The 230,686-nt window shown below is 41.0% G+C and carries 209 protein-coding genes, 1 tRNA gene, 4 pseudogenes and 1 riboswitch (2 of these 215 only partly in view); of the genes and pseudogenes, 159 read left to right on the top strand and 55 right to left on the bottom strand.

The features are described 5' to 3' along the window. The 6 genes in view from ACESPO_RS00310 to ACESPO_RS00335 are tightly spaced (at most 57 nt apart) and all read left to right on the top strand, a layout consistent with a single transcriptional unit that may run on beyond the window. Positions 1–946: the 3' portion of an FtsW/RodA/SpoVE family cell cycle protein gene (locus tag ACESPO_RS00310; RefSeq protein ID WP_016440629.1), read on the top strand. Its footprint begins 479 nt before the window's first position; only the last 946 of its 1,425 coding nucleotides appear in the window; its start codon lies off the left edge, out of view; the stop codon is at positions 944–946. Further along, positions 831–2,324, top strand: coding sequence for a peptidoglycan D,D-transpeptidase FtsI family protein (locus ACESPO_RS00315; protein WP_330639726.1), 1,494 nt, complete (start codon positions 831–833; stop codon positions 2,322–2,324). The genes ACESPO_RS00310 and ACESPO_RS00315 overlap by 116 nt, the downstream gene beginning before the upstream one ends. 23 nt (positions 2,325–2,347) lie before the next feature. Beyond that, a complete protein-coding gene (locus ACESPO_RS00320) occupies positions 2,348–2,689 on the top strand; it encodes a hypothetical protein (protein WP_270602338.1) in 342 nt (113 codons plus the stop codon). 11 nt (positions 2,690–2,700) lie between these two features. Beyond that, a complete protein-coding gene (locus tag ACESPO_RS00325) occupies positions 2,701–3,705 on the top strand; it encodes a DUF2953 domain-containing protein (RefSeq protein WP_119987271.1) in 1,005 nt (334 codons plus the stop codon). A gap of 12 nt (positions 3,706–3,717) precedes the next feature. Beyond that, on the top strand, positions 3,718–4,125 hold the full coding sequence (locus ACESPO_RS00330) for a GerW family sporulation protein (protein ID WP_119987268.1): 408 nt from the start codon (positions 3,718–3,720) through the stop codon (positions 4,123–4,125). A gap of 57 nt (positions 4,126–4,182) precedes the next feature. Continuing rightward, positions 4,183–4,320, top strand: a complete 138-nt coding sequence (locus ACESPO_RS00335) for a hypothetical protein (protein WP_008975305.1) — start codon at positions 4,183–4,185, stop codon at positions 4,318–4,320. Between the two features lie 125 nt (positions 4,321–4,445). On the opposite strand, the gene rpmB is transcribed toward ACESPO_RS00335, so the two are convergent. Next, entirely contained in the window at positions 4,446–4,631 is a 186-nt protein-coding gene (rpmB, locus tag ACESPO_RS00340; protein ID WP_008975306.1) for a 50S ribosomal protein L28, read from the bottom strand. Between the two features lie 205 nt (positions 4,632–4,836). Between rpmB and ACESPO_RS00345 the strand changes: the two genes are divergently transcribed. The 8 genes from ACESPO_RS00345 to ACESPO_RS00380 all read left to right on the top strand — a co-directional run bounded on the left by ACESPO_RS00345 (position 4,837) and on the right by ACESPO_RS00380 (position 11,744). Continuing rightward, complete coding sequence (locus ACESPO_RS00345; RefSeq protein WP_009262041.1) at positions 4,837–5,196, top strand: Asp23/Gls24 family envelope stress response protein; 360 nt, start codon at positions 4,837–4,839, stop codon at positions 5,194–5,196. A gap of 17 nt (positions 5,197–5,213) precedes the next feature. Next, the gene (locus ACESPO_RS00350) at positions 5,214–6,875 is read left to right on the top strand and encodes a DAK2 domain-containing protein (protein WP_336305293.1); all 1,662 of its coding nucleotides are present in this window, start codon (positions 5,214–5,216) and stop codon (positions 6,873–6,875) included. A gap of 197 nt (positions 6,876–7,072) precedes the next feature. Beyond that, positions 7,073–9,130, top strand: a complete 2,058-nt coding sequence (gene recG / locus ACESPO_RS00355; protein ID WP_119987262.1) for an ATP-dependent DNA helicase RecG — start codon at positions 7,073–7,075, stop codon at positions 9,128–9,130. Between the two features lie 158 nt (positions 9,131–9,288). Further along, positions 9,289–9,495 carry an alpha/beta-type small acid-soluble spore protein gene (locus ACESPO_RS00360; protein ID WP_009262038.1) on the top strand — a complete coding sequence of 69 codons (207 nt, stop codon included), beginning with the start codon at positions 9,289–9,291 and terminating at the stop codon, positions 9,493–9,495. A 142-nt stretch (positions 9,496–9,637) separates the two neighbouring features. Further along, entirely contained in the window at positions 9,638–9,973 is a 336-nt protein-coding gene (locus tag ACESPO_RS00365) for a cyclic-di-AMP receptor (protein ID WP_008975312.1), read from the top strand. 138 nt (positions 9,974–10,111) lie between these two features. After that, on the top strand, positions 10,112–10,681 hold the full coding sequence (rsmD, locus tag ACESPO_RS00370; RefSeq protein WP_016438552.1) for a 16S rRNA (guanine(966)-N(2))-methyltransferase RsmD: 570 nt from the start codon (positions 10,112–10,114) through the stop codon (positions 10,679–10,681). After that, positions 10,675–11,166: a pantetheine-phosphate adenylyltransferase gene (gene coaD / locus ACESPO_RS00375; RefSeq protein WP_008975314.1), complete on the top strand. Its 492-nt coding sequence runs from the start codon at positions 10,675–10,677 to the stop codon at positions 11,164–11,166. Before rsmD ends, coaD begins: the two co-directional genes overlap by 7 nt. Positions 11,167–11,168: 2 nt before the next feature. Then, positions 11,169–11,744: an ATP synthase subunit B family protein gene (locus ACESPO_RS00380; RefSeq protein WP_008975315.1), complete on the top strand. Its 576-nt coding sequence runs from the start codon at positions 11,169–11,171 to the stop codon at positions 11,742–11,744. A 2-nt stretch (positions 11,745–11,746) separates the two neighbouring features. Here the strand turns inward: ACESPO_RS00380 and ACESPO_RS00385 are convergent, their stop codons facing one another. Next, positions 11,747–12,700 carry a nucleoside recognition domain-containing protein gene (locus ACESPO_RS00385; RefSeq protein WP_119987259.1) on the bottom strand — a complete coding sequence of 318 codons (954 nt, stop codon included), beginning with the start codon at positions 12,698–12,700 and terminating at the stop codon, positions 11,747–11,749. 174 nt (positions 12,701–12,874) lie between these two features. On the opposite strand from ACESPO_RS00385, the gene ACESPO_RS00390 reads away from it, so the two are divergent. From ACESPO_RS00390 to ACESPO_RS00440, 11 genes are all read left to right on the top strand, one after another. Further along, on the top strand, positions 12,875–13,759 hold the full coding sequence (locus ACESPO_RS00390; RefSeq protein ID WP_336305294.1) for a M23 family metallopeptidase: 885 nt from the start codon (positions 12,875–12,877) through the stop codon (positions 13,757–13,759). A 144-nt stretch (positions 13,760–13,903) separates the two neighbouring features. Next, positions 13,904–15,319 (top strand): RsmF rRNA methyltransferase first C-terminal domain-containing protein, encoded by a 1,416-nt coding sequence (locus ACESPO_RS00395; protein ID WP_009262034.1) that lies wholly within the window; start codon positions 13,904–13,906, stop codon positions 15,317–15,319. After that, complete coding sequence (locus ACESPO_RS00400; RefSeq protein WP_016438555.1) at positions 15,307–16,032, top strand: pseudouridine synthase; 726 nt, start codon at positions 15,307–15,309, stop codon at positions 16,030–16,032. Before ACESPO_RS00395 ends, ACESPO_RS00400 begins: the two co-directional genes overlap by 13 nt. A gap of 5 nt (positions 16,033–16,037) precedes the next feature. After that, complete coding sequence (locus ACESPO_RS00405) at positions 16,038–17,957, top strand: YgiQ family radical SAM protein (protein WP_120105383.1); 1,920 nt, start codon at positions 16,038–16,040, stop codon at positions 17,955–17,957. A 38-nt stretch (positions 17,958–17,995) separates the two neighbouring features. Continuing rightward, positions 17,996–18,760, top strand: coding sequence for an SDR family NAD(P)-dependent oxidoreductase (locus ACESPO_RS00410; protein ID WP_008975321.1), 765 nt, complete (start codon positions 17,996–17,998; stop codon positions 18,758–18,760). A 19-nt stretch (positions 18,761–18,779) separates the two neighbouring features. Beyond that, positions 18,780–19,340 (top strand): hypothetical protein, encoded by a 561-nt coding sequence (locus tag ACESPO_RS00415; protein ID WP_016440619.1) that lies wholly within the window; start codon positions 18,780–18,782, stop codon positions 19,338–19,340. A 32-nt stretch (positions 19,341–19,372) separates the two neighbouring features. Then, on the top strand, positions 19,373–20,344 hold the full coding sequence (locus tag ACESPO_RS00420; protein WP_009262030.1) for an RluA family pseudouridine synthase: 972 nt from the start codon (positions 19,373–19,375) through the stop codon (positions 20,342–20,344). Next, positions 20,344–20,874: a Holliday junction resolvase RecU gene (locus ACESPO_RS00425; RefSeq protein WP_119987250.1), complete on the top strand. Its 531-nt coding sequence runs from the start codon at positions 20,344–20,346 to the stop codon at positions 20,872–20,874. The genes ACESPO_RS00420 and ACESPO_RS00425 overlap by 1 nt, the downstream gene beginning before the upstream one ends. A gap of 75 nt (positions 20,875–20,949) precedes the next feature. Continuing rightward, positions 20,950–22,203 carry an ATP phosphoribosyltransferase regulatory subunit gene (hisZ, locus tag ACESPO_RS00430; RefSeq protein ID WP_499788314.1) on the top strand — a complete coding sequence of 418 codons (1,254 nt, stop codon included), beginning with the start codon at positions 20,950–20,952 and terminating at the stop codon, positions 22,201–22,203. A gap of 36 nt (positions 22,204–22,239) precedes the next feature. After that, positions 22,240–23,523 (top strand): bifunctional phosphoribosyl-AMP cyclohydrolase/phosphoribosyl-ATP diphosphatase HisIE, encoded by a 1,284-nt coding sequence (hisIE, locus tag ACESPO_RS00435; protein WP_119987244.1) that lies wholly within the window; start codon positions 22,240–22,242, stop codon positions 23,521–23,523. A 112-nt stretch (positions 23,524–23,635) separates the two neighbouring features. Continuing rightward, the gene (locus tag ACESPO_RS00440) at positions 23,636–23,935 is read left to right on the top strand and encodes a hypothetical protein (protein ID WP_009262026.1); all 300 of its coding nucleotides are present in this window, start codon (positions 23,636–23,638) and stop codon (positions 23,933–23,935) included. Between the two features lies 1 nt (position 23,936). Here ACESPO_RS00440 and ACESPO_RS00445 read toward each other — a convergent pair whose 3' ends face one another. Next, the gene (locus ACESPO_RS00445; RefSeq protein WP_009262025.1) at positions 23,937–24,458 is read right to left on the bottom strand and encodes a TetR/AcrR family transcriptional regulator; all 522 of its coding nucleotides are present in this window, start codon (positions 24,456–24,458) and stop codon (positions 23,937–23,939) included. A 150-nt stretch (positions 24,459–24,608) separates the two neighbouring features. Between ACESPO_RS00445 and ACESPO_RS00450 the strand changes: the two genes are divergently transcribed. From ACESPO_RS00450 to ACESPO_RS00480, 7 genes are all read left to right on the top strand, one after another. Then, complete coding sequence (locus tag ACESPO_RS00450; protein ID WP_009262024.1) at positions 24,609–25,457, top strand: DegV family protein; 849 nt, start codon at positions 24,609–24,611, stop codon at positions 25,455–25,457. 157 nt (positions 25,458–25,614) lie between these two features. Further along, the gene (locus ACESPO_RS00455) at positions 25,615–26,748 is read left to right on the top strand and encodes a YibE/F family protein (RefSeq protein ID WP_499788315.1); all 1,134 of its coding nucleotides are present in this window, start codon (positions 25,615–25,617) and stop codon (positions 26,746–26,748) included. Next, positions 26,745–27,518 carry a YibE/F family protein gene (locus ACESPO_RS00460; RefSeq protein WP_008975332.1) on the top strand — a complete coding sequence of 258 codons (774 nt, stop codon included), beginning with the start codon at positions 26,745–26,747 and terminating at the stop codon, positions 27,516–27,518. The genes ACESPO_RS00455 and ACESPO_RS00460 overlap by 4 nt, the downstream gene beginning before the upstream one ends. Positions 27,519–27,617: 99 nt before the next feature. Next, the gene (locus ACESPO_RS00465) at positions 27,618–30,686 is read left to right on the top strand and encodes a glycoside hydrolase family 2 TIM barrel-domain containing protein (protein WP_499788316.1); all 3,069 of its coding nucleotides are present in this window, start codon (positions 27,618–27,620) and stop codon (positions 30,684–30,686) included. Between the two features lie 870 nt (positions 30,687–31,556). Beyond that, on the top strand, positions 31,557–32,741 hold the full coding sequence (locus ACESPO_RS00470) for an ATP-binding protein (protein WP_268802798.1): 1,185 nt from the start codon (positions 31,557–31,559) through the stop codon (positions 32,739–32,741). Beyond that, on the top strand, positions 32,734–33,477 hold the full coding sequence (locus ACESPO_RS00475; protein ID WP_499788317.1) for a PD-(D/E)XK nuclease domain-containing protein: 744 nt from the start codon (positions 32,734–32,736) through the stop codon (positions 33,475–33,477). Before ACESPO_RS00470 ends, ACESPO_RS00475 begins: the two co-directional genes overlap by 8 nt. 77 nt (positions 33,478–33,554) lie before the next feature. Further along, positions 33,555–33,824 (top strand): YkgJ family cysteine cluster protein, encoded by a 270-nt coding sequence (locus tag ACESPO_RS00480; protein ID WP_268802778.1) that lies wholly within the window; start codon positions 33,555–33,557, stop codon positions 33,822–33,824. A 263-nt stretch (positions 33,825–34,087) separates the two neighbouring features. Here ACESPO_RS00480 and ACESPO_RS00485 read toward each other — a convergent pair. The 3 genes and pseudogenes from ACESPO_RS00485 to ACESPO_RS00495 all read right to left on the bottom strand — a co-directional run. Then, positions 34,088–34,309 (bottom strand): annotated as a pseudogene (locus ACESPO_RS00485) (IS91 family transposase); the annotation flags it as partial. Beyond that, positions 34,309–36,078: pseudogene (locus tag ACESPO_RS00490) on the bottom strand (HAD-IC family P-type ATPase); the annotation flags it as partial. The pseudogenes ACESPO_RS00490 and ACESPO_RS00485, both read right to left, overlap by 1 nt. A gap of 279 nt (positions 36,079–36,357) precedes the next feature. Further along, a complete protein-coding gene (locus tag ACESPO_RS00495) occupies positions 36,358–37,209 on the bottom strand; it encodes a helix-turn-helix domain-containing protein (protein WP_499788318.1) in 852 nt (283 codons plus the stop codon). Between the two features lie 163 nt (positions 37,210–37,372). Between ACESPO_RS00495 and ACESPO_RS00500 the strand changes: the two genes are divergently transcribed. The 14 genes from ACESPO_RS00500 to ACESPO_RS00565 all read left to right on the top strand — a co-directional run bounded on the left by ACESPO_RS00500 (position 37,373) and on the right by ACESPO_RS00565 (position 54,515). Continuing rightward, entirely contained in the window at positions 37,373–40,438 is a 3,066-nt protein-coding gene (locus ACESPO_RS00500; RefSeq protein ID WP_499788319.1) for a glycoside hydrolase family 2 TIM barrel-domain containing protein, read from the top strand. Between the two features lie 6 nt (positions 40,439–40,444). Next, the gene (locus ACESPO_RS00505) at positions 40,445–41,824 is read left to right on the top strand and encodes an MFS transporter (RefSeq protein WP_022251081.1); all 1,380 of its coding nucleotides are present in this window, start codon (positions 40,445–40,447) and stop codon (positions 41,822–41,824) included. Between the two features lie 167 nt (positions 41,825–41,991). Next, entirely contained in the window at positions 41,992–42,783 is a 792-nt protein-coding gene (locus ACESPO_RS00510; RefSeq protein WP_119987217.1) for a helix-turn-helix transcriptional regulator, read from the top strand. Between the two features lie 676 nt (positions 42,784–43,459). Further along, positions 43,460–43,723, top strand: a complete 264-nt coding sequence (locus ACESPO_RS00515; protein WP_499788320.1) for a hypothetical protein — start codon at positions 43,460–43,462, stop codon at positions 43,721–43,723. An 854-nt stretch (positions 43,724–44,577) separates the two neighbouring features. Next, positions 44,578–46,443 (top strand): TIGR03960 family B12-binding radical SAM protein, encoded by a 1,866-nt coding sequence (locus ACESPO_RS00520; RefSeq protein WP_270665519.1) that lies wholly within the window; start codon positions 44,578–44,580, stop codon positions 46,441–46,443. Beyond that, a complete protein-coding gene (locus ACESPO_RS00525) occupies positions 46,424–47,122 on the top strand; it encodes a TIGR03936 family radical SAM-associated protein (protein ID WP_016438574.1) in 699 nt (232 codons plus the stop codon). Before ACESPO_RS00520 ends, ACESPO_RS00525 begins: the two co-directional genes overlap by 20 nt. A gap of 12 nt (positions 47,123–47,134) precedes the next feature. After that, a complete protein-coding gene (locus ACESPO_RS00530) occupies positions 47,135–48,340 on the top strand; it encodes a ribonuclease E/G (RefSeq protein ID WP_499788321.1) in 1,206 nt (401 codons plus the stop codon). Between the two features lie 18 nt (positions 48,341–48,358). Then, entirely contained in the window at positions 48,359–48,862 is a 504-nt protein-coding gene (gene ybaK / locus ACESPO_RS00535; RefSeq protein ID WP_270457132.1) for a Cys-tRNA(Pro) deacylase, read from the top strand. 105 nt (positions 48,863–48,967) lie between these two features. Next, positions 48,968–49,555 (top strand): putative ABC transporter permease, encoded by a 588-nt coding sequence (locus tag ACESPO_RS00540; protein ID WP_009262004.1) that lies wholly within the window; start codon positions 48,968–48,970, stop codon positions 49,553–49,555. Positions 49,556–49,788: 233 nt separating this feature from the next. Next, complete coding sequence (gene recA / locus ACESPO_RS00545) at positions 49,789–50,832, top strand: recombinase RecA (RefSeq protein WP_008975349.1); 1,044 nt, start codon at positions 49,789–49,791, stop codon at positions 50,830–50,832. A gap of 3 nt (positions 50,833–50,835) precedes the next feature. Next, positions 50,836–51,453, top strand: a complete 618-nt coding sequence (locus ACESPO_RS00550) for a regulatory protein RecX (RefSeq protein WP_499788322.1) — start codon at positions 50,836–50,838, stop codon at positions 51,451–51,453. A gap of 125 nt (positions 51,454–51,578) precedes the next feature. Further along, positions 51,579–53,129, top strand: a complete 1,551-nt coding sequence (gene rny / locus ACESPO_RS00555; RefSeq protein ID WP_008975351.1) for a ribonuclease Y — start codon at positions 51,579–51,581, stop codon at positions 53,127–53,129. Positions 53,130–53,295: 166 nt separating this feature from the next. Next, positions 53,296–53,829 carry an NUDIX domain-containing protein gene (locus tag ACESPO_RS00560; RefSeq protein ID WP_499788323.1) on the top strand — a complete coding sequence of 178 codons (534 nt, stop codon included), beginning with the start codon at positions 53,296–53,298 and terminating at the stop codon, positions 53,827–53,829. 134 nt (positions 53,830–53,963) lie between these two features. Beyond that, positions 53,964–54,515 carry a stage II sporulation protein M gene (locus tag ACESPO_RS00565; RefSeq protein ID WP_499788324.1) on the top strand — a complete coding sequence of 184 codons (552 nt, stop codon included), beginning with the start codon at positions 53,964–53,966 and terminating at the stop codon, positions 54,513–54,515. Positions 54,516–54,593: 78 nt separating this feature from the next. On the opposite strand, the gene ACESPO_RS00570 is transcribed toward ACESPO_RS00565, so the two are convergent. Beyond that, on the bottom strand, positions 54,594–55,931 hold the full coding sequence (locus ACESPO_RS00570) for a polysaccharide biosynthesis protein (protein WP_499788325.1): 1,338 nt from the start codon (positions 55,929–55,931) through the stop codon (positions 54,594–54,596). 138 nt (positions 55,932–56,069) lie between these two features. Between ACESPO_RS00570 and ACESPO_RS00575 the strand changes: the two genes are divergently transcribed. From ACESPO_RS00575 to tpiA, 8 genes are all read left to right on the top strand, one after another. Further along, positions 56,070–56,528: an RrF2 family transcriptional regulator gene (locus tag ACESPO_RS00575; protein WP_009261998.1), complete on the top strand. Its 459-nt coding sequence runs from the start codon at positions 56,070–56,072 to the stop codon at positions 56,526–56,528. A gap of 12 nt (positions 56,529–56,540) precedes the next feature. Continuing rightward, positions 56,541–57,725: a cysteine desulfurase NifS gene (nifS, locus tag ACESPO_RS00580; protein WP_009261997.1), complete on the top strand. Its 1,185-nt coding sequence runs from the start codon at positions 56,541–56,543 to the stop codon at positions 57,723–57,725. 92 nt (positions 57,726–57,817) lie between these two features. Next, on the top strand, positions 57,818–58,258 hold the full coding sequence (nifU, locus tag ACESPO_RS00585; protein ID WP_008975357.1) for a Fe-S cluster assembly scaffold protein NifU: 441 nt from the start codon (positions 57,818–57,820) through the stop codon (positions 58,256–58,258). A gap of 49 nt (positions 58,259–58,307) precedes the next feature. After that, entirely contained in the window at positions 58,308–59,381 is a 1,074-nt protein-coding gene (gene mnmA, locus ACESPO_RS00590) for a tRNA 2-thiouridine(34) synthase MnmA (protein ID WP_009261995.1), read from the top strand. A 45-nt stretch (positions 59,382–59,426) separates the two neighbouring features. Beyond that, on the top strand, positions 59,427–60,227 hold the full coding sequence (locus ACESPO_RS00595) for a histidinol-phosphatase HisJ family protein (protein WP_009261994.1): 801 nt from the start codon (positions 59,427–59,429) through the stop codon (positions 60,225–60,227). Positions 60,228–60,355: 128 nt separating this feature from the next. Next, a complete protein-coding gene (gap, locus tag ACESPO_RS00600; protein ID WP_008975360.1) occupies positions 60,356–61,369 on the top strand; it encodes a type I glyceraldehyde-3-phosphate dehydrogenase in 1,014 nt (337 codons plus the stop codon). Between the two features lie 116 nt (positions 61,370–61,485). After that, positions 61,486–62,679 (top strand): phosphoglycerate kinase, encoded by a 1,194-nt coding sequence (locus ACESPO_RS00605; protein WP_009261993.1) that lies wholly within the window; start codon positions 61,486–61,488, stop codon positions 62,677–62,679. Positions 62,680–62,837: 158 nt separating this feature from the next. Beyond that, positions 62,838–63,590, top strand: coding sequence for a triose-phosphate isomerase (gene tpiA, locus ACESPO_RS00610; RefSeq protein WP_009261992.1), 753 nt, complete (start codon positions 62,838–62,840; stop codon positions 63,588–63,590). 223 nt (positions 63,591–63,813) lie between these two features. On the opposite strand, the gene ACESPO_RS00615 is transcribed toward tpiA, so the two are convergent. Continuing rightward, the gene (locus ACESPO_RS00615) at positions 63,814–64,722 is read right to left on the bottom strand and encodes an alpha/beta hydrolase (RefSeq protein ID WP_008975363.1); all 909 of its coding nucleotides are present in this window, start codon (positions 64,720–64,722) and stop codon (positions 63,814–63,816) included. A gap of 99 nt (positions 64,723–64,821) precedes the next feature. On the opposite strand from ACESPO_RS00615, the gene ACESPO_RS00620 reads away from it, so the two are divergent. From ACESPO_RS00620 to gpmI, 3 genes are all read left to right on the top strand, one after another. Further along, a complete protein-coding gene (locus tag ACESPO_RS00620; RefSeq protein ID WP_009261990.1) occupies positions 64,822–66,096 on the top strand; it encodes a hypothetical protein in 1,275 nt (424 codons plus the stop codon). 9 nt (positions 66,097–66,105) lie between these two features. Further along, a complete protein-coding gene (locus ACESPO_RS00625) occupies positions 66,106–66,810 on the top strand; it encodes a DUF6320 domain-containing protein (RefSeq protein WP_117577192.1) in 705 nt (234 codons plus the stop codon). A gap of 82 nt (positions 66,811–66,892) precedes the next feature. Continuing rightward, a complete protein-coding gene (gene gpmI / locus ACESPO_RS00630) occupies positions 66,893–68,431 on the top strand; it encodes a 2,3-bisphosphoglycerate-independent phosphoglycerate mutase (protein ID WP_499788326.1) in 1,539 nt (512 codons plus the stop codon). A 160-nt stretch (positions 68,432–68,591) separates the two neighbouring features. On the opposite strand, the gene ACESPO_RS00635 is transcribed toward gpmI, so the two are convergent. Both ACESPO_RS00635 and ACESPO_RS00640 read right to left on the bottom strand, forming a co-directional pair. Continuing rightward, positions 68,592–69,218 (bottom strand): response regulator, encoded by a 627-nt coding sequence (locus tag ACESPO_RS00635; RefSeq protein WP_336305309.1) that lies wholly within the window; start codon positions 69,216–69,218, stop codon positions 68,592–68,594. Next, the gene (locus ACESPO_RS00640) at positions 69,215–69,946 is read right to left on the bottom strand and encodes a sensor histidine kinase (RefSeq protein ID WP_270457118.1); all 732 of its coding nucleotides are present in this window, start codon (positions 69,944–69,946) and stop codon (positions 69,215–69,217) included. The genes ACESPO_RS00635 and ACESPO_RS00640 overlap by 4 nt, the downstream gene beginning before the upstream one ends. Positions 69,947–70,544: 598 nt before the next feature. Between ACESPO_RS00640 and ACESPO_RS00645 the strand changes: the two genes are divergently transcribed. The 3 genes from ACESPO_RS00645 to ACESPO_RS00655 are packed head-to-tail and all read left to right on the top strand — an operon-like array spanning position 70,545 to position 73,725. Then, positions 70,545–71,474: an ABC transporter ATP-binding protein gene (locus ACESPO_RS00645; RefSeq protein WP_009261986.1), complete on the top strand. Its 930-nt coding sequence runs from the start codon at positions 70,545–70,547 to the stop codon at positions 71,472–71,474. Positions 71,475–71,486: 12 nt separating this feature from the next. After that, complete coding sequence (locus ACESPO_RS00650) at positions 71,487–72,596, top strand: ABC transporter permease (protein WP_336305310.1); 1,110 nt, start codon at positions 71,487–71,489, stop codon at positions 72,594–72,596. After that, complete coding sequence (locus ACESPO_RS00655) at positions 72,583–73,725, top strand: ABC transporter permease (protein WP_270602362.1); 1,143 nt, start codon at positions 72,583–72,585, stop codon at positions 73,723–73,725. The genes ACESPO_RS00650 and ACESPO_RS00655 overlap by 14 nt, the downstream gene beginning before the upstream one ends. A 3-nt stretch (positions 73,726–73,728) precedes the next feature. Here the strand turns inward: ACESPO_RS00655 and ACESPO_RS00660 are convergent, their stop codons facing one another. Continuing rightward, a complete protein-coding gene (locus tag ACESPO_RS00660) occupies positions 73,729–77,979 on the bottom strand; it encodes a 2-hydroxyacyl-CoA dehydratase (protein WP_270665514.1) in 4,251 nt (1,416 codons plus the stop codon). A 204-nt stretch (positions 77,980–78,183) separates the two neighbouring features. Here ACESPO_RS00660 and ACESPO_RS00665 point away from each other — a divergent pair, with 204 nt between their 5' ends. The 6 genes from ACESPO_RS00665 to ACESPO_RS00690 all read left to right on the top strand — a co-directional run bounded on the left by ACESPO_RS00665 (position 78,184) and on the right by ACESPO_RS00690 (position 83,158). Beyond that, positions 78,184–79,044 (top strand): rhomboid family intramembrane serine protease, encoded by an 861-nt coding sequence (locus ACESPO_RS00665; RefSeq protein WP_119987174.1) that lies wholly within the window; start codon positions 78,184–78,186, stop codon positions 79,042–79,044. 39 nt (positions 79,045–79,083) lie between these two features. Beyond that, positions 79,084–80,520 carry a pyruvate kinase gene (gene pyk, locus ACESPO_RS00670; RefSeq protein WP_119987171.1) on the top strand — a complete coding sequence of 479 codons (1,437 nt, stop codon included), beginning with the start codon at positions 79,084–79,086 and terminating at the stop codon, positions 80,518–80,520. 79 nt (positions 80,521–80,599) lie between these two features. Continuing rightward, positions 80,600–81,871, top strand: a complete 1,272-nt coding sequence (locus ACESPO_RS00675) for a diaminopimelate decarboxylase (RefSeq protein WP_009261980.1) — start codon at positions 80,600–80,602, stop codon at positions 81,869–81,871. 86 nt (positions 81,872–81,957) lie between these two features. Beyond that, positions 81,958–82,039 (top strand) — tRNA-Leu (locus ACESPO_RS00680). A gap of 224 nt (positions 82,040–82,263) precedes the next feature. Beyond that, positions 82,264–82,539, top strand: coding sequence for a hypothetical protein (locus ACESPO_RS00685; protein WP_336305311.1), 276 nt, complete (start codon positions 82,264–82,266; stop codon positions 82,537–82,539). 133 nt (positions 82,540–82,672) lie between these two features. Continuing rightward, entirely contained in the window at positions 82,673–83,158 is a 486-nt protein-coding gene (locus ACESPO_RS00690; protein ID WP_008975378.1) for an acetyltransferase, read from the top strand. Positions 83,159–83,217: 59 nt separating this feature from the next. Here ACESPO_RS00690 and ACESPO_RS00695 read toward each other — a convergent pair whose 3' ends face one another. After that, complete coding sequence (locus ACESPO_RS00695; RefSeq protein WP_119987165.1) at positions 83,218–84,036, bottom strand: polysaccharide deacetylase family protein; 819 nt, start codon at positions 84,034–84,036, stop codon at positions 83,218–83,220. Positions 84,037–84,259: 223 nt separating this feature from the next. Between ACESPO_RS00695 and pepV the strand changes: the two genes are divergently transcribed. From pepV to ACESPO_RS00730, 7 genes are all read left to right on the top strand, one after another. Beyond that, positions 84,260–85,666, top strand: a complete 1,407-nt coding sequence (pepV, locus tag ACESPO_RS00700) for a dipeptidase PepV (RefSeq protein WP_336305312.1) — start codon at positions 84,260–84,262, stop codon at positions 85,664–85,666. 10 nt (positions 85,667–85,676) lie between these two features. Next, a complete protein-coding gene (locus tag ACESPO_RS00705; protein WP_009261976.1) occupies positions 85,677–86,207 on the top strand; it encodes an ECF transporter S component in 531 nt (176 codons plus the stop codon). Next, positions 86,182–86,649: a DUF1893 domain-containing protein gene (locus ACESPO_RS00710; protein ID WP_119987162.1), complete on the top strand. Its 468-nt coding sequence runs from the start codon at positions 86,182–86,184 to the stop codon at positions 86,647–86,649. The genes ACESPO_RS00705 and ACESPO_RS00710 overlap by 26 nt, the downstream gene beginning before the upstream one ends. 70 nt (positions 86,650–86,719) lie before the next feature. Continuing rightward, complete coding sequence (gene polA, locus ACESPO_RS00715) at positions 86,720–89,332, top strand: DNA polymerase I (protein WP_119987160.1); 2,613 nt, start codon at positions 86,720–86,722, stop codon at positions 89,330–89,332. Next, positions 89,277–89,939, top strand: coding sequence for a dephospho-CoA kinase (gene coaE, locus ACESPO_RS00720; RefSeq protein WP_336305313.1), 663 nt, complete (start codon positions 89,277–89,279; stop codon positions 89,937–89,939). The genes polA and coaE overlap by 56 nt, the downstream gene beginning before the upstream one ends. Continuing rightward, positions 89,936–90,733 (top strand): MBL fold metallo-hydrolase, encoded by a 798-nt coding sequence (locus ACESPO_RS00725; RefSeq protein ID WP_119987154.1) that lies wholly within the window; start codon positions 89,936–89,938, stop codon positions 90,731–90,733. The genes coaE and ACESPO_RS00725 overlap by 4 nt, the downstream gene beginning before the upstream one ends. A 19-nt stretch (positions 90,734–90,752) precedes the next feature. Beyond that, positions 90,753–91,610: a DegV family protein gene (locus tag ACESPO_RS00730; protein ID WP_270457108.1), complete on the top strand. Its 858-nt coding sequence runs from the start codon at positions 90,753–90,755 to the stop codon at positions 91,608–91,610. A 100-nt stretch (positions 91,611–91,710) separates the two neighbouring features. Here ACESPO_RS00730 and ACESPO_RS00735 read toward each other — a convergent pair whose 3' ends face one another. Beyond that, complete coding sequence (locus tag ACESPO_RS00735) at positions 91,711–92,931, bottom strand: nucleotidyltransferase (RefSeq protein WP_270457106.1); 1,221 nt, start codon at positions 92,929–92,931, stop codon at positions 91,711–91,713. 140 nt (positions 92,932–93,071) lie between these two features. On the opposite strand from ACESPO_RS00735, the gene mgtE reads away from it, so the two are divergent. The 17 genes from mgtE to ftsY all read left to right on the top strand — a co-directional run bounded on the left by mgtE (position 93,072) and on the right by ftsY (position 112,069). Next, positions 93,072–94,403, top strand: coding sequence for a magnesium transporter (gene mgtE, locus ACESPO_RS00740; protein ID WP_008975388.1), 1,332 nt, complete (start codon positions 93,072–93,074; stop codon positions 94,401–94,403). Between the two features lie 136 nt (positions 94,404–94,539). Next, positions 94,540–95,538, top strand: coding sequence for a phosphate acetyltransferase (gene pta / locus ACESPO_RS00745; protein ID WP_499788327.1), 999 nt, complete (start codon positions 94,540–94,542; stop codon positions 95,536–95,538). 84 nt (positions 95,539–95,622) lie between these two features. Continuing rightward, positions 95,623–96,813 carry an acetate kinase gene (locus ACESPO_RS00750; protein WP_008975390.1) on the top strand — a complete coding sequence of 397 codons (1,191 nt, stop codon included), beginning with the start codon at positions 95,623–95,625 and terminating at the stop codon, positions 96,811–96,813. A gap of 135 nt (positions 96,814–96,948) precedes the next feature. Then, the gene (locus ACESPO_RS00755; RefSeq protein WP_016438601.1) at positions 96,949–97,482 is read left to right on the top strand and encodes a YceD family protein; all 534 of its coding nucleotides are present in this window, start codon (positions 96,949–96,951) and stop codon (positions 97,480–97,482) included. Between the two features lie 3 nt (positions 97,483–97,485). Continuing rightward, positions 97,486–97,662, top strand: coding sequence for a 50S ribosomal protein L32 (gene rpmF, locus ACESPO_RS00760; protein ID WP_008975392.1), 177 nt, complete (start codon positions 97,486–97,488; stop codon positions 97,660–97,662). An 83-nt stretch (positions 97,663–97,745) separates the two neighbouring features. Then, entirely contained in the window at positions 97,746–98,975 is a 1,230-nt protein-coding gene (locus ACESPO_RS00765) for an AraC family transcriptional regulator (RefSeq protein WP_120091212.1), read from the top strand. Positions 98,976–99,224: 249 nt separating this feature from the next. After that, entirely contained in the window at positions 99,225–100,772 is a 1,548-nt protein-coding gene (locus tag ACESPO_RS00770) for an MFS transporter (RefSeq protein WP_009261969.1), read from the top strand. A gap of 70 nt (positions 100,773–100,842) precedes the next feature. Beyond that, entirely contained in the window at positions 100,843–101,211 is a 369-nt protein-coding gene (locus tag ACESPO_RS00775; RefSeq protein ID WP_336305314.1) for a TM2 domain-containing protein, read from the top strand. 23 nt (positions 101,212–101,234) lie between these two features. Continuing rightward, positions 101,235–102,119, top strand: a complete 885-nt coding sequence (locus ACESPO_RS00780; protein WP_499788328.1) for a sugar phosphate isomerase/epimerase family protein — start codon at positions 101,235–101,237, stop codon at positions 102,117–102,119. 14 nt (positions 102,120–102,133) lie between these two features. Continuing rightward, positions 102,134–103,327: a Gfo/Idh/MocA family protein gene (locus ACESPO_RS00785; RefSeq protein WP_008975397.1), complete on the top strand. Its 1,194-nt coding sequence runs from the start codon at positions 102,134–102,136 to the stop codon at positions 103,325–103,327. 29 nt (positions 103,328–103,356) lie between these two features. After that, complete coding sequence (locus tag ACESPO_RS00790) at positions 103,357–104,361, top strand: Gfo/Idh/MocA family protein (protein ID WP_499788329.1); 1,005 nt, start codon at positions 103,357–103,359, stop codon at positions 104,359–104,361. Positions 104,362–104,448: 87 nt separating this feature from the next. Next, positions 104,449–105,315 carry a sugar phosphate isomerase/epimerase family protein gene (locus ACESPO_RS00795; RefSeq protein ID WP_016438606.1) on the top strand — a complete coding sequence of 289 codons (867 nt, stop codon included), beginning with the start codon at positions 104,449–104,451 and terminating at the stop codon, positions 105,313–105,315. Between the two features lie 177 nt (positions 105,316–105,492). After that, a complete protein-coding gene (gene plsX, locus ACESPO_RS00800; RefSeq protein WP_016438607.1) occupies positions 105,493–106,527 on the top strand; it encodes a phosphate acyltransferase PlsX in 1,035 nt (344 codons plus the stop codon). A 34-nt stretch (positions 106,528–106,561) separates the two neighbouring features. Next, the gene (gene acpP / locus ACESPO_RS00805; RefSeq protein WP_008975401.1) at positions 106,562–106,792 is read left to right on the top strand and encodes an acyl carrier protein; all 231 of its coding nucleotides are present in this window, start codon (positions 106,562–106,564) and stop codon (positions 106,790–106,792) included. A 77-nt stretch (positions 106,793–106,869) separates the two neighbouring features. After that, the gene (rnc, locus tag ACESPO_RS00810) at positions 106,870–107,559 is read left to right on the top strand and encodes a ribonuclease III (protein WP_009261963.1); all 690 of its coding nucleotides are present in this window, start codon (positions 106,870–106,872) and stop codon (positions 107,557–107,559) included. A gap of 7 nt (positions 107,560–107,566) precedes the next feature. Beyond that, positions 107,567–111,127 (top strand): chromosome segregation protein SMC, encoded by a 3,561-nt coding sequence (gene smc / locus ACESPO_RS00815; RefSeq protein ID WP_499788330.1) that lies wholly within the window; start codon positions 107,567–107,569, stop codon positions 111,125–111,127. Positions 111,128–111,139: 12 nt separating this feature from the next. Continuing rightward, entirely contained in the window at positions 111,140–112,069 is a 930-nt protein-coding gene (gene ftsY, locus ACESPO_RS00820; RefSeq protein WP_008975405.1) for a signal recognition particle-docking protein FtsY, read from the top strand. Positions 112,070–112,109: 40 nt separating this feature from the next. On the opposite strand, the gene ACESPO_RS00825 is transcribed toward ftsY, so the two are convergent. Then, on the bottom strand, positions 112,110–113,372 hold the full coding sequence (locus ACESPO_RS00825; RefSeq protein WP_499788331.1) for a helix-turn-helix domain-containing protein: 1,263 nt from the start codon (positions 113,370–113,372) through the stop codon (positions 112,110–112,112). Positions 113,373–113,619: 247 nt separating this feature from the next. On the opposite strand from ACESPO_RS00825, the gene ACESPO_RS00830 reads away from it, so the two are divergent. The 7 genes from ACESPO_RS00830 to ACESPO_RS00860 all read left to right on the top strand — a co-directional run bounded on the left by ACESPO_RS00830 (position 113,620) and on the right by ACESPO_RS00860 (position 123,252). Then, positions 113,620–115,020, top strand: coding sequence for an MFS transporter (locus tag ACESPO_RS00830; protein WP_008975407.1), 1,401 nt, complete (start codon positions 113,620–113,622; stop codon positions 115,018–115,020). A gap of 119 nt (positions 115,021–115,139) precedes the next feature. After that, positions 115,140–116,180, top strand: coding sequence for a mannonate dehydratase (gene uxuA, locus ACESPO_RS00835; protein ID WP_016438610.1), 1,041 nt, complete (start codon positions 115,140–115,142; stop codon positions 116,178–116,180). Between the two features lie 35 nt (positions 116,181–116,215). Beyond that, positions 116,216–117,061, top strand: coding sequence for an SDR family oxidoreductase (locus tag ACESPO_RS00840; RefSeq protein ID WP_499788332.1), 846 nt, complete (start codon positions 116,216–116,218; stop codon positions 117,059–117,061). A 163-nt stretch (positions 117,062–117,224) separates the two neighbouring features. Next, positions 117,225–118,625 carry a glucuronate isomerase gene (gene uxaC / locus ACESPO_RS00845; protein WP_016440575.1) on the top strand — a complete coding sequence of 467 codons (1,401 nt, stop codon included), beginning with the start codon at positions 117,225–117,227 and terminating at the stop codon, positions 118,623–118,625. Positions 118,626–118,634: 9 nt separating this feature from the next. Next, positions 118,635–119,486 (top strand): HAD hydrolase-like protein, encoded by an 852-nt coding sequence (locus tag ACESPO_RS00850; protein ID WP_116442265.1) that lies wholly within the window; start codon positions 118,635–118,637, stop codon positions 119,484–119,486. 29 nt (positions 119,487–119,515) lie between these two features. Further along, positions 119,516–121,783: a glycoside hydrolase family 2 protein gene (locus tag ACESPO_RS00855; protein ID WP_499788333.1), complete on the top strand. Its 2,268-nt coding sequence runs from the start codon at positions 119,516–119,518 to the stop codon at positions 121,781–121,783. Positions 121,784–122,037: 254 nt separating this feature from the next. Beyond that, on the top strand, positions 122,038–123,252 hold the full coding sequence (locus tag ACESPO_RS00860) for an NADP-dependent isocitrate dehydrogenase (RefSeq protein ID WP_499788334.1): 1,215 nt from the start codon (positions 122,038–122,040) through the stop codon (positions 123,250–123,252). A 136-nt stretch (positions 123,253–123,388) separates the two neighbouring features. Here ACESPO_RS00860 and abc-f read toward each other — a convergent pair whose 3' ends face one another. Next, positions 123,389–125,305: a ribosomal protection-like ABC-F family protein gene (gene abc-f, locus ACESPO_RS00865; RefSeq protein ID WP_349159934.1), complete on the bottom strand. Its 1,917-nt coding sequence runs from the start codon at positions 125,303–125,305 to the stop codon at positions 123,389–123,391. 201 nt (positions 125,306–125,506) lie between these two features. Between abc-f and ACESPO_RS00870 the strand changes: the two genes are divergently transcribed. The 34 genes from ACESPO_RS00870 (at position 125,507) to ACESPO_RS01035 (ending at position 166,944) form a co-directional block, all read left to right on the top strand. Beyond that, on the top strand, positions 125,507–126,154 hold the full coding sequence (locus ACESPO_RS00870) for a redox-sensing transcriptional repressor Rex (protein ID WP_008975417.1): 648 nt from the start codon (positions 125,507–125,509) through the stop codon (positions 126,152–126,154). A gap of 6 nt (positions 126,155–126,160) precedes the next feature. After that, positions 126,161–126,523, top strand: a complete 363-nt coding sequence (gene acpS / locus ACESPO_RS00875) for a holo-ACP synthase (protein WP_009261951.1) — start codon at positions 126,161–126,163, stop codon at positions 126,521–126,523. 1 nt (position 126,524) lies between these two features. Then, complete coding sequence (locus ACESPO_RS00880) at positions 126,525–128,042, top strand: NAD(P)H-hydrate dehydratase (RefSeq protein WP_120105878.1); 1,518 nt, start codon at positions 126,525–126,527, stop codon at positions 128,040–128,042. A gap of 34 nt (positions 128,043–128,076) precedes the next feature. Beyond that, positions 128,077–129,243, top strand: coding sequence for an alanine racemase (gene alr, locus ACESPO_RS00885; protein ID WP_008975420.1), 1,167 nt, complete (start codon positions 128,077–128,079; stop codon positions 129,241–129,243). Positions 129,244–129,322: 79 nt separating this feature from the next. Further along, a complete protein-coding gene (locus ACESPO_RS00890) occupies positions 129,323–129,670 on the top strand; it encodes a type II toxin-antitoxin system PemK/MazF family toxin (protein WP_009261949.1) in 348 nt (115 codons plus the stop codon). Positions 129,671–129,684: 14 nt separating this feature from the next. Continuing rightward, a complete protein-coding gene (locus tag ACESPO_RS00895) occupies positions 129,685–130,533 on the top strand; it encodes a hemolysin family protein (RefSeq protein ID WP_016438615.1) in 849 nt (282 codons plus the stop codon). Positions 130,534–130,579: 46 nt separating this feature from the next. Next, positions 130,580–131,311 carry a YebC/PmpR family DNA-binding transcriptional regulator gene (locus ACESPO_RS00900; protein WP_009261947.1) on the top strand — a complete coding sequence of 244 codons (732 nt, stop codon included), beginning with the start codon at positions 130,580–130,582 and terminating at the stop codon, positions 131,309–131,311. 268 nt (positions 131,312–131,579) lie between these two features. Then, the gene (locus ACESPO_RS00905; protein WP_009261946.1) at positions 131,580–132,863 is read left to right on the top strand and encodes an O-acetylhomoserine aminocarboxypropyltransferase/cysteine synthase family protein; all 1,284 of its coding nucleotides are present in this window, start codon (positions 131,580–131,582) and stop codon (positions 132,861–132,863) included. 216 nt (positions 132,864–133,079) lie between these two features. Next, the gene (locus tag ACESPO_RS00910; protein ID WP_009261945.1) at positions 133,080–133,769 is read left to right on the top strand and encodes a ClpP family protease; all 690 of its coding nucleotides are present in this window, start codon (positions 133,080–133,082) and stop codon (positions 133,767–133,769) included. Between the two features lie 88 nt (positions 133,770–133,857). After that, on the top strand, positions 133,858–136,356 hold the full coding sequence (locus ACESPO_RS00915; RefSeq protein ID WP_499788335.1) for an FtsK/SpoIIIE family DNA translocase: 2,499 nt from the start codon (positions 133,858–133,860) through the stop codon (positions 136,354–136,356). A 42-nt stretch (positions 136,357–136,398) separates the two neighbouring features. Continuing rightward, complete coding sequence (locus ACESPO_RS00920; protein WP_117577248.1) at positions 136,399–138,069, top strand: formate--tetrahydrofolate ligase; 1,671 nt, start codon at positions 136,399–136,401, stop codon at positions 138,067–138,069. 13 nt (positions 138,070–138,082) lie between these two features. After that, entirely contained in the window at positions 138,083–138,922 is an 840-nt protein-coding gene (folD, locus tag ACESPO_RS00925) for a bifunctional methylenetetrahydrofolate dehydrogenase/methenyltetrahydrofolate cyclohydrolase FolD (RefSeq protein WP_009261942.1), read from the top strand. Between the two features lie 14 nt (positions 138,923–138,936). Continuing rightward, on the top strand, positions 138,937–140,172 hold the full coding sequence (locus tag ACESPO_RS00930; protein ID WP_499788336.1) for a chitobiase/beta-hexosaminidase C-terminal domain-containing protein: 1,236 nt from the start codon (positions 138,937–138,939) through the stop codon (positions 140,170–140,172). Positions 140,173–140,297: 125 nt separating this feature from the next. After that, complete coding sequence (locus tag ACESPO_RS00935) at positions 140,298–141,479, top strand: iron-containing alcohol dehydrogenase (RefSeq protein ID WP_009261940.1); 1,182 nt, start codon at positions 140,298–140,300, stop codon at positions 141,477–141,479. Between the two features lie 324 nt (positions 141,480–141,803). Further along, on the top strand, positions 141,804–142,691 hold the full coding sequence (locus tag ACESPO_RS00940) for a sulfide/dihydroorotate dehydrogenase-like FAD/NAD-binding protein (RefSeq protein WP_008975620.1): 888 nt from the start codon (positions 141,804–141,806) through the stop codon (positions 142,689–142,691). After that, positions 142,691–144,079 carry an NADPH-dependent glutamate synthase gene (gene gltA, locus ACESPO_RS00945; RefSeq protein WP_008975621.1) on the top strand — a complete coding sequence of 463 codons (1,389 nt, stop codon included), beginning with the start codon at positions 142,691–142,693 and terminating at the stop codon, positions 144,077–144,079. The genes ACESPO_RS00940 and gltA overlap by 1 nt, the downstream gene beginning before the upstream one ends. Positions 144,080–144,256: 177 nt before the next feature. Beyond that, entirely contained in the window at positions 144,257–144,736 is a 480-nt protein-coding gene (gene rlmH / locus ACESPO_RS00950) for a 23S rRNA (pseudouridine(1915)-N(3))-methyltransferase RlmH (protein ID WP_008975622.1), read from the top strand. Positions 144,737–144,765: 29 nt separating this feature from the next. Continuing rightward, positions 144,766–145,383 (top strand): pyroglutamyl-peptidase I, encoded by a 618-nt coding sequence (gene pcp / locus ACESPO_RS00955; RefSeq protein WP_008975623.1) that lies wholly within the window; start codon positions 144,766–144,768, stop codon positions 145,381–145,383. 390 nt (positions 145,384–145,773) lie between these two features. Next, positions 145,774–147,480: a sensor histidine kinase gene (locus ACESPO_RS00960; protein WP_016440561.1), complete on the top strand. Its 1,707-nt coding sequence runs from the start codon at positions 145,774–145,776 to the stop codon at positions 147,478–147,480. Continuing rightward, a complete protein-coding gene (locus tag ACESPO_RS00965) occupies positions 147,452–148,219 on the top strand; it encodes a response regulator transcription factor (RefSeq protein WP_243116168.1) in 768 nt (255 codons plus the stop codon). The genes ACESPO_RS00960 and ACESPO_RS00965 overlap by 29 nt, the downstream gene beginning before the upstream one ends. After that, a complete protein-coding gene (locus ACESPO_RS00970; protein WP_117577257.1) occupies positions 148,206–149,495 on the top strand; it encodes an ABC transporter substrate-binding protein in 1,290 nt (429 codons plus the stop codon). The genes ACESPO_RS00965 and ACESPO_RS00970 overlap by 14 nt, the downstream gene beginning before the upstream one ends. A gap of 159 nt (positions 149,496–149,654) precedes the next feature. Continuing rightward, positions 149,655–150,968, top strand: coding sequence for an ABC transporter substrate-binding protein (locus ACESPO_RS00975; RefSeq protein WP_009261935.1), 1,314 nt, complete (start codon positions 149,655–149,657; stop codon positions 150,966–150,968). A gap of 88 nt (positions 150,969–151,056) precedes the next feature. Beyond that, positions 151,057–151,986 (top strand): carbohydrate ABC transporter permease, encoded by a 930-nt coding sequence (locus ACESPO_RS00980; protein ID WP_499788337.1) that lies wholly within the window; start codon positions 151,057–151,059, stop codon positions 151,984–151,986. Continuing rightward, complete coding sequence (locus ACESPO_RS00985) at positions 151,983–152,846, top strand: carbohydrate ABC transporter permease (protein ID WP_009261934.1); 864 nt, start codon at positions 151,983–151,985, stop codon at positions 152,844–152,846. The genes ACESPO_RS00980 and ACESPO_RS00985 overlap by 4 nt, the downstream gene beginning before the upstream one ends. A 34-nt stretch (positions 152,847–152,880) precedes the next feature. Continuing rightward, entirely contained in the window at positions 152,881–154,218 is a 1,338-nt protein-coding gene (locus ACESPO_RS00990; RefSeq protein ID WP_016438857.1) for an alpha-L-fucosidase, read from the top strand. Further along, positions 154,206–155,486, top strand: a complete 1,281-nt coding sequence (locus ACESPO_RS00995; RefSeq protein ID WP_016438858.1) for a Gfo/Idh/MocA family protein — start codon at positions 154,206–154,208, stop codon at positions 155,484–155,486. Before ACESPO_RS00990 ends, ACESPO_RS00995 begins: the two co-directional genes overlap by 13 nt. Then, complete coding sequence (locus ACESPO_RS01000; RefSeq protein WP_499788338.1) at positions 155,483–157,276, top strand: L-fucose isomerase; 1,794 nt, start codon at positions 155,483–155,485, stop codon at positions 157,274–157,276. Before ACESPO_RS00995 ends, ACESPO_RS01000 begins: the two co-directional genes overlap by 4 nt. A gap of 48 nt (positions 157,277–157,324) precedes the next feature. Beyond that, positions 157,325–158,821, top strand: a complete 1,497-nt coding sequence (locus tag ACESPO_RS01005) for a rhamnulokinase (RefSeq protein ID WP_016438860.1) — start codon at positions 157,325–157,327, stop codon at positions 158,819–158,821. Continuing rightward, positions 158,818–159,513 (top strand): class II aldolase/adducin family protein, encoded by a 696-nt coding sequence (locus tag ACESPO_RS01010; protein ID WP_016438861.1) that lies wholly within the window; start codon positions 158,818–158,820, stop codon positions 159,511–159,513. Before ACESPO_RS01005 ends, ACESPO_RS01010 begins: the two co-directional genes overlap by 4 nt. Before the next feature lie 201 nt (positions 159,514–159,714). Continuing rightward, the gene (locus ACESPO_RS01015) at positions 159,715–160,302 is read left to right on the top strand and encodes a TetR/AcrR family transcriptional regulator C-terminal domain-containing protein (RefSeq protein WP_016438862.1); all 588 of its coding nucleotides are present in this window, start codon (positions 159,715–159,717) and stop codon (positions 160,300–160,302) included. 128 nt (positions 160,303–160,430) lie between these two features. Further along, positions 160,431–161,576, top strand: coding sequence for a lactaldehyde reductase (fucO, locus tag ACESPO_RS01020; protein ID WP_270457086.1), 1,146 nt, complete (start codon positions 160,431–160,433; stop codon positions 161,574–161,576). Between the two features lie 217 nt (positions 161,577–161,793). Continuing rightward, entirely contained in the window at positions 161,794–163,653 is a 1,860-nt protein-coding gene (locus ACESPO_RS01025; protein WP_499788339.1) for a DUF5696 domain-containing protein, read from the top strand. Between the two features lie 35 nt (positions 163,654–163,688). Next, a complete protein-coding gene (locus ACESPO_RS01030; RefSeq protein ID WP_009261908.1) occupies positions 163,689–164,750 on the top strand; it encodes a helix-turn-helix transcriptional regulator in 1,062 nt (353 codons plus the stop codon). Between the two features lie 247 nt (positions 164,751–164,997). Then, positions 164,998–166,944, top strand: coding sequence for an oxidoreductase (locus tag ACESPO_RS01035; RefSeq protein ID WP_499788340.1), 1,947 nt, complete (start codon positions 164,998–165,000; stop codon positions 166,942–166,944). 68 nt (positions 166,945–167,012) lie between these two features. Here ACESPO_RS01035 and ACESPO_RS01040 read toward each other — a convergent pair whose 3' ends face one another. From ACESPO_RS01040 to ACESPO_RS01050, 3 genes are read right to left on the bottom strand one after another with little or no spacing between them, the layout of a single operon-like run. Next, positions 167,013–167,702 carry a radical SAM protein gene (locus ACESPO_RS01040; RefSeq protein WP_499788341.1) on the bottom strand — a complete coding sequence of 230 codons (690 nt, stop codon included), beginning with the start codon at positions 167,700–167,702 and terminating at the stop codon, positions 167,013–167,015. Continuing rightward, positions 167,689–168,276 carry an ECF transporter S component gene (locus ACESPO_RS01045; protein WP_009261905.1) on the bottom strand — a complete coding sequence of 196 codons (588 nt, stop codon included), beginning with the start codon at positions 168,274–168,276 and terminating at the stop codon, positions 167,689–167,691. The genes ACESPO_RS01040 and ACESPO_RS01045 overlap by 14 nt, the downstream gene beginning before the upstream one ends. Next, on the bottom strand, positions 168,273–169,292 hold the full coding sequence (locus tag ACESPO_RS01050; protein WP_178027623.1) for a nucleoside hydrolase: 1,020 nt from the start codon (positions 169,290–169,292) through the stop codon (positions 168,273–168,275). Before ACESPO_RS01050 ends, ACESPO_RS01045 begins: the two co-directional genes overlap by 4 nt. A 50-nt stretch (positions 169,293–169,342) precedes the next feature. Continuing rightward, a riboswitch (PreQ1 riboswitch) is annotated at positions 169,343–169,387 on the bottom strand. A gap of 160 nt (positions 169,388–169,547) precedes the next feature. Between ACESPO_RS01050 and ACESPO_RS01055 the strand changes: the two genes are divergently transcribed. From ACESPO_RS01055 to ACESPO_RS01155, 21 genes and pseudogenes are all read left to right on the top strand, one after another. Beyond that, a complete protein-coding gene (locus ACESPO_RS01055; RefSeq protein WP_499788431.1) occupies positions 169,548–170,210 on the top strand; it encodes a response regulator transcription factor in 663 nt (220 codons plus the stop codon). Further along, positions 170,207–171,220, top strand: coding sequence for a sensor histidine kinase (locus ACESPO_RS01060; protein WP_499788342.1), 1,014 nt, complete (start codon positions 170,207–170,209; stop codon positions 171,218–171,220). Before ACESPO_RS01055 ends, ACESPO_RS01060 begins: the two co-directional genes overlap by 4 nt. Before the next feature lie 109 nt (positions 171,221–171,329). Continuing rightward, complete coding sequence (locus tag ACESPO_RS01065) at positions 171,330–172,097, top strand: ABC transporter ATP-binding protein (RefSeq protein WP_499788343.1); 768 nt, start codon at positions 171,330–171,332, stop codon at positions 172,095–172,097. Continuing rightward, positions 172,087–173,136, top strand: coding sequence for an FtsX-like permease family protein (locus ACESPO_RS01070; protein ID WP_499788344.1), 1,050 nt, complete (start codon positions 172,087–172,089; stop codon positions 173,134–173,136). The genes ACESPO_RS01065 and ACESPO_RS01070 overlap by 11 nt, the downstream gene beginning before the upstream one ends. Before the next feature lie 36 nt (positions 173,137–173,172). After that, entirely contained in the window at positions 173,173–174,282 is a 1,110-nt protein-coding gene (locus ACESPO_RS01075; protein WP_499788345.1) for a hypothetical protein, read from the top strand. Between the two features lie 370 nt (positions 174,283–174,652). Beyond that, complete coding sequence (locus tag ACESPO_RS01080) at positions 174,653–175,003, top strand: hypothetical protein (protein WP_009261893.1); 351 nt, start codon at positions 174,653–174,655, stop codon at positions 175,001–175,003. A 47-nt stretch (positions 175,004–175,050) separates the two neighbouring features. Beyond that, complete coding sequence (locus tag ACESPO_RS01085; protein ID WP_499788346.1) at positions 175,051–175,866, top strand: alpha/beta fold hydrolase; 816 nt, start codon at positions 175,051–175,053, stop codon at positions 175,864–175,866. Positions 175,867–176,174: 308 nt separating this feature from the next. Beyond that, entirely contained in the window at positions 176,175–176,411 is a 237-nt protein-coding gene (locus ACESPO_RS01090; protein WP_120105919.1) for a DUF6061 family protein, read from the top strand. 501 nt (positions 176,412–176,912) lie between these two features. Continuing rightward, positions 176,913–177,569: a hypothetical protein gene (locus ACESPO_RS01095; RefSeq protein ID WP_120105922.1), complete on the top strand. Its 657-nt coding sequence runs from the start codon at positions 176,913–176,915 to the stop codon at positions 177,567–177,569. 60 nt (positions 177,570–177,629) lie between these two features. Continuing rightward, positions 177,630–178,127, top strand: coding sequence for a hypothetical protein (locus tag ACESPO_RS01100; protein WP_117677650.1), 498 nt, complete (start codon positions 177,630–177,632; stop codon positions 178,125–178,127). 23 nt (positions 178,128–178,150) lie between these two features. Next, entirely contained in the window at positions 178,151–178,792 is a 642-nt protein-coding gene (locus ACESPO_RS01105; RefSeq protein ID WP_009261888.1) for a hypothetical protein, read from the top strand. Further along, positions 178,789–179,748, top strand: a complete 960-nt coding sequence (locus ACESPO_RS01110; RefSeq protein WP_318265207.1) for a DUF6560 family protein — start codon at positions 178,789–178,791, stop codon at positions 179,746–179,748. Before ACESPO_RS01105 ends, ACESPO_RS01110 begins: the two co-directional genes overlap by 4 nt. 31 nt (positions 179,749–179,779) lie before the next feature. After that, entirely contained in the window at positions 179,780–179,998 is a 219-nt protein-coding gene (locus ACESPO_RS01115) for a hypothetical protein (protein ID WP_499788347.1), read from the top strand. Between the two features lie 130 nt (positions 179,999–180,128). Next, positions 180,129–180,590 (top strand): annotated as a pseudogene (locus ACESPO_RS01120) (ABC transporter ATP-binding protein); the annotation flags it as partial. 54 nt (positions 180,591–180,644) lie between these two features. After that, a complete protein-coding gene (locus tag ACESPO_RS01125) occupies positions 180,645–180,848 on the top strand; it encodes a hypothetical protein (RefSeq protein ID WP_270602548.1) in 204 nt (67 codons plus the stop codon). A gap of 84 nt (positions 180,849–180,932) precedes the next feature. Next, complete coding sequence (locus ACESPO_RS01130; protein WP_270457044.1) at positions 180,933–181,661, top strand: hypothetical protein; 729 nt, start codon at positions 180,933–180,935, stop codon at positions 181,659–181,661. Positions 181,662–181,753: 92 nt separating this feature from the next. After that, positions 181,754–182,116, top strand: coding sequence for an alpha/beta fold hydrolase (locus ACESPO_RS01135; RefSeq protein ID WP_120105687.1), 363 nt, complete (start codon positions 181,754–181,756; stop codon positions 182,114–182,116). Continuing rightward, positions 182,113–182,367, top strand: coding sequence for a hypothetical protein (locus ACESPO_RS01140; RefSeq protein WP_035102487.1), 255 nt, complete (start codon positions 182,113–182,115; stop codon positions 182,365–182,367). Before ACESPO_RS01135 ends, ACESPO_RS01140 begins: the two co-directional genes overlap by 4 nt. 325 nt (positions 182,368–182,692) lie before the next feature. Then, positions 182,693–183,376, top strand: coding sequence for a hypothetical protein (locus ACESPO_RS01145; protein ID WP_499788348.1), 684 nt, complete (start codon positions 182,693–182,695; stop codon positions 183,374–183,376). 46 nt (positions 183,377–183,422) lie between these two features. Next, a complete protein-coding gene (locus tag ACESPO_RS01150; RefSeq protein WP_120105639.1) occupies positions 183,423–183,896 on the top strand; it encodes a DUF6560 family protein in 474 nt (157 codons plus the stop codon). 181 nt (positions 183,897–184,077) lie between these two features. Then, positions 184,078–185,373, top strand: a complete 1,296-nt coding sequence (locus ACESPO_RS01155) for a glycoside hydrolase family 1 protein (RefSeq protein ID WP_499788349.1) — start codon at positions 184,078–184,080, stop codon at positions 185,371–185,373. Between the two features lie 119 nt (positions 185,374–185,492). Here ACESPO_RS01155 and lexA read toward each other — a convergent pair whose 3' ends face one another. Further along, positions 185,493–186,110 carry a transcriptional repressor LexA gene (gene lexA, locus ACESPO_RS01160; RefSeq protein ID WP_008975707.1) on the bottom strand — a complete coding sequence of 206 codons (618 nt, stop codon included), beginning with the start codon at positions 186,108–186,110 and terminating at the stop codon, positions 185,493–185,495. A 207-nt stretch (positions 186,111–186,317) separates the two neighbouring features. On the opposite strand from lexA, the gene ACESPO_RS01165 reads away from it, so the two are divergent. Beyond that, positions 186,318–186,686, top strand: coding sequence for a hypothetical protein (locus ACESPO_RS01165; RefSeq protein WP_016438944.1), 369 nt, complete (start codon positions 186,318–186,320; stop codon positions 186,684–186,686). Between the two features lie 183 nt (positions 186,687–186,869). Further along, a complete protein-coding gene (locus tag ACESPO_RS01170) occupies positions 186,870–187,934 on the top strand; it encodes a tyrosine-type recombinase/integrase (protein ID WP_117576532.1) in 1,065 nt (354 codons plus the stop codon). Positions 187,935–188,051: 117 nt separating this feature from the next. Here the strand turns inward: ACESPO_RS01170 and dtd are convergent, their stop codons facing one another. Further along, positions 188,052–188,498, bottom strand: coding sequence for a D-aminoacyl-tRNA deacylase (gene dtd / locus ACESPO_RS01175; RefSeq protein WP_008975710.1), 447 nt, complete (start codon positions 188,496–188,498; stop codon positions 188,052–188,054). A gap of 145 nt (positions 188,499–188,643) precedes the next feature. On the opposite strand from dtd, the gene ACESPO_RS01180 reads away from it, so the two are divergent. Then, positions 188,644–189,378, top strand: coding sequence for a tRNA 2-thiocytidine(32) synthetase TtcA (locus tag ACESPO_RS01180; protein ID WP_009261858.1), 735 nt, complete (start codon positions 188,644–188,646; stop codon positions 189,376–189,378). Positions 189,379–189,476: 98 nt separating this feature from the next. On the opposite strand, the gene ACESPO_RS01185 is transcribed toward ACESPO_RS01180, so the two are convergent. The 8 genes from ACESPO_RS01185 to mnmL form a co-directional block, all read right to left on the bottom strand. Beyond that, positions 189,477–190,124, bottom strand: coding sequence for a cytidylate kinase-like family protein (locus ACESPO_RS01185; protein WP_499788350.1), 648 nt, complete (start codon positions 190,122–190,124; stop codon positions 189,477–189,479). 90 nt (positions 190,125–190,214) lie between these two features. Further along, positions 190,215–191,120 (bottom strand): RluA family pseudouridine synthase, encoded by a 906-nt coding sequence (locus ACESPO_RS01190; RefSeq protein ID WP_317344301.1) that lies wholly within the window; start codon positions 191,118–191,120, stop codon positions 190,215–190,217. Between the two features lie 3 nt (positions 191,121–191,123). After that, positions 191,124–191,663 (bottom strand): signal peptidase II, encoded by a 540-nt coding sequence (lspA, locus tag ACESPO_RS01195; protein ID WP_499788351.1) that lies wholly within the window; start codon positions 191,661–191,663, stop codon positions 191,124–191,126. A 17-nt stretch (positions 191,664–191,680) separates the two neighbouring features. Then, on the bottom strand, positions 191,681–192,451 hold the full coding sequence (locus ACESPO_RS01200; protein WP_008975715.1) for a YlmH/Sll1252 family protein: 771 nt from the start codon (positions 192,449–192,451) through the stop codon (positions 191,681–191,683). A 7-nt stretch (positions 192,452–192,458) separates the two neighbouring features. Continuing rightward, positions 192,459–192,983: a cell division protein SepF gene (locus ACESPO_RS01205; RefSeq protein ID WP_009261855.1), complete on the bottom strand. Its 525-nt coding sequence runs from the start codon at positions 192,981–192,983 to the stop codon at positions 192,459–192,461. A 13-nt stretch (positions 192,984–192,996) separates the two neighbouring features. Further along, positions 192,997–193,698 carry a YggS family pyridoxal phosphate-dependent enzyme gene (locus ACESPO_RS01210; protein ID WP_008975718.1) on the bottom strand — a complete coding sequence of 234 codons (702 nt, stop codon included), beginning with the start codon at positions 193,696–193,698 and terminating at the stop codon, positions 192,997–192,999. Between the two features lie 62 nt (positions 193,699–193,760). Continuing rightward, a complete protein-coding gene (locus ACESPO_RS01215; protein ID WP_120091693.1) occupies positions 193,761–195,149 on the bottom strand; it encodes a biotin/lipoyl attachment domain-containing protein in 1,389 nt (462 codons plus the stop codon). A gap of 15 nt (positions 195,150–195,164) precedes the next feature. Beyond that, positions 195,165–196,109: a tRNA modification radical SAM protein MnmL/YtqA gene (gene mnmL / locus ACESPO_RS01220; RefSeq protein WP_009261853.1), complete on the bottom strand. Its 945-nt coding sequence runs from the start codon at positions 196,107–196,109 to the stop codon at positions 195,165–195,167. A 72-nt stretch (positions 196,110–196,181) separates the two neighbouring features. Between mnmL and ACESPO_RS01225 the strand changes: the two genes are divergently transcribed. After that, positions 196,182–196,388: a DUF378 domain-containing protein gene (locus ACESPO_RS01225; protein WP_008975721.1), complete on the top strand. Its 207-nt coding sequence runs from the start codon at positions 196,182–196,184 to the stop codon at positions 196,386–196,388. Positions 196,389–196,471: 83 nt separating this feature from the next. Here the strand turns inward: ACESPO_RS01225 and ACESPO_RS01230 are convergent, their stop codons facing one another. The 24 genes from ACESPO_RS01230 to ACESPO_RS01345 all read right to left on the bottom strand — a co-directional run bounded on the left by ACESPO_RS01230 (position 196,472) and on the right by ACESPO_RS01345 (position 224,589). After that, positions 196,472–197,443, bottom strand: coding sequence for a D-alanyl-D-alanine carboxypeptidase family protein (locus tag ACESPO_RS01230; protein ID WP_009261852.1), 972 nt, complete (start codon positions 197,441–197,443; stop codon positions 196,472–196,474). Next, on the bottom strand, positions 197,427–197,822 hold the full coding sequence (locus ACESPO_RS01235) for a methylglyoxal synthase (RefSeq protein ID WP_008975723.1): 396 nt from the start codon (positions 197,820–197,822) through the stop codon (positions 197,427–197,429). The genes ACESPO_RS01230 and ACESPO_RS01235 overlap by 17 nt, the downstream gene beginning before the upstream one ends. Positions 197,823–197,837: 15 nt before the next feature. Then, a complete protein-coding gene (locus ACESPO_RS01240; protein WP_009261851.1) occupies positions 197,838–198,953 on the bottom strand; it encodes an FtsW/RodA/SpoVE family cell cycle protein in 1,116 nt (371 codons plus the stop codon). After that, positions 198,950–199,180: a cell division topological specificity factor MinE gene (minE, locus tag ACESPO_RS01245; RefSeq protein ID WP_008975725.1), complete on the bottom strand. Its 231-nt coding sequence runs from the start codon at positions 199,178–199,180 to the stop codon at positions 198,950–198,952. The genes ACESPO_RS01240 and minE overlap by 4 nt, the downstream gene beginning before the upstream one ends. A 15-nt stretch (positions 199,181–199,195) precedes the next feature. Then, entirely contained in the window at positions 199,196–199,984 is a 789-nt protein-coding gene (minD, locus tag ACESPO_RS01250) for a septum site-determining protein MinD (protein WP_008975726.1), read from the bottom strand. 41 nt (positions 199,985–200,025) lie between these two features. Continuing rightward, on the bottom strand, positions 200,026–202,938 hold the full coding sequence (locus ACESPO_RS01255; RefSeq protein WP_499788352.1) for a penicillin-binding transpeptidase domain-containing protein: 2,913 nt from the start codon (positions 202,936–202,938) through the stop codon (positions 200,026–200,028). Continuing rightward, positions 202,931–203,449 carry a rod shape-determining protein MreD gene (gene mreD / locus ACESPO_RS01260; RefSeq protein ID WP_008975729.1) on the bottom strand — a complete coding sequence of 173 codons (519 nt, stop codon included), beginning with the start codon at positions 203,447–203,449 and terminating at the stop codon, positions 202,931–202,933. Before mreD ends, ACESPO_RS01255 begins: the two co-directional genes overlap by 8 nt. Before the next feature lie 14 nt (positions 203,450–203,463). After that, positions 203,464–204,336: a rod shape-determining protein MreC gene (gene mreC, locus ACESPO_RS01265; RefSeq protein ID WP_009261848.1), complete on the bottom strand. Its 873-nt coding sequence runs from the start codon at positions 204,334–204,336 to the stop codon at positions 203,464–203,466. After that, entirely contained in the window at positions 204,333–205,355 is a 1,023-nt protein-coding gene (locus ACESPO_RS01270) for a rod shape-determining protein (RefSeq protein ID WP_016438952.1), read from the bottom strand. Before ACESPO_RS01270 ends, mreC begins: the two co-directional genes overlap by 4 nt. Before the next feature lie 17 nt (positions 205,356–205,372). After that, positions 205,373–206,068 carry a RadC family protein gene (gene radC / locus ACESPO_RS01275; protein ID WP_008975732.1) on the bottom strand — a complete coding sequence of 232 codons (696 nt, stop codon included), beginning with the start codon at positions 206,066–206,068 and terminating at the stop codon, positions 205,373–205,375. A gap of 35 nt (positions 206,069–206,103) precedes the next feature. Beyond that, positions 206,104–206,364 carry a DUF4321 domain-containing protein gene (locus ACESPO_RS01280; RefSeq protein WP_009261847.1) on the bottom strand — a complete coding sequence of 87 codons (261 nt, stop codon included), beginning with the start codon at positions 206,362–206,364 and terminating at the stop codon, positions 206,104–206,106. Positions 206,365–206,468: 104 nt separating this feature from the next. After that, positions 206,469–208,055 carry an NAD(P)/FAD-dependent oxidoreductase gene (locus tag ACESPO_RS01285; RefSeq protein ID WP_016438953.1) on the bottom strand — a complete coding sequence of 529 codons (1,587 nt, stop codon included), beginning with the start codon at positions 208,053–208,055 and terminating at the stop codon, positions 206,469–206,471. After that, the gene (locus ACESPO_RS01290; RefSeq protein ID WP_016438954.1) at positions 208,052–209,299 is read right to left on the bottom strand and encodes a BaiN/RdsA family NAD(P)/FAD-dependent oxidoreductase; all 1,248 of its coding nucleotides are present in this window, start codon (positions 209,297–209,299) and stop codon (positions 208,052–208,054) included. The genes ACESPO_RS01285 and ACESPO_RS01290 overlap by 4 nt, the downstream gene beginning before the upstream one ends. A gap of 90 nt (positions 209,300–209,389) precedes the next feature. Continuing rightward, positions 209,390–210,685, bottom strand: a complete 1,296-nt coding sequence (locus ACESPO_RS01295) for a methionine gamma-lyase family protein (protein WP_008975736.1) — start codon at positions 210,683–210,685, stop codon at positions 209,390–209,392. Next, positions 210,679–211,641, bottom strand: a complete 963-nt coding sequence (gene miaA, locus ACESPO_RS01300) for a tRNA (adenosine(37)-N6)-dimethylallyltransferase MiaA (RefSeq protein ID WP_009261845.1) — start codon at positions 211,639–211,641, stop codon at positions 210,679–210,681. The genes ACESPO_RS01295 and miaA overlap by 7 nt, the downstream gene beginning before the upstream one ends. Before the next feature lie 27 nt (positions 211,642–211,668). Then, entirely contained in the window at positions 211,669–212,634 is a 966-nt protein-coding gene (locus ACESPO_RS01305; RefSeq protein WP_499788353.1) for an MraY family glycosyltransferase, read from the bottom strand. A gap of 49 nt (positions 212,635–212,683) precedes the next feature. Continuing rightward, complete coding sequence (gene mutL / locus ACESPO_RS01310; RefSeq protein WP_270457012.1) at positions 212,684–214,759, bottom strand: DNA mismatch repair endonuclease MutL; 2,076 nt, start codon at positions 214,757–214,759, stop codon at positions 212,684–212,686. Between the two features lie 18 nt (positions 214,760–214,777). Then, on the bottom strand, positions 214,778–217,435 hold the full coding sequence (gene mutS / locus ACESPO_RS01315) for a DNA mismatch repair protein MutS (protein ID WP_499788354.1): 2,658 nt from the start codon (positions 217,433–217,435) through the stop codon (positions 214,778–214,780). Positions 217,436–218,447: 1,012 nt separating this feature from the next. Continuing rightward, positions 218,448–218,996 carry an AAA family ATPase gene (locus tag ACESPO_RS01320; RefSeq protein ID WP_336304962.1) on the bottom strand — a complete coding sequence of 183 codons (549 nt, stop codon included), beginning with the start codon at positions 218,994–218,996 and terminating at the stop codon, positions 218,448–218,450. 73 nt (positions 218,997–219,069) lie between these two features. After that, the gene (locus ACESPO_RS01325; protein WP_009261804.1) at positions 219,070–219,474 is read right to left on the bottom strand and encodes a gamma-glutamylcyclotransferase family protein; all 405 of its coding nucleotides are present in this window, start codon (positions 219,472–219,474) and stop codon (positions 219,070–219,072) included. A 53-nt stretch (positions 219,475–219,527) separates the two neighbouring features. Further along, on the bottom strand, positions 219,528–220,049 hold the full coding sequence (gene dcd, locus ACESPO_RS01330) for a dCTP deaminase (protein WP_009261803.1): 522 nt from the start codon (positions 220,047–220,049) through the stop codon (positions 219,528–219,530). 130 nt (positions 220,050–220,179) lie between these two features. Further along, positions 220,180–220,596, bottom strand: coding sequence for a putative ABC transporter permease (locus ACESPO_RS01335; RefSeq protein WP_409338801.1), 417 nt, complete (start codon positions 220,594–220,596; stop codon positions 220,180–220,182). A gap of 80 nt (positions 220,597–220,676) precedes the next feature. Further along, a complete protein-coding gene (gene miaB / locus ACESPO_RS01340) occupies positions 220,677–222,152 on the bottom strand; it encodes a tRNA (N6-isopentenyl adenosine(37)-C2)-methylthiotransferase MiaB (RefSeq protein ID WP_009261801.1) in 1,476 nt (491 codons plus the stop codon). Between the two features lie 154 nt (positions 222,153–222,306). After that, positions 222,307–224,589, bottom strand: a complete 2,283-nt coding sequence (locus ACESPO_RS01345) for a glycoside hydrolase family 3 protein (RefSeq protein ID WP_499788355.1) — start codon at positions 224,587–224,589, stop codon at positions 222,307–222,309. 328 nt (positions 224,590–224,917) lie between these two features. On the opposite strand from ACESPO_RS01345, the gene ACESPO_RS01350 reads away from it, so the two are divergent. After that, entirely contained in the window at positions 224,918–226,411 is a 1,494-nt protein-coding gene (locus ACESPO_RS01350) for an MFS transporter (protein WP_499788356.1), read from the top strand. A 47-nt stretch (positions 226,412–226,458) separates the two neighbouring features. On the opposite strand, the gene ACESPO_RS01355 is transcribed toward ACESPO_RS01350, so the two are convergent. Then, the gene (locus ACESPO_RS01355; protein ID WP_009261798.1) at positions 226,459–226,995 is read right to left on the bottom strand and encodes a GNAT family N-acetyltransferase; all 537 of its coding nucleotides are present in this window, start codon (positions 226,993–226,995) and stop codon (positions 226,459–226,461) included. An 85-nt stretch (positions 226,996–227,080) separates the two neighbouring features. Between ACESPO_RS01355 and ACESPO_RS01360 the strand changes: the two genes are divergently transcribed. Then, a complete protein-coding gene (locus ACESPO_RS01360; protein WP_016438963.1) occupies positions 227,081–227,890 on the top strand; it encodes a MerR family transcriptional regulator in 810 nt (269 codons plus the stop codon). A 34-nt stretch (positions 227,891–227,924) separates the two neighbouring features. Here ACESPO_RS01360 and ACESPO_RS01365 read toward each other — a convergent pair whose 3' ends face one another. Then, on the bottom strand, positions 227,925–229,298 hold the full coding sequence (locus ACESPO_RS01365; protein WP_147322476.1) for an MATE family efflux transporter: 1,374 nt from the start codon (positions 229,296–229,298) through the stop codon (positions 227,925–227,927). 213 nt (positions 229,299–229,511) lie between these two features. Continuing rightward, positions 229,512–229,823 (bottom strand): annotated as a pseudogene (locus ACESPO_RS01370) (GTP pyrophosphokinase); the annotation flags it as partial. 222 nt (positions 229,824–230,045) lie between these two features. Between ACESPO_RS01370 and ACESPO_RS01375 the strand changes: the two are divergent. Beyond that, positions 230,046–230,686, top strand: the 5' end (the start) of a protein-coding gene (locus tag ACESPO_RS01375) for a hypothetical protein (protein WP_317344349.1). Its footprint extends 676 nt past the window's final position; 641 of the gene's 1,317 nt are visible here — the first part of the coding sequence; the start codon lies at positions 230,046–230,048; the stop codon falls past the right edge of the window.

Consider the following 230,686-nt stretch of genomic DNA (forward strand, 5'->3'; position numbering starts at 1 on the left):
ACTTGCACTTGTTGCAGTATTTGCGGTGACATCCGGCGGGGCAAAACTTGGGTTTTCTGTTGCAGGGATCAGTATCCAGCCGTCGGAGTTTGTAAAGATCTCGTTTGTATTTTTTGTGGCGGCGAGTCTTCGGAAATCGACAGATTTTAAAAATGTAGTGATCACGACGGCAATTGCCGCGGCACACGTGCTGATTCTTGTGGCATCGACAGATCTGGGAGCTGCTCTGATTTTGTTTGTTGTGTACCTGATCATGCTTTATGTGGCGACAAAGCAACCGCTTTATCTGGCTGGAGGAATGCTGGCGGGAAGTGGTGCGGCAGTGATCGCTTATCATTTGTTCCGGCATATCAAGGTTCGTGTATCTGTCTGGAAAGATCCGTTTGCAACTTATGAAACCGGAGGATTCCAGGTGGCGCAGTCGCTGTTTGCAATCGGGACCGGAGGGTGGTTAGGCATGGGACTTTGTCAGGGATCTCCGGAGAGTATACCGGTAGCAGCAGAAGATTTTATTTTTTCTGCAATCGTGGAAGAACTGGGATTGATTTTTGGACTATGCTTGATCCTTGTTTGTGTAAGTTGCTATATTATGTTTTTGAATATTGCCATGCAGCTGCGCAACCGATTCTATAAGCTTGTAGCATTAGGGCTTGGTACCTGCTATATCTTTCAGGTATTTCTAACGATCGGCGGTGTGACAAAATTTATCCCATCTACCGGGGTGACACTTCCGCTTGTCAGTTACGGAGGAAGCTCTATCTTAAGTACACTGATCATGTTTGCGATTATTCAGGGACTGTATATTTTAAGAGAAGATGAGGAAGAGATCATTGAGAGAAAGAAAGCAAGACAATTACGAGATGAGAGAAGACGGGAAGCGTTCCAAAAGGAAACGAGAAAAAGAAAGACAAAAAAAGAAGAAGGCTACAAACAAAGAATTCGCTAGAGTGACCTACTTGTTTGTCACATTGTTTCTTGTTCTGATGGGATATATTGTATATTTTAATGTGGTGAAGAGTGAAAAAATTATTAATAGTCCGTATAATACAAGACAGGATACATTTTCTGACCGTGTTGTGAGAGGTTCGATCCTTGACCGAAATGGAGAGGTACTGGCAAAAACGGAAGTGGCAGAAGATGGAAGTGAGATGCGTACCTATCCGTATGGCGAAGTATTTGCCCATGTAGTCGGTTATGATGTCAACGGAAAGAGCGGACTGGAATCTGCAGAAAATTTTGATCTTCTGACTTCCAATGCTTTTTTTGTAGAGCGGATTATCAAAGAATTTCAGGCGAAAAAAAATACCGGGGACAGTGTTGTTACAACACTGGATGCAAAACTGCAGACAACAGCATACAATGCATTGGGAGATGAAAAAGGTGCGGTTGTTGTCATGGAGGCGGATACCGGGAAAATATTGGCGATGGTTTCCAAGCCGTCCTTTGATCCAAACAGTGTTGAAGACAACTGGGAATATTTAAACGCGGACAATGAGCAGAGTCCTCTTTTAAACCGTGCCATGCAGGGAGCTTATGCTCCGGGTTCAATCTTCAAGATAGTAACAGCGCTGGAATATATCCGGGAGCAGCCGGCCTATGGTGCATATACATATGATTGCTATGGGGAAATTACTTATGATGGTACTACGATCCCGTGCTTTAATCATATCGCACATGGATTTCAGGATTTGAATACTTCTTTTGCCAATTCATGTAACTCCTCATTTGCAAATATTGGATTGAGTCTTGACAGAAAATCCTATGCAAAGACATGTAAACAGCTGCTCTTTAATTCTAAGTTGCCATCGGTGTTGGATTACCGGAAGAGTGATTTTTCTTTAGAGGAAACATCGACAAGCGCGGAAGTGATGATGACTGCGATGGGACAGGGAGATACACAGGTCAGTCCATATCATATGGCACTGATCACATCGGCGGTGGCAAATGGTGGAAAACTGATGAAGCCTTATCTTGTGAGTGAAGTGACGAATTATACCGGAACACCGGTGAAAAAGAACAAACCTTCCGTTTATAAGGAATTGATGACAGCGGAAGAGGCATCCATTCTGACACAGTATATGACATCGGTTGTGACACAGGGAACCGGAATGGAGCTTTCTGGAGAAAGTTACAGTGTTGCCGGGAAGACAGGGACTGCAGAATATGGTTCCGACGGTCAGAGTCATTCCTGGTTTGTCGGGTTTACAAATGTGGAGGATCCGGAACTTGTCGTCAGTGTGATCGTAGAAGGAAATGAGATGCAAACCGGTGGAAGGGCGATTCCGGTTGCAAAAGCTATTATGAATGCGTATTATTATGAATAAGGGCAGTGCATTTTGGAAAAAAGATGAAAAGAGATAAAGAAGGCGGACAGATGAATATTTATAGGAATCTCTATGTCGGGGAATCTATCAAAGGAAAAGAAAAATCAATTTTACGGAAAATAAAGTATAGAAGGCCACAACTTCAAGCATATGTGATTGTGCTTTCCCAAAAAGAAGGAGAACAGCTGGAAATTTATCATGCAGCAATGCTTCTTCAACCGCTCTATTTTGAGAAGGATTCATGGATCGTTGGAATTGCGGCAAGTGAATGGGAAGCATATGAGCTTGTGAGAAAAATCGCAGAGGAAGTGCATGAGGCCACAAAGACACTTGAGATGAAAAAATATATTCAGGAAAGGATCTGACAGGTAAAGTTATGCTGCATATTTTGTTGCTGATTTTAAAATGGATAGGGATTGTACTGGCGGTTTTTTTGCTCTTAGTATTGTTACTCATTAATTTGGGACTATTTGTTCCCGTTCGGTACCGTGCAGATGCATCCTGTCAAAATGATATAGAGACACTGGAAGCAGAGTTTGAACTTTCTTGGATGTGGAAATTATTTTTTTTGACTGCCTGCTGGAAAAAAGGGAAAGCAGATATGAAAATCAGAATCGGTTGGAAATATCTGTTCTCGGAAGAAAAAGAAGGAAAGTCGGAAGAAAAAATCGAAGTTCCAGAAGAAAAAGAAGAAAATGATCTTCAGAAAGAAAAAGAGGAACAGAAATTTTTAAAGGAGCAGAAAGAGAGTCTGCCACCGGAGAAAACAAATCGTTCTCTGCCTGAAAATAACGTGCAAGAGCAGGCGGAGAAAAGAGAGTGTCATCAGGAGAAAACGGAATCTGGGATAGACAAAGAAGAGGAAGAAAAGGAAAGTTTCACAGCTGATCGGCGAAAAGCAGGCGGCAGAAAGAAAAAGCCTCTTTGGGACCGTATGAAAGAGAAAATTTCTGAGTGGATAGAAAGCTGCAAAAGTTTTTGGAGAAAGATTCTTGCAATGAGAAGAAATTTTCGAGGAAAAAAGGAACAAATCGAAAGCTTTCTCACAGATGCTTCTCATCGCAGGGCATTTTGCAGTCTGAAGCGGGAAGTGCGAAGGTTTCTTGGACATGTCTCTCCGAAAGATGTTAAGATTGTAGGAAAAATTGGTCTGGAAGATCCGTATATGACCGGACAGGCGCTGGCAGTGCTTGGTATGCTGTTCCCGTTTTTGGGGGAGAATACAGTTATTGTACCGGATTTTGAGAATAAAGTATTAGAGGGTTCTGTCCATATAGAGGGCAAAATCCATAATTTCCGGATGCTAGCCATTCTGTGGAGATTGATCAAAGACCGAGATGTAAGAAAAATCATCATAGATATCAAAAAATTAAAATGGTAGGAGGAAAATGTGATGGCAGAGAACAAATTTAGTGGAACAGTAGAAGCTCTTTTTCATGGAATGGACAGTGTCCTTTCTTCGAAGACGGTGGTAGGTGAGGCGATTCATATTGGAGACACGATCATCCTGCCTCTGGTGGAGGTTTCCTTTGGTGTTGGAGCAGGAGCTTTTGCAGGTGAACAGAAAGACAGAGCGGGAGGAGGTCTTGGTGGAAAGATGTCACCGAGTGCAGTTCTTGTTATTCAGAATGGTACAACAAGACTTGTGAACATTAAAAATCAGGATACTATCACAAAAATTCTTGATATGGTTCCAGAGGTTATTGACCGCTTTAGCTCCAAGGGCGAGAAGACAGTGACAGAAAAAGAAGTAAATGAAATGCTGAGTGAAGCGGAAGCAGATAAGAACGGACAGGCATAAGAACAGAAAGCCTGCATAAACTGGAAGTAAAGAAAGTGTTTGAAACGGGGGACATAGATGAAACGTGTTGCGGGATTTGCGCTGTTTTTTGTGGCGATCGGGATGTTGATTACAATGTTCCTTGAAAATACTTTCTGGACAGTGATGCTGATACTGATCTGTATTCTGGCAGGATATTTGCTGTTTAGCTGCTGATAGGAAAACAGGGAGAAGTTCTCTCTGTTTTTTTTCTTTTCGTGAAATTGGCTTTCGAACAGAAAAAGAGCCTGTATCTTATCATTTATCAAAACGATAAGATACAGGCTCTTTTTTAAGGCTGATTAAGCACGTTCAACTTTGCCAGATTTTAAGCAAGAAGTACAAACATACATTTTTTTAGAACCGCCTTCTGTTTTAACTCTTACTGATTTTACATTTGATTTCCACATTTTTGGTGTTTTTCTATTAGAGTGACTTACGTTATTTCCGAAGTGAGCACCCTTTTCACAAATAGCACATTTAGCCATAATTGCACCTCCTAACGATCTTAATAGTCTTCTTTAGACTCATAACACTGTTTATTCTATCAGAAAGTGTTGGATTTTGCAAGCATAAAATTCAAAAAGGAAAAACTTTAGTAGGAATTCTTGTAAAGTGAAGCAAAACAGAGTATAATACATATGTTAAATGCATGCGAAGCGAAAAAATCCAAAAGAATTGGAGGGAATAGATATGAAAGGTTGTATGAGTACAGAACTTGGAATCATTACTATTGATTCGGAGGTAATTGCAAAATATGCAGGTTCGGTTGCTGTGGAGTGCTTCGGGATTGTCGGAATGGCAGCAGTCAGCATGAAGGACGGACTTGTAAAATTACTAAAGAAAGAAAGCCTGACACACGGGATTCAGGTATCCATCTCAGATGAGAACAAGATTACTTTAAACTTTCATGTGATCGTTGTATATGGGGTTAGTATTTCGGCGGTATCTGATAATCTGATCAGTAACGTCAAATATAAAGTAGAAGAATTTTCTGGTATGCCGGTGGAGAAGATCAATATCTTCGTAGAAGGCGTAAGAGTTATTGATTAGTTAAGGAGGAACTCATTGTGGCAATGAAGACAATGAATGCAGGGATGATCAGAAAGATGTTTCTGGCAGGAGCTGCGAACATAGAAGCAAAGAAAGAATTTATCAACGAACTGAATGTATTTCCGGTTCCAGATGGAGATACGGGTACCAATATGTCTCTGACTATCATGTCAGCAGCCAAAGAAGTATCTGCGTTGGAGAAAGTGGAGATGGAGACACTTGCAAAGGCAATTTCATCTGGTTCCCTCAGAGGTGCAAGAGGAAATTCCGGTGTTATTCTCTCTCAGCTGTTCCGTGGTTTCACAAAGGGGATAAAGGAGTATGATGAAGTAGATGTAGTTGTACTTGCCAATGCATGTGAAAAAGCGAAGGAGACCGCTTACAAGGCTGTCATGAAACCAAAGGAAGGTACGATTCTTACTGTTGCAAGAGGGATTGCAGAGAAAGCGATGGAACTGGTCGGAGAGACAGATGACTTGGAAGAGTTTATCCCGCAAGTGATCGCACATGCCGAATATGTACTTTCTCAGACACCGGATATGCTCCCGGTCTTAAAAGAAGCGGGTGTTGTGGATTCCGGCGGACAAGGACTTTTAGAAGTTTTAAAGGGTGCTTATGATGCATTTCTTGGCAAAGAGGTAGATTATAGCGCGATTTCCGCAGGAAGTGATGCTACTGTGACAAGAGTCAGCCAGGATACAGCTGCACATATTAAGTTTGGTTATTGCACAGAATTTATCATCATGACAGAAAAGCATTTTACAGAGGCAGATGAGATGGAATTTAAAGCTTATCTGGAATCGATCGGAGATTCTATTGTATGTGTTGCAGATGATGAGATTGTGAAAATCCATGTGCACACAAATGATCCGGGTCTTGCAATTCAGAAAGCACTCACTTATGGACAGTTGTCTCGTATGAAGATTGACAATATGCGTGAGGAACATCAAGAGAAGCTGATTCGTGATGCAGAGAAACTCGCAGCACAGCAGGCTGCTGAGAAGAAAGAAATTCCTATGAAAGATATGGGATTTATCGCAGTTTCTATCGGAGAAGGAATGAACGAGATTTTCCGTGAACTTGGAGCAGACTACATTATTGAAGGCGGTCAGACAATGAACCCAAGTACAGAGGACATGCTCACAGCTATCGATGCGGTTCATGCAAAACATATCTTTATTCTTCCGAATAATAAGAATATCATTCTTGCCGCTAATCAGGCAAAAGAGCTGACAGAAGATAAAGATATTATTGTAATTCCGACAAAGACCGTGCCTCAGGGCATTACAGCAATTATCAATTTTTCCCCGGAAAATGATGCTGACTGGAATGAAGAAACTATGTTGGAAGAAATAAAAAATGTAAAATCAGGCCAGGTAACTTATGCGGTCAGAGATACAAAGATTGATGACAAGGAAATTCATCAAGGAGATATCATGGGAATCGGTGACAGTGGAATTCTTGCTGTCGGAACTTCCGTGGAGGAGACAACAAAGGAGATGCTCGCACATCTTGTGACAGAAGACTCAGAATTAATCAGCCTGTACTATGGGGAAGAGGTATCCGAGGAAGAGGCGGACAGATTCACAGAAGAACTGGAAGAGACTTATCCGGACGTGGATGTAGATACACATTTTGGAGGTCAGCCGATTTACTATTATGTAGTATCTGTTGAGTAGGAGAGAAGCAGAGCAATTCTGCTATTAGAAAATCATATATGGGAAAGCTGCCGTGGGATAAGATCGGGCTGCACAAGGGAAAATCAGAAATGGTGGGATAGTGCAACAATCGATTTGTCTTACGGCTTTTTTCTATCGAGGTATTTTAAGAAAGTGGTCGGTGAAAAATCTACTAAAAAAGGAGAAAAAAGAAATTCATGAATGAGCAGTCGGGAGTCGGAGAATTAAAAGGAATTGGAGAGAAAACAGAAAAGCTGTTTCAGAAACTAGGGGTTTTTACCGTGGGAGATCTGATTCGGTATTTTCCGCGAGGGTATGATGTCTATGATCCACCTGTTAGTATCGGGGAGATTCAGGAACAGAAAGTGCAGGCGGTCAGAGGCATGATTTATGGGACGCTTCAGGTGAGCAGTCGGGGGGCTCAGGTGACAAGCGGATATCTAAAAGACATGACGGGAACAATAAAAGTTGTCTGGTACCGGATGCCTTTTCTGAGAAATACACTGCAAAATGGTCAGATTGTGATTTTGCGCGGAAGGGTTGTGACAAAAAAGGGAGTTAGAGTTATGGAACATCCGGAGATTTTTTCTCCGGAGGATAGCTATGAAAAAAAATTAGATACGCTTCAGCCAATCTATCCCCTGACGGCAGGACTGACAAATAATGCGGTGATGAAAGCGGTGCGACAGGCTCTTGAGTATCTAGAACTGCAAAAAGAGATCCTTCCGGCAACCGTGCGTATGAAATACCATCTGGCAGAGTATAACTTTTCAGTGAGAGGAATACATTTTCCAAAAGAAAAGCAGGAATTTTATCAGGCGCGCGAAAGATTGGTCTTTGAGGAGTTCCTTGTATTTATTCTTTCGCTACGGCAAATGAAAGAAAAGAAAGAGCGAAGTCGAAATCAGTTTCCGATTCATCCATCAGAGGAGATAGAAGCGTTTTTGAAAAAGCTTCCTTATGAATTGACGAATGCCCAGAAAAAAGTATGGGAACAGCTTCAAAAAGATATGGCAGGCACACATACGATGGCGCGTCTGATTCAGGGGGACGTCGGATCAGGTAAGACGATCATAGCAGTCTTAAGTTTGATGAGTGTGGCGTTCTGTGGCTGGCAGGGAGCGATGATGGCTCCGACAGAGGTGCTTGCAAGACAGCATTTTGATTCTATCACAGAGATGTTTGAACAATATGAGATTCCGTTAAAAGTAGAATTGCTGACAGGTTCGATGACAGCAAAAGAAAAACGGCTTGCATACGGGCGTATCGAATCGGGGCAGGCACAGATCATTGTCGGAACACACGCGCTGATCCAGGAGAAAGTAACTTATGCGAATCTGGCACTTGTTGTGACTGACGAACAGCATCGATTTGGAGTAAAACAGAGAGAACAGTTTGCGGGAAAAGGGGAACTGCCTCATATTCTTGTTATGAGCGCGACACCGATTCCGCGTACATTGGCGATCATTTTGTACGGGGATCTGGATGTGTCGGTGATCGATGAACTTCCGGCGAACAGGCTCCCGATTAAAAACTGTGTCGTTGATACCAGTTATCGAAAGACGGCATACCAGTTTATCAGACGCCAGGTAGCGGAGGGAAGGCAGTGTTATGTAATCTGTCCGATGGTGGAAGAGAGTGAACATATGGAGGCGGAAAATGTTATCGATTATGCGGAAAAGCTACAGGGAGAATTGGGGGAGGACATTATTGTAGATTTTCTGCACGGGAAAATGAAACAGTCGCAAAAGGATGAGATTATGGAGCGGTTCGGAAAGAATGAATCGCAGGTGCTTGTGTCAACAACTGTGATCGAGGTCGGGATCAATGTTCCTAATGCTACGGTCATGATGATCGAAAACGCAGAACGGTTTGGACTTGCACAGCTTCACCAGCTGCGCGGACGTGTCGGCAGAGGGAACTATCAGTCCTACTGCATCTTTATGAGTGGTTCGAAAGGGAAAGAGACAAAAGAACGTCTGGAAATTTTGAATCGTTCTAACGATGGATTTTATATTGCGAATGAAGATTTAAAGCTCCGCGGTCCGGGAGATCTCTTCGGGATCAGGCAGAGCGGTCTGATGGATTTCCGGCTTGGAGACGTCTTTCAAGATGCGAAGATTCTCCAGAGAGCAAATGAGGCGGCAGACTGGATTTTGAAAAATGGAAAAGGGCTTGAAGAAGAGGCGTGCAGAAATCTAAAAGAACATATCCAGCATTCTGTGCAGAAAAGTGCGATTGAGAATACACTGTAAAAGGATAAAATACAAGCTTAGAAGAAACGTAAAATTGTCGTATTGCGAAAAAGAAAAAATTTCCAGTGTAAGAACAGAAAAACTCCATATACTATCCATGTAACAAAAAACAATTGTTACAAAAACAAAAAGATAGTTATTTAAAGGAGGAAAAAATCATGGCAAGTCGTTCATCAAACAGAACAGCAGTACCAGAGGCAAAAGAAGCATTAGACAAATTCAAATACGAGGTAGCAAACGAGCTTGGAGTACCTTTAACAGAAGGATATAACGGAGACCTCACATCCCGACAGAACGGATCTGTTGGTGGATATATGGTAAAGAAAATGATTGAACAGCAGGAGAAACAGATGGCTGGTAAATAAGCCGGAATGTTGATCAAAAGGTAGAAGAATGAGAAAAGCGTATGGGAAAATCCTATGCGCTTTTTCTCATTCTTTGATTGCATATTTTATAAAAAAATGGTAAAATAACGGAAAAGCAAGAGCATGTGAAGGGGGCTTTGAAATGAAGTTAGTATATGCGATCGTACATGATGAAGATAGTGAAAGAGCGACAAGAAAATTGAATGAGAAAAAGTTCAGTGTCACAAAGCTTTCCAGTACCGGTGGATTTTTAAAGAGAGGAAATACAACATTGATGATCGGTACAGAGGATGAGAAAGTTCCGGAAGTAATTGAGATTGTGAAAGAAGAATGCGCAAAGAGACAGCAGATCGAAGTGCAGGCTCCATATATGGGAAGCGGTGCTCCTGTGAGCAATTATTCGTTTGTGCCAATCACAGTAGAAGCCGGAGGAGCCACCATCTTTGTGATCAATGTAGAGGAGTTCCATAAAGTATAAAGAATGTGCCAAGGCACATTCTTTTTATATTTGACAATATTACAACAAATTTATATAATAGACGAGAACCGGTATACTTTTCTGAAAATGCAGTCAGATGCTTGCCGGTAAAAATGAGAAAGAGAGAAAGGAGAACTTATGAGAGTAATTGCAGGAAGCGCGAAAAGATTACAATTAAAGACATTGGATGGTCTGGATACAAGACCGACAACGGACCGTATTAAGGAAACGCTGTTTAATATGATTTCTCCTTACTTATATGATTGCAGATTTCTAGATCTGTTTGCCGGAAGCGGAGGAATCGGGATTGAGGCACTTAGCCGAGGAGCCGGGGAAGCTGTATTTGTGGAGCAGAATCCGAAAGCGATGGCGTGTATCAAAGAGAATCTGAAGAAAACAAAATTGGAAGAACGCGCGGTGACGATGGCGACAGATGTTATGACTGCGCTCAGACGCATGGAAGGAAGCGGAACATTTGACTATATTTTTATGGATCCGCCATATAATAAACTGTTGGAAAAGCAGGTGTTGGAGTATCTTGCAGAATCGAAGCTGATTGATGAGGACAGTGTGATCATCGTAGAGGCATCTAAGTCGACGGACTTTTCTTATGTAGAATCTTTTGGATTTTCAGTGTTGAAAAAGAAAGAATATAAGACCAATCTGCATTTGTTCCTCGCACTGGAAGGAAGCGAAAGAGTATGTTAAGAGCAATTTATCCGGGCAGTTTTGATCCGGTTACATTTGGACATCTGGATATGATCCGGCGCTCCGGTCAGATCGCAGATGAATTAATTGTCGGTGTGCTGAATAATAAAGCAAAAACGCCGTTGTTTTCTGTGGAAGAACGTGTTAGAATACTAGAAGAAGTGACAAAAGATCTGCCAAATGTCAAGGTGATGGCCTTTGACGGATTGTTGGTAGAGTTTGCAAAGCAGATCGGTGCAAAGGTAATTGTAAGAGGACTGCGCGCGATTACAGATTTTGAATATGAGTTGCAAATGTCACAGACCAATCACAAGTTAGAACCAGAGATAGAGACGATGTTTCTGACCACAAGTCTGGAGTATTCGTTTCTTAGCTCGACAACTGTAAAAGAAGTGGCAGCATTTGGAGGCGACATCACACAGTTTGTACCAGAACTGGTCGTAGATAAGATAGAAGAAAAGATGAAAACCAAAAGGAGAGTGTAACTATGAGCAGCCGTATTGAGCAGATTATTGAAGAGATTGAGGAGTATATTGACGGATGTCCGTTTAAGCCATTATCTACATCAAAGATTATCGTAAATAAGGATCACATTGATGAATTACTTCGGGAACTCCGCATGAAGACACCGGATGAGATCAAGCGTTATCAGAAGATTATTTCTAATAAGGATGCGATTCTTGCAGATGCGCAGGCAAAAGCAGACAGTATGCTGGAGGAAGCGCATGTACAGACAAACGAGCTGGTAAGTGAGCATGAGATTATGCAGCAGGCTTATGCGCAGGCAAATGAAGTTGTGATGGCAGCGACAGAGCAGGCGCAGCAGATTCTTGATAATGCTACAAATGATGCAAATGATATCCGGTTAGGTGCTGTACAATATACAGACGAACTTTTAGCAGGTGTTGAAAGTATTGTCGGACACACAATGGACAGTTATACATCTAAATTTGATGGACTTGTAAATTCACTGAAAGAATGCTATGACGTTGTACGTGCAAATCGTGCGGAACTTGTTCAGCCGGAAGAAGCAGAGTATGACGGAAATGCAACTCAGAACTAAGGCTAGACGAAGAGTTGGAAGAAAAGAGCTGACAGCATCCCACAGAGAATTGCGGTGATCAGTTTTTGAAGGAAATAAGGAAATATGGAAAGTCCGGTTCCTTCTAACATACAGTTTGTCTGTGCAATCGAGCAGACACCGCCGAATGCCGTGAGAGAAAGTGTCAGAACGAAGCGTACAGCGCAGGAAGTGTCAGCGGCGCATAACATTGAGATCCCGTTTGTGATTTCTAGAAACGGAAGTGCTATATGCAGAAGCGAAATTTTCTGCAGTGGGGCAGAGGACAATAGTGAGATCAGGATGGAGAAGAGCATGATATAACCTCCAATCTTTGTGATCGCTTCAAAACTATTCATAATGCAGGTATCCAACATTTGAAATTTGATACAAATGTGGGGTGCCTGTTTTTTTGTGCTGTCAGAAATGTTTTTTTCTGGCGAAGAAGTCTTTTGCTTTTTATGGTAAAAAGGATAGAAAAGAATACTTGATAAAATCGGAGTCAAAAACAAAAGGAATAAAGTCGGGACAAGAAGGGATTTGTCCTGAAAATTTTGCCAGACGATGTAGCTGATGATAAACATCGGACTAGTATTATTGCAAAAAGAAAGCAAGTATTGCCCTTCTGCCTTAGAAATTCGTTCTTGCCGGAGAAGATCTGCGGTAACTTTGGCACCCATTGGATAACCACAGAGAAATCCTGCGATAATGGCAAAAGAAGCGTTTTCAGAAGTACGGAAGAGTCTGCAAAAAAGAGGTCCGAAGATCCGGTCCAGGTAGACGATACTGTTTGTAGAAATCAAAAGTCCGGACAGAATCATAAATGGAAGCAGTGTTGGAAGAACTGTTTGAAACCAGAGAAGAAGTCCTTTGCTTGCTCCAAAAAATACTTCCTGCGGGCACAAGAGCATGATGAGGAAAAAAAGAATGATTCCAAAACTTGCAGCTTTACGTTTCATAGTATGACCTCCTGTGAATGTCCAAATAGATTTTCTGTAATTATTCATATGGGGGAAAATTACTTTTTATGTCCAATACTCCTCGAGATTAGAAAATAGGAAGTATGGTCCGGATGCGAAAAATATCATAAGCAATGAAAGGATGACGGATAAAGTCACAGGAAGATTCATAGAATGGTGGTGAAGAAAAACTGCAGGGCGGCAGATAGTATGAGACAGGGAGTATTTGGACGGGAAAGGATCAGACGGATTTTGTTTGTGTTTCTGGCAGCATTTTTCTGTCAGATTGGGCTGCATGAAGTCTATGAAGAGGGGAAATCTGAAAGACTGCATGCGAATACAGTTCAGACAGCAGCGTTTCGGAGACAGTATGTGACGGAGGAAATGGAGTCCTACATACAGAAAGCAGAAGACCCCGGCAGAGACCTTGGAATCTACTGGCTGGAGACAAAATTCGGATACGAAACATTCCCGTGGCAGATTTCCGGTGAAACATTTCAGGAGAGAGAAAAACGCTGGAAGAGAAATCCTTCCTATAAATCATACAGAACTACCTGCCGCGCAATCTGGAATGCAGTGGAGTATTTTCCGATACCGGAATCAGAAAAGCCTGGCAGAAAATTTGTGTCCTTTGCAGATTCATGGATGGAAGAGCGAAATTATGGAGGAAAAAGAGGACATGAGGGGACGGATCTGATGGCGGGGGAAAATGTAAGAGGGCTGTATCCAATCATCAGTATAACGGATGGAACTGTGGCAAAGATCGGATGGCTTGAAAAAGGCGGGAACCGGATTGGAATCTGGACTGAGGCGGGGGCGTATTTTTATTATGCACACCTGGATTCCTATGCAAATTTGAAGGTTGGCGATCAGGTGAAAGCCGGGCAGCTTCTTGGATTTATGGGAGATACTGGGTATGGAGAAGCAGGGACAAAAGGAATGTTTCCGGTTCATTTGCACCTCGGTATTTATATTTATCCGGATGGAACTGAGATGAGTATCAACCCGTATGCAATTTTGAAGTATGCAGAGCAGAAAAAACTGAGATATCGATATTAACATTAGACTACCAGTGCATCAAAAGTGTATTTTTCTGCGCGGGAACGGGATACTTTTCTCTGAGGTTTGGGGTGGTGTAATAAAATGGAATATGATACAATATATTGGGTGATTTTTTTGAGATAATACCATTTGGAGGAAAAAATGAATTTACCAATTAAATTTGAAGAAAAAATGAAGGATTTGCTTCAGGAAGAATATGAAGAATATATAAAATGTTATGATGAGCCGCGTTTGTACGGGCTTCGCGTAAATACGAGAAAGATCAGTGTGGAGGAGTTTCTGAAAATTTCTCCGTTTGAACTGAAGCCGATTCCATGGATTGAGAATGGGTTTTACTACGATGGAGACCATATACAGCCGTCAAAGCATCCGTATTATTTTGCAGGACTCTACTATCTTCAGGAGCCAAGTGCGATGACTCCGGCAAATCGTCTTCCAATCAATCCGGGAGATAAAGTATTCGATGTGTGTGCGGCCCCAGGAGGAAAGGCGACAGAGCTCGGAGCTAAGCTGGATGGGACAGGTGTACTTGTTGCAAATGATATCAGCAATTCCAGGGCGAAGGGATTGTTAAAGAATATTGAATTGTTTGGAATTGGAAATGTACTTGTGCTGAGTGAGGAACCTGGGAAAATAGAGGAATATTTTGAGGAGTATTTTGATAAGATTTTGATTGATGCGCCTTGCTCCGGGGAAGGAATGTTCCGAAAAGATAAAAAGATGGTCAAGGCATGGGAAGAACATGGACCGGAATTTTTTGCAAAGATTCAGAGAAGTATCGTGACACAGGCAGCGAGGATGTTAAAGCCGGGTGGAATGATGCTGTATTCCACTTGTACATTTGATTCGGAAGAAAACGAAGGGACGATCGAATATTTGTTAGAGCAGTATCCGGAATTTCAAATTTGTGAGATTGCACCGTACGAAGGATTTTGTCCGGGACTTCCGGAAGTTTCCAGAAGCAAACGGGAAGACTTGTCCAGGACTGTGCGGATGTTCCCGCATAAGCTTCATGGAGAAGGACACTATGTGGCACTGTTGCAGAAAGGGGAACAACCAAAGGAAGAAAACGAAGAGCAGACAAGACAAAGAAGGATAAAAGCAGACAGAATTGCGAAGACAGGTGTGAGAAAGATTCCGGAGGAACTCGAAGCGTTTTTTGAAAATGTCGGTTGGGACTTAGAGAAAAGCCGTTTGGAAATCCACGGGGAGTGCGTCTACTATATGCCGGAGGATCTGCCGGATGTCAGAGGGATTCGATTCCTACGCACGGGTCTGCTTCTCGGAGAACTGAAGAAGAACAGATTTGAGCCAAGCCAGGCGTTTGCGATGAATTTGAAAAAGGAAGAATACAGGTACTGCCTTTGTCTTTCAGCAGAAGATGAGCGCGTGGTCAAGTATTTAAAAGGAGAGACGTTGGATGTGGAAGATCTAGTCTCACAGAAAGAAAAAGGATGGTATCTGATCTGTGTCGATGAGTATCCTCTGGGATGGGGAAAACTCTCTGCCGGAACAGTGAAGAATAAATATCTTCCAGGATGGAGATGGCAGTCATAATGTTGAGATTAGATAAATATCTTGCTGATATGCAGGTCGGGACAAGAAGTGAAGTAAAACAGATGATCCGGAAGGGACTGGTCACTGTGGACGGTCTGATTGTAAAAAAACCGGAAGAGAAAGTAGATTGTGAGAAGCAAGTAGTTGTATGTAGCGGAGCGATTGTCTCTTATCACCAATATGAATATTATATGCTGAACAAACCGGCAGGAGTTGTATCGGCAACAGAGGATCCAAGAGATAAGACAGTGATAGACCTTATCGAAGATCGAAGGAGAAAGGATTTATTTCCAGCAGGAAGGCTGGATAAGGATACCGAAGGACTTTTACTCATTACAAACGATGGAGCACTGGCGCATGATCTTTTGTCACCGAAAAAGCATGTGGATAAGAAGTATTATGCCAAAATAGAGGGAACCGTGACAGAAGAAGATGTGGAGTTGTTTGGGAAAGGGGTCGATATTGGTGAAAAGAGAGTGACTCTTCCGGCAGTACTTACAATTTTATCTTCCGGTGAGGAGTCGGAGATTACCCTTACGATCCGTGAAGGGAAGTTTCATCAAGTCAAAAGAATGTTTGAGGCGGTCGGAAAGAAAGTGACTTATTTAAAACGTCTGTCGATGGGAAGTCTTGTGCTGGATGAAAAACTTCTTCCTGGCGAATATCGGAAATTGACAGAACAGGAACTTACACAATTAAAACAAATGAGGTAGAAAGAATGAATCAAGGATTTTTGCCAGTGTGCAGAAAGGATATGGAAGAACGAGGATGGGATGCAGTAGATTTTGCTTATGTGATCGGGGATGCCTATGTGGATCATCCATCGTTTGGCCCGGCAATCATCAGCCGGATTCTGGAGGCAAATGGATACCGGGTGGGAATCATTTCCCAGCCGGACTGGAAAGATAATACAAGCATTATGGAATATGGAGAACCGAAACTTGGATTTCTGATCAGCGGGGGAAATATGGACTCGATGGTCAACCATTATTCTGTATCTAAGAAAAGAAGAAAGACCGATGCCTTTACACCAGGAGGAGTCATGGGGAAACGTCCGGATTATGCGACAATCGTCTATGGAAATCTGATTCGGCAGGTCTATAAAAAAACACCGGTCATTATCGGGGGGATTGAGGCAAGTTTGAGGCGGCTTGCACACTATGATTACTGGTCGAATCATCTGAAGCGTTCCATCTTGTTAGATTCGGGAGCAGATCTGATCTCCTATGGGATGGGAGAACGATCGATCGTTGAGATCGCAGATGCGCTAAAGAGTGGAATAGCAGTCGGGGATATCACCTTTATCGATGGGACGGTGTACAAGGCGAAAGATCTGAGCAGTGTCTATGATGCTGTTACGCTTCCGTCTTATGAAGAGTTGAAAAAAGATAAATTAAACTATGCAAGAAGTTTTTATGTACAATACTGTAATACAGATCCATTTTCAGGGAAACGACTTGTGGAATCTTATTCGGATCATCTGTATGTCGTGCAGAATCCTCCGGCGAAGCCTTTGTCACAGCCAGAGATGGACAGAGTGTATAGCTTCCCGTATATGCGGACCTATCATCCGTCCTATGAAGCCGCAGGAGGAGTTCCGGCGATTGAAGAAGTAAAATACAGTCTGATCAGCAACCGGGGATGCTTTGGAGGATGTAATTTCTGTGCGTTGACTTTTCATCAGGGGCGTATCATCCAGACGAGAAGTCATGAGTCGCTTTTGGCGGAGGCAAATCAGTTTATATGGGATAAGGATTTTAAAGGATATATTCATGATGTCGGCGGACCGACAGCAAATTTCCGTGCACCGTCCTGCGAAAAGCAGCTTCAGTACGGGGTATGCAAAGAAAAGCAGTGTCTTTTCCCAAAACCGTGCCGAAATTTGAAAGTGGATCATAAGGATTACTTAAAATTGCTGAGAAAATTACGTGAACTTCCAAATGTGAAGAAAGTATTTATCCGTTCTGGTATTCGGTTTGATTATCTGATGGCAGACAAAGACGATACGTTTTTCAGAGAATTGTGCGAGCACCACGTCAGCGGTCAGCTGAAGGTGGCACCGGAACATATCTCGGATGCAGTGCTTCAAAAGATGGGGAAACCGGAGAACCGGGTATATGAGGCATTTACTGAAAAATATAAGAAGATCAATCAGAAGTTGGGGAAAAATCAGTTTTTAGTTCCGTATCTGATGTCTTCTCATCCGGGATCAACGATGAAAGAGGCGGTAGAGCTTGCAGAGTATTTGAGAGATCTTGGCTATATGCCGGAGCAGGTACAGGATTTCTACCCGACACCTTCGACGATTTCAACCTGCATGTACTATACGGGGGTGGATCCGAGAACAATGGAAAAAGTATATGTGCCGGTGAATCCGCATGAGAAAGCGATGCAGCGAGCACTGATCCAGTACCGGAATCCAAAAAATTACGATCTGGTGATGGAGGCGCTGAAAAAGGCGGGACGTATGGATCTGGTAGGATATGACAGACATTGTCTGATCCGTCCAAGACAGCCAAAACAAGGATCCGGGGAAGGCTTCAGAAAGCAGGCACAGGGAAAGTCTCAGGCGAAAGCACAGGGGAAAGGGAAGCAGAAGAAAAAAGCAATCCGAAACGTGCATAAAAAGAAACAGTAGCCTATAAGAAACAGTAAAAGATAAGGGGAGTGTAAAAAATGAAAATTGTAATTGTAACAGGAGCATCTTCCGGACTCGGAAGAGAATTTGTACGACAGATTGAATCGCTGTACAAAGAACTGGATGAGATCTGGATCATTGCCAGAAGAGAAGACAGACTTCTGGAAGTAGAGAGCAGGATGATGACAAAAGTAAGAATCTTTGCAGCAGACTTAAGGCATCGGAGTGCATTTGACAAAATAGCAGCAGCGCTTCAGGAATTTAATCCAGATGTCCGTATGCTCGTCAATGCAGCAGGATTTGGCAAAGTTGGAGAAGTGGAAGAAATCTCTTCGACTGATCAGGCAGATATGGTCCGTCTAAATTGTGAAGGGCTGACCTATATGACATGTATAGTTCTTCCATATATGAGTACAGGCAGCAGAATTGTCAATGTGGCATCTGCGGCAGCATTCTGCCCACAGCCAAAGTTTTCGGTATATGCAGCGACGAAGGCGTATGTGAAAAGTTTTTCGGATGCGCTCGGCGAGGAAGTGAAAAAAAGAGGAATTTTTGTGACGGCAGTGTGCCCCGGACCGGTTCGCACCGAATTTTTTGAGGTAGCTCGTACGGAAGAAGATGGTCAAAATGCAAAGGATAACTTTATGAAAGAGCCGGAAGTCGTTGTACGGCAGGCATTACTTGATGCGGCAAGAGGCAAAAAATTGTCTGTTTGCGGCATTTCAATGAAAAGTGCTAGGATTGCAACAAAAGTCCTGCCGCAGAAGGTTGTGCTTGGTGTGATGCAGCATTTCTGGAAGTAAATCAGAGACAGGTGAGAAAATGAAAAAAGGAAGACCAGGTTATCTGGATTCACAGAAGAAAAAAGAAATTTTAAAAACAGCGATGATGTTTGGTCTGGTCATCGCGATCATGGCGACGGGTTACCTGACGACACATACGAAGAAAAATCTATTGACTGTCGTTGCAGTCTTAGGATGTCTTCCGGCAGGAAAATCTCTTGTCGGCGTGATCACGAGGTGGCCGTACCATTCGATAGGACAGAAAGAAGCAGAAGAGATCGGACGGGTAGCAGGAACCCTTCCGGTTGTCTATGATCTGGTTGTGACAAGCTATGAGAAAATCATGCCGATCGACTGTATGACAGTTTCTGATCATGTGATGATTGGTTATACAAGAAGCAAAAAGACAGATCCGGCATATGCCCAGAAACATATTACCCAGATTTTATCGCAGAACGGCTATCAGAAAATGACAATCAAGATTTATGAAAATTACGAGACATTTTTGCAGAGACTGCGGGAACTGGAAGCACTGGGACATGAGCGAAATGAGGAAAGGGAACAGAAGCTCTTAGGCATTGTTCTGAATATTTCTCTGTAAAATCAGACTTGAAAAAGAGCGGGAGAAAAAAGATGCAGGAAATTAAAGTGACAAAAAATGAGGCTGGCCAGCGTCTGGATAAACTGCTGGCAAAGTATTTAAATGAAGCGCCAAAGAGTTTTTTCTATAAAATGATGCGAAAGAAAAATATTGTCCTCAACGGAAAGAAAGCAACTGGAAATGAGAAACTGGAAGAAGGGGATATAGTAAAATTGTTTTTGGCAGACGAGACGATTCGGAAATTTTCCAGCGTAAAAATTCAGAGAACAAAAACAAATTTATCCGTAATCTACGAAGATCAAGATGTTGTTCTGATCAATAAACCAGTAGGAATGTTGTCGCAGAAGGCAAAGGAAAGTGATGTTTCTCTTGTGGAACATCTGATTTCGTATCTGCTTGACGCAGGGGAACTCTCAGAAGAAACACTAAAAAGTTTCCGTCCGTCAATCTGCAACCGGCTCGACCGCAATACAAGTGGAATAGTCGTGGCAGGGAAAAGCCTTCCGGGGCTTCAGAAAATGGGAGAACTTTTCAAAGAGCGAACTCTCCACAAATATTATCGATGTCTTGTGCAGGGAGTGATCCGAGAAGACCAATATCTGAAAGGATGGCTGAAAAAGGATGAAAAGACTAACAAGGTGCAGATTTTAGACAGACCATCGGACCCATCTGACCAGCCGATTGAGACGGAATATCATCCGTTGTGGACAAAAGAGGGTGTGACATTGCTGGAAGTACGGCTGATTACCGGAAAGACGCATCAGATTCGCGCACACCTTGCCTCAGAAGGCCATCCGCTGATCGGAGATTATAAATATGGGGACCGAAAATTAAACGACTTTTATCAAAAAAAATATGGATTGAAATCGCAGCTGCTTCATGCGTACCGGTTAGAGTTTCCGGTGATGGAGGGAGTTTGCAGTCAGCTGTCTGAGAAGGTGTTTATTGCAGACGTCCCACCGCTGTTTGCAAAAATCTGCAAAGAATCAAGGAGTGAGCGCTGATGGGGACATGGAATTCCAGAGGGCTTCGGGGATCTACGCTGGAGGATATGATCAACAGGACTAATGAGAGATATCTGGAGAAGGGACTTGCGTTGATTCAGAAGATACCGACACCGATCACCCCGGTGCGGATTGACAAGGAACACAGGCATATTACGCTTGCGTATTTTGAGCAGCGGAGTACAGTGGATTATATCGGAGCAGTTCAGGGGATCCCGGTTTGTTTTGATGCAAAGGAGTGTAATGCAGATACTTTCCCATTGCAGAATATCCATGAACATCAACTGGAATTTATGAAAAATTTTGAAAAGCAGGATGGGGTCGCATTTTTATTGATCTATTTCAGTAGACGGAATGAATTGTATTATATGCGCTGTGCCGAGATGGAACGCTTTTGGGAGCGGGGGCAAACCGGCGGCAGAAAGAGCATTCGAAGGGAAGAGCTTTCGAAGCACTTTTTTCTAAAGATGGCAGGGGGATATGTACCGTATCTTGATGCGCTTCAGAAAGATCTAGAGGAAAGAGAGTAAAAAGAAGTACAAAAGATAAGGGAAGATAAAAAATGATGCCAAAAGATAAGTAAAAATTGTAAGGAGAAGGGGAGAATGGCTATGAGACAGAAGATTTTGCATACACCAGAGGGAGTCAAAGATATTTATGGAAAAGAGTGCAGAAAAAAGTTGTTGCTTCAAGAAGAACTGCATGAAATGCTTCATTTGTATGGATATGAAGACATTCAGACACCTGCCTTTGAATTTCTGGAAGTATTTGGAAGAGACACCGGAATCGTATCTTCCAGAGAACTCTATAAATTTTTTGACCGGGAGGGAAACACACTTGCGTTGCGACCGGATATTACACCATCGGTAGCAAGAGTTGCAGTGACACAGTTTGAAAAGGATTCTGTACCGCTTAGGATGTGTTACATAGGAAATACATTTTTAAATCATGGAAGTCAGCAGGGAGAATTGTGTGAAAGCACGCAGCTTGGTGCAGAACTGATTGGAGATGGAACTGCAGGTGCAGATGCAGAGTTGATCGCGCTTGCGGCAGATAGTCTGAAGCGCGCTGGGATGAAAGAATTTCAGATCAGTGTCGGGCATGTGGAATTTCTGCAAAGCCTTTTGGATGCGGCACAATTCCCTGCCGAAGTCAAAGAAAAGGTGCGGACGATGATTGCAAGGAGAAATTTCCTTGGTATGAGAGAACTTCTTGAGAAACTTCCGGTAAAGCGTCCGATCAGAGAAGTTTTTTATCGCCTTCCAGAATTGGTTGGAAGTGTGGAAATTTTAAATGAGGCGAGAGAGCTGGCACCGGACAGGCGGGCAATTCTTGCTTTGGAGCGTTTAAAAGAAGTTTATGAAATTTTGAAACTGTACCACATGCAGGAGATGATCACATTTGATCTTGGCATGTGTGGAAAATATGCTTATTATAGTGGAATGATTTTTAAGAGCGATACTTTTGGAGGCGGGGAACCTGTCGCGAAAGGTGGACGGTATGACAGGTTGATGGAAAGATTCGGAAGAGAACTTCCGGCAGCAGGGTTTGCAATCGGTACAGATGAGCTGATGAAAGCACTGATCCGACAGAAAATCCAAATTCCGGAGGAACCGGAGCAGATAATCCTGCTCTTTGACCAGGAGCAGAGGAAGTACGCAATCTCTCTTGCGAAGGAGTTCCGCGGAAAAGGGAAACGAGTAGAGCTGCTTGAACGGGAAGAAAAGAAAAATCTGTCGGTATATCATATCTATGGGCGCAGAAAGCAGGCGGGCAGCTTAATCTATCTGAGGAGAGATGAGCAGATCATCATGGTGAATTTACACACGGGAGAGAAAAAAGTCGTAGACTGTGCGTAAGGCGATCTGAAATTGATAAAGGAGCGAATTGTAAAAATGAGTTATAAAAAATTAATTCCTTGCATTTTCATCGATGAAGGGAAGGCAGTAAAATGGTTTGACAACAGAGAAGTCCTTTCAGAAAATGTAGTTTCTCTGGCAAAATATTACAGTGATCATGGTGCGGATGAACTTTTTGTGTTCGATCTGTCTTCTTCTGACGAAGAACATGAGCAAGCAATAGCAATTATGAAGAAGATCAGCCGGGCAATACGCATTCCGATGGTAGCGGGAGGAAATATCAAGCGGCAGGAAGATATCAAGAAAATCTTGTATGCGGGTGCGAAACGGGCAGTATTGAATTTCTCGAAAGCGATTTCCTTTGAGTTGATCGAGGAGGCGGCAAAGAGGTTTGGAAAGGAGAAAATCTCAGTTTCTCTCAATGATTTTGATGCGCTGTTTAAGCAACAGCATTTGATCGAAGAGTGCAGCAGTGAAATTTTATTTATGCACAGACTAGATTTGGATTCGGTCATGAACGTGACAGATATTCCGTGTGTGGTGCTTACAGATACGAATGAGAAGTCAGAACTGTTTAAGATTTTAAAATGTCCGGGGGTGAAAGGACTTTCCGGCGCTTATGTAAGCCGGACGACAATGGATTTTGTTGCATTTAAAGAGCAGTGCGCCAAGGAAAATATCAAAATGACTTCGTTCGAGAGCATGATGGAGTTTTCAGAGTTTCACCTCAATGAGGAGGGGCTTCTTCCTGTGATCGCACAAAGCTATAAGACTGGAGAAGTGTTGATGTTTTCCTATATGGATAAAGAGGCATTTTACAATACAATCAAAACCGGAAAGATGACTTATTATGACAGAGAAGCGAAAAGAAGCAAAGTACAGGGGAAGGAAAGCGGCCATTATCAGTATGTGAAGGCACTTACGATCAACTGTGATAAGGAGGCTTTGCTTGCAAAAGTAGAACAGATCGGACCGGCATGTAAGACCGGGAATGCAACGTGCTTCTTCCAACCGCTTGTTGGTACGGATTATGACGGCACGAATCCGCTTCAAGTGTTTGAAACGGTTTATGAGAAGATTCTTGAGTGCAAAAAAAATCCGAGAGATGGATCTTATACGAACTATTTGTTTGACAAAGGAATTGATAAGATTCTCAAGAAAGTTGGGGAAGAAGCAACTGAATTGATCATTGCAGCAAAGAACCCAAACCCGGGTGAAATCAAAGGAGAGATTTCTGATTTCCTTTATCATGCGATGGTACTTATGGTTGAGCGAGGCGTGAAGTGGGAAGATATTATTAAAGAACTTGCGGAGAGATAACAGATGGACTGGTCTGTCAGAAATTAAGCGGGCATACACTTTATAAAAGAAGTGTATGCCCGCTGTTTTAGGAGCAACTATAAACATGTCGGGACGGAGAGGAGAGACTCGCATGAATGAGACAGAAAAAAGAAGAGAAGAACTACTTGCACAAGCAAGAAATCTATATGGAAGTGGACGAACATCCAATCCGGCAATCCATCCGCGTTGTCAGGGAGCGTATCATCAACTTTATGAGAAAGAGGAGGCACTGCCCCGCTCTACCTTTGTGCTGCGTGTTTGTGTCAGTCTGATTTTATTTTTGATTTTTGCGGGGATCGATTATGAGAAAACTTCTGTTGGAACATACGATAGTGCAAAAATCATAGAGGCAATTACATATCAGCAACCGGTGGGAGAATTCTTAAAGTAAGTTAAGTCTGTTCTTGCGGGAAAAATGTTTCCGTGACTATTTTTCCCATTTCTTCCGGAGACTCGTTCATACCGGTATCCATCCATGTAAGAATCACTCCGCACAGTCCGAAGGAGATGAAAATCTGGCGATAATATTCGGCACAGTCTTGTGTAAAAACGTCACCAAAGCGTATGATCAGTGCGTTGAGAAGCAAAAGTGATAGTTTCGCCTGAATCAGAGTCTGAACGATATCCCGGATGGAGTAGAAAAACTGGAAAAAGCGGATTGCAAGTTCACAGGCAGAAGTATTACGGATTGTTTTTTCGTGTTCAATCCAGTCTGTCATTAGTTTGTCCAGCTTAAATTCAATGACTTCTTCTTTGGAAGTGAAATTCCGATAGTAAGTGACACGACTGACATTGGCGAGTTCAGTGATCTCACGGATCGTAATTGCCTCAAGGGGCTTTGTGCGCAGAAGTCTTAAAAGCGAATCGGCAATGCATTCCTTTAGAAAATCGCTTGTGCGTTGGGTTCTTTTCATAGATACAAAATCTCCTGTTTTGTTTCATTTGTAAGTTTCTGCATTGATTTTTTTTGCAGATATGCTATATTGTTTACTTGATATATTTGTATCATCTATTTTAGAAAATCAGACAGAGGTTGTCAATCTGTTGAAGGAGGAAATTTTACAATGATGATTATTACAGATTCCGCTTCGGATATCACAAAGCAGGAAGCAGAGGAGATGGACATTCGGATTGTCTGGTTAAAGACAAAATTTTCAGATGGAGATTTTCCATTAGAAACAGAAGAGGATTTTATCCATTTTTTTGATAAGCTTGCTGAAGAGAAGGAACTTCCGGTTACCAGTCAGCCGTCTCCGGAGGAATTTTTGCAGTTGTACGAAGAAGCAAAAGAAAAAAATGAGGAAGTGCTTGTGATTACTCTTTCCAGCGGATTGAGTGGGACAGTCAACGCAGCAAATCTTGCAAAACAGATGAGTGAATATGAGAAAATCTGGATCATTGATTCTGAGCAGGCGATTGTTACTCAGCGTTTTCTGGTACAGAAGGCGGTAGATATGCGCGCCCAAGGGAAAAAGATGGAAGAAATTGTTGCGGCGATAGAGGATTTGAAAAAGCGCGTCACGGTATGCGGCATGTTAGATACACTCACCTATTTAAAAAAGGGAGGTCGGATTCCGGCAGCACTTGCTGTGTTAGGAAATGTTCTCCAGATCAAACCTGTGATTGAACTGAAGGATCGAGAATTGACGATGTTAGGGAAGGCACGCGGAAGAAAGGGTGGCGTGAAGTATCTGTGGAAAGAATATGAATCCTATGAAATCGATGAGAAGGAACCGGTCTATTTTGGATATACATCCGATAAGGAGATTGGGGAAAAGTTCATGGAAGAGACTGTTGAAAAGTATGGTCTGACAAATTACCACCTGTATCCGGTAGGTGGCATCATCGGGACACATGTTGGTCCGGCCTGTGTTGCGATCAGCTTTGTAAAAAAGAAGAAAGATGAAAAATAATTGTTTTAAATAATAGTGGAGAGTGTGAATGGCATCAGATCACACTCTCCACTAAATTTTTGAGAAAAAGACAGGTTTTTAGCTGCCACTTGACAAGTAGTGAAAAACTGAATACGATAAAGAAAAATTAAAAAGTGATCATGAAGGAAAAAGTGTGATGTGGGAAGAAAAGAAAAATAAAGAAAATGTGTCTGTCAGAAGAAAAAGAATCTTTGCTGCAATCTTATTGTATTTTTACCTGCTTCTTTTTGTGGCAAATGATGCGTGGGTATATCAGACACCTATTGTTAAGATTACGGAAGTGCATACAAAGGAAAGCAGGAAGGAAGAAGATGTTCGGGGAGGGAGAGAACCTTATTATACGCAAAACATCAAAGGAATTTTGCTGAACGGAGAAAAAAAAGGAAAGACAGTACGGCTGAACAATGAATATTCTTATTCCGGGGTACTGGATCAAAAATATGCAAAGGGAGATAAAGTACTCGTTACTCTGGAGGGAGACTCTTTGAAAGGAACGATCAAAAGTTTGAAAAGGGATACCCACCTGGCAGTGCTTGCAGGGGCGCTTATTTTCCTTCTGCTTGCGGTTACGAAGGAGAAAGGGATGCTTACCATCCTCACGGTTGTGGCAAATTTTGGAATTTTTTTCCTTGGGTTTACAGGGTTCCTGAAAGGAAGAGAAGTGCTTGTTGTCTGTAGATTTATGACAGTTCTATTTGCGGTAATACCTCTTGTGATCCTGAATGGATTCCATAAGAAAACGTGGGCGGCAGTGTTATCTACGCTGAGTGTTTTAGCGCTGATCATGGGAATCTTTGATCTGACAGTACGGTATACCGGAGGGCTTGATTATTCTTCGATGGAATATCTTGGAAGTATGGATGATCCAGGAGAATTATTTCGTGCAGAAATCATGTTGGCAGGACTCGGAGCGATTATGGATGTCACTGTGACGATTTCATCAGCGCTCGGAGAAATTACGAGGAAGAATCCATCTGTTTCTGTGCGGGCGCTGATCCGTTCAGGAAGAGAGATCGGTTATGATATTATGGGAACAATGATGAATGTACTCTTGTTTGTATTTGCATGCAGTCAGATTCCGACCTTTTTGATTCGAATGAACAATGACGTAGATTTTTTTACGATCCTTCGTCTGCATATTCCATATGAGATCTGCTGCTTTCTGATAGAAAGTATCGGAATTGTACTGGCAATTCCAGTTTCGATACTTTTTGCTTCAGTTTTTATGAAAACCTGCAAAGTTAGAAAAGATCGGAGGAATGAAAGATGATGATAGGAATACTTGCGCTGATTTTATTTGGATTGATGATGGTGATCGGTGGAGACCGGGGAGCAGTGTCTGTTATGTCTCTTGCAGGAAATCTGCTGGTATTGTCACTGGCAATCATTTTGATGGCAGGCGGGCATTCACCTCTTATCATTACTGGAATTGCAGCCGGTCTGATCAGTTATATTACACTGGTAAAACAAAATGGGAAAAATCAGAAGACAGAGATTGCGTTCGGAGCAACCGGGATAGTTATCCTGTTATTGCTTGCAGCAATTTTTCTGCTTTTGTGGGATGCAAGAAGTGGTGGATTAAATGAAATACAGGCAATCCAGGAAGATGTGATGTATTATTACAATACCAATCTGCATATTAACATGCTTCAGATTACTGTGTGTATGGTATTGCTCAGCACCCTTGGGGCAGTGCTGGATACCGCGTTATCTATTACATCTTCTTTGTACGAGGTGATTTTGCACAAACCAGATATGAGTAGACGTGAAATTTATCATTCGGGATTGCAGATTGGGAAAGACATTATCGGGACTACGGTGAATACGCTGTTCTTCGCTTACTTAGGAGATTCCTTACTGCTCTTTTTCTATCTGAAAAATGTGAAATATACGGCAGAAGTAATTTTAAATTCCAAAATGTTGTTTCAGGGAGTGTCTGCGATGCTTTTCAGCGCGATTGCATGTCTGTTGACTGTGCCGGTTGCTTCGGCAGGGTGTATGCTTTTTCTGAAAAAAGAGGAGAAGAAGGAAGAAAAATAAGAAATTTTTTCAAACTAGAGTGTATGGACAAAACAGTGGAAAAAGTATAAACTCACGTTAAAGCAGAGAAAAACTAGAAAGGTAAAGGAGAATTTTGTGATGTTAGTGCCAAAATACTACGAGGACTTAGAAATTATGCATGAGAACACCATGCCGTATAGAGCTTATTACATACCGGCTTCCTGCAATATGGGACCGTTGGTGGAAGACAGATTTTCTTCCGACCGAACAATCTGTTTGAATGGAAGGTGGAAATTCCAATATTTTGAAAGTCTCTATGATCTGCAAGACAGATTTTATGAACCGGGATTTGATCTTGATCGTTTTCGGGAGGTGGAGGTACCGGGAAACTGGCAGAATTATGGTTATGATAGCCATCAGTATACCAATGTACGATACCCGATTCCATTAGATCCGCCGTATGTACCCCAGGAAAATCCATGTGGCGCATATGTGTATAAATTTGATTACAAAAAACAGGCAGATATACCAAGAGCTTATTTGAATTTTGAAGGGGTAGACTCTTGTTTTTATGTTTGGATCAATGGAAAGTATGTCGGGTATAGCCAGGTTTCTCATGCTACAAGTGAATTTGATGTCACAGATGTGTTGCTTGACGGAGAAAATACGCTTGCGGTACTTGTTTTGAAATGGTGCGATGGAACTTACCTGGAAGATCAGGATAAATTTCGCATGAGCGGAATCTTCCGGGATGTCTATCTGTTAAGAAGACCGGAAAATGTAGTCTACGATTATTTTGTAACAACTACATTGGGAAGGTCGGATGCAACTGTTACTGTCCGGGCAAGCTATATTGGAGAGGAAGTGCCGGTAAAGGTTATGCTTTGTGATGAGGAAAACAGGGAAGTAGCCTGTGGAATGTTTGCGAAATCGGAGAAGAGTGGCTATACACATCAGGTAATCCTTTCGGTTAAAGAACCCAAATTGTGGAATCCCGAACAGCCATATCTGTATACAATGGTTTTGAAGAGTGCCGGGGAAGTCATCACAGACCGGGTGGGAATCCGGGAAATCTGTATCAAAGACGCAGTGATATATGTCAATGGAGCACCGGTGAAATTTAAAGGGGTTAACCGACATGATTCGGATCCGGTAACGGGCTTTGTCGTCGGAGCAGCACAGATGAAAAAGGATCTGCAGTTAATGAAGCAGCATAATTTCAATGCGATCCGCACCAGTCATTATCCGAATGCACCGTATTTTTATCAGCTCTGTGATGCGTACGGATTCTTCGTAATTGGGGAGGCAGATAATGAGAGCCATGGAACGGAAGCTCAGTATTTGAAGGATTCTAGCTGGGAGAATGCAAGCAGGCGCTGGAATGAGCGGATTGCAGATAATCCAGAATTTATTTTGGCAACAGTAGACCGCACAAAACTTTGCGTACATCGGGAGAAAAACCGCCCTTGCGTGGTCATTTGGTCGATGGGAAATGAGTGCGCTTATGGATGTACCTTTGAGGAGGCATTAAAATGGACAAAGCAGTTTGATCCGTCAAGGCTTACCTGTTATGAAAGTTCAATTTATCAAAGTGAGAAGAGAACGTATGATTGCAGCAATATTGATATTTTCAGCAGAATGTACCCGGAGTTAGAAGAGATTGACACCTATATGGAGCAGAATCCGGAGAAGCCGTTTTTATTGATTGAGTATTGCCATGCGATGGGAAATGGACCGGGGGATCTCGAAGATTATTTCCGCAAGATTGATCAGTATGACAAGCTCTGCGGAGGATTTGTGTGGGAATGGTGTGATCATGCAGTGTATCGCGGAGAAACTTTAGATGGGAAGACAATGTACTTTTACGGTGGTGATTTTGGGGAAGAAGTACACGATGGAAATTTCTGTGTCGATGGACTGGTGTATCCGGATCGGACACCACATACAGGTTTGAAGGAGTATTGGAATGTATATCGTCCGGCGAGAGTGATCTCATTTGAGCAGGAGAGCGGCAGTCTTTGTCTGAAAAACTATATGAATGCGGTGGATCTGAAAGATTATCTTTTTCTGACCTACGAAGTGACATGTGATGGAATCATGACGGAACAAGGGAAAATTATACTGCAGGAGTCTATCCTGTCACGCATGAAAGGCAAGATTTCTCTTCCGATAACTGTTCCGGAAAGTGGAAAATGTTATTTGAAAATAGGCTACCATTTAAAGTGTGGAACGAACTTGATGGAAGAGAACAGCAGCCTTGGATTTGATGAGATTCTTTTGAAGAATGAAGACGGACAAAATCGGCAGGCGGCGGCACTCTTAGCGATGCAGGAGAGAAATGGATCGATACATGTTTCAGAGACAGATCGTTTGCTTTTGATCCAGACAGATCAGTTTTTATACTGTTACAATAAGCTTTCGGGGATGTTTGAACAGGTGACTATAGACGGAAAAGAACAGTTTGATGCTCCGATGGAGTTAAATATCTGGAGAGCACCTACGGACAATGACCGGAGGATCAAAGACGAATGGATTCGTGCAGGATATGATCGGAGCCACTCTAGAGCGTACAAAACAGAGTGGACAATGCAGGAAGGAAAGGTGCAGATCCATAGCAGGTTATCTGTCTCGGCGGTGGCATTACAAAAAGTCCTGGAGATTGATGTGATGTGGGAGATTTCCGGTAGAGGAGAATTTTCTGTGAAAATGCATGTGAGAAAAGACACAGAATTTCCAGAACTTCCGAGATTTGGTATCCGCCTATTTCTGAAAGGGGAATATGAGACCATTCAATTTTATGGACTTGGTCCGCATGAGAGTTACCAGGATAAATACCATTCCTGCAGTCATGGCCTTTATGAGTCATCCATAGAGGAACAGCATGAGGATTATATTCGGCCTCAGGAGAATGGAAGCCACACGGATTGTGATTACATGGTACTGAAAAAAGGAAATCAAGCATTTGCGGCAGTCTCCCCAACAACATTTTCTTTTAATGTGTCTTACTATACTCAGGAAGAATTGACAGCAAAAGCCCACAATTTTGAATTGGAAAAGTCGGGTAGCACCATTGTCTGCCTTGATTATGCACAAAATGGAATCGGTTCTAACAGTTGTGGTCCCCGTCTTCAGAAAGAATACCGGTTTGATCAAGAGGAATTCACTTTTCAAATGAAGATCTTAGTGGGAAAAGAATTGGTGTTATAGATGAAACTAAGAGTATCCATTGCAGGTTGTACAATGGATAGATTAATTAAAATTTAATAGTCAGAACTCTACTAAGCAGGAAATCAGAGGTCTCCTGCTTTTCTGATTGAGGCAAGAAGAGTTGGCAAAAGATATTTGCTTGAAGTTCTTCCTTAAAATGTATATAATAGTGTCAATTGGATCATCCAATGTATTGTATCTCCTTGTGTGAACTATGGGGAGTATTAAACGCAGTGTTTTCTGCTGATAAATAGGAAATATAGATGAAAATAGAAAGGAACTATATGAGAAAACTAGCTTTAAGTGATGAAATATTACTAAAAATCGAGAAGCCGGCCCGCTATATCGGGAACGAAGTGAACTCGGTGATGAAAGATAAGAACGAGGTGGATATCCGTTTCGCTGTGTGCTTTCCGGACGTTTCTGAAGTGCTATAATGTAGCAGTGCTAAAGAACAATATATAGTGTTGTTCTGTGATTTGAAGTACGAGATGTATGGATTGGATGAAACTAAACGAAACTGAAAATGAAAGAATGATATTGTTACGAAATTGAATTTGTTACGCAAAAATGGTAATTTGGAGTGAATATCATTCAGAATAATTAAATATAAATGCAAGGGTTATATGTTTTCTTTTGTCGAGAGAAATTAAAGGGTTGGAGTCGCATCATGGGCTTCAGCCTTTTTGTTTTCTATTAAGTATGCTAGAGAACAAAATCATTTGTGCTGGAGTATAACAATGAAGTTATATTATGGTCAAATGATATTTAGACCAATAAAAAGTAATAAAATGTTTAAAAAGTAATAAAATGTTTAAAAAGTAATAAAATGTGTTATAATTAGAGTAATTAATATTTGGAGGTGCTAATATGAGACTAAAAGCAGAAAATGTATTTAAACCTGGAGCGTATCCGGAATATACATATGTCTCCAGGAATTATGAAAATACAGGTATATCATATGAATTACGTTTAAAGCAGGCATTGAGAACAGCGGGTTGCCTTACATCATTAATTGGACCATCAAAAATGGGAAAGACAATCTTATGCGAGAAGGTAATTGGATTTGACAACATTGTTGAAATTTCTGGTGCGGATTTTAACAGCAACACAGATTTTTGGGCAATTGTTGCTGCAAAAGTGGGGTTGCCTTATAAAGGAGAATTGACAACAGAAAGAGAGGTTAATGAAGGAAATAGTAAGGAAACAGATAGTAAAAGTGAAAAGTATGTTCTAGCGAAAGATACCGTTATTCAATATTATAAAGAGCACGATAAAGTATTAGTAATTGATGATTTTCATTATGCTTCAAAAGAGATGCAGACAAAAATGGCACAACAGCTCAGAGATGCAATTAGAAGAGAATTAAAGGTAGTCGTAGTTTCTCTTCCGCATAGGGCAGACGATGCAATTCGCCAGAATGCAGATTTATCGGGAAGATTGAGTTTAATTAATATTGAAGCGTGGGAAAAAAAGGATTTAAAAGAGATTGCTTTGAAAGGATTTAAACAACTTGACATTAAGATAACAGATGAAGTTGCAGAACAGTTGGCAGTTGAATGCCTTACATCACCACAGTTAATGCAGTATATTTGTCTGAGCATTTGCACATTGTTGGAAGACAAAAATGAGCATATTGTAAATTTTGATATGTTGGAAATGGCATATAAATTTACAACGGTTAACTTTAACTATTACGATGTGGTAAATGTAATGTCTAAAGGTCCAAATCCGCGTGGAAAGAAAAGAAATTTATACAAAACATTAGATGGAAAAGAATTGGATTTGTATGGACTGATTGTGGAATCGTTAGCCAAAAATCCTCCGATTATGGAATTAGATTTTGACACAGTTTATGACAGAATCATAAACCTTATTCCTAAAACAGAAGGAAAACCGGATAGAAATTCTGTAAAAAGTCATTTAAATAATTTACAAACAATCCTAAAAGAAAAAGAAGAAATTTATAAAGCAATAGAATGGAAAGACGGAAAAGTGTATGTTTTGGATCCGTTGTTTTTGTTTTATCTGAGATGGGGGAGAATGAATGGATAATATGCTGAAAGAATATATCGAAAAGTTGAAATTAGTGGATACTGTAGAGGAATATGAGGCATTTATATTGAAGTTGCACCAGATGATGAAACAAGAATCATATAAGAATGATATTGTTCAAAATATTAGAAATAAACAGAAATATATGGTGAACAAATTTTCAAAAGAATCTACCCGTGAAAATATGTTAAAGGCAAAGGAAAATCTGTTGATCTATTTGGACAGTATTTTATGTGAAGAATATGAGGAGTCATCACAATTTATTCAAAAGGAGATTGAAAGGTATCTGCGAAATTTTTATTTCTTCTTAGAAGCGTTTAGGGAAGTAAAACCAGATAAGAGGGCATCACTTACGTCTGAAAACTTGAAAAAAATACAGATTGAAAATGAATATGATTTACAGCATTTGCTTTATGCAGTTATAAAGCCATTGTATCCGGATGCTAGAAGAGAGGTAAATGATGATTCGGGAGTTGGAACAGTTAGAAGCGATATAAAAATTCTTTCTTTAAATACAATCATAGAAGCAAAGCGTACAAGAACATCAACAAACTTAAAAAAGCTGACAGAAGAAATAGAAGCTGATATTGTACATTATAAGGCGGATTATATATTCTTTTATATTTACGACAAAGAAAAAATTATAAAAGACAGGCATGCTTTTGAAACAAATTTTAACAGGAGTTTTGATGGAAAGGAAGTCAGGATTATTATTTTGCAACCTGTCAATATGTAAAGGATAAATTTGACGGGACAGAGTTGGGTGAGAAAAGGCTCAGTGTCAGCAAAAGATGAGAAAAATGAGGTGATAATATGATTGCACCAAGAAAAGTAAAATTTGAGGCGAAGAAAAAGGAAAATGAAAATATTGAATTTCGTACATTTTTAAAATGTAATGCAGATGAAAAAGAATTGGACGAGCAGTTCAAAAAGCTTCATGAAGAGTTGTTTGCAAATTACGACTGCAGCAGATGTAGGAATTGCTGTAAGATGTACTGTGTCAGTATTCCAGAAGAAGATTTGGAGAAAGATGCAGAATATTTGGAAATTACGGAAGAAGAGCTTATAAATTCTTTAGGTTAGAATCGATGATGGGGTAAACGAAAAAGCAGTTTTGACATTTCAGTGAACTGCCCCTTCGTTTACTCTATTTTCGATTTGACCTAATTGAATAAAGTGAGCGTCCGAGTAGATATTACCTATGGACTTTTAATCTTTCGTTCTTATCCATGATTATACAGGATTTCCTATGCAGACGCTACAGAAATCAAGGATTTTCAGATAAATAGGTACAACAATAAAACCTCAGGATTTTGAGGCTTAAAAACATATAAAAGATTTGGATTTTAACACCTTTGCGGTATTCTCAGTTGTGGTTTTCCAAGATATCCACCGCAGGATTTACATACACAGATGTTTATCCCGTATAGCTGTTTCAGTATTTCCGGCATTTCCTTAGCCCTGAGCTTTGAAAGATATTTTTTGCATCCGAGAAGATTCCGGCATAAAGTGAGTTTTTTGTGTTTGCTGCGGGAACATAGAAGTCCATAATGCCGGATCCTGACAAAGCATCTTTGGTGGCGTCCACTGCTGTATCTACAGAAATCCCTACATTTGCCTCATTTAGTGCAGGAATGTCGTTGACCCCATCCCCAAGAAATCCAACGGTATGACCATTCTCTTTGAGTGCAGAAACCAGACGCACTTTCTGACCAGGAGTAAGCTCTGCAAAAACATGGGTTTCTTCTACCACCTTTTTCAGTTCACAGTCTGTCATTTCATCCAGTTGGGTGCCGGTCAGGATATGTTCGGCAGAGATTCCAACCCGGCGGCAGACGGATAGTGCAATGTCTGCCTGATCTCCGGTCAGGATCTTCGGGATTACTTTTAATCTCTTCCGTGCTGTTACGGATTCGCCTGCCGTCTGTTTTGGGGCATCGAAGAAAGACAGATAACCAACCAAAGTCATATCCCTTTCATCGTCAGGTGTGATTTCCTTTCGTCTTCCCACTCGTTTCCGAGCCACAGCAATAACCTTCATCCCATCCTGCAGCATTTCCCCTACCACACAAAATACGCTTTGTCTGGCATCTTTTTCCATCTGGTATTCTGTCAGAAGCTTGGCATAATGGATTTCCCTGCCTGGCATGGATTTACAGGCAAGAATGGCATTGTCAATGGGATTACGGACGCCGGAATGATAGGAACTGTTCAGATAAGCCAGATCCAGGACATCTGTATTTTCATTGCCCAGAATATCCATATAATATTCCAGCAGGACACTTTCATTGGTCAGTGTTCCTGTTTTATCCATACAAAGCACATCCATGCTTCCAAAGCTCTGCATGGCGTTCAGATCTTTGATGATGGTCTGTTTTTTACCCATAGCAAGGCTTCCTTTTGCAAGGCAGGCGGTGATGACCATGGGGAGCATTTCCGGCATCAGCCCTACCGCTACAGACAGTGCGAATGCAAAGGATTCCAGCCACTTTCCACCTGTGATCCCCAATATAAGAAATACAATGGGAACCAGAACCGCCATAAACCGGATCATGACCCAGGCAATGGAATTGGCTCCTTTTTGAAAAGCATTTTTATCTTCAGAATTAGGTTTGGTAAATCCACCGTATAGAGTATCCCTTCCTACAGCCAGCACGATGCCTTCCCCTTTTCCACTGATAACTGTGGTCGCCATAAACACAAGATTTTCCAATTGTGTTATGGGTTCCTGCTCTTTGTAACAAAGTGTACGGCAGCTTTTTTCCAAAATGGCGCTTTCTCCAGTGATAGCGGCCTGGGAAATAAATAGATCGGTTACCTTTGTCAGCCGGATGTCCGCTGGAACACGATCACCAGCAGAAAACAGAATCAGATCGCCTACTACTAATTCTTCACCGGGAATTTCCCGTAGTTCCCCATTCCGTCTTACGGTAACCTTTTCGTGAATCAAACGGTCAAGCTGTTCGGCTGTGCTTTTCGCTCGCAGCTCCTGAATTAAACGGATGATACCGCTGATTACAATCATGGAAAAAATGATAAGGGCAGTAGTAGCATTCCGTGTAAAATTAGAGGCCATAAAAACATCGGTAACAAGAGAAACAATACCTAAAATAAATAGAATCACATGAAATGGATTAATAAACGCTCGCCGCAATCGCTGGATGGTGGTATCTGTTTTACGTTCCTGAAAACTGTTTTTGCCATATCTTTCCCGCATTGCATCCACCTGTTCTTTGGATAGCCCAAGGACAGATGTACCAAGATCCCGGTAGATTTCTGGCGGCTTACAGTAAGCGTACTTTTTGATACGGTTGTCAAATAGTGTTGCTTTCGACAAAAATAGATTTCTCCCTTCGTAGTATAAGTAAGAATATTTTAACATAGAGTTGTGAAAATGACAGATTTATATTCTTGCTTTTTTCTTGCGATTCGTTGGAGGGATATATTTTAAACGCTACGCCCTTTTCAGAACAGGTAAAGTATGGCAGAATAAAATTTTTTTAGGAGAAGCATTATGGCAAAACAAAAAACGGGAAATACATTTTTGGAAGAGCAGATTGGATATAAAGAAGTTTTACGTCTATAATATAAAATTGATTTGAAACTATGCGCTTTCCTAAATCTTATTATTCCGAAATTCCGATGGAGGAAGTCCCGTCTGTTTTTTGAACAGTCTGCTGAAATACAGCGGATTATTATACCCAACGATGGATGCCACCTCGGATACAGAATATGTAGTAGTCCGGAGCAGTGTCTTTGCATTTGTGATCCGGAGATTTAGTATATACTGCATGGGAGTTACGCTATTGTAACGTTTAAAGCTTCGGATAAACCAGCTGATACTGAGGTGTTTGTCCATGGCGTACTGCTCAATCGATAGTTCTTCTGCAAAATGTTCATTAAAATACTGTGTAGCTTCTTCCATTTCTTTTTGCAACATCCGGTTCTGGGAAGAGATGCCCATAGGAGCCTGGCGGCTAATCAGAAGGAACAGTTCCCTGAGCAGGAGAGATAAGTATTCTTCATAATGAGGACGGGTAAGCTGGAGTTCCTGAATCATTTTTCGGAAAATCTGATGATATTCCGTAGAGTTTCCAGTCTGGATAATCTGTCCGGATTCAAACAAATGGTATTCTCTTAAAATATTTTTTACATTATTACCGGTAAAATGAACCCAGTAAACTTCTGTCTGGTCTGTCCCATAATAAACATATCTTTGCATTTCCCGTGGCTTGTATAAAATCATATGTCCGGCTTCTATAATCTCTTCCTTGCCATTCAAAAAGAAATGACCTTTCCCTGCAGCAATATAAAGCAATTGATAGTCAATCCTTCCCCGGGGGCGATACGTGGGAAGCTTGGGCTGGTGGATCAGCCGGTATGTCCCACAGCTTCCCACTACTAGTGATTTGCTCTTATCTTTAAAATCCAATAATGAATTATGCAGATAACCAGAGTTGATATACATGATGCGTCTCGCACCTCCTTTAAACAAGTAGGCTTCTGTTAAAGATAGTGTATCATTTCGTGCATGTTTTGTCCAATAGAGTTTATGGACGAATAGTGTAAAAATAGCGTAAAATAATGATAAACTAAAGGAAAAAATCATAAAAATAAAGGGGAAAAATATTATGATCGTGCCAAGACATTACGAGGACTTAAAAATAATGCATGAAAACACCATGCCCAGCAGAGCATATTATATGCCAGCTTCCCATGATATGGGACCACTGGTAGAGGATCGTTTTTCTTCAGATCGGGTTATCTGTCTGAATGGAACATGGGAGTTTCAGTATTTTAACAGTATCTACGATTTGCAGGAAAAATTTTACGAACAAGGATATGGCTGCAGCAGATTTACACAGGTAGAGGTGCCGGGGGTGTGGCAGAATTACGGGTATGACAGCCACCAGTATACTAACGTGAGGTATCCGATTCCACTGGATCCGCCTTATGTTCCACAGGAGAATCCATGCGGAGCCTATGTCAGGAAATTTTACTATGAAATACCAGAGGAGGCGCCCAGAGCATATCTGAATTTTGAAGGGGTGGATTCCTGCTTTTATGTCTGGGTAAATGGAAAGTATGTAGGTTACAGTCAGGTTTCCCATGCCACAAGTGAATTTGATGTGACGGAAGTTCTGAAAAATGGGGAGAATACGCTGGCGGTACTGGTTCTGAAATGGTGTGATGGAACTTATCTGGAAGATCAGGATAAATTTCGAATGAGTGGAATCTTCCGGGATGTGTATTTTGTGAACCGCCCGGAAAATGTGGTCTATGACTACTTTACAACTACCGAAATCCAGGAGGAACAGGCAGTAATTACAGTACAGGCTAGTTATCAGGGAAAGGCAGTGCCAACAAAACTTACTTTGTATGATGCAGAACATAAGGAGATTGCTTCTCAGGTATTTCAGGAAAATACAGGTACTGTTTATACACATAAAGCAGTAATTCTTGTAAAAGAGCCAAATCTGTGGAATCCGGAACAGCCGTATTTATATACTCTGGTTCTGGAAACGGAAGGGGAAGTGATTACAGACCGGATTGGCCTCCGGGAAATCTGTGTCAAAGATGCAGTCCTTTATGTAAATGGAACCGCCATCAAATTCAAAGGGGTGAACCGTCATGACTCCGATCCAGTAACAGGGTTTGTGATTGGACTGGAGCAGATGAAGAAGGATCTGCAGATGATGAAAGAAAGCAACTTCAATGCAGTCCGCAGCAGCCATTATCCGAATGTGCCTTATTTTTACCAGCTCTGTGATGAATATGGATTCTTTGTGATTGCAGAAGCAGACAATGAAAGTCATGGAACCCAGTCCCAGTATTTAAAAGATTCCAATTGGGAAAATGTAAGCAGGAAATGGAATGAACGGATCTCGGACAACCCGGAATTTATCCCGGCAACTCTGGATCGTACAAAACTTTGTGTACACAGGGAAAAGAACCGCCCTTGTATTATTATCTGGTCTATGGGAAATGAATGTGGTTATGGCTGTACTTTTGAGGAAGCTTTAAAATGGACAAAAGGGTTTGATTCTACAAGGCTCACCTGTTATGAAAGTTCTTTTTATCGCAGCGACAGAAGGAAATATGATTACAGTAACATTGATATTTTCAGCCGGATGTATCCTTCCCTGGAAGAAATTCAGGAATATATGGACAAAAAACCGGACAAACCGCTCCTGTTGATTGAATACTGTCATGCCATGGGAAATGGACCGGGAGATTTAGAAGACTATTTTCAAATAATTTATGAGTATGATGTCCTCTGCGGCGGCTTTGTGTGGGAATGGTGCGACCATGCTATTTATCAGGGACAGGCTGCTAATGGAAAAGAAAAGTACCTTTATGGAGGTGACTTTGGAGAAGAAGTCCATGATGGGAATTTCTGTATGGACGGCCTGGTATATCCGGACAGAACACCCCATACAGGGCTTTTGGAATACCAGAATGTGTACCGTCCGGCAAGAGTGGTGTCTTTCTGTCAGAAAACAGGGGAGCTGTGTCTGGAAAACTATATGAACTATGTGGATTTAAAGGATTATATCTATTTGGTATACGAAGTAAACTGTGACGGAAAGCTGCTGGAGAAAAAACAGTTCATTTTGCAGGAGTCTGTACTGCCTCACAAGAAAGGAACTATTTTGTTGGATATTACCGTTCCAGACAGCGGAAAATGTTATTTGAAAGTATCTTATCATTTAAAGCACGGTACCAGTGTTATGGCGCAGGGCAGTGGGATGGGATTTGATGAAATCCTTTTGAAAAATCAGGATGGAAGAAACCAGCAGGCAACAGCTTTGTTGGAAACTCAGGAACAGAAAGAAGCAGAGGTACAGGTTTCTGAAACAGATCGTTTTCTTTCCATCCGGTCAGATACATTCTTCTATGTTTACAATAAACTTTCGGGTTTATTTGAACAATTAAGTGTAGATGGAGAGGAACTTCTGGAAACCCCTATGGAACTGAATATCTGGAGAGCACCTACGGATAATGACCGGAAGATCAAACAAGAATGGATAGATGCCGGATATGACCGGAGCAAAGCCAGGGCTTATGATACTCATTGGGAAATGAATGGGGAAGGAATTCGGATTTACAGTACGGTGTCCGTGGCTGCAGTAGCAATTCAGAAGGTTTTGGATATAGAGGCCGTATGGAAGATTTACAGGACAGGAGAAATATCTGTCAAAATGCACGTCAAAAAGGATAGGGAATTTCCGCAGCTTCCTAGATTTGGCATCCGCCTGTTTTTGAGGGGAGAATATGAAAATCTGAAATTTTATGGATTGGGACCGCACGAAAGTTATCGGGATAAATGCCGTTCCTGCAGCCATGGATTGTATGATACAACGGTAGAGGAACAGCATGAAGATTATATCTGCCCGCAGGAGAATGGAAGCCATACAGATTGTGATTATCTGATGTTGGAAAAGGAGAATCAGACCGTTACAGCAGTATCTTCCAGGCCGTTTTCCTTCAATGTGTCTTATTACTCACAGGAAGAACTGACGAGAAAGGCACACAATTTTGAATTGGAAAAATCGGGAAGTACCATTGTCTGTCTGGATTATGCACAGAACGGCATTGGTTCCAACAGCTGTGGTCCGGAACTACGGAAAGAGTACCAGTTTACAGAAGAAACCTTTACATTTGATATGAAGTTTTTATTTGGGAAGGAATGGTAGGAACACATGAAAGAGAAAACGTATTTAAAATGGTATAACAAAGTTGGGTATGGCTTTGGGGATATTGCAGGAAATGTCGTGTATGCGTTCCTGTCCTCTTTTGTCATGATTTATCTTACCAATACAGTAGGATTAAATCCGGGAATTATTGGAACCTTGATTGCCGTATCTAAGTTATTCGATGGAATTACGGATGTTTTTTTTGGAACCCTGATTGATAAAACAAAGAGTAAAATGGGAAAAGCAAGACCTTGGATGCTCTATGGCTATATTGGCTGTGCCGTAACCTTAGTCGCTATTTTTGCAATACCTGCAAATATGGGAGAATTTGCACAGTATGCCTGGTTTTTTATTGCGTATACACTGTTAAATGCAGTATTTTATACAGCGAATAATATTGCGTATTCTGCTCTGACAGCCCTGGTAACAAAGAATAGTAAAGAACGTGTACAGATGGGTTCTTATCGCTTCATTTTTGCTTTTTCCACAAGTCTGTTGATTCAGTCTCTGACCATTGGCTTTGTAGAATGGATGGGTGGCGGAGCTGCCGGCTGGAGAACGGTTGCGATTATCTATGCAGTAATTGGATTGATTGTCAATACGATTTCTGTACTTTCTGTAAAGGAATTAGCGGAAGAAGAATTAAATGATGGGAAACAATCCGGAAATGATGAAAAATATTCCCTTCTGGATGCTGCAAAACTGTTGTTTACCAATAAATACTATGTTATGATCTGTGCTACCTATATCCTTCAGCAGATTTATACTGCTATGCTGAATATGGGTATTTACTATATGACGTATATCCTGTTCAATGAAAATCTGTATGGTGTATTTTCCTGGGCCATTAATATTCCACTGATTATTGCATTGCTCATTACACCGATGCTGGTGGAAAAGTGGAGAGGAATGTATAAACTGAACCTTACAGGATACGTGATTGGAACGATTGGAAGAGCCCTGGTCGTAGTAGCCGGTTATCTGGGAAGTGTGCCACTGATGCTTTTATTTACTGGCATTGCAGCTTTTGGTATGGGACCATGGCAGGGGGATATGAATGCTGTGATTGCCTCCTGCTCAGAATATACATATCTCACAAAGCATAAAAGAGTAGACGGAACCATGTATTCCTGTACTTCTCTTGGTATTAAGCTGGGCGGTGGAATTGGAATTGCCATTACCGGCTGGCTTCTGGATTTCAGTGGCTTTGACGGCACACTGGTTGTACAGTCTGATTCCTGTATCCAGATGCTGCAGATCATGTATTTATGGATTCCAGTAGTAATCACGCTTATCATTACCGTTATTATGGCAAAGATGAATGTAGAGAAGGCAAATGAGAAACTTTTACAGGAAAAGTCTATGAAAGACGGTATGCATGATTGAAGTAAACCGCATAAAAATTCATGACTTTCTGTAAGTAATTCATCAGTTTTTTCATTCTGGTTTTCCTCCTTCCCTGATTACTGAGTTTATTATATCGGATGGGCAGAAAACCTGCGTGCCATATCAAAAAGAAATGTAGCCAATTCTTGAGAGGGGAAAGAAATATCATGCAGCCGTCTTATGAAGAGAAAAAAGAAAAGTTCAGTATGATAAGGAAAAAACCACATCATGTTCCCCCTCACCTTCACAATGCCATAGAACTGGTATATGTAACAAAAGGGGAGGTGGAGCTTGGCATTGGATATGAGTTGTATCATATGGAAAAGGGGGATTTTGCTATTGTTTTTCCAGATTTGATTCATCATTATCAGGTGTTTTCAAAGGGGGAAAATGAGGTGTACCAGTTTTATGCTTCTTTGGAACTAAGTGGTCCGTTTATGGCGCTTCTTCAGAAGAAATGTCCGGAAAACCCGGTGATTGCCAGCGCAGATTTACATAGAGAAGTTAAAAACGCCCTGAGTTGTCTGACAAAAGATCAGAAAGTCAGTGAGGTTGTGGGGCAGGCTTATTTGCAGATTATATTATACCGGTGCAGGGAAACATTCCGATTCATAGAAAAAGACAGTGTGGGGAGTAATGATCTGATATATGCAGCGATGACCTATCTGTTGTCACATTTTCAAGAGGAACTTACACTTGGGAAAGTGGCATCAGCTCTGGGAACTAATAAGTTTGCCCTATCAAAAATTTTTTCAGGTATTTTTCATACAAATTTCAACCAATACTTAAATGAAATTCGTTTAAATTATGCGACCTCTTTGTTGGAAAATACGGATAGAAGGATTACAGATATTTATCTGGAAGCTGGATTTGAAAGCCAGAGGACATTTAATAGAGTTTTTCGACAAAAGTATGGGCGGACGCCTAGTGAATATCGAAAAACATGGTGGGAAAAATAGAACATGTCTCATTATTACTTATAGAAAAGAAACATATCGACAAGTAAATTTAAAGGATATATTCAAAGAGAAGTATTATATTTCCATCAAAGATTAAATGGAAAAATTTTAGAGGTAGGAAAAATACGATTATAATGAATGGTCGATAGATTCCTAAATTTAGATGTAAAGTAGGATTTATTAAATGATTTGGCACAAATTTCGTTATATGATGAAGAAGTGTTTAGATGAATAAAAATTCTGAACGCTTTGTGTTATAAATATAAGATTAAATTATTTCGAAAAATTTTTCTCTTTTAAGGAAAGATGATTTTAAATAGAACTATATTGTATGTAATCGTTATGTTCAAAAAATGATATTACGATGCTATTGTTTGAATTAGTACATACTTTATAACAATTACAAGGACAAAGATAGTTTGATTGGGAGAATAGTTTAGAAGTAATATCGTTATTTCTAAATCGTGGAGTGAAAAGCCGATACGTTCTGTTTCAAAAAAATTTCAAAGATGTTGACGACAAGATTTTTCGGGAGTATCAAAAACTAGAAAATAAAATGGAAAGAAAAAAACAGATTCGGATACTCCTTTTTTACTGTTGACTGGAGAGGAGGGAAGATTGTGCAATGTCAGGGGGAAGGGAGGATCCATTATCCACAGGAAATGGTAGAATTTGTTTGCTTAAGATAATAGCAACACAGGCAGAGGGATTAGAATATTCTTCTGCCTTTTCTTATAAAGAAAGGAGCAGAATTGATTATCCACTTATTGTAGATGATATTTTTTCTTGTCTTGGTGATTTTTGTTTTCAAGAAAAGGTGGAACAGGAGATTAAAGCAAATGTGAAAGCAGGATTATCCTACGTAGAATATAATATGCAAAGCAAAAACGGACCATCAAAAATCTGGTCTACAGCAAAACATATTTTGGGGAGAATATGAAATTTGTCTGGATAGTGAAAAATATAAGGGCGTTTTACGGGCATTGGCATTTTTGACTTTGGGAAAAAACAGTTTAACATTTATGATGGGTGGTTGGAAAGATTTTTTAGGTTTTAATAAATTCAATTCAGATTAACCATTCAAAGTTATAAAAATTGGAAATATTTATCGTATTCCCAAGTCTTTCTTCGCCCATTGGTTAGATGAAGGAAACTAAACCATGTTTACAAACATAGATGCAGGTATTGACACACACAAATCAATTATGTTACGGTGCTTTATGGCGAAAGAAAGCATATAAGCACCTACCAAATAGGTACTTTATTCTAAAAAGCAGATACGGACATTGCTTCAAGCGGCGTAAGAATACCATTCTGTTTATTTAGAGATTTTACTGGCTTTGTTTGTAGGTTTACGCAAGGGTGAAATTTTAGGGTTAAAATATTCAGAATTTTTCAAGAATTAGAAATTCGAAAAAAGGAAAATATGCAGTTGTTTGAAAAACTTGGAGAAGATAAACCAAAATTTGCTTGAACTCCTTCTGCAAAAAGCATATAATATGATGGGTTAGCATGCTGTCTCAGAATGTTATCTGCTGCTTTATATCAAATAATATCATATTCTCATATAGGGTGTTAAATGATAGAAAAAGCAGGACAAAATTTTTAAGAATTTAATTGCAAAATAAGTGATTTATAGTATTGAATTATGTTATGCAGTGCTATGTATTTTATGCAAGACTATGAAAATGGTGTATAATTATGCATAGTGTTGCACAGTAGAAAAAAAGTAAATTTGTTACGCAAGGGCAAATTACTTTTTGGTATATATTAGACAAAAACGAAAGGAGAAATATGAGAAAACTAGCTTTAAGTGATGAAATATTACTAAAAATCGAGAAGCCGGCCCGCTATATCGGGAACGAAGTGAACTCGGTGATGAAAGATAAGAACGAGGTGGATATCCGTTTCGCTATGTGCTTTCCGGATGTGTATGAGATCGGGATGTCTCATCTGGGTATCCAGATTCTTTACGATATGTTTAATCGGAGGGAGGATGTCTGGTGCGAACGGGTGTATTCGCCGTGGATGGATTTAGACAAAATTATGCGGGAAAAGAAGATTCCTCTGTTTGCGCTTGAATCTCAGGATCCAATCAAACAATTTGATTTTCTTGGAATTACGATCCAGTATGAAATGTGTTACACAAACATCCTTCAGGTGCTGGACTTAAGTGGAATTCCGTTGTTTGCCAGTGAAAGAAACGAGGAAGATCCGATTGTGATCGGCGGAGGTCCATGTACTTACAATCCGGAACCGTTGGCAGACTTTTTCGATATTTTTTATATCGGAGAAGGAGAGACAGTCTACGATGAACTTTTGGATGCGTACAAAGAGCATAAAAAGATAGGAAGCAGCAGGAGGGAGTTTCTGGAGCGCGCAGCAGAGATTCCTGGACTTTATGTGCCGGCATTTTATGATGTAACTTACCATGACGATGGGACGATTGCCTTTTTTGAACCGAATAATGTTCACGCGAAGCCGACTATTGAAAAGCAAATGGTACTAAATGTTACAGACACCTATTACCCGGAGAAGCCAGTTGTGCCATTTATCAAAGTGACTCAAGACAGAGTTGTGTTGGAAATTCAGAGAGGATGCATCCGTGGATGTCGTTTCTGTCAGGCGGGAATGCTGTATCGCCCAACAAGGGAACGTGCGTTAGAGCGCTTAAAAGAGTATGCATACAAAATGTTGAAGAGTACCGGACATGAGGAAATCTCACTAAGTTCATTGAGCTCCAGTGATTATTCGCAATTGAAGGGGCTTGTGAATTTTCTGATTGAAGAATTTAAAGGAAAAGGAATCAACATTTCTCTGCCATCCCTCAGAATAGATGCGTTCTCACTGGATGTCATGAGCAAAGTGCAGGATATCAAAAAGAGCAGTCTGACCTTTGCTCCGGAGGCAGGTTCTCAAAGACTTCGTGACGTTATCAACAAAGGTCTGACAGAAGAGATTATTTTAGAGGGGGCAGGTCAGGCGTTTGAAGGAGGGTGGACGAGAGTAAAATTATATTTTATGCTGGGCCTTCCGACAGAGACGGAAGAAGATATGAAAGAGATTGCACATTTGGCTGAAAAAGTGGCAGAGCGCTACTATCAGATTCCAAAAGATCAGAGGAATGGAAAATGTCAGATTGTTGCAAGTACTTCTTTCTTTATTCCAAAGCCGTTCACACCATTTCAGTGGGCGACGATGTGCAACAAGGAAGATTATATCCAGAAAGCACATATTGTAAATAATGAAATGAAAGCGCAGTTAAACAGAAAGAGTTTGAAATATAACTGGCACGAGGCAGATGTCACTGTGCTGGAAGGAGTTTTTGCGCGCGGGGATAGAAAAGTATCAAAGGTAATCTTAGAAGCTTATAAAATGGGATGTCTGTATGATTCCTGGTCTGAGTTTTTTGATAATGAGAAATGGATGGAGGCATTTGAAAAGACAGGTGTTGATATTGGATTTTATAATTTGCGGCAGAGAGATATGGATGAGATTTTTCCATGGGATTTCATCAATATCGGTGTGACAAAGAAATTTTTACAGCGCGAGTGGGAACGGGCTATGAAGGGCGAAGTGACACCAAACTGCAAAATGAAATGTGCAGGATGTGGAGCGGCGATTTACGGAGGAGGTGTCTGTGTTGAAAGCAAGAATTAAATTTCGAAAATATGGTGTGATGAAATTCATCGGACATCTGGATATTATGAGATATTTTCAAAAGGCAATGAGAAGGGCGGAAATTCCAATTGCATTTACGGGCGGATATAGTCCGCACATGGTGATGTCGTTTGCAAATCCGCTTGGAGTGGGTCTGACAAGCGATGGAGAATACTTCGATATTGAATTGTCTGAGTCTGTTGATTTTGCGCAGGCAGTTCGAAGATTAAATGAAGCAATGGTGGAAGGGATGGAAATCGTCAATATGATTGAAATCTCAGACGATAAGAAGAAAACCGGAATGGCGATTGTCGCTGCAGCAGATTATCTGTCTGAGTTTGTAATGGAACATCCAGTGGAAAATCTTGCTGATAAGATTGATGCCTTTCGGAGTCAGCCAGAGATCATCGTATGGAAAAAAACGAAAAAGAGTGAAAAAGATGTCAATATTAAGCCTATGATCTATGATATGAGAGAACAAGACGGAAAGGTTTATATGCTTGTGGCAACTGGAAGCGTGGAGAATTTGAAACCAGAGCTTGTTATGCAGGCATTTGGAAAATTCCTTGGAATAGATTTGGAAGAGACTGCGATGCGCCATCATCGTCTGGAAGTGTATGCGGATGTGGGAAGTGAGGGACAACGTCATCTAGTACCATTAGACCAGCTGGGGATATAGGTGATTCGGAATATGAAAAGAAAGTTAGTGATCACAAAAATAGCAGAGCAGGTCGTGACAGCCGTGTTAGAAAATGAAGAAGTGGTGGAAATTCATGTCAGCGATAAAGATACAGAGGCGTACCGTGTTGGAAATATTTACGTGGGGAAAGTAAAAAACATTGTCCCAAATATTCAGGCTGCCTTTATCGAAATTGCAAACGGGGTGGAGTGCTATTACTCTATCCCTCAGAATCCTTCCCCACATTTCACGCAGAAAGTCGGGAAAAAGCCGCTCTGTATCGGGGATGAGCTGCTTGTTCAGATCCAGAAAGAGGCAGTTAAAACGAAGGTGCCGACAGTGACTTCCAACTTAAGTTTCACAGGGAAGTATGTTGTCTTAACGTCTGGTATCAAAAAAATTGGAATTTCTTTCAAGATCACAGGAGAAAAGCGGGCACAGATTCAGGAGACTGTCGAAGTTCTCCGATCGGAAAGATATGGATTTATTGTCCGCACAAATGCCAGAGATATTCCGGCAGATCTTGTGAAAGAAGAGTTGGGGCAGCTAGCAGAATCTTACATGCATTTAGTTGAGATTGCGCAGTCACGCAAGGTATTTAGCTGTCTTTTGGAGGCCCCTTTTACATATCTGTCAAATATCCGTGATATTTATCAGGAAGGATTGACAGATATTGTTGTAGAGGAGAGCCTTTTTGAAGATGTAAAGCAATATTTGGCGAAAGAGCAGCCAGAGGATTTAGAAAAGCTTGTATGTTATGCTGACAGGCAGCTACCACTTTATAAGTTATATTCGCTGGAGTCTGTCATTTCACGGGCGCTATCAGAGAGGGTGTGGATGAAATCAGGCGCTTATCTTGTGATTCAGCCGACAGAGGCGCTGACGGTGATCGATGTCAATACAGGAAAATGTATTGCAGGTAAGAAAGATGACGAAGTTTATATGAAAATCAACCTCGAAGCAGCCAAAGAAGCGGCAAAGCAGATTCGGCTCCGCAATCTCTCAGGGATCATTCTGATTGATTTTATTAATTTGAAATCAAAAGAGTGTACAAAAGATCTGTTGGAAGTGTTTCAAAAAGAATTGCGGAAAGATCCTGTCCAGACAATTCTTGTAGATATGACGGGATTACAGCTTGTAGAAGTGACTCGAAAAAAGGTTCGAAAGCCATTGAGAGAGGTTGTTGTCTCTGCAAAAGAAGCAAACAGGCGGAAATAATAAGAAAAGAGGAGAAAAATGGCAAAAAAAGAGCTGAAGACCAATGCGATGAGGATACTGGAAAAAAAGAAAATCCCATTTACATATATCACTTATGAGTGTGAGGAGTTCGTGGATGGGGTACAGATTGCAGATAAGCTCGGACAACCGCATGAGCTGGTGTATAAAACACTTGTGACAGTCGCAAAGAGCAGAGAGCATTATGTATTTGTTATTCCGATTGAAGAGGAGCTGGATTTAAAGAAAGCGGCCCGGGTTGTCGGAGAAAAATCTCTCCTTATGCTTCCGCTGAAAGATCTGACTGCCGTGACAGGGTATATCAGGGGAGGATGCACTGCGATTGGGATGAAAAAGCCGTTTCCGGTTGTCGTAGAAAAATGTGCAGAGGCCTTGGAGGAAATGATTGTAAGTGGCGGCAAAATAGGAATGCAGATCAGATTAACGCCGCAGGATTTTCAAAAAGTGACAGGAGCGGTGTTTGAGGAAGTGGTTGTATCTGTAAAAACAGAGGAGATTTTATAGAAAAAGTTATAAATTTCTTAAGGCTTTCTGAAAGAGATAGAAATTTTTAGTCAGATATAGTAGAATACAGAGAAAATAAGAGAGAAAGGATAAGAGGAACAAGGAATGTGGAACAGAGTGATTTTTGGCTATGATTTTTATCATGTGTTGCTGTGGTTTCTTGCGTATAGTATGCTTGGTTGGCTGGTAGAGTCCATTTATATGTCGATCTGCAACCGAAAGCTTACAAACAGGGGATTTGCAAGAGGACCGATCTGTCCGATTTACGGGGTGGGAGCTTTGACAGTATTTTTTTTATTGAAGCCATACAGTGATAATCTTTGGAAATTATTTTTCTTTGGATCTTTGCTTGCAACGACTTTGGAATATTTCACAGCAGTATTGATGAATAAAATTTTCGGAGAGATCTGGTGGGATTATACGGACAAGCCATTCAATTACAAAGGGATTCTCTGTCTGGAAAGTTCAATCGCATGGGGGTTTTATACGATTGGATTATTTGTATTTCTGCATAAATTTGTAGAGGGATTCGTAAACGGGATTCCGATGATGGCAGGAAAAGCGCTCGGAGGATTTTTGGCGGTGCTGTTTACACTTGATTTTGCAAATGCATTCTATCGTGAGAAGCGGGAGGCACTTCCAAAGCAGTTGATTCGGATTCGAGAGGGAATCCTGAATAGATTTTCAAGATAGAAGAAAGTGCAGGAGGTCGTTAGGACATTCTGTACTTTTTTTCTTTACAGAGTAAAGAAAAGGTGTTATAGTACGCTTATAGTTAAGAAATATTCTGAATCATTCGGGCGTGTCTGCCGAAGAACCCAACGAGCTATGAGAAAAGTGAAAAAAGAATTGACAATCACAAGTAAGTAAGATACTATATTAATTAGAAAAACGAACATAAGTTCGTATTTGAAAAGGAGAATATTATGGCAGGAGACGATAAATTAAAAGCATTAGATGCAGCAATTGCAAAGTTGGAGAAGGACTTTGGAAAGGGAGCAGTGATGAAACTTGGAGATGCGGCGGCAAATGTCAGTGTTGAGACAGTACCTACTGGTTCTTTAAGCCTAGACATTGCACTTGGTCTTGGTGGAGTGCCAAAGGGACGTATCATCGAGATTTACGGACCGGAGTCAAGTGGTAAGACGACAGTAGCGCTCCATATGATTGCAGAAGTACAAAAAAGGGGAGGCATTGCAGGCTTTATTGATGCAGAGCATGCTCTGGATCCAGTTTATGCGAAGAATATCGGGGTAGATATTGATGAACTGTATATTTCACAGCCGGACAGTGGTGATCAGGCGTTGGAGATTACAGAGACAATGGTGCGCTCGGGAGCGATGGATATCATTGTTGTCGATTCTGTTGCCGCACTTGTTCCGAGACAGGAGATTGAAGGGGATATGGGAGATAGCCATGTTGGTCTTCAGGCACGTTTGATGTCTCAGGCGCTCAGAAAGCTGACACCAGTTATCAGTAAGTCTAATTGTGTTGTGATCTTTATTAATCAGCTCCGTGAGAAAGTCGGTGTGATGTTCGGAAATCCAGAGACAACAACCGGTGGACGTGCGTTGAAGTTCTATGCATCTATTCGTATGGATGTCAGAAGGACAGAGACGTTAAAGCAGGGTGGAGAGATGGTCGGTAACCGTACCAGAATTAAAGTAGTGAAGAATAAGATTGCACCGCCGTTTAAGGAAGCTGAGTTTGACATTATGTTCGGGAAAGGAATTTCGAAGGAAGGAGACATTCTAGATCTGGCAGCAGGGCTTGATATTATCAATAAGAGTGGTGCATGGTATGCATACAATGGCGATAAGATTGGACAGGGCCGTGAGAATGCAAAGACATATCTCTCTACACATCCAGAAGTGATGGAAGAGATTGAGGCAAAAGTACGGGCACATTATAAGCTTGACGGAGCGGCAGGAGAAGAGGAACTTGCAGCGGAACAGAAGGCAGATGAATAAGAGATGATTGTCACGAAGGTAGAGATTGTATCAAAAAACAGGTATAAAGTAGAGGTTGACGGAGAGTTCGCTTTTGTTTTGTATCGAAGAGAATTGTCACACTATCAGATCAGAGAAGAATGTGAAGTCTCAGAGGAGAGTTTTGAACAGATTAAGAAAGAAGTGATTATAAAGCGGGCTAAGCTTCGCGCAATGCATCTTCTCAATGACATGGATCGGACAGAATCACAGCTCCGCACGAAACTCAGACAGAGTTGTTATACTGAAGATGTGGTAGAAGCTGCACTGGCATATGTGAAGTCATTTGGTTATATAGACGACCTTGACTATGCAAAGCGATACATTCAGAACAGACAGAATCAGAAAAGTAAAAGGGAATTGTATGCACAGCTTGTAGGAAAAGGGATTGAAAGAGAACTGATTGAGCTTGCCATGGAGGAATGCTATACAGGAGAAGATGATGAGATAGAAGCGATCCGCCAGTTGGCAGCAAAGAGGAAATATCATTTTCGCGATGCTACAAGAGAAGAGCAGCAGAAACAAACGGCTTATTTTATGCGGAAGGGATTTTCTTATGAGAATATCCGAAGAGCTCTGGAGGCGGAAGAAGTATATTGGTAGAGATAGCTGAGAGGTTCATAAAAATGACCAAAACGGTGTAAGGATACTTGACATATTTGTGAAAACGGTATAAAATCTAAGTGTTGTATTTGTGTACAATGAAAATTAAATAAGGAGGTGCTCCTGTGCCGATAGTATCAATAATTGCTGGTCTGATTGCAGTTGTGGCAGCTGTTGTTATTACTTACTATGTAACGGTGAACAATCTGAAGAAAGATGCAGATTCAAAGATTGGGAATGCTGAGAACAAAGCAAGAGAGATAATAGATGATGCTTTAAAGAATGCAGAGGCAAAGAAGAAGGAAACGCTTCTGGAGATCAAGGAAGAGTCCATTAAGACAAAAAATGAACTTGAGAAGGAGACAAAAGAGCGTAGAGCAGAGTTACAGCGCTATGAAAAACGTGTCTTATCTAAAGAAGAAGCGCTTGACAAGAGAGCCGATGTACTGGAACAGCGTGAATCGAAGATTACAGTAAGAGAAGAGCAGATCAAACAGCGTGAGATCAAAGTAGACGAGCTTAACAGTAAACGAGTACAGGAACTGGAAAGAATCTCAGGACTTACCTCTGAACAGGCAAAAGAATATTTATTAAAAACTGTTGAAGATGATGTAAAACATGACACTGCGAAGATGATCAAGGAACTTGAAAATCAGGCAAAAGAAGAGGCTGGAAAGAAAGCAAGAGAATATGTTGTGACAGCAATTCAAAAATGCGCGGCAGATCATGTTGCAGAAACTACAATTTCTGTAGTACAACTTCCAAGTGATGAGATGAAGGGACGTATTATCGGGCGAGAAGGTCGTAATATCCGTACACTTGAGACAATGACCGGGGTAGAATTGATTATAGATGATACACCGGAGGCTGTTGTGTTATCAGGTTTTGATCCGATTCGCAGGGAAGTGGCAAGAATTGCGCTGGAGAAACTGATTCTTGACGGACGTATCCATCCGGCAAGGATCGAAGAGATGGTAGAGAAAGCGCAGAGAGATGTAGAAGCAATGATCCGTGAGGAAGGAGAAGCGGCAGCTCTCGAAGTGGGCGTACATGGTATTCATCCTGAGTTACTCCGTCTTTTAGGAAGAATGAAGTTCAGGACAAGCTATGGACAAAATGCATTGAAACACTCCATTGAAGTTGCACAGCTCTCAGGACTGCTTGCAGGAGAGATCGGTCTGGATGTCAGACTGGCTAAGCGAGCAGGGCTGTTACATGATATCGGAAAATCGATTGATCATGATGTAGAAGGATCTCATATCCAGATTGGTGTGGATCTTTGTAGGAAATACAAAGAATCTGCTACAGTTATCAATGCAGTGGAATCTCACCATGGTGATGTAGAACCGGAAACACTGATTGCATGTATTGTGCAGGCAGCGGATACAATATCGGCTGCAAGACCGGGTGCGAGAAGAGAAACGTTAGAGACGTACACAAACAGATTAAAACAGTTAGAGGATATTGCGAACCAGTTTAAAGGTGTCGATAAATCTTTTGCAATTCAGGCAGGTAGAGAGATTCGTATTATGGTAGTTCCAGAACAGGTATCTGATGACGATATGGTATTGATGGCAAGAGATATTTCAAAGCAGATTGAGTTTGAATTGGAATATCCTGGTCAGATTAAAGTAAATGTAATCCGTGAGTCAAGAGTGACAGATTACGCAAAATAGACCAAGAACTATATAGAATCAAAGACCACAAAAGTGAAAAATAACAGGCAGTGGAGAGCAGTCTCTATTGTCTGTTATTTTTTGTTATAGGAAATATGTTCTATGAAATAACAGCGCTCCGCACTTAAGGGAATGCGGAAGTTTACAGAGAAAGGAAGCAAAGACAATGGAAAAAATTAAAAGACGGAAGCGGGAACTGGTTTATCAGGGGGCAGTTCTGAATGTTTACCGAGATCAGGTAGAGCTGCCAAATGGAAATGTGGCAGAGTGGGACTATATCCACCACGATGGCGCGGCGGCGGTTGTCCCTGTGACAGAGGATGGGAAGATTCTTATGGTAAGACAATACCGGAATGCGCTTGACAGAGCAACCTTGGAGATTCCGGCGGGAAAATTGGATGATCCAAAGGAGGAAGGAATTATCTGTGCAAAAAGAGAATTGGAGGAAGAGACAGGATTCCGATCAGAGCAGTTGGAATGGTTGATCACACTTCGTACGACAGTGGCATTCTGTAATGAGCGGATTGAAATTTTTGTGGCAAAAAATCTAATTCCGACAGAACAACATTTAGACGAGGATGAATTTGTTGAAGTGGAAGCATATACAATGGAAGAACTGAAAGAAAAGATTTTTGCAGGAGAGATTGAAGATGGAAAGACAATCTCTGCATTGATGGCATATGCCGTAAAGTACTGTTAGAAGAAAATGATAGTTGAGAATCTGGGAAAGAAATCGAAATAAGCGGAAAGGATAAATACAATTCCATCAGCCGAAGAAGAGGTCATGAAGAACATGTGGAGGACATATATATAGAGTATCTGAAAACAGGAGGGATGTTTTTGAAGATACAACAGAGTAAAAAACAGTTTTTGATTTTTTATATGTCTGGATTTCTGGCGGGAATCTTATATGCGAACATGGTATCGGACAGTTATCTGGAATCGTACGGTGTTTTTAGTGAGTACTTTCTCAGACAGTTCCAGATTACAGAGATTATCCCAGAAGCATATTTGGGATATCTTCTTCGTATTCGGATAATCCCAGCCGGAGTTCTTCTGGCAGCGGGCTGTACAAGATGGAAACAGATGGTGGTGGTGGTGACGCTTCTTTGGACAGGCCTCACAAGCGGCATTGTATTGACGTCAGGAATTCTTCAGCTTGGAGCTACTGGAATCGTGATTTGTGCGGTGGGAGTATTTCCGCAAATTTTCTTTTACCTCCCGTCGGCTCTTGTTTATCTATGGTATCTATATTTATCGCCGCAAGTCAGGTGGAATAGCGGGAAAAGCATTTTCACAGGCCTAATGTTTCTGACAGGTATCGCCTTGGAGGCATATATCAATCCGGTATGTTTAAAGGCTGTCATTCGCTTGTTTGTGAAGTGATGCAAAGAGTTATGAGAAGAGAAAGCATATTCTGACAGAGGGAGTATCCTTTGGTCAAAATATGCTTTTTGTGTTGCATCAGACTGAGGGATTCCGATGAAAAAGATGGAAGAGTTCCCAGAGACAGAGAAGTGTGATTGTCAGCTGGCTTCCAAGCAGTCCCCAGAGATAACCGCGGATTCCGGCAAGAGGAATCAAAAAGAAAACACTAGCGATACGCAGCAGCAGTCCGACGGTATTGACGAAAAAGGAAGAGACGGTATATCCTAGCCCGTTCAAAATGCTGACCAGTGTGGAATTTGTGTAGAGAAAAGGGCAGATCCAGGCGAGTGTAAGAATCAGACTACCTGCAAGGGTGCTGTGAAATAAGGTGCTCCCAATGAAACGACCAAACAGCAAAAATCCAATGGTACATGACAGACCAAGTGCAAAACAACAGAAAAAAACTTTTTTAATTAATAACAGAAGCGTTTCGCGTTTTTGTGAAGCTTGAAGTTCTGCAACTGTAGGGAGCAGCATGACGGAAATCGAATTTGTCAGCGCAGATGGGAATAAAATACATGGGAGAGCCATTCCAGTCAGAACGCCGTAGAGGCTAAGAGCTTCGCTTCGGTTGCTTCCATATGTGATCAGTGCTTTTGGAATAGAGATCGCCTCAATACTTTGCAGAAGGTTTAGTAGAATGCGGTTGGCAGTCAGTGGGACTGAAAGCCGGAAAAGTTCTCCTACATAGGAAAGACAACGGTGTACTGTTTGAATAGAAGTGTGTACAGGATGGAGATGGTGCGTATGAAAAAACATTTGGGCACAAAACAAGGAGGAAAAGATTTCTCCGGCAACAAGCCCTGACACGGCAAGCGTCACAGAAAGTGTACCCTGATCATGAAGAAGATAAAGGGAAAAAAGATAGACGGAGAGTACGCGGGCAATTTGCTCGATGAGTTGTGAGGCTGCTGGAATACCGGTGCGTTTGAGACCAAGATAATAGCCACAGATACAGCTGTGGATCGCGGCAAATGGAAATGCATAGGACATTGCAGTGAGAAGCGGGATACAGCGTGTTTCACCAATAAAATAAACGGCAATCATGTGTGCGTTATTCTGGAGAAAAATGGTAACAATACATGAGAGAAGAAAGGAAATACTCATTCCGGTAAAGAGAAATTCCCTGGCTTCCTGAAGTTTTCCGAGCGCTGCTTTTCTTGCGACGCAGCGGGAAATGGTCGTCTCAATTCCTGCTGCTGTCAGAGAGAAGCAGAGGGCATAAACTGGAAAAATAAGTTGATAGAGCCCCACACCTTCTTCGCCAAACGTCTGACTTAAGTAGACACGGTAGAAGAAGCCGATCAGGCGTGTGATGATGCCGGTGGTGGTAAGGATGAAAGTACCTTTTAAGATTGTATATTTTTTAGACATAATGACTCCGGTGACAAGATATGTAATCTGTATAAACATATTCAAAACAGAGTCTTGACAGAACAAAAAAGGAGTGGTATTCTACAAAATGTAAATCCTAGTAATTAAGTAGGGATTGAGAATAAAGAAGGTGAGAACTTGAAATTATCTACAAAGGGGAGATATGGACTCCGCGCATTGATTGATCTTGCACAGTACAGTGAGATTGAACCGGTTTCAATCAGCAGTATTGCAGCGCGTCAGGGGATTTCGGAACGTTATTTGGAGCAGCTGATGGCGAAATTAAAGAAGGCAGGGCTGATCAAGAGCATTCGTGGTGCTGGTGGTGGATATGTGCTCGCCAGAGAAGTAGAAAGTATATCCGTTGGAGACGTACTCCGTGCGCTGGAAGGAAATTTAGAACCGGTAGAGTGCAGTGGGCTTCACCCAGAAGAAGGATGCGAGGCCGCAGGAGGATGTGTGACGAAGTATGTCTGGCAGAAAATCAACGAAAGTATTAATCAGACGGTGGATGAGATCAAGCTTGACCGTCTGGTAGAAGAGAGCAAGGCGATGAAGGGACAACAGATTCCTGGTCAGATGCATTGCGGAAATTAGGAGGATACAGACATGGAAAAATTGATTTATTTAGATAATGCAGCAACGACAAAGACAGCTCCGGAAGTTGTAGAGGCAATGCTGCCATACTTTACAGAATATTATGGAAATCCATCCAGCGTGTATGGGTTTGCAGCAGGCAATAAAGAGGTTATCACGAGACAGAGAGAGACTATTGCAGAGATTATTGGCGCAGAGGCAAATGAAATTTATTTTACAGCAGGTGGTTCAGAGTCTGATAACTGGGCGCTGAAAGCAACTGCAGAATGTTATGAGAACAAAGGCAGACATATCATCACTACAAAGATCGAACACCACGCAATTCTTCATACAGCAGAGTATCTGGAGAAAAAAGGGTTTGAAGTGACGTACCTTGATGTGGATGAGAAGGGATTGGTAGACCTGGAGCAACTCCGTGCGGCAATCCGCCCGGACACTATTTTGATTTCTGTCATGTTTGCAAACAATGAGATTGGTACAATTCAGCCGATCAAAGAAATCGGGGAAATCGCACAAGAACATGGGATTTTGTTCCACACAGATGCTGTACAGGCATTCTGTCAGGTGCCGATCAATGTAGATGAATGTCATATTGATATGTTAAGTGCGAGTGGGCATAAGATCAACGGGCCAAAAGGAATCGGATTTCTTTATATTCGTAAAGGGGTAAAGATTCGCTCTTTTGTTCATGGTGGAGCGCAGGAGAGAAAGAGACGTGCCGGAACAGAGAATGTGCCTGGAATCGTAGGACTTGGAACTGCTGCAAAAAGAGCAGCTGAGTCGATGGAAGCGAGAACAAAAAAAGAAGTGGAATTAAGAGACTATTTTATCAATCGGATTCTCACTGAGATTCCATATAGTAGACTCAATGGACATGAGAGCAAAAGACTGCCAAATAATACAAACTTTAGTTTCCAGTTTATTGAAGGAGAATCGCTTCTAATTATGCTGGATATGAAGGGAATCTGCGGTTCCAGCGGATCGGCCTGTACATCTGGATCTTTAGACCCATCTCATGTGCTGCTTGCGATTGGACTCCCGCATGAGATTGCACATGGCTCCTTGCGTCTGACTCTGAGTGAAGAGACAACGAAGGAAGATCTTGATTATACAGCGGATGTATTAAAAGAGATTGTGGAGCACTTAAGAAAGATGTCCCCGCTCTATGAAGATTTTCAGAAGAAGCAGAAAAAATAAGAAAAGAAAGCAAAATAGAATCAAATAAAAAATCAAAGAGCAGTAGGCCGGGATCAAGCAGCCCTGCTGGAAGAATCAGGAGGAAAAATATTATGTATACAGAGAAGGTTATGGATCATTTTCAGAATCCAAGAAATGTAGGAGAATTAGAAAACCCAAGTGGGGTAGGAACTGTTGGAAATGCAAAATGTGGTGATATTATGCGAATTTATCTTGATATTGATGAAGATCAGATCATTCGTGATGTAAAATTCAAAACATTCGGTTGTGGAGCTGCTGTTGCCACAAGCAGTATGGCAACAGAACTTGTAAAGGGAAAGAGTATTTATGAAGCACTGAAAGTGACAAATAAAGCTGTTATGGAAGCGCTTGACGGACTTCCGCCGGTGAAAGTTCACTGTTCTCTTCTCGCTGAGGAAGCAATTCATGCAGCGCTTTGGGATTATGCAGAGAAAAACGGAATCAAGATTGAAGGATTGACGAAGCCGAAATCTGATATCCATGAAGACGAAGAGGATGAGGAAGAATACTAATCCGAATACAAAAACACAGTCTGGCATCTGCCGGGCGGGAGGAATTTAGATGAAGAAAAAGGTAGTCGTAGGAATGTCAGGAGGTGTGGATTCTTCGGTAGCAGCATATCTGCTCAAAGAACAGGGGTATGATGTAATCGGGGTGACGATGCAGATCTGGCAGGATGAGGATCGCGCAGTTGAAGAAGAAAACGGAGGCTGCTGTGGGCTCAGTGCGGTTGATGATGCAAGACGTGTTGCGGCGGCACTTGAAATTCCATACTATGTAATGAATTTTAAGAAAGAATTTAAAGAAAAGGTCATTGATTATTTTGTGCAGGAATATCTGCATGGGCGAACTCCGAATCCATGTATTGCCTGTAACCGTTATGTGAAATGGGAATCCTTGTTAAAGAGGAGTATGGATATCGGAGCAGATTATATCGCAACCGGGCATTATGCAAGAGTTGTGCAGCTGGAAAACGGACGGTATACATTGAAGTGTTCAGCGACTCTGGCAAAGGATCAGACGTATGCTCTTTATAATCTGACGCAGGAACAGCTGAAGAGGACACTGATGCCGGTCGGTGAGTATACGAAAGACCAAGTGAGGGAGATTGCGGAAAAAATAAATCTTCGCATTGCCAATAAGCCGGATAGTCAGGATATCTGTTTTGTACCAGATGGAGATTATGCTTCTTTTATTGAAGAAGAGGCGGCTGTGAAGATTCCGGAAGGAAATTTCGTAGATCTTGATGGAAGAGTACTTGGGAGACACAAAGGCATCACGCACTATACGGTCGGTCAGCGAAAAGGACTTGGGTTGTCTTTGGGACATCCGGCTTTTGTTCTTGAGATTCGGCCGGAGACAAATGAGATTGTAATAGGAAGTAATGAAGATTCTATGTCCTATACACTGAGAGCGAATCAGTTGAATTTTATGTCCATCGAGGATTTAACCGGTGAGATGCGCGTATGGACTAAGATTCGTTACAATCACAAAGGGGCATGGTGTACAATCCGAAAGAGCGGAAAAGATGAGGTTACATGTACCTTCGAGGAACCGCAGAGAGCGATTACTCCGGGACAGGCAGTTGTTTTCTATGATGGAGAGTATGTTGTCGGAGGAGGTACTATTCTATAGAAGCAACATGCTGTTCGAACAGAAAAAATGTGAAGGAGGGAAAGGATGAAAGCGGATTTTCATATGCATTCCAGTTTTTCATCTGATGCAGAATTTGAACCGGAAGCAATGATACAAGAGGCAATCAGAAGAGGGCTTCAAACGATTTGCTTTACCGACCATCAGGATAAAGATTATCAAGGAGGATCTCTTTCCTTTACGTTCGATACGGAATCTTATTTTCGGACAATGCAGAGACTTCAGCAGGAATATCGCGAGAAGATAGATGTGCGGATCGGTGTAGAACTGGGACTTCAGCCGCACCTTGGCGAGTACTATAAACAGTATGTCAGTCAGTATCCGTTTGACTTTGTGCTCGGATCGGTGCATGTGATTCAGTCGGAAGATCCGTATTATCCACAGTTTTTCGAGAAAAGAACAGATCGGGAAGCATATGAGGCGGCTTTTTTGGCAACACTGGAAAATATCCGTGCAGTCTCAGAATTTGATGTACTCGGTCATTTGGATTATATCGTGCGCTATGGAAGGAGTATAGAGAGCTATTCTTACAGTACCTTTTCAGATCTGATCGATGAAATCCTGCGGGAGCTGATCGACCGAGGGAAAGGGCTGGAGCTGAATATGGCAGGATATAAGTATGGACTTGGATTTGGTCATCCGCATCCGGATATTTTAAAGAGATATCGGGAGCTTGGCGGAGAGATTGTTACAGTCGGTTCGGATGGACATAGACCGGAGCATCTTGCTTATGCATTTGGACTTGTAAGTGAGATCCTGCATAGCTGTGGCTTTCAATATTATACAGAGTTTAAAGGAAGAAAACCTGTTTTTCAACAACTTCCATAAAATTGTAAATATGACTTGAATTTTCTGTGCGGATTTAGTACAATAAATAAAGGTTGATGAATCTTTAACAAAGTTAAGGAATTGTCAAATACAAATAATAGTTTAAGAAACTTTAGGAGGAATTAATCATGGCAGTAAAAGTAGCGATTAATGGATTTGGACGTATTGGACGTCTTGCATTCAGACAAATGTTCGGAGCAGAAGGATATGAAGTAGTTGCAATCAACGACTTAACATCTCCAAAAATGTTAGCTCACTTATTAAAATATGATTCATCTCAAGGAAAATACGCTTTAGCTGACAAAGTAACAGCTGGAGAAGATTCTATCACAGTAGATGGAAAAGAAATCAAAATCTATGCAAAAGCAAACGCTGAAGAACTTCCATGGGGAGAAATCGGAGTTGACGTTGTATTAGAATGTACAGGATTCTATACATCTAAAGCAAAAGCTGAAGCTCATATCAAAGCAGGAGCAAGAAAAGTTGTTATTTCTGCACCAGCTGGAAATGATCTTCCAACAATCGTTTACAATGTAAACCATGAAACATTAAAACCAGAAGATACAGTAATTTCTGCAGCTTCTTGTACAACAAACTGCTTAGCTCCTATGGCTGATGCACTTAACAAATTAGCAACAATTAAATCTGGTATCATGTGTACAATCCACGCTTACACAGGAGATCAGATGACACTTGATGGACCACAGAGAAAAGGTGATTTAAGAAGATCACGTGCAGCAGCTGTAAATATCGTTCCAAACAGCACAGGTGCAGCAAAAGCAATCGGACTTGTTATTCCAGAATTAAACGGAAAATTAATCGGATCTGCTCAGCGTGTTCCAACACCAACAGGATCAACAACAATTTTAACAGCAGTAGTAGAAGGAAATGTAACAGTTGAAGAAATTAATGCAGCTATGAAAGCAGCAGCAAACGAATCTTATGGATACAACGAAGATGAGATCGTATCAAGCGATATCGTTGGAATGAGATATGGTTCATTATTCGATGCTACACAGACAATGGCTCTTCCATTAGACAATGGAACAACAGAAGTTCAGGTTGTAGCTTGGTATGACAATGAGAATTCTTACACAAGCCAGATGGTAAGAACAATCAAATACTTCTCTGAATTAGCTTAATTTTAAAAGATTCGGAATAAGAAGATCCAAAAGGGTCCGGTCTTATGGGCCGGACCCTTTGCGGGTTTAAAAAAGATAAGTTGACTTTTATTTTTATAGTCAAGGAGGATATAAACATGCTTAACAAAAAATCAGTAGATGATATTAATGTAAAAGGGAAAAAAGTACTTGTAAGATGCGACTTTAATGTACCGCTGATCGATGGAAAGATTACAGATGAGAACCGTCTTGTAGCAGCGCTCCCTACAATTAAGAAATTAATCGCAGACGGTGGAAGAGTGATTCTCTGCTCACACCTTGGAAAACCAAAGGGAGAGCCAAAACCGGAATTATCTTTAGCACCGGTTGCAGCAAGACTTTCTGAGTTATTAGGACAGGAAGTGAAATTTGCAGCAGATCCAGAAGTTGTTGGACCAAATGCAAAAGCAGCAGTGGAAGCTATGGAAGACGGAGATGTGATTCTTCTTGAAAATACACGTTACAGAGCAGAAGAGACAAAGAACGGAGAAGCATTCAGCAAAGAACTTGCTTCTTTATGTGAAGTATTCGTAAACGATGCGTTCGGGACAGCACATAGAGCACACTGCTCAAATGTTGGTGTGACACAGTTCGTTGATACAGCAGTAGTAGGATACTTAATGCAGAAAGAGATTGACTTCTTAGGAAATGCAGTAAACAATCCAGAGAGACCGTTTGTTGCAATTCTCGGAGGAGCAAAAGTATCAAGCAAGATTTCTGTTATTGAAAATCTGTTAGAGAAAGTAGATGTTCTGATCATTGGTGGAGGTATGTCTTATACATTCAGCAAAGCGCAGGGTGGAACAGTCGGAAAATCTTTATTAGAAGAAGATTACTGTGAATACGCACTGAACATGATCAAAAAAGCAGAAGAAAAAGGTGTAAAATTATTACTTCCAGTTGATAATGTAATTGCAGATGATTTCTCTAACGATGCAAATACAAAAGTTGTTGCAAGCGGAGAGATTCCGGACGGATGGGAAGGACTCGATATCGGACCGAAGACAGCAGAGTTGTTTGCTGAGACAGTAAAGACAGCAAAGACAGTTGTATGGAATGGACCGATGGGAGCATTTGAGATGCCGAAATTTGCAGCAGGTACAGAAGCAGTTGCAAAAGCACTTGCAGATACAGAAGCAGTTACAATCATTGGTGGTGGAGATTCTGCAGCAGCAGTAAACCAGTTAGGATACGGTGACAAGATGACACACATTTCAACCGGTGGTGGAGCTTCTCTTGAATTCTTAGAAGGAAAAGAATTACCAGGTGTTGCAGCAGCAAACGACAAATAAGAAAATACTTTAGCGCAAAGCAGGGGTGCTGCAAAATAGAAAGTTTTTACAAGGGATCAGCAATGTTTAATGGGTGACAGATGCTAGCTTGTAGAAAAGCTTCACTTTGCGGCAGCCCTGTTTACATATAGATATTTTTAGGAAAGAGGACGTTAAAAATGGCAAGAAGAAAAATTATCGCAGGAAACTGGAAAATGAATAAAACTCCAAGTGAGGCAGTGGCACTTGTAAATGAGTTAAAACCATTAGTGGCAACAGAAGATGCAGATGTTGTATTTTGTGTACCGGCAATCAGCATTATTCCGGCAATGGAAGCAGCAGAGGGAAGCAATATTGCAATCGGAGCAGAGAATATGTACTTCGAAGAGAGTGGAGCTTACACAGGAGAAATCTCTCCTGCAATGCTTACAGATGTTGGTGTGAAATATGTTATCATTGGACACTCCGAGAGACGTGAATATTTTGCGGAGACAGACGAGACAGTCAATAAAAAAGTGAAAAAAGCATTTGAGCATGGCATTACACCAATCGTATGCTGCGGAGAAACTCTGACACAGAGAGAGCAAGGAGTAACAATCGACTTTATCCGTCAGCAGATTAAGATTGCATTTCTTGATGTGACAGCAGATCAGGCAAAGACAGCAGTAATTGCATATGAACCTATCTGGGCAATCGGAACTGGTAAAGTGGCTACAACAGAGCAGGCACAGGAAGTGTGTGCAGCAATCCGTGCATGTATCGCTGAAATCTATGATGAAGCAACTGCTGAAGCAATCCGCATCCAGTATGGCGGCAGTGTGTCTGCAGCAAGTGCACCAGAGTTATTTGCACAGCCAGATATCGATGGAGGACTTGTAGGAGGAGCTTCCTTGAAACCAGATTTTGGAGCGATCGTGAACTATAATAAATAATAGAAACACTTTTTGTGGAATCATTGCGGATGCTGCAGCAACGCATTAGGAAAGCGTGTTGCAGCAGATGACTTTATGAAAAACGAAATGACCGGCAGAGGGAAGACGATAGAATTTGAATCTATCCCTCTGGCGGTCATTTGTGATATGCCCGGTTTATGTTTATGTTTGAAAAATGTAATTTTGATCGGGAACAGGAATAAGATCCCATAGCAAATGTACGTTATAAGCGGAATAAAAACTGTGCGGCTTCGTTAATGGCTTCTGTCGCCGTCTTCATATTTGACATTTGAAAAACATGCCACATTCCTTTGTAGATAGTCAGCTTTGCAGCGACATCCTGTCGAAGAAGTTTCTTGTGTAAGTCTGTGGAGTCATTCAAAAGGATTTCATTGGTTCCAACCTGGATATAGACGGGAGGAAACCCCGTGTAATCTCCGTAAAGTGGGGAAACAAAAGGATCTGCATAAATGCTGGCATCACTATTGCTCTCTGGTACATAGGCACACCGCGCGCGTTCAAGATAATCCTTAGTCAGGATTGGATCCAACGCCGCTTTTTTTTCGTGGGATGCGCCACTTAATGTCAGATCTGTCCACGGAGAAAAGAGAACAAGAGCTTTTGGCAGAATCCGTCCATCTTCCTTTAGCTTCAACGCAAGTGAGAGAGCCAGATTACCGCCGGCAGAATCCCCAGCGAGAATAACATTTTTTGCACCGTATCCCAAGTGCATCAGATACCCCCACACTTTTAATGCATCTTCCAATGCTGCCGGGGAGGGATGCTCCGGGGCAAGGCGGTAGTTGAAACTTAAAATGTCAGAGGAAGAAGCAGATGCAAGCTTTGTTGTCAGTGTACGGGAATATTCGAGACTTCCGGTAAAGAAGCCGCCGCCGTGACAGTATAAGATAATTGTCTCGTTCTGGTGTGGACGATTCAGGCGGATCCACTCTGAGGGAATATCATCGATCAAAAATTCAGTGTAGGATGCTTCGCTTTGCTTTGTCCCGAGCAGTCGCCCGAGGTTTGCCTGAGAGCGTCTGTATTTTTCTAAATCGTCATTGACTGTAAAATTATGAATAGCCTTGATGATCTTCATCAGACCCTGTTGTTTTTTCTCTTGATTTGGCATAAATCCTCGTATCCTTTCTTGTAGTAATTTATTCTATCACAAAGCAGTTGTCATATACAATCAAATTCTTTATAATAAAGCTAGGAAAGGAAGAAAAAGATGAATAACAGAAATCAATGGTTAAAACTGGACTTGTCGGGCAATGTTTATCCGACACTTCAGAGAAAAAGTTTCTCATCGGTATTCCGCGTTTCTGTCACCTTGAAAGAAAAGGTAGATCCTCAGATTCTCCAGAAAGCTTATGAGAAGACACTTCCGAGATTTCCATCCTTGAAAGTTGCATTGCGAAAAGGATTGTTTTGGCGTTATCTAGAGCCAAATAAAAACCCGGTGCCGCAGGTGGAGCGAGATGTCAAAAATCCATGCATGCCGATGGATTTTAAGACAAAGCACCGCTATCTGATCCGTCTGTATTATTATGAATGTCAGATTTCTTTTGAAGTATTTCATTCTCTGGCCGATGGTCTTGGGGCAGTTACTTTTTTAAAGACACTGACAGCAGTTTATCTGCGGATGCACGGTGTGAAGATTCCGGATGAGGAGGGGATTCTTTCTGTAGAGGAGGAACCAAAAAGAGAGGAACTGGAAGATTCTTATATGAAGTATGCCAATTCTAAGGTGACACCAAAGAGGAGTCAGGGCAGTGCCTATAGGGTGCGCGGGACAAAAGAACCGTTCTATACACTGAATATTATCAGTGGAAGTATGAGTGTCAGTGATCTTAAGACAGCATCGAAAAAATACGGTGTGACGATCACGGAGTATTTAAATGCCGTATTGGTGTATGCATTGATTGAGAATCAGAAGTGCAGCAAGGTGTGGAGGGAAAAGCCGGTGAGGATTGCAATGCCAGTCAATCTGAGACAGTTTTTCCCATCAAAGACACTTCGGAATTTTATTACAATGGTTTATCCCGGAGTGGATCCGCGGATGGGTGAATATAGTTTTGAGGAGATTTTAAAAGAGATTCACTATTATATGCGATATCATATCAATGAGAAGTTTTTGAATGCAGATATTACGACGAATGCAAAGACACTGCAGAGTCCGCTAATCCGTATTGTTCCGCTTTGTATTAAGGATATTGTCGTTAAACAGTTTTACAAACATGTGCAGGATTGTCAGTCTTCCGCGGGGCTTACCAATCCTGGAATCATCAAAGTTCCCGCGGAGATGGAACCGTATCTGGAACGATTTGATGTGCTGATGGGACAGCCATTCTCCGCTCGGACGAATTGTGCGATCGTAAGTTATAACGGTCTTACGACCATCAATTTTGCGAGCAGTATTGTGGAGAATGACATTGAGCGGGTATTTTTCAGAAAATTGGTAGAAGAAGGGGTTGCTGTGACAATTCAGAGCAACCGAGATTAGAGGTGTGAGATGGCTTATTGTGTAAATTGTGGGGTGAAACTGGAGGAGACGCTGACCAAATGTCCGCTTTGCAATACTCCGGTGTATCATCCACAGGAGGAAAAAACAGAGAAAAAAGTTCCGCCCTATCCATCTGAGCGCGGAACAGTGGAGAAGGTAAAACGGACAGACCTTGCAATCCTTTTGATCGTGCTTTTTGGAAGTACAGCTGTGGGCTGTGGACTTTTGAATTTGTTTGTATACAAGGGAAGTTTATGGTCGCTGTATGTGATTGGGGCATGTCTTGTATTTTTAGTGTTTTCCATTCCAATCATGGTGTATCGGAAGTTGCCGTATATTTTGATGGTACTGATAGATGGATGTGCGGTTCTTTTTTATCTGGCGCTTGTGGCATGGGTGAATCACGGGATGGACTGGTATGTGCAGATTGCAGTCCCCATTATTCTGCTCGGAACGGTTCTTGTGGCAGTACTGCTATATGTCTATCAGCATGTCAGCAGATCTATTTTGTTTACGGCGATGGTTGTTGTGATCGAGATGGCAGTGTTCTGTGCGGACATTGATCTGAGTGTGTGTTATTATCTTCATGAAAAATTCTGTCTGACATGGTCCGCAGCGGTTGTTGTCTGTGCAGCGATCATTACAGTGTCTCTGATTACTGTAATGCGGATTTCAAGACTGCGGGAGGAAGTGCGTCGCCGAATGCATATTTGAGTCTTGCAACGAGAGAAAAAATCATGTAAAATAAACTTCGTAGAAATTACGACATTTTTTTAACATAAAGGAGATTTGCTATATGAGTAAGAAACCTACGGTTTTAATGATTCTTGACGGATATGGTCTGAATGAAAAGTGCGAGGCAAATGCGGTGTGCGAGGCAAAGACACCGGTTATGGACAGCCTGATGAAAGAGTATCCGTTTGTAGAGGGAAATGCAAGTGGAATGTCTGTGGGACTCCCGGAAGGACAGATGGGAAACTCAGAAGTAGGACATCTGAATATGGGCGCTGGAAGAATTGTATATCAGGATCTGACAAAGATCACGAAAGCAATTCAGGACGGAGATTTCTTTGAAAATGAGGCGCTGCTTACAGCGTGCAGAAACGCAAAGGAAAACAATTCTGCGCTTCATCTGTTTGGACTGGTATCCGATGGTGGAGTGCACAGTCACAACAGCCACATTTACGGACTTTTAGAACTTGCAAAGAAAGAAGGGCTTGACAAAGTCTATGTACACTGCTTCCTTGATGGCCGTGATACTCCACCGGCTTCAGGAAAAGATTATGTGCAGGAATTATCTGACAAGATGAAAGAAATTGGTGTTGGAGAAGTGGCTTCTGTAATGGGACGTTATTATGCGATGGACCGCGATAACCGATGGGATCGTGTAGAACTTGCATACAATGCAATGGTAAAAGGAGAAGGAGAGCAGGCCGAATGTGGAGTTTGCGCAGTGCAGAAATCTTACGATGCAGGAAAGACAGATGAGTTTGTTGTGCCGACTGTTGTTGTAAGAGATGGGGCTCCGATTGCAACGATCAAAGACAAGGATTCTGTGATTTTCTTCAATTTCCGCCCGGACAGAGCAAGAGAGATCACAAGAACATTTTGTGATGATGCGTTTGATGGATTTGACAGAGGAGAGCGTGTGAAGACAACTTATGTATGTTTCACAGAGTACGATGTAACGATCCCGAATAAACTTGTTGCATTCCACAAGACAGAAATTACAAATACATTTGGTGAATTCCTTGCGGCACACAACATGACACAGGCAAGAATTGCTGAGACAGAGAAGTACGCACATGTGACATTCTTCTTTAACGGTGGTGTGGAAGAGCCGAATAAAGGAGAGGATCGTATTCTTGTAAAGTCTCCAAAAGTGGCAACGTATGACCTTCAGCCGGAGATGAGTGCTTTTGAAGTGTGCGATAAACTGGTAGATGCGATCAAATCTGACAAATACGATGTAATTATCATTAACTTTGCAAATCCAGATATGGTAGGACATACCGGAGTTGAGAATGCAGCGATCAAAGCAATTGAAGCAGTAGACGAATGTGTCGGAAGAACTGTGGAAGCGATCAAAGAAGTGAATGGACACATGTTTATCTGTGCTGACCATGGAAATGCAGAGCAGCTTGTAGATTATGAAACAGGAGAGCCGTTTACAGCACATACAACAAATCCGGTTCCATTTATTCTTGTCAATGCAGACCCTGCATACAAGTTAAGAGAAGACGGATGTCTGGCAGACATTGCTCCAACGCTGATCGAACTGATGGGAATGGAACAGCCGGAAGAAATGACAGGAAGATCCCTGCTTGTAAAATAGCGAGAGGCTGATTTGTTGTTAGGGAGCAAAGTGAAATATTCCCCAAAAGGCAAAAGAGAATATTCAGAAGAATTTACGACCTTGGATAGAGGAAACTCCTCTATTCAGGGTCTTTTTTGGCTCTTTGTCAAGGATTGGGGTAAAATGCTTTTGTTTTGCGTTACAGTAAATGTTGATAAAAAAACACAGCAAGCTGCGTGCGGTCCCGCAGCTCTAATTTTTCTAAAATGCTGCTGAGGTAATTTCGTACGGTGCCTTCGCCAAGATACAGTGCTTCGGCAATTTCTCTGTTGCTGCGTCCATCTGCCACAAGCTCAATGATAGAAAATTCACGGCTGGTAAGTTGATACGTTTCGTAATCGAAAGCTTTCTGTGGCTCAAAGAGCTTTGGAATCCGTGTCGTGATCTCTGCGCCAAATACAGTTTGTTCTTTCAGGACAGCACGGATTGCAGGGGAGATTCCAGTATAATCTTGTTTTAAAATATAGCCGTGGGCTCCCAGGTGCAATGCCTTTATAATGTACTCGTCATCAGAAAAAGTAGTGAGCAGAAGAATACGGGCATCGGGATAGCTCTGCAAAATCTGTTCTGCGGCATTTAGTCCGTCCAGATGTTCCATGCGGATATCCATGAGAAGGAGATCGGGCTGAAGCTGCTTATATAATCTGACAGCATCATTTCCGTCTTTTCCGATGCCGCAGACAGAAAGATCTCCCTCTGCCTCGAGGATAGTCTTTAATGCGGTAGTGATCAGATAATCATCATCGACAATTAAAAGTCGTATCATAAATCAGATTCCTCCTTTTTGTTCTTTGGGATTGCAATAAAAATCGAAAAACCGTTTTCGCAGGAAAATGTAATCGTGCCGTTTAGTTTTCGGATTCGTTCTTTCATATTTTCCAAGCCGATTCCTTCTGTGGCAGAAGGAGATTGTAAAGTACCGTTATCCTGGATGACAAGTTGCCAGAGTGCAGGGTGTTCTCGCATGAGGATTGAAACGGCGGTAGCGTTACTATGTTTGATAATATTAGAGAGGGCCTCTTTTGTAATAGAGAGAAAAGCATATTTAATAGTTCGTGGGACCGTGATCGGCATGTCGTACTCTAGTGTGATCGGGCAGAAAGTAAAGGAGGAGGTCAGTTCCTCAGTGACTTCTTTTAAATTGACTGAGTCGTCGTGCAAGTCATGGACACTTGTGCGGATATTGTCCATTGCAAGAGATAATGTATCGGTGAGCTGTCTGAGTGGTTCCTGTAACGATTCTTCCTTGTTGATCGTCCTAATGGCACCGGATAGAAGAATTGCCCGAGAAAGCATATGGCCTACATTGTCATGGATTTCTCTGGCAATTCGGTTACGCTCCTGTAAGGTGGCAGTATAGATTTCAGAATCCTGTTTCTGGAGGAGTGCCTCATGTTTCTGGGATAGGAGCATGTTTTTTTCGGTCTGATCATCTATGGTGTGAATATATTGTTCCTTTAGCTGATCGTAATCAGAAGTATGTTTTTCCAGCAAAATGGCTGTGATACATCCGAAAAGTATATATAGAATTTGATCAGTAGCGGAAGAAGTTATAAGGAAAAGAAAGTCCGCAACTACCAGAAAAAATAGGGGAAGGATTCTGTAAAGGCAGAGATCGTAGCAAATGACCGGGAAAAATAAAAAGAGCGCCGGATAGAATGGAGCTGCCACAAGAAAAATAGGAAGAACAGAACAGGCATAGCGGCGGGATGTAAAAAAGAAAGTAGTCATTGCAGTAAAAACAGCAAGAAAAAATCCCACAACAAAAGAACGGTCCGTATTTGTCGGGCAGAGGAGAAGCAGAGAATATAATATGAGAAATGATTTATTTAAAAACTGGCGCATGGGAAATCCTTTCCCGGAAGTGATCCGGACTGTTACTATGAGAAATATTATACCATCTGTATGAAATGACGTCATTACTTTTTTATCGGTCTGCAGAAATTCTGTCTGTTTTAAGTTCTTTCCTCCCATTTAGGATTAAAAAGTGACAAATGTCATATAGGGAGCTGACGTGTGACACTGTTCGAAGCAGAATAGATTTTTTATAATGGCAGTAAAGAAAATGATGAACATGGGAGGAGAAAAAATTATGATTTTGATAGAAAATCTTGTGAAACGTTATGGAAAGATACTTGCACTGGATCACTTGAATCTCGAAGTACAAGAGGGAGAAATCTACGGACTATTAGGGCCAAATGGGTCGGGAAAGACAACCGTAATTAATTGTATTCTGGCACTTTTAAAATTTGACAAAGGAAGTGTAAAAGTATTTGGGGAAGAAATCCGGCCGGAAAGTTATCATCTGAAGAAACAGATTGGGGTTGTGATGCAGAATGTGGCAGTTTTTGAAGAACTTAGTGTTTATGAGAACATTGATTATTTCTGTGGACTTTACATTCCTGAGAAATTAAAGCGGAAAAAACTGGTGGAGGAAGCGATTGCGTTTACAGGACTTGAAGAATATTTAAAATTCCGTCCGCAAAAGCTTTCTGGAGGACTTTTGAGACGGCTGAACATTGCCTGCGGAATTGCACATAAACCGCGCCTGATCATTTTGGATGAACCGACAGTGGCAGTCGATCCTCAGAGCAGAAATAAAATTTTAGAGGGGATTAAGGAGCTTAATCGTAAAGGGAGTACGATTATCTATACCTCCCACTATATGGAGGAGGTTGAGCAGATCTGTACAAAGATTTCCATTTTGGATCGAGGCAAATGCCTTGCGACAGGGACGAAAGAAGAGCTGAAACGAATGGTGAAGACAGGGCAGAGAATTGTGATTGACACGGTTGTTTTAAATGAGAAACAGATTGAGAAAATTCGGACATTGCCACATGTCTTCTCGGCAGTTTGGAAGGACCAGCGCCTGATGGTACACTGTACGGAAGATGGAGAGAATCTGATCCGGCTTCTCAGCTATCTTTCCCAGGAGAAGATTCCTTTTGGAAGAGTGTTCTCAGAGCAGCCGACACTGAATGATGTATTTCTTGAAATTACTGGTAAGGCTCTTAGAGATTGAGGAGGGAGAACGATGTTACATTTAGTTAAATACCGTTTTTTACAGATCATCCGGATGCGTGCATTGATGTTCTGGGCATTATTATTCCCAGTGATTCTCGGAACACTTTACTATTTTGGATTTTGGAAAAATGCAAATTGTCCACAGCTGGAAATGATTGATGTGGCAGTTGTCGCGGAAGAAGATTCTCCTTTTCTGACATTTTTGGAAGGCGTAGAAGATCTGCTATCTCTTCATGTGATGGAAGAAGAGGAGGCAGAAAAAGCACTGGAAAATGGAAAGGTGCAAGGAATTTATACGGAGGGAAGGGAACGGACACTGACAGTTGCCGCCACGGGAGTTGCTCCCAGCATATTAGAAACGATACTGGAGCAGTATAATACAAATGAAAGACTGATAGAGAAAGTGGCGGTAGAACATCCGGAGAGGCTTGAAGGAATGATGGATTCGATGAAAGCATACAGGGATCGAACGACAGAAACTTCTCTTGGGGGAACGGTAAGAAACTCTCTTGTAGAGTATTTTTTTGCACTGGTTGGGATGGCTTGCATGTTTGGCTGCGATTTGGGGTTTGCTGTATCTCTTAGCAGCAATGCGGATCAGTCACCGGTGGGGATGAGGAGAAATATAAGTTATCTGTCCAGAGGAAAGATAATGATGGCAGATTTTCTCGTTGTGTACGGGATCCATTTTGTAAACTTGTGGATTTTAATCTGTTACCTGAAAGGAATTCTTCGGATTCCGCTTGGGGAAGATAATGGGAAAATCTTACTTCTCTGTATGGCAGGAGGAATGATTGGAGTGTCTTTCGGCATTATTGCAGGAAGTATCGGAAAAAGTTCAGGAACACATAGACTGAATTTCTTGACGTTGATTACGATGTTGCTCAGTTTTTTTGGAGGGCTTATGGTACAGAATATGAGACATATTGTGGACAAATGTTGTCCGCTACTCAATGCATGGAACCCGGTTGCGCTGATCTCGGATGGATTCTTCAGTATGACAATTTATGAAGATATGGAAAGATACTGGAGAAATGTGATTATGCTGTTTGGAATGGGGATGATGTTTCTTGTTGCCGGATGTATTGTAATGAGGAGGAAACGCTATGACAGTATTTAGAGGATATCTTTTGATCATCAAGCGGAACTGGGGATTTATTTTTATTTACACAGCACTGTTTCTTTTGACAATGCTGATCATACAGGGGGAAACACAGAAAAAGGAAGAAAAAGAATTTCAAAGAAGCCGTCTGAAGATTGCAGTTGTGGATGAGGATGGAGGAATGCTGGCAGAAGGGCTTACAAATTATCTTGCGACTTTGCATGAAATCACAGAGATAGGCAATGCGGAGGGGACTCTTTTGGAGGCAATTTACTATGGGGAAATTTCTAGTGTGATCCGCATTCCGAGAGGAGTGGGAGAAAAGTGGGAAGTACAGTTGACAAAAATACCGGGATATGCAGAAGCGGATTATTTGAAACAGCAGATCAATTTGTTTCTGAATCAAGTGCAGTTCTGTACAGAAAATGGGTATTCCATGCAGGAAGCATTTGCGCTTGTAAACCAACAGTTGGAAGAGAAATCGGTCAGACTTTTAAATCTCAATGGGAATCAGGGGAAATGGGAATCTTATTATTATATTTTTCGTTTCCTTCCATACCTTTCCATTGCAGTATTGTGTCTGATCTTAAGTATTCCGATGAATGCATACCGGAAGAAAGAAATCAGACAGCGGCTGCAATGTTCTGCAGTTTCTCTGCGTCGCCAGACGGTGGAAGCAATGCTTGCATTTCTAGTTGTAGGGATTATTTTCTGGGCAGCGATGATCGGAGTTGCCATAATTTTTTCAAAAAATAGTTTTTTCGAAAGCCCGCATGCGACGTATCTGGCAGGAAACAGTTTCCTGATGGTTCTAACGAGCCTTGCAATGGCATTTTTGATTGGCGCAGTCGCAGAAAGTGAGAACGTCATCAATATTATTGTGAATGTGACAGCGTTGGCAGTTTCTTTTCTTGGAGGGGTGTTCACTCCAACATCTGTATTAGATAAAGGGATATTGAAATTCTCCAGAATACTTCCGGTTTATTGGTATGAAGAAGTCAACAATCTGCTTGCCGGGTTCCGGGAGATTATACCGGAGAGACAGAGCGAAATCTGGAAATCATTTGGGATTCAGTGTTTGTTTGCAGCAGCATGTATCAGTATCGGTATGGCAGTGTTGAAAATAAAAGAGCAGAAAGAAGACTAAAAATTAGTCTTCTTTTCGCTCCAGATTCTTTTGTGCGGTAGACAGCATCAGTTTGATCCGATTCAGCTGGTTGACTTCACTTGCGCCTGGATCATAGTCGATGGCAACAATATTTGCAAGCGGATAGCGGTGTCGCAGCTCTTTGATGACACCTTTTCCGACAATATGATTTGGGAGGCAGCCAAATGGCTGCGCACAGACGATATTTGTAGTACCGCTATGGATCAGTTCTAACATTTCTCCGGTCAGAAACCATCCTTCCCCAGTCTGATTTCCAACAGACACAATGTCTTGTGCCATTGCTGCCAAATCTGAAATCTTTGCTGGTTCAGAAAAACGTTTGCTCTTTGCAAAGGCAGCAGAAGCCGGTGCCCGGAACCAGTCCAGTGCGTGAATTCCAAGGTTTCCCTTTGTGGCCGAAGATTTTTTCATTCCAAGGTGGCTTGCTTTGAAATTGTTGTTATAGAAGCAGTAGGCAAAAAAGTCCAAGAGATCCGGAACAACAGCTTGGGCGCCTTCCTGTTCTAAGAGTTCCACAAGGTGATTGTTGGCTGCAGGGAGAAATTTTACAAGGATCTCTCCTACGATTCCAACACGCGGTTTTTTTCTATCGAGAATCGGAAGTTCGTCAAATTCATGTATGATCTGTGCGCACAGCGATGAGAAAGTTCGCCTGGATGGATAACCACCAGATAAAAATTCTTTACACTTCTTTCTCCATTTTTCATGAAGCGCATTGGCAGAACCAGGGACTGCTTCGTATGGTCTGACACGGTACAGACATTTCATGAAGACATCTCCCAGAACAACCGCATAAATTCCCTTCATTGCAAGAGGGAGAGTGATCTGGAATCCAGGGTTGCTCTCAAGGCCGCTCAAATTCAGGGAAATGACCGGAATGTGAGGGTAGCCGGCTTTTTTGAGTGCCCGTCGGATAAAGCCAATATAATTCGAAGCACGACAGCCACCACCAGTCTGCGATATGATCACAGCGAGCTTATCGGTGTTATATTTTCCTGATAAGATGGCATCCATAATCTGTCCGACAACGATCAGTGACGGATAGCATGCGTCGTTGTTGACGTATTTTAGACCTACATTGACCGCTTCTTTATTATCATTCGGAAGAATTTCCAGTTGGTAGCCGCAGGAGCGGATTGCCGGCTCCAAAAGGTCAAAGTGGATCGGAGACATCTGCGGACAGAGAATCGTATAGTCTTTTCTCATCTCTTTTGTAAATACTGCCTTTTGGATGGAAGATGGCTGGATCGTACGGGTTGTGTGCATCTTTTCGTGAACGCGGATCGCTGCGATCAAGGATCGGATACGGATGCGGGCAGCTCCAAGGTTATTGACTTCATCAATCTTCAGGGAAGTATAAATCTTTCCTGAGTTTGTCAGAATATCAGAGACCGCATCAGAAGTTACTGCATCTAGTCCGCATCCAAAAGAAGTAAGTTGGATCAGATCCAGGTTATCTTTTGTCTTGACATAGTTTGCCGCAGCATAGAGGCGGGAATGGTACATCCACTGGTCCATGACGATCAGAGGGCGCTCTACTTTGTGTAAGTGTGAGACGGAGTCTTCTGTAAGTACAGCGATCCCGTAGGAGTTGATCAGTTCTGGGATTCCGTGATTGACTTCCGGGTCAATGTGATATGGGCGTCCGGCAAGAACGATTCCCCTCTTATGATGTTTTTCAAGCCATGCGATCGTCTCTTCTCCTTTTTTTCGGATATCTTCCCGGCAGGCGGCAAGTTCGTCCCATGCTTTTTTTACTGCATGGCGAATTTCCTGTTCTGGAATCTGGAATTCTTTTGAAAATTCTTCTATGAGCCGCTTGGACAGCACTTCCTCACTTTTGAAAGAGAGGAATGGATTTTTAAAGTGAATCGTTCCATTGGTGATTGCATCCATATTATTTTTGATGTTTTCAGCATAGGATGTAACCATTGGGCAGTTATAATGATTGTTTGCATCTTTAAATTCTTCCCGTTCATAAGGAATGCAAGGATAGAAAATAAAGGTCACTCCCTGATTGATCAGCCATTCCACATGTCCATGTGCCAGTTTTGCCGGATAACATTCAGATTCACTTGGAATAGATTCGATTCCGAGTTCATAAATCTTACGGCTAGACGGTGGCGAGAGCACAACGCGGAATTTCAGTTCATGGAAGAAAGTAAACCAGAACGGGTAATTTTCATACATGTTCAAGACACGAGGAAGACCAACCGTTCCGCGTACGGCTTCTTGTTCGGAAAGCGGCTCATAGCCGAAGCAACGTTCGCTTTTGTATGCGAATAAATTTGGGAGTTCCTGTTCTTTTTTCTCTTTTCCAAGTCCGCGTTCACAGCGGTTTCCGGTAATAAAACTTCTTCCGCCGCTGAAACGGTTGACAGTAAGCCGGCAGTTATTTGTGCATCCGCGGCACTTTGTCATTGTTGTGCTGTATGTAAGCGCTTCAATTTCTTCTATCGGAAGCATGGTTGTTCCTTTACTTTCATTGAAACGCTCGCGGGCAATCAGAGCAGCGCCGAAAGCGCCCATGATCCCTGCGATATCTGGTCGAATACATTCGCAGTCTGCAATTTTTTCAAAACTTCTGAGCACGGCATCGTTGTAGAAAGTACCTCCCTGTACGACAATATTTTTCCCAAGCATACTGGCATCTGATACTTTGATAACTTTATACAGTGCATTTTTGATGACAGAATAGGCGAGTCCGGCAGAAATGTCCGAGACAGATGCCCCTTCCTTTTGTGCTTGTTTGACTTTTGAGTTCATAAAAACAGTACAGCGTGTTCCGAGATCAATCGGATGCTTGGCAAAAAGTGCTTCATGTGCAAAGTCTTCCACGCTATAATTTAAAGATTTCGCAAACGTCTCAATGAAGGATCCGCAACCAGAAGAACAAGCTTCATTTAACTGTACACTGTCCACAGTGTGATTTTTGATTTTAATGCATTTCATATCCTGTCCGCCGATGTCTAAAATACAATCGACATCTGGATTGAAAAAAGCGGCAGCATAATAGTGGGAAATAGTCTCCACTTCACCCTCATCAAGTAAAAGGGCGGCTTTTATAAGGGCTTCTCCGTATCCTGTGGAGCAGGAGTGGGCAATTTTAACCCCATCTGGAAGTTTTGTATAAATATCTTTAATTGCCTTGACCGTTGTTCCTAACGGATCACCATCATTGCTGTGATAAAAAGAGTAAAGAAGATTTCCGTCTTCGCCGACAAGTGCCGCTTTTGTTGTGGTAGATCCTGCATCAATCCCGAGAAAACAGTTTCCCTTATAGGAGGAGAGATCAAGTACAGGAACCTGATGTCGTTCGTGCCTGGTCTTGAAGTTCTGATACTCTGCTTCACTTGCAAACAGTGGTTCCATACGTTCTACTTCAAAATCCATATGGATATGTTCCGCCAGTCTTGTCTGAAGGGCTGTCAGGGAGGTTTCGTGATCTCCCTTGGAGTTAAGTGCAGACCCAATCGCAGCAAACAAGTGGGAATGCTTCGGTGCGATAATATGTTCATCGTCGAGATTTAGAGTGCGGATAAAGCTATTTCGCAGCTCTGACAAAAAGTGGAGAGGACCGCCAAGGAAGGCGACATGTCCGCGGATCGGTTTTCCGCAGGCAAGTCCACTGATCGTCTGATTTACCACTGCCTGAAAAATAGAAGCGGCGAGATCTTCTTTTGTAGCGCCCTCATTGATCAGAGGCTGGATATCTGATTTCGCAAAGACACCACAGCGTGCAGCAATGGAGTAGAGCGCCTGATAATTTTTTGCGTAGGAATTTAATCCGGTAGCGTCTGTCTGCAGAAGAGAAGCCATCTGATCAATGAAAGAACCAGTACCACCGGCGCAGATTCCGTTCATGCGCTGTTCGACATTTCCGCCTTCAAAGTAGATGATTTTTGCATCTTCTCCACCGAGCTCGATCGCAACATCGGTCTGAGGTGCGTAGTCCTGGAGAGCGGTAGAGACTGCGATGACTTCCTGTACAAAAGGAACTTCCAGGTGATTGGCAAGTGTCAGCCCGCCAGAACCAGTCATGACAGGAGATACTAAGATTGGACCGAGTTTATAAAGCGCTCGCCCGAGAAGATCGGAAAGGGTCTCCTGAATATTAGCAAAATGACGCTCGTAGTCAGAAAAGAGTACATTATTTTCTGTATCAAGAATTGCAATCTTTACAGTAGTAGAACCGATGTCGATTCCCAGTTTATATAGTTGTTTGTAATTCATAAATATTGCTCCTTTTAGAAGAAATAAGGTCTGTTCTAACCTATTAAAATATAGTCTGCTTAAAAAAACAATTTTCATTATATGACAACAATTTGCAAAATACAACGAAAAAATAATAAACTGTTAGAATTGACAAAAGAGGAGCTTGCAGGTACAATTAGTATGAGTAAATTTTAAGAAAGGTCAAGAGGAGTAGTTATTCATATGAATTGGATCAACAAACTAGAACGTAAATTTGAAAGATATGCAATACACAATCTGATGCATTACATTATCATCCTTTATGCGGTTGGCTTCGTTCTGAACCTGATCGCACCTGGTTTTTATATGGAGTATCTGAGCCTGAATGCTAACGCAATTCTGCATGGGCAGATTTGGAGAATTGTGACATTTTTGCTTCAGCCACCAGACGGAAGCCCGATTTTTATTGTTTTTGCATTGTATTTGTATTACATGATCGGACAGAATCTAGAGGCGGCATGGGGAGCGTTCCGGTTTAATCTGTACTTTTTTACCGGGGTATTGTTTCACTTGATTGCGGCGCTGATCGTATACTTCCTGACAGGAATTTCATTCCCAATCGGGACTTCGTACTTGAATCTGTCACTGTTTTTTGCCTTTGCGGCATTGTATCCGAATGTAGAGTTTTTGTTGTTCTTTGTCATTCCGATTAAGGTCAAATATCTGGCATTGCTGGATGGGGCATTTTTTGCATTCACGATCTTGCAGGGAATTCTTCCGGCTTACGCAGGAGGGGTCTTTGGAATTATGTATAAAGCAGACGCAATCGCAGCATTCGTATCTCTTTTGAATTTCCTGATCTTCTATGTATCATCAAGGAATATGAAGGCTTACTCACCAAAAGAAATCAGAAGGAAACAAGCATATAAGAAACAAGTGCACCGGGCAGAACACACTTATGCCAATGGAGCAAGACACAGATGTGCTGTGTGTGGCAGAACAGAACTGGACGATCCGAATCTGGAGTTTCGGTATTGTACAAAGTGCAATGGCGATTACGAATATTGCCAGGATCATTTATTTACGCATGAGCATGTCAAATGATTTTGAGACTGAAGTGAGATAAGAAAGGAAAAGTAAAAGATGAGAAAGACAAAAATTATATGTACGATGGGACCAAATACGAACGATAGAGCTATGATGAAGCGTCTCGCGGAAGAAGGCATGAATATAGCACGCTTTAACTTTTCGCATGGCTCTCACGAGGAGCAGAAAGGAAGAATGGATCTTCTGAAATCTGTTCGTGAGGAGATTGGGAAGCCGATTGCGATTCTGCTCGACACAAAAGGACCAGAGATCCGTACAGGTGTGCTGAAAGACGGAAAGAAGGTAATGTTAGAAGCAGGAGAGATGTTTACACTGACAACAGAAGAAATTGAAGGAGATGCAAAAAAAGTATCTATCACGTACGATGGACTTGCAGAAGATGTAGAACCAGGAAAGAGAATCCTGATCGACGATGGATTGATTGAGTTAGAAGTAAAGACCATCAACGGAAATGAAATCACTTGTAAAGTGTTAAATGGAGGAGAGCTTGGAGAAAGAAAGGGTGTCAATGTTCCAAATGTTCCGGTACGTCTTCCTGCACTTACGAAGAAAGACCGTGAGGATATTATTTTTGGTGTGGAACAGGGAATTGACTTTATTGCAGCATCCTTTGTTCGCTCCGCAGAAGGAATTCTGGAAATCCGAGCATTATTAAAAGAGTGTGGAGCACCACATATACCGATTATTGCGAAGATTGAAAATGCAGAAGGAATCAAAAATATTGATGAGATCATTCACTGTGCAGACGGTATCATGGTTGCGAGAGGAGATCTCGGTGTGGAAATCCCGGCAGAGAAAGTACCGTACTTACAGAAAATGCTGATTAAGAAATGTAATGATAACTATAAGCCGGTAATCACTGCAACACAAATGTTAGACTCCATGATCCGTAATCCGCGTCCGACAAGAGCGGAAGTGACAGATGTTGCCAATGCTGTTTACGATGGAACAGATGCAGTGATGCTTTCAGGTGAAACAGCACAGGGAAAATACCCGGTGGAAGCTTTACAGATGATGGTGCACATTATTGAAAATACAGAGAAACATCTTGATTATGATGTGCTTCTTGAAAAAGCGCAGGAGCATAGAAAGAAAGGAATTTCTAGTGCGATTGGATATTCTTCTGTGGCAACTGCAATGAATCTTTCGGCAAAATGTATTATCACACCGTCTGTAACTGGTGCAACAGCAAGAGTAGTGTCTAAGTTCAAACCAAAGGCAGATATTATCGGTGTGACACCGTATGAAGAAACTTTGAGAAAAATGCAGATCTACTGGGGTGTAACACCAGTAAAATCGATTGAATACAACACAACAGAAGACATCTGTAACGATGCGATCGATCTTGTGACAGCAAAGAGACTTGTGGAGCCGGGTGATATTGTCGTAATGACAGCGGGAATTCCGTCCCCAACGATCAAAAAATCACGTGACGGCGTAAGTAATATGATGAGAATCGCTGTAGTGGAATAAAATAGTCCGAGAGGGCATGACAAGACGGTATACAGCTGTTCGGTCATGCCTTCTCTGCAATAGAAAAGGAGAAGAAACGATGACGAAGAAACCATTTGTGACAAAAGAGCAACTGGAAGAGATTGCAAAAGTCTATCCGACTCCGTTTCACATTTATGACGAGAGAGGAATCCGTGAAAATGTGAGAGCACTAAAGGAAGCTTTTTCTTGGAATAAGGGATATAAAGAATATTTTGCGGTCAAGGCAACACCTAATCCATTTTTAATTCAGATTTTAAGAGAATACGGATGTGGGTGCGACTGTTCTTCTTATACAGAATTGATGATGTCGGAAGCAATCGGAGCTGTGGGAGAAGATATTATGTTTTCTTCCAATGCAACTCCGGCAGAAGAATTTGTCTATGCGGATAAGTTGGGAGGAATTATCAATCTGGATGATTTTACCCATATTGATTTTCTGGAGAAGGCAATCGGACATATCCCGGAGACCATCAGCTGCCGGTACAATCCGGGTGGGCTGTTTCAAATCAGCAATGATATTATGGACAATCCTGGAGATGCGAAATATGGAATGACGACAGAGCAGCTGTTTGATGCATTCCGAATTTTAAAAGAAAAAGGGGCAAAACACTTCGGAATTCATGCCTTTCTTGCAAGCAACACAGTGACAAATGAATATTATCCGATGCTTGCAAAAGTTTTGTTTGAAGTGGCAGTGAAGTTGCAGAAAGAAACAGGAGTCCATATTAAATTTATCAACCTGTCTGGTGGAATTGGAATTCCGTATCGCCCGGATCAAGAACCGAACGATATCCATGCGATCGGGGAAGGGGTCAGAAAAGTATATGAGGAAGTACTTGTGCCAGCAGGTATGGGAGATGTTGCAATCTATACAGAACTTGGCAGATTTATGATGGGGCCGTACGGTGCACTTGTGACAAGGGCAATCCATGAAAAACATACGCATAAGGAATACATTGGCTGCGATGCATGTGCGGTAAATCTGATGCGCCCGGCAATGTATGGGGCTTATCATCATATTACAGTTATGGGAAAAGAGGATGCGCCATGTGACCATAAGTATGATGTGACGGGATCACTCTGTGAAAATAATGATAAATTTGCGATTGATCGCATGCTTCCAAAGATCGATATTGGAGATCTGCTTTATATCCATGATACTGGTGCACACGGATTTGCAATGGGATATAACTATAATGGCAAATTGAAATCGGCAGAACTTTTGTTGAAAGAAGACGGAAGTGTACAGATGATCCGGAGAGCAGAGACGCCGGCGGATTACTATGCGACGTTTGATTGCTTTGAAATTGGAAAAAAATTGATAAAATAAGTAAAAAATAGAAAAAAGAACTTGCAATTCAAAAAAAAGTGTGTTATGATAAATCTCGGTTCTGAGAGATGAACCGAGGTAAAAGAGCCGATGTGGCGGAATTGGCAGACGCACATGACTCAAAATCATGCGGAGCGATCCGTGCCGGTTCGAGTCCGGCCATCGGCAGTAAAATCCAGATTACTTTAAGTAGTCTGGATTTTTTGCATAGAAAAACACTTGCAATCGGGGGACGCAAGCGGTCATATGTAATTTGTAAGTTAGAGAAAACAGTGTATTTTAGAAAGATAATTAAAAATAATAGAAAACTATAAATAAGTAATAAAAATAATTGACTATTTTGGTAAATAGAATTAAAATAAAGAAAACGAAAAGAAAAGGGGTTGAAGGCAATGTTGAATCATATTCAGAGTATCATTGTAATGACTACTGTTGTATTGACTGGAATTGTGGCTGCGCTTTTTATGAAAGGGCATGTAGATTACAAAATTGAACCGTTCCATAAGTTCTTTAACCTTTTGGAACTCGGATTTTTTAAGATCTGTGATAAGATCGGTGCCAGCAAAAAGTACTTTGATTTAAAGAAGAGTGAAGAAGTACAGAATTATCAGCTAGAGCTTGGCTGGACAGATGTGGTAGAGAACGGACATAAGAAAGCTGCAAGATAGTTGGTACAGACAAGGTTACAGTAGTAAGAAATCTGTCGGACGATAGTCAAAGACAGATTGTACGGAATATCAATAGCAGAAATAGGAATGTGTCAGACACATTCCTATTTCTTTGAGAAGAAAGGAAGAACAGATGCAGATTAGAAGAGGAAAAGCAGAAGAAATCGATAAAATTATGAGGATATATGAGCAGGCACGTGCATTTATGAGAAAAAACGGAAATGCGACACAATGGGACAAGGGTTACCCTTCCAGAGAATTGATTCTAAAAGAAATTGAACAAGGGTGTCAGTACGTTTGTGAGGAGGAAGAAGCTATTGTGGCAGTCTTTAGCCTGTGTGGCGGACCAGATCCAACTTATGAGAAAATATGGGATGGACAGTGGTTGAACCAGTCTCCCTATCATGTCTTGCACCGACTGGCATCCAGCGGAGAAAGAAAGGGAGCGGGAATGTTTTGCCTGCAATGGAGCATTGAGCAAAGCGAGGAAATTCGAGTGGATACACATGAGGCGAATCTGCCTATGCAGCGCCTGCTGGAAAAGAATGGATTTGTCAAATGTGGAAAGATCCAAGTGGCAGACGGCACAGAAAGAATCGCCTTTCAGTTAAAGAAGTAATTTGTTTCAGAGAAAAACAGTAGGCAGGTTGAGATGTGGGGATTTGAGTGTGAATGAAACTATGTTGTCTGGATCAGGTCGTTTAGAGAGCCGAAAGTATATCCCATCTCTTCCCATTTTGTGAGCAGTTCGTCTAAGATAGAGGCATTTGTGCTGGAAGTACTGTGGAGGAGGACGATCGCACCAGGGTGGATGCGGCCGAGTAGTTTTTCAAATGCTTCTTCCCTGGTCGGTTGCTGATCCTGATACCAGTCTACATAGGCGAGGCTCCAGAAAAAGGTGTGATACCCCATCTCTTTTGCCATCTGTAGATTGGCTTCGCTATATTTTCCTTGTGGCGGGCGGTAAAATTTTGTCATTTCTTCTCCGGTTGTCTTCTGGTAAAGTGTCGACAGTTCTCCAAGCTCTTTTTCGAATGCTTCTTTTGTAGAGATTTTAGACATGTCAGGATGGGTATATGTATGATTCCCAACGATGTGTCCTTCTTGCTGCATGCGTTTCACTAAATCCGGATTTTCTTTTAGAAAATTTCCGACGACAAAAAAAGTTGCAGGGACATGATGCTTTTTTAGCGCATCGAGGATTGGAACAGTATTTCCGTTTTCATATCCTGCATCAAAAGTAAGATAGATTATTTTCTTATCGGGATTTCCGGCATAAAATGCATTGTATTTTGAAAGTTCTCCGGAGGTGGCATTCCCGGTTGGTGTTTTTCCTTCTTCGGGAAAACTTAGTCCCCAGTTACCGTCGGCAGCTGTGGGGATTGCCTTCAAAGACTGTTGTTTCTGTAAATGGGCAGTCATGGTGCCGATACAAAATGCGGCGCTGAATAAGAAACATAGTTTGAAAGCAGAAATCAGATGCTGTTTTTTGAACATAGAAAACTCCTGAAAGATATTGTTATTCTAATATATGGAAAATCAGAAGTCGTATGCATTAAGAAACAAAGTGAAATTTTTAAAAAAGATTGTAGTATCCCCCAAAGTGCAGTATAATAAGACACAAAGTGCGGCATATGACAGGAAAGCTGCCATTGCCCGGAATACCAGAGTTTATCTCTGCGATTTCATTATAAGTCAGAAGAAGGGAAGGAAGAGATTTATGCAATACAGAGAACAGATTGAAGCTTATTTAGACGCACACAAAGAGGAAATGCTCGCAGATATCTGCCGTCTGATCAGAATCAATAGTACAAAAGGGGAAGCAGCCATCGATTGTCCGTTTGGGGAAGGACCGGCGAAAGCACTTGCAGAAGCACTTGAGATGGCAGAAGGATACGGATTTACAGTGAAAAATTATGAAAACTATGTCGGAACAGCAGATTTAAGCGACATGGAAAAGCAGTTGGACATTTTGGCACATCTTGACGTAGTTCCGGCAGGTGACGGATGGAGCGTGACAGAACCGTACATGCCAGTTATCAAAGATGGAAGAGTGTATGGCCGGGGAAGTGCTGATGACAAAGGACCTGCAATTGCGGCAATGTATGCAATGCGTGCAGTGAAAGAACTTGGTATTCCATTAAACAAAAATGTACGTTTGATTCTTGGAACTGACGAGGAGTGTGGAAGCAGTGATATCGCACATTACTACGCGGTAGAGAAAGAAGCACCGATGACATTTTCGCCGGATGCAGATTTCCCGGTGATCAATATTGAGAAGGGAAGTCTGAATGGACATTTTGTTGCAAAATGGGACACAGAAGAGGTATCTCCACGTATTTTAAGTGTTTCTGGCGGCAAGATCGTCAACATTGTTCCGGGAAAAGCTACTGCAAGTGTAGTTGGAATTGGTAGCGCAGAGATTCTGGAGAAGGCAGAGCAGGTACAAAAGAAAACTGGCGTTGTCTTTACTTGTGAGGAATCAGAAGGAACTGTGATCATCCATGCAGAGGGAGAAGGCGCACATGCTTCTAAGCCGGAAGAAGGAAAGAATGCATTGACAGCACTTCTGGAATTATTATGTATGCTTCCATTTGCAGCATGCAGTACAACAGATGCAGTAGAAAAATTACATCGGATGTTCCCGTCCGGAGATCATCAGGCGGAGGCGCTTGGTATCAATCTGGAAGATGAACTTTCTGGGAAACTCACAATGAATTTTAGTGTTCTAGAGTTAAATGAAGATGGACTGGATGGAATCTTTGACAGCCGGATTCCGATTTGCGGTACAACAGAGAACGTATTAAATGTCGTAAAAGAAAGAATGGAAGAAGATGGGATCACATTATTAAATGAGACACAGAATCCGCCGCATCATGTTCCGGCAGATTCTCCTCTTGTTCAGACATTGCTTGCGTGCTATGAAGAATATACCGGACAGAAAGGAGAATGCCTGGCAATCGGAGGAGGTACTTATGTACATCACTTGGAAAGAGGTGTCGCTTTCGGATGCTCGATGCCGGGAACGGATAATAGAATGCATGGTGCGGATGAATTTGCAGTTGTCGATGAGTTGGTGCTCAGCGCTAAAATTTTCGCACAGGTAATCTGCGAACTCTGCTGTTAGGAATAAGTTGATGAGAACAAAAAAGATGATATACGGCGGTCTTTTGACTGCCGTTGGACTTGTACTGCCGCAGGCATTCCATGTATTTGGGCAAGGAGTGGGCATGGCATTTTTGCCGATGCATCTTCCTGTGATGATTGCCGGAATCTTGCTTGGACCTTGCTATGGCGGGCTGATTGGACTGATTGTCCCTCTCGTAAGCTCTATGCTTACCGGGATGCCGCCGGTACCTAAACTTTATTTTATGCTTGTGGAACTTGTGGCTTACGGAATTTTCACTGGAATTTTTATCAGAAAAATGAATGTGTATTTCACTTTGCTCAGCGCGATGATCCTTGGAAGAGTGTTGTATGGATGTTCCTTGATCATTGGTGTTAAGCTTTTGGGATTCCATTTCCCGTTTGCCAATATGGGAGCGTTTATGGCAGGGATTGTATCTGGAATTCCGGGGATGATCCTTCAGATCACGGTAATCCCACTTTTCTATTTTACATTAAAAAAGGGAGGATGGATGATTGAACGAGACAGAGGTGAGGAGTAAGGAGCAGAAGATCGAAGAACAACTGAGGAATGCGGTTACGATTCTGAAAGAGGAGCAGAAAAGCTGTGTAATCTTATCGGAAGATGGAGCGGTAAGGTGTTCGGATGCCATCGGGATCAAGCCGCTTATGGTGGAGCTACGCGCAGACAGAAAAGCATTTCAAGGATCTGTAATTGCGGACAAGGTTGTTGGAAAGGCTGCAGCACTTCTGGCGGTTCTCGGAGAAGTTCAAGCCGTATTTGGAAGAGTTATGAGTGAGGGTGCTGTTAGTATATTTGAAAAGCATCAGATTCCATATCAATTTGAAACCCTTGTGCCGTATATTGAGAACAGGACAAAGGATGGCATGTGTCCGATGGAAGAGACGGTACAGTTGGTGGAAGATCCAGAGGAAGCGTTTGAAGCATTAGAAAAAACGATCGCCCGGTTGATGAAAAAATAAAATCTCTTTTAAAACGATCTGATTTGGTGTATGATAAATAAGAACGAGACACCGAAACGGAGAGAGAAGAATGAGTGAAAAAATTGTATTAATAGATGGACATAGTATTTTAAACAGAGCGTTTTATGGGGTCCCTGATCTGACGAATGCAGAGGGGCTTCATACAAACGCTATTTATGGTTTTTTGAATATTTTATTTAAAATATTAGAAGAAGAGCGCCCGGACTATCTGACCGTCGCATTTGATGTCCATGCTCCTACTTTCCGCCATAAGATGTTCTCGGACTATAAAGGGACGAGAAAACCAATGGCAGAGGAGTTGAGACAGCAAGTACCGGTGATGAAAGAAGTACTCCGTGCGATGAAGATAAAAATTGTAGAGCAGGAAGGCCTGGAAGCGGATGATCTGCTTGGGACAATCGCGGGGATCGGAGAGCGTGCAGGAATGGATGTGGCGATTTTGTCGGGGGATAGAGATTTACTGCAGCTTGCTACGGATCATGTCAAAATACGGATTCCAAAGACAAAACAGGGAAAGACAGAGATTGAAGATTATTATGCCGCGGACGTGAAAGCAAGGTATCAGGTAACTCCGCAGGAATTTATTGATCTGAAAGCGCTGATGGGAGATGCCTCAGACAATATTCCGGGAGTGCCGAGTATTGGAGAGAAGACTGCGACAAAGATTATCACAGAGTATGGGTCTGTGGAAAATGCTTATGCACATGTCGAGGAACTGAAGCCACCGCGTGCGGCAAAAGCATTAAAGGAACATTATGACAAGGCGCAGATGAGCAAAATCCTTGCCACGATTGAAGTAAATGCACCGATTTCTTACGAACTTTCAGAGGCAAAAATCGGAAATCTATATACCGAGGAAGCTTATGAGTATTTCCAGAAACTTCAGTTTAAAAATCTGCTCGGCAGATTCGATGTGGAAGCAAAGGGAAATCAGATAGAAAATGCATTTGTCCGTGTGACAGATAAACAGCAGGCAGAAGAACTGTTTGCCCGTGCAGGAAAAGAAACTTTTGTCGGAGTAAGCTTCGGGAAAGAAGAAAAAGATGCAGTACCGCTGTTTTCTCATTCTTCCGGATTTGGAAGTGTAGGACTTGCTTTTAGTGAGAAAGAAATCTACACGATTGTGGCAGAGGGAGAGCTTACGATGGAAGACCTGTTTTCGCTTGTGGGAACATTGGCTAAGACAACGGTTGTTGCATTGTTTGATGTGAAAGCAGCGCTTTCCTATGTGAGGATAGAAGATCCTGAGTCGTGCTTTGATGTCGGAATTGCAGCGTATCTGCTAAATCCGTTAAAAAGCGACTATACGTGGCTGGACGTGGCCGCAGAGCATTTGTCACTGCTTATCGATGAGAAGACAGAAGGCTATTGCAGAAGCTGCTACGAAGCATATGTAATCTGGGCGGCGGCAGCTGTGCTGGAAGAAAAAATGAAAGAGAGCGGGACGGAAGAACTATTCCGCACCATTGAGATGCCGCTTTTGTTTACTTTATTTGCAATGGAACAGGCTGGTGTGCGCGTGGAAGCGGAGGCACTCCGTTTTTATGGAGAGCAGCTTGGGACAAAGATTGTAGAGTTGGAAAAGGAAATTTATGCGCAGGCAGGAGAAGCGTTCAATATCAATTCGCCAAAGCAGCTTGGCGTGATTTTATTCGAGAAACTGAAACTGCCACATGGGAAGAAGACGAAGACCGGCTATTCAACGGCAGCAGATGTCCTTGATAAGCTTGCACCGGAATATCCAGTTGTCGAGAAGATCTTAGAGTATCGCCAGCTTACGAAATTAAAATCGACTTATGCAGATGGATTGGCGAATTATATCTGTGCCGATGGAAGAATTCACGGTAAGTTTAATCAGACGATCACTGCAACTGGACGAATCAGCAGTACAGAACCGAATCTCCAGAACATTCCGGTTCGGATGGAACTTGGAAGGCTGATCCGGAAAGTCTTTATTCCGGAAGAGGGGTATGTATTTGTGGATGCAGACTATTCACAGATTGAGCTTAGAATTCTTGCACATTGCTCGGGGGATCAAGAATTGATCCATGCCTATCGCGAAGCGAAGGACATTCACCGGATTACTGCTTCTCAGGTATTCCACACACCGTTTGATGAGGTGACAGAACTTCAGCGGAGAAATGCGAAGGCGGTAAACTTTGGAATTGTTTATGGAATCAGCTCTTTTGGACTGAGTCAGGACCTAAGTATTACGAGAAAAGAGGCTTCGGAATATATTGATCGCTATTTTGAGACCTATCCGGGGATTAAGAAGTTTTTAGATGACACAGTCGCCCATGCAAAAGAGATGGGATATGTTGTCACACTGTTTGGAAGAAGACGTCCGGTACCGGAACTTGCATCAAGCAACTTTATGCAGCGGTCTTTCGGGGAGCGTGTGGCAATGAATGCTCCGATCCAGGGAACAGCAGCAGATGTGATGAAGATTGCAATGATCGGAGTACACCGGGAATTGACGGAACGAAAGATGAAATCAAGACTGGTGTTGCAGGTACACGATGAACTTCTGATCGAGGCATATGAAGAAGAAGTGGAAGATGTGAAGAAAATTCTGAAGGAACAGATGGAGCAGGCGGCACAGCTGGATGTTCCGCTGGAAGTGGACATGCACACAGGACGAAACTGGTATGAGGCAAAATAGCATGAAGATTATCGGGATTACCGGAGGTGTTGGATCCGGGAAAAGTGAAGTGCTGAAGTTTTTAGAAAAAAATTATCAGGCGACTGTCTGCGAGGCAGATAAGATGGCGCATAAACTACAAATGCCGGGGGAGCGCTGTTATGAGAGAATTGTCGAACACTTTGGGGCGGAGGTTCTTGATGACGAAAAAGAAATCGACCGAAAAAAGCTTGGAGCGATTGTATTTGCAGATGCAGAAGAATTACAGTTTTTAAATCAGATGATCCATCCAGAAGTTAAGCGGGATTTTTTAGAACGGATCCAATCAGAACGTATGAAGGGCACAACACTTTTGATTTTTGAGGCGGCACTTTTATTGGAGGAGCATTATGAGGAAATCTGTGATGAGGTTTGGTATATTTATACAGAAAAAAGTATCCGCGTACAGCGCCTGAAAGAGGCTAGAGGGTATACAGAGGAGCAGTGCGAAGAGATTATGCAAAATCAGAATCCAGATGAGCTTTTCTTCCAGAAGTGCGACAGAGTAATTGATAATAGTGAATCTTTGGAAGAAACAAAGAGACAGATAAAGGAGATATTAGAAAAAATGGAGATACAGTCACGATGAGATTATGCAGTATAGCAAGCGGGAGCAGTGGAAATTGTATTTATGTGGGAAGTGATCATACGCATCTTCTGATTGATACGGGAATCAGTAAGAAACGAATTGAAGAAGGATTGAAAAATCTGGAGATCAAAGGAGAGGAACTGGATGGAATCTTACTTACGCATGAACATTCTGACCACATTCAGGGACTTGGTGTGTTCAGCAGAAAATATGAGATTCCTGTCTATGCTACACCAGGAACCATTCGAGGAGTCAGGGAATACAAAAAACTTGGAGAGATTCCTGACGGACTGTTTCATGAGATTGATGTAGATCAGAAATTTACGCTTGGAGATTTGAGTGTGGAAGCATTTGCGATCTCTCATGATGCGAATGAGCCGTCCGGGTACCGGATCGAGCAAGGTGGGCAATCGGTTGCAGTGGCGACGGATCTTGGGATTTATGATGAATATACCGTGTCAAAGCTACAAAATTTGGATGCGGTTCTTTTAGAGGCAAATCATGATATTCATATGCTGGAAGTGGGGAGTTATCCGTACTATCTGAAGCAGAGAGTTCTGGGAAATCGAGGACACTTGTCAAATGAATTGTCAGGTCGCCTTCTCTGTGATATTTTGCATGAGAATTTGAAACATGTCCTGCTTGGACATTTGAGCAAAGAAAATAATTATTCGGAACTGGCATATGAGACGGTGAAAATGGAAGTGCTGTTAAGTGATGTTCCGTACAAACCGGGAGATTTCCGGATGGAAGTCGCAAGGAGAGATGTGCCATCAGATATTATCACTGTTTAATGGCAAGAAGGAGAGATGTATGAAAAAGATAGCAATTGTAACAGACAGTAACAGCGGGATTACGCAGGCGCAGGCAAAACGTCTGGGGATAGAAGTAATACCGATGCCGTTTTTTATAGATGGGAAATTATATCTGGAAGACATTACGCTGACGCAGGAAGAATTTTATCAGCATTTGACACAAGATTCTGATATTTCGACTTCTCAGCCGGCGCCGGGAGAAATAATGGAATTATGGGATAGCCTTTTGGAAGAGTACGAGGAGATTGTACACATTCCGATGTCCAGTGGATTGAGCAGTTCGTGTGAGACTGCGATGGCGCTTGCAGCAGATTATGACGGTCGGGTGCGCGTGGTAAATAACCAGAGAATATCTGTGACGCAGAGACAGTCTGTTTTGGATGCAATGGAACTTGCAGCAGAAGGGAAGAGCGCAGTGGAAATCCAGGAGCGTTTGGAGGAAGAAAAACTGGATGCGAGTATTTACATTACCGTAGATACCTTGAAATACTTGAAAAAGGGAGGGCGGATCACTGCGGCGGCAGCGGCAATCGGAACGGTGCTGAATTTAAAACCCGTTCTCCAGATTCAAGGCGAGAAACTCGATGCGTTTGCAAAAGTGCGTGGATGGAAGCAGGCAAAAAAAGCGATGTTAGATGCGCTGGAGAAAGACATTAAGGAACGTTTTGGAAAGGAAAAGGTATATCTCCAGGCTGCGTACACCTGTTCAGAGGAAGATGCTGCCAAATGGAAAGAAGAGATCGAGAGCAGATTTTCGGGATATGAGGTACATATGGACAAATTGTCTCTGAGTGTGGCGTGTCACATCGGGCCGGGAGCAATGGCAGTCGCATGTACAAAAGTGATGGGAAAATAATACGAATAGAGGAAGAATGATAGTAAAAAAACTCCGCCCTGCAAGGCAACTGAGAATCTAAAAAGATTTGAGAGCCTGGCTGGGCGAAGTTTTTTGCCTTTTAAAGGCGTATAATGGATTGTCTGTATTCGTTGTGAAAAGGCCTCTGAAATTTGTCTGTGACGACGGATTCATAGAGATTAGCGCTGTGAACGTCTTCTTGAATCATATCTTCGGCAGCTTTGGATGTGAGCGCGGCAGAAGCAAGCTTTGTGATCAGAGGGATACGGCTTTCCTTTTTCAGGAGTGAAAAGAGCGGGGTGGCTGATTTTTGGAATCCCAGTATACGCGCATAAAGAGGGGGAGCACTCTTATCAGGGTCCGGAATTTCCAGACAGACATGGAGAAGAGCACGGCTGATGCGCGTGTAGGTAAGCTCCTTTGTTTTTAACAGCTCGCAGAATTGTTCCCAGTTTTGGAACTGATCTCTGCATCGGATGATCCGGTTTGCAAGCGGTGAAGAGATATCCTGCCAATGCACGAGGGAGTCTGCAGTTTCCTGTAGCAGTCGGTATTTCAGCAAGAGAGAAAAGTCGTTGGAACACACTGGGAAGCGAATGTTATATGCCTCTTTGCAAAGTAGATGGACGGTCTCGGGAACATGCCCGACAAGAGTAGAAAGGGCATCTTCTCCTTGGGAGAGAAAAAGTTTGCGGATTGCAGAGGCAGAACTAAAAGTTTCATGAGGAACAGCGTCATGATAGTGTGCTCCTTGCCGCTGGATCGTGAGTGGACGGATGGGGCTCTTTCGTCGTTTCAATGCTTTTAGGTATTCAATTCCTAAAATATTGTTTGGTTCATTTAAAATATTGCAGAGCGCTTGGTCGTTGAGTGTCTGCAAGGCGGCTTTTTTTCGGGCTACAGGATAAGAAAGGCCAGATTTTAGCGATGCCTGGAGTGCTTCTTTGAAACTGGCGGGCTCTTCCAAAAGAAATTGAGCGAGCGAAAGAAGCTTTTCAATCTCACCGCATTCACTTCCAAAACAAAGGAAATCAACACAGCCAAGCGCGTCTAGAAGAGATACAGCCCCAAAGGCGAAAAATTCTGCACTGCCTGTGGCATAGCGGACGGGAAGTTCTAAAACAAGAGAAGCACCACATTGAAGAGCCATCTGCGTACGGACATCTTTTGGAAGAATTGCGGGACCGCCGCGCTGTACGAAGTCTCCGCTCATGATGACGATCAGGTAATCGGCATCCGTCAGTTCTTTTGCTTTTTGAATGTGATAGAGATGTCCGTTGTGGAACGGATTGTATTCGGTGATAAGACCTGCGATTTTCATTGTTGGTTCTCCCTTTCTATAATCGTATTTCAGAATTATACTATAATATTTTTTGTTTGACAATCGAGGGAGAAGTCGATACACTTAAATTAGTGCGATTTATTTAAAACAGGGTAAAAAAGAGAAGAGGGAGGGTGCATATGCCAGAAGAAAGAATTGAAGAACTACTTGAACAGCGTGATTTTAAACAGTTGAAGCTGGAGTTGGAAGATATGTATCCTGTGGATCTCGCAGAGATCATGGAAGAGTTGACAGATAAACAGGTTGTATTGATTTTCAGGCTTCTCCCAAAAGAGGAGGCAGCAGAGACTTTTTCGTATATGAATGCGGAGATGCGTCAAGTGTTGATCGATGCACTGACGGATTCGGAATTACAGGAAGTCATGGAAGAGATGTATATTGATGACACGGTCGATGTACTGGAGGAAATGCCTGCAAATGTGGTAGATCGTCTTTTGCTTGTGACAGATGAGGAGACGAGAAAGCAGATCAATATGTTGCTCCAGTATCCGGATGACAGCGCTGGAAGTATCATGAATGTAGAGTACATCGCGCTGAGAAAAGAGATGACAGTGGCAGAAGCAATTTTGAAAATCAGGCAGGTCGGAATCAATAAAGAGACGATCTATACTTGTTATGTGACAGAAAAGAGAAAACTGATTGGAAGTGTGGATGTCAAAGATCTTCTGACAACAGGTGAAAATAAGGTGATTGAAGAAATCATGGAGACCAACCCGCTGTTTGTCAGAACATTAGACGACAAAGAAGATGTGGCAAATACAATACACAAATATGGACTGATCGCGATACCCGTGTTGGATCAGGAGATGTGCATGGTAGGAATTGTCACGGTCGACGATGCGATGATCGTTCTGCAGGATGAGGCGACAGAAGATATGAGTGTAATGGCAGGTGTGGTTCCGAATGAGGAGTCTTATTTTGGTACGTCTGTCTGGAAACATGCCAGAAACCGTTTTCCATGGCTGCTGTTTCTTATGCTCTCGGCAACGATCACAGGTTTGATTTTAGGACATTTTGAGGCAGCGCTTGCAGTGATGCCGATTTTAAATACGTTTATTCCAATGTTGACAGGAACAGGAGGAAACTGTGGATCACAGAGCTCTACATTGATCATCCGTGGTCTGACAGTAGGAGAGATTGAGTTTAAGGATATCTTCCGAGTGTTGTTCAAGGAGATACGGGTAGCACTTCTTGTAGGACTCTGTCTGTCGATGGTGAATGGAGTTCGCGTGATCATTATGTATGGCGATCCGCTTCTTGCCTTTGCGATCGGATTGACAATGATTGCAACGATCCTTCTTTCTAAGACAGTAGGGTGTGTTCTTCCGCTGGTCGCAAAAAAGTGTGGACTAGATCCGGCGATTATGGCAGCGCCGCTGATTACAACTTTAGTGGATACAGGTACAATTCTTGTGTACTTTGCGATTGTGACAAGGATTTTTCATATCTAATTTGGGAAAAATTTCGGAAGATTAGTGTAAATTAGCAAAAAATGAGAATTATTGACATATAATTAACAAAGCTTGTATACAAAAAGCATTTGCGCTATAATAAGATATATGAGAAAAATGAAAGGGGTCATAAATCATGGGATTTATTGATGTAATTAAAGCAAAAGCAAAAGCAGACAAAAAAGTAATCGTACTTCCGGAGACAGAAGACAAAAGAACTTATGAAGCGGCAGAAGCTGTTTTAAAAGAAGGCACAGCAAATCTGATTCTTGTCGGAAGCAAGGAAGGGATCGAGAAGAATGGAGCTGGATTTGATCTTACGGGAGCAGTGATCGTAGACCCTGCAACAGATGAGAGAACAGCAGGATATATTGCAAAACTCGTAGAACTGAGACAGAAAAAAGGAATGACAGAGGAGCAGGCAAAAGAGATTCTTCTGACAAATTATTTATATTATGGAGTAATGATGGTGAAAATGGGAGATGCTGACGGTATGGTATCCGGAGCATGCCACTCCACAGCGGATACATTAAGACCATGCTTACAGATCTTAAAGACAAAACCAGGCACAAAATTAGTATCTGCATTCTTTGTTATGGTTGTTCCAGACTGTGAGATGGGAGAACACGGAACATTTATCTTTGGAGATTCTGGTCTTGAGCAGAACCCAGATCCAGAAAAACTTGCAGCAATCGCAATTTCTTCAGCAGAATCTTTCCGTACATTAGTTGGAGCAGAACCGAAAGTTGCTATGCTTTCCCACTCTACAAAGGGAAGTGCAAAACATGCAGATGTTGATAAAGTTGTAGAAGCAACAAAGATTGCAAAAGAGGCAGCTCCAGAATTAATGCTGGATGGAGAACTTCAGTTAGATGCAGCAATCGTTCCGGAAATTGGTGAATCAAAAGCTCCGGGAAGCAAAGTGGCAGGACATGCTAACGTACTGATTTTCCCGGATTTAGATGCAGGAAATATCGGATACAAACTTGTGCAAAGACTTGCAAAAGCAGAAGCATATGGACCGCTCACACAGGGAATTGCAAAGCCGGTTAATGATCTGTCACGCGGATGCAGCGCAGCAGACATTGAGGGTGTAATTGCAATCACAGCAGTACAGGCTCAGGCAGCAGAATAAAAGTGCATTAGACAGGAGAAATGTAAAAGTGGTAGCATTTCTTCTGTTAAAATAAAATATCATAACCAAACGGAGGAAAGAAACATGAATATTTTAGTAATCAACTGTGGAAGTTCTTCTTTGAAATTCCAGCTGATCAACTCAGAATCAGAAGGAGTTCTTGCAAAAGGACTCTGTGAAAGAATCGGAATCGACGGAAAGCTGACCTATCAGCCAGAAGGTGGAGAAAAGACAACATCTGATAAGGCAATGCCGACACATACAGAGGCTATTCAGTTTGTGATCGATGCCTTGACAGATGAGAAGACAGGTGTTGTAAAGAGCCTTGATGAGATCAATGCGGTTGGACATCGTGTTGTACATGGCGGAGAGAAATTTGCAAGTTCTGTAGTGATCGATGACGAAGTGTTAAAGGCGATTGAAGAATGTAACGACCTTGCACCATTACATAATCCTGCAAACCTGATCGGAATCAATGCATGCCGTGAATTAATGCCGGGAGTTCCTATGGTAGCTGTATTTGACACAGCATTTCATCAGACAATGCCAAGCAAAGCATACATGTATGGACTTCCATATGAGTATTATGAGAAATACAAAGTAAGACGCTACGGATTTCATGGTACAAGCCACAGCTTTGTATCAAAGAGAGTTGCAGAACTCGTTGGAAAAGCTTACGATGAGACAAAGACAATCGTATGTCATTTAGGAAATGGAGCAAGTATCTGTGCAGTGGAAAATGGAAAATCCGTGGATACTTCTATGGGACTTACACCGTTGGAAGGACTTGTAATGGGAACACGTTCTGGAGACATTGATCCTGCAATCATGGAATTCCTTGCAAAGAAAGAAAATCTTGACATTGCCGGACTTATGAACGTACTGAATAAAAAATCAGGAGTATATGGACTTTCTAATAACTTATCAAGCGACTTCAGAGATTTAAGTGAAGCGGCAGCAGACGGAAATGAAATTGCAGAGCTTGCGTTGGATGTATTTGCGTACAGAGTAGCAAAATATGTTGGAAGCTATACAGCTGCAATGAACGGAGTAGATAATATCGTATTTACAGCTGGAATCGGAGAAAACTCAGCAATCGTTCGCACAATGGTATGCAAATATTTAGGATATCTTGGAATTGAGATTGATGAAGAGCTGAACGGAAAACGCGGACAGGAAATCATTATCTCTACACCAGAATCGAAAGTAAAAGTGCTTGTAGTTCCTACAAATGAAGAACTTGCGATTGCTCGTGAGACAGTTGCCTTAGTTTAATTTCTGATTATTTTGTGGAAGGAAGATAAGAAAAAAGTCTGTGCCAGACTTTTTTCTTATTTTTGTCATATAAAAGCATTGACAAACGCGTTGAACGTGATATAATAATTGAGGTGTGAATAGGAGAACTGTTTTATGATAATCAGCCTATTGAAAGTCGTGACAGCAGAAGATAAGACGATGCATCTGAATGCAGAGATGGAACTGGAAGAGTTTCGCACGAAGGCTGGTAGATTTCCGATTATAGAGAAAGAGCCAGTAGAGTTTGTGATCCGGCATGTGAAGAACCGTCAGGTACTTATTTCCGGGAAAACAAAGGTTGTAATTTCGATTCCGTGTGATCGCTGTCTGAAAGAAGTACCGTATGAATTTTTGATTGAGTTTGAGAAAGATGTGAATCTGAACGAATTGAATCAATCAGAAGCGCACGATGAAACAGCAGAAGAAAAGAATTATATTGACGGATATAATCTTGACGTAGACAAATTACTCTATAATGAGATTTTGATAGGATGGCCGATGAAAATTCTATGTTGTGAAGACTGTAAAGGAATTTGCAACGTATGTGGTCAAAACCTAAATGAGGGAACTTGTGACTGTGAAGACACAAGCCTTGACCCTAGAATGTCAGTTATCCGCGATGTGTTTAAGAATTTTAAGGAGGTGTAACCTATGTCAATTTGTCCAAAGAATAAATCTTCAAAAGCAAGAAGAGACAAAAGAAGAGCAAACTGGAAAATGAGCGCTCCGAATTTGGTAAAATGCAGCAAGTGTGGAGAATTAATGATGCCTCACAGAGTTTGCAAAGCTTGTGGATCTTATAACAAAAAAGAAATTATCGCTCAATAATAAGAGGATAAGGTTGAAAAGGAGGTTGGGAATCAGCCTCCTTTTTTCCATTCTTTTTTTGCTTTAGAAAGAGGAGGAAGCATATGCAGGTTGATTTATGGAAAGTCCTTGAAGCCTTTCTGGAAAATTTTAATATAAATCTGACATTGATTTCTTCAAAAGAAGATGACATCACGAAGTTTGATTTAGGAATCAGAAAGATTTTTGGGAATCAGAATACTTATGAGAAGATTGCAGCGTATGTCTGTGACACTTGTGAGAGCAGGAAGCTGTATGTCTTACAGGATGTTTTTGAAACGGAATACTGTATGTTCTGTCTGCCGGAAGAAGAGAGAAGTGTAGGAAACTACTGTTTGATCGGACCATATCAAAATGAAAAGGTAGAAGAGAACTGGCTGAATGAACTGGTGCAGACACATAAAATCCCTACAATTTATATGGGGGAACTTCAGGAATATTATCAGGCAATGCCGATTCTGCCAAACTATCAAGAGTTTAAAGAATGTCTGGTATCCATCATACGTATGTTATATAAAAATGAAGGGAAACTGCAAATCTGTTATCTAGATCACTTTACATGGACAGAAGAGCTTACTGCACCGGAAAATCAGGAAGAGTCAAACTTGTCGGCGAACTTGATAGAAGAACGCTACAAAATTGAAAATGATCTTATGAAAGCAATTTCCCAGGGGAATATTGATGCGGCTCTGAATGCAACGGCCAGAATGTCCAGTTTTCGCATTGCAGATCGCTTTAAAGAAGCAAGCAGGAATTACAGGAATTTTTTGATCACTGCAAATACGCTTTATCGAAAAGCGGCTGAGATGGGAGGAGTACATCCTTATTTGATTGACAAGGTGTCCTGTGCGTTGGCAAAAAAGATTGAGACAGTTTGCACTCGTGCAGAGTACAGCCATTTTAATCGAGAAATGATTCGAAGATATTGTATGTTGGTGCAAAATTATTCGTTTCAGAAATATACACCGCTTGTGCGAAAGGCGATGAATTATATTGAACTGAACATCAGTCAAGGGGTTTCTTTGAAAAATCTGTCGGAAGAGCTCAATGTGAATGCAAGTTATCTTTCCACGGTGTTTAAAAAGGAGATGGGGCAGACGGTGACGGAATATATCAATCAGCGCAGAGTAGAAATAGCCATTCTCTATTTAAACACAAGCTCTATGCAAATCCAAGACATTGCTTTCCGGGTGGGAATCTGCGATGTGAATTACTTTAGCAAAGTTTTTAAAAAGATCACCGGGATGACTCCGACAAAATATCGTGAAAAAGTACTTTCAGCAACAAAAATGTAGAATAAGGAAATACAAAAGCTACAAAAAAGCAGCAGAAACAAAGGGGTTTCTGTTGTTTTTTTACATTGCAAGTCAAAAAAATAACAATTTTCCTTATTTCAGACAAAATTTTACTTATTTCTTTTGCGAATACATGTTAGAATGTCAACATAAGGAGGGACGAGTAAATAATAGAAAGGGAATTCTAAAATACCATTTGCCTTGAGTATTTTCATTGATTTGAGAAATGAAAGAAAGAGGAAAATAAGAATGAAAAAACCTTTAGAAGAAAACGGTATCCACCGTGCGAAATTATGGGAGATAGCATTCTATGCGTTGAATAATACTTCCACAAATATTTATATGGCATTGATGGGATATATCAGTTATTATCTGATTGGTATTGTCGGAGTAGGAGCAGTTTTAGCGGGTTCATTTGTTACTGTTATGAGAATTTGGGATGGTGTGACTGACCCATTTGTTGGCTTTGTTGTAGATAAGACAAATACAAAGTTTGGTAAAAATAGACCATTTATTGTAGTCGGACAGATTATTTTGTTTGTATCTTCATTTATCCTGTTTAATGTGACACCGAGTATTCCAAAAGCTGGAAGATTTCCATTTTTTGTTGTAGTTTATATGGTTTATATCATCGGATATACTTGCCAGTGTGTTGTTACAAAATCAGCACAGTCTTGCTTGACAAACGATCCAAAGCAAAGACCAATCTTTGCTATGTTCGATTCCGTGTATAATGTTGTAGCATTGACAATGATTGTTCCGATTTATATTTCTGGTACTTTGATTCCGAAATATAACGTAACAAACGATGCTGGAGAAGTAACACTTTCTGCATTCTATAACCCTGAAATGTTCCACCACCTTCAATTACTGTTTGGTTGTATCGCAGCAGTTTGTGCAGTGCTGGCAGTAATTGGTCTTTGGAGAAAAGACCGTCAGGAATATTTTGGAACTGGAGAAGTTGTGAAAGTCGGATTTAAAGATTATGTGGATGTACTCGCACATAACCGTGCGATTCAGATGCTTGTTGCATCAGCTTCTTCAGACAAACTTAGTATGTCAATGAGAAACAATGCGACAATTATGATTACAATGTTTGGTGTTATTTGTGGTAATTATGCGCTTTACGGTTCTGTATCTGCATTAACATCTATTCCGGTTTGTCTTTTAACAATCCTTGGTATGGGATATATCGGAAGAAACTTAGGGCAAAAGAAAGCTCTTGTAATCGGAACAATAGGATCAATCGCATCAGCACTTGGAATTTTCTTGTTAATGTGGCTCGGTGATCCAACATCTATGAAGCTTCCAATTGTAAACGGTATCAAAGGTTTGCTGAATCCGGCTACATGGTCTCCAGCTAACTGGAGCTTATTTGGACTGACATTTATTTTCCTGTATATTGTACTGGGAGGATTTATGAGTATTGCTTCATCCATCGTTATTCCGATGACGGCAGATTGTGCAGATTATGAAGTATATCGTTCGGGAAGATATGTTCCGGGACTTATGGGAACACTGTTTAGTTTTGTTGATAAAATCATCTCATCACTTGCGGCTACATTTGTTGCGTTGATGTTTGCAGCAATCGGTTTCACAAAGGAACTTCCGGTAGAGTCTACACCATACAGTGACGGAATCTTCTGGGTGACAATGGCATGCTTTATCGGAGCACCATTGATCGGATGGATCATCAACTTGATCGCAATGAAATTCTATCCACTTACAAAAGAAAAGATGGAAGAGATTCAGGAAGAAATTGCAGCAATCAAAGCAAAAGCAATGACAAAGAAATAATATTTACAAAGAATTGGTTAAAAGGGGGAGGATTCCTGGCTGACAGTCTTTCCCATGGGAGGTAACAGACATGAAAAAAAAGGAAAGACTGGACAGTCCGGAAGACATTAAAAAGTTTTTAGAGTTAGAAAATGAATTACAGAAAACAAAAGAGGCATATGGTATTGAAGAAAAGGAGACTTTGCTGCAAAAGTTCGCAGGGTGGTATCATAACCTGCTCAACAGCAGAGAAAAGCGGCTGGTAAGCCGTAAAACATACATATGGCTGGCAGTGCTCACAGGGTGGATGGGGGGACACCGCTTCTATACACATCAGTATAAGACAGCACTTATCTACCTGTTGACATGCTGGACTGGATTTCCGCTTGCAATGACGCTTGTGGATCTAATGATTGTCATTCCGATGCAGTCGGATGATAATGGAAAAGTATTGATTTAAAATTTTAGAAAGAGGTGGAAGAAATGGAACATATTTTAATTTCTGGATTTGCAGATGAAATTAGTCCGGATTTTGATGAACAGCTTCGTGTTGTGACTTCTCTTGGAATGGAGTACATTTCTCTTAGAACAGCAGACGGGAAAGGCATCGCAGATTATACAGCAGAAGAGGTTGAGGAAAAGCTTCTGCCAAGATTGCGGGAAGCAAATGTAAAAGTTTCTTCTCTGGGATCTCCGATTGGTAAGATTAACGTAGATGATGAAGAAGCATTTGAAAAACAGCTTGTGCAGATGGAAGAACTCTGCAAAATCTGTAAAGTGCTTGATTGTAAATATATTCGCATGTTTAGCTTCTTTATTCCGGAAGGAAAGAATGCCGATGATTACAAAGAGATTGTTATTGAAAAATTAAAGAAGTTTGATGCGATCGCAGCAAAATATAGTGTTGTTATGATCCATGAAAATGAAAAAGATATTTATGGTGATATCAAAGAACGATGCAAAATCATTTTAGATGCACTTGGAAGCCCGCATTTCAAATCGGTATTTGATTTTGCGAATTTCGTACAGTGCGGGGAAGATACAATGGAATGCTGGAAATTGCTCCGTGACCATGTCGCATACATCCATATTAAAGATGCTGTGACAACAGATAAGGAGAATGTTCTTTGCGGAACAGGTGAAGGAAAGATTGCAGAAATCTTAAAAAGAGCGATCAAAGAGGAAGGTTATCAAGGCTTCCTGACATTGGAGCCGCACCTGGTACTGTTTGATGCACTTCAGTCTCTTGAGACAGAGAATGCAGAAAATATTATTAAAGAAAATAAAGCAAAAGATGGTGCAGAAGGTTACTCCATGCAGTATCATGCTTTAATAGATATTTTAGATTCCATAGAGAAATCAAACTAAGGAGGAATATAAACATGGAAAAAGTAAGATTTGGTTTAATTGGTATTGGTGCGCAAGGTGGCGCGTATGCAGGATTTTTATCAGGAAAGGGTGGATTCCCAGGAATGCCGGCACCAGAATGCCCACCGCACTGTGCATTAGGAGCACTTTGTGATATCGATCCTGAGAAGGAAGCAATGTGCAAAGAAAAATATCCGGAAGTTCCTTTCTTCAAAGATTGGAAAGAAATGGTTGCTTCTGGAACAGTCGATGCAGTAATCACAACTGTTCCACATTACTTACATACAGAAATCGCAATTTACTGTCTGGAACATGGAATGAACGTACTTGTAGAGAAACCAGCAGGGGTATATGCAAAATCTGTTCGTGAGATGAACGAGTGTGCAGCAGCTCACCCAGAGGTAGCTTTCGGAATCATGTTCAATCAGCGTACAAATAAATTATATCAGAAAGTAAAAGAAATCGTTGCTTCCGGAGAACTTGGAGAAATTCGTCGTTCTAACTGGATCATCAACTCATGGTGGCGTCCGGACAGCTACTACCGTCAGAGCGACTGGAGAGCTACATGGGGCGGAGAAGGTGGAGGTGTCCTTGTAAATCAGGCTCCTCATCAGTTAGACTTATGGCAGTGGATGTGTGGAGTTCCAAGCAAAGTATATGCAAAGATCATCTGCGGAGCTCACAGAGATATTATCGTTGACAACGATGTAACAATCGTTACAGAATATCCAAACGGAGCAACAGGAAGCTTTATCACATGTACACATGATCCAATCGGAACAGACCGTTTTGAGATTGACTTAGACGGTGGAAAGATTGTTGTGGAAGACAGCAAGAAAGCAACTGTATACCGTCTGAAAAAATCAGAAAAAGAATTAAATGATACAATGTCTATGATGGAACTTGTAAAACTGACTCAGGGAAATTCTTCAGGAGCAGACGGACTGTACGACATCGAAACATTTGAGAACACAGATGGATGGGGAGTACAGCACACAACTGTTATGGAAGATTTTGCAAAACACATCATCGAAGGAACACCGTTATTAGCTCCTGGAGCAGACGGAATCAATGGAGTAAACCTTGCAAATGCAACACTTCTGTCAAGCTGGTTAGGAAAAGAAGTAGAACTTCCTGTAGACGAAGATGTATATCTTGCTGAATTAAATAAGAAAATTGCAGAGGAAGGAAAATTCCCAACACGTTAATTTCACAATTGAAAATGGGAGGAGTTAGGATGAAGAGAGCAGCGATCATTGGATTAGGGGATATTTCCCAAATTCATATTGCGGGTATTCTTGCGAATCCAGAAATAACACTCTGCGGACTGTGCGACATCAATCCGGAGGCCAATCAAGGGCTTCCGGAAGGTGTCCCTTTCTTTACAGATTACAAAGAAATGGTAAAACAGACACAGCCGGACTGTGTCCATATCTGTCTGCCGCACTACCTGCACTATCCGGTTGCAAAAGAAGTAGCTGAGATGGGATGCAATGTATTTTGTGAAAAGCCGGTAGCGCTTACGACAAAAGAAGCGGAAGAATATGTAAAATTAGAAGCAGAGCATCCAGAGCTTCATATTGGAATTTGTCTCCAGAATCGCTTGAATGAGAGTGTGGAGATGTTAAAAGAGCTGATTGACAGTGGAAAATACGGAAAAGTTACAGGAACAAGAGGAATTGTCCCATGGTATCGCGCAAAGGAGTATTACGATATCAAACCATGGCGCGGGAAATGGGAAACTGCCGGCGGCGGATGTATGATTAATCAGTCTGTGCATACACTGGATCTTTTATATTTTCTTGGTGGAACTATCAAAGGGGTACATGCTTCGGTAAGTCAGCTTTTAGATTATGGAATTGAAGTTGAAGATACTGTGACTGCGAGACTGGAATATGAAAATGGTGCAAGAGGTCTGTTTTTTGCAACAAACGCTAACCATAAAAATGAATCTGTACAGATTGCAGTTCAGCTCGAACAAGGAGAATTTCTGATTCGGGATAATGTACTTTATGAAGTGCAAGAGGATGGTACCCAGAAAAAACTGATCGAGGATGAGAAGATGCCTGGAAGCAAGTTTTATTATGGCGCGAGCCATAGTAAACTGATTGCCAGATTCTACAAATGCCTTGAGGATGAAACAGATAATTATATCAAAGTGAAGGATGCAAAGATGAGCATTCAGTTGATTGATGCGATCCAGGAGTCTGGAAGAACAAACAGTTATGTGCCTGTGCGATAAAATGTCTCATGCAAAAGATCATTTTTACCAGGCTGTGTCATGACGAAAGAAGATAACGGATTGTTTTTATAAGTAGGAGGAACATTGATGAAAAAAGGATTAATTGGTATTCAGATGAGTACAATCAAAGATAAAATTGCAGAATTAGGTGCATATGGAACATTAAAAGCATGTGCAGAGCTGGGATATCACTGTGTGGAAGTATCTCAGGTTCCGATGACAGAAGAAAACGTAGCAGGAATGAAAAAAGCATGCGAAGAATTCGGAATTAAGATTGCAGCGCTCAGCGCAGCATTAGAGCCGATGATGCCAGGAATGCCAGGAGAATACCTTACAACAGATTTTGACAAAATCGTAGCTGATTGTAAGACATTAAACTGCGATATGCTTCGTATCGGTATGCTTCCGATGACATGTATGGGAAGCCGCGAAAAAGCGCTTGATTTTGTAAAACGTGCAGATGAGGTTGCTGGAAGATTAAAAGAACATGGAATTGATTTATACTACCACAATCATCATGTAGAGTTTGTAAAATATGATGGAGAATACTTATTAGACATCATCAAGAACAATACAAAACATATGGGATTTGAGTTAGATATCCACTGGATTCACAGAGGAGGAGAAAATCCGGTAGAATTTATTAAGAAATATGACGGACGAATCCGTCTGCTTCACTTAAAAGATTACAGAATCGGTGAAGTAAAACTTCCAGAAGGAAAATTTGATCCTGAAACATTTATGGCTGCATTTACAAGCAATGTAGAATTTGCAGAAGTTGGAGAAGGTTCTCTTCCGGTAAAAGAATGTATCGAAGCAGGTCTTGCAGGAGGAAGCGAGTACTTCTTGATCGAGCAGGATGCAACTTATGGAAGAGATCCATTTGAAAGCTTAAAGATCAGCAAAGCAAACCTGGAAAAACTTGGATATGCTGACTGGTTTAATTTAGATTAATCTAGGAATAGAAAAAGAAAATAAAACAGACAGAGAACGAAACGATCCTGTGACAAAAAATCGCTTTATGGGTAAACATAAAGCGATTTTTGTGATAGAGGGAAGTACAAAAAATTATATTGATTTTTGCAGAGATGTCTAGTAATATTATTAATAGTAATGCTGGGAGGAATGAATATGGCTGATTTAACAAAAGTAGTTCTGGATGCAATGGGCGGCGATCATGCACCTGGTGAAATGGTGAAAGGTGCTGTGGATGCCGTCAGCAGACGTCAGGACATTAAAGTTTTTCTCGTCGGACAGGAAGCTGTGGTCAGGGAGGAACTTGACAAGTATACATATCCGAAGGAGCAGATCGAGGTTGTCGGCGCCACTGAAAAAATCGAGACGGCAGAGCCGCCAGTTATGGCAATCCGCAAGAAGAAGGATTCATCGATTGTTGTTGGGATGAATCTTGTAAAGAAGGGAGAGGCAGATGCTTTTGTCTCTGCTGGAAATTCTGGTGCAGTTCTTGTCGGAGGACAACTGATTGTTGGAAGAATTAAAGGCGTGGAGCGTCCGCCGCTTGCACCGTTGATTCCAACAGAAAAGGGCGTCTCTCTTTTGATTGACTGTGGGGCAAATGTGGATGCAAGACCGTCACATTTAGTGCAGTTCGCAAAAATGGGATCTGTTTATATGGAGAATGTGATGGGAATAGCGAAGCCAAGAGTCGCAATTGTTAATATCGGTGCGGAAGAAGAGAAAGGAAATGCACTTGTAAAAGAAACATTCCCACTGTTAAAGGCATGTAAGGATATTCATTTTATCGGCAGCATTGAAGCAAGAGAGATTCCACATGGGATGGCAGACGTAATTGTCTGTGAAGCGTTTGTCGGGAATGTTATCTTGAAGTTATACGAAGGTGTCGGAGCGGCGCTCACAAGCCAGATAAAAAAAGGGATGATGTCTACATTGAGAAGTAAGATTGGTGCACTGTTAGTAAAACCAGCTTTGAAGCAGACATTGAAATCATTTGATGTCAGTGAACATGGTGGGGCACCGCTTCTCGGATTGAATGGACTTGTCGTGAAGACGCATGGAAGTTCTTCTGCAAAGGAAGTTTCCAATTCTATCATACAGTGTGTGACTTTCAAAGAACAGAAGATCAATGAGAAGATCAGAGAGCACATTCAGAAAGAAGAAAAGCAAAAAGACGAAACAACATCCTAAAAATCAAGTGGAATAGCAGAAAGGAAATCAAGTTATGGAATTCGAAAAATTACAGGAAATTATTGTGGACGTATTAAATGTAAATCCGGATGAGATCACAATGGATACAACTTTTGTAGATGATCTCGGAGCAGATTCGCTGGATATTTTCCAGATCATTATGGGAATTGAGGAAGCATTTGACATTGAAATCGCAAATGAAGATGCAGAAAGCATTGTAACAGTTGGGGATGCAGTAGAACAGATCAAGAATGCTACAAACTAACAGCAGGCGATATTTCTATTATTTTATAAATGAGAAAGCCCATCCGGGCTTTTTCGTTTTATCAGAGGAGAATCAGAATGCAGAGATTAAAGGAATTAGAAAAAAAAATCGGTTATACATTTCAGAAAAAAGAATTGCTTCAAAAGGCGATGATGCACAGTTCTTATACAAATGAAAAACATATGAAAAAGCAAGACTGCAACGAACGGTTGGAATTTCTCGGAGATGCGGTATTAGAACTTACAACGAGTGAAGCACTCTTTTTTGACAATCCTTCTATGCCGGAAGGTGAATTGACGAAAACGAGGGCAAGTATTGTCTGTGAGCCTGCGCTTGCATTTGTTGCAAAGGAATTGATGTTGGGCAGCTATCTTTTACTCGGAAAAGGTGAGGAAGCAACTGGTGGACGGCAGCGAGACTCAATTACTTCGGATGCCGTGGAGGCATTGATCGGAGCGATTTATTTAGATGGTGGTTTTGCTAGTGCAAAAGAGTTCATTCAAAAATTTATTTTGTCAGATCTGGAAAACAAAAAGCTCTTTTATGATAGCAAGACTATCCTTCAAGAGATGGTTCAGGCGAAATTTACAGAAAATGTAAGATATGTGCTTGAAAAGGAGGAAGGTCCAGACCATAACAAATCTTTTACAACGTCTGCCTACATTGGAGAGGAATGCTACGGAACCGGAAGTGGAAGAACAAAAAAAGCTTCTGAGCAGGAGGCGGCATATCAGACGATTTTGATGCTGAGAAAGAAAGAACAGTAGGTGGAAGATGTATTTAAAAAGTATCGAAGTGCAGGGATTTAAGTCTTTTGCGAATAAGATTTTGTTTGAGTTCCATAATGGAATTACAGGGATTGTAGGACCAAATGGAAGTGGAAAAAGTAATGTCGCTGATGCAGTGCGCTGGGTGCTTGGAGAGCAGAGGGCAAAGCAGCTGCGTGGAGGATCGATGCAGGATGTTATTTTTTCGGGGACAGAGAACCGCAGACCCTTAAGTTATGCTTCGGTTGCAATCACATTGGACAATGCGGATCATCAGCTTCCGGTTGACTATCATGAAGTGACTGTCACAAGAAAGTTATACCGTTCTGGGGAAAGTGAATATCTGATCAATGGAACTGCTTGCAGGCTGAAAGATGTGAATGAGCTTTTTTATGACACCGGGATTGGGAAAGAAGGGTATTCAATCATCGGGCAGGGCCAGATTGATAAGATTTTAAGTGGAAAGCCGGAAGAGCGGAGAGAGCTTTTTGATGAAGCGGCAGGGATTGTCAAATTTAAGAGACGAAAATATCTTTCTGTCAGAAAGCTGGAAGACGAGAGACAGAATCTCGTTCGTGTCAATGATATTTTGTCAGAACTTGAGAAACAAGTGGAGCCACTGAGAAGGCAGTCAGAAACAGCGAGAATCTATCTGAAGAAAAAAGAAGAATTAAAAATTTATGATATTAATATGTTTTTAATGGATACGATTCGGCTGAAAGAACAGATGGAAACCGCTCAGCGATCTTTTGATGATGCCAACAGAGAACTGACAGAAGCAAAGGAAAAGCAGGAAGCGTTGAAACATGCCTATGAGAAACAAGAACAGAAACTTGTTGAAGCTGAATTGCAGATGGATGGGTGTCGCACAAAGCGAGATGAAAAAACATTGGCAAAACAGCAGGCGGAAAGTCAGATCCAGGTATTGGAGGAACAGATCCGGACTGCGAAGATGAGCGATAGCCATTATGATCAGCGTCTTCTGGCAATTGCAAAAGAATTAAAAGAGTATCAGGAACAGAAAGCAGCATTTGCAAAAGAGCAGGAGCAATTGGGAGAAAAGATTTCTGGCGCAAAGATAGAAGAGCGTCAGGTAGAAGAAAATCTAAAGGAAATCCAGACGCAGATCGCAGAACTTCTTGTGGCGGTAGAAAAAAAGAAAAATGATACGATGCAGTTATTGGAAAATCGTGCTGTAACAAAAGCGAAGCTGCAACATTATGATACGATGATGGAGCAGACAAAAGTTCAGCGGGCACAGATGAATCAGCGACTGATCGAGATGAAAAGCAACTCCGGAGAACAGGAAGCACAATTAAAGAAATATGAGGAAGATTTTCTTACAGTCCAGGCGGAAATCGAAAAACATCAGGCAGAGAGCAATCGTCTGGAAGATGAGATCGAACAGCTTCAAAAACAGCTGAAAGATCAAAATGAGCAATTACAGATCGGTCAGACAACATTCCACAGAGAGAAGTCAAGACTGGAATCTCTTAGAAACTTGACGGAGCGGTACGATGGTTATGGAGGAAGTATCCGCAAAATTATGGAACGAAAAGAGGAAGAAAAAGGGCTTCTTGGGGTTGTGGCGGACTTGATCAAAGTTGATAAGACCTATGAGATCGCAATTGAGACAGCGCTTGGCGGTAACATTCAGAATATTGTTACGGATTGTGAGGAGACTGCAAAACGCATGATCGATTTTCTGAAAAGGAATAAGTACGGACGTGCGACCTTTTTACCATTGACTGCAATCAATGGAACCTCCGGGATTCGACAACCAGAGGCATTACAAGAGAAAGGGGTTATAGGACTTGCAAGCACACTGGTAGCAGCAGAGCCTAAGTATCAAAAGCTTATTGACCACTTACTTGGCAGAACAGTTGTTGTTCATACCATTGAGGATGGAATTGCACTGGCAAGAAAATACAGACAGTCTTTGCGGATTGTGACACTGGAAGGAGAACTGATGAACCCCGGCGGTTCCATGACAGGAGGATCTTTTAAAAATACAAGCAATCTTTTGAGTAGAAGGCGCGAGATTGAAGAGTATGAGAAAGCGGTAAGAAGGCTGTATCAGGAGATGCAGCAGATGCAATCTGCTGTGATTCGGGATAAAGAGAAGCGGACAGCTTGCTATGCAGATCTTGAAAAAAATCGAGAAATTCTTCAAAACCTGTATGTGAAACAAAATACAGTAAAGATGAATCTTGCACAGGCAAAAGAGCGACAGGGAGAAACGAGCCAGGCATTTACCGATATTCATCAGGAGGGAATGCGGCTGGAACGTCAGATGGCAGAAATTTTTGAAAACAAAGAGTCAATCCAGATGGAACTTGAAACGTCTGAATTACTTGAGAAAGAATTTCAGCGCAGAATCCAACAATTGCAGAAAGAAGTTGAGCAAAAGAAAGAGAAGGAAGCAATCTGTCTGAAAAGTGCAGAGGCAGCACATCTTGAGAGTGCTGCATTGGATCAAAAAAATCTATTTTTGCAGGAAAATGTGAAACGAATGGAAGAAGAAATGTTTCGCAGATCACACGAGGAGGAAACACTTCAAGCCGGAAAAGAACATGCGGCAAATGAGATTGCGGAGCGGGAAGGGCAGATTTTAAAACTACGTCAAACAATCGTACAGCTGAGTGAAGAACTTTATGCAGCAAAAGAGGAACTGGCATCTTATATGGAGCAGAAAGAGAAACTGCAGCTTGTACAGAAAGAAATTTTCCAGAGCCGGGAAGATTTATCCCGTCATCTTTCTGATCTGGACAAAGAAACTTTTCGCTTGGACAGCAAAAAGACTGCTTTGGAAGAGCAGACTGAAAAGTTGATGAATTACATGTGGGAAGAATATGAACTGACCTATTCTCATGCACTGGAAATGAGAAAAGAAGAGCTGCTTGATCCTGTGCTTCTAAAGAAAGAAATTCAAAGATTAAAAACAGAGATCAAAGCGCTTGGCACAGTCAATGTCAATGCGATTGAGGACTACAAAAATGTACTTGAGCGCTACGAATTCTTAAAAGGACAGCATGATGATCTTGTAGAGGCAGAAAAGACTTTGGTTCAGATTATTGAAGAACTGGATATTGCGATGCGGAAACAATTTGAAGAACAGTTTGCAAAGATCGCAAAGGAGTTCGATAGTGTATTCAAACAGCTTTTTGGCGGAGGAAAGGGAACGCTCGAATTGTTAGAAGATGAAGACATTCTAGAAGCGGGTATTCGCATTATTGCACAGCCGCCGGGGAAAAAACTGCAAAATATGATGCAGCTTTCTGGTGGAGAAAAGGCGCTGACGGCTATTGCACTTTTGTTTGCTATCCAAAATTTAAAGCCATCCCCATTCTGTCTTCTTGATGAGATTGAGGCTGCGCTTGACGATTCGAATGTAACGCGTTTTGCAAAGTATTTACATAAACTGACCAAACATACACAATTTATCGTAATTACGCACAGGCGTGGTACGATGACAGCGGCAGACCGTCTATACGGAATTACGATGCAGGAGAAAGGGGTATCGACATTAGTGTCGGTAAATCTTTTGGAAGATGAGTTAGAAAAGTAGGAGGAAATAGATATGGGAGAAAAAAAAGGATTTTTTAAACGACTGGTATCTGGACTTGCAAAGACAAGAGATAACATTGTATCAGGAATTGACAGCATTTTTAATGGATTTTCAAGTATTGATGAAGATTTCTATGAAGAACTGGAAGAGATATTGATCATGGGAGACTTGGGAATCCATGCGACGATGAAGATCATTGAAGATCTGAAGGCAAAAGTAAAAGAGAACCATATTAAGGAGCCGGCAGAATGCAAGCAGCTTCTGATTGACAGTATCAAAGAGCAGATGAGCATCGGAGATACGGCATATGAATTTGAAAATCGTACTTCCGTTGTTCTTGTCATTGGAGTAAACGGTGTTGGAAAGACAACAACAGTTGGAAAACTTGCAGGAAAACTTCGAGAAGAAGGAAAGAAAGTTGTTTTAGCAGCGGCAGATACTTTCCGCGCAGCAGCAGGGGAACAACTTACCGAGTGGGCGAGAAGAGCAGATGCCTATATGATCGGAGGTCAGGAAGGAGCAGATCCGGCGGCAATCGTTTATGATGCAGTACAGGCTGCAAAAGCAAGAAAGGCAGATGTACTGCTATGTGACACGGCAGGGCGTTTGCACAACAAGAAAAATCTGATGGAAGAGTTAAAAAAGATCAATCGGATCATTGACCGGGAATTTCCGGAAGCATATCGTGAAACACTTGTTGTATTGGACGGAACAACCGGACAGAATGCGCTCGCACAGGCAAGAGAATTTAAAGAAGCAGCAGATATTACAGGAATTGTTTTGACTAAATTAGACGGAACAGCTAAAGGGGGAATTGCTGTGGCAATCCAGTCAGAACTTGGCATTCCGGTGAAATATATTGGTGTCGGAGAACATATCGAGGATCTTCAAAAATTTGATCCGGATGAGTTTGTAAATGCATTGTTTGCGACAGAAGAATAAAAGATAGATGGAGCGGGATTGAAAAATGCCCGCTCCATTGTTATATTGAAATCTGTGTGATAGATGAAGGTTGATTATCATAAGGTGTGGTCCGCTTGATATTTTTCTTATAGCAGCTTGGGGTTACACCAACCGCCTTTTTGAACAGTTTTGTAAAATAATTGACATCATTCATTCCTACACTCCATGCCACATCCTGAATTTGCAGATCGGTGGTATTTAATAATTTCACTGCAATGTGTATTCTTTGCTGGTTGATAAATTCCGTCAATGTAATTTCAAGTTCCTTTTTGAAAATGGTTGACAGGTAGTTTGGATTTACATTCAGCACTTCTGCAATTGATTTTAATGAGAGTGGATGATGCAAATTAAAATGGATATAATTCAATGCTTTGCGGATGACTGGGCTATAATTCATCATGGACTGATTTTGAACAAGCAGACAATATCTCCGGATCATATCGAGCATCAAGGCATTTAAATCTTCAACAGAAGAAGAGTCTTCAATTTGTAAGGCATAAGATGTCGAAATTTCATTTAAATAGATAGGATGGACAAAACTCTTTTCAGCTGCTTTTCGGCACAGCGTATTTAAAATTACAAGCCGATTCTTAGCATCACGCAGAAGATCTTTTGTCCGATTCTCAAAGCGAGTGCAGCTAAATGCGTGAAAAGACTTTAGTGCATTTCTCCGGTCTCCTCTGGAAATCGCTTCTAGAAGTTCGTTCTCCATCCGATAACGTTCTTCCATGACATCCATGGAAAGATAGAGCTCCGGTGTGGAAGAAGATTCGTAGCTTACGTCATTTGTTCCCCAGTTTTCAGTGATGAAATGGACCAGGTAAGATTCCGGGCCACCGTATAGATAACTGCCTATTGTGTTGAGTGTGGCGATCATCGTTCGCATTTCCAACTGTGGAATTGTGTTATAGTAAGTACGGAGCGAATCACGCATATTTTCGGAAAGCTGATTTTTCTGAAGAATTTCCAAAAGAAAGGTATCATCCGCAGTTCGGGTGAGAAATGGACCTACATAATAATAACTGTTGGCAATCTCGGGATGTTTAAAAATGATATAATGTGAATAAAAATTATCTTCCATGAAATAAATAGAATTATCAAATGTTACATTTGGTGCTCCGTAGAGTAGAGTCTGGTAGTCAAAATCGCTCCAAATCTTTCTGCGCAGTCCGAAGTCAATCTGCTCCAAAGATTCAAATGGAGGTGTCAGGACGGCAGAGTGCACTTTGAGTGTAGCGTACAAAAGGTCTGTGAGGAATGCAAAAATATTCGGTTGTTTCATACTCATCTCCTTAAAATTATTCTATATAATAATAAAATACATGAAAATAGTACGAAAATCAATGAGAATTCTACTCTCGCTCAAAAAAAATATGTGTTAAAGTAATAACAAGGTCAAGACAGACCGAATGCTAAAAGTCTTTTTGCCCATCCGACAGTGACACAGGTGTATACCAAGATCTGCTTGTTGCTGGGAGAGGAACAAAAAGCAAAACATGCCGAAAGAAAAAGATTTTAGGAGGATGACAATGGCAAGTTCAACAAACAACAATCAACCTTTCGGAATCAAAGACAAAATCGCTTACATGTGTGGAGACTTTGGTAACGATTTCTTCTTTATTCTGATTAGTCAATTTTTAATGGTGTTCTACACAAGCGTGTTGGGAATCAATGCAGGTGTGGTAGGAACTTTGTTTTTAGTAGCGCGTTTTGTTGATGCGTTCACAGATATTGGAATGGGACGAATTGTAGATAGTTCCAAACCTGGAAAGGAAGGAAGATACCGTCCATGGATCAGAAGAATGCGTATTCCAGTAGTCCTTGCGGGAGTACTTGTATTTATTCCATGGGTAGCAAACCTTCCGTATGCACTGAAGATTGTCTATATTTTTGTAACTTACATTTTATGGGGAAGCTTCTGTTACACAGCAATCAACATCCCATATGGTTCTATGGCTTCCGCAATCTCTACTGATCCGGTAGAACGTGCACAGCTTTCTACATTCAGAAGCGTGGGTGCAGCACTTGCAGGAGTTATCGTTGGATTTGTAGCGCCGATGATCGTATACGTAAAAGATGAGGCGGGAAATCAGGTATTAGTTGGGGAGCGTATGTTTATTCTCTCACTTATTTTCGCTGTATGTGCATTCATCTGCTACACAATCTGTTACAAATGGTCTACAGAGCGTGTTGTGACAGAGACAAAAACAGTAGAAAAGAAGGCTTCTGCAAAAGACCTTGTAAAAGGACTTGTTGGAAACCGCGCACTTGTATCTATCATTGTTGCGGCAATCGTATTACTTCTTGCAATGCTTCTTGCGCAGTCTATGAACGTATATCTGTATCAGGATTACTTCAAAAATACAAAGGCAATGTCAATTGCAAGTTTATTAGGTACTGCATGTACATTGATTTTAGCTCCATTTTCTGGTAAAATTACTAAGAGATTTGGAAAGAAAGAAGCATCTAGTGCGGCATTACTTTTTGCATCTGCAGTATATGTATTCTTATTTGTTGCAAAGATTAAAAATCCATGGGTATTCTGCGGAATCATTTTATTAGGAAACCTTGGAAGCGGTCTTTTCAACTTGATGATCTGGGCATTTATCACAGACATCATTGATTACCAGACTGTAATGACAGGTTCTGAAGATGGTGGTACTGTTTATGGAGTTTACTCTTTTGCAAGAAAGCTTGGACAGGCTCTTGCAGGAGGACTTGGCGGATATGCGCTTGCACTGATCGGATATCAGTCAGGTGCAGGTATTGACCAGACAGAAGCTGTAAAGAACTCTATCTATGCGGTGGCAACAGGTGTTCCGGCAATCGGATATCTTATCATTGCATTGATCTTGATTTTCTGGTATCCTCTTTCTAAGAAGAAACTGGAAGAAATCAGAGAAGAATTAGATAAAAGAGCAGCAAAATAATTTGCGCTAGATACATCCGGCAGTCAGCGATATGGCTGCCTGTCGGTACGAGAAGAGATATTTTGCGTTCCTTATAACGCATAATAAAATATATAAATGAAACGAAAGGAGAAATGTGTATGAAAATGACATTTCGCTGGTATGGACCAGACGATCCGGTAACTCTGGACAATATTCGTCAGATTCCGGGAATGACAGGTGTCGTGACAGCTGTTTACAGTGTTCCTGTCGGAGAAGTATGGCCGGAAGAAGAAATTCTGAAATTGAAAGCTCAGGTAGAAGCAAAAGGACTTGAGATGGAAGTAATCGAGAGTGTTCCGGTTCACGAGGATATCAAGTTGAGAAGAGGAAACTATCAACAGTATATCGAGAACTATAAAGAGAACATCAGACGTCTTGCAAAAGCAGGCGTGAAGTGCATTTGCTACAACTTCATGCCAGTATTCGACTGGACAAGATCACAGCTTGACAGAGAACTTCCGGATGGATCTAACGCACTTGTATACTACAAAGAGCATGTAGCGCAGATGGATCCGACAAAATTAGCTCTTCCGGGATGGGATTCTTCCTACTCAACAGAAGAGATGGCAGAGCTGATCCAGGCGTACAAAGATCTTGGAGAAGAAGGTCTGTGGGAGAACCTGGCTTATTTCATCAACGAAATTATGCCGACAGCAATCGAATTTGATGTCAACATGGGAATTCATCCGGATGATCCACCGTGGTCTATTTTTGGAATTCCGAGAATCATTACATGCGAGGAGAACATTGATCGTTTCTTAGGTCTCTATGATGATAAACATCACGGACTGACACTCTGCAGCGGAAGTCTTGGATGTGCGACATTTAACAACTACGCAGAGATGGTAAAGAAATATGCGGCAATGGGACGGATTCACTTCGCTCATGTAAGAAATGTTAAGATTCTGGAGGACGGATCCTTTGAGGAGAGTGCACACTATTCTCCGTGTGGATCATTAGATATCGTTGAAATATTAAAAGCATATCACGATGCTGGATTTGAAGGATATTTAAGACCGGATCACGGAAGAATGATCTGGGGAGAGACTGGAAAACCGGGATATGGACTGTATGACAGAGCATTAGGTGCGATGTATATGACAGGAATCTGGGAAACCCTTGATAAATTAGACAAATAGTTCGAAAAAATAAAAAGATTGGAGCGTGGAAAAATATGAAACTTCCATTTCAAATTGATCTGAAAGATAAAGTAGTAGTTGTAACAGGAGCCGGCGGTGTACTTTGTTCTATGTTCGCAGCAGCTGTTGCTGAGACAGGAGCGAAAGTTGCACTTCTTGACCTGAACGAAGTAGCAGCAAAAGCAAATGCTGAAGCAATCGTCAAAGACGGAGGAATCGCAAAAGGATATGCATGTAATGTACTTCAGAGAGAGAGCATCGAAGCAGCAAGAGATGCGATCCTTGCAGATTTCGGAACATGTGACATCCTGATCAACGGAGCGGGAGGAAACAATCCGAGAGCAACAACAGACAATGAATTCTTCCACAAAGAAGATTTAAATCAGATGAAGACATTCTTTGATCTTGATGTATCTGGAGTAGAATTCGTATTTAACTTAAACTACCTTGGTACACTGCTTCCAACACAGGTATTTGCTCAGGACATGATGGACAAAAAAGGTGCGAGCATCATCAACATTTCCAGCATGAATGCATTTACACCACTGACAAAGATTCCTGCATACAGCGGAGCAAAGGCTGCTATTTCTAACTTTACACAGTGGCTTGCAGTACACTTCTCAAAAGTTGGAATTCGTTGCAACGCAATCGCACCAGGATTCTTCGTTTCAAAACAGAATGAAAAATTATTATTTAACGATGACGGAACACCGACAGCACGTACAGAGAAGATTTTAAGAAACACACCTATGGATCGTTTTGGTAAATCAGAAGAGTTGATCGGTACTTTATTATACTTAATGTGCGAAGATGCTTCTAGCTTCGTAAATGGTGTAGTAATTCCGGTAGACGGAGGGTTCTCTGCTTACTCAGGCGTATAATAGTAATCAGATAGAAAAGACACATTGCCAATGCAGAAGAACATGCAGAGTCTGTTTTTCTGCATTGGCGTTCTTTATCATAGAAAAAGTGAAATGACAGATGCTTTGGCAAGCATACAATCTTCCAGAGCGCACAAAAAGATAGGATAAGGAGAAAATAAAAATGAAAAAATTTATGGATAAAGATTTCCTCTTAGAGACAGAGACAGCAAAAGTATTATATCATGACCATGCGGCAAAAATGCCGATCTGTGATTTCCATAACCACTTAAATGTACAGGAAATTTATGAAGATAAAGTGTTTAACGACATCGGAGAAATCTGGCTTGGAGGAGATCACTACAAGTGGCGTGCACTTAGAACAAACGGAATCAAGGAAGAGTATGTGACAGGAAAGGAAGTTTCTTTCCAGGAAAAATTCAGCAAATGGGCTGAAACAATTCCATATACATTCGGAAATCCACTGTATCACTGGACACATCTGGAATTACAGCGTTATTTTGGAATTGAAGAGCCGTTAAGCCCGAAGACAGAGAAAGAGATTTACGAAAAGTGTAACCAAATGCTCAATACAAAAGAATTCTCTGTTAGAAATCTTCTCCGCATGATGAATATCACAGTACTTTGCTCGACAGATGATCCGGCAGACGATCTGAGATACCACAAAGCATTAAAAGAAGATGGATTTGAAATTCAGGTACTTCCGACATTCCGTCCGGACAAAGCGCTTGGAATCGACAAGGCTGATTTTGCAGAATATATTGCAAAACTTTCAGAAGTTGTAGGATATGAGATCGATTCCATCGAAACATTAAAGAAAGCACTGGAAGAGAGAATTAACTACTTTGCAGAAGTTGGATGCCGTGTCAGCGACCATGGATTAGATGAAAATCTCTACATCAAAGCATCTGAAGAAGAAGTAGATGCAATCTTTAAAAAAGCATTGGCAGGGGAGAAACTGACAGCAGAAGAGATCAAGAAATTTAAAGGAAACGTTCTTGTATTTTTAGGAAGCCATTATCACAAGAGAAATTGGACAATGCAGCTTCACATTGGAGCAGTTCGTAACAACTCTACAAGAATGTTTGAAAAGTTAGGACCGGATGCAGGATTTGACTCTATCGATGATATCTGCTATGCAAAAGAATTAAGTGCACTTTTAAATGCAATGGATTACAACGCAGAACTTCCAAAGACAATCCTTTACTGCCTGAATGCAAAAGATAATGAGATGCTTGCAAGTATGGCTGGAAACTTCCAGGATGGTTCCTGCAAAGGAAAAGTACAGTTTGGTGCTGCATGGTGGTTCCTTGATCAGAAACGCGGTATGGAAGCACAGTTAGACGTATTGAGCCAGATTGGTCTCCTGTCTGCATTTGTTGGAATGCTTACAGACTCAAGAAGTTTCCTTTCTTTCCCAAGACACGAATACTTCCGCCGTATCCTCTGCAACTACATCGGAAATCTTGTTGAGAATGGAGAATATCCGGCAGACATGGAATTCCTCGGACAAATGGTAGAAAATATTTGTTACAATAACGCAATGGAGTATTTCGGATTTTAGGAGGCATAGATGTCAACGATATTTGATTCTTTTGAAAGAAAACATGACTTTTTAATCTGCGTCGATTCAGACGGATGTGCAATGGATACAATGGATATCAAGCATTTTCGCTGCTTTGGCCCATGTATGATCGAAGTCTGGGGACTCCATGCTCATGAACAAGAGCTTCTTGCACGTTGGAATGAAGTAAATCTTTATACAATGACAAGAGGGATCAATCGGTTCAAAGGACTTGCGATCGCATTGAAAGAGGCAGAGGAAACCTACGATGATGTGCAGATTGATGATCTGGAGACATTTCTTCGTTGGACAGAAACAACAAAAGAACTTTCAAACCGTGCGATTGAGGAAGTGCTTGCTCAAAAAGAGAGCAAGTCACTTCGGATGGCGCTGGAGTGGTCAGAGCGGGTCAATGTGGCAATTAAAAATCTTCCGGAAGAGGAAAATCTTCCATTTGAAGGTGCGAAAGCAGGACTTGCAGCTGCTCATGCTGCAGCAGATGTAGCGATTGTGTCTTCTGCAAATGCAGGAGCAGTCAGAGAAGAGTGGACAAGGCATAACCTGATTGAGCATACGGACATTATGCTGGCGCAGGATGCAGGAACAAAAGCTTACTGTATCGGTCAGCTTTTACAGAAAGGGTATGAAAAAGCCCATGTACTGATGATTGGGGATGCTCCGGGAGACCAGAAAGCGGCGGAGGACAACGGAGTGCTGTACTATCCGATTCTGGTGAAAAAGGAAAAAAGTTCCTGGGAGCGGTTCCTGTCAGAGGGACTGGAAAAATTCCTTTCAGGAACATATTCAGGAAAATACCAAGAAGAAAGAATTAACGAGTTTCAGAAGAATCTTTCCGAGTAAGTCATTTGAAAGAAAAAGGAGGAAGCAGCATGAGAGAAATTATTAATATCAATGAAGGATGGTCTTTCAGTAAAGAGCAGAAAGAACTGCCGATCGCGTGCGAAGAAAGCTGGGAAGTAGTCGATCTTCCACATACATGGAACCAGTATGACGGGCAAGATGGAGGTTCGGACTACTATCGTGGAGCTTGCTGGTATGTAAAGGAATTAGGACCATATACAGTGAAGCCGCATAGCCGCATTTACCTGGAATTTCAGGCAGCAGCAAATGTATGCGCGGCTTATGTAAATGGAAAGAAAGTGTGCAGTCATGAAGGTGGATTCAGCATTTTCCGTGCGGATATCACAGAGCAATTAGATGAAAACGGAGAAAATCTGATTGCCGTATGCGTGGACAATGCACCGAAATCAAATGTCTATCCACAGATGGCAGACTTTACATTTTATGGAGGTCTGTACAGAGATGTGAATCTCGTGATTGTAAATGAATCTCACTTTGATCTGGACTATTATGGAGCACCAGGAATCAAAGTTTCCTCTAAAATCCAAGGAGAGAATGCACTTGTAGATATTCATTCTTATGTGACAAATCCTTTGGAAGGTGACCGTGTAGAGTTTGAGATTTATGATGAAGATGGAGAGACAAAAGTATTTGCAGTTCGTCCGGCGACACAGGAGACACAGGTAGCTGTAGAGCTTCTTGATGCACATCTGTGGCAGGGAGTCGAAGATCCATATCTTTATACCGTTTCTGCGAGATTGGTACGACACAATGAAGTACTGGATGAAATTGAAACGAGAATAGGTATTCGTGAATATACAGTGGATCCGCAAAAAGGATTTTTCTTAAATGGAAAAAGTATGCCGCTTCGCGGAGTATCCAGACATCAGGATAGATATGATCTTGGAAATGCACTGACATTTGAGGAGCATTACGAAGATATTCTGTTGATCAAAGAAGTGGGGGCAAATACCATTCGCCTTGCACATTATCAGCACAGCCAGGATTTTTATGATCTTTGCGACGAAGCAGGATTTATTATTTGGGCAGAGATTCCGTTTATTTCAGCGATGAACGCAGATCCGGATGCCCACGAAAATTGCAGAAGCCAGATGAGAGAGTTGATTTTCCAGAATTTTAATCACCCATCCATCTGTTTTTGGGGTATCTCAAATGAGATTACGATTGGAGGAGAAGTGCCGGGACTGGTAGAAAATCTGAAAGATCTACATGCGCTTGTCCATGAACTGGATGATACAAGGATGACAACGATGGCTCAAGTGTCCAACCTTCCGATGGAAAATGAGCAAAATGACATTACCGATGTGGTAAGTTATAACCATTATTTCGGATGGTATGGCGGAAAGCTGGAAGATAATGAGGCATGGCTGGATGCGTTCCATGAGATGCACCCAGAAAGACCGATCGGAATTTCTGAATATGGATGCGAAGGAATTACAACATATCATAATGATAATCCAAAAGGCGGAGATTACAGCGAAGAATTTCAGGCAGTGTACCATGAGCATATGGCGAAAATCATTGAGGAACGTCCGTGGCTTTGGGCAACACATGTATGGAATATGTTTGATTTTGGATGTGATGCAAGAAATGAAGGTGGTGTCAAAGGACGTAACAACAAAGGTCTTATGACAATTGATCGTCTGATCCGCAAAGATGCATTTTACCTGTATAAGGCATATTGGACAGAGGAAGAATTTGTTCATATTTGCAGCAAGCGCTATGCACAGCGTACAACAGACACTGTGACAATCAAAGTTTACACGAATTGTCCGGAAGTTACACTTTCTATCGGCGGAAGGGTAATTGAGAAACAGGCAGGAAATAAAGTGTTTACATTTGAAAATGTACCGTTACAGGAAGGGTTTACAACAATTGTGGCAAAAGCCGGAAATTGTACGGATACAATCACTCTGGAAAAGGTTGCAGAGGCAAATCCATCTTATATTTTTGAAGAAAGCGAAGATGATAAAGTAGCAGGTGTAACAAACTGGTTTGACAATGTAGATTTATCAGTAGTACGTCCGATGGAATTTAAAGAAGGATATTTTTCTTTGAAAGATCTTGTGAAAGATATTTTAAAGAATACAGAGGCATGCCAGGTTCTGTTAAATGGTCTCAGCAGTACGATGGGAATTAATATTAAGAAATCGATGCTTGAAGTTATGGGAGACCGTCCGGCAATGGATATGGGTGCAAACAGTGGAGACGAAAAGAAGATGGCTGTAATGGCATATATCAATACGGAACTTCAGAAAATCAAAAAAGAAGACTAACGATTGTTTTTGTGAAATTATATTGAAAACATAGACAAAACAGGGGTGTTCCTATGAACATCCTTGTTTTTGTCTATAAAAGTATTTTTAAGATACTATGAAACAAAAATCTTCTAACAAAACGAAAAAGAGCAAATAATTATTGACATAATCTGTATTAAAATGTAAAATATTTAGAATAATTTGAAATTCAAAAAGATATTCAGAATATTTCTCAAGTGTTTTGGATGGAGCTGTGGAAGGAGGAACTTACTATGGAGAAAATTCATATGACGACACCGCTTGTGGAGATGGATGGCGATGAGATGACGAGGATTTTGTGGCAGATGATCAAAGAGCATTTGATTTTGCCTTATGTGGATTTGAAGACAGAATATTATGACCTGGGGTTGGAATACCGTAATGAAACGGAGGACAGGGTTACAGTAGAGTCTGCAAATGCAACAAAAAAATATGGGGTTGCCGTAAAGTGTGCGACGATTACACCGAATGCTGCCAGAATGGAAGAGTACAATCTGAAAGAGATGTGGAAAAGTCCAAATGGGACAATCCGAGCTATGTTAGATGGAACGGTATTTCGTCAGCCGATTGTTGTAAAAGGAATTGAGCCGTGTGTTCGGAACTGGAAGAAACCGATCACACTGGCGAGACATGCCTATGGAGATGTGTACAAAGGTGTGGAGATGAAGATTCCGGGGGCTGGAAAGGCAGAACTTGTCTATACTGGCGAGGATGGCACTGAAATGCGAGAGCTGATCCACGATTTTTCGGGACCGGGTATTATACAGGGAATGCATAACACTGACGAGTCAATCACAAGCTTTGCGAGAAGTTGCATGAACTATGCGCTGGATACAAAGCAGGATCTCTGGTTTGCTACAAAAGATACCATTTCAAAGAAATATGATCATACGTTCAAAGACATTTTTCAGGAAATTTATGATACAGAATATCAGGAAAAATTTCAAGAAGCAGGTATTACATATTTCTACACGTTGATTGATGATGCTGTGGCACGTGTGATGAAATCGGAAGGAGGATTTATCTGGGCATGCAAAAATTATGATGGTGATGTGATGAGTGACATGGTATCTTCCGCATTTGGATCTCTTGCCATGATGACTTCCGTGCTGGTATCTCCGGATGGTTACTATGAGTATGAGGCGGCACATGGGACAGTACAGCGCCACTACTATAAACACCTAAAAGGAGAAGAAACTTCTACAAACTCGGTAGCTACTATCTTTGCATGGACAGGTGCGTTGAAAAAGAGAGGAGAACTGGATGGCAATAAAGAACTGACAGCATTTGCAGAAAAGCTGGAGCAGGCGACGCTCGATACGATCGAGTCTGGAAAGATGACGAAGGATCTTGCGATGATCACATCGATTCCGAATCCAGTCGTGCTGAATAGTGAAGCGTTTATTAAAGAAATCGCGGAGAAACTTTCTCAATACAGTGAGAAATAGAGAAGTAGATACAGTTTTATAAAAAATGGAACGATTGCAAGAAAAAAATATGTTGCAATCGTTCCGTTTGTCTGTTTATGAATCGTTTCCGAAAGAGCGGAGTGTAAGCATGATGGATGGCACACCAGACGACTATTTATTCCGCGAGGGATTCCCATTGTTCATAAAGATCCCATAGTTTTGTGTCAATTTCGGCTTTTTCATTTGTGATGTCCATTAGCTTTTTTGAGTTCATTGCATACTCTGGTTTTGCAAGCTCTTCATCGAGTTTAGCGGAAGCCTCTTCCAGTTTTTGAATTTTCTCTTCTAATTTTTTAAGATCATTCTGCCGTTTCCGCTCTTTTGCCTGAAGTTCCTTTTGCGCCTGCCAGTCTAATTTCGATTCAGATGCTGTTTCTTCAGAGGAAGCATCTGTTTGCGCAGCAGATTCGGTGTAGGCGGCAGTAAGCTCTTCCTTTTTTTCTAGATAATAATCATAGTTTCCGATGTAGTTCACAAAACTTTGGTTAACGAGATCCAGAATCCTTGTGGCAGTTTGGTTGATGAAATAACGGTCATGCGAAACATACAGAACCGTTCCAGTGTAGTTGTTAAGCGCTTGTTCTAAGATTTCTTTTGAGGCAATATCCAAGTGGTTTGTCGGCTCGTCAAGAATCAAAAAATTAGCTTCCGACAACATCAGCTTCGCGAGAGACACCCGTCCTCTTTCCCCACCACTGAGATCGCCGATCCGTTTAAAGACATCCTCTCCCGTAAAGAGAAATGCGGCAAGAGTGTTACGGATCTCTGTATTTGTCAGTGACGGATAGTCGTCAGAAATCTCTTCGAAAATAGTCTTTTCCATGTGCAGAACATGATGTTCCTGATCATAATAACCGATATGGACATTGGAACCAAGTGTAAAGGTTCCGTGATCTGCAGGAATCACTTCGTTTAAAATTTTTAGTAAGGTTGTCTTGCCGGTTCCATTATCCCCGATGACCGCAACATGTTCTCCACGCTTGATTTCAAAGTTGATATTTTGAAAGAGCGTGTGTGTGCCAAAAGATTTTCCTAACCCTTCTACACGAAGAACATCATTTCCGCTGACGACGGTCGGTTCTAAATGAAGCTTCAATTCGGCATGATGTTCCAATGGCTTTTCGATCCGATCCATTTTCTCAAGCATTTTTTCGCGGCTTTCTGCACGGCGGATCGATTTTTCGCGATTGAAAGAACGAAGTTTTCGAATTACTTCTTCTTGATGGCGGATTTCCTGTTGTTGATTCAGATATTCTTTTAACTTCGCTTCCCGGATCAGTTTCTTTTTCTCGGCAAATTCAGAATAATTGCCGTTGAACATCATAATCTCGCCAAATTCAATTTCAATGACTTTTGTTACAACGCGGTTGATGAAATAGCGGTCGTGGGAGACTAAAAGTACGGCACCTGGATAATTTGAGAGGTAAGTCTCAAGCCATGCGATAGAATTCAGATCTAAGTGGTTCGTAGGCTCATCAAGAAGTAAAATATCAGGTTTGGTAAGAAGCAGTTTTCCTAGAGCTACTCGGGTTTTTTGACCTCCGGAGAGGTTGTCCACACATTTGTCAAACTCTGTCTCTGCAAATCCAAGACCTTTTAATACGCCGATAATCTCGCTTTTGTAGGCATATCCATCTGCCCGCTCAAAGGCTGCACTTAATTTGTGATAGGTATGCAAAAGCTGCTCAAGTTCTTCCCCGCTTTTTTTCTGCATTTCTTCTTCTAAGCGGCGAAGTTGCGTCTCCATCTGAATCAGGTCGGCTTTTGCGCTTTCTACTTCCTGATAGATCGTGTTGCCGGACAATAGCGCTTGATGCTGCGCAAGATATCCGATGGTCTTCCCTTTGGCAAGGATGATTTCTCCATCATCAGCGGGAATCTCTCGCATGATCATTTTTAAGATGGTTGATTTCCCGGCACCATTTAAACCAACTAACGCCGCTTTTTCGTGTTCTTCTATATGAAAAGAGCCATTTTTGACAATCACTTGCTCCAAAAAGGCTTTTTTTAGATTATGGCATGCTAAAACCATGTTGTTTCCTCCTAAATCAATTGTTGAGTTGTTATTTCCATGCTGAAAAAATGTGACCATTTCCCCAGAATCTTCCTTTACTCTCTTTTCAATTATAGCGGATATCAAAGAAAATACAACTAAAAAGAAATGAAAAGTTTGACTTTGCTAGAACAATTTTATATAATAAGATATAATAAACAGTGGGGATGGTGAACATTTGTGACAGAAAGACAGATTTCTCAGGCGGTCATCAGACGTTTGCCAAGATACTATCGGTATTTAGGCGAACTTCTGGAAAATGGAGTGGAACGCATTTCCTCAAATGACCTGAGCAAGAAAATGAAAGTGACCGCTTCCCAGATTCGTCAAGATCTGAATAATTTTGGTGGATTTGGCCAGCAGGGCTATGGATACAACGTGAAATATTTATACACAGAGATTGGTAAGATCTTAGGACTCGATAAGACACATAATATTGTGATCATCGGTGCAGGAAATCTCGGACAGGCGCTTGCAAATTATGCGGCATTTGAAAGAAGCGGGTTTTTGCTGAAAGGAATTTTTGATATTAATCCAACATTAAAAGGAATGACGATTCGCGATGTTCCGATTCGAATGATGGAAGAACTTCCGGAGTTTGTACAAAACAATGACATTGAGATTGCAGCACTTACGATTCCGAAGACGAAAGCAGTGGAAGTGGCAGAACTTCTTGTAGACAACGGAGTAAGGGCGATTTGGAACTTTGCACATACTGATCTAAATCTTCCAAAGAATGTTATTGTGGAAAATGTACATCTTTCAGAAAGCTTAATGCGTTTATCTTACAATGTAAATCGCTATAATTACTTTAATGCAAAGGAATAAGAAACGATGATCATTGGAGTTGGAACCGATATGATAGAAATAGAACGTGTAAGGAAAGCGTGTGGAAAGCAGGCTTTTTTTACGCGTTGTTTTTCCGTGCGGGAACAGGAGATGATTCGCGGGCAGATGGACAAAGCAGCAGGCAATTTTGCAGTCAAAGAGGCTGTGGCGAAAGTATTTGGAACCGGATTTTCAGGATTTCGTCCTGGAGATATCGAGGTATTGCGGGATGAGAGAGGCAAACCTTATGTGAATCTTTTGCGAGGGGCAAAGGAGGCGGCAGTATCTGCCGGTATTGTAAAAATACATGTTTCCATTACGAATACTGATTGTTATGCTGTTGCATTTGCAGTGGGAGAGGGGGAATAATATGAGATATCTGCCGACTGGAGCGCAGATGAAACAGGGAGACCAAAAGACGATCACAGAGATGGGTATGCCGTCGATGGTTCTGATGGAGCGGGCGGCACTTTCTGTTGTGGAGATGATGGAGTCTGAGCAACTAGATTTAAAAAAGGTGCTCGTTGTCTGTGGTTCCGGAAATAATGGAGGAGATGGTTTTGCTGTCGCAAGACTTTTGCATCTAAAAGGATATGCTGTGGATGTCTGGTTTGTCGGGAAGGAATCTTCTATGACAGAGGAGACAAGGCTTCAGAAACAGATCGCGGTCCACTATGGAGTACCTGTAAAAGAACGGGTAGGAGAAGATTGTTATACGGTGATCGTGGATGCAATTTTTGGAATTGGATTATCAAGACAGGTTTCCGGGACATATTATAATGTGATTGAAAACTTAAATCAGATGGATGCCATAAAAGTCGCTGTAGACATTCCATCGGGACTTTCGGCAGATACCGGAGATGTACTGGGAATTGCATTCGCAGCAGATTTTACAGTCACATTTGCATTTCAAAAGATTGGGATGTTGTTTGGGATGGCGCGCAAGCTTGTCGGAAAGCTTGTGACGGCCTCCATTGGAATTGAACCTTCTGTATATGATGGGAGGGGAGATGTGTGCTATACTTACGATAGGACGGATTTGAAAAATCTGCTTCCTGCGCGTGATCCGGATGCTCACAAGGGTAACTACGGGAAAGTGCTTTTGATCGTGGGAAGTCCGGGAATGGCAGGTGCTGCTTACTTTAGTGCAAAGGCGGCATATCTGACAGGTGCCGGACTTGTACAGATTTATACAGCAAAAGAGAATCAGTCGAACTTGCAGCAACTGCTTCCGGAGGCGATCATTACCACATATGAAAGGTATGAGGAAGAAAAGCTAAAGGAACTGCTGGAATGGGCGGATGTTGTTGGAATCGGTTCAGGACTTTCGATGAGTGAGACCGCACAGCACCTTCTTTCAACTACCGTTCGCTGTGTAAAAAAGCCGTGCATGATCGATGCGGATGGATTGAACATTTTGTCAAAAGACAGGGCACTTTTTGAGAAATTGACACCGGATTGTATATTGACTCCCCACATGAAAGAAATGGCAGGGCTATGCGGGCATTCCGTGAAGGAATTAAAAGAAGAACGTTTTCGGTATTTTCAGGAATTTCTCGGATCGATTCCGTCTGTCTGTGTGATGAAAGATGCACGAACACTTGTAGGAAGAGATGGACGGCCAGTATATGTGAATACTTCCGGCAATCAGTCGATGGCAAAAGGGGGAGCCGGTGATGTCCTTGGCGGCATGATCACGGGGTTACTTGCACAGAAAATAGAGCCGTATGAAGCGGGAACACTCGGGGTGTTTTTGCATGGTTTGGCGGGAGATGCTGCACAGAAGAAAAAAGGCAGTTATAGTGTTCTGGCAAGTGATATTCTTGATGGGATTGCAGAAGTGCTGACCGCGGAAAGCACAGAGATGATTTTGCGTGAAAAGTGTTGAAAGAACAGAATAAAAAGTAGTAAGGGGCAGATAAATGAAAACTTATAGCAGAGTGTATGCAAAGATAGATCTAGATGCAGTAGCATGGAATATGGAACAGATGAAAAAAAATCTCAAAGAAGGAACTGAGATGGTTGCTGTGATCAAAACAGACGGATATGGGCATGGAGCTGTGCAGGTTGCATCGATGCTGGAATCATATGATTATGTGTGGGGATATGCCGTGGCAACATTAGATGAGGCGGTTGTGCTCCGTGCGGCAGAGATTCAAAAGCCGATTTTGGTGTTGGGATGTATTTTCCCAGATCAATATTGGGAGATGTTGAAATATGAAATCCGTATGAATGTTTATACAAAAGAGATGGCAGAGGCGATTTCAGCTCTGGCAGTCGAAAAAGGGGAGCAGGCATATGTACATATCAAACTGGATACCGGGATGGCGAGGCTTGGATTTTCTGCCGAAGAAAGCAGTATTGAAGAAATCAAGGAGATTGCAGAACTTCCGAATTTAGTGCTGGAGGGAGTTTTTACCCATTTCGCTAAAGCGGACGAAGAAGATAAGACGTTTACAATGATGCAATTGGAAAAGTTTGAGTGGATGACACAGAGACTGGAAGAAGAAGGGGTTACTTTCCCGTATGTTCATGCGTCAAACAGTGCAGGAATTATAGATGTTCGCAGGGCTGATTATAATCTGGTACGCGCCGGGATCGCAATTTATGGGCTCTATCCTTCGGAGGAAGTCGATAAGGAAAAGGTACAGTTAAAACCGGCATTGTCTTTGAAAAGCCATATTGCATTTGTAAAAGACATCCCGGCAGGGACGCCGGTAAGCTATGGTGGTGATTTTGTGTCAGAGCATCAGATGCGGATTGCGACCATTCCGATCGGATATGGTGATGGGTATCCGAGAAGCCTTTCGGATACCGGATACGTGTTGATTCGCGGTAAAAAAGCTCCAATTATCGGAAGAATCTGCATGGATCAGTTCATGGTGGACGTATCAGATATCCCAGAGGTGAAATTTGGGGATAAGGTGACGTTGATCGGAAGAGATCAAGAAGAGTATCTTCCGGTGGAAAAGTTAAGCGAGTTATCTGGCAGGTTTAATTATGAGTTTGTCTGTGATCTTGGGAAGCGGATCCCGCGTGTCTATGTGCAGGATGGGAAGGTTGAAGAACAGGTAGATTATTTTGCTTAAATAAAATAAAGCTCTAAAGAATACATCCGAGAAAAGAGGAAATACTTTTTGTATCTTGAAGAATCGGAGTGTGAATAGAGTGGTTGTAAAACGAGGGGATATTTTTTATGCAGATTTAAGTCCAGTTGTCGGATCGGAACAGGGAGGTATCAGACCAGTATTGATCATACAGAATGATATTGGGAACAAACATAGTCCAACAGTCATCTGTGCCGCCATCACATCGAAGATGAATAAGGCGAAACTGCCAACGCATATTGAGATTGATGCAAAAAAATGCAGGCTGGTAAAGAATTCAGTCGTACTGTTAGAGCAGATCCGTACAATCGACAAACAGAGGCTCAGGGAGCAGGTTTGTCATCTAGATCAAGAACTAATGAAAAAAGTTAATGAAGCACTGAAAATCAGTCTGGAGCTTCATACATAGTAAAGGAGTAGACGATGGAAGAAGAGAGGCGTCTGTGGAAAAATTTGAAACAGATAGTATCTGGAGAGAGTCCGGAGAGCAAAGAAGAAGTGCAGGAAGCGGTTGAATATGTGGTAGAAGAGTGCGGCAGTCAGGGATACCTTGAAGAAAACGAAGTGCGAATGATCAAGAATGTGCTGCAGTACAGTGGGAAAAATGCTCGTGATATCATGACGCATCGAAAGGATATTGTAGCGGTGGATGGCAGTGAGACGCTGGAACATGCTTTGCAGTTCATGCTGGATGAGCGGTTTACGAGATTTCCGGTTTATGAGGAGAATATCGATGATATTATCGGTACGATCCATCTTAGAGATGCGATGAAATATTATTTAAACAAAGAGCTTCGCCCGGTCAAAGTAAAAGAATTAAAAGATTGTCTTCGTGAGGTCAGCTTTATCCCGGAAACAAAAGGACTGTCCCGTTTGTTCAAACAGATGAACACAGAAAAGAATCATTTATTTATTGTGCTGGATGAGTATGGACAGACAGCGGGGATCGTAGCGATGGAAGATATCATTGAGGAAATCGTCGGGAACATTTTTGACGAATATGATGAAGAAGAAACATTGTACTTCCGGCAGGAAAATGGAACCTATCTTGTTAAGGGAAAAGTAGCATTGGATGATCTGGAGGAGATTTTAGGAATCGAGATTGAAGATGAAGAAAATGAGACGTTGAATGGCTTTTTGATTTCGAAACTTGAACGGATTCCAGCTGAACATGAGACGTGCGAGGTACGATATGATGTTTACTGTTTTAGAATTCTTCTCGTAGACAATAATATGATCGAGTTGGTTGAAGTTGAAAAGATAGAAGATTAGTGATAGAATATAGCAGTGAAATACAAAATAGAAAGAGGTTAGAGTAATGTCAGGACATTCAAAATTTGCGAATATTAAGCATAAAAAGGAAAAAAATGATGCTGCAAAAGGAAAAATCTTTACAAAGATCGGAAGAGAACTTGCAGTAGCAGTAAAAGAAGGAGGCGGACCGGATCCGGCAAATAACAGTCGTCTGCGAGATGTAATTGCAAAAGCAAAAGCAAACAATATGCCAAATGACAACATCGACCGCAGTATTAAGAAAGCGGCGGGCGAAGGATCTGCTGACAATTACGAACACATTACGTATGAGGGATATGGACCAAATGGAACAGCGATCATTGTGAAAGCGCTGACAGATAATAAGAACCGTACTGCATCCAATGTCCGCAACGCCTTCACAAAAGGTAGTGGAAATGTTGGGACTCCAGGATGCGTTTCTTTCATGTTTGATGAGAAAGGACAGATCATTATTGCAAAAGAAGATTGCGATATGGATTCTGATGAACTGATGATGCTTGCTTTAGATGCAGGAGCAGAAGATTTTGTGGAAGAGGAAGACAGCTACGAAGTGTTGACAGTACCGGAAGATTTCAGTGAAGTTCGTCTGAAATTGGAAGAAGCAGGAATTCCGATGGCAAATGCAGAGGTGACCATGATTCCACAGACATGGGTAGAGTTGACAGATGAACAGGATCTGAAAAATATTCAGAAGACATTGGATCTGCTTGAGGAAGATGACGATGTCCAGGAAGTGTACCACAACTGGGATGAATAAGAAATTCAGTTTATAGTATAGCATGTAGTTATTTTGCAGCAAAAGGAGCTGTTTCTCTTAAAAGGATAAATGGCACAGTCAGATCGATCACCAACCAGGTGAAAGAGCGGCTGTGCCATTTTTGCATAAAATTTTCATAGTTAGATAAATTATTTTCAATTACAAATTAAAAAATATGAAAAAGATAGCTCTTGTGCAAATATTTTCTGAATGGTATACTAGATTCTAGTGAAAAAAAATCAGAATGAATACGCAGGAGGCAACGCAAATGAGCAATAATTACAGACCAGAGACAAAATGTATTCAATCAGGCTGGAAGCCGAAAAATGGAGAAGCCAGAGTGCTCCCGATCTACCAGAGTACAACATTTAAGTATGAGTCCAGTGAGCAGATGGGCAGACTTTTTGACCTGGAGGAGGCAGGATATTTTTATACAAGACTTCAGAATCCTACTAACGATGCCGTGGCAGCGAAAATCTGCGATCTGGAAGGAGGGGTTGCAGCAATGCTTACTTCCTCTGGACAGGCAGCAAATTTCTATGCGATCATGAATATTGCAGAAGCTGGAGATCACATTGTATGTGCGTCAGCACTTTATGGGGGAACCTATAATCTGTATGCCCATACATTGAAAAAAATGGGAATTGAAGCAACCTTTGTAGATCCGGATGCAGGAGAAGAGGAGTTACATGCTGCATTTCAGGAGAACACAAAAGCAGTATTTGGAGAGACCATATCTAATCCATCTCTTGTTGTTCTGGATATTGAGAAGTTTGCGAAGGCAGCTCATGCACATCAGGTTCCATTGATTGTTGATAATACTTTTGCGACTCCAGTGAACTGCCGTCCATTTGAGTGGGGAGCAGATATTGTAACACATTCTACTACAAAATATATGGATGGACATGCGACTTGTGTCGGAGGCTGTATTGTAGACAGTGGAAATTTTGAGTGGGATGCTGCAAAAGAAAAGTTCCCGGGATTGACAACTCCGGATGAAACTTATCATGGAGTGATTTATACAGAACGCTTTGGAAAACTGGCCTATATCCAGAAGGCGACAGCACAATTGATGAGGGATCTTGGATCGATTCAGTCTCCACAGAATGCATTTTTATTGAATATCGGACTGGAGACATTGTGTCTGAGGGTTGAGCGACATTGTGAAAATGCGCAGAAAGTTGCTGAGTATCTTGAGAGCCACGAAAAAGTGGCATGGGTGAACTATGCGGGGCTGGAAGGAAATAAGTACCATGAACTTGCGAAAAAGTATATGCCGAATGGTACATGTGGAGTAATTTCTTTTGGACTGAAAGCGGGAAGAGACGGAGCGGTTGCGATGATGGATCATCTTCAGATGGCTGCGATTGTTACCCATGTTGCAGATGCGAGAACATCGGTACTCCATCCGGCAAGTCATACACATCGTCAGATGAATGAGCAGGAACTGCTGGAAGCAGGGGTACAGCCAGATCTTATCCGCCTTAGTGTCGGAATCGAACATGTAGAAGACATTATTGCAGATTTGGAGCAAGCACTTGCCTATGTCTAATGGTAAGCTAAGAAACTCCGACCTGTTTTGATGAAATGGTACAGATGAAGAAATAAATAAATAAAATACGTCTTGCAGAATACTGTTGTCCGATGGATGGGATACATTATTTTGTGAGACGTATTTTTATATGATCAAAGAGTTCTTTATGTTTCAGGAAAGTATGAAATATTATTTTCTGCACATACTAAAAAGAAAATATCAGGAGTGTGTGAAATGGGACAGGAAGAAAGAGATAATCATCAAGAAAAAGAGACGGAACAAATTAAAGAAATGGGAGCGCTTGAACTTGACAAAGACAGAGAAAAGCATCGTATCCAGCTTCTTACAATTATTGGAGAAATCGAAGGTCATGAAGCAGTATCGGGAAATACAAAAGCAACAAAATATGAACATCTACTTCCAAAGCTTGCGGAAATAGAAGATAATGAGGAAATTGATGGAGTGTTGATTCTTCTCAATACAATGGGCGGGGATGTGGAAGCAGGACTTGCAATTGCGGAGATGATAGCATCGCTTAGTAAGCCGACAGTTTCGCTTGTACTGGGAGGCAGTCATTCTATCGGTGGACCTCTCGCGGTGTCGGCAGACTACTCTTTTATTGTACCGAGTGGAACTATGATCGTGCATCCAGTGCGTTCGACCGGAATGTTTATTGGTGTCTTACAAAGCTATAAGAATATGGAGCGGACACAAGATCGTATTACACGGTTTCTCGCAGAACATTCCCGGATTTCTCAAGACCGTGTCGAAGAGTTGATGTTAGACTCGACACAGCTAGTAAAAGATGTGGGAACATTGCTGGAAGGAGAAGATGCCGTTCGGGAAGGACTGATCGATGCGGTTGGAGGTATTAGTGATGCATTAAAAAAATTGCAGGCAATGATTGAAGCGAACAAAAAATAGTGTTATAATAAACATAGTATGTTTTGTTGTGGTATGGGAAATAGCCTGTACCGCAACTTGCGAATAAGAAACAAGGAGGGAATATTGTATGGCTGCAAAGAAAGGCAAAACAACAAAAAAGGCAGGCACAAAAGGGAAAAAGGCACAAAACAGTTATTCTTTCCGTGATGAAATTATCATTCTTTTGACATTAGCAGTGGCAATTCTTCTTATTCTGAGTAATTTCGGTCTGGGAGGATTTCTTGGAAATGCAGTTTCTGCATTTTTGTTCGGAATCTTTGGACTGCCGGCTTATATCATGCCGGTTTTACTTTTTTTAGGGACTGCTTTCGTATTTTCAAACAGAGGTAATTCTTTTGCATACATAAAACTGGGGGCAGGAGTTGGTTTTTCCTTCATGCTCTGCACTTTTTTACAGTTGCTTACTGTTCCATTTGAAAAAGAGCAGACTATTATTTCCTTTTACAGATATGCAGCGAAGGAGAAAAAGGGCGGCGGACTGCTCGGAGGGATTTTTACAAAATTGTTGTGCCCGGCAGTTGGAGTCGCGGGAACTTATGTGATAGTGATTATTTTAATGATCATCTTTCTTGTGCTGATCACGGAAAAGTCCTTTTTAAGAGGGCTGAAAAAGGGCAGTGCAAAAGTTTATACATCTGCGAAGGAAGATGTCAAAAAAAGACGGACACAGGCATCTGCGAAAAAGGAAGCGCGTGCTGAAAAAGAAGAAACAAAAGCGATAAAAGAAGCGCAAAAAGCGGCGAAACGAGAGATCAAAAAAGCGGCCAAAGCCAAAGCAGATCAGCATATATCAGGTGTGACATTTGATACTACGCTCACACAGCCTAAGGAAGATTTGAAAGAATTAAAACCGGAAGAAGTTCCATTTGAGGAACAGCCGCTGGATTTTGTGATCAATCGTGCAGAGCCTACTTTGGAACAGGAAGTTTTAGAAGAAGTAGCTCCGGCAGGAGATCCATTTGCACTGGATCCTGCAACAGAGAAAAAAAATACGAGAGCAAAGAAAAAGAAATCCAGTGAGGAAGAGACACAAAAGGCGACAGAAGAAGTTGAACGAGAGAGAAAAGAAACGGAACATCAACCAAAATTAAACTATCAGCGACCACCACTTTCGCTATTGAAGCGCGGAAAAGCAGGTGGTGGGGATTCCGATGCACATTTGCGTGAGACAGCGAACAAGTTGCAGCAGACGCTTTATAATTTTGGAGTACGTGTTACTGTGACAAATGTAAGTTGTGGACCATCTGTGACACGCTATGAACTTCAGCCGGAGCAGGGAGTAAAAGTCAGTAAGATTGTCGGTCTTGCCGATGATATCAAATTGAATCTGGCGGCCGCTGACATTCGTATTGAAGCGCCGATCCCGGGAAAAGCTGCAGTTGGAATCGAGGTTCCGAACAAAGAGACTTCCCCAGTGATGCTGCGGGATCTTCTGGAAACGGAAGAATTTCAAAAGAGTACTTCCAAGATTGCTTTCGCAGCAGGAAGAGATATCGCAGGGAAGGTTGTTGTGGCAGATATTATGAAGATGCCTCATCTTCTGATCGCAGGTGCGACAGGATCTGGAAAATCTGTCTGTATCAATACACTGATCATGAGTATTTTATATAAAGCGGATCCGGATGAGGTGAAATTAATCATGATCGATCCAAAAGTTGTAGAGTTAAGTGTCTACAATGGGATTCCACATTTGATGATTCCAGTAGTTACAGATCCGAAGAAAGCATCGGGAGCTTTAAACTGGGCTGTTGTGGAAATGGATAAGCGGTATCGGTTATTTGCGGAATACAATGTGCGTGATTTACGGGGATATAACGAAAAGGCATCTGAGGTTGAAAAACAGATAGAAAATGGTGAAAAGCCAGAAAAAATGCCTCAGATTGTCATTATTGTTGATGAGCTTGCAGACCTTATGATGGTGGCACCAGGGGAAATCGAGGAGGCAATCTGCCGCCTGGCACAGCTTGCCCGCGCAGCGGGAATTCATCTTGTTCTTGCGACGCAGAGACCGTCCGTGAATGTTATTACCGGATTGATCAAGGCAAATATGCCGTCGCGAATTGCTTTTTCGGTGTCTTCGGGAGTGGACTCCAGAACAATCATTGATATGAACGGTGCGGAAAAACTTCTTGGAAAAGGTGATATGCTTTTTTATCCATCGGGATACCAGAAGCCTGCCCGTGTGCAGGGAGCATTTGTCTCTGATAAAGAAGTTCAAAATGTTGTAGAATATCTCGTGACAAAGAATGGAAATGCCATATATAATGAAGAAGTAGAAAATCATGTAAACAGTGCACAGACGGGAATGGCATCAGCTGCAGGAGCAGGTGGAGGAGCCGATGAACGCGATGTCTACTTTGTAGATGCAGGACGTTTTATTATAGAAAAAGACAAAGCTTCTATCGGAATGCTCCAGCGGGTATTCAAAATTGGATTTAACCGTGCAGCACGCATTATGGATCAGCTTTTCGAAGCTGGTGTCGTTGGCGAGGAGGAAGGAACCAAACCGCGAAAGGTACTGATGTCTATGGAAGAGTTTGAGCAGTACATAGAGGAGTATGTATAAAGTAAGTGCAGCAGATGCATAAAAAGAAAGGACGAAGAGAAGATGAAGACAGATATTCAAATCGCTCAGGAAGCACAGATGAAGCCGATCAAAGAGGTGGCAGAGACAATTGGGATTCAGGAGGATGATCTGGAACTTTATGGAAAGTACAAAGCAAAACTTTCTGATGAACTTTGGGATCAGATCAAAGACAGACCAGATGGAAAACTTGTCCTTGTGACAGCTATTAATCCTACACCGGCAGGAGAGGGAAAGACAACGACAAGTGTTGGACTTGGACAGGCAATGGCAAAATTAAATAAAAAGGCAGTGATCGCACTCCGTGAGCCTTCCCTTGGCCCATGCTTTGGAATTAAGGGCGGAGCAGCAGGCGGAGGTTATGCACAGGTTGTTCCGATGGAAGATTTAAATCTGCATTTTACAGGAGATTTTCATGCGATCACTTCTGCCAACAATCTGCTTGCAGCAATGTTAGATAATCATATTCAGCAAGGAAATGCTCTGCAGATCGATCCAAGGCAGGTTGTCTGGAAGAGATGTCTGGATATGAATGACAGATCTCTTAGAAATATCGTAATTGGACTTGGAAGCAAAATGGACGGAATGGTAAGAGAAGATCATTTTGTCATCACAGTTGCCTCAGAGATTATGGCGGTACTCTGTCTGGCGAATAATCTTCAAGATTTAAAGGAACGTCTTGGCAAGATTATCGTTGCCTATGACTTCTCTGGCAACCCGGTTACTGCCGATATGCTTCAGGCAACAGGTGCAATGACAGCTCTTTTAAAAGATGCGATGAAACCAAATCTGATCCAGACACTGGAACATACACCAGCCATCGTACATGGTGGACCATTTGCCAACATTGCACATGGATGTAACAGTGTCCGAGCTACAAAGATGGCGTTAAAACTTGGAGACATTGCCATTACAGAGGCTGGATTTGGAGCAGATCTCGGTGCAGAAAAATTCTTTGATATCAAATGTCGAAGCAGTGAACTGGCACCAGATGCAGTTGTGATCGTTGCGACTGTGCGCGCATTAAAATACAATGGAGGGGTTCCGAAAAATGCTTTGGCAGAAGAGAATTTGGAAGCATTGGAAAAAGGAATCGTGAATTTGGAAAAACATATTGAAAATATTCAGAAATATAATGTTCCGGTCATTGTTACACTGAATTCGTTTGTGACAGATACAGATGCTGAGAATGCATTTATCCAAAAATTCTGTGAGGAGCGAGGATGCGAGTTTGCATTGTCTAAAGTGTGGGAACGCGGCGGAGAGGGCGGAATTGAACTGGCAGAAAAGGTACTTCAGACTTTGGAGACAAAGGAAAGCCATTTCGCACCGTTATATTCCGATGAGTTGACACTCAAAGAGAAGATTGAGACGATTTCAAAAGAAATCTATGGCGCAAAAGGAATTGAGTATGCTCCGGCAGCAGAAAAGCAACTTGCAAAGATTGAGCAGATGGGATTTGGAAATCTTCCAGTATGTATGGCAAAGAATCAGTATTCCCTTTCTGATGATGCTACATTACTTGGCCGTCCACAGAATTTTGATATGCATATCCGTGAAGTGTATGTAAATGCCGGAGCAGGATTTGTTGTCGCTCTTACGGGAGCTGTTATGACAATGCCTGGACTTCCGAAAGTTCCAGCAGCAAATCATATTGATGTAGATGCAAGTGGAAATATTACAGGTTTATTCTAAGGAGAGATGAAATATGCCACAGATTATTGACGGAAAACAGATTGCAATGCAGATCAAAGAAGAGTTAAAAGAGCGTGTGGCAAGGCTGAAACAGGAGGGGAAATCTGTCTGCCTTGCTGTGATACAGGTGGGAAATGACCCCGCATCTACGGTATATGTGAATGGGAAAAAGAAAGATTGTGCTTATATCGGGATCGAATCGCGTTCTTACGAGCTGCCAGAAGAAACGAAAGAGGAAGAACTTCTCGCATTGCTCGATCAATTAAATCACACCGGAGATGTGCATGGAATTCTTGTACAACTTCCGCTTCCATCTCATATGGATGAATCAAAAGTTGTGAAGGCAATTGATCCGGCGAAGGATGTGGATGGATTTCATCCGGTCAATATCGGGAAGCTTTGTATCGGAGGGGATGGCTTTGACTGCTGTACACCGGCTGGAGTCATTCAACTTTTGAAACGTTCGGGGATTTCGATCCGTGGAAGAGAGTGTGTAGTTGTTGGAAGAAGCAACAATGTAGGGAAACCGACAGCGCTTCTTCTACTAAGGGAGAATGGAACTGTGACAATCGCACATTCCCAAACGAAAGATTTAAAGGAGATTACAAAGCGAGCAGACATTCTTGTGGCGGCAGTCGGGAAACCAAAATTTATAACGAAAGAATATATAAAAGAAAATGCAGTCGTGATCGACGTCGGCATTCACCGAAATGAAGACAATGTGTTGTGCGGGGATGTCGATTACGATGACGTAATAGAAAAAGTTGGCGCAATCACACCGGTTCCAGGAGGAGTGGGACCGATGACACGAGCTATGCTGATGTATAACTGTGTGGAGGCGGCATGCAAATAGGGGGTTTTTACTAAATGAAATGTGCAAAATGCGGAGCAGAAATTACATATGACCTAGGATATTGTCCGTATTGTGGCGCAGAAGTCAGAATTGTTCCAGATTACAATCCGCTGGATGATATGCTGGCGGAGCAGGTGCGGGATGCCATTGGCGGGGGAGAAACTTCAGAAAATGAACTGGAGCGTTATCGCCAGGCAGTACAGGAGAAATTAAGACAGCAGAAACAGGAAGAGCAGCAGAAACGAGAATTTGTGCAGAGAAGAAGCCAGATTGAGGCTGAAGAAGAAGCACGGAGAAAGAAACGGCTTGCGCGTCGAAGAGAAGTCAGAAGGAAGAAGAGACGTTTGTTGATTGGTATGACCGCAGCATCTGTTGGACTACTGACACTTCTGAGTGCCGGAATTTATAGAAGTTCCTATAGTGGCAAGATAAAAAAAGGATATGCATTGGCAAAGGAGCAGAAATATGATCAGGCTATCCGTACATTTGAGAAGGCAGTAGAGAAAAAGCCGGCGCGTGCAGAAGCGTATGCTGGGCTTGCGGCTGTGTACAATGCACAGGAAGATCTTGACAGGGCAGAGATGGTATTCTGGGATGCTATCGAAGCAAATCCTACCAGCGTGGAATTGTATGAAGAGATGATTGATTTTTATATTGCCACAGATCAGGAGACACAGATTCCGCTCCTTCTTGATGAGTGTGAGGATGAAAGTGTTCTTACTGCGTTAAAATCTTATCAGGTAAAGGTGCCAAAATTTAGTTTAGATGAAAGTAAGTATGATGAAGTACAGGAATTAACATTGACATCCAAAGCGAAAGAAATCTACTATACGATCGATGGCTCTGAACCTACAACAGACAGCACAAAATATGAGGAACCGATTTCTATCCCGGAAGGTACAACGACAGTGAAAGCGATTGCTGTAAATAAAAAAGGAGTCCCAAGTCTTACGGAAGAGAAGACATATACGGTAGAATTACCTTTGGAAGATGCACCGGTTGTAACACCAACGACAGGACAGTACTATGAGTATACGATGATTGAAATTGAAGTTCCCGAAGGATATGAGGCATATTATACCTTCAATGGTGAGGTACCGGAAAAGGATTCAGAAGATTCATATAAATACACAGAACCAATTGACATGCCAGAAGGAAATACTTTGTTTTCGGCAGTGCTGATCGACAAAAAGGGACGTGTAAGTGCTGTGACAAAAAGGAATTATACACTCACATATTCTTATGAATAAGGAAGTGTAAGAAGAAAATAAATTGTTTGTAAAATAACAAAAAAAGAATTGCGTTAAATTGTTAACAGTGATATAATGTAATTGTTTAAAAATTAACAACACATATTCAAAGGAGATGCATGACAATGGCAAGATTTACATTACCAAGAGACATTTACCACGGAAAAGGGTGTCTGGAAGAACTGAAAAATCTGAAAGGGAAAAAGGCAATTCTCGTAGTCGGAGGAGGTTCCATGAAGCGTCAGGGATTTCTTGACAAAGCAGTGAACTATTTGAAAGAAGCCGGCATGGAAGTTCAGTTATTCGAGGGTGTTGAGCCAGATCCATCCGTAGAGACTGTTATGAAAGGTGCAGAAGCAATGCGCGCATTTGGTCCAGACTGGATCGTGGCAATGGGAGGAGGTTCTCCAATTGATGCTGCAAAGGCAATGTGGGCATTTTATGAATACCCAGATGTAACATTTGAGGATTTATGTATTCCGTTTAACTTCCCAGAACTGCGTCAGAAAGCAAAGTTTGCGGCAATTCCGTCTACATCAGGAACGGCAACAGAAGTTACTGCATTCTCTGTGATCACAGACTATGCAAAAGGAATCAAATATCCATTGGCAGATTTTAATATTACACCAGATGTTGCAATTGTTGACTCTGAGTTGGTAGAAGCACTTCCGGCACGTCAGGTTGCCTATACAGGTATGGATGCTCTGACTCATGCAATTGAAGCTTATGTATCTACTTTGAATTGTGCATATACAGACCCACTTGCAATTCAGGCAATCGAGATGGTATTTGATTATCTTCCAGCTTCTTTCAAAGGAAACATGGAAGCAAGAGCACAGATGCACAATGCGCAGTGCCTTGCAGGTATGGCATTTTCTAATGCGTTGCTTGGTATTGTACATTCTATGGCACATAAGACAGGAGCAGCATTCTCAACAGGACATATTACACATGGTCTTGCAAATGCAATGTACCTTCCATATGTCATCAAGTATAATGCAAAAGATCCTGTCGCTGCAAAGCGTTATGCTGAGATTGCAAGAAGAGTAGGTCTTGCCGGAGCTTCCGAACGAGCACTGATCAATAGTTTATGTGAAAAAATCAATGAATTTAACGTAATCCTTGGAATTCCTGCAACATTAAAAGAGTTTGGAATTAAAGAAGATGAATTCAAAGAAAAGATTTCTGAAATCGCAAAAAATGCAGTTGGAGATGCCTGTACAGGGTCTAATCCAAGAGCAATCGATCCGGAAACAATGGAGAGATTATTTACATGTATTTATTACGGAACAGAAGTTGATTTCTAATTAGAAAGTCTGTCAAGAGAACGACCTTTTGAAAAACAGGTTTTGCCCGGATCAGGCAGTTGAATGATTACTTAGATAGAAAATCAAAAAGGCACATTTTGCAGGAGTACATGTCTTCCGTAAGATGTGCCATTTTGTTTGTTTCCAAAAGCTTTTTAAAAGAATCTTTAGGAAATATTACTAGAAAATGCCGATAAATTTTTAACATTATCGCAAGATATACTTGAACTTTAACGAAGAATGATATATTATATTAATAATCATGTATGCTTATTCACGGCTTAGCGGTAAATAGGTAATATATAAAATTTTAGGAGGCGCAAGATGTATAAAATACAAAAGGCAGAAAAATTAGCAGATAAGATTTTTCTTATGGATGTTGAAGCACCAAGAGTTGCAAGACACTGTCAGCCGGGACAGTTTGTAATCGTAAAAATGGATGAAAAAGGGGAAAGAATTCCATTGACGATTTGTGATTATGACAGAGAAGCAGGAACAGTGACAATCGTATTCCAGATTGTAGGAGCTTCCACAGATAAGATGGCAGAGTTAAAAGAGGGGGATTACTTCAGAGACTTTACAGGTCCTTTAGGATGTGCTTCTGAATTTGTAGAAGAAGATCTTGAAGAATTAAAGAATAAAAAGATTTTGTTCGTAGCAGGTGGTGTTGGGGCAGCTCCTGTATATCCACAGGTAAAATGGATGCACGAACGTGGAATAGACGTAGATGTAATTGTTGGATCTAAGACAAAAGAGATGCTGATCCTTGAAAAAGAGATGGAAGCTGTTGCTGGAAATCTTTATGTCTGTACAGATGATGGTTCTTACGGACACCACGGAATGGTAACAAGCATGATCGAAAAATTAGTCGGAGAAGGCAAGAAATATGACAGATGCGTTGCAATCGGACCGATGATCATGATGAAATTTGTATGTCTTCTGACAAAAAAATTAGAGATTCCTACAATCGTCAGCATGAACCCGATCATGGTAGACGGAACAGGTATGTGCGGAGCATGCCGTCTTCAGGTAGGAGATGAGATCAAATTCGCATGTGTTGACGGACCGGAATTTGATGGACATTTGGTAGATTTTGACCAGGCAATGAAGAGACAGTTAATGTATAAAACAGAAGAAGGCCGTGCAATTTTGAAATTGCAGGAAGGCGATACACATCATGGCGGATGTGGAAATTGCGGAGGTGACAACTAATGGCAGATGTATTAAAGAAAGTACCTGTAAGAGAGCAGGAACCAAAAGTACGCGCAACAAACTTTGAAGAAGTTTGTCTTGGATATAACAAAGAAGAAGCAATGGAAGAAGCAACTCGCTGCATCAACTGTAAGAATGCAAAATGTGTGCAGGGATGTCCGGTAGCTATTAATATTCCAGGATTTATCAAGGAAGTAAAAGAAGGAAATATCGAAGAAGCTTACAAGATCATTGGAGAATCTTCTGCACTTCCTGCAATTTGTGGACGTGTATGTCCTCAGGAATCACAGTGTGAAGGAAAATGTATCCGTGGTATCAAAGGAGAACCGGTTTCCATCGGTAAATTAGAGCGTTTTGTTGCTGACTACGCATTAGAGCATGACATTAAACCAGTTGGCGCAGAGAAGACAAACGGACACAAAGTTGCTGTAATCGGATCTGGTCCCGCAGGACTGACATGTGCTGGTGACCTTGCAAAATTAGGATATGAAGTAACTGTATTTGAAGCACTCCATGAACTGGGCGGTGTATTAGTATATGGTATTCCTGAGTTCCGTCTTCCAAAACAGAAAGTTGTTGCAAAAGAGATTGAGAAAGTAAAAGAACTCGGAGTAAAATTTGAGACAAACGTTGTCATCGGTAAATCTACAACTATCGATCAATTGATCGAGGAAGAAGGATTTGAGGCAGTATTTATCGGATCTGGAGCAGGACTTCCAAAATTCATGGGAATCCCGGGAGAAAATGCAAACGGTGTATTCTCTGCAAATGAATACTTGACAAGAAGCAACTTGATGAAAGCGTTTGATGAATCTTATGATACCCCAATCGCTGCAGGAACAAAAGTTGCTGTCATCGGTGGTGGTAACGTTGCGATGGATGCTGCAAGAACAGCTCTTCGCCTTGGTGCAGAAGTACATATCGTATATCGTAGAAGTGAAGAAGAACTTCCTGCCAGAGTAGAAGAAGTACACCATGCAAAAGAAGAAGGAATCATCTTTGATCTTCTTACAAATCCAAAAGAAATTTTAGTAGATGAAAATGGATGGGTAAAAGGTATGGTATGCGTGAAGATGGAATTAGGAGAACCAGATGCTTCCGGTAGAAGACGTCCGGTAGAAGTAGAAGGATCTGAATTTACAATGGATCTTGATACTGTGATCATGTCTCTTGGTACATCTCCAAACCCACTGATCTCTTCTACAACAGAAGGACTGGAAGTAAATAAATGGAAATGTATCGTTGCAGAAGAAGAGAACGGTAAGACAACAAAAGAGGGTGTCTATGCCGGAGGAGATGCTGTAACAGGTGCAGCAACTGTTATCCTTGCAATGGGTGCGGGAAAAGCAGGAGCAAAAGGTATTCACGAATACTTAAGCAATAAATAAAAGATAGTATTATCGTTGTTTCAGGGAAGAACTGAGAGAGGAAATATCTCAGTCAGATCTGATGTGACAAAAAAGGACTGCCGTATATGACTGAAACGGAAGTCCTTTTTTTCGCCGGAATAATAGGAGAAAAGAAATAAGATAGAGCACTGTCTTGTACAGAGCAGGGAGATGAACATGAAAATTACAATTATTACTGTTGGAAAATTAAAGGAAAAATATTTGAAAGATGCAATAGCCGAGTATACAAAGCGGCTGAGCAAATCATGCAAATTGGAGATCATCGAAGTGGCTGATGAGAAAACCCCCGATCAGGCAAGCGTATTGGTAGAAAATGGAATTCGCAGAAAAGAAGGTGAACGTATTTTAAAGCATATAAAAGAAGGTGCCTATGTGATTACTTTGGAAATCAATGGGAAATTGTTATCTTCCGAAGAATTTTCCGAAAAAATCGAACAACTTGGAATTCAAGGGAAAAGCCATATTATTTTTGTGATTGGAGGCTCGATTGGACTTAGCGAAGAAGTTTTAGAAAAGTCCGATTATGCATTGAGTTTCTCCAAAATGACTTTTCCGCATCAACTGATGCGTGTTATTTTGCTGGAACAGATTTATCGTGCATATCGGATTATAGAAGGAGCACCGTATCATAAGTAACAGAATTGAAAGTACAGGAGAGATCAGAGATGAAAATTTTAATTACAGGATTTGAGCCATTTGGAGGAGAAAGTGTAAATCCTGCTTATGAAGCAGTGAAGCTTTTACCAGATATGGCAGGAGATATACAGATTGTAAAAATGGAAATTCCAACTGTGTTTGGAGAGGCCGGAAAAGTTGTGGAAACAGGAATTCTGCAACATCAGCCGGATGCAGTAATCTGCGTTGGGCAGGCGGGAAGGCGAGCCGATATCGGAGTGGAGCGTGTTGCGATCAACCTTGTAGAAGCTTCAATTCCGGATAATGCCGGAAATCAACCTATGGATGTAAAAGTGCAAGAAGATGGAGATACGGCATATTTTGCAACCATTCCGGTAAAAGCAATGGTAAAAAACATCAAGGATCATGGGATCCCTGCAAGCATATCTTACACAGCGGGGACTTATGTATGTAACAGTGTGATGTATGATCTTCTTTATTTGATTGATAGAAAATATCCTTCTATTCGAGGCGGTTTTATTCATGTGCCATATGCGACAGAGCAAGGCGTCGGAAAGCCTGTCGGAACAGCTACAATGGAACTTTCCACCATCTCAAAGGCATTACTATATGCGTTGGAGGCAGTTGCCGGAGAGGATAAAAATTGACATTTCCTATCTAGAAACATAGACTGAAATAAAAAATCTCGTTATTTTTTAATAGAATAGCGAGATTACTAAATATAATCATAACTTTTATTCACTGCTATAACCTCATTTGTTTTTCCTTTCTATGAAAAATCATTTTCACTGCTGCTAAATTTCTTATATTATACCATTCATCAAAAAATACGTCACTATTTTCTCCCATTTGTCATGAATATTTTTCAACTTATTTTCGCATAGAAAAATGTTCCGCCTTTTCTTTGTTGGGCAAAATGTATAAAAAATATAGGATTTTAAATGAAATAGAGAAGAAAAACTACAAAAGCAAATGACTTTATGGAAAAGCTGTGCTAGAATAAATCCATTAGAGTTTATTTTAAGGAAGCAGAGGACATGATTCAGAGACAGAAAATGGGAAAAGAGAAAAAACGAAAAACACTCAGCCAGGAATTTACACTTCTGACAGTAGTGACTTCTGTAGGGACACTGTTTCTCTTGGGAGTTGTTCTGATCAGTGTATTTTCTTTTTTATTTTTACAAAATGCAAAAGAAGATATGCAATATGTCCTGGACAGTACAAACGAGCAGATCCAAAGCCACATCCAGTTTATTTCAGATGGCGCAGTTTCTATCCGTCATAATCCATTATTGGAAGCATTTTTAAAAAATGAATCTTATGATCAGGAAAATGCGGAAAAACAGCTTGGATATATGATGGAACTTTTTTCGGCGGGAAACCTGGCAGAGCAAACCCCATTCGTTGAAAGTGTACATTTATTTAACAAAGTGGGGAAGGAACTTGACAGACGCTATTATCCGCTGACTGTTTTGGCAGCAAAGGAGGAGAAAGAAATTTGTCAGCACATTTTAACAGAGTTTTATGAAGAAAATTGTCGATATCAAAGTTATATCCGAAATGGCAAGTGGTATCTCTGTTTTACAATATATGATGAAAGTATGAACAACGTAGGAATCTGCATGGTGCAAATAGAGAGAGAGGCGATAAAAGAGATTTTTTCGGCAGTGGAAGGGTACCAGGACTGGGGATGGGAAATCAAAGGAAACGATGAAATTTTGTTTTCGGACGGAAGAAAAATAGAGGGCGATAATCTGGTATACAGCAGTGCTGACGGCGAATTTGATATCCAGATTTCTTCGGTAGTCGGGAAAGAAAATCTCTATGTCGTTCTTCGTCCAACATTGTTTGCGTTTTTATTCATCCTTCTTCTGGCACTTGTCCTGGCAGCCGCTCTTGCATTTGTTTCTGGGTATCGATTGTCAAAACCATTGAAGAAAGTAAGAGAAAGTATGCATGAATTTGGGGAGGAACAATTTGATATCCGAATGGATGATTTTCAGATTCAGGAGTTCCATGATATATCTGTAGTATTTAATGAGATGGCGGATAAGATCCAGCATTTGATTCTTGAAGTGTATGAGAAAGAACTTACCGCAACGAGACTTCAAGTAAAGTATCTCCAGGCACAGATTACACCGCATTTTCAGTTTAATATCCTTTCCATGCTGAGTCTGAAGGCAAAATTGGCAGGAAACGAAGAACTGTATCAATGTCTGCGGGCATTCTCTGAATTGGTGAGAGGAAAAATTTTCCGAAAAAAGGAGATTATGATTCCAGTGGCAGAGGAACTGGAGTTAGTGGAATTTTATCTATATCTTCAAAATAGTAGATTTCAGGACAAGATCACTTATGAGATTATCTGTCCGGAAGAAAAAGTCAAAGAAAATCTGATTCCGAGACTTTTGATCGAGCCGCTTGTGGAAAATGCGGTATCGCACGGTCTGGAACCAAAACAGGGCAGTGGAAAGGTGCAGGTAATACTTTATGAACAAAACAAGCGGCTTCATATTATTGTAGAAGATGATGGTGTAGGGTTTGAGGAAGAAGATGTGGAAACGGTCCGGGAAAAAGAAGGGCATACACATACCGGACTGGAAAATACAAAGCGACTTCTTTATATTTTATATGGAGAAAACCACACATGGAAGGTGACAGGAAAAAAAGGAGAGGGAACGACTGTGGAGATTGTAATACCCTCGGAGAGGAGAGCGGATGATGTGGAACGTGATGGCAGCAGATGATGAGGCCTATATTCGGGAGGCACTGCAAAAATTAATTTCATGGGAAAAGATGGGATGCAGTCTTAAGTATGTAGCAGAAGATGGAAAGAAACTGATAGACAGAATGAAGGAGGAGAAACCAGATATCGTAATTACAGACATCCGAATGCCAGGAGCAGATGGATTGGCGGTTTGTCAGTATATCTATGAAACGTATCCGGAGACCCAGGTGATTATTTTGAGCGCCTATTCTGAGTTTGAGTATGCGAGAGCGGCGATCAAGTATGGGGTGTGTGAGTATGTGTTGAAAATTTCCGTCCTAGAGGAACTCCCGGGAGCAGTAGAAAAGGCGATACAAAATTTAGAAAAGTTGCAAAAAGAGTCTTTGTCAGTCAGTGTAGAGCTGGAGGAAAAGAAAGAGAATGATAGTCTCTATGATCAGATGCTTCGCTATATCGAGGAAAACCTGGAAAAGAAAATCACACTGGAGGAGATGGCGGAAGCGCTTCATGCCAATGGAAGCTACTTAAGTCGACTGTATAAAAATAAAAGGGGCATAAATCTCTTTGATGATATTTTGAGAAAGCGTGTAGAAAAGGCAAAAGAATACATGACTACAACAGACTGGAAAATATATCAGATTTCAGAGGCTGTTGGATTTGAGGATACCGGCTATTTTTCCCGTGTATTTAAACGATATACGCATATGTCGCCAAAAGAATTCAGAAATGTAGGAGGGGAGGAGCATGAGGAAAAGTAAGAGGATATTTATTATCTGTATGATAGGAGCAGTATTTTTTCTGTCAGGTTGCAGTGAAAGAAAGGAAAAGCAGGTGGAGATCACAGTGATGCATGGCTGGGGAAGCACGGAGATGGATCACAAAGAAATGCAGAAAATCTATTCCGATTTTCAGAAAAAGTATCCGGATATCTCTCTGAATCTGATCGCAATGCCGACAGGAAAAGAGATGGTAGAACGGGCAGAGGACAGAATTCTTGTGGGAGATCTTCCAGATGTGATTTTCTGTGGGGATGCAGGAAAGGAATCCTTGTACCAGTTTATGATAGAAAACGAACTGGCGCTGGATCTTATGCCATACATTAAGGAGGATAAAGAATTGTTGCACAGCATTGCCCCATCTAGTATGGAGTATTGGAAGACGAGGGATGGTAAGCTCTATACCGTCTCCGATGTCCTTATGCTTGGTGGAGGTTACTGGTACAATGAAGAGATTTTTCGTGAAGCTGGAATTACGTCTATTCCAGAGACATGGGAAGAATTTTATAGCGCATGTCAAAAGATTCAAACGTGGTCTGAGACATCAAACAAGGATGTGATGCCTCTTGGACCTACCGTGGAGGGATATCTCTATATCACAGATCAGATGCTTGCAAAGAATAGAGGGAGAGGGAGTGTTGCGATCAGTCAGAACAAGGTTCCAATGTCTCAGTCAGAAATCTGTACTGTGTTAGAGCAGCAGAAAGAGTTGTGGCATTATACAAAACCTTTAAGCAAGGAATATAGCTATCGGGATGAAACAGACCTGTTCAATGATGAAAAGCTTGCAATGTACATCAATGGAATTTGGGGAGCATTTATGATCGATGAGACTCTTCCGGTATCTTATGCGCTTCTTCCTTTTGGAGAAGGTGCAGAGATTGCCTGTGAATCCGCGGGGCTTGGATATCTTCTTGGAAATACAGAGAATGAAAAACGAATCGATGCAAGCATAAAATTTTTGAAGTATATGCTCAGCAAAGAGGTGCAAGAGAGAATCTTGCTGAAAACCGGACAGATGCCGGCAAATCCTCAGATTACAATCGAACAGTATAGCGAAAAAATGCCCCGGTTCTGCCAGGCGGCTACGGAAGTGAAACAGGCAGAAATAAAGATCCAAGTACCGGCAAATTTGTGGAACAGTGCACAGATGCATATATTCGAGGAATATTTGCCGGTGTTTTTTCAGGAGGAGATGAGTGGAGAAGTTTTTTTTCAATTACTAGAACGAAATAGTCAAAACAGACTAAAAAAGTAAATATAATCCATATAAAAAGTTAAAAAGTAAATATAGAACAAACTATTCGTAAAAATACTTTATTCAAAATGCACAGAAAAATGCTTAAAATAAGCACATAAATTAAATGAATGCACAAAACAAGGAGAATTTTAAACTGTGCGTGGAGGAGGAAGTAGGATGAAGAAAATGAAAGCAAGAGTAATCAGTACTGCATTGGCGGTAGCGATGGGAACAACGGCGCTTGCAGGATGTGGAGATTCCAAAGAAGCAAAAGGGACGGCAAAGGAGAAAAAAGAAAATGCAGAAGCTGTGTTGGAATTCTATCACGGATATTACCATGAGGAAAGTGAGTGGCCGGCGGCAAAAGTGATGCGTGATATTTATGAGGAATTTGCAAAAAGCCATGCAGACGGCAAAGTAAAGTTCAAACCAATTGCAGTTGAAAATCGGGATGACATCGTAAGTTCACAGGTTGCAGGAGGAAGTTTCCCAGATCTTGTAGATTGTGGAACAGCAGTGCCGCAGGCTGCAATTGCTCAGGAACTTGTGCTGGATATGAAACCTTACATCGATGAGAACAATCTGAAAGATGCGGTAGGACTGAACTATACACAGAATGATATAGACGGACATATTTATTCTGTACACGATCAGATGGAAAGCCGTGGAATGTGGTACAATCAGGAAATTTTAGATCAGGCAGGGGTAACGTTAGAAGACTTAAGTACTTGGGATGGCTATGAGGCTGCAATGGAGAAAGTCAGAGCACTCGGCGGTGATACATACGGATATGCAGCGGGTCAGGGATCCATCATCATGTTCAATGCAATGCTTGCATCTACGGAGGAAGGAAGAGAACTTTTGGAGTCAGAAATGACACAGGAGACAATCGAATCTAAGACGTTTCAAGAGGCATTTATGAGAGTGGCGAAGATGGATCAGGCAAATGGCTCCGATCACACCGTAGAAGATCTTGGAAATGTGATGGATGACTTTAACAAAAAAGGGACGATGGCAGTGCTTCCAAATGGTGTCTGGAATGCCAGTGGAATCGATGAAAGTATGGTAGAAAAGATTCAGCCGACAATCTTCCCTGAAAATGTAGCTTTGTCTTCAGCAGGATCTGGACTTACAATTTCCAGTGGACTGAGTGCGGAAGAAGAAAAACTTGCTTTGGAATTTATAAAATATATGACAAGCGAAGAAGTGCAGTCTAAGATCTTTACAGAAGTACAGGCAAATCCATGTAACACAACGTTAGACTTAAATAAACTTGCCGAAGAAAGTGGAAATGCAGCGACGATCAAACTCGCCGAAGCATGTACACTTGTCAATGATGCAGAATACATTGCAGAGGATCTGAACTATGTATGGGGATCAGATGTAAGAACATCCATGATCAATGCTTTAATGGAATGTGCGGTATCCGGAACAGATATCGACAGCCGGTTTGAACAGCTGCAAAAGGAACTGACAGCGCTTATCGGATAACGAATGTTTTGTAGAAAAGAGTTGTCGTAAAACGACAGCTCTTTTTCTTTGGCAGAACAGAAATCGTTCTTAAAAGGAGGTTTAAAAGATGAACAGACATAACAGACTTGGTTGGCGGAGGAAGGGATTCATTTTTGCATTTCTAGCTCCGACACTGATTGCTTTTGTTATTTTTTATTTGTACCCGATCGTGACAGTTTTTGTCACTTCCTTTTGCAAATGGGATTACACAAATATCAATGCACCGGAATTTTTTGGCATAAAAAATATGTGGGATAATTACAAATACATTTTTCATACTTATCCATATTTTTGGGAAGCGTTGAAAAATTCTTCTCTGTGGGCACTTTTGGGAGTTGCCACCCAGATCCCGATCGCTACATTGATTGCACTTGCATTTTCCAGAAAGATGAAAGGGGTAAAATTAATCCGGAATATTTACATTATCCCGAATATGATCTCAACAGCAGCTATGGGTATGATTTTCTTACAGCTATATAGTCCGCTTTATGGGGTGGTAAACCCGATTATCAAATTGTTCAACAAGGATTTTAAAGACAGCATTCTTCTGCTTGAAGGACCGGCATTCTGGGCAATGACAGCTGCATATATTTTCTTTACAGGTACGACAACACTGATGATTCTCGGAAATATTATGGCAGTTCCGGAAGAAGTAAGAGAAGCCGCCAGACTGGATGGCGCAAGTGGGTTAAAGCAGGATTGGTATATTACGATCCCGATGATCAAGGAAACACTGCGCATGGTATGTATTTTAGCGGCAACTGGCGGATTCTTACTTTACAATGAAGTATATTTTCTCACAAAGGGTGCAGCTGGTACTTACAGCATCAGCTATGTGATCCGGGAACTTGCCATTACAAGTCCTCGTACACAGTTTGGCCGTGCAAATACCGTTGCCGTTGTACAGATTCTGGCAGGAATGTTAATTATTGTCATCATAAATATGCTTTTTAATCTCACATGGAAAAGACCGACAAAAGGAGGAAAACGTTCATGAGAAAAAACGGACAGAAAGTATTAAAAAACCGAATGAAAAAAGACTCAAAAGCGACAAGAATCGTAACTGTTATCTGTCTGTGTTGGGCAGCATTTGTAGCGCTTGTTCCGCTTGTATGGCTTTTACTTTCCAGCTTCAAAAAAGATCCGATGGCACGCCCGGGATTTATGCTTCCGGAATCTATCTATCTGGAAGGATATATTTCTACTTTCCGTGATCTGCATGTGATGCGGTATTTCGGAAACAGTTTACTGATTTCTTTCGTATCAGTTGTGATCAGTATCGTGATGATCTCCATGTCTGCCTATGTTGTGGCAAGACTGGATTTTAAAGGGAAAAAGCTTGTAAATGTCATGCTGTATTCGACCATGTTTATTCCAGCTACTGCATTGACCTATCCAGTTTATAATCTGGTCAATAAATTGCATTTGTATGATACGAGAGGCGCCTTAATCTTGATTTATTCTTGCAGTGGTCTGGCAGTGAGCTTCTTTGTAATTAAAAATTACTATATGAATATTCCAAAGGAGATGGAAGATGCGGCAAGAATAGATGGATGCGGTTATGTGAAGACATGGCAGAAGGTTATTTTTCCGATGGCACGTCCGGGAATTATGACAGCAGGGGTTCTTGCCTTTTTAAATAACTGGAATGAATACTACTGGGCCTCTCTTGTGTTGATCGACCGCGAAAAACTGACAGTGCCGGCATTGTTATCTACATTTACAACATCATTCCGGACAAACTATAATGGTTTGTTCTCGGCAATGGTCGTGATCATCCTGCCGCCGGTTATCTTGTATTGTGTATTCAGCAAGTTTTTCGTGGAAGCACTTTCCGGAGGAGCAGTAAAAGGATAATCATACAGCATATGAAAAGAAGGAGAAGATAGAAATGAATCAGGAAATTAGAGAGAGAACAAAATGGTTTATGGATGCAAGATTTGGAATGTTCATCCATTGGGGACTTTATGCGATCCCTGCCTGCGGAGAGTGGGTTATGTCGGAGCGCGAGATGACGGTGAAAGAGTATGAGAAATATTTTGACCTGTTTGACCCGGTTGACTATGATCCAAAAGTGTGGGTGCGTCTTGCAAAGGAAGCAGGGATGAAATATGCGGTGCTGACGGCGAAACATCATGATGGATTTTGTCTGTTTGATTCTGCTCTGACAGACTATAAGTGTACGAACACAAAAGCAGGGAGAGATCTTGTGAGAGAGTTTGTGGATGCCTGTCGGGAAGAAGACATCAAAGTTGGTCTTTATTTTTCACTGATTGACTGGCATCATCCGGATTTTCCAAAGTACAAAGATCGCCAGCATCCGATGCGAAACTGTGAGGCATACAAAGATGAAAAAATTGATTTTGACCGTTATTTAGATTATATGCATGGACAAGTAAAAGAACTTGTGACGAATTATGGAAAATTAGATCTGCTCTGGTTTGACTTTTCCTACGATGATATGTGTGGGGAGAAATGGCGCGCTGAGGAGTTGATCCGCATGGTGAGAATGTATCAGCCGGATGTTATTATTGATAACCGTCTGGAAGGTTCCGGGGAAGATCATGGAAGTATTGCGACGGCGGAGCCTTCGATCTTCAGTGGTGATTTTGCAAGTCCGGAACAGATCATTCCGCCGGAAGGAATCCGGGATCAGGAGGGAGAGCTGATTCCATGGGAACTTTGTGCTACAATGAACAACCATTGGGGGTACTGCAATTTTGACCATACCTTTAAATCATCGCAGATGCTGATACGCAAGCTAGTAGAATGTACAAGCAAAGGCGGAAATATGATTTTGAATGTAGGCCCGGATGCAAAAGGAAATATTCCTTGCGAGAGTGTCAGAATTTTAAAAGAGATTGGTGTATGGATGAAGAAAAACGGTGAAAGTATTTATGGAAATACTATCTGCGAACGTCCGAAACCGGAATGGGGGAGATACACGCAAAAAGGCGATGTGATTTATGCACATGTATTTGAGGAAGCGCTGGGAGCCATGCCGCTTTACGGGATTACACCGGAGGAATTAGATGTCGTTTACTATCTGGCAGATGGAAGTGAGATGAATCGTGGAGAAGCATGGAATACCGTACAGTTTCAAGAATCAGCATTTGTTTCTTTTGGAGAAAATCCGGTATTTACTTATCCACTTCCAGATCAGACAGATACTGTTTTGAAAATTGTCCTGAAAAAGAAAGGAGCAGACAAAGACTCATGGGAAAAATAACAGCCATCCTAATTGGAGCAGGGCTCCGCGGAGGACATGTATACGCCTCCTATGCACTGGAACATCCAGATGAATTTCAAATTGTAGCAGTTGCAGAACCTGATATTGCGCGCAGAAAGCAGATAGCAGCACTTCATAAAATTCCAGAAGAAAATCAATATGAAAGTTATGAAAAGCTACTTCAGAAAGAATGTATGGCAGACTGTGCACTTGTCTGCACACAGGATCAGATGCATTATGAGCCAGTGACGATGGCTCTTCAAAGAGGGTATCATGTACTTTGTGAAAAGCCGATGTCGCCTAAAAAAGAAGAAATCATTCAAATGGGAATGCTTGCGGAAAAATATAATCGGGTGCTGGCAATCTGCCATGTGCTTCGTTATTCCTCTTTTTACACAAAACTGAAAGAATTACTTGATTCCGGGAAAATAGGGAAGTTAATGAGCATACAGGCGATGGAATCAGTCGGGTTCTGGCATCATGCACACAGCTTTGTGAGAGGAAACTGGAGAAATGCAAAAGAATCCAGCCCAATGATCCTGCAGAAGTGCTGCCATGATATGGATATTCTTCTGTGGCTTGCAAAAGCTCCATGCAAAAAAATCAGTTCTTTTGGGAAACTTACTTTTTTTAAAGAAGAAAATGCGCCTGCACATGCACCAAAGCAGTGCATGGATGGATGCCCTCATAGAGATCACTGTGCTTTTTATGCACCGAAGTTTTATTTGGAACATCCAAAGGCAGAGACAGACGGACTTGTCTATGCGGTGACTCCGACAAGTGACAAAGAATCAGTGCTCACGGCGTTGAAAACAGGACCGTACGGGCGCTGTGTGTTCCGCTGTGATAATACGGTAGTAGACCATCAGATCGTCAATATGGAATTTGAAAATGACGTGGAAGTTTCCTTTGTGATGAGTGCTTTTACAAAAGAATGTAAGCGCACGATCACGCTGATGGGAACAAATGGAGAAATACAAGGAGATATGGAGGAAGGAAGAATCCGTATTTTTGATTTTGTCAGTGGAAATACCGAGGAGATTTATTTACATACACCGTCCAAAGGACACAGCGGAAGTGACGAGAGAATGATGCACGATTTTGTCCAGCTTCTTGGAAATTCAGAAAATAGCGAGGTACCGACAGGTGCCGGAATTTCTGTAGACAGTCATCTGATGGCACTGGCAGCGGAGGAATCAAGGCTCAGTGGAGAGACGATCGACTTTGCAACCTATAAGAAGAATTTAATGGAGGAGGTACAACGATGAGCAGAAACAGAAGAATCGGCGCTTATCCGGTTATTGGGATTCGCCCAACGATAGATGGAAGAAGAGGATATTTAAAAGTAAGAGAATCATTGGAAGAGCAGACCTGGAGCATGGCAAAAGCAGCTGCAGCTCTTTTCCGTGAGAATCTCCGGTATGCAAATGGAGAGCCTGTTCAAGTTGTTCTGGCTGATACAACAATTGGTGGTGTCGCAGAGGCGGCAGCCTGCCAGGATAAGTTCCGTCGGGAGGGGGTTGACATTACACTCACTGTGACACCATGTTGGTGCTATGGAGCCGAGACAATGGACATGGATCCGAAAACGATCAAAGCGGTCTGGGGATTTAACGGGACAGAACGACCAGGAGCAGTCTATCTGGCAAGTGTCCTTGCAACACACGCGCAGAAAGGTCTTCCAGCATTTGGAATCTATGGGCATGAAGTACAGCCGGCCTCCGTGCGAGAAATCCCTGAAGATGTCAAGGAGAAGCTTCTTCGATTTGGGAGAAGTGCAGTAGCAGCGGCATCTATGCGTGGAACTTCTTATTTGCAGATTGGATCTGTGACAATGGGAATTGGTGGCTCCATCATCGACGCTGCATTTTTGGAAGAGTATCTCGGTATGCGTATGGAATCTGTGGACGAAGTAGAACTGATCCGCCGCATGGAAGAAGGAATCTACGATGAAGAAGAATTTCAGAAGGCACTCAAATGGACAAAAGAACACTGCAAAGAAGGATTTGATAAAAATCCGGAAGCGGTACAAAAAACAAGAGAACAGAAAGACCATGACTGGGAATTTGTTGTAAAAATGATGTGTATTATCAAAGACCTCATGAATGGAAATCCGAATCTTCCAGAAGGATGCGAAGAAGAACAGATGGGACACAATGCTTTGGCAGCAGGTTTTCAGGGCCAGAGACAGTGGACAGATTTTTATCCAAACGGAGATTTTGCAGAGGCACTTTTAAATACCTCCTTTGACTGGGATGGACCGCGTGAGCCGTATATCCTTGCTACAGAAAATGATGTGTTAAACGGAATTGGAATGTTGTTTATGAAACTTTTGACAAATCGTGCACAGATTTTTGCAGATGTCAGAACTTACTGGAGTCCAGAGGCTGTATGGAAAGCAACAGGATATACCATGGAAGGAAAAGCTGCCAAAGCAGGCGGAATGATCCATCTGATCAACTCTGGCGCAGCATGTCTGGATGCCTGTGGAGAAGCGAAAGATGATTGTGGCAATGCAGTCATGAAGCCGTGGTATGAAGTGACTGAGGAAGATCAGAGACAGATTCTAGAAAATGTCACATGGAATCCTGCAGATTTTGGATACTTTCGCGGTGGTGGTTATTCTTCGAGATTTCTTACCAATGCAGAGATGCCAGTGACAATGGTCCGCCTGAATTTGATCAAAGGTCTTGGACCTGTGCTGCAGATTGCAGAGGGATGGACGATCCGACTGCCGGAGGAGGTATCAGACATTCTATGGAAGCGAACAGATTATACATGGCCGTGTACTTGGTTTGTTCCGAGAACTAATGACAGTCCGGCATTTCGGACCGCTTATGATGTGATGAACAATTGGGGAGCAAATCATGGGGCAATCAGCTACGGACATATCGGTGCCGATCTGATCACACTTTGTTCTATGTTAAGGATACCGGTATCTATGCACAATGTAGCAGAAGAGAACATTTTCCGTCCAGCTGCATGGAATGCATTCGGAATGGATAAAGAAGGGCAGGACTATCGGGCATGTTCCGCTTATGGACCGCTTTATCGATAAAACTTCTGGAGTGCTCCAACGACTAAAAAGTAGAAAGAAGGATAGAAAATGGCAGAAAAGCACATGCTGGCGGCCGATTTTGGAGGTTCCAGCGGAAGAGTAGTAAAAGGCAATTTTGACGGAAACCAGATTTCTCTGGAAGAAATACATCGTTTTACAAATGAACCGGTGACTTTGTGGGGCAAAGAAACTTCCGTGATGTGCTGGGATTTCCTCAGATTGTTCTGTGAACTGAAAAAAGGAATATTAAAAGCAGGAGGGAACACGGACAGCATCGGAATTGATACCTGGGGTGTCGATTATGGTCTGCTTGATCAAAGCGGACAACTTCTTACAAATCCAATCCATTATCGTGATCTGCGTACCAGCGGAATGCGAAGAGAAGCTGCTGCACAGATAGAAGAGTCCTTTTTGTATGAAATTACAGGAAGCCAGTTTATGGAGATCAATACTTTCTATCAGCTTCTGGCGGAGAAAAAGATCCGAAAAGACCTGTTTGGTATGGCAGAGCAAGTTTTGTTTCTGCCGGATTTGTTCGGGTATTTTCTATCAGGAGAAAGGACTGCGGAATATTCGATTGCTTCCACTTCACAGCTTCTGGATGCGAGAGGAAAAAGCTGGTCAGAAGAAATCTTAAAAGCAGCAGGGATTTCCAGAAGACTGTTTCCAGATATCTCCATGCCTGGCACACCGCTTGGAATGCTCCGAAGAGAGCTGAGTCAGGAACTTGGTGTGAAGTCATTGAAGGTTATTACGGTGGCAGGTCACGATACGCAGAGTGCTATGGCGGCAATTCCGGCAGAAGAAGAGGATTTTTTGTTTTTGAGTTGTGGTACATGGTCATTATTTGGGACGGAGTTAAAGGAGCCGCTGATCAATGAGAAAGCATTTTCCTACGGAATGACAAATGAAGGCGGCTGTGAAAATAAAATTTCCTTTTTGAAAAATATTGTGGGATTGTGGATGATTCAGGAGAGCCGCAGGCAATGGATGCGGGAAGGACAGGCGTATTCCTTTGGAGAGCTCGAGGACATGGCAAAATCTGCAAAACCGTTTTGCTGTCTGTTAGACCCGGATGCACCGATTTTTCTCCCGGAAGGAAATATGCCAAAGAGAATCCGAAGATTTTGTCAAGAGAGCGGACAGAACATTCCCGAAACACCGGGAGCAATTGTCAGGGGAATCGATGAGAGTCTTGCACTTTGTTACAGAAATGCAATGGAAGAAACTCAAGATTGTACGCAAAAAAAATATCGGGCGATCTATATGGTGGGTGGAGGGATCCAAAGCAATCTGCTCTGTCAGATGACGGCCAATGCCTGCAAGGTACCGGTTATCACAGGACCACAGGAAGCAACGGTATACGGAAATCTTGGGATGCAGCTCATTGCAGAGCAGGAAGTGAAAGATGTAAAGGAGCTTCGTGGTCTGATCAGAACTTCAGAAGATCTTAAACGGTACGAGCCTTCGGACACCGAAGTGTGGGATGAAATATATGAAATCTGGAAACATACAGTAAAAGTGAGAGAGGACAACATATTATGAAAGAGTATAGAGAGTTAAGAGAACAGATCTGTGATGTGTGTCATAAAATGTGGCAAAAAGGATGGGTGGCAGCCAACGATGGAAATGTTTCCGTTCGATTAGAAGATGGGACATTTCTTGCAACCCCTACAGGTATGAGCAAAAGTTTTATTACACCGGAGAAACTTGTCCATATTGATAAAGACGGGAAGGTTCTTGATGGAGAACAAGGACTGCGCCCTTCTTCGGAGATTAAAATGCATCTGCGCTGCTACAGAGAAAGAGAAGATGTCGGAGCAGTGCTGCACGCACATCCGCCGGTGGCGACCGGGTTTGCAGTGGCAAACATTCCGCTGGATGATTATTCGATGATTGAAACTGTGATCTCCCTCGGCTCCGTTCCGGTTACTCCTTACGGAACACCTTCCACAGAGGAAGTACCTGAAGCGATCGCTCCGTATCTTGCCGATCATGATGCGATGCTTTTACAGAATCATGGCGCACTGGTAGTAGGGCCGGATATCATCGGGGCATATTACCGGATGGAAACACTGGAATTGTTTGCACAGATTTCCTTAAATGCAAAATTACTCGGAGGTGCCAGGGAACTTTCGCGCCAGAATATCGACCGTCTGATCTCTATGAGAGAGCAGTATCAGGTTACGGGCAGACATCCGGGATATCGGAAATATCATGAGGAGCCGACCATATAAAAATAAAAAAGAATAAAACAAGAGAAAAAACCGGTACCAAATCATACAGCGTGCCGGCTTTTTTCTTGTGTTCTTCAGACAATCTGTATATAATAAATTTAAGGATTTTTGACAGAAAGATGAACTTAGAAAGAGACAAAATCTGTCTAAGAGCAGAGAAGAGAGAGGAAAAGATTTGTGGTAAAAGAGGGAGCAATACCTATGGAATATTTGTGTGACAGCAATGCATACGGAAAAAATACCGACCGCATGAAATACCGGCTTGCGGATGCGATGAAACAATGCATGAAAACGGCGCCCGTGGAAAAAATTACAGTCAAAGAGATTGTGGAGGCGTGTGGCATAACAAGGCAGACCTTTTATCGAAATTTCAAGGACAAATATGATCTGATCAATTGGTATTTTGACAAAATTCTCCTGGAGTCATTTGAACACATGGGAGAAGGCGAGACCATCTATGAGGGACTTGTCAATAAGTTTTGTTATATTCGTCAGGAGAAGATGTTTTTCCGGGTAGCATTCAAAAATGATGACCAGAATTGTCTGAGGGATCATGATTTTCAGTTGATTCTCCAGTTTTATACAGAAAAAATTGAGCAGAATACGCAAAGGCAGATTTCCGATCGCGTTCGATTTTTATTGGAAATGTATTGTCACGGATCGATCTATATGACTGTACAGTGGCTGTTGGGACAATGGAAAGGGACACCGGAAGAGCTTGCATCACTGCTTGTTGCCGCGATGCCCGAAGAACTTTCTGCTATGTTCAAAAAGCTGAAACTTTTGTAAAGTGACAGATTTCCTTTTTTGTAACTTTCTATTTAGAAAAAGAATTGTTAAAATGTAAACAAAAGAAAGATGAGATAGGCATAGAGTAAAGAAAACATGCCATATCAGAGAAAAGGAGATTGAGGACAATGGCAAACAGAATTATGTTAAACGAGACATCCTATCACGGAGCAGGAGCGATCAAAGAAATCGCAACAGAGGCAAAAGCACGGGCATTTAAGAAGGCATTTATCTGCTCGGATCCGGACCTGATCCAATTTGGAGTAACAGGAAAGGTGACAAGCGTACTCGAAGAGGCAGGACTTGCTTATGAGATGTATTCTGATATTAAAGCAAATCCGACAATTGAGAATGTGCAAAATGGTGTCAAGGCATTTAAAGCGGCAAACGCAGACTATATTGTTGCAATCGGCGGAGGCTCTTCAATGGATACCGCAAAGGCAATCGGCATTATTATCGCAAACCCGGAATTTGAAGATGTCAGAAGTCTGGAAGGTGTTGCGCCTACAACAAAACCGTGTGTTCCGATCATCGCTGTTCCGACAACGGCAGGAACTGCAGCAGAAGTTACAATCAACTATGTCATTACAGATGTGGAGAGAAAAAGAAAATTTGTTTGTGTAGACCCACATGACATGCCGGTTGTTGCAATTGTAGATCCTGATATGATGTCCTCTATGCCAAAAGGGCTGACTGCATCCACTGGTATGGATGCATTGACACATGCGATTGAAGGATATACAACAAAAGCAGCATGGGAAATGACAGATATGTTCCATTTAAAAGCGATTGAAATCATTGCAAAATCGTTGAGAAGCGCGGTAGCAAACGAAAAAGAAGGACGTGAAGGAATGGCGCTTGGACAGTATATTGCAGGAATGGGATTCTCAAATGTCGGTCTTGGAATTGCCCACTCTATGGCACATACACTTGGTGCTGTTTATGATACCCCGCATGGTGTTGCATGTGCGATGATGCTTCCGATCGTTATGGAGTATAATGCAGAGTGTTCTGGAGAAAAATACCGTGAAATTGCACGGGCAATGGGAGTAAAAGGTGTCGATGAGATGTCTGTCGAGGAATATCGGAAAGCAGCTGTGGATGCTGTACAGAAACTTTCCGTGGACGTTGGAATCCCGACAAAACTGGAGGCACTGAAAGAAGAAGATCTTCAGTTCCTTGCTGAGTCAGCTCATGCAGATGCATGCGCTCCGGGAAATCCAAAAGATGCAAGCGTAGAAGATTTGAAAGAACTGTTTAGAAAATTGATGTAGGGAAAGATTTTTATAACAGCGATTAATATATTTGAAAGAAATAGTATCCACCTTTATTAATGAAAGAAGGTATCGCAGAGAGGAGTATTAGGAAATAGAGTCTCCTCTCTGTTTTTGTTTCGCAGAATCGGGATTTATGCTATAATGTTCTGAAAACAGTCTATCAAAGATGTTTGATGTATTGGTAGGAAAAGAAAAAGAGTGAGGGAATTTAGATATGAGTGAAATCAAAGTAAGTCATCAGAGTACAGCGCTTGTTCTGAACACAGAAACGCTCGGCATCGAGATTACAGCACATGGCGAAACATGGCGTTCAGAAAAGACGTATCAGCCACATTTTTATGTAAATGATAAAAAAATATATTTTCATCAGGCTGGAAAACTAGAACACTTTTCGTGGAATACCGGTGTCGGCTGTGGGATCAGAAGTGTATTTTCCGGTTTTCATCTTTCGGGGAAAGAGGATACTTTAAGTTTTCAGACAGTCATCTGGATTGAGTATGCGACGGAGGATATATTCTTTGAGCTGAATCCTCTGACAGAATCTGAGCAGTGTATTGGAAATTTTTACTGGCCGGGACAGATGGAGTTTCGCAAAAAGACAAGCGATTGGTATACCGTGATTACAAACCGTCAGGGCTTACTGATCCCAAATGACTGGAAATATGATGCCGGAAAAATCGTATTTGACGGGCAAATGTGCAGTGCAGGGGCATTTATGCCATGGTTTGGACAGGTCAGATGTGGAGCTGCGTATATCGGGATTGTCTGTGATCCGTGGGATGCCGGCTATCAGGTAGAACATCCGGAACAGTCTGATTATTGTCATGTATCTGTCAGATGGCTTCCGAGCCTTGGAAAGCTTTCTTATAAGCGTACCATCAAATATCGTTTCTTAAAGAATGCAGACTATAATGATCTATGTAAAGTATATAGAGCTTACGCGAAGGAGAACGCACTGCTTGTTACGTTAAAAGAAAAAGCAGCAAAAAATCCGGTTGTAGACAAATTTATCGGTTCTGCTATCGTACATACTGGAATTAAGACACATGTATCGCCAGATTCTTTCTATTATGATAAAGAACATCCAGAAAAAAATGATGAAGTGATTCCGTTTGCAGTAAGAGAAGCGCAGATGAGGAAATTAAAAGAACATGGACTGGAAAAAGTTTATCTGCATCTGGATGGATGGGGAAACCCAGGATATGATAACCAGCATCCGGATTATCTGCCTGCTTGTGAGGAAGCCGGTGGATGGGAAGGAATGCGATCACTGTCGGAATGTATGAAAGAGATGAATTATATTTTTGCAATCCACGATCAGTACCGCGATTATTATTTTGATGCAAAGACGTATGATCCTGAATTCTCCATGATTTCTCCGGAAGGGAAAAAACCGGATTTTTGCCGTTGGGCAGGAGGATGGCAGACATACATCTGTGCAAGTCAGTCTCCACTTTACTTGAGAAGAAACTTTACAGAACTTTTTCGTCAAGGAATTCAGCTGGAAGGAACGTATCTGGATGTTTTTACCTGTAACGAGCCGGATGAATGCGCGCATCCGTGGCATACAATGACACGAAAAGAATGTCTGGAATATCGGAAAAAATGTTTTGACTTTCTAAACGCAAATGAAATTATTGCAAGTTCCGAGGAGACGATCGACTGGGCAGTGCCAAGTCTTGTGACTGCCCATTACAGCCCGTATTCATTTATGGTAGAAGAAAATGGTTCGATGCTTGGGGTTCCGGTTCCGCTATTTAACCTTGTATACCATGACTGTATGGTAGTTCCATGGATGATGGATGCAGATCAGCCCGAAGGAGACTATATGCTATATGCACTTTTAAACGGTGGCGCCGCATACTTAAACTGCGAAGCAGAAGGAAAGGAACTCGAAAAGGAGATTGAGCGCTATCGGACTGTGGCACAACTTCAGGAAAAGGTTGCTTATTCTGAGATGGTGCGCCATGAATTTTTAGATGGAAATTATAAGAAACAAAGAACTGTCTTTGCTGACGGGACAGAAGTAACCGTAGATCTTAAGGCGGGAACTTATCAGATTCATCAGAACTGAAACAGTCACAGTATGCAGCGAAAGGATCTGAAATTATGAAAGATATGAATGGATATTATGATTTTTCCGGGCAGAAGTTCGGTTATCCCTTGAGCCTTAGCATCAATGGATTTTCGCAAAATGTTTTTACAAGGCAGAGCAGTCTGGAACTTTCCTATGTGCTCTGCGGAGAATATGAAGCTGTGACAGAACAGTTTTCTACCATTGTCCACAAGGAAGAATTGATCCTCATTGCACCTTATGAAATGCATCTGCTTAGAAAACGCTGTGGGAAAGATGACGGAAAAATTCTGACAATCCATATCGACTTTGATCGTATGCCGGAGTCGATGACAGGAGAAGTAAAAGGGCAGTTTTATTCGGGAGTTTTTAACAGCCAGAAGAATCCTTCTGTCTATTTTCCGTTGAAGCGTAAGATCGGAGAGCTTGTAAAGATGTTGATGGATGGTCAAAGTAATCTGCTGCGATTGAATGTGTTGATGGCAGAACTTGTTTGTTTTTCAGCTCGCGAAAATATTTCGTTGGAGGAGCTTCCACTTCAATCGGAGTATCAGGAGAATTATCTTAAAGCAATCAAGTACATTGATGAACATTTTAAAGAACCTTTGACGCTTCAAGACGTAGCAGACCAGCTTTCTTTCAGCTTATCTTATACTTCCAAACTTTTGAAAAAATATATGGGGATTCCGTTTAGTAAATATTTATCTTATGTTCGTGTGCGGGCCTCGCTGGAAGCGTTGTTGGAGGGAAAAGAGCAGATTGAACAGATTGCTCTTGAATGTGGAATGCCAAATGGAAAAGCTTATACGAAAACGTTCCGAGAGCTCTACGGAATTCTGCCCAGTGCTTACCGCAGGCAGTTTAGACAAAATCTCAAGTACAGTAAAGATGAGGAAGGAAGAGTTATGCAGTTGGATGAAGAGCAGAAAAGTCTGCTTTTTCATCTTGTGGAAGGAAACAGACAGATGGTGTATGAAGATGCAAAGCTTGTGATCTGGAAAGAGCAAGAGAAGTTCTGCTGCCAGGTAAAAGAAATGTGGAGAGATGTCACAGTTGCAGCAAATGGAAAAATAGAAGTATTTTTTGAGGAAACATAAAAAATCGAAAGAGGCAGAGAGAAATTTTTTGCAGGAATAAAAAATAGCAGAAGATTTCTCTTTTGTTTTGTCTGGAAAATTTCGGATAAGTAAAGACAAAATCGGCACAGATTTTCAAAAAAGTTTGTAATCTCATATGAAAATAGGACAAAATCTGCCTGCTGATGTATCTGAAAGGGCGGGTTTGGAAAAGAAAGACATGGTACAATAAGAGCAAGAACAAATGAATACGAAGGAGATACAAATTATGAATTCTTACGAACATTTATTTTCCCCAATTCAGATTGGAACGACAACAGTAAAAAACCGTGTATTTATGCCGCCGATTTCTACAAATCTTGCTGACAAAGGTTATGTCACAGATGAGTTGGTTGAGCATTATGCGGCACGTGCAAAAGGTGGAGTTGGTCTGATCATTACGGAAGTCACTACCGTAGAGCCTACTTATATTTATCTGCCGGGAGATATGTCTATTTGCGACGATTCTTACATTCCGGGTTGGAAGAAACTGACCGACGCAGTTCATAAATATGGTGCCAAAATTCTTCCACAGTTATTTCACCCAGCTTATATGGCATTTCCGATACCGGGAACTCCGCAGTTGATCGCTCCGTCCAATGTTGGCCCTTACTATGCAAAAGAAGCTCCAAGAGCTGTGACTATAGAAGAACTGAAAGTGATCATCAGACAGTTCGGGGAAGCTGCATTCCGTGTGAAGCAGGCTGGCGGTGACGGAGTAGAAATCCATGCAGCCCATGCTCATGGCTTACTTGGCGGATTCCTTTCCCCGCTCTACAATAAGAGAACAGATGCTTACGGCGGAGACATCCACGGCAGACTGCGTCTGACATTGGAGGTCATTGAGGAAGTCAGAAAAATGTGCGGAAAGGATTTCATCATTGATGTCCGCATTTCTGGTGATGAATATACAGACGGAGGTCAGAACTTAAATGATGCTGTCTATGTAGCAAAACAGTTAGAAAAAGCTGGGGTTGATTTCATCCATGTATCCGGAGGAACTACAATTATGCGAGGAAGTTCGATCCCTGCACCGGGAACACCGATGGGATCCCACAGCAAAGTCGGAGAAGAAATCAAAAAACAAGTATCGATTCCGGTTGCGACCGTAGGGCGCATCACAGAGCCATGGTTCGCAGAAGAATTGATTGCAAATGGAAAAGCAGATATTTGCATGATCGGACGCGCAAACCTCTGTGATCCAGAATTTGTACAGAAAGCTTGTGAGGGAAGAGAAGATGAAATCCGTCCTTGCATTGGATGTCTGCGTTGCCTAAATGGCATCATGTTTGGAAAACGTGTCGCATGTACCGTTAATCCATCTCTGGAACTGGAAAACGAGGATAATATTCCGGTTGCACAAGAAAAGAAACAAGTGCTTGTGATCGGAGGAGGACCGGCAGGCATGGAGGCCGCTTTCGTTGCAAAAAAACGCGGACATGAAGTAGTATTGTGCGAGAAAGGTGATAGTCTTGGTGGACTTGTAAAACTTGCAGCAGTTCCGATTGCAAAACAGGAATTGACGAAAGTGATTCAATATATGGAGAGAAAACTTATCCGGGAAGGTGTAGAAATCCGTCTGAACTGTGAAGTGACAGAGGAAATGCTGAAAAATGAATTCGCAGGATATGAAGTCATTGCAGGAACAGGTGCGGATCCAATTGTAGTAAATGCATTTACTGCATTTAAGCACTGCGTGACTGCAGACGATATTCTTGCAGGAAAAGCGTTTGCCGGAAGGAAAGTAGTAGTGATCGGTGGGGGATCTGTAGGGTGTGAAACGGCAGACTATCTTGCTCCGCTTGTCAACGATCTCTTCCCGAGAAATCGTGAAATCATCTTGCTGGAGATGGCAGACGGGATCATGCTCCAGGAATCTGGTCCGGGCAGAAGTCTTCTGACACAGCGGATGATGAAAAAAGGAATTCAGATCCACTGTAAGGCAAAGGTAGAAAAGGTAGAAGCGGAGAAAATCTACTATACAGAAAATGGTGAAGAACACTGTATCTCGGATGCAGATACACTTGTGCTTGCAATGGGATACCGACCAGATTCGAAATTAGAAGAAACGCTTAAAAAAGTAAATGTTTCTTACCATTTGATCGGAGATGCAAAGAAGGTAGGAAATATCAAAGATGCAATTACAGAAGGATATCAGATTGCAAGAGAAATTTAACAGATAGCTGATATAATGTAAAGTAATAAAGAAGCTATTTATTTTAAAACAGGGGACGAGAGTTATTCTCAGTCCCCTACACCAAAATCTGTCTTTTCATATAACACTTCTACACTTGGATCTTCTAAAAGATACGCATATTTATTCATAAACCAGTCTACCAGTTCCGGATCTCTTTTTACATCGGTACTGTTATTTGTAAACACATTGACCGTTCCTAGTTCAAAATGCGTCTTCAGCATTTGGATGTCATAATCAATCATTTCTTTTGTCTGTCCTTTGATCCCAACCATCAGACACGGGGAGTCAAAGTATCTTCGGACTTCTTCCGGGGAATCGAAATTAGCATGTTTATTTAAATAGTCTTCCCGAAAACTTCGATTGAATGTCTCTACACCAATCTTAAAAGTAATTGGAATTCCCATATACTCCCGCATTTTTTGCAAATGTTTCCGATACATCCAGTGAGCTTCAAAAAATAGACGGTGAATCTGCTTTTCGATGATGATATCTTTGATCAATTTTAATGTTTCTTTTGGAAGTTCGAAACAGCTTCCAGAGTTGATGACTTCCAACACTCCGAGTTCTCCTGTGACACGAGAGAGAATTTCATAGTTTAAATCATTTATTGTATCAATATCCCGGGAATTATCGTCAATATAATCACAGAATCGGCATTTGCCCCAGGCACATGGTTTGCCTTTCAGAAGTACGATTTCGCGGGGATTTTTATTGGTGATCTTATTATACCTTTCCATGAGATTTCTCCTTATCTGCAGCTATTTTGATGGAAGAAGGAACTACAGCCAGCAGAGCAACCGTTAAAGCAAGAACAATGGCTCTGTCTGCATAGTCTGTCAATCCTTGTACGATACAGACGCTGGCAGTTAATCCCAGACCAAGATGATGGAGCAGTTGCACCAGAAGTGTGGATCCGGAAGAAGTAATTCCGCCAAACACGATCGCGGTGATGGAAGAACTGATGACGGTTCCAGGAATGCTGACGATTCCTGCTCCAAGCAGGATTTTTATCAATCTTTTCCTCTCATGAAATGATATTTTCTGAAAGAGAAGTCCTGCAATCCCACCGGTGATCATCTGAACAGGTAAGTAATAAAGAGCATAAATATCAGTAGTCACGCCTCCAATGAGATTGCTTATAATCCCCGGGATCATTCCCGAAAGAGGTCCCATCAGAGCTGCTGCGAATACAGTGCCAAGAGAATCCAGATAAACCGGAAGCCGAAACAGCAGCGCGATATGCCCTCCGATGAGGTTGATTACAGAACAAAGTGCGAGAAGACAAAGCTTATTTGTCGAAAATTTTCTCATTGTGAGTCTCCTTTCATAATCTGCTCTAAGACAGAACAGCTTACCTTAGGATGTACTCCAAGAACTCTGTCAAAAAACATCTGCATAAATGCCAGAGGAGAAGTTTTGGTCAGAACGTGACTGTTTTTGTGTCCATGCCAGAAATCAAATCCATCTACGACACTCTGACCGATGCAAAGCCCGTCTGTTGCAATTCTCGTACAGGCATCGATACCACTGCAGAGTGTACGGTCCACAAAATAGGCCACCGCAAGCGGATCATTGATAACACAGCCGATGACACCTTCCTGTTTCCAGTGGAAGTCAAAATAGAACCGGGTAATCTTTCGGATCCGTTCACCTATCTGTGGATTCACATAGCACATATATTCTAAGATGTTGGGAGTCAGAACAATTTTTCTTGTCACATCTAATCCGACCATATGAATTTTTTTATCCTGGCAGACAGGCAGGTCTTCAAATGCACGGTATACGATTTCTGCTGCATGAGGATCACACCAGTAGTTGTATTCTGCAACAGGTGAACAGTTTCCGTGACTTTGATAACTTCCGCCCATGCTGATCAATTCCCCAAGTCCGGCAAGACTTTGCGGATCCTCTTGGATCACTTTTGCAAGGTTTGTAAGAGGGCCCAGTGCAATGATCGACACCGGGTCATCAGTTTGGGCAGCATTTTTCAGTGTGTGGGTAAGAAACTCCACACCACTTTCATCCATGATTTGATTAGTAATTTCAGGGTAATGAGATTCGCCGAGACCGTCTTCCCCATGGGTATCCATGGCATCCACGTAAGGGCGGACAAGTGGCAGTTCTTCTCCAAGATAAACAGGAATGTCCGGGCGGTTCATCCAGTGAAGGACTTTTTTAGCATTTGCCACACCTTTTTTTGCCGGTACATTTCCAGAGACAACTGTGATCCCTAAAATTTCTAATTCGGGTGAGCAAAGTGCCAACATCAGCGCAAGTGCGTCATCGATCCCGGGATCACAGTCAATAATGACTTTTTTAGCATTCATTCTCCAATCTCCTTTACTTTTTGATTCTGTGCTCAGAGAGCTACAGTATGAGATACTTGGTTTTTTATACTGGGAAGTTCACGAACCAGTCCAGAGGGTAAGAAATCCCTTCTGATTTTATAAATGCGATGTAGAGTATAGCACAAAATAGAGTGTATGTACAGTGTTTTATGAGGAAACATTGATGAGAAAACATTTATACGTTTTGGAATATTTTTATTGGAATAGTTTCCTTGAAAATGTTATAATACTTGCATACTATTTTTAATTATTGAAGATGATCCAGTGATCCGTAAAGAACTGCAAACAGGACTGGAGGGAAATAAATATCACACGTCTGTTATTGAAGATTTTTCTGATGTAACAGAACAAGTGCGAAAAATAAATCCACATCTGATTTTATTGGATATTAAATTGCCGCAAGAAAATGGGTTTACCATTTGTTCTGGCATTCGGAGTTTTTCACAGGCTCCGATTATCTTTGTTACCAGCTGCAATACGGATATGGATGAATTGAACAGTATTATGCTTGGAGGAGATGCTTTTATCACAAAGCCCTATCACACAGCCATTTTACTTGCAAAAATTACTTCCTTGCTGAAACGTGCTTATCCTGATATACAAAGCAGACATCTGACTTATCAAGGTGTTTCTTTATCTTTAGAGACTGGAACAATCGAAGCGGAAGGAAAGCAGACAGAACTCACAAAAAATGAACTGAAGATTATGTACTATCTATTTGAACATGCCGGAACCATTTGCACGAGAGCAGATCTGGTTGAATATTTATGGGACAATCAGCTCTATGTAGATGATAATGCATTGAGTGTAAATATTGGACGTATCAGAGAAAAACTATCAAAGATTGGTGTTAAAGACTTTATTAAAACGAAACACCGTCAGGGGTACACATTATGAATGGAAAACAGTATTGGAAAGACAAAATCCCTATTTTCATCATCAATATCGTCTGTATGGTATTGTTATCGGTTTTTCTGTTCTTTGTAGGAAATAATGTAGATAGTATTGCAGTGATTCTTATCATCTGGACGATGTTACTGGCTGGTGTACTGACGTTTACCTATCATCAGCGAAAAAGGAGATTAAACAGATTAGTAAAGATGGCAGAAGGACTGGAAGAAAAATACTTGTTATCAGAGATGCTTCCGGAACCGGAACATGCCGAAGAACAGGTTTATTTTCAACTCTTAAAAATGGCGTCCAAATCTATGCTGGAACAGATTGGAACAGTAGCAAGGGAGAGACAGGAGTACCGGGAATATATTGAGCAGTGGATTCATGAAATCAAAACACCGATTACTGCAATGAAACTATTGTGTGAAAATCATAAAGAGCCTTTTACCAGAGAATTGATGAGGGAACTGGAAAAAACCAATCGCTTTACAGAACAGGCGCTTTATTATGCCCGTAGTGAATATACGGAAAAGGATTATTCTGTTCAGGAAATCCGGTTATTTGATGTGGTGCATCAGGCGATTGCAGATAACAAGTATCTCTTATTGCAGAATCAGGTTGCCTTAGAGACGGAAGAGAGTGAACTGACGGTTTATTCGGATGACAAATGGCTCCGGTTTATTCTGGATCAGTTGATTGTCAATGCTGTAAAATATAGTCGGGAGCATCCCGCATTGCACTTTTATAGCAAGGTGCAGGGAGATCAGATTTTTCTCTTTGTAAAAGATCATGGAATAGGAATTTCTGCAAATGATCTGCCCCGTATTTTTGAGAAAGGTTTTACCGGGCAAAATGGTCGTATCCGGCAAAATGCAACCGGTATCGGACTTTATCTTTGCAAAAGACTTTGTGACAAGCTGGGAATTGGAATTTCCGCCCAGTCAGGAGAGACAGGAACGACGATGATTCTGTCCTTTCAAATCAATCATTTTATTCATCAGGTGCAGGGCTGAGAAAAGCCCTGCATTTCTTACATTTTTGTTAGAAGTTTGTTAGAAAACTTGATACAAACACAGGCAGAAATCCGTTACAATGATAATATCAAAAGACGAGGTGAGTATCATGAAAGAAATTTTAAAATTAGACCATATTCAAAAATTTTATGGAAATGAAGGCAATGTAACAAAAGCGATTCAGGATATTGATTTTTCTGTGCAGGAAGGTGAATTTCTAGGGATTATGGGCGCATCAGGCTCAGGAAAAACAACGATGCTGAACTGCATTTCTACCATAGATACGGTAAGCGCAGGGCATATTTATTTGGATGGTACAGATGTAACTGAGATAAAAGAAAAGGCGATTGCAAAGTTTCGGAGAGAAAATCTGGGATTTATTTTTCAAGATTTTAACCTGCTGGATACTTTAACCATTAGTGAGAATATTGCTCTGGCCCTGACGATTAACCACATTCCGGTCAGGGAAATAGAACCGAGAGTGGAAGAGATTGCGAAAAGTCTGAATATTGCCAATATTTTGGACAAATATCCATATCAGGTTTCCGGTGGACAGAAGCAGAGATGTGCTTGTGCCAGAGCAATTATCAATCACCCGAAGCTGATTTTGGCGGATGAACCGACAGGGGCCTTGGACAGCCACTCATCTCAGATGCTGCTGTCTACCATGCAGAGTATGAATGAGAATCTGGGTGCAACCATTCTGATGGTTACACATGATGCATTTTCGGCAAGCTATGCCAATCGGATTTTATTTTTACGTGACGGTATAATTTTCACTGAAATCTTAAAAGGCAGGGACACCCGTAAGGTATTTTTTGATAAAATCCTGAATGTTCTTACTATGATGGGAGGCGGGGTAAGTGATGTACTTTAGATTGGCATTTCAAAATGTAAAACGTTCTATAAAAGATTATTTGATTTATATTATGACACTAACTGCCTGCATCTCCTTATTTTACGCATTTTTGTCGATTACCAGCCGTTATTATAGACCAGATATTGGTGCGGAGTTTAATCTGGAGGTGTTAGGAGACGGAATGTTGCTGGTGATTATATTAATTACCATGCTTTTGATTTTTCTGGTGCAGTATGTCAATCGGTTTATGATAAGGAATCAGCAAAAAGAATTCGCAGTGCAGAGTATCATGGGAATGGAGCAATCAATGATTGCCGGTCTTTTCTTTATAGAAACATTGGTAATGGGACTTTTCTCACTGGTGTTAGGAATTGTATTGGGAGTCATTTTCTCACAATTTATTACTGCCATGTTGCTGCAGGTTTTTCAGAAACCATTTGTGTTTTCGTTTATGTTGTTTCCGGATACAGTGTTCCTGACCGTTTTCTTTTTTGGCACTTGTTTTGCAATCGTAGGACTGTTTCAGATTCGTACTATCAGAAAGATAAAAATCATTGATATGCTTCATGCAGATCGAAAAAATGAAGCATTTTCCACAACTCATAAATGGGTGGAGAAGGTTTTAAAAGTTAATTTTATTTTGTTTTTTCTGATGGGGATTTATAGTATCAGGACATTGACTTATTACCTTACTGATGAGTTTCAAACAGCAATTCAAATATGGGTTTTAATCAGTATTGTAATACCTTTTGTTATGGTAGGCTTGGGAATTGCTGAAAAGAAGATACGAAAATCTTGCAGCCATGTAAAATATCTGCTTATGGTTGGATTGGTCGGATTTGCAGAAACGATAACCGTAAGTCTGCTTCCTGTCTGGAAAATGTATTTTGCTCTTCCGATGGATAAGGGGGCATTTAATTTATATCTGGCATTTATCATCTGGTGTCTGATATTTCTTTTCAGTGTATTTTTTGTTGTATTCAGTGATGGACTTCTGGTCTTGAAAAATCGTAGTCTACGAGTAAAGTATAAAGAAGAAAATCTGTTTTTCTTCTGACAGATTTTATCAAAATTAGGATCGAATACACTGTCAATGACTTTAATCTGTTTGACTTTGACATTATCTATTTCCCTATTTTTACTTACCCCGTTCTTGGTGGAATGGGCACAGGGATTTTTAGATAAGAGAGTGGCGTATGATATTCAAATTGATTCCGACTATACAGCTGCAGAGAATGTAAAATTATTGCCCGAAACAGATTACGCATTTTTGGATTCATTTTTTGAGGAAAAGCACATCACTTTGAAAGACGACTGTACTTTTTCAACATACTTTTTGAAAGCCTCGGATGTTCATGGGCAAGGTGCAATTACAGCTATTTCCTTGTCAGATTATAACCACTTGATGGAAATGTTTGGATATGAGGAAATTTCTCTTGCTGAAAATGAATTTTCAACACAGTGGTTATCCATTACACCGAAAAGTACGATAGAAACTTTCGAAACCCAGTGCGATAGGATCGCTACAGATAATGGAGAACTGATTCTTTCTGCTATTGAACCGAAAACAGAGGAACTAGGAGAAGTAATATACAGTAATCAAAATGTTGTTCTGATTCTACCTGATTTGACGTGTGATAAGCTGACGGTCGCAAATTCTTATCGGTATATCATGACAGAAAGTCCTCTTTCCTATGCAGACGCCGAACAATTAACGGATTATTTCGATGAATATATGCCGATGGATGGACAGGAGGTTTATTCTGTCACTACAAAAACAATTGAAAGAAATGATACTTCTGCATTGATTTTCATTGTACAGACAGGATTGATCTATAGTGCAATTATTTTATTTGTTATATGTTTTACAATTCTATCTCTGCAGCAATTATCTGATTCTGGAAAGTATCGGTATCGTTTTCAGGTTTTAAGGAATATGGGAGTGGAGGAAAACCATATCCGCAGGTTGGTATTAAAACAATTAGGAATTTGGTTCGGAGTCCCTGTTATGGTAGCTCTTCTTATATCTAGTGCATTTATACTGTTTTTATTTATTGGATTTTCCATACAGATTAGAACGTATATCGGCGCTTGGAAATTGTTGCAGCAAGTAGGAGCTATTTTGATTATTTTGTTTGCCTTATTGATCTGTTATTTCACCAGCACCTGGATATTATTCCGAAAGTCCATTTCACAAGGGTAGGAGGGAAAATGTAACGTATGACTGTAGAATATGAGGATGGGAAGCCTGTCCATCTAGAATATGTTTTAATATAATTGCACGAGTTAGACAACTGAATATGCTCATGGTCAGATGAAGAAACCGATGTATTGAGCTTAGAGCAATCATGCGTCGGTTTTTCTTTTGAAGAAGCACAGGAACAAGCCGAAAAAGAAGTGAGATATGGAAAGATAAAGTTTTTAATACCAATGTGGGTAGTCAGGCAAAAACAGATTATCCTTGTCTAATAAGGATAGAAAACATAGGTGAAGTATGGTAAAATGGGAATAACAAATCTGAAGTTGTTGGTATAAATTAAAAGTTATAAGAAGTGGAAAAGGAGGACAAGTTAATGATAAAAAAAATAGCTATTGTACCCTATGTAACGAATGGGAGAAATTCACAGATTGGGCATGATGGGCATTTTAACATTTTAAAGAAAAAGAGAAGTACTGTATTAAAAGAGAATTTACAGTCTGTGATTGAAGCGAAAAGTTGGGAAGCGGAAGTAATTGTTGATGTCAATCATGGAGATTTACAATCGCTGAAACGAGAAGGAGTAAACTTGTTTTTAATTCCGGAAGATATTGCTAGGTATATAGACTATAGCAGTGTTAATAAGGATGAGTGTTTCGAATTAACACATGATGAATATGAAAGCGGAAATATAGATAGAGTAGTGAAATACATAGAAGAAAATTGAAACATAATCTCTTAGAGGAGCTTATCAAATTTGGGAAGGTGAACGCATTGAAAGAAAATACATATCGAACTTCTTGTGGAACGATTCACTATTGGTCGAGTATTACAACGCCTAATGCAATTACGCTTGCTTTTCTTCCGGGACTGACGGCTGATCATAGATTATTTGAAAGACAAATGGAATATTTTGATGGAAAATATAACATTTTTGTATGGGATGCACCTGCACACGCATCCTCGTGGCCATTTAAATTTAATTTTGATTTGTTCGATAAAGCAAAATGGCTGAAAGAAATTTTTAAACGGGAAAAAATCACAAACCCTGTTATTGTCGGTCAATCTATGGGTGGATACGTAGGACAAACTTATGCGCAGCTTTATCCTGATCAATTGTCGGGTTTTGTTTCCATTGACTCTGCACCATTGCAAAGAAAATATGTAACCGGCTTTGAAATCTGGCTTTTGAAAAGAATGGAGCCCGTATATTATCACTATCCTTGGAAACTGCTTTTGAAGTCAGGTTCAAACGGTGTAGTGACTTCCCATTATGGAAGAGACTTGATGCGCAAAATGATGTCGGTATATGATGGAGACCAAAAACGTTATGCGCAGATTGCAGGGCATGGCTATCGCATTTTAGCCGAAGCAATGGAAAAAAATCTACAATATGAAATTAAATGTCCGGCTTTGTTGATATGTGGCATGCAGGATCATGCGGGTTCTTGTATCCGGTATAATAAGGCATGGCACCAAGACACGCAGATTCCTTTGAAGTGGGTCGAGGGTGCTGGACACAATTCCAACACTGACAATCCAGAACTGATAAATGATTTGATAGAAAGCTTTCTTAAAAATATTCAATAGAATCGGATAAATCGAAAACTTTCAGTTGATATTGCACTTATTTTAGGAAATTTAATAACTGTTATATTTGATTATCAAATTCTTCGCAAACCCTTGAAAATACTAAGTTTGTAGCAAGTGAGCTTTCCCTTACTCTTTCCCTTGTGTTATATTCTCCCATTAGCTTTCATGAATCTTAATATGGGAAAAAATAAGGGAAAGAAAATTTCATAACACAGTATAACAATAACGACATGGTGAACTGATTGAAATGTTTTCGATATTTAACTCTATAACTGATTATTAAAAGAAAACGGAGATAAGATACGATGAGAACAATTTATGCAGAATACAACATAAAACACGATAGTATTGATGTTTACACAAGTGTTGGATATATGCTTCGCATTGATTGCTGGGAAGCTGAAAAAGATTTAAAAACTACATATGGATCAGAATGTGCGCTTACTTCAGTGGCTGTGGATGAGCCTTTAGAATATGCAAGATTATATCTTGATGGCAATTTACAGATGTGGGTGGATGCAGAAGATTCACTTGAATTATAGAACAAGAATAACGGATAGAAAACCTCGGATGCCTATTTTACAAGGGTTTCCGAGGTTTCTTTATGCCTGATGGTTCTATTTTTCTGATGGAGTATTATTTTCGGGATAATGGCGAAAGGCTTTAGCGGTATAGTTAGAAGCACCGTTTCCATATTTTGTATTGGTTATGGTTTTTATATAATCACTGGAATAAGAGTCAATTGTAGAGCAAATGAAATAGACACAGGGGATTAAGGAAGAGTTGAAGGCAGATAAACAGATGGAATGGGTAGCAAAATAAATACTATACAAGAGTGTGAAAAGGGAATTTTGAATAAGGAGATGATTTGGCAATAAGGCGCAGTAATCTGGTGGAAAGCAAGTCTGAAAATGGCTTGCTTTTTGCTTTACAATGTGGTTAGTTGATGTATATAATTATGATAAAGAGATAAAATTGATTTTTATATTTTGGTTCGATATTGTGATGCAGTTTTTCTATATTAAAAAATATACGAGGTTATAATGAAGAATAAAAGTTATGATTATATCTTTGGAAATGGAAAATTTAATACTTGGTTCAACATTATAGTTAGTATTATTAGTTGTTCGGCAATATCGTTTTGTTTAACCGAACTTTTGTTTTCCTTTGATTTTAAAGTGAGTTTTCAAAAAGCACTGATTTTTACCATACTTTTTGTGATTTTTTTATTATTGTTTTATTACTTTATAAAACAACGTACTTATAAACTATTCGATCAAAAAATAACATATGGATTTAGGGAACGAAAAATTTTGTATGCGGATATCCATTCATTAGTTTTTACACTATCCTCCAGACCTAAAGGAATATATGATATTGGACTGGGAGAACCATACCTATACATAAAAGAAAATGGGAAGAAAAAATATATATGCAATATTACAATTTATTTGGCATATCCAAGTGTTATACAAAAAAGATATGATATCAATATAAGCAATGGGCAGATAGGAATGTCTCCTGCCTACAGTTTTAACTGTTATGATATAAAAAGTATTTTCAATTTGATACATAATTCAAAAGCAGATATTTATGTGACGAAGAGTTTTCTTCTCTTTAATAATTGGACAATAAATAACTTTTGCAAAGAATACAATATCTCTATGGAAAGGGTTCAGCTTATAAACGATGGAAACTAATGTAAAAAAATTTGTATTGTATTGAACTTTAGAAAACCTTTTTATGAGAAAGGATAACGTATGCAAGAATATTATAAAATATATTTTCCTTATTCCAAAGAACATTTATTGGAACAGATTAAGAAGACTACAAAACCATTATGTATTTCAAACCAGGCTTATAGAGATATGGCACTTGCAGCCTACAAAGAAGAGGATAATACCTTATGTATCGGATATGCAGCAGGAAGTATGACAGGCGGTGGCTGGGAAATGCTCCAGACACATATAAAAAGCTATGGGGGAGATGTAATGCTGGAAGGTACGTTTGTGCTTTTGCCATACATAAAAAAAGCTGCACTTTTTTTTCTGCTCATAGTGATTTTATTTGCATTGTTTTTTTCTCAGGGAGATTTATTGATTTTAACAGAATGTCTGATTTTATTTATGTTTCCATTATATCTGCTGTATAGGAATATTTCTAAGATAGGAAAATGTGAAGAAGGGCGACGGCTTGTTTTATTATATCTGGAAAAGGTGCTTCATGCAAATGTGGAAATATCCGTAGAGGAAGAATAAAGAAATGATAGGGGAAAACGAGAATGAAAAAGATTAATGAACAAACAAAAAGTTTTTTACTATACGGTATAGAAGATGTGATTAAGCCGAAAGAAATCTACAAATTAGATGGAGCAATCTTGTTTCTAGTATTTTTATTTTTCTTTTTATCTGAATCAGCTCCATCACCGTTTTTTTCAAAAGTATTTTTAGTTATTGTTTATCTTGGATTCGTGATTCTTAGTTTTTCAAGAACAGAAGTGACAGGGAAAAAGGTTTTTTGGATCATTGGAATACAAAGTCTGACGTTTTCTATTTTGTTCTGTTGGGCAGCAACTATCCTCATGCTGACAACTATGAAAGAAGAATATTATAAGAGGTATCTAACCATACTCGTTATCATTTACATACTGGTAATCGCTGCATACATTTTTCTTATAATAACTTTGATTAAAAAAGATATCTACAATCCATCTTCTTCCAAAAAGCTGGCTGGAGGATGGTGTATTACTAGTTTTGTATTGCTTGGAATGGGTGTCGCAAAAGTACTTAGTAGCAGCGTTGAATATACAGCCATGATTAGAATTGCAAGCCTTTGTTTCTATTTTTGTTCTTTGGGTTCTATCTTAGGAGTTTTTCACCTGGTAAAGTATTTTGCTGTCAAAAAATGGGAGGTTGAAAAATGAATATTTTTATGAAAAGAATCCTATCAATCAGTCCTTGGGTTGCGGCTCTGTTGGTTATCAGGGCAATAAAAATAAAAAAGATAAATCGTGAATTAAAAACTTTAGAACAGTTGGAAGAAAAGACTATAGATGAAAATAATTATAGCATCCAAGAAGAAGGATGGCTGGGAATTTTATTTTTGGTTGGAACTATATTTTTCTCAGGATTACTTTTGTATGGTTTTATAGACGGACAGGCGGATTTTTCTGTTATAGTGGCGTATGGAATATTGATTGCTTTTTCTGGAATCTGTACCCTGCATTTGTTCCTGTGGAGAGTCAAGGTAAATCATGATGTAATTGAATACCGGTCGCTTTTTGGAAAAAAATATTATAAATTTTCAGATATAACAAGAAGTGTAGATAAAGAAAATGGTACATTGGAAATATATGCAGGGGACAAAAAAATATTCAAATTTGATGAAAACATAAGCGTATCATTGTTTGAAAATAGTCTGTCTAAGCATAAAATTTCACAAGAAACATGGTTGAGTTGTAGAGATAAAACGTGCATCATAAGACCAAAAGAAAGCCACTATGTTCTACCGGGCATTTTCTTTTTATATTTGGTTTACAATAGTGTGATACTTGTATCCAATGCAAAAGAAACAGCTTTTGTTTTCCTTTTATTCTCTCTTGTACCGGGAGGTATATTTTTCTATTTTTTAATGGACAAAACAATTGTCCAGGATGGATGGTTATATAGAAATGGATTTTTAAGGAAGAACTGTAAAATAAGATTAACGGATATTACCCAGATGAAAAGAAAAAAGGATTTATTTGGAGAAGCTCTTATTTTATATAAAAATCAGAAAAAAATCGCTAAAATTTCTGCCCGAAATAGAAATGTGGACTGGCTGCAAGTAAAGATTGCAGAAATAAAAAAGGATAAGAAGAAATTAGAGCGTAAAAAATGAAAAATGTGAATCATATAGGGAGATTGAGTTTATGGATAATGTCATTAGATTAAGTAAATTTGTAAAAAATTTAGGAATAGTAACAACAGTTCTTTTTTTAATAATCGTACTGGTAACATTTGTTACAGGAAATATGGGGGTTGCGATATGTTTTATGCCTTTTGTATTTTTAGGTATTGCTTTAATTTTGGTATACAAGAAACAAATAATTGTAGTAAATGAAGATGAATATCCGTGTTGGAAATCATAACAGCAAGTGGAGATTTTAATTCATGGGACGCTGTTGCAACAAAATCTTTTTGGCTTTGCAGTATTCGTTCCGGTGGAGCAAACGACTTTTTCAGTAGATAACGAGTTAGAACGATAACAACGATACAAAAGGGACTGTCCTTTGCAATGGCGAGGATATTACAAAAAAAGGGCTGAATTACCACAGAAAGCATAATATCTCATTGGTATTTCAAAACTATAATCTGATTGATTATTTGACAACGGTTGAAAATGTCAAATTAGGTGGTAGTGGAAATGCTGAAAAATTATTGGAAGAAGTCGGTATTGGGAAAGAATACTGGCAGAGAAATGTATTGCAACTATCTGGCGGACAGCAACAGCGTGTGGCGATTGCAAGAGCTTTAGCCAGCGACGCTCATGTACTTCTCGCAGATGAACCGACGGGAAATCTTGACGAAACTACCGCTGATGAAATCATTGCTTTACTGAAAAAGACTGCACATGAATTAGGAAAATGTGTTGTTGTAGTTACACACAGTAAGCATTTGGCAGAAGAAGCTGACGAAATCTTAGAAATTAAAAACGGTGCAATTTCTTTTTTGACTGAATAAAAAGAATATTGCCATAAAGTTGACATTAGGGAATAGTTTAGATACATTTATGACATGAGGTGCAGTGGTTCAATCCCTTATGGCTATAAGCGTGAAAAATACGATAAGCAGCAGCTCAGCATTGATGAACCGGCGGCAGAAATCGTCAGAAAAAATTTCCATCTGTCTATCCGCTTCTTGGCGACTTACAGTGAGGAACGCAGACAGAAAGCCAGTGAATATGCGAAAAAGCATGGGCTGAACAGTCAGCAGAGCTAATGTGATAATCAGGGGTGATATGCAGTTAAAATGTCAGGTGCAGACCTGAAAAAAATAACCATGTAGCAGAGGAGATTGTGTAATATGAAGGAACAAAAGAAATCTTCCTGGGGAGCGGCTATGGTGTCGTTTTTTAAGGAATATCTATTTAACTTTTCAGGTCCAGGTCATCTTTATTATGATGAAAATTTAACCAATGAAGGAAAAAGAAAGAAAAATTATATTTGGAGAGTGCTTCTACTGGTGACTGCGGTAGGAGTAGCCTTGCTTCCTTTTATAGCTTGGAATATGTTTGTTCCAGATGTACTATGGGCAAAAATATTTGCCGTTGTAATGTGTGAAGGCTATGCTGTTTTTATAGTAAGTATGGAGATTATCGAAGTAAAGGATGAGCTAAGGGAAGATATATTAAAAATAGGTGGATATAAAATTACTCCCAAAGGAAGTATTTCCCTATTTAAAGAAATTGATTTTAAGATTGTTCAAACAGAGTATTCTTATACAATATTGATTTCTAAGAAACCTTTAAAATGGCTTTATAAGAAGTTTTATGTTACAATCTACGGAAGACATGGAAAAGTAAAAAAGATTGAATTGGTTCGAGCAGACAAAAAATATTCTACGAAATATGAGACAATGAATGATACAGTCTTAGAAAAGTTGCAAGAAGAAAATAATAAATTTTTAAGGAAATACTTAGGCATTCCCAGTAAAAAGAGTATGAAAGGTGTCGAATATCATTATGAGTGGGGACAAATACAATCGTTCTATGATAATCGTTCTTGTCGAATAGGAATTGTAATTATGTTTTAAAATAAGGAAATTAAATTTTCATAGTTTTATTGAGCAGGAAATCTGAAAAGATCTCCTGCAAAGCAATAAGCTGGCAGAAAACAATTTCTTACATGAAAGATCAGAAAGATATTTTGTGTCCAGAGCTATGTTCCATTCTAAATGGACAAGATGCAACCTATGAGAACTTATATACTTCGTTTGTTGAATATTGCAACAGAATTGATGGACAGATTCATCTGGTTGGTCTTCCGTTAGGTGGGATCATAGCTATGAATTATGCATTGGATTTTCCGGAGAAGGTAAAAACTCTTGTCATAATTGGTACGCCCCATAAAATTCCGAAAGTAGCATTTGAAATTCAAAATGTAATATTTCAATTTTTCCCGAAATCTGTTTTTAAAGAAATGGCATTTGATAAAAAGGATACATTTGCCTTGGGAAATTCTATTAAGAAATTAGAAATTATAAGATGATTTTGCAGACTGGTATCCTATATGGATTGTTGACAGATGTGTTTATCTACCTACTTTATAATCGAGTCCTTAGAAGAGTAATGAACTACTATATGGCTCATGTGCTTCAATTCTTACATCTAACTTCCAATGTTCCAAATCTGGTTTTGATTGGAATTATGGTGTTGAATGTTGTGATTGCGGTGGCAGCAGTAATGTTCCCGGCTTGGAAGATGGGAAGAGAAAATATCATTGATGAGATTAGGGGATAATATCCTCTATTAGTTTTTATTTTTTGCCTCGTGTTTTTGAAAAAATATATACACAAATCGCCTAACAATATATAATACTACTATAAATTATAAACAAAGACAGGCTGTAACATTATTATTTATCATATGTAGGAATGAGGATGACTACAACATGAAGTTTTAGCGATGAAGTAAAAAATAAACAGCAGTAAAATGATACTGTATTTAATGATAAAAAGTTTTTACGATTACTTGGCGGTTTGATAATTTTAAAAATCTGGAAAACTGGTTAAAAGGTTTACTGCAAGGAAAGTAGATGTGATAAAAAGGAAGGTAATCTATAATTATGAAAAGGATTTTGACATTAGTTGTATCTGCACTGCTGTCCTTAAATGGATACAGTCTAAAAAGTAATTCATTAGGAGGAGAAGCTATGCAAAAGACTTATAAAGAGCTTGCTGAAATTTTTAACAAATATGATATAAAGGGAACGACTGATCAAATGATAGATGATTTGGAACAAGACTATAAAACAATGCCGCCGGAAGTGGAATTAAATAAGGCTGCGACACTACTGACTGTACTGGGGCAGGGGGAATACGATTACGAAAACATGACATGGACTCCCTATACAAACGGTGTGTACACCTTTGATGTGGAATTCTTCAATGTAGAGAATATGTATACCGACTTTCTGACAGGTGTTTCGTCACTGGATGAAGAAGAACTTGATTTCAAAAATATACAGGAGGACACCCGCCAGGTAAACTGGGAAGAAGGAACAGGAAAAAGAACAGTTAGTTTTGAATGGAAACACCGGGAATTTACATTGGAAGCAGAAGTGTATGATGACTGGTTTGATGTAAATGTTGCAAATGAATTGAATAAGATCATTAAAGACTATGGAAATGAAAAACAGTTATTCTTTACGAGCGACGGATATCAGGAAGGGATTGTTTTTTATCGTGATAAAGAGTGGGCAGAAGGATTCCAGCTGGAAACCGGGTTGGAGCTTGTGGAATTCAATTAGCCGATTAAAAAAGTAACTTTAAAATCTACAGGAGAAAGGAAATCTCATGAAAAAAGCTAGAAATCAAATCCAAATTGGAAGAGAACCGTTGTCTCATTATGTTATCCGTTCAGAAATCTATCTGAGTTGGCTGTTTGCTTTTTTTGCAATATGCAGTACAGGTTTATTGATTTATAGTATTGTTATAGAGGAAGCTTTGTGGGCGATCCTGTTTCTGCTGCTTGTTTCTATAGTGATGGCGATTGCAGCTTTTAATATCGGCTTATGGAAAGTAGAAGTAAACGATATGGAAATTACGTATCGTTCTACATTTGGCCGCGTAAGAAAGTATTATTTTGCAGATATCACAAAGGGTGTGTATAAAAAGAGCGGAGCTTTTCGGGTTTACATAGACGAAAAAAGAATATTTACTTTTGATGATAATATGGACAATTCATTGTTTATCGAACAAATGAACAGACTACATATTCCTATCTGGAGTTATAGTTTTTCTCTCAAAATGAAAAAGAAATCTAAATAACCAAAAAATATTTTAATAGGAATATGAACAGATGCAATTTTTAAGAGAATCAACAATATTGTAATTACTATTGTAATGATAATCAATCTGTTTTCTTAGATGGATATCATATAATGAAGACACCGTACAATACGCATATATAATAAGGAAATAGAAAAGCAAATGATTAGGAGGACTTCTTATGGGAAAATTTCAAAAAGGATTTTTTGTCGGTGCTGCGACGGCTGCACATCAAGTAGAGGGGAATAACATTTACAGCGATTGCTGGGCACAGGAGCAGTTGAAATATTCTATTTTTCAAGAACCAAGTTTAGATGCGGTTGACCATTACAATCGGTATCAAGAAGACATAGAATATATGGCAGATGCTGGATTGAATGCCTATCGGTTTAGTATTGAATGGGCGCGTATTGAGCCGGAACAAGGGAAATTCGTGGAAACAGAGATTGAACATTACCGCAATGTTATTCGCTGCTGTAGGGAAAAGGGACTGGAACCTTTCGTTACTCTTCATCATTTTTCCAGCCCGCTTTGGGTGATCCAAAAAGGTGGTTGGGAGTCAGAGGATGTCATACAATATTTTGCGGAGTATGTCGAATATGTGATGAAAAAGCTTGGTAATGAGATTAAGTATGTCTGTACGATCAACGAGGCAAATATGGGACTTCAAATCGCATCTATTATGGAACGGCAAAAGAGACAGGAAAAAGCAAATGCCAGTCGAAGGAAAGAAGAAGGGCAGCAGGTGCAGTTAGGAATGGATTCTGAAAAGATGGAAGAAAACGAACGCCTTGGAGCTGAAGAAAATGAAAGAGTCTTTTATACCGCAACTCCTCAGACATTTTGCAGCAGTCGTACAGAACAGGGAGATTTCATTGTCATGAAGGCGCATCAGAAGGCGGTACATATCATTAAAGAACTTTATCCGGAGACGAAGACAGGGTTAACGCTTTCTCTTCATGATATCCAGCCACAACCAGGAGGAGAAGAGCGTGCAAAAGCAGAGTGGGAGAAGGAATTTACGCATTATCTTCCTTATATCGAACAAGATAATTTCCTTGGAGTACAAAATTACAGCCGTTCAAGAATAGGGGCTGACGGAATCGTTCCAGTGCCGGAACATGCTGAGCTGACACAAATGAATTATGAATACTATCCAGAGGCATTAGAACATGTGATTCGAGCGGTTTCTAAACAATTTCATGGTGATTTATATGTGACGGAAAATGGGATTGCCACAGCAGATGATACACGACGGATTGCTTTTATCGAAAAAGCAACTGACGGTGTTGCTTCCTGCATTGCCGACGATATTCCGGTGAAAGGATATTTCTATTGGAGTCTTTTAGATAATTTTGAATGGCATAGGGGATACACAATGACATTTGGGCTGATACAAGTAGACAGAAAAAATGGAATGAAAAGACAAGTAAAGCCAAGTCTTGCCTACCTTGGACAGTTATGTCCGGATAAATAAATTGTGCAGGCACAATAGGCTGACAGATATAAGAACAAAAAATTGATAGGAATGGGGAAGGATAAATCCGAAAGTGGTTTTATTCTTCCCCATTAAAATGTGTGACAGAAGTATTTTCGCTATTTCATAAATCGGAATACACCGATTACTTTTCCGAGAATTTCTACACTTTCTACAATGATTGGATCCATAAAATCATTCTCCGGCTGAAGTCGATAAACGCCTTCTTCTTTAAAAAATCGCTTTACCGTTGCGCCATCCTCAACGAGTGCAACAACCATATCTCCATTCTCAGCATTTGACTGCTGTTTAATAAGTACATAATCTCCATCTAAAATTCCCGCATTGATCATACTTTCTCCTTTGACAGAAAGAAGGAATGTTTTTTCATTTGGCATAAATTCCATCGGGATTGGAAAATAATTTTCAATATTCTCTTCCGCAAGAATTGGTGCTCCGGCAGCAACACGACCGATAACAGGCACATTCACGACCTCTCTTCGTGTAAGATTAAACGTATCATCCATGATCTCGATTGCACGCGGTTTTGTTGGGTCTCGGCGAATATAACCATTTTTCTCCAATGTCTCCAGATGAGAGTGAACAGAAGAGGTAGATTTCAAATGGACTGCTTCGCAGATCTCACGGACTGCCGGTGGATATCCTTTTGATAATAATTCCGATTTAATATACTCTAAAATTTCTTCTTGTTTTTTACTGATCTTTCCTAGTGGCATAAAAAAGCCTCCCTTTTGTATTCTGCAATTATTTTATCATATGAAAAAGGAAAAAGCAAACAAATGTTTAGAAAGTATGTTCACCTTATTGACAAACGTTTGTTCGTGTTATATAATCTGCGTAAAGAACATTTGTTCGCAACATTTGTTCGAAAAAGCGAATAGACAGCGTTATGATTTCAGAAAGAGAAAGAGGAAGTGGGAGAGATGAGTAAGCACAGAGCATATGCAGTGAAGATCAGGAAACAACGAGCGATGAGAAGGAGATGTATTGTTTCTGTTTTTTCAATTTTAGCAGCATTTTATATCAGCGCAGTTGGCAGCATTTTGTTTACCAATGCACATGGAAATGCATCTGAAGAACCTGTTGTTGGGAAGTATTATAAAAGTATTCAGATTCAGAAAGGTGACACTTTACAGAGTCTTGCAGACACTTATGCAAAAGATTCTGATAAAAAGACAATTGCCAGATACATTAAGGAAGTAAAGAAATTGAATGGGATGTGGCTAAATGATTTATGTGCGGGAGATTATCTATTAATCATTTATTATGATTCTGTACCGGAAGTAATGTGAGAGAGATTCTTTTCAAAACAATAAAAATCCATTGAAAGGCAGAAAACTGCCTTTCTAAAAGAGAAGTTAATCTATACGACAAATACCGATTTTTCCAAAAGATATAGACTAAAAAGTCTACTTATGCTATAATTACCTACAAAATCAGGTTAATTCGTAACTATTTTAAGGAGGTATTTTTCTATGGCAAAAGATATAAAAACTTATCACGAACAGACTTTTATTGAAGATACTTTACGGCTGAGGGAAATTCTGACAACACTTCCTGCCTTTGCAAAAGATTATTTTCGCGCAATGGAACCAACAACTTCTGCAAAAACAAGAATTTCTTATGCTTATGACATCCGAACATTTTTCTACTTTTTGGTGGAATGCAATCCTCTGTATCGCGATCGCTCCACAACACAATTCACCCTTGAAGATCTCGATCAGTTAAGTTCAGTAGATATTGAAGAATATTTAGAATATCTGAAAGTATACGAATCTTCTGAAAACAAACAGATCACAAACAGCGAACAAGGGCTTGCGAGAAAAATGTCTGCACTCAGAAGCTTCTACGGATATTTCTTTAAACGACAGGCAATTGAGAAAAATCCGACATTGCTCGTAGACATGCCAAAACTCCACGAAAAAGCGATCATACGTTTGGATACTGATGAAGTCGCAATTCTGCTTGATTATATAGAAACATGCGGAAGTCAGCTGACAGGACAAAAGAAAGTTTATTATGAAAAAACAAAATATCGGGATCTAGCGATCATTACTCTCCTGCTCGGAACAGGAATCCGTGTTTCAGAATGTGTTGGGCTGGATATCAATGATGTTGATTTCAAAAATAATGGGGTCAAAGTTACAAGAAAAGGTGGAAACGAAATGGTTGTCTATTTTGGAAGGGAAGTCGAAAAAGCTCTTAGAGATTACCTGGAACTGACAAGAAAAAATATTACTCCCCTGCCAGATCATGAAAATGCCCTCTTCCTCTCTACCCAGCGAAAGCGAATGGGGGTACAGGCAGTGGAAAATATGGTCAAAAAATATGCAAAGCAAGTGACACCAAATAAAAAGATTACACCTCATAAACTTCGAAGCACTTACGGTACCTCTTTATATAAAGAAACCGGTGATATTTATCTCGTAGCTGATGTTCTAGGGCATAAAGATGTCAATACAACAAAGAAACATTATGCAGCAATCGATGAAAGCAGGCGCAGACAAGCAGCTTCTGCAGTAAAATTGCGGGAAGAATAGTACTCTACAGTTATAGAGAGACCCACTCTCCTTTTGCTGAACCACTTAGGAAAGCAATGGGCATCGCCACAGTTACTATATCAATAACGGTGCAATGCCCTGTGTTCCTCTTCTGCTTTATAATTTTTCTGAATCAAGTATGATTGTAAATGGTCCATCATTGATTAGCTGAACTTTCATATCAGCGCCAAATTTTCCTCGTTCTACTATCGGGACTTGTTTCTGGCATTCTGAAATAATATATTCATACAACTGCTCTGCTTTGTCCGGTGCTCCGGCTTCAATAAAACTTGGACGGTTTCCTTTCCGGCAGTTGGCATAGAGTGTAAACTGAGAAATCAGCAAAAGGGATCCTTTTACATCTGCAAGAGAAAGATTTGTCTTACCGTTCTCATCCTCAAAAATCCGAAGACCAACCATTTTTTTGATCATTTTATCTGCAATCTCTTTTGTATCTTCATTGCCGACACCAATCAACACCATATATCCTTTTCCAATTTTTCCAATTGTTTCTCCATCAACAGAAACAGATGATTCTAATACACGCTGTACTATAAATTTCATATATTTTTCCCTCCAATTTTTATGACTATTTCCTTTTATATTAGCTTCTTTATTTAAAATAATCAAGTTTTCTCTTGTCAGGAAAAAGGAAATCAGATAAGATATTGAATGAATCGATAGAGAATAACGAGAAAGGAATATACATATGAAATTACAGCAGCTGCTAAGTTATACGAGAAAAGCCGTGGATGAGTATCAAATGATTGAAGAGGGAGACCATATTGCAGTTGGTATCTCCGGAGGGAAAGACAGTCTGACACTCCTCTATGCACTTCATGGATTGAAACGATTTTATCCTAAAAAATTTGAATTGAGTGCAATTACTGTAGATCTCGGATATGAGGAATTTCATCTGGAGCCAATCGAAAAACTTTGTGCCCAGCTTGAGGTACCTTATAAGATTGTCCGGACGGATATTGCTCACATCCTTTTTGAGGAACGAAAAGAATCAAACCCATGTTCTCTCTGTGCAAAGATGCGAAAAGGTGCCTTAAACGATGCTGTCAAAGATATGGGATGCAATAAAGTTGCATACGCACATCATAAAGATGACATTATTGAAACTATGCTACTCTCCCTTATTTTTGAAGGACGTTTTCATTCATTCTCTCCAAAGACTTATCTTGACCGGATGGATCTGACTGTGATTCGACCAATGATGTTTGTCGACGAGATGGATGTGATTGGATTTAAGAATAAATATGATCTTCCGGTAGTCAAAAGTAAGTGTCCGGTAGATGGACATACAAAGAGGCAATATGCCAAAGAACTTGTAAGGCAGTTAAATCAAGAACATACAGGAGCAAAAGAGCGTATGTTTACTGCAATTTTAAACGGAAAGATCAATGGATGGCCGGAAAGAATATTACAAAAACGTTAATTTTCATCCGAATAAACGTATATAAAATAGAAAGAGGCAGAATCTTGTGTTGTACAAGTCCTGCCTCTTTTTCAATCAACTAAGATCGGATGGCTCTGCTATAACTGAGGAGCTTTCGTCAATGCTTCTTTTGCTGCAATATAAGATTTGATTATTTCAACAGCGCCGTCCACTCCAAGATCGGAACTGGAAATACATAAATCATAGCTGTCTACATCAGACCATTTTTTATTAGAATAGTAATTATAATAGTTTGCACGTTTCCTATCTGTTTTTAAGATCATGTCTTTCGCCTTTGCATCTGTCAGATCATAAAGTCTTGCGACACGCCTGATCCGGGCATTCAAATCTGCATGAATAAACACATTCACACAATTATCATACTCTTCCAATGCATAGTCTGCACAGCGTCCGACCAACACACAAGGTCCTTCATCTGCAATTTTTTTAATTGCGTCAAACTGAGCAAGAAAAACTTTATGATTCAGCGGCATATCCGAATATCCACCGGCAGGATAGCCCATAGAGTAAGTATCCATCACCAAGGAGTAGAGGAAGCTATTTGTAGGCTTTTCATCTTGTGATTCAAAGAGTTCTTTGCAGATACCGCTCTCTTTTGCTGCAACTGCGAGCATCTCTTTGTCATACAGTTTAATTCCGTAATATTCTGCAAGCTTTGTACCGATTTCATGTCCACCGCTTCCAAACTGTCTTCCGATTGTAATAATTGTGTTTGTTTTTGTCATAACTGTCACACTCCTTTATGTAAATCCATCTGAGAATCAGATTTGATATATAACATATTATACATCAAATCTGATGAAATGTACACAACTTTACAAAATTTCCAGCAGGTGTTTGAAATAATCTGGCAATTCTGCATTAAATTCCATATACTGACTAGTACGTGGGTGGATAATGCCGAGAATTTTTGCATGAAGTGTCTGCCCTTGAAGCTTCATTGGAGATTTTGCCGGACCATAGATAGCATCTCCAAGAAGAGGATGACGAATACTTGCCATGTGTACCCGAATCTGGTGTGTTCTTCCCGTCTCCAACTGACATTCTACATACGTAAATTTTTCAAAACGCTTTAATACCCGATAGTGCGTGACAGCATGCTTTCCATTCTTATAGTTTACACTCATTTTCTTTCGCTCAACAGGATGTCTGCCGATGGGAGCATCAATAGTACCATTGTCCTCCTTTAACACTCCGTGAACAATCGCATGATATTTCCGTGTAATCGTATGGTCTTTTAACTGCTCAGCCAGCGACTGATGTGCAAAATCATTTTTGCAGACAACCAGAGAACCAGTTGTATCCATGTCAATACGATGCACAATTCCCGGGCGCATTACGCCATTGATCCCAGAGAGTTGATCTTTGCAATGAAACATCAGTGCATTGACTAAAGTTCCACTATAATGTCCTGCAGAAGGATGAACGACCATTCCTTTTGGTTTATTCACAACAAGGATATCTTCATCTTCATAGAGAATATCAAGCGGAATCTGTTCTGGAAGAATATCAGGTTCTTTCAATTCTGGAATCGTCACTGAAATATGATCTTCCAAAGAAAGCTTATAGTTTGCTTTTACCGGTTGCCCATTTACAAGAACTTCTTTTTCTTTGATCAGCTTTTGGAGATAAGAGCGAGAAAGATCTGGAAGTTTTTCGGATAAAAATTTATCAATTCGCATCAGATCATTTCTCTCTGCGGTATATCGTCTTTCTTCCATAATTTACTCCTGTTCTTCTGGATCCTGCACTGACTTTTTCCCACGGAAGGTAAAATATTGATAATCTTCCTCTTTAAGATAGAAAAACGCCAGATAGCAGAACAGACACATTGCCAAAACTACATAAATATCTGCGACATTGAAAACTGGAAAATCAATCAATTCAAAATAGAAAAAATCTGTCACATAATTGTTGCAGAGTCTATCGATCATATTTCCGATTCCACCAGCCGCCACAAGAACCGTGCAGATGCGAAACGCAGCAAAACGCTTTGTATACGGTAATCGGATATAAAAGTAAAGTGCTGCGGAAAGTAACAGCAAGGTGGTAATAATAAAAAATGTTTTCTGTCCTTGAAAAATTCCGAATGCCGCTCCTCTATTTTCCAGATAATGAAGACAAAATACATTTTTGATCAGAACAATATCTTCTTTTCCCTTCAGGTATGTGGTCGCAAGAAACTTTGTCCACTGGTCAAGTACAATTCCAAAAACCAGTGCAACTAAACCACCTAAATACCATAGAAATCGTTTCTTTTTCATATTCTATCGTTTCTCCTTTAAATCAATTTGTGAATTTCCACGAGAAGCCTCCCCTTTTTTGTCTGGGAAATTACTTTTCGATAGATGAACTTACCATAGCCGCGAACAGAGATCACATCATCTTCTTTCACATTATATCCATTAGATGAAATAAGTTTACCATTGACAAACACCTTTCCAGCCTCGATCAATGGACTGAGGCGGCTTCTGGAAGATGAAAATGCAAGAGAAAGAAGGGTATCCAGTCTTACAGAAGCTACTGTACCTGTAATTTTTTCATACTTTTGTGTATAGTGAAACTCAGAAAAAGATTCTTCACAAACAATCACCTGAGTCCGACGTATCTGTGTCATTTCTTTACACACATAGGATAAAAGTTTGTCTGAGACAAATACAAACGCACCTTGCTCTTCTACGATAATATCTCCGATTTTTGAACGCTCAATTCCAAGACTCAGAAGTGCTCCCAAATAATCTCTGTGAGATAGCTGCTCGGAGAACTTTTGACTGCGCGGCAGGATATGTATAATTCCCATCGGATATGCAAGATCTTCTATCTCTGAACGTAAACAAAGAGCATCAGGAAGAAATGCTGCAATCTGACGCTCTGAAGAAGCATAGCCGCCAAAAGTTCTGTACGGAGTGTACAGAGTATCTTTTGGCAACGTATGTAAAATATTCAGTTCATTAAGATTTAGAAAATCTGTGTAAGTAATAAAATTGCGATGATATGCAATCTTTGATAACTCAATCAGTCTTTTTCTTAATAATTCTTCTTCTTTTTGCATAGTACTCCTAGAATCTTGTGTTGATGGACGGCATGTCAAAAGAAGTATTCAGCAAATCCTGTAAATCTCCGGAAATATCTACATTGGTAGGTGTTACGAGGAAGATGTAAGTAGATATCTTCTGAAGATTTCCATTGATCGCAAATGCTGCACCGGAAATAAAGTCGATAATTCTCTGTGCAACCTCCAGATCAAGTCCCTCTAAATTCAGGATAACAGTACGTCCGCTTAAAAGAGATTCTGTAATTGCGCGTGCATCATCAACAGATGTCGGACGAATTACACATACTTCCATTCCTGGCGCTCTTCTCTGTCCACTCGGACGCATTGGAGTTACTTTATTTGTAGATTTTGAAGTGCTTTTTGACTTTTCCTGCATATCAAAATCATCATACTCTTCTTTTTCTTTTTTAAATGGATTTTTGCTTGTCTTTTCCGGATATTCATCTACTTCATCATCGAAGAAATCATCCTCATAATCATCTTCGTCACTCAGTTTCATAATGTCCAAAAACTTGTCAAATACTCCCATAGTTACACTCCTATCATTCGTTTGTTATATTATAGTTTCTTTCACCAAAAATACCAGTGCCGACACGAACCATGGTGGCACCTTCTTCTATCGCGACTTCATAGTCATTTGTCATACCCATTGAAAGAATACGCATACTAACATTATCAATGTTTTTTGCCGCAATGTCAACAGATAATTTTCTTAAATTGGCAAAATGTATACGATTTTCTTCTGGATTTTCGACAAATGGAGCAATCGTCATCAAGCCTTTAATCTTTATATGACGAAAACGGGCGATTTGTTCGACCAATGGAAGCACTTCTTCTGGCGAAATGCCAAACTTGCTCTCTTCACCGGCGACATTAACTTCAATCAAGACATCCACCAAACAGTTCTTTTTTGCTGCTTCTGCCTCGATTGCTTCTGCAAGTCTAAGAGAATCAACGGAATGAATCAGTGTTGTTTTTCCAATCAGATACTTAACTTTATTTCTTTGAAGATGGCCGATCATATGCCATGAAATATCTTTTGGAAGTTTTTCATATTTGTCAGTGAGTTCCTGTACTTTGTTCTCGCCGAACTGCCGGATACCAAGGTCATAAATTTCCTGCAGCATCGAAACCGGCTTCGTTTTGCTCACTGCAATCAATGTAACATCTTCCGGATGTCTACCACTTCTTTTGCAGGCATCTTTCACCTTGTCCTGTATAGATTTCAAATTTTTTTCCAGCATATTCTTCACTCCTCGTCTTTTGCTGTTTTATCATTTGATTTATTACGAATGTGCTCCGGGGCTTACCGGAACACAACTTCGTCCTCTTTTATTCCTTTGCCATCCAGCGCAATGCGATCATAATTTGTCAGCCCATACGACGTATTTTCTTCTACAATATAATATTCTTCACTTTCTGCAAGAATATTAATCTGCCGAAAGACAGCATATCCACGATTAATATTGTAAACCCCTTCTAAAGTTCCTTTTTCGTTCAACGCCATTGTATCATTGCTGTCCTCACACAGCAGTGTATCTCCCTTTTTCAATTCTTCAGAGGCAATATAGCTTTTTCCATCTTTTTGTGCATAGACAGTTGCTTTTACAAATTCTGTAGATCCATTGCGTTTTTTCCTGATGACACCAGCTTCTTTGCTGTTGCCGCCGACGGTTACATATTCCTCCGGCACCAAAAAGAACTCCTTTTCTACTTTAGCCGTTTTAGGAATCTTCAATCCGGTTTCATCTTCCAGAATCAATTCAAGATCCAGATAACGCTCTTCTGCATAACGCACCATCGAATTGTTAAAGGAAAGAATACCATAATAATGGTCATCCTTACTTACGACACTGACATTGGCCCACAGATATTCATCGTCCTTTAGAAAACGAACTTTGACAGAGTTCATCTCAGAGAGTTCTGCTGAGAACTCTTTATCTATTTCGATGGCCACAGACCATTTCTCACTTGTCACAAGCTTATAGGCAGGAGAACCCGCAGTAATCTTTTGATTGTTCAGCAGTTCTGTCTTCTGATAATCTGTTTTATTGAGTAAATCTGATGTAAGCGTATCTTTTGTAATGCCTTCCAGCCCATCTACAGAGTATATGATAATACCGTCTCTTGGTGATGCGCATAATCTTAATCCGGCAGAATTTCCGGAAGCGATAATGGAATCCAATTCGTTGATGCGAGTTTGATTTTGGATTCCAAGCATCACACTGTCGATATTTGTGCGGAGATTGTAAGTGTTATGAAACTGTTCGTCCTGAAATGTTTCATTAAATTTCTGTGTCTTTAATACAATCTGGTTCAGATCTCCTTCAGAGAGTTCCACAGCTGCGGCATCTCCAGATACCTCTGTGTGTTCCATCTTTTCATTGCTCAATGTATATACATTGGAAGCTGCGGATACCTTACTCCCTTCAGAAGTATAATAATTGATATAGCCGTCTCCTTCAGACTCCACGATCATTTCTTCACGAATCGCAAGCCCCGTATATTCATAATCATTCAAAATGCTTCCTTCTCTTACTTCATAGGAAGTAATATGAGGGGAAGTTAGGTACAGAATAATTGTAACAATCAGATAAAAGAAAATGATTCCAAAAATGATGATTCCGACATTGAAAGGAATTTTCTTTTTTGTTTTGTATGCGTTTAAATCGATAAACTTGTCTTGTTGTGCCAAAAATATGACCTCCTACTATAATTTCTGAAGTGCAGCACCATTTAGGTAGCTGCATCGTATGCCCTGCCTGCTGTTTCGTCTCTGCATTTCCTGCTCAAATTCTTCCTGAAGCTTCCACCAGCTAGTTCCCCAGTTGGAAAATACAGCATCTTCTTCCGGAACCCTGCTGAACAGTCTTTCTACTACAATGTCAGGTGAAAGATATTCTAAGAAATCAGCAAGTCTCTGTAAGTATTCTTCTTTTGAGCACACCGCTATTGTACCATTTTCATACGCATTGCACAACAAAGTATTTTTTGCAATATAAAGAGAATGAATCTTTACAATCGGTATGCGAAGGGCAGATAAGATTTTTGCAGTTTCAATAGCATCTCTTCGCGTATCTCCCGGAAGATTTAAAATCACATGGGTGCAGATTGTAAAATCATACATCTGAATACAGCGGACCGCATCTAAATATTCCGCAAGACCATGACCTCTCTGAATGTCATCCAATGTATGATAATTGACCGTCTGCAATCCTAATTCCAACGTAATTTCCACAGAATAAGTTTCCTTGATCTGTTTCAATACTTCCATATAATCTTTACGGATACAGTCCGGCCTTGTAGAAATAGAAATTTCTATAATATCCCTTTGGCTGGCAGCTTCTTTCATATAATTTTGAAAATCAGAAAGCGGCATAAAGGTATTTGTATAATTTTGAAAATAGGCAATAAATTTCTCTGCCTTATACTTTTTAGAAATAAATGCTTTATTTTCGTTCAACTGCTGTGTGACAGTTTTTTGATTGGAAAGGCTTTCAAATCCGGTGCCGACTTCCGCACAGAAGGTGCATCCACCGCCATTAATCCTGTTTGGACAAGTGATTGGAAGATTGATGGGAAGTTTATAAACCTTTGTTCCATATTTTTTCTTTAAGTATTCAGAATATTTATTATAGTAACTTTGTGTTTCCATAGTTTTTCCTTTAACGTATAAATTCTCATTTCATGGCAATTCTATTATTATCTTAAAAAAGGAGGAATTCACATGAAATGGTTTGATAATACAGCATTGACACTTGTAATCATAGGTGCTGTTAACTGGTTGCTTGTTGGTATTTTTAAATTCGACCTCGTTGCTTTTCTGTTAGGGGATTTGTCGTGGCTGTCACGTATCATCTACACAGTCATCGGTCTTTGTGGCCTTTATTTGATCAGTCTCTTTGGACGAATCAACGAGATCTCAGAGTCTTAACAGCACATGGAATATTTGTACATGTAACTGTGTATATTTAAATTTTAAAAAGTGTGCTGCCGCATCAGACATGCAGCGGCACACTAAGAAGCCGGAATCGCTGAAATCAGCGAAGTCATATCATTATAAAGAACCGTTTTGTCAGGTGCTCCCATTACAATAGAAATATAAGGATTTCCTGAAAGGTCCTTTTCTAAAAGAATCAGGCAGGATCCTGCCAAATCTTCTGTTCCTGTCTTTCCACCTACAATCACTGCATTCTGTGGAGGAATTGCGAGACCTTGCGCATAAAAATGGGACGGTGTCCATGTCAGCTGTCTTGTTCCAGAAGTAGGATTCTGTACTGTTGCAGCATAGGATGACTGTGAAATCATCGTCAAAAATGTCTCATTTTTCATACATTCATTAAAAATCAAATACAGATCATATGCTGTAGTATAATGATCTGCTTCATGCAATCCATGTGGATTTGTAAAGTGTGTGTTTGTTGCGCCGAGTTTTCTCGCCTCTTCATTCATTAACTCTACAAAAGCTTCCACACTGCCAGAAATATGCTCTGCAATTGCAATGGCATTATCATTTCCGGAATGAAGTAATAACCCATAGAGGAGTGCTTCCATCGTAATCTGGTCATTTTCTTGCAGTCCACAGACAGAGGCATCCACATCAAAGGTCACTGCACGTCGGCTCACAGTCACAATATCTGACAGATTTCCATATTTCAAAGCAACATAAGCAGTCAGTACCTTTGTTGTGCTTGCCGGATAAAGTTTGTTATGAAGATTCTGTGCATAGAGCACCTGTTCCTGATTTACACCAAACAGTCCGGCAGCATGTAATTGCTGGTCTGTCGTATAACCTGGAAGTTCGATATTTTCCACCGCCACACAGAGATTTTCTGCATACAAATCTGCACGATATAAATCCCGATTGTATTCTGATTTCTCATAGATGGCAATGATGGATTCTTTTTTTGCGCATCCTGCTATGAGAAACATACCAATCAAAAGAAAACTTCCAAAGAAAAATCTCTTTCTTCTATCTGTACATCTCACGCCACTCTAAATCTCCTCTGTCGATCGCTAAGATTAATACTTCTGCAGTTGCTACATTGGTCGCCATTGGAATGTTATGCATATCACAGAGGCGCACAACATCATTGACATTTGGCTCATTGGATTTTGGAGCAAGAGGATCCCTTAGGAAAATTACTGCATCTATTTGATTCTGATCGATCTGTGCTCCCATCTGCTGAGAACCTCCAAGTGGACCTGCCAGATATTTATGAATAGAAAGGTTGGTCACTTCCTCGATCAGGCGTCCTGTTGTTCCTGTTGCATATAATTCATGTTTACTTAAAATTCCTCTGTATGCAATACAGAAATTCTGCATTAACATCTTCTTAGCATCATGTGCTATTAATCCTATTCTCATCGTGTGCTCACTCTCCTATTGGTATTTTTTCGGTTGTAATCCTACATTTAATACAACCCCTATTCCGCTGAACAGGCTGACTATGGAAGAAAGTCCATAGCTTACAAAAGGTAATGAAATACCTGTGTTCGGAAAAATTCCGGTCGCCACACTGATGTTGATAAAACTCTGTATTCCTATCAGTGCGGCTACCCCCCCGCAGATGATCTGTCCTGCAAGATCCTGCGCTCTTAATCCGATTATAATACATTGGACAATAATTAACAATAATAAAATAATTACAATACAGCATCCAATAAATCCAAGTTCTTCCCCAATAATTGCGAAGATAAAATCTGTCTGAGGCTCTGAAATAAAGTTTCCGTTTTTCACAGATGTTGTTGTATTGTTGTCATACCCCTTCCCTTTCAGTTGCCCAGACCCGATTGCCATAATAGAATTCATCTGTTGATATGCTGTGGAAGAGGCATATTTCTGCGGTTCCAGCCATGCAAGGATTCTCTGCCGTTGATAGTCTTTTAAGAACGGTACATTGGAATGTACAACAAGACTTAAAAAGATCAGACAGACTGGAATCACAACCGCCAACACAGTGCCGATAAACTTATAGCTAAGTCCACCCAGATACAAGAGGACACAAAACAGCGCTGCAAGGCAAATGGTGGTAGACAAGTTCGGCTGCTTGTAAATCAAATACAAAGAGGGAAGGATCAAAGCAATTGCTTCCATGATCATGACCGGATGATTTAATTTTTTTCTATGTTTCGTTAAAAATTGAGCAAAGAATAAAATCATCAGAATCTTTGTTGGATCAGAAGGCTGAAACCGGATAAATCCAAAATCAAGCCATCTGACTGCGTTGTTTGCCTCTGCTCCAAAAAAATGAACAAGCAGAAGTAGAATCAGATTGACAGCATACAAAATCCAGTAAAACCGCAAGATCCATTTGTAGTCGATGACAGAAAACAAAAGCATTACAAGCAGACCAAGAATCACTCCGAAGATCTGTTTGCCTTGCATAGATTTCTGTGCACTTCCAACGGCCATGATTCCGATAATCGAAAGTGCTGTGACAAAAGTCACCAGTATGAAGTTAAAATTTTTCAAATGATATCGTTTTAAAAATTTCACTTTTTCTCTCCTGCTAATTGAATATGTATATCAGATTGTGTAATTTGAACAGTAAAGTTTTCGGGTGTAATTTCGATATATTTTGAGACGGTCAGAAATAATTCCTCTGCGATCCGTTCCATATATTCCGGGGTACTGTTTACGCGGTCAGACGACAAGATCAACCGCAGTCGTTCTTTTGCAATCGTTACCGAAGTACGTTTCTTTTTCCATCCAAATTTCTGCATCTGATTCCCTCCCTGTTACTTTTTGAATACTTTTGTCAGTCTTGAAAACAATCCATCCTGCTTTTCAAAATTCAAGAAAGGGACTTCTTCTCCAGTCAGCCTTTTACAAATATTTTTATATGCCGCGCCTGCTTTGGAACTTAGACTAATGACAGGCTCTCCCTGATTTGTACCGATTACAACTTGTTCATCATCAGGAATGACACCGATCAGGCGTATTCCAAGGATTTCTGTCACATCTTCCACGGACATCATCTCTCCTCTTTTTACCATATCCATTCTAAGTCGATTGATGATCAGCTCGGACTGGGCAATTCCTCCTTGCTCCAAAAGACCAATGATTCGATCTGCATCACGGATTGCAGAGACTTCTGGTGTTGTGACGACAACTGCACGGTCCGCTCCCGCGATTGCATTTTGAAATCCTTGTTCAATTCCTGCCGGACAGTCGAGGATAACATAATCAAACAATTCTTTTAGTTCTGCTGTCAGCTTTTTCATCTGTTCCGGAGTTACCGCTGACTTATCTTTTGTCTGTGCCGATGGAAGCAAGTATAATTCCGGATAGCGCTTGTCCTTGATCAGCGCCTGTTTTAGCCTGCAGCTTCCCGTAATGACATCGACCAGATTGTAAACAATCCGATTTTCAAGACCTAGCACAACATCGAGATTGCGAAGTCCTAAGTCAGTATCGATCACAATCACTTTTTTCCCCATCTGTGCAAGTCCGACTCCGATATTAGCCGTTGTTGTTGTCTTTCCGACACCGCCTTTGCCAGATGTGATTACAATTACTTCACCCATACAAAATTCCTCCATTTCATTTCTTTTTTGTCTTTTGTATTTTAATCTCCGGCACCGGCAACACCAAGCATGCTGGCGCTTCCTGTGACGATATCTTCCGTATCTCCAAGATGATATTTATATTTTACAATATCTCTTCCAATTTCTGCTGTGTAACTAGAATTATAGCCATTGGCAATTCTTACGCTCACGGCAATTTCCGGATTTTCGCTTGGGGCATAGCCGACAAACAGTGCATGATCCGGATGGGTCTCACTCTGCTGAGCCGTACCGGTCTTGCCTGCCATCTGAAAACCTTCCAGGCGGAGAGAATCAAATGTTCCAGTTGTTGATACCATATCTTCCATTCCCTGTTGCACTGCATTCCAGGTGCTGTCTGAAACTTCGGTAATTTCATTTCTCAGTTCCGGTTGATAGTCTTTTACAACATTTCCTTTTTTATCCACAGTCTTGTCGAGAAGGGAAAGCTGAAAGACTTTTCCACGGTTTGCAACAGCTGTTACATAGCGTGCGAGCTGGCTTGTCGTATAGTTGTTTGTTCCCTGACCAATAGCAGAAAGTACGGAGTCTGTATCGGAAATCTGAGGTTTCGATTCTGAAATTTCTAATCCGGACTTTTCATTTAACCCAAACATCTCTGCATATTTTGTCAGTTTGTCAATACCGAGATCACTGGAATACGTTTTCGCAGGCTTTCCATCCTCTCCCTTTTTATCCCCTGATTCTGTCACTCCCAACTCATATCCCATTTCATAATAGAAAATATTACAAGAGTGCTGAAGAGCGCCTGTGACGTCAAGCCAACCATGAGCTCCCGGCGAAATCCAGCACTTTGGATTTGGAAATACTTTCTCAAATATTCCTTCACATACAACTCCATCAGATGGTGTAATGATTCCTTCTGTCAAAGCTGCAACGGATGTCAACATTTTATACGTAGATCCCGGTGCAGTCCGCTCCTGAGTAGCAGTATTATAAAAAGGACTGGAGAGATCATTTGCAAGCTTATTATAGTAAGCAGAATCCATTGTATTGGCCAGTCTATTATTATCATAGCCCGGATAGGATACACATGCAAGCACCTCCCCGGTATTTACATCGGTCACAACTGCAGAACCGGAACAAGGTTCCAGTGCAAGTTGGGCTGGTGTAATTTCAAGAGAACTGATTTTCCCGACAAGAAAACTATATGGGTCAATCTGACCGCTTTCCAGTCCCTGATATTGCCCTTCGTCAAAGGCAATTACATTCTGTTCGTATAAAATTCTGCAAATATCTTTGCCCTTCAGTTCATTCGCTTTGATCATATAGCGATAAACAAGCTTTTCGAATGTGCTGTCCGACGGAAGCGTTTGCTCGAGGTAAGTTAAAATCTGCCCGTAAATTTCATTGAGATCCGAATATTTCTCCTGCTCAGTTTCTGCCTGCGGAATCTCTGAAAGATTTATCCAGTTTTTGGATATCGCATAGTTCAGATATTCGTAAAGGCTGATGGTTTCATCTTTTGTCCATGCGATATAGGTTTTATCGCTTGTATCTATCGCATCGGAAGATAGGATTCCTGCCTGGTCCATCAGAAGATCGTCTGCAATATAATTCATATATGCCTGCATTTCTTTGGAAAGTGATTTGTAAGAAGCAGCCGCTGGATCCCGGAGTTGGGACATAACTTCCGCAATGCAGGAAGCTTTCTTTTCCGCGACAAGAGCTTCCACCTTTTTTTCTGTCTCTTTTGCATCTGTCGATGAAAAATGTTTTGTGTCGATCACTTCATTTGCAAATAGCGCATGATAAACATCATCAATCGGTATGATGATCTTGCTGGAGTCTCCTGCGGAAGCCGGATCATAATTCATGATATTTTGAATGCGTGACACGAGAATTCCAGCAAGTTTTTCTTCAATGATCTGATAGGTTGCCTCTTGAAGATTTTTATCAATTGTCAGATAGAGATCGTTCCCGGCAACGGCATCAGTTTTTTTCTCTGTCTCAATTACATTCCCGACACTGTCCACATAGACAATTTCTTTTCCTTTTGTCCCTTGCAGTTCTTCATCCATGGTCTGTTCTAATCCGGATTTTCCAACAATATCAGTCAATGTATATTCTTTGGAGCTTTCCTTTTTCTCATTGTATTCTTCTTGGGAAATCTTACCGGTATATCCGATCAATGAAGCAAAATATTTACTGTCCGTATAACGTCTGAGAGAATCCTCTGCAATATTGACTCCTTGCAGTCTGTCAGAGTTTTCCATAATTTCAGCTACCGTCTCATCGCTGACATTCGATGCGATGGTTGTCGGAATGTATTTCTGGAAACTGTTGAGACTGATGGCATAACGGATGTTGACCATTTTTAAAATACGAGACTTTTCCATGGAAGATTGATCGATTCCATATCCATAACGCTCATCTTCACATAGATAATTTATAATGTCATCGGCACTGGCATTTTCCTCTTTGTCTGTCAGTTCATCAATTGTCTGATAACCATAAATATCCGCAAGGAACCTAAGCTTGGACGTCTCATTTTGTGCCGCAAATTCATAATTTCCTGAAGCATTTAAAATGATTCCAAAATCACTGATAACGGTATCACCGTTTGACTCTACAATGTCAATCACTTCTTCGACCGTTTCATTTATAATTTTATTTTTTTCTTTGAGTGTCATGGAAGAGTAATCGCCGTTGTCCTCAATCGTAACAGAATATGCCAATTCATTGTAGGCGAGCAATTCTCCATTCCGGTCATAAATGTTTCCTCTTGTCCCGGGAACTTCTCTTGTTTTCCGAATCTGAAGTTTATAATTATCCAGATAATACTGTCCTTTTACAATCTGCAGATAAAAAACTCTTTGGATCAAAATTGCAAACAGAACACAAAAGGCAATCACTGTTACGAACAGACGAGATTTTATAATTTCCATGATCCATTCTTTGATACGATTAAACAAATTTTCCAGCACTCCTTTTTTCTTCTGCTTCCAATCTTCGATTCAAGGTCAGAATGATCGGATACAATATTAATGTTACAAGTATAGTATAGATCAACTCAGGCAAAATGACATTTCCGAGATAATAAGGGAAATCAAATCGGCTTCGAAGTAAAAATAGGAGAAGATAGATTAACATCCCATAGACAAATTCACTTCCGGAAATCAGGATCAGTGGAAGTTTAATATCTTCTGCATAAAATAATCGTCGAAAAAATCCGTTGAGATATCCGATCACCATATAGAGCAGTGCATAAAATCCAATCAGATTTCCTGAAAAAACATCCATGAACAATCCACAGAAAAATCCAACAAACATTCCCGACTTTTTCCCTCGCATAAATCCGAATGAAGCTGTAAGAATGATCATTAAGTTCGGTGCGATGGAAGCAAGTGCAAGTGTCTGAAAGATGGTTGTCTGAAGCAGGAAACAAAAGAAGATCAGACATCCGGTTACTATTTTTCGTTTCATCAGTTCTCCACTCCTTACTTTGCTTCTTTTATCTCTTTCGTTACATCTTCTTTTAAAGTAGTAATGACAAGCACTTCATGAAGATGCTTGAAATCTACAACCGGAGTGAGATAACCGGATCGTGTCAGATTATTGGAATCTACCTTAATATCACTGACAACACCAATTGTAATTCCCTGGAGATATTTGTCACTGATATGAGAAGTCACAATTTCCTCTCCGACCGCAATCTCATTCTTATTATTTTCTAATTGTTCAAACTTGATCTTGCCATCATTCATCAACTTCAAATCACCTTTGACAATACAAGTATCCAGTGTCGAAAGTGTCATGGCACTGATATTGCTGGAATCATCAATAATGGAACGGACACGAGACCATCCTGGGGCTACTTCTGTGATAATACCAACCAATCCAGATCCTGCAATTACATTCATATCCACTGCGAGTCCATCATCACTTCCTTTGTCGATGGTAAAGGTACTAAACCAGTTACCCGGATCCTTCCCGATCACATGAGCTCCCACTTTCTCATAATCTGCATAATTAGAATCTAATTTATACAGTTCCTGAAGACGTTCTAACTCGTATTTTTCTTGTTGGAGCATCTTGTTTTCCAACGTCAGTTCATCTACCTTTTCCTGAAGTGCTTCTTTTTCCTTTCTTGTCAGCTGCAATGTCTCAAAATTATCTGTAATATCTGTTAAAAACATTCCTATTTGATTGATTCCTTTCTGCATCGGAACAACCGTATAATTGGCAAAAATCCGCAAAGGTCCGTTGATTTTATCAGAAATCAGAGAAATTCCCATCAAAAGCAGACATACCGCTGAAAGGATTAAAAGCCAGTATTTACTTGCCAGACCATTTTGTTTTTTCTTTCTCATCGTATCCACCTGTCATTTTCCACTGACATCTCATAAGTCAGTTTGTGAAGATTTTTATTGTGTATGATTTTTTCAAGGCCTCTCACTGCACAAATTGCAGGCTGATTTGCCACAGTCACTTTCCATCCGCCGGCATGCGATAAATATCTGTCAAGACCTGAAAGCGATGCCATACCACCGGTCAGAAAGATTCCTTTTTGCTCAATTGCCTGCCGCACTTCCGGAGGAGTTCTTTTTAAAAGCGCCGTCATTTCCTTCACACAGTCTGACAGAGGCTCCCGAAGTGCCGTTTTCACTAACGTTCCGGGAATCTCCTTGTACTTTGGAAGGCCGGTTCCTAATTTTTTGCACGGAACTTGATAAATAGATTCCTGCCTGTTTGGAAATAATCCTGCTTCTTTTCGAAGAAATTCTGCGGTTCGCCCGGAGATTAATATTTGGTACCGATTTTTAACCAGCTGGATGATCTCACGGTCTAAATGCATTCCACCAATCTTAAGCAGGCGGTTCAATACGATTCCTCCATAGGAAAGCACAGACAATTCCATCGTAGATGCCCCAAAATTAACTAAAAAAATCCCTGGTTCTCGCTCCACGGCAATTCCGGCACCAACTGCATCTGCAATGCCGCGTGCCACGATTCGCACCGATTTTGCTCTCGCAGTTGAATGAAGGACAAGGTCGCAGAATGCCCGCTTTTCCAGTTCTGTTACATCTGTCGGAACAGCAATCACATACTCGGACCCATAAGCAAATTGGTGCCCTCGTTTTAGAAGATTTTGTAATAAATATTGCATATCGGTGATTCCGGAAATCACGCCTTCCTTCATCGGAAATACAACGCGGATGTGATCAGGTGTTTTCCCATACATCTCATATGCCTCATCTCCGACTGCAAAAATTTCCTTTTCATCCGCAAATGCAATCGCATTTTTTTCACGCCAGATTGTTTTTTGTTTTTTATCATATACTTTGATCTCATAACTGCCAAGATCAAGACCATATATATTTCTAGACAACCGACATCGATTCCTCTCTAAATAAGTTCTTGTTCGGCAAAGCTGATATAACAATTGTTCCCAATAATAATATGGTCTAACAGTTCAATTCCAATCAGACTTCCTGCCTCTTTAATTCTTTTTGTAATCAGAAGATCTTCTCGGCTTGGTGTGGGATCCCCGCTTGGGTGATTATGAAGCAATATGATAGAAACAGCATTTTTCTGCAGAGCTTCAATGAACAATTCCCGCGGAGTCAATAAAGACGCGTTGACCGTCCCTTTTGAGATTGTCGTTTCACCGAGAAGCTTTGCCTTTGTATTTAACATCAAAAGCTTCATATGCTCCTGCGTACGATGACGCATATCCTCCATATAATACTCAGCAATGGAGGACGGAGTCCGAAAATCAAGTCCTTGGTACGCATCTGCTTTTGAGAGACGCTTTGCAAGCTCCGACAGGCACAGAATCTGAATCGCTTTAATCTTTCCAATTCCTTTGATCTGCATCAGTTGTTCCATCGTCCAGTGATGAATATTTAAAATTCCATCCTGCCAATAAACCGGATACAAAATCTTTCTGGCCAGTTCCAGCACGCTGTGTCCTTTTGTCCCTGTGCGCAGAAGAATCGCAAGCAATTCAACATCGGTCAGATTGCCTGCGCCATACTGTTCACATTTTTCGTAAGGACGTTCCTCTGATATAATTTCTCTTATGGTACAATTTTGATTCATGTGTTCTTTAGACTCTTGTGCTACAAGTAAAGATGCTATAATAAGCGGTATATAATAATAGATATCACAACTCCAAGAATACTTGCAATTGTAATTTTGATATTCAGGCCGAAAGTAATGACTAATAAGCCGAGATTCAGCACAATCGGATTGTCAAACCCAAATGTCTGGCCATATGACAGCCAGCTCAGTGCCGGCACTCCCTCTGCCAGCATACCTATAAACCCGCCAAGCACAATTCCTGCCAAAAGCAGTAAAAAAAGTGCCCACGTGTTTTTTCCTGCGTGTCCTTTCATCTTTACTCCACCTCTTCTTCTCACAAACTCTGTTTATTTTATCATACTTTAAAAAAAGTGTATATAGAAAAGACATTAATTTTTTGTGAAGATTGTTTGTCTTTCTATCTGAGTTGACCTGCCACAGCTTCTGCCATACGAATCCCATCCATTGCGGCGGAAGTGATTCCACCGGCATATCCGGCCCCTTCTCCACACGGATATAACCCTTTTACACTTCCTTCCATAGTAGAAGGATCCCTGGAAATTCTGACCGGAGAAGATGTTCTGCTTTCCACGCCAGATAAGAGTGCATCTGGGTCAGCAAATCCTTGTAGTTTTTGATCAAAGCAACGGATGCCTTCTTCGATAGATGCTGCCACAATCTCCGGCAGGATTTCTCTGACATTAGCAGGCGCATAGTTTCCTTTCATGGAAGGGTGAACCGTTCCAAAACTGTCTGTTGCCCGGTTTTTGCAAAAATCTTCATAGCGCTGCACAGGAATTTTGCCCTGTGCCAGACGAAATGCCTTTTCTTCCAATTTTCTTTGAAACTCCATTCCAGCTAGTGGATGGTCACTGCCATAATCTTTTGGTGTCACGGTCACGATAATGGCACTGTTTGCATTTTCTCCTGCTCTGCTATGGTAGCTCATTCCGTTTACTGCAAGTCGCCCTTCTTCCGATGAAGCATTGACCACATAACCGCCTGGACACATACAGAAGGAATAAACACCTCTTCCATTGGAAAGTTGTGCCGTCACCTTGTAAGATGCCGCTGGAAGTGTTTTGGGCAGTTCCATCTGATATTGTGCATAATTGATCAATTTCTGTGGATGTTCGACGCGCACACCGACAGCAAATGATTTTGCTTCCATGCAAATCTGTTTTTCCCAAAGCATCTCAAAGGTATCTCTCGCACTGTGTCCAATTGCCAATATCACCGATTTCGCAGGAAGAAATTGCTCTTTATTTATTACAACGCCACAGATCTTTCCGTCAGTTATACAAAGCTCAGTCACTTTGCTTTCAAACCGAACCTCTCCGCCGTTGCTTTGGATCGTCTTCCGCATATTCTTTACAACATTCATCAGAAGATCTGTCCCAATATGTGGTTTATTTACATATAAGATTTCCTCCGGTGCGCCTTCTTTTACAAAGATTTCTAACACTTTCCGATTTCTTCCGGAAGGATCTTTGACAAGTGTATTTAGCTTACCATCAGAAAAAGTTCCGGCGCCTCCCTCTCCAAACTGAACATTGGATTCTGGATTCAGTTTGCCCGTCTCCCAAAAGGAATCTACATCTTTCTTCCGCTCTTCTATTGCTTTGCCGCGCTCCAGAAGTATTGGGGCAAATCCATGTTCTGCCAACATGTATGCACAGAACAGTCCTGCAGGACCACTTCCGATGATCACCGGTCGATCTGCCGGTGTGCTTTCCGCATGAAACGGGAATTGATATACTTTCTTTTCCACGATGGTGATATTTTTGCTGTGAACTTTTTTAAACACCTTTTTCTCCTGCAAAACGGAAGCATGAATCGTATAGACATAAAATATCTGTGGTTTTTTGCGCGCGTCAATTGATTGCTTTTCAATCGAATATTCTATCAGCTCCTCAGGACGGATCCGAAGTGTTCTCTCAATCTTTTCTCTCAATTCCTGCTGTGTATGTGTGCAGGGCAATTTCAATTGGCTAATCTGAATCATATTCTTTTTTCCCTTTCTCCTATACTGCTTTGCGCAGCACATTTTCCTGCAACAAACCCACTGGACCATGCCCACTGAAGGTTATATCCTCCGCAAATCCCATCTACATCGAGGAGCTCTCCCGCAAAATACAACCCTGATACACAATGGGATTCCATTGTTTTTGGATCAACTTCCTCTGTCCTGACACCGCCCGCACAAATTTGTGCCTGATCAAAATCATTTGTGCCCTTGATCGTAATGCGAAGTGATTTTAACAGTCGACATAAAATCATAATTTCCCGCTCTGATAGTTCCTGGCAGCTTTTCTTTTTATCAATTTTGCTAAGCCTTAAAATAGTTTGAGAAAATTTCTGGTGGTACATGCCCGTGAAAAACTCTGTCATTTTGCGTTCCGGATGCCTCCGGATCCGAAGTCTGAGGATATCGTCCATCTCCTTTTCTGTCACATTCGGTGCCAGATCCAAGACTGCAATGACCTCTTTTTTTCTGTAAAGGCCTTCCGATGCGTAACGACTTACTTGAAATACCGGAATGCCGGAAATTCCATATTTGGTAAGTTGAAGCTCCCCGGTATCTTCTGCACATTTTGTTCCATCTACGAAAAGTGTTACTTTCCCCTGGATGCGGACACCAGCTAACGCAGCAAAAAAATTTTCCTTTGCATGCAATGCCACAAGCGCGGGGAGGACCGGAGCAATCGTATGCCCCAGATCCTTCGCGTATTGATATCCACTTCCATCAGATCCGGTTACCGGAGATGCTTTTGACCCCGTGGCAAGAATTAGTTTTTGGCAATGGTATCTCTTTGTGGCGGTGCGGATTTCAAACTGTTCTTTCTTCTTCACAATCCCACAAATCTGCACACCATATTCTACCGGTATCTGCAGTCGCTCTACCTCCATCTGAAGTACTTCCAAAACAGAGGCTGCCTGATCAGACCCCGGATAAAGGTATCCGCCCCGGTCTCTGGTACAGATGCCGAGTTCTTCAAAAAAAGCAATGGTCTTTTCTGCCGGAAACTGTTCGATCACCTGCCATGGAAAATTTCTCTGGCTACTTCTATAACAAGAAGGTTCCTGCAGACGATTTGAAAAATTACACCGTCCATTTCCAGTGGCAAGAATTTTCTTTCCTAATTTCTCATTGTGTTCTAAAATGCAGACACTGGCTCCTGATTTTGCTGCCGAGATTGCAGCCATCAGCCCGGAGGCTCCTCCTCCGACTACAATTATATTCTTCATAGTATCCTCTCCCCAGATCTGCCTAAATTCTTTATGAAATCAGATGTTTCTCCAGATTGTGAGACAGATTTTCTTTTCCTTATATGCTTCTTATAGTGTAACAAGACCTTTGTCTACCATTTTCTGAAGCGACATTAAAATTCCAAATTTTGCATGTTCCCATGTAAGCCCCCCTTGGAAATAAACTGCATATGGTGGCTTGATCGGACCGTCAGCACTCAATTCAATAGAAGATCCCTGCACAAAAGCGCCGGCAGCCATGATCACATCACTGTCATATCCAGGCATTGCCCATGGCTCAGGTGTGACATAACTGTCTACAGGGGCAGCTGCCTGAATTCCCTGACAAAATGCGATCACACCTTCCGGTGTCCCAAGAGTCACAGCTTGTATAATATCATGTCTGCTCTCACTTCCATTTGGAACAACTGAAAATCCAAGTTTTTCATAAATATTGGCAGCAAACACAGCTCCCTTTAAAGCACCTTTTACAACTGTTGGTGCAAGGAAAAATCCTTGATAAAAGTCTTTCATCACTCCAAGGGAAGCTCCTACTTCTTTCCCAAGTCCCGGAGAAGTTAAGCGGTACGCACACTGATCAATATATTCCTGCTTTCCGACAACATATCCGCCGATCGGAGCAAGTCCGCCCCCTGGATTTTTAATCAGAGATCCTACCATCAGATCCGCGCCGACATCACTTGGTTCCATCCGCTCCACAAACTCTCCATAACAGTTATCTACCATACAGATTACATCTGGTTTGATCCCCTTGACAAATGCGATCAGCTCTCCGATCTGTTTTACTGAAAAACTCGGGCGGGTCTGATACCCTTTGGAGCGCTGAATGGTGACCAGTTTTGTCTTCTCATTGATTGCAGCTTTGATTGCCGGATAATCAAAGGTTCCATCTGAGAGCAGATCTACCTGGCGGTATGTAACTCCATATTCCGCAAGAGAACCTTTGGATGGACGGATTCCAATTACTTCTTCCAGCGTATCATATGGTTTCCCGACAGGGGAAAGCAATTCGTCTCCTGGTCTCAAATTTGCACTTAAAGTCAATGCAAGCGCATGCGTTCCACAAGTAATCTGCGGACGGACAAGCGCAGCTTCTGTATGGAATGTATGTGCATAGACTTCCTCCAGCGTATCCCTTCCCTGATCATTGTATCCATATCCACTTACATAGTTAAAGCACCCTTCACTGACTCTGCATTCCTGCATCGCCTGTACCACTTTCAACTGATTATATTCTGCTGTCTGATCAATTTCTTCAAACCGCTCCTGTAATGTTTTTTCAATTTCACTGCCAAATGCATAGACTTCTCTGGAAATCCCCAGTGTCTCATAAATAGCAGCCACTGTCTGTTTTTCTTCTAACATGGAAGATTCATCCTTTCTTTGATACTTTCTAGCAAACTTTGTAATAATTTTTTGTCATCATAATTCAACTCATCTTTCTGAACCCAGATTACATCACGCTCTCTTTTAAACCAAGTCAGCTGTCTTTTTGCGAAGTGTCTTGTATCCCGCTTAATAATATAGACAGCCTCCTCAAGAGAACAGTCCCCCTCCAGATACGAAAAGATTTCTTTATATCCAAGCCCCTGCATCGAGACCATCTGTTTTGTACAGCCTCTCTCTTTTAACGTCTGTACTTCCTGAACAAGACCGTTTCGGATCATCTGATCCACCCGTTGGTCAATCCGTTCATATAGACATTCTCGTCGGTCATTTAAAACAAAGTAACAGAACTGATAAGGAGACTCTTTTTGTCTTTCCCGCTCATTGTGTTCGGAAATCTTCTGTCCTGTCTGGTGATAAAATTCCAGTGCACGGATCACGCGCTTTATATTATTCGCATGGATTTCTTCTGCTGATTTCGGGTCGACCATGGCAAGTTGTCCATGGAGATATGCGGCTCCTTTTTCCTTTGCAAGTGCCTCCAGCTTCTCTCGATATACACTGTCTCCTTCATTTTCAGTGAAATCAATGTCATATAAAAGTGCCTGGATGTAAAATCCGGTTCCACCGACAATAATTGGTATTTTGCCTCTGGAATAAATATCTGCCATTGCCGCCTTTGCCATCTGTTGAAACCGTACCACATGAAATTCCTCTTCCGGTTCCAGAACGTCAATCAGATAATGTGGAACATCTGCCATCTCTTCTTTTGTAATTTTTGCAGAACCGATATCCATATGTCGGTAAACCTGCATAGAATCAGCGGAGATAATTTCTCCGCCGATTGCTTTTGCCAGTCCGATCGATGCCTTCGTTTTTCCGACAGCAGTCGGACCGGTCAATATGATCAATGGTTTTTTTTCTGTATCTATCATAGCCACCTCATAATCTACTCCTGTTGATTACAACATAAGCATGTAAATTGTTGCCACAGAAATTACGATTTGAATGATTCCAAACCGGAAAACAGTCTGTGTGTTCGACCAGTCCCACACTTTTCGCACATGATCATGTAGGGGAGTCCGAACATTTGTTAAGATCTTGATCTTCAAGAAACGAAGCAATGCTACTTTGACAATCCCGATTCCTCCATCTGCAATCAGCACGAATGCAGCGAAAATATATAAAAATGGACTTTCTGTCTTTAACGCTGCGATTGCAATAAAAATTCCCATCGCTCGGGATCCTGCATCCCCCATCATCAGATGGCTCGGAGCAGCATTGTACCACAGATACCCAAGCAAACAGATTACAAACAGCAAGATCAAATAAGAGAAGTTGTCTGTTGTCCCTTTCATCCCTTTTACAATATAAAGTGTGATTAACGTGATGATCGTCAACGTAGCAGAAAGGCCGTCTACTCCATCAGAGCAGTTTGTCACGTTGATAGACACCCAGATCAAAACGATCGAGAGCAGACAAAATACAACCGGAGGAATTGTCACAGAGATTCCTGGAATTGCAAATTCAATCGTGCTGGAATTGTAGTGCATAAAGGTAAGCGAAAGCACTACAGCAACCAAAAGATCGAGTAACCCTTTCTTATACTCATTCCACGGCTTTTCTGAGGCGTCATCCAGATAGCCAGTCAGCATCTCCGCAATGACAAGCACAATGTAAATGACGATCTCGACAGAAAGTTCCGAGAACAGTAGTGCCGCTGCCGCAAATACAAGAATAAAAATGATCCCGGCTCCTCTTGGCTTTCCTGCAGAAAGCTTTCCCTCATGGGCAAAATCTCTGCCGGCATCTTTTGGAAGTAAATAGTTAAATTTGGTAATGCAGACACAAGTCATCAAAAATGCTGCCATAAGACCGATTCCTGCAAATAAAGAATAAAAATTTTCACTGATTATAAAGTTTATCATTTGTCCTTCCCCTGTTTCCTATACTATAATATTTTTACAAAATAAGATGCTATACGATTCTTTTAAATTTTTTCTCCAGCTCGCGTTTTGTCATCGCAATGATCGTTGGTCTTCCATGTGGACAATGATATGGGTTGTCCAGTTCTAAAAGTTCTCCGATCAGCGCATCCACTTCTCTGCCAGAAAGCCTGGAGTTCCCTTTTACCGCAGCCTTACATGACATCGAAGCAATTTTCTCCAGAACAATATCCGGTGCAAGATTTGTAGAAATACTGTCTGACAGGCTGTCTAACATTTCGATCAGCAGGTCTTTTTTTGCAATACTGAACAGATTGTCTGGAACTGCACGGACTGCATAGGAATCCCCTCCAAAAGGCTCGATCTCAAATCCAATCTTTGTAAAATTTTCCATATGTTCTGATAAAAGCTGTTCCTCCTGCATCGACAGATTCAGAACGATTGGCGGACTGATCCGCTGCGAAGTGAACTGCTTTTCCTTCATCCGTTTCAAAGTCCGTTCATACAGCACACGTTCATGAGCGGCATGTTGATCGATAATATACATCTGATCTCGGTATTCTACAATCCAATATGTTTCAAACACTTGTCCTACTAAAGTATATTCCTGTTTTGCTTCTTTTGACAATAGCTTTTGATCAAAAAAATTTAGTTGTGTATCCTCTTCCGCCTCTTTCGGTGTTTGCAACCGTGCGATTTCTTGTGGCGTTTCTTGTAGATTTTCCCTTTTATCTTCTTTTCTATATATTTTTTCCTGCACTTTTTCAGACTGTCCGAATTGCTTTTTTTGTTCTGCCCGATATGCCGCAGCCTCTTTGATCCTATCAGTGGATAATTGATTTCTATAAAGCCCTCCTCGGTCTTTCACTTCTGCCTGAGAACTCTGATTGTGATAGGCAGTGACACGTTCCCGCATCTTCTTCATAAAATAATCTAGATTTTTCTCTTCAGAAGGAGCTTCTGCATACCGCGCTTCCTGCGGAAGTTTCTCCACAAAAACTTTTTCATTTTTTTTATCTGGTAAAACGTCTGGAACAGATGGCGAGACCGCTTTTTCTAAGAACGTACTCTTTTGGGAAACCGGTTCCGCCACCGATAATTCCACCCGTGGAATCAATTCTTTTTCGCTCAAAGCATCCTTCAGTGTATTGTAAATAAAATTATACACTTCCTGTTGTTTGCTAAAACGGACTTCCATTTTTGTTGGATGGACATTTACATCCAGATCTGTTCCGTCTATCGTGAAGTGTAACACAGTAAACGGATACTTATGCTGCATCGTAAACCCCTTATAGGCATCTTCGATTGCTTTTGCAATTATGCTGCTCTTTACATATCTTCCGTTGATATAGTAATTTTCATAATTTCTGTTTCCTCTGGAAATCAGAGGTTTTCCAATATATCCCCGGATTGCAACTCCGTTTGCCTTTGCATTGATTTCGAGCAGGTTTCCGGTAATATCCCTTCCATAAATATGGTAAATAACATCCTTCAGCCTGCCGTTTCCGGATGTGTGAAGTTTTGGCTGCCCGTTTGTGAGAAATTGAAACGAGATTTCCGGATGAGACAGCGCCAATCGCGTGATCAATTCACTGACATGGCTTGCTTCTGTCATCGGAGTTTTCAGAAACTTCCGCCGTGCCGGCGTGTTGAAAAAAATCTGACGGACAAAAAAAGTCGTTCCATCTGGCATTCCTATTTCTTCCAATGATTTTTCTGATCCGCCTTCAATTCGGTACTGTATGCCCGCATCTGCCTCCTTCACCTTTGTACGAAGCTCCACTTGCGCGATCGCCGCAATGCTCGAAAGCGCTTCTCCGCGAAAACCAAGGGAAGCAATTCCAGTCAAGTCCTCCACAGAGCGTATTTTACTTGTCGAATGCCTTAAAAAGGCAAGCGGAACTTCTTCCTTTGGAATTCCACATCCATTGTCTGCAATGCGGATCAGAGAGATTCCGCCGTCTTTGATCTCCACGGTAATGGCAGTGGCTTTCGCATCAATTGCATTTTCCACCAGTTCTTTTACAATCGATGCCGGGCGTTCGATCACCTCTCCCGCCGCAATCTTATCGATCGTAACCTGATCTAAGACTTGAATATTTGGCATATCTGCTCCTTTCTCCGACTATTTCCACCGGTTCTTCAATTTATTCTGCAACCGGTAAATGGTATTTAAAGCATCCATCGGCGTCAGATTCGACACATCAATTTCTTTTAGTTCTTCTAATACATCGTCATCCTTGACCGTATCAAACAATGAGATCTGTGCCAGATCTACTTCATCATATTTTTTCTGGCGTGCTTTCGCCTCGCTTCCTTGCGCAGAAATCTCACGCACCTTTGTCGTAATATCTGCCTCACTTAATTCTCCGACAATTTCTTTTGCACGTGCAATGACGGATTCCGGTACCCCCGCAAGTTTTGCAACCTGGATCCCATAACTCTTATCCGCACCACCTTTTACAATCTTTCTCAAGAAGACAATATCATCTCCCTGCTCTTTGACTGCAATACAATAATTGTTCACGCTGTCAAGCTTTCCTTCCAGTTCCGTCAGTTCATGGTAATGTGTCGCAAACAAGGTTTTAGCTCCAAGCAGTTTTTTATTACTGATATGTTCCACAACTGCCCATGCGATGCTCAATCCGTCAAACGTACTCGTTCCCCGTCCGATTTCATCTAAGATCAACAGGCTGCTGCTTGTGGCATTTCGCAGAATATTTGCAACTTCGGTCATTTCAACCATAAAAGTACTCTGTCCGGACGCAAGGTCATCTGATGCGCCGACTCTCGTAAAAATACGGTCACAGATTCCGATATTGGCACTATCTGCCGGAACAAATGACCCGATCTGTGCCATCAAAACAATCAGCGCAGACTGGCGCATATATGTAGATTTTCCTGCCATATTCGGACCAGTGATGATGGAAACACGATTTTTCTTATCATCCAACAGTGTATCATTTGCGATAAACATATTGTCCGGTGTCATTTTCTCCACAACCGGGTGTCTGCCGCCCTTGATGTCAATCAGTCCTTTCTCGTTGATCTTCGGTCGGACATAATTGTTCCGCTCTGCCACAAGAGCAAGAGACGTAAATACATCAATTTTTGCGACGGCCTTCGCTGTTTTCTGGACACGAAGCACTTCAGATGCAATTCGGTCGCGCACTTTACAATACAGAGTATATTCAAGCGCATACAGCTTGTCTTCTGCACCGAGGATTGTATCTTCCAACTCTTTTAATCTTGGAGTAATGAAACGCTCCGCATTGGCAAGTGTCTGCTTTCTCGTATAATAATCTGGTACTAGTTCTTTGTAAGCGTTTGTGACTTCCAAATAGTATCCAAATACTTTGTTATATTTCACTTTCAAATTCCGAATGCCAGTCTTCTCTCGCTCTTCCTCCTCCAGCTGTGCAAGCCAGTTCTTTCCTTCTGTTTTTGCCTGTCGTAGCATATCCACATCCGCATCATATCCATCTTTGATAATACCGCCTTCTTTCATCGCAAGCGGGGGTTCTTCCATGATGGATTCATTCAAAAGCTGATAAAGATCTTCCAGTGTATCCAACTCTTCACAAATCTGCTGTAAAAGTTCTCCGTGCATTTCTGTTAAAAGGTATTTGATATGCGGCAACATTTCCAGAGAATTGCGGAAAGAAATCAAATCTCTTGGATTCGCAGACTGATATGTCACACGGCTGATCAGACGTTCCAGATCATAGACCGGAGATAAATATTCCCGGATCTCCTCACGAGAAATTGCTTTGTCTTTTAATTCTTCTACCGCCTCCAGCCTCTGTTCAATCTCATGCCGGTCAATCAGCGGCTGTTCAATATAACTTCTAAGCATTCTGGCGCCCATAGCCGTTTTCGTCTTATCCAGCACCCATAAAAGAGAGCCTCTTTTTTGTTTTTCACGCAACGTCTCACACAACTCCAGGTTTCTTCGGGAAGAGCTGTCCAATAACATATATCTCCCTGTCGCATATCCTGTAATATGTGTGATATGAGAAAGCGATGTCTTCTGAGTCTCATAGAGATATTTCAAAAGAGCTCCTGCTGCGATCACACCACAGTTATAATCTCCAAGTCCCATGCCTTCCAGCGAAGCTGCATGAAAATGTTCTTTTAAAATACGTGCACACATTTCATCATCAAAGAAATGCGTATCGATCGAATAGATCATCATTCCAAGACGATGTCTCAAATCGTCCAGATCAAGTCCGCTCATATAGAAGGATTCATTGCAAATAATCTCAGAAGGTGAAAATTTATGAATCTCATCCAAAAGCTTCCGTCCACTGTCAAGTTCTGTCACAAAATAATCCCCGGTAGACACATCTGCCACCGCCAGTCCATAGCAATCGGCGATATATACAATACACATGATATAATTATTCTTTGTCTCATCGAGTGCCTGCGCATTCATATTAGTGCCTGCAGTTACAACACGCACAACTTCTCGCTTGACAATGCCCTTCGCCTGTTGCGGATCTTCTACTTGTTCACAGATTGCAACCTTATATCCCTTTTCCACAAGCCGGTTCAGATAACTATCCACAGAGTGATACGGAATACCGCACATCGGCGCACGTTCCTCTAATCCACAATTTTTTCCGGTCAGTGTAATTTCCAGTTCCTTGGACGCCGTAATGGCATCGTCAAAAAACATTTCATAAAAGTCACCAAGTCTGTAAAATAAAATACAGTCAGAATATTGTTTCTTCGTCTCCATATACTGCTGCATCATTGGTGTTAAACACTTAGTATCAATCATTTTTCCTTATTTTTAAGCATTTCTAGACGTTAACCCGCATCGACTCATGCCACGTCCTATGCTTTTCCTTTTTTTATTTTTACCTATATAATTGTCCTCCTTATCTCTTAATATCATTTCTATAAGAAACAAAGATGCTAATTATGTACGGTTATCATCTTATCAAATTTTCAACTGTTATTCAAGATAAAACCGATTCTTGATAATGTCTGCTGACTGATTCCTAAATTTGTAGTACAGCCTTGCAGCCCTAGATCTTTGTAGTCGCGATAACACCGTACTGTATACCGTTAACTTTACCTCAAGCTGGCTATTTGAATAGATTAAAAATAGCTTCCCCCAATTCCGTCTCAGACAGGGCTTATTAATTTCATTGTCTTTCGACAGAGAAAAGTAAAAGCACAAAGATTCATTAATAACAACACCCATGCAGAAATATTTTGATTGTACCTTTTACAAATAATTTATGTACAGTTTACTTAAATGCGGTGGCAAAAGTACCCTTGATTGATGTATAAAGAAAATGTTGGATCAGACATGGTGGAAGAACGCACAAATGTAGATTTTCTTAGATTCCAGTCATACTTATTCTTTATGACATACGTATGCGGAATATATTTTTTAATCATCTGGTAAATTGTCAGGCATTAGGAGAAGCCATTATGAGCATATCATTTTTCTTTAGATGTTTTATATATACTTTGCTAGTCTCCATCATGGTTTACGGAGGAAATTTACGAAAAATAGGAATTTTCGCATGGAGAATAGGAATTGTGTATTCTATTTTCGATTTAATTTTGGTATTTTTCATATCAGAACCTTGGGGAAACAGGACATTTACATTTTTATTGTTATTACAATGTATTTTAGTTATGCCATTAGTGTCACCACTAAATACCTGTGATTTCTGTGGGCATCGCATGTATTGGCATACGATTTTTTCTAATAAATGTCCACATTGTGGTGAAAAAATATAATAAATAACAGGAAGATAAAGCCTCTGAAATCCACTTTATCTTCCTAATCCTTTCCATTTTTCAATAATGATGTTTGCATTATTCTCAAGACTATCTGTCCCGTCCAATTCCAACTTCAGGCAAGACATTTCATCCATCCATTTTCTCTGCCCATGCAGATTTGGAGAACCATCCTTCTCGTAGCGGCGATTACTTTCTAAAAATCGCATATGATTTTCATACAAGTCGCCTCCTTCAAGTATTCTTCCTCCAAAACGTTCCAATGCGCGGTTATGTACTCGCTGTACACGAATGTCAGGTTCGACATAAAGAAAAACCATCATCTCAAACTTGTCATCAAATGCATAATGGAAAGAACTCATCGAACCAGCCATCACAAAATATTCATAGGGCAAAATATCATTGCTCAATCTGCTAATCTTTTCTTCATGACTATACATAACAGTATATGGTTCTTTAGTATCTTTTCTCCAAATATAATCGTCCACATCAAAGTAAGGGTAGCCTAGCTGAGCGGCGACAAATCTGCCCAATGTAGTTTTTCCACTTCCTGATGGTCCAATAATCATTATCCCTGTTGACATCTATGATCCTCCCAAAAAATAAGATAAGTACATTTCCAATCGCTTTTTTATCTTCTCCAATTTCATAGTTCTGCTACTCCACATATTTCCGATAATCGTTACATGTGATTCTCTGATCTAACAGTGCTCTGTTTTTCTCATTTCTAATGTTGTAAAAATAGACTGGAACCTCGCCGATTTCGCTTCCGTCTTCTGCATATGCCATTACAAACTTTTTATCATATTCATTCTCCGGGTGTCCTTCCCCAAAATAGCTTTCCAACTCATCAATCTTCTTTAATGTCTGTTCAGATACTTCGTGTATCTCTCCGGCAATTCTTTCTTTCCCCTCAATCAGCGCCGGATATCTTCTTCCTTTCAGACTATAAAGAAGCCCATCTACATAGGCTTTTTGACGGTATGAGTCCTCTGCGCTGCAGTAAATCTCATAATTGTACATCCCCTTTAAAAGTGTTCCATATACAAAAATCTGATGCATCTTTTTCCTCCCAAATGTATCCTCATTCTTTGTGTCTTCTATGTTACTGATTCCTATTTTAAAAAATCTTTGTACAGCATACTGGACTGGATTCCTTTGTTATTCTGATATTTTCCACTCTGATAACAGTCATACTCTCCATGAATATCGTGGTAATAGATTTGGCAGACTTCTACATTCGGATAAATCCGGATTGGCTGTACACAAAAAATTTCTAATGTCCAGTAGCCTGCAAAACCAACATCTCCAAATCCTGCTGTCACATGGATAAAAAGCCCGAGACGTCCCGTAGAGGAGCGACCCTCTAGCATTGGCACAAACCCTTCTGTTTTTGTAAATTCGTTCGTCCGTCCAAGATATAGTTTATGTGGTTCCAACAGAAGACCCTCCTCGGGAATTACTATCTTTCTGACGGCATGATCCTTTTTCATATCCAAAACCTCATCTTCATAGACAAGCAGTTCATTTGCCAATGACAGATTATAACTGTTAGGATTTAATCTATTCTCATCAAACGGCTCAATCTGGATCTCTTTCCCTATGTGTTTTAAAATTTCCTTTCCTGACAGAATCATTTTTTTATCCCTCCTATCAACATGTTTTCAATCAAAAAATAAAGTGTTCTTTGTTTGCTGCTATCTCTCTATGATTCTGAATACAAATTTTCAACAATGCCTTCCCATTTAAAACAGCAGAAAATTGCACCTACAAAATATGGAACGATGGTTTTTCTTCCCCATACAGAATATGCAGAAGGAAACTGCTCAGAAATATTCCGATAACGCAAAGCCCCGAAAAAATAATCAGAAAAGGAACACAGACCTGACCAAACAGCTGCATCGGCTGATCACTATAATCCCATACATTGAGTCTGAGCCATTTATTTACAATGATCCCGGTGAAAAATTCTCCTGCTGCCACAAAGATCACGCAGCGAACCGTCTGGCGCCAAAGAGGATCTCTCCAGTGAACCATTTTCCCTTGCCATGCAATGAAACAGAGGCAGATTCCTCCCAGCACAAACATGGACCAGTGAGAAAAACCCCTGAAGATCATTTCAAATTCATAATAAATCGTACCGCCAAGCGCCCACAAAAACAAATATTCACTTACTTTTTTCAATCGTCTCTCTCCTGTCACACAAATTCTCCTTTTTATTGTGGACAAAAATCTGAAAATTATGACATCACAAAAGGAACCCACTATACACGGGTTCCAATATAATAAAATCCTTTACATGCATCCAGTCGCACCGACACAATTTTCCCAATCAACTCTTTTTCTCCCGGAAAATGTACAAGGATATTGTTGCTGAGTCTTCCGGTAACAAGCGCAGGATCATGGTCATTGACTGCCTCTACAAGAACAGACTGTGTCGTTCCTTCATGCACACTGCATACTTCCGCCGAGATGCTCTGCACTTCTTTTAGCAATCTGTCAAAACGGTCTTTGACAACATCTTCCGGAACTTGATTTTCCATCGCTGCCGCAGGTGTTCCTGTCCGCTTAGAGTAGATAAATGTAAATGCACTGTCATAGCGAACCTTCTTTACAACATCCATTGTCTCCAGGAAATCTTCTTCTGTCTCTCCCGGAAATCCAACAATAATATCCGTTGTCAGCGAAATATCCGGCACAGCTTCTTTGATCTTACGCACAAGTTCCAGATACTGTTCTTTTGTGTAGCGTCTATTCATCTTCTTTAAGATCTCTGTACTTCCTGACTGCACCGGCAGATGAAGGTGTTTGCAGATTTTCTTAGAATGTTTCATCACTTCAATCAATTCGTCAGAGAGATCCTTTGGATGAGATGTCATAAAACGAATTCGTTCCAATCCCTCGATCTTCTCAATTTCGGTAAGAAGCTGTGCAAAGGTCATCGGATGTTCCAGTGTCTTTCCGTAAGAATTTACATTCTGACCAAGCAGCATCACTTCTACGACGCCATCTGCCACGAGCCCTTGGATCTCACGGATGATATCTTCCGGATTTCTGCTGCGTTCACGGCCACGCACATACGGCACGATACAGTAGCTACAGAAGTTGTTACAGCCAAACATAATATTGACACCGGATTTGAAAGAAAATTTCCGTTCACTCGGGAGATCTTCTACAATCTTGTCTGTATCTTTCCAAATGTCAATGACCATGCGCTGTGATTCCAGCCGTGTCACGATCAACTCTGCAAATTTATAAATATTATGTGTTCCGAAAATCAGGTCCACAAACCGGTAGCTTTTTTTGATCTTCTCCACGACTTCCGGTTCTTGCATCATGCAGCCACAAAGCCCGATCAACATATGCGGCTTTTGTTTTTTCACTCGATTTAACTGTCCAAGTCTTCCATATACGCGCATGTTAGCGTTTTCCCGCACAGTGCATGTATTGTAGATGACAAAATCCGCTTCCTCCTCGTTTGTTTCTTCCTGGTATCCGATTTGCTCTAATACTCCAAGAAGTTTTTCGGAATCCCGCGCATTCATCTGGCAGCCAAATGTTGTCGTGCACGCTGTCAGGGGACGACCCAGTTTTTCAGACTGTTCTTTCACCAGTTCGCGTGCTTTCTTCATAAACCAATATTGACGCATCGGCTCTGTTTCCGGTGCCGGCTGACTCAAATCCATTTGTTCAAGAATTTCTTCAATTTCTTGATTCTTATTTCGATTCTGTTCTCTCATAATCTTTTCCTTTCTCTGCTAAATAGCGGACAGAAACTGTATGCATTCTGCCAAAAGAGATCTCACAGTATCTGCCCGCTTCATATGAACTTATATTATAATCGAATTTTTTCCCTTTTTCAAGAAAAAGCTGCCAGTCTTCAACGTCTCCTAGCTAGTTTTCTTTCGGCAAATGATGTCCATACGTTCTGACACGCTCATCTGCAATGACTCCCTGCCAGTTCATTCCATAACCAAAATCATAGATATGCCCCTCGGTATCTCTGTGGCATTCCATATCAAACGGAACATCTTCCTGCTGTTCTTCCACGGTGCGCATATCTGCCGGAAGTTGCATTGGAAGGAGTCCTTCCGGTTCAAAGTTACCACTGAGCACCTCCAGCAGTGCATTTGACAGATCACCAAACATCGCAACAATCGCATCTGCCGCCGCTTCAAACTCCTTTACTACCATTGGACCAAGCATATTCACACAAACGATCACCGGTTTTTCGCCCATGAGCTCTCTTGTATGTAAAACAAGGTCCAAATCATCTTCGTTATTGACTGTTACGGTCTTTCCACGGTAAGTTCTATCCGGGAACTCATCATTTGGATCTTGGGCAATGCTATGTTCCCGCGCGTAAACGGCAGTGTATGGACGATATTGCAGACTGATTGGGAGATACCCATTTCCACCGGCCTCTTTATCGCTGACATCATACCCACCTGCAAGTCCAAATGCAGCGCCATCAGGCTGACGAATGATACAAATTGCTGCATCCGCCTTTTCCGGATGATCCGTCACTGTGAAATATTTCTCCAGCAGTTCTTTGGAAATTGGACTGTCCCAGTGCTCCTCCATTTTCTGGCACATCCAGTCTACACTTTCCGGCCAGTGGATTTTCGGGACATAGACTTTCATTTTCTTTTGCAACGGAAGTACATTTTCTTTGTTTTTCAACATGACAATTGATTTTTTCTGTGCGGCAAATCCTTCTTTCATATACTCTGCACAACCAACTGTTCTTGCGGATACTTCCGGGTCTAAATATGGATTCTCAAACAGTCCCACACGGAATATATTTTTCAGAAGCCGGACAGCAGACTGTTCCAAACGTTTTCTCATAAAGGTTTCGCCATGTTCTTTTACACCGATACGGTATGCATCAAGAACTGGCTCTTTTTCATTTAATCCGCCAAACTGATCGACGCCCGCCATCAAAATACGATAGCACCTCTCTCCTCTCGTCAGTTTTTCTGCTCCCCAGCATTTTCCTCCGTACAGATTTTCCAACGTAGATGCATCTTCTGTGATAGACCAGTCTGTACATACCACTTCATCATACTGATAGGTGTTTCTTAGCAGATCTGTAATTAGATATTTGCTGTAACCAGATCCTGCATTCTCATAATTACCTGCTTTTCCGTATACCGCTGTATAATATGGCATGACCGAACTTGCCTTTCCTGTTTTGCCATGGAGTTTAAAAGCGCCTTCTGTAAATGGAAGCAAATGCTCTTCAAAATTATCACCTGGATACACAGAATATTTTCCGGAACCAAAATGAGCATCCCTTCCGCCTTCTACCGCGCCTCCGCCTGGCCAGTGTTTTACCATAGTATTCACACTTTCATATCCCCATCCATCCGTGATCTCGCTGTCTCCTTCTGATGTCTGGAAGCCATCACAGTACGCCCGCGCGAGATCCGCTCCAAGCTTCGAACTCTCTCCGATGCTTCCAGCAAATCGTTTCCAGCGAGGTTCCGTGCAGAGATCGATCTGAGGAGATAATGCCGTCGTAATTCCAAGTCCCCGGTACTCTTTGGCTGCTATCTTTCCAAATTTCTCCATCAAAGCCGGATCAAAAGTCGCAGCAAGTCCCAGTGGTTCCGGCCAATGTGAAATATCTCCCCCGGCTCCGGCATCAAACTCAAATGTGACCGTTGTTCCATGCCTTGGATCCGAGCTGATTGCAACTGGAATTCCCCAAGGCAGTTCTTCTGCCAACGACTGGATATTATTATTCCACTTTGCAGCATCTGCCGCAGACTGAACCGAAATGATCAGAAGATGACGGATAAAGTCTTCTCTGAGAAAAATCTTCTGCTGGTCTGAGATTGCCGACACCGGAAGCCCGCTTTCCTGAATAGATTTCCCATTATAAGTCACTTCTCCGAAATACGGCATAGAAACTCCAGGGATAAATTGATGTCTGCTATAAAGCATCAGACCTGCAATCTGTTCTACGGACATGCGAGATGCCAGATCACTTGCTCTTTGCTCTGCCGGAAGTCTCCAATCCTCATAGGGATATAACTCTCCTGTCCCTGCAAGATCCTTGAAATATAATCCATCTTTTTCAATTAGTTTCATGCCAGACTGTTCAGACCAGCAAAGTTTTGGTCCGTCTGGATTCTGAATACTCTTTACTGTTGTTTCGTAATTCTGTTTCATAATAAATTACTTTCATTCTCTCAAAATTTGGCAGTACTTATTAATAATTTTACCTTTTTTATATAGATTTGCAATGCTTTTTATAAGATTTCGTTTTCGATGTAGTAAATTTTATTGTTTTTAATAAAATTTCAACCTAGTTTTTATTTATTTTTTTTAATTATATTTTTAGAGATCATTTTTTATTGTATGTTTTATGTATTTTTTGTTCTTTTTTAATGATTTTTATATATATTTTACTATAAACCCTATATTTTTTTCTAATGTCATTTGATTTTCAATGATACAATAGAAGAAAATCGTCACTCGCAAAGGAGGAATATGTATTATGGCATCAACAAATGCAAAGTATTACGGAGAAAATGGAATCCACCGGGTTCCGCTATGGCGTATTGCCGGATTCGCCGCAAATAATTTGGCAACAAATATGTATCTATTCTTAATGGGCTATGTCGCCTACTATCTGACAGGATTTGTAGGTGTTGCCGTCGTAACAGCATCTAGTTTTTCTATGGCAATGAGAGTCTGGGATGGTGTCACGGATCCATTTATTGGATATTTTGTAGACAAGACAAATGGTAAATTTGGGAAGAACCGCCCGTTTATGATTATCGGACAGATAATCCTCTGTGTGATGAGCTTTATTCTCTTCCATGTCACACATCGGCTTCCGGAAAATACAGCTATCCGATTCGGATTTTTTATTGTAATTTCTGCAATTTACTATATCGGATACACTTTCCAATGTGTCGTGACAAAATCAGCACAGACTTGTCTTACAAACGATCCGAAACAGAGACCTCTGTTTTCCATTTTTGATGGTGTTTACAATTCTTTGTTATGGACAATCATGGCTGTTATAGCGGCAAAGCTCAGTACAAAATACGGATCTTTTTACAGCGTTGATCTTTTCCATGATCTGTGGGTAATCATAGCGATCGGAAGTGCAATTGCAACCGTGATCGCAGTCATTTCTATCGCCCCAAAAGATCGCACAGAGTTTTTCGGAACTGGAAAATCTGAGCGAATCCGCGCAAAGGATTACTGGGATATCTTAAAGAACAACAGAGCAATCCAAATGCTTGTCGTGGCAGCTTCTACAGATAAACTTGCAGGAAACGCCCGCACAACAACTGTTCAGATTGTCATGTTCGGAATTGTTGCCGGCAATTTTGCAATCAGCGGAACTATCATGGGATATATCACAATTCCTGCTATGATTCTGATGATGTTTGGTATCGGTACACTCGCCACCCGCTTAGGTCAGCGCAAAGGAATGTTGATCGGAAGTATCGGCGGAATTATCATGAACGTACTGCTTGCACTCCTCTGGCTCTTTGGAGATGCTACAACAATGGTGAATGCAAAAGGCGGTCTTGCATTTGGAGTCTTTACGATTTTACATATCGTTCTTTCCATTGCTGCAACTGGATTTACAGGTCTTTCTGGAAGTATCGTAATTCCTATGACAGCAGATTGTGCCGATTACGAAGTATACCGCTCCGGCCGTTACGTTCCGGGGCTGATGGGAACTCTGTTCAGCTTTGTTGACAAATTGATTTCCTCCCTTGCTCCATTGATTGCAGGATTGCTATTTGCAATGGTAGGATTTAAAGATACCCTTCCAGATGTAAATACACCGTATACACCTTCTTTGCATTATGTAGGGGTATTCTTATGCTATGGAATCGTAATTCTCGGATTAATCTGCAACCTGGTTGCAATGAAATACTATCCTTTAACAAAAGAAAAAATGGAGGAAATCCAAACAGAGATCGCACGGATCAAAGCACAAAATCTCCAAAATACTGAAACTGCTTAAAAAGAAACAGGGTTGCTGCACTACTGCCGCAACCCTGTTTGTATCTTCTATTTTACAATCTTGATTTTAGATAATTTAAAAAGCAATTTTCCAAGCACATATCTTTGCAGGCAAATATAATCTTCCTGTGAAACTTTGCCTCTATAATTTAATACTTCCAACTCTCCACTCACTCCTTCAATAAAAATATCAGAAGAAGTGAATCCATTTTTGAGATAAAATCTTCTTCGCGCAACTCTTTGTTCTCTGTTTTGTGCCTGATCATCTAACCGCTCAATCAAAAGAACAATTTTCTTTCCGGCATAATGCCTACATACATTTTGCATAATATAACTTCCAGTACCTTTGCTCCGTATCTTTGAAGATACTGCCAGATAATCAACCATAACCATATCTTTGTACGGAATCAGTACGGTAAATCCTAAAAGTTCTCCTCCCTCTGTCGCTGTCATCACAACTGCTTTTCCCTTTTTCACAGATCTTCTCAGTATAAAATACGGCTTTCTCTCCTGCTTTGGAAAAGCCTCCAAGTAAATCTCCTTTATATTTGCCCATTGCTGTTCATTTGCAAGTGTAAATTCCATCATATCCTCCTTCTTGTGATTGCTTTCTCTTTTCCTCTCGTGTATTATAGAATGTACAGTAACTGTACAGTCAAGAGGTGTTTTTATGAATCATAAAAAATATTTATATTCTTCCGGAGAGTTTGCAAAATTCACTGGTATCAACAAGCGAACTTTGCATTATTATAATGAAATTGGATTATTTTGTCCGGAAGTCATTGGAGAAAATGGATACCATTACTACACTTGTTTCCAATTTGCACAATTGGAACTCATTCTTACTTTGCGAAAAATAGGACTTTCCCTGGATGAAATCCGGGAATATGTGACAACACCATCGGATGAATCGTTCTCCCAGATGATGATCAAAAAGAAAAAGCTGATCGATGAATCCATCAATCAGCTCTTATCCGTACAATCTTTTTTAGAACAAAAAGCAGAACGGTTAAAAATCGGCATGCAATCCAAACACGGTAAGATTGAGCGATGTACACTTCTCGAACGGAAACTTGTGCTCTCTGCACCAATCTCCGGAGATTATGATGAAGAAGATTTCTCTGTTGCGGCAGAGTTTTCTCTCCGCCTCAAAACTCTTTTTCATCTTTATGACAATTTTGGAAGTCGAATCTCGATGGAACAAATTGAAAAAAAATGTTTTCACCGCTACGATTCTTTTTTCGCTTACTGCCCACATGGTTCAAAGACATATGACGTAGTCCTTCCGGCTGGAAGTTATCTGAGAGCATATTGTATCGGCAGGTGGGAGCAGCTTCCGGCTATTTACCAATCCATTCTTTCATATGCACGCGCGCATCAACTCACACTCACTGGTTATGCTTACGAAGAAGGATTAAATGAAATGTCCATCAAAGATAAAAACGATTACATTACTATGATTACAGTGAAATGTGATTAGTTTTTACGGTGTCCTTCCATAGGTATTCTGACTCCTATGAGACTGCGACACCATTTTTTTCGATTTTCTTAAACAGCCTTGTAAGGACGAATATCGCCGCACCTGCAAGTACAAATTCTGCAATGAACTGTGCGTAAGCAAGTCCATAAAGCGGAAATACTTTGTTTAAGATATACAATGCCGGAATTTCCAGCACGATTTTTCTCATAATGCAGAAAATCAATGATTCTTTTCCCATTCCTACAGACTGGAAAACTCCAACTGCGAGGAAATCGATACACATAAATGGGAGACTCAGACAGAATCCTCTTAAAAAGCTTGCTCCATACGCAATGATCGCCTCATTTCCGATGAACAGACTTGTCAGTGGTCCAGAGAACAAATAATAAAGGGTCGCAACCGGAATCATGAATCCAACCGAAAGCGCCGCGCTAAAAAGGACAGTATGTTTCATTCTCTTATGATTTCCACTGGCATAATTGTAACTGATCAGCGGCATAATTCCCTGTGAAAGTCCCATTGCGATATACATCGGAACCATGTTGACTTTCTGTGTAATCCCCATCGCCGCAACAGCCTCAGATCCGAAAGCAGAAGTAAAATTATTTAGAATCGTCATTCCGGTTACATTTAAGAGATTCTGTATCGCAGCAGGAATTCCGACTCCGCATACACCAAATACGATTGCTTTCTGGAATCCAAACTGTGACGGATGGATGCAGACAAGTGTCTTTCCGCGTCTTTTATACATCAGCACAAAGAAGTAGAAACATGCCACACAGTTTGAGATAAATGTCGCAAGTCCGGCACCTTCCGCCCCCATATCCAGTCCCCATGGAAGGATAAAGATCGGATCTAACACAATGTTTAAAAGACATCCGCTCATTGTTCCAATACTGGCATGGAGCGAAGCACCCTCCGCACGGAACAAATATGCCATCACAACATTTAAAATTGCAGGAACTGCACCGAATGTAACCGTCCATCGCATATAAGCCCCCGTTGCTGCCGCTGTTTTCGCATCTGCTCCAAGCATTACAAGCAGTGGATTTTTGAATACTGTACATAACAGTGCAAAAATTACACCACAGATCAATGCACAGTAAAATCCAAATGCAGAACTTTTTTTCAATGTGTTATAATCCTTTTTCCCAAGCGAGCGGCTCATCATACTGGAACTTCCAACACCAAATAAGTTATTTGCCGCATTAAATGCCAAAAGCACCGGTCCTGCCAGTGTAACTGCTGCATTTTGTGTCGAATTGTTCAACATCCCGACAAAATAAGTATCTGCAAGGTTATAGATCACCATGACAAGCGAACTTAAGATCGTCGGAACCGCCAGCTGTGCCACCGCCTTCGGGATCGCTGTTTCTTCAAATAATTTTGTTTTCTGGGTATCTTGCATAATTTTTCCTTTCTCTTTTGTTTTCTTTTTATGCTGCTTCCTCTGCAGTTTTATCATTCCTTTGCATTCCTTTAAGCAGACACCCGATTATTATAACTCTTTTTTTTTCATACATACAAGAACAATTTTTTCTTTTCACCGGAACAATTTTTCAAAGTTTTCACAAAATCGCAAGCAAAATTGTTCCAACTATCATGCAGACATAGATTCTTCCTATATCTTGTTTCGAATTTTTTGCATTTTCATATCCAATTCTGCACTTTGATTTGCACAATACAATAATTCCTCTGCCAACTCCTTCTGCAAGTCCTCGGAAAGATTTTTCTTATATCTGATCTTGTGTTCAAGACTCGCCCAAAAATCCATGGCTATTGTCCGCAATTGTACTTCTACTTTCATATCTCTTTTTTCATCTTTTAAGAAAATAGGTACAGAGATGATCAGGTGCAGGGAGCGATATCCATTCGGCTTAGGTTTTTTAATATAGTCTTTGATTTCAATCAATGTAATATCATCCTGCTTCATAGCAGCCTGAGATTCTTGATTTTGTAGTATTTCCTTAATCTCCATTACAATTCTCCGTTCTTCTGGTGTATAGTTTTCTTTCATGCACATAGTATAGCATACTTCTCATATGAGCGTGAATGTCCTTTTTGCTTTTTGCCGTCTTTTCGCTGCTTGTAAAGATTTTTCGCTCATGGTACAATCAATCTAAAATAACTACTATACATACGGAGGAGATCTCTCATGACAAAACCGATCAAAACCCGAAAAAAATTACTTCTGTTTCTCGCAATTTTATATCTGTTTCTCGGACTTTTTTTCACACTGGCAGGATGTGTTTCGGGGAATCTCCTCTGTTTTCTTCTTTCGTGTATCATCTTCTTTCCCGCCAGTATCCTTCTTTTTGTACAGCTGTTCCTATTGGGCAAAAAAATTTTGTATACCGAAGAAGGTATCTGTATCCATGTTCCATTTCAGCGAGTATATACAGTTTTTTGGACAGAAATCGAATGTCTGATGCGTGTCGATCTGCGGGATCTTTCAAATTCTGATTCTGGCAAGACCTCTTTGGCACGCACACAAAACACAGAGCCGTCACACTACATTCTGATTTCCAAAAGCAGAAAACGTATTTGTGAAATCAAGGAAGATGATAAAAACTTTGAAAAAGTGCAAATGCTGTTGGAGACCTATGCAATTCCTACTCTGGATATCGCTGCTCTGCTTACAGATGGTGATGATGTTTTTCGGTATCTTCCAGCACTTCCATTTTTGACGAAGTGCAGCTGCCTTTTCGAACTCCATGCACAGACAACTTTAGAACAATTCCGGGGAAGTGTCTCTCTGGATACGATTAAAAAAGTAAGAAAACGGCTACGGATCCT

Source organism: Coprococcus sp. HPP0074 (assembly GCF_964238105.1).
Lineage (GTDB): Bacteria > Bacillota > Clostridia > Lachnospirales > Lachnospiraceae > Faecalimonas > Faecalimonas umbilicata.

Coding starts and splice junctions, on each gene's coding strand:
- ACESPO_RS00470 (WP_268802798.1), top strand. CDS start 31,557: ATGAGACTAAAAGCAGAAAATGTATTTAAACCTGGAGCGTATCCGGAA.
- ACESPO_RS00505 (WP_022251081.1), top strand. CDS start 40,445: ATGAAAGAGAAAACGTATTTAAAATGGTATAACAAAGTTGGGTATGGC.
- ACESPO_RS00665 (WP_119987174.1), top strand. CDS start 78,184: ATGAATTGGATCAACAAACTAGAACGTAAATTTGAAAGATATGCAATA.
- ACESPO_RS01070 (WP_499788344.1), top strand. CDS start 172,087: ATGTACTTTAGATTGGCATTTCAAAATGTAAAACGTTCTATAAAAGAT.
- ACESPO_RS01305 (WP_499788353.1), bottom strand. CDS start 212,634: ATGATAAACTTTATAATCAGTGAAAATTTTTATTCTTTATTTGCAGGA.
- ybaK (WP_270457132.1), top strand. CDS start 48,359: ATGGCAAAAAAAGAGCTGAAGACCAATGCGATGAGGATACTGGAAAAA.
- ACESPO_RS01060 (WP_499788342.1), top strand. CDS start 170,207: ATGAATGGAAAACAGTATTGGAAAGACAAAATCCCTATTTTCATCATC.
- ACESPO_RS00730 (WP_270457108.1), top strand. CDS start 90,753: ATGAAAAAGATAGCAATTGTAACAGACAGTAACAGCGGGATTACGCAG.
- ACESPO_RS01000 (WP_499788338.1), top strand. CDS start 155,483: ATGAGCAGAAACAGAAGAATCGGCGCTTATCCGGTTATTGGGATTCGC.
- ACESPO_RS00565 (WP_499788324.1), top strand. CDS start 53,964: ATGTTTTTGAAGATACAACAGAGTAAAAAACAGTTTTTGATTTTTTAT.
- ACESPO_RS00620 (WP_009261990.1), top strand. CDS start 64,822: ATGAATAACAGAAATCAATGGTTAAAACTGGACTTGTCGGGCAATGTT.
- ACESPO_RS01140 (WP_035102487.1), top strand. CDS start 182,113: ATGATTTTGCAGACTGGTATCCTATATGGATTGTTGACAGATGTGTTT.
- ACESPO_RS01285 (WP_016438953.1), bottom strand. CDS start 208,055: ATGATTCAGATTAGCCAATTGAAATTGCCCTGCACACATACACAGCAG.
- fucO (WP_270457086.1), top strand. CDS start 160,431: ATGGCAAACAGAATTATGTTAAACGAGACATCCTATCACGGAGCAGGA.
- ACESPO_RS01355 (WP_009261798.1), bottom strand. CDS start 226,995: ATGGAATTTACACTTGCAAATGAACAGCAATGGGCAAATATAAAGGAG.
- ACESPO_RS00420 (WP_009262030.1), top strand. CDS start 19,373: ATGCAGGAAATTAAAGTGACAAAAAATGAGGCTGGCCAGCGTCTGGAT.
- ACESPO_RS00385 (WP_119987259.1), bottom strand. CDS start 12,700: ATGAAACGTAAAGCTGCAAGTTTTGGAATCATTCTTTTTTTCCTCATC.
- ACESPO_RS00785 (WP_008975397.1), top strand. CDS start 102,134: ATGGAAAAAGTAAGATTTGGTTTAATTGGTATTGGTGCGCAAGGTGGC.
- ACESPO_RS00425 (WP_119987250.1), top strand. CDS start 20,344: ATGGGGACATGGAATTCCAGAGGGCTTCGGGGATCTACGCTGGAGGAT.
- ACESPO_RS01200 (WP_008975715.1), bottom strand. CDS start 192,451: ATGCAAAAAGAAGAAGAATTATTAAGAAAAAGACTGATTGAGTTATCA.
- hisIE (WP_119987244.1), top strand. CDS start 22,240: ATGAGTTATAAAAAATTAATTCCTTGCATTTTCATCGATGAAGGGAAG.
- ftsY (WP_008975405.1), top strand. CDS start 111,140: ATGGGAGAAAAAAAAGGATTTTTTAAACGACTGGTATCTGGACTTGCA.
- ACESPO_RS00320 (WP_270602338.1), top strand. CDS start 2,348: ATGAAAAGAGATAAAGAAGGCGGACAGATGAATATTTATAGGAATCTC.
- ACESPO_RS00975 (WP_009261935.1), top strand. CDS start 149,655: ATGAAGAAAATGAAAGCAAGAGTAATCAGTACTGCATTGGCGGTAGCG.
- ACESPO_RS00605 (WP_009261993.1), top strand. CDS start 61,486: ATGCTTAACAAAAAATCAGTAGATGATATTAATGTAAAAGGGAAAAAA.
- ACESPO_RS00650 (WP_336305310.1), top strand. CDS start 71,487: ATGTTACATTTAGTTAAATACCGTTTTTTACAGATCATCCGGATGCGT.
- ACESPO_RS01130 (WP_270457044.1), top strand. CDS start 180,933: ATGAAGGAACAAAAGAAATCTTCCTGGGGAGCGGCTATGGTGTCGTTT.
- ACESPO_RS01030 (WP_009261908.1), top strand. CDS start 163,689: ATGAAAGATATGAATGGATATTATGATTTTTCCGGGCAGAAGTTCGGT.
- mreC (WP_009261848.1), bottom strand. CDS start 204,336: ATGAGAAAGAAAAAACAAAATGGTCTGGCAAGTAAATACTGGCTTTTA.
- ACESPO_RS00695 (WP_119987165.1), bottom strand. CDS start 84,036: ATGTTCAAAAAACAGCATCTGATTTCTGCTTTCAAACTATGTTTCTTA.
- ACESPO_RS00615 (WP_008975363.1), bottom strand. CDS start 64,722: ATGCCAAATCAAGAGAAAAAACAACAGGGTCTGATGAAGATCATCAAG.
- ACESPO_RS00395 (WP_009262034.1), top strand. CDS start 13,904: ATGAATTTACCAATTAAATTTGAAGAAAAAATGAAGGATTTGCTTCAG.
- ACESPO_RS00895 (WP_016438615.1), top strand. CDS start 129,685: ATGGAAGAAGAGAGGCGTCTGTGGAAAAATTTGAAACAGATAGTATCT.
- ACESPO_RS00625 (WP_117577192.1), top strand. CDS start 66,106: ATGGCTTATTGTGTAAATTGTGGGGTGAAACTGGAGGAGACGCTGACC.
- ACESPO_RS01040 (WP_499788341.1), bottom strand. CDS start 167,702: ATGGAAAGGTATAATAAGATCACCAATAAAAATCCCCGCGAAATCGTA.
- ACESPO_RS00460 (WP_008975332.1), top strand. CDS start 26,745: ATGATGATAGGAATACTTGCGCTGATTTTATTTGGATTGATGATGGTG.
- ACESPO_RS00450 (WP_009262024.1), top strand. CDS start 24,609: ATGATGATTATTACAGATTCCGCTTCGGATATCACAAAGCAGGAAGCA.
- ACESPO_RS00755 (WP_016438601.1), top strand. CDS start 96,949: ATGATAATCAGCCTATTGAAAGTCGTGACAGCAGAAGATAAGACGATG.
- ACESPO_RS01165 (WP_016438944.1), top strand. CDS start 186,318: ATGAGTAAGCACAGAGCATATGCAGTGAAGATCAGGAAACAACGAGCG.
- alr (WP_008975420.1), top strand. CDS start 128,077: ATGAAAACTTATAGCAGAGTGTATGCAAAGATAGATCTAGATGCAGTA.
- ACESPO_RS00675 (WP_009261980.1), top strand. CDS start 80,600: ATGACGAAGAAACCATTTGTGACAAAAGAGCAACTGGAAGAGATTGCA.
- tpiA (WP_009261992.1), top strand. CDS start 62,838: ATGGCAAGAAGAAAAATTATCGCAGGAAACTGGAAAATGAATAAAACT.
- hisZ (WP_499788314.1), top strand. CDS start 20,950: ATGGCTATGAGACAGAAGATTTTGCATACACCAGAGGGAGTCAAAGAT.
- ACESPO_RS00970 (WP_117577257.1), top strand. CDS start 148,206: ATGAGGAAAAGTAAGAGGATATTTATTATCTGTATGATAGGAGCAGTA.
- pcp (WP_008975623.1), top strand. CDS start 144,766: ATGAAAATTTTAATTACAGGATTTGAGCCATTTGGAGGAGAAAGTGTA.
- ACESPO_RS00540 (WP_009262004.1), top strand. CDS start 48,968: ATGTGGAACAGAGTGATTTTTGGCTATGATTTTTATCATGTGTTGCTG.
- ACESPO_RS00825 (WP_499788331.1), bottom strand. CDS start 113,372: ATGAAACAACCGAATATTTTTGCATTCCTCACAGACCTTTTGTACGCT.
- ACESPO_RS00400 (WP_016438555.1), top strand. CDS start 15,307: ATGGCAGTCATAATGTTGAGATTAGATAAATATCTTGCTGATATGCAG.
- ACESPO_RS00780 (WP_499788328.1), top strand. CDS start 101,235: ATGGAACATATTTTAATTTCTGGATTTGCAGATGAAATTAGTCCGGAT.
- ACESPO_RS00415 (WP_016440619.1), top strand. CDS start 18,780: ATGAAAAAAGGAAGACCAGGTTATCTGGATTCACAGAAGAAAAAAGAA.
- ACESPO_RS01280 (WP_009261847.1), bottom strand. CDS start 206,364: ATGAAAGGACACGCAGGAAAAAACACGTGGGCACTTTTTTTACTGCTT.
- ACESPO_RS00765 (WP_120091212.1), top strand. CDS start 97,746: ATGCAGGTTGATTTATGGAAAGTCCTTGAAGCCTTTCTGGAAAATTTT.
- ACESPO_RS01225 (WP_008975721.1), top strand. CDS start 196,182: ATGAAATGGTTTGATAATACAGCATTGACACTTGTAATCATAGGTGCT.
- ACESPO_RS00920 (WP_117577248.1), top strand. CDS start 136,399: ATGAAGACAGATATTCAAATCGCTCAGGAAGCACAGATGAAGCCGATC.
- ACESPO_RS00995 (WP_016438858.1), top strand. CDS start 154,206: ATGGGAAAAATAACAGCCATCCTAATTGGAGCAGGGCTCCGCGGAGGA.
- rsmD (WP_016438552.1), top strand. CDS start 10,112: ATGAGAGTAATTGCAGGAAGCGCGAAAAGATTACAATTAAAGACATTG.
- minE (WP_008975725.1), bottom strand. CDS start 199,180: ATGCAGAAATTTGGATGGAAAAAGAAACGTACTTCGGTAACGATTGCA.
- ACESPO_RS01190 (WP_317344301.1), bottom strand. CDS start 191,120: ATGGAAGAAAGACGATATACCGCAGAGAGAAATGATCTGATGCGAATT.
- ACESPO_RS01345 (WP_499788355.1), bottom strand. CDS start 224,589: ATGAAACAGAATTACGAAACAACAGTAAAGAGTATTCAGAATCCAGAC.
- mgtE (WP_008975388.1), top strand. CDS start 93,072: ATGCCAGAAGAAAGAATTGAAGAACTACTTGAACAGCGTGATTTTAAA.
- mutS (WP_499788354.1), bottom strand. CDS start 217,435: ATGATTGATACTAAGTGTTTAACACCAATGATGCAGCAGTATATGGAG.
- ACESPO_RS00530 (WP_499788321.1), top strand. CDS start 47,135: ATGAAAAGAAAGTTAGTGATCACAAAAATAGCAGAGCAGGTCGTGACA.
- ACESPO_RS01005 (WP_016438860.1), top strand. CDS start 157,325: ATGGCAGAAAAGCACATGCTGGCGGCCGATTTTGGAGGTTCCAGCGGA.
- folD (WP_009261942.1), top strand. CDS start 138,083: ATGCCACAGATTATTGACGGAAAACAGATTGCAATGCAGATCAAAGAA.
- ACESPO_RS00560 (WP_499788323.1), top strand. CDS start 53,296: ATGGAAAAAATTAAAAGACGGAAGCGGGAACTGGTTTATCAGGGGGCA.
- ACESPO_RS00520 (WP_270665519.1), top strand. CDS start 44,578: ATGAGAAAACTAGCTTTAAGTGATGAAATATTACTAAAAATCGAGAAG.
- ACESPO_RS00930 (WP_499788336.1), top strand. CDS start 138,937: ATGAAATGTGCAAAATGCGGAGCAGAAATTACATATGACCTAGGATAT.
- plsX (WP_016438607.1), top strand. CDS start 105,493: ATGGCTGATTTAACAAAAGTAGTTCTGGATGCAATGGGCGGCGATCAT.
- lspA (WP_499788351.1), bottom strand. CDS start 191,663: ATGAAAAAGAAACGATTTCTATGGTATTTAGGTGGTTTAGTTGCACTG.
- ACESPO_RS00860 (WP_499788334.1), top strand. CDS start 122,038: ATGGAGAAAATTCATATGACGACACCGCTTGTGGAGATGGATGGCGAT.
- ACESPO_RS00965 (WP_243116168.1), top strand. CDS start 147,452: ATGATGTGGAACGTGATGGCAGCAGATGATGAGGCCTATATTCGGGAG.
- lexA (WP_008975707.1), bottom strand. CDS start 186,110: ATGCCACTAGGAAAGATCAGTAAAAAACAAGAAGAAATTTTAGAGTAT.
- ACESPO_RS00495 (WP_499788318.1), bottom strand. CDS start 37,209: ATGTATATCAACTCTGGTTATCTGCATAATTCATTATTGGATTTTAAA.
- ACESPO_RS00360 (WP_009262038.1), top strand. CDS start 9,289: ATGGCAAGTCGTTCATCAAACAGAACAGCAGTACCAGAGGCAAAAGAA.
- pepV (WP_336305312.1), top strand. CDS start 84,260: ATGCAATACAGAGAACAGATTGAAGCTTATTTAGACGCACACAAAGAG.
- ACESPO_RS00690 (WP_008975378.1), top strand. CDS start 82,673: ATGCAGATTAGAAGAGGAAAAGCAGAAGAAATCGATAAAATTATGAGG.
- ACESPO_RS00905 (WP_009261946.1), top strand. CDS start 131,580: ATGAGCAATAATTACAGACCAGAGACAAAATGTATTCAATCAGGCTGG.
- ACESPO_RS01095 (WP_120105922.1), top strand. CDS start 176,913: ATGAAGAATAAAAGTTATGATTATATCTTTGGAAATGGAAAATTTAAT.
- ACESPO_RS01360 (WP_016438963.1), top strand. CDS start 227,081: ATGAATCATAAAAAATATTTATATTCTTCCGGAGAGTTTGCAAAATTC.
- ACESPO_RS01045 (WP_009261905.1), bottom strand. CDS start 168,276: ATGAGAAAATTTTCGACAAATAAGCTTTGTCTTCTCGCACTTTGTTCT.
- ACESPO_RS01075 (WP_499788345.1), top strand. CDS start 173,173: ATGACTTTAATCTGTTTGACTTTGACATTATCTATTTCCCTATTTTTA.
- ACESPO_RS00735 (WP_270457106.1), bottom strand. CDS start 92,931: ATGAAAATCGCAGGTCTTATCACCGAATACAATCCGTTCCACAACGGA.
- ACESPO_RS00455 (WP_499788315.1), top strand. CDS start 25,615: ATGTGGGAAGAAAAGAAAAATAAAGAAAATGTGTCTGTCAGAAGAAAA.
- ACESPO_RS00795 (WP_016438606.1), top strand. CDS start 104,449: ATGAAAAAAGGATTAATTGGTATTCAGATGAGTACAATCAAAGATAAA.
- ACESPO_RS00595 (WP_009261994.1), top strand. CDS start 59,427: ATGAAAGCGGATTTTCATATGCATTCCAGTTTTTCATCTGATGCAGAA.
- ACESPO_RS01150 (WP_120105639.1), top strand. CDS start 183,423: ATGAAAAAAGCTAGAAATCAAATCCAAATTGGAAGAGAACCGTTGTCT.
- miaB (WP_009261801.1), bottom strand. CDS start 222,152: ATGAGAGAACAGAATCGAAATAAGAATCAAGAAATTGAAGAAATTCTT.
- ACESPO_RS00770 (WP_009261969.1), top strand. CDS start 99,225: ATGAAAAAACCTTTAGAAGAAAACGGTATCCACCGTGCGAAATTATGG.
- ACESPO_RS00900 (WP_009261947.1), top strand. CDS start 130,580: ATGTCAGGACATTCAAAATTTGCGAATATTAAGCATAAAAAGGAAAAA.
- ACESPO_RS01350 (WP_499788356.1), top strand. CDS start 224,918: ATGGCATCAACAAATGCAAAGTATTACGGAGAAAATGGAATCCACCGG.
- ACESPO_RS01035 (WP_499788340.1), top strand. CDS start 164,998: ATGAATTCTTACGAACATTTATTTTCCCCAATTCAGATTGGAACGACA.
- ACESPO_RS00660 (WP_270665514.1), bottom strand. CDS start 77,979: ATGAATTACAAACAACTATATAAACTGGGAATCGACATCGGTTCTACT.
- recG (WP_119987262.1), top strand. CDS start 7,073: ATGAATGAGCAGTCGGGAGTCGGAGAATTAAAAGGAATTGGAGAGAAA.
- pta (WP_499788327.1), top strand. CDS start 94,540: ATGGGATTTATTGATGTAATTAAAGCAAAAGCAAAAGCAGACAAAAAA.
- ACESPO_RS00960 (WP_016440561.1), top strand. CDS start 145,774: ATGATTCAGAGACAGAAAATGGGAAAAGAGAAAAAACGAAAAACACTC.
- ACESPO_RS01170 (WP_117576532.1), top strand. CDS start 186,870: ATGGCAAAAGATATAAAAACTTATCACGAACAGACTTTTATTGAAGAT.
- ACESPO_RS00985 (WP_009261934.1), top strand. CDS start 151,983: ATGAGAAAAAACGGACAGAAAGTATTAAAAAACCGAATGAAAAAAGAC.
- ACESPO_RS01110 (WP_318265207.1), top strand. CDS start 178,789: ATGAATATTTTTATGAAAAGAATCCTATCAATCAGTCCTTGGGTTGCG.
- ACESPO_RS00645 (WP_009261986.1), top strand. CDS start 70,545: ATGATTTTGATAGAAAATCTTGTGAAACGTTATGGAAAGATACTTGCA.
- ACESPO_RS00500 (WP_499788319.1), top strand. CDS start 37,373: ATGATCGTGCCAAGACATTACGAGGACTTAAAAATAATGCATGAAAAC.
- ACESPO_RS00910 (WP_009261945.1), top strand. CDS start 133,080: ATGGGACAGGAAGAAAGAGATAATCATCAAGAAAAAGAGACGGAACAA.
- ACESPO_RS01100 (WP_117677650.1), top strand. CDS start 177,630: ATGCAAGAATATTATAAAATATATTTTCCTTATTCCAAAGAACATTTA.
- minD (WP_008975726.1), bottom strand. CDS start 199,984: ATGGGTGAAGTAATTGTAATCACATCTGGCAAAGGCGGTGTCGGAAAG.
- ACESPO_RS00480 (WP_268802778.1), top strand. CDS start 33,555: ATGATTGCACCAAGAAAAGTAAAATTTGAGGCGAAGAAAAAGGAAAAT.
- ACESPO_RS00790 (WP_499788329.1), top strand. CDS start 103,357: ATGAAGAGAGCAGCGATCATTGGATTAGGGGATATTTCCCAAATTCAT.
- dtd (WP_008975710.1), bottom strand. CDS start 188,498: ATGAAATTTATAGTACAGCGTGTATTAGAATCATCTGTTTCTGTTGAT.
- ACESPO_RS01135 (WP_120105687.1), top strand. CDS start 181,754: ATGAAAGATCAGAAAGATATTTTGTGTCCAGAGCTATGTTCCATTCTA.
- ACESPO_RS00330 (WP_119987268.1), top strand. CDS start 3,718: ATGGCAGAGAACAAATTTAGTGGAACAGTAGAAGCTCTTTTTCATGGA.
- ACESPO_RS01290 (WP_016438954.1), bottom strand. CDS start 209,299: ATGAAGAATATAATTGTAGTCGGAGGAGGAGCCTCCGGGCTGATGGCT.
- acpP (WP_008975401.1), top strand. CDS start 106,562: ATGGAATTCGAAAAATTACAGGAAATTATTGTGGACGTATTAAATGTA.
- ACESPO_RS00775 (WP_336305314.1), top strand. CDS start 100,843: ATGAAAAAAAAGGAAAGACTGGACAGTCCGGAAGACATTAAAAAGTTT.
- mutL (WP_270457012.1), bottom strand. CDS start 214,759: ATGCCAAATATTCAAGTCTTAGATCAGGTTACGATCGATAAGATTGCG.
- ACESPO_RS00410 (WP_008975321.1), top strand. CDS start 17,996: ATGAAAATTGTAATTGTAACAGGAGCATCTTCCGGACTCGGAAGAGAA.
- coaE (WP_336305313.1), top strand. CDS start 89,277: ATGTTCCGCTGGAAGTGGACATGCACACAGGACGAAACTGGTATGAGG.
- ACESPO_RS00840 (WP_499788332.1), top strand. CDS start 116,216: ATGAAACTTCCATTTCAAATTGATCTGAAAGATAAAGTAGTAGTTGTA.
- ACESPO_RS01090 (WP_120105919.1), top strand. CDS start 176,175: ATGAGAACAATTTATGCAGAATACAACATAAAACACGATAGTATTGAT.
- nifS (WP_009261997.1), top strand. CDS start 56,541: ATGGAAAAATTGATTTATTTAGATAATGCAGCAACGACAAAGACAGCT.
- ACESPO_RS00980 (WP_499788337.1), top strand. CDS start 151,057: ATGAACAGACATAACAGACTTGGTTGGCGGAGGAAGGGATTCATTTTT.
- ACESPO_RS00635 (WP_336305309.1), bottom strand. CDS start 69,218: ATGATACGACTTTTAATTGTCGATGATGATTATCTGATCACTACCGCA.
- ACESPO_RS00510 (WP_119987217.1), top strand. CDS start 41,992: ATGCAGCCGTCTTATGAAGAGAAAAAAGAAAAGTTCAGTATGATAAGG.
- ACESPO_RS00390 (WP_336305294.1), top strand. CDS start 12,875: ATGGTGGTGAAGAAAAACTGCAGGGCGGCAGATAGTATGAGACAGGGA.
- abc-f (WP_349159934.1), bottom strand. CDS start 125,305: ATGGTTTTAGCATGCCATAATCTAAAAAAAGCCTTTTTGGAGCAAGTG.
- ACESPO_RS01180 (WP_009261858.1), top strand. CDS start 188,644: ATGAAATTACAGCAGCTGCTAAGTTATACGAGAAAAGCCGTGGATGAG.
- coaD (WP_008975314.1), top strand. CDS start 10,675: ATGTTAAGAGCAATTTATCCGGGCAGTTTTGATCCGGTTACATTTGGA.
- ACESPO_RS01050 (WP_178027623.1), bottom strand. CDS start 169,292: ATGAATGCTAAAAAAGTCATTATTGACTGTGATCCCGGGATCGATGAC.
- ACESPO_RS00880 (WP_120105878.1), top strand. CDS start 126,525: ATGAGATATCTGCCGACTGGAGCGCAGATGAAACAGGGAGACCAAAAG.
- acpS (WP_009261951.1), top strand. CDS start 126,161: ATGATCATTGGAGTTGGAACCGATATGATAGAAATAGAACGTGTAAGG.
- ACESPO_RS00850 (WP_116442265.1), top strand. CDS start 118,635: ATGTCAACGATATTTGATTCTTTTGAAAGAAAACATGACTTTTTAATC.
- ACESPO_RS00335 (WP_008975305.1), top strand. CDS start 4,183: ATGAAACGTGTTGCGGGATTTGCGCTGTTTTTTGTGGCGATCGGGATG.
- miaA (WP_009261845.1), bottom strand. CDS start 211,641: ATGATAGATACAGAAAAAAAACCATTGATCATATTGACCGGTCCGACT.
- gpmI (WP_499788326.1), top strand. CDS start 66,893: ATGAGTAAGAAACCTACGGTTTTAATGATTCTTGACGGATATGGTCTG.
- uxaC (WP_016440575.1), top strand. CDS start 117,225: ATGAAAAAATTTATGGATAAAGATTTCCTCTTAGAGACAGAGACAGCA.
- ACESPO_RS01065 (WP_499788343.1), top strand. CDS start 171,330: ATGAAAGAAATTTTAAAATTAGACCATATTCAAAAATTTTATGGAAAT.
- ACESPO_RS00750 (WP_008975390.1), top strand. CDS start 95,623: ATGAATATTTTAGTAATCAACTGTGGAAGTTCTTCTTTGAAATTCCAG.
- gltA (WP_008975621.1), top strand. CDS start 142,691: ATGGCAGATGTATTAAAGAAAGTACCTGTAAGAGAGCAGGAACCAAAA.
- ACESPO_RS00345 (WP_009262041.1), top strand. CDS start 4,837: ATGAAAGGTTGTATGAGTACAGAACTTGGAATCATTACTATTGATTCG.
- dcd (WP_009261803.1), bottom strand. CDS start 220,049: ATGATTCTGTCAGGAAAGGAAATTTTAAAACACATAGGGAAAGAGATC.
- ACESPO_RS01185 (WP_499788350.1), bottom strand. CDS start 190,124: ATGACAAAAACAAACACAATTATTACAATCGGAAGACAGTTTGGAAGC.
- ACESPO_RS00855 (WP_499788333.1), top strand. CDS start 119,516: ATGAGAGAAATTATTAATATCAATGAAGGATGGTCTTTCAGTAAAGAG.
- rpmF (WP_008975392.1), top strand. CDS start 97,486: ATGTCAATTTGTCCAAAGAATAAATCTTCAAAAGCAAGAAGAGACAAA.
- ACESPO_RS00685 (WP_336305311.1), top strand. CDS start 82,264: ATGTTGAATCATATTCAGAGTATCATTGTAATGACTACTGTTGTATTG.
- mnmA (WP_009261995.1), top strand. CDS start 58,308: ATGAAGAAAAAGGTAGTCGTAGGAATGTCAGGAGGTGTGGATTCTTCG.
- ACESPO_RS00550 (WP_499788322.1), top strand. CDS start 50,836: ATGATTGTCACGAAGGTAGAGATTGTATCAAAAAACAGGTATAAAGTA.
- ACESPO_RS00830 (WP_008975407.1), top strand. CDS start 113,620: ATGGCAAGTTCAACAAACAACAATCAACCTTTCGGAATCAAAGACAAA.
- ACESPO_RS01155 (WP_499788349.1), top strand. CDS start 184,078: ATGGGAAAATTTCAAAAAGGATTTTTTGTCGGTGCTGCGACGGCTGCA.
- ACESPO_RS00445 (WP_009262025.1), bottom strand. CDS start 24,458: ATGAAAAGAACCCAACGCACAAGCGATTTTCTAAAGGAATGCATTGCC.
- ACESPO_RS00940 (WP_008975620.1), top strand. CDS start 141,804: ATGTATAAAATACAAAAGGCAGAAAAATTAGCAGATAAGATTTTTCTT.
- ACESPO_RS00475 (WP_499788317.1), top strand. CDS start 32,734: ATGGATAATATGCTGAAAGAATATATCGAAAAGTTGAAATTAGTGGAT.
- mnmL (WP_009261853.1), bottom strand. CDS start 196,109: ATGGAAACACAAAGTTACTATAATAAATATTCTGAATACTTAAAGAAA.
- smc (WP_499788330.1), top strand. CDS start 107,567: ATGTATTTAAAAAGTATCGAAGTGCAGGGATTTAAGTCTTTTGCGAAT.
- ACESPO_RS01205 (WP_009261855.1), bottom strand. CDS start 192,983: ATGGGAGTATTTGACAAGTTTTTGGACATTATGAAACTGAGTGACGAA.
- ACESPO_RS00915 (WP_499788335.1), top strand. CDS start 133,858: ATGGCTGCAAAGAAAGGCAAAACAACAAAAAAGGCAGGCACAAAAGGG.
- rlmH (WP_008975622.1), top strand. CDS start 144,257: ATGAAAATTACAATTATTACTGTTGGAAAATTAAAGGAAAAATATTTG.
- ACESPO_RS01365 (WP_147322476.1), bottom strand. CDS start 229,298: ATGCAAGATACCCAGAAAACAAAATTATTTGAAGAAACAGCGATCCCG.
- ACESPO_RS01210 (WP_008975718.1), bottom strand. CDS start 193,698: ATGCTGGAAAAAAATTTGAAATCTATACAGGACAAGGTGAAAGATGCC.
- ACESPO_RS00725 (WP_119987154.1), top strand. CDS start 89,936: ATGAGATTATGCAGTATAGCAAGCGGGAGCAGTGGAAATTGTATTTAT.
- pyk (WP_119987171.1), top strand. CDS start 79,084: ATGAGAAAGACAAAAATTATATGTACGATGGGACCAAATACGAACGAT.
- polA (WP_119987160.1), top strand. CDS start 86,720: ATGAGTGAAAAAATTGTATTAATAGATGGACATAGTATTTTAAACAGA.
- ACESPO_RS01115 (WP_499788347.1), top strand. CDS start 179,780: ATGGATAATGTCATTAGATTAAGTAAATTTGTAAAAAATTTAGGAATA.
- mreD (WP_008975729.1), bottom strand. CDS start 203,449: ATGAAACGAAAAATAGTAACCGGATGTCTGATCTTCTTTTGTTTCCTG.
- ACESPO_RS01145 (WP_499788348.1), top strand. CDS start 182,693: ATGAAAAGGATTTTGACATTAGTTGTATCTGCACTGCTGTCCTTAAAT.
- radC (WP_008975732.1), bottom strand. CDS start 206,068: ATGAATCAAAATTGTACCATAAGAGAAATTATATCAGAGGAACGTCCT.
- uxuA (WP_016438610.1), top strand. CDS start 115,140: ATGAAAATGACATTTCGCTGGTATGGACCAGACGATCCGGTAACTCTG.
- ACESPO_RS00935 (WP_009261940.1), top strand. CDS start 140,298: ATGGCAAGATTTACATTACCAAGAGACATTTACCACGGAAAAGGGTGT.
- ACESPO_RS00465 (WP_499788316.1), top strand. CDS start 27,618: ATGTTAGTGCCAAAATACTACGAGGACTTAGAAATTATGCATGAGAAC.
- nifU (WP_008975357.1), top strand. CDS start 57,818: ATGTATACAGAGAAGGTTATGGATCATTTTCAGAATCCAAGAAATGTA.
- ACESPO_RS00380 (WP_008975315.1), top strand. CDS start 11,169: ATGAGCAGCCGTATTGAGCAGATTATTGAAGAGATTGAGGAGTATATT.
- ACESPO_RS00570 (WP_499788325.1), bottom strand. CDS start 55,931: ATGTCTAAAAAATATACAATCTTAAAAGGTACTTTCATCCTTACCACC.
- ACESPO_RS00655 (WP_270602362.1), top strand. CDS start 72,583: ATGACAGTATTTAGAGGATATCTTTTGATCATCAAGCGGAACTGGGGA.
- ACESPO_RS00990 (WP_016438857.1), top strand. CDS start 152,881: ATGAATCAGGAAATTAGAGAGAGAACAAAATGGTTTATGGATGCAAGA.
- rnc (WP_009261963.1), top strand. CDS start 106,870: ATGCAGAGATTAAAGGAATTAGAAAAAAAAATCGGTTATACATTTCAG.
- gap (WP_008975360.1), top strand. CDS start 60,356: ATGGCAGTAAAAGTAGCGATTAATGGATTTGGACGTATTGGACGTCTT.
- ACESPO_RS01325 (WP_009261804.1), bottom strand. CDS start 219,474: ATGCATCAGATTTTTGTATATGGAACACTTTTAAAGGGGATGTACAAT.
- ACESPO_RS01320 (WP_336304962.1), bottom strand. CDS start 218,996: ATGTCAACAGGGATAATGATTATTGGACCATCAGGAAGTGGAAAAACT.
- ACESPO_RS00440 (WP_009262026.1), top strand. CDS start 23,636: ATGAATGAGACAGAAAAAAGAAGAGAAGAACTACTTGCACAAGCAAGA.
- ACESPO_RS01125 (WP_270602548.1), top strand. CDS start 180,645: ATGAGGTGCAGTGGTTCAATCCCTTATGGCTATAAGCGTGAAAAATAC.
- ACESPO_RS01010 (WP_016438861.1), top strand. CDS start 158,818: ATGAAAGAGTATAGAGAGTTAAGAGAACAGATCTGTGATGTGTGTCAT.
- ACESPO_RS00705 (WP_009261976.1), top strand. CDS start 85,677: ATGAGAACAAAAAAGATGATATACGGCGGTCTTTTGACTGCCGTTGGA.
- ACESPO_RS01015 (WP_016438862.1), top strand. CDS start 159,715: ATGGAATATTTGTGTGACAGCAATGCATACGGAAAAAATACCGACCGC.
- ACESPO_RS00405 (WP_120105383.1), top strand. CDS start 16,038: ATGAATCAAGGATTTTTGCCAGTGTGCAGAAAGGATATGGAAGAACGA.
- ACESPO_RS01295 (WP_008975736.1), bottom strand. CDS start 210,685: ATGTTAGAAGAAAAACAGACAGTGGCTGCTATTTATGAGACACTGGGG.
- ACESPO_RS01025 (WP_499788339.1), top strand. CDS start 161,794: ATGAGTGAAATCAAAGTAAGTCATCAGAGTACAGCGCTTGTTCTGAAC.
- ACESPO_RS00365 (WP_008975312.1), top strand. CDS start 9,638: ATGAAGTTAGTATATGCGATCGTACATGATGAAGATAGTGAAAGAGCG.
- recA (WP_008975349.1), top strand. CDS start 49,789: ATGGCAGGAGACGATAAATTAAAAGCATTAGATGCAGCAATTGCAAAG.
- rpmB (WP_008975306.1), bottom strand. CDS start 4,631: ATGGCTAAATGTGCTATTTGTGAAAAGGGTGCTCACTTCGGAAATAAC.
- ACESPO_RS01080 (WP_009261893.1), top strand. CDS start 174,653: ATGATAAAAAAAATAGCTATTGTACCCTATGTAACGAATGGGAGAAAT.
- ACESPO_RS01235 (WP_008975723.1), bottom strand. CDS start 197,822: ATGAGAATAGGATTAATAGCACATGATGCTAAGAAGATGTTAATGCAG.
- ACESPO_RS00325 (WP_119987271.1), top strand. CDS start 2,701: ATGCTGCATATTTTGTTGCTGATTTTAAAATGGATAGGGATTGTACTG.
- ACESPO_RS01105 (WP_009261888.1), top strand. CDS start 178,151: ATGAAAAAGATTAATGAACAAACAAAAAGTTTTTTACTATACGGTATA.